Source organism: Polynucleobacter sp. MG-6-Vaara-E2 (assembly GCF_018687695.1).
Taxonomy (GTDB): Bacteria; Pseudomonadota; Gammaproteobacteria; order Burkholderiales; family Burkholderiaceae; genus Polynucleobacter.
Genome location: NZ_CP061303.1, coordinates 57,672 through 284,824, shown reverse-complemented (window position 1 = coordinate 284,824; position 227,153 = coordinate 57,672). Strand labels below are relative to the sequence as shown.

Genomic DNA, 227,153 nt, shown 5'->3' with positions numbered 1-227,153 from the left:
AATTGATCTAGAGCTAGGAATCGATGCTCTTCATTGGTAACAATCAAAGTCTCACCCAACTTAATTTCTGTATTTGCCACGGAGTGAATCCGTTGAATGGCTTGTTGGAAGAGACTTTCATTGCCTCCATCATTGGACAACACTAAGAATTGCTTGGGAAAGCCAGATCGGGAAAGCGGCCATAGACGAGTTCCAGAACCCCCACAGAGAATTACGGGCAAAACTTGCGTCATAGGCAAATAGCTAACTTTTTGAATATATTATGCAATTACGCAACTTTTAAATTATTAGTAGTAGATTTTATCGCTTTATGGCGCCTCAAAATCTTTTATAAAATAGGCTTTAGAGCCAATAGAGGCGCAAGATAGCGCTAAGGCAATTAATAACCAACTGATAGGAGCCAAAATGACCGGCAGCAATACCCCAAAAATCAATGTTCGTAACTCTGTCAATGAATGTGCCCGGTCCTTAAAAAAGGAAAATGCAGGCAAATTTCATAATTACGGCATTAAAGACTGCATTGCCTCTATAGCGGCGACGAAAGTTAAATAAGCTAATTTCAGGACTTTTAAGTTCAAATAGGCCTATTTAAAGACTATTTAGGCCTATTTGGATACCTTTTGCCTGTCAAATTACTATAAACACCCGCGACAAACACTAAGAGAATTGAATCTAGCAAGACTGGGAAGAACGCATAGCAGTAATGAGTAATATGCCCTAGCACTGCAATCAAGGCTACCGCAGCAGCAGGAGGGTGTAAACAGCGCAAAACAAACATTCCCATGATTGATAGGCTCACTGCAATAGGCATAGCCAGCAAGGGTTCAGGCATCACAGTTATCGCCGTAACACCTATTAGGGCAGACAAAGTATTACCTGCAATTACAGCCCAAGGCTGAGCCATAGGGCTGCCGGGCAAAGCAAAAACTAGCAAAGCACTTGCCCCCAAGGAGGCCATTAACCACTCATCGATACCGACTAGCTCACCAAGCAATTTGGCGATGGTAAAAACCAAAATTAAACCCACAAAGGCACCCGCACAAGACCTTAGTCGCTCAGACCAAGACACCTCTGGCTGATCGCCGCCAAAATAAAACGAGTAACGCCTGATTAAATACTTCATTGTGTGTCTCATTCTTTGTAACCTCAACGAGGCTTTAATATGGATTGGATTTCATCATAAACCCAAATTTTTACCTTATTGCCAATAAAAAAGACCGCCGTAGCGATCTTTTTTATTCGATGAAGCAAATAATTGCTTCATTTAACTAATGCTCATTAAGCCTTTTTTGCGTAAGCAGAACACCAGCCCTTGCCAGCAACTTGTTTACCAGCAAACAATGAGCAACCGCCAGCAGCGGCACCAGCCTTACCCTGGAACAAGGCGCAGTTATCACATTCTTGACCAGCAGCATACTTGGCATACTTTGCCTTATCTACTTTGGTGGCGTCAGCTTTGTAGCCTAAAGCAGCGGCTTGTGGATCAGTTTCAGCAACCATCGCTTGAGCTTGAACCTTACCGTTCAATGCCAAAGTGCAAGCACCGGCAGCGGACAAAATCATAAATTGGCGACGACTATTTTTCATGGGTTCTCCAAAAAGTAAAACGATCAGCAACAAATATATTTAAAAACTGAACCGATCATAGTGGAGATAAATTGAGCTTGCTAGGAAGCTCGTAACTTACTGATTTATATAGCAATATAGATGAGAATTGTTCTCACTAAACAAAGTCATCCATACCGCGTTTAGCGCCAGCCTTTTAAATTCATACAACCTTCCCATTGGCGGATATGGACACCAGATCCAGCCACGGGATAATCTTCCTTGCACTCTTTTAGATCTTTGCGAAAGGTAGCAAGGTTATTTTTTGCTGGATCTTGATTTGTTTCAGGTATGGATGCGCAAGAACACAAGCAGAGCAATCCAACCAACCAATATAAAAAGGTCTTAACCATTCGTAATGTTTTACTTACGATCAATCAGCGCTAAAAATTCACGCCGCAAATTAGAATCTTTCAAAAATGCGCCGCGCATCACGCTATTGATCATCTTTGAGTCACGATCTTTTACACCACGCCACTGCATACAGAAGTGATCCGCATCCATAACCACTGCAACTCCAATGGGTTTGATTTTTTTCTCAAGCATATCGGCCAACTCTACAACCGCTTCTTCCTGAATCTGCGGTCTACACATAACCCACTCAGTCAATCTTGAATATTTTGAGAGGCCAATTAATGCAGACTCTTTGCTTGGAAGAACGCCGATCCATATACGACCCATGATTGGACATAAGTGATGAGAGCAAGCGCTCCGCACTGTAATTGGACCAATAATCATCAGCTCATTTAAGCGGCTCACATTAGGAAATTTCGTTAAGGTAGGTTGATCCACATAACGGCCGTTAAAGACCTCCTGGACATACATCTTGGCTACCCGACGACTGGTGTTTCTGGTGTTGTGGTCATTTTGAGTGTCGATAACCAAGCTCTCCAAGACAGCTTGCATCTTTTCTGACACCTCCTCAACTAAGCCCTCTAGCTCCCCGGGCTTAATAAAGGCAGCAATATTGTCATTAGCATGAAAGCGGGCCTTCTGCGCCTCTATACGCCTACGTATCACAACTGAAAGTGGAAGCCCAGCATCATCTTTCGTATTAGTAATTTTCTTTGCGCTTGCTTTAGTGGGCGTCAGTTTTTTAACTGCCGCCTTAGTTGCTGACTTTTTAGGCGCCGACTTATTTGGCATTTTTTTAGCTGTCATAGTGATTATTTTTACTTAGATCTGGAAGAATATAGCGCTGACACAAAAGAGCCCTATCAACCAAACAATTGATCTGGTCGTAGGCCAATTAGCGATATAACAAACTAAATATGCAATACGAGCAATCACAAAACCGATTGCGAGTAAATCAATCCTTGATTGTGGCGCATTGTTAATTGAAGCAATGATCACTGCAGCAAAAAAGAATGGGAGAGATTCAAACAGATTTGCCTGTGCAGCATTGGCTCTTGCTCTAAATCCCGTTTGCTGTGCCAGCCATTGCCTTGGCATACTGTTGTCGTAACCCTCAAAACCCTTTTTGGCAATGCCGGCAGCCACATACGGAAATAAACCCATAAATACAACGCAAGCATAGGCAATCGTCATGTTATTGTCTCCTTATCCACCATTAAGCTCTTTAGTTTTTGTTCTTTTTTGAGCCAATGCGGCTTTCTGTACCGTTGAGTAAATTTTTAATATTGCTACGGTGTCGCCAAATCAGCAGCAGACACACAACTAAAAGCGCAATACCCATAGGCTGAAAGCCAAATAAAAATACAAAGTAAATTGGGCCAAACACGGCAGCAGCTAAAGCCGCTAAAGATGAGTAGCGCATGAATGCAGCCACAATGATCCAAGTACCCAAGGTTGCAGCCCCAAGAATGACGTTAACGCCAAACAAAATGCCACAAGCAGTCGCCACACCTTTACCACCCTTAAAGCCATGAAATATCGGAAACAGATGACCTAAAAAAACTGCCAGTACGACACCACACAAAACCCAAGAGCCAAGCGAAGCTGTTAAAGATTGATCGCCCAATAAAACACGGGCCAGCATCACCGCAAAGTAGCCCTTAAGCGCATCACCTAAAAAAGTTAAGGCAGCCGCTAATTTATTTCCTGTGCGCAGCACATTTGTTGCTCCAGGGTTACCAGAGCCATAAGAGTGGGGGTCAGGCAAATTCATGCACTTACTCACCACTACAGCAAACGAAATAGAACCAATGAGATAGGCAACCGGTATTAATAAAAGTTCAATACTTATATTCATATCGCCATCTTAAACACTTTTAGCATTCCACTCATGATCCGCGTGGGTGATGCTGTTGATGAATCGATTTAAGGCGTTCCCTTGCCACGTGGGTATATATCTGCGTCGTAGAAATATCGGCATGACCTAAAAGCAATTGAACAACCCTAAGATCAGCCCCATGGTTCAGTAGATGGGTTGCAAACGCATGTCTCAGTGTGTGCGGTGATAAAGCCACTGGAATGTTTGCCACAGTTGCATAGCGCTTAATCAGCGCCCAGAAAGCCTGCCTTGTCAGGCCAGTTCCGGTATGACGCCCGACAAAAACAGCATCCGTTGTTTTATCCTCAAGAAGGGTTGCCCTAGCTTCAGCAAGATACCTTCTTAACCACTGTCCAGCTTCTCCGCCAAACGGTACCAAACGCTCTTTACCGCCTTTGCCATTGACTACCCGCACAACACCCTCGTTCAAACCTAAGGCAACTGTTTTGAGAGAAACAATTTCTGATACGCGCAAACCACTGGCATACATCAGCTCTAACATCGTGCGATCGCGCAAGCCTAAGGGCGTATCAATATCAGGTGCATTCAGTAATGCAGTCACTTGATCTTCACTGAGTGTTTTAGGAAAGCGCAAGGCTTGCTTTGCAGCACGTAAGCCAATGCATGGATCACTTTTCACTAAATTGATACGTAAGGCATGACGATAAAAACGCTTGAATACCGTTAAACGTCTATTCGCAGTAGTTGCCTTATCAGCACGACGATGCGCTATGTAAGCAGTGAGATCTTTTTCTTGAGCTGAATAGAGGTCCGCGCCAGACCCTTGATATAACCACTGGGCTAAGAGCAATAAATCTCTTCGATAAGCTGACAGACTATTCTTTGCAAGCCCATCCTCTAGCCAGCAAGCATCGCAAAAGCGTTCAATCGCCTCTTCACTTGCTGGAGCTATCTTAGGAGAATCATTAGTCACGGAAATTATTAAAACCTAAGGGCGCCTCGGTGACCTCTTTTTTGAGAAGAGCCATAGTCGCCTGCAGGTCATCTCGCTTAGCGCCAGTCACACGAACGGCATCACCCTGAATACTCGCTTGTACTTTGAGCTTACTGTCTTTAATAATGCGCACGACTTTTTTAGACAGATCTGAAGTAATGCCTTTTTGAATCTTCATAGTTTGCTTGCGTTTATCACCACCAATTGTCTCTGTTTTGTCATCCTTGAGATAACGCACATCTACATTACGCTTAGCCATCTTGTTAATCAGTACGTCACGAACTTGGCCTAATTTAAAGTCATCATCCCCAAAGAGAATCAAAGCCTCATCTTTTTGCTCAACCCGACTATCGGAACCCTTGAAGTCAAAACGATTACTAATTTCTTTATTGGATTGCTCAATCGCATTTTTAAGTTCAACCATGTCTGGCTCACAAACCACATCAAATGAGGGCATCTTTCACTCCTTATTTATTGAATTACGTATTATTTTGAATTATCTAAATACTAATATTCCAATTATCTGCGCTCTTGGCAGACATTCGAATAAGATTGTGGCATGAACTCCAGCCAAAATGCAGTCTCCCAAGCAAAATCGAGCCTAAACCTCGTCCTTCGGGATCGCAATACCTTTGGGTTTGATGTCAGTGCTGAAGTGGCTTATGAAATTACTGCCGCAGAACAAGTTCCGGCAGTAATTCGGGGGGTAACTGAGAAGAATTTGCCTTGGCGCGTGCTTGGGGGTGGCAGCAACGTGATCTTACCGAAAGTTTTATCTGGCGCAACCTTACTCATGAATATCACCAGCCAGGAGATTGTTTCTTCTGATGAAAAAGCAACCTTGATAGCCGTCGGCGGTGGCGTTAATTGGCATGAATTTGTTGCATGGACTTTAGACAATCATTTTCCAGGACTAGAAAACTTAGCTCTCATTCCAGGAACCGTCGGGGCAGCACCTATTCAGAATATTGGTGCTTATGGCGTTGAAATTGGCGAGTACATTGATTCGGTCGAAGCTTTTGACGCCAAAAGCCATACCTTTGTCACTCTCGCAAAAGATGCCTGCCAATTTGCTTATCGCGATAGCTACTTCAAGCAAAATCCTCATCGCTTTATCGTGACAAAGGTTATTTTTAAAATCCCTAAACAATGGCAAGCACGCATTCATTACGCAGATTTAGCCAAACAGTTCACAAGCAATTTAAACCCAAGTCCTAGGGAAATCTTTTTGGCGGTCTGCAAGATTCGCACACAGAAGTTGCCTGACCCTAAGATGATTGGCAATGCTGGTAGTTTCTTTCAGAACCCGATTGTTCCTAATGAGCAATATAAGACCTTGCTTCATAAATACCCTGGATTAGTTTCATATCCTGATGCGCTAGGTAAGCGCAAACTGGCTGCAGGTTGGCTCATTGATCAGTGTGGCTTTAAGGGCCAACGTATGGGCAATGTAGGAGTTTATGAAAATCAAGCACTCGTATTGGTAAACCACGGTGGTGGCACAGCACAAGATATTTTAGGTCTTGCTAAATGCATTCAGGATAAAGTCAAAAAAGAATTTGGCGTGAGCTTGGAAATTGAGCCCAACATTCTCTGAGACTTTACTCATAATGCGTCCACATTCTGAGGATGCGAACCGTTTTTTCTTTTCGGAATATTTCATACACCAGACGATGTTGAATATTAATTCTGCGTGAATATGCCCCTTTAAAATCACCGACTAATTTCTCATACGGTGGTGGATTTTGAAAAGGATTCGCCTGAAGAATATCGAGTAATGCTTGAGTTTTATCCCTCAATCCAGCGGCCGATATTTTTTTGGCATCCCTTAGGGAGTATTTGGAATAAGCTAAATTCCAAATTACCACTTCAATACCTTTTTACTTTTAGCTAACGGCTCAGCCATGGCGTCTTTAATAGATTCGCGCATTCCTGGTATTGCCATGAGATACAGCGTCTCTTGAATGGCACTCCAATCCTCTTCTGAAATTAAGACAGCATTGGCACGCTTACCTGAAATTACTACAGGCTTATGAGACTCGGCCGCCTGATCAATTAAGCGGTAAAGACCTGCCCTGGCTTCGCTTGCAGTTAATGTAGTCATCATTTAGCTCCTTTCGACAATAGTACGTAAAAACGTACGTTTTGTCAAATGATGTCCATTTTGAGCTAAGGGCTTATTTTGATATCGGCTAATCGAACTTCTGCCCCACCATCCGCCATTTGAATTTGAAATACTTTTTCAGTGGATAGTTCTGTTGGACCTCTTACTGCATGCAATTGATTTTCTTCTATATTTAAAATCACCGAATATCCACGCTCTAATGTTCTCTGTGGATTGAGCATCTCTAACTGAGATTGATAGTGAGTTTGATTTCGCTTCCAGTTATCCATGCGCACAGACCAAGCTTGATTGAGACGCTGCTGCCAACTTGTTATCTGCTCTCGCATACGATCTGGATTGGGCAATGCATGACTCAATCTCAAGACTAATTGATCTAAGGTCTGCGCCTCACGCTCAACGCGTTGATTAATGCGAGCAAGCAACGCCTGCATGATGGTATCAAGCTCTTGTAGCATTTGATCTCTGCGAGGAGCGGCCAGCTCTGCTGCGCCTGTTGGCGTTGGCGCCCTTAGATCAGAGACAAAGTCTGCGATCGTAAAATCCGTTTCATGACCAACCCCACTGACGACAGGAATTGGCGAGCTTGCGATTGCATATGCCAATTGCTCATCATTAAATGCCCACAAATCTTCGATACTGCCACCGCCACGAACAAGCAAAATTACATCGACTGCTTTTTCTTTTTCAGCAACTTTGAGCGCTGCAATAATTCCTGCCGGAGCATCAGGGCCCTGCACCAATGTTGGATAAATCACAATTGGAATATGTGGCGCACGTCTTGCGAGAGTACTGAGTACATCCTTTAAAGCTGCGGCTTGTGGTGAAGTGACAATACCAATTGAACGTGGATGGGTTGGAATCTCACGTTTACGATCTTCATCAAACAAGCCTTCTTTTGTTAGCTTGGCTTTGAGCTTTAGGAAGGCTTCGTATAAGCCACCCATTCCAGCACGTCTTAAGGTTTGAATCGTTAGTTGAATATCACCCCTGGGAACATACATGCCCAGGCTTGCGCTAACCTCTACCAGGTCTCCTGACTGAGGCATGAAGCCGACTTGGCCATTACGACCTCGGAACATCACACAGCGAATCTGACCCTCTTCATCTTTTAATGAGAAGTACCAGTGCCCGCTGTCATAAGCCTTGAAGTTGGAAATCTCCCCGCTAACCCAAACGGTGTCGAAACGATCCTCCAAAGAGGCTGCAATGGCGCGGTTTAGATCGCCAACTGACAGAATTTCCCTTGATATTTCCGACATTTTTTCTCTTTGCTCTCAAAGCCATGTGGCTTAGACGGTAATAAATATCCACAGAAGCCTATTGGCCGTTGGTTTAATGCACATAAGTAAGTGATTACTGACCCAAAACATCTCATAAATACTACAGATAAATTGCAAGCCCATGATTTATATACTGAAATTATCCTCTTCTCTAATGGTATTTTTGGGAATATTTCACCCTGCCGACCATCAATCAAGGACTTAGAGCATCCCTATAAAAAAGTTTTGCACAGAGTTATCCACAGGCAAACTTTCTGAAAGGGGCTCATTAATTCAGCTAAAGTACTGAGCTTATGTACTCCATCTTACTATCCGCTGGCTGGCCTATTTGGCCTCTTTTGATCATTTCCATTATTGGCCTAGCGATTGTTATCGAGCGTAGCTGGTATTTACGCCAGATTCATATTTTTCCGAAAGGCAGTCTGGAAACTGCTTTTACTCTCGCAAATCAATTAGTTAGCCAAAAAACATTGGCGAATGAGCAGATTACAGAACTAGCTCAGTTGTCTCCAGTTAGTCCATTGCTAGCCTGTGTATTGCGTGAGAAATCTTCAGGCAACCATGCTCAATCTGCACTAGAAGAGCTTCAAGTGACCGCTCAAGCAACTTGGCTCAAGTTTGATCGCTATTTAGGTGCACTAGCAACAATCGCTACCGTAGCTCCATTGCTGGGTTTGTTTGGCACTGTCGTGGGCATGATTGAGATCTTTGGTAGTCAAGGTGCGATTAATGGTGCCGGTAGCCCACAACAACTAGCGCATGGAATTTCTGTAGCGCTATACAACACTGCCTTCGGTTTGTTGATTGCCGTTCCTGCGTTAGCCGCTTGGCGCGCACTACGCGCAATCGCAAATCAGCGTCAACGTGAGTGCGAAGAATTCACACGCCAATTATTTAAAAAACTATATCCAACTGAATCAGCACAATGAGTTGGTTAGACACCCATTCAAAAGCAGGAAAGCAATTCTCTCTGGGAACGACTTCGGTTTCTGCTGAACCCGAAATCAATCTCATCCCCTTTATTGATGTGTTATTAGTGGTGTTGATCTTTTTGATGATCTCCACTACTTTCACTCGCTATCAAGAATTAGCCATTACATTGCCAACAGCAAGTGGTAGCCAATCTCAAGTCGAGAACAAGCAAGTTCATATTGCAGTCAGTCGAGATGGCCGTTTTGCAATTAATGGCAAAGTGACTGATCCATCTCAACTCAGCAACTCCTTAACTCAACTGAGCAGCAAAGACAGCAACCTACAAGTCAATATTGATGCTGACGCTAAAGCACCACATCAATCCGTCATGACAGCCTTAGAGGCAGCGCGTGATGCCAATTTGAGCAATATTGTTTTTAGCAGTCAGACTAAAAAGTAAATAAGAGGTTATGGCACTTCCCATATTCCGCAAGGCTCCAAAATTTTGGGAGAGGCGTGGCCCCACAAGCTTTGTGCTGTGGCCGCTTTCTTGGCTATATGGCCTTATCTTGCGCATTCGCAAACTGATTCATGATTTAGATCTCTCTAAAGTAAAGCCAATCCCAATACCGATCATTATCGTTGGCAATATTCGGGTTGGTGGCACGGGCAAAACACCCATCGTGATTGCTCTTGCACAACAACTCTCGCAACTAGGGTGGAAGCCTGGAATTATTAGCAGAGGTTATGGCGCAACGTCGCAGATAGCCCCAGTACAAGTAAAGTGCGACTCTGATCCTTCCATGGTTGGCGATGAGCCTGTCTTGATTGCAAAACGCACTGCTGATCAATTTCCGATTTGGGTATTTCCAAAACGTCAGCAAAGCATTAAAGCCTTGCTCAAGCATTCTCCTGAGGTCAACGTCATCATTAGTGATGACGGTCTACAACACCGTGGATTAATTCGCTGGCCTGCACGTGAAGGTGGTCGCGATGTCGAGTTTGTAGTGCGTGATGATCGAGGCGAGGGGAATCGATTCTTACTGCCTGCAGGGCCACTTCGCGAACCAGCTGCACGAGAGCGGGATGCTACGCTATTTACCGGCACTCCGAAGAATCAAAAAAGTGGCATCCTTGATGAGTACTTTTTAGGTCGTAGATCTTTTAATCTGGCTAGTCGCTTAGGCAACCCATATCAATTAACCAATTCTTCAAATACCCAATCTTTTGAGCAGATTACTGAGCAATTTTTGCCAAAGAACATTACTACGATTGCAGGCCTTGGCAATCCAAAACGATTTTTTGATGATTTAGCAAAACACGGCGTTATCGGCAAACAGATCCCATTACCAGACCACGCTGCTTACACCCCAGAATTTTTTGCTGCCATCAAAGCACAATGCATCCTGATTACAGAAAAAGATGCAGTCAAGTGCGTGGGCATTTCAGATGAGCGCATTTGGGTTGTGCCAATGTCACTCCGTTTGCCAGATAACCTGATGGATTGGTTGCAATCAATTTTGCAAAGGCCAGATCCCCGACGTTACACACTATAAGTTATTTAGGTGCATTTGACGAACTTAAGCGCTACACTCTTTTCTCATAACCTTTATTGAAAATATTATGGACAGACGCCTACTCGATATCTTAGTTTGCCCTTTGTGCAAAAGCCAATTGCATTTAGATACAGACAAGCATGAGCTCATTTGTAAAGCCGATCGTCTGGCCTATCCAATTCGTGATGATGTGCCAGTAATGCTCGTTGAAGAAGCGCGTAACTTAAGCGCTGAAGAGGTTTAAGTAATTCGAAATGAGTGCCTCTAAAGCTCCTGATTTTTTAGTTGTGATACCAGCAAGACTGGGATCGACTCGCTTACCTCGAAAACCGCTGGCGGACATTGACGGAAAACCGATGGTAGTTCGCGTTGCCGAGCAAGCCAAAAAATCATTAGCGCATAGCGTAGTGGTTGCAACAGACTCAGTAGAAATTCAAGCGGCATGTGACGAGCATCGCATCGAATGTTTACTAACTAGCGAGAATCATCCAACAGGCACTGATCGTCTTGCTGAAGTAGCGCAGTTACTAAAGCTCCCTGACAACGCCTTGGTAGTCAATGTGCAAGGTGATGAGCCCCTCATTCCGCCGGAACTCATTAATCAAGTTGCTCAAACTTTGGCTGATCATGAGGAGTGTGCGATTTCTACAGTGGCAGTACCAATTCATGATACAACTGAAATTCAAAACCCAAATGTAGTCAAAGTGGTTTTGAATCGTGTTGGCGAGGCGCTCTATTTTTCTAGAGCATCCATTCCTTTTGTGCGCGATGCTGGCGCTGAAGAGAAAACCGAGCATTTACGACATTTAGGCATTTATGCTTATCGGGCTGAATTTTTACATGCCTATACCCGCCTAGACCCTGCACCGCCAGAGCAGGCTGAAGCACTGGAGCAACTTCGCGCCCTGTGGAATGGCTATCGAATTGCGGTTTATACCGCAACTCAAACCCCTCCTGCTGGGGTTGATACGCCAGATGACCTAGAACGTGTAAGACGGGTGTTTAAGGCTTCATAGCCCTTTTTCTCATTCTGCAGGTCTTGAGACCTTCTCGGGGATAATCCTAAGCATTAGATATAAAGGATCCCGACAAAATACGGGACAATTACAGATCTTCTAAGGGGAAAACAATGCGGTTGATTCTGCTCGGTGCACCTGGTGCTGGTAAAGGCACACAAGCTCAGTTTATTTGCGAGAAATTCGCTATTCCACAGATTTCCACGGGAGATATGTTACGCGCTGCCGTAAAAGCTGGAACTGAACTGGGTATTGCTGCCAAAAAAATTATGGATGCAGGCGGTCTAGTTTCCGATGACATCATTATTGGACTTGTAAAAGATCGACTGACTCAGCCTGATTGCAGTAAAGGGTATCTGTTTGATGGCTTCCCAAGAACGATCCCTCAAGCGCAAGCGATGAAAGATGCTGGCGTTCCAATCGACTACGTTTTAGAAATCGATGTTCCATTCGATGCCATCATTGACCGCATGAGTGGTCGTCGTGTCCACCCCGCTTCAGGCCGAACTTATCACATCAAATTCAACCCACCAAAAGTTGAGGGCAAAGATGATGTGACTGGTGATCCACTCATTCAACGTGACGATGATAAAGAAGAAACTGTTCGCAAACGCTTGCAAGTTTATGATGACCAAACCCGTCCATTGGTTGAGTACTATTCATCATGGGCTGCACAAGCAGACTCAGGCGATAAAGTCAAAGCGCCTGCTTACCGCAAGGTGAGTGGTACTGGTAGCGTTGAAAACATTACCACCTCAATCTTTGCAGCCCTTAAGTAAATTGGCATCTAAAAAAGCCTTAATCATTGGCATTACTGGGCAAGATGGTGCTTACTTAGCTAAGCACCTCTTATCCAAAGGTTATGAGGTAACTGGTTCATCACGCGATGTGATGGCTTCCTCTTTTAATAACCTCAACACACTTGGTATTCGTCCACAGGTCAAGCTCATTTCGGTTTCCATTAACGACTTTAGAAGCGTGTTTAATGCCATTCAAGAATCCGATCCCGATGAGATCTACAACCTCGCCGGGCAAACCTCTGTTGGACTCTCGTTTGATCAACCAGTTGAGGCCATTGAAAGTATTGCGATTGGCACTCTCAATATTTTGGAGGTCATTCGCCTGCTTAATAAACCTGTACGTTTTTATAATGCGGGCTCAAGCGAGTGCTTTGGCGACACGCGCAATATGCCAGCCAATGAACAAACACCATTTGCACCACGCAGTCCATACGCGGTAGCTAAGTCCACCGCCAAGTGGCTCATTAATAGCTATCGTGAGTCCTATGGCCTCTATGCCTGCACCGGCATCTTGTTTAATCATGAATCCCCATTGCGCCCCGAGCGCTTTGTCACACAAAAAATTATTGCGGGCGCTGCCAAGATCAAGGCAGGTCAACTGAATAAATTACAACTGGGCAATTTAGAAATCTCTCGTGATTGGGGTTGGGCACCAGAATACGTTCAAGCAATGTGGCTCATGATGCAACTGGATCAGCCTGATGACTTTGTCATTGCCACTGGCAGAAAAGAGTCGCTTAAATACTTTGTCGCCAAGTCTTTTGAATACTTTGATTTGGATTGGCAAAAATATGTGGAAATTGAACCGAGCTTCTTTCGCCCCAATGAGATCGTTTCTAGCGTAGGCAACCCAGAGAAGGCAATCAAAACTTTGGGATGGAGTAAGCCTACAGACGTAGATGGCGTAATCAACTTGATGTGCGCCGAACAAGCTAAGAAGTTTCAGCAGTAACTACTTTAGCTCTTTGAGAGCGCTTTCGAAGGATTCAATGTCTGCAAAGCTTCGATAGACCGAAGCGAAACGAATGTAGGCCACTTTATCAAGACGCTTAAGTTCTCGCATCACGAGCTCACCAACACGCTCACTAGGGATTTCCTTCTCACCCAAACTTAGTAGCTTTTCTTCAATGCGGGCAATCGATTCATCCACGGAGTCGGATGAAACTGGTCGCTTACGAAGCGCCAGCTTTATTGAGCTAGCAAGCTTATCGTGGCTATATTCCACACGACTACCGTTCTTTTTAACAATCGCTGGCAAGACTAGCTCTACTCTCTCGTAAGTGGTAAAGCGTTTGTCGCATTTAGCGCAACGGCGACGCCTGCGAATCGTGTCGCCCTCGTCTGATACCCGGGTATCAAGGACCTGGGTATCGTCGTTATGGCAAAAAGGGCAGCGCAATATGAGCTCTTTTCCGAGACTTTGCTGACTTATCCGTAAACCGGGAAGCGCTTGGTTAACTCAGCAACTTGTGTGCGCACCTTGGCAATATTTTCTGGATCATTTGGATTGTCCAAAATATCCGCAATGAAATTACCTACTTGTCGTGCTTCAGCTTCTTTAAATCCACGCGTAGTCATCGCTGGTGAACCCAAGCGGATACCGCTAGTCACCATTGGCTTTTCTGGATCGTTCGGAATACCGTTCTTGTTACAAGTGATGTGCGCCTCACCCAAAACACGTTCCGCTTCTTTGCCGGTCATTTTTTTCGCACGAAGATCTACCAACATCACATGTGAATCCGTGCCACCAGAAACAATGCGAAGACCACGAGAGATCAAGGTCTCTGCTAACGCTTTGGCATTTGCTACAACCTGCTTTTGATAATCTTTAAAACTAGGCTCTTGCGCTTCTTTGAATGCGACCGCTTTAGCAGCTATGACGTGCATCAAAGGACCACCTTGTAGGCCTGGGAAGACTGCGGAGTTAATGGCTTTCTCATGCCCAGCCTTCATCAAAATGATGCCGCCACGTGGACCGCGTAAACTTTTGTGTGTAGTGGAGGTAACAATGTCTGCATGAGGCACTGGATTTGGATACACACCTGCAGCAACCAAGCCTGCATAGTGAGCCATGTCGACCATGAAAATCGCGCCCACTTCTTTTGCCAATTTACCAATGCGCTCAAAATCAATTTTCTTTGAGTAAGCAGAAGCGCCAGCAATAATCAATTTTGGTTTGTGCTCGCGAGCCAAACGCTCCATTTGTTCGTAGTCAATTTCTTCATTCTTATCTAAACCGTAAGCGATTGGATTGAACCATTTGCCGCTCATGTTTAATGCCATACCGTGAGTCAAGTGACCACCTTCGGCCAAGCTCATTCCCATAAAGGTATCGCCTGGTTTTAAGAATGCCAAGAAAACAGCTTGGTTAGCAGATGCGCCGCAATGGGGCTGCACGTTTGCTGCTTCAGCACCAAACAAGGCTTTCACGCGATCAATCGCCAATTGCTCAGCCACGTCTACAAATTCACAGCCGCCGTAATAACGCTTGCCTGGATAACCTTCTGCATATTTGTTGGTCAGCTGCGAACCTTGGGCTGCCATAACTGCCGGTGAGGTGTAATTCTCAGAAGCAATAAGCTCAATATGGTCTTCTTGACGCTTATTTTCGTTCTGAATCGCTTCCCATAACTGGGGGTCGGTTTTGGCTAAGGTGTTCTGACGGTCAAACATGACATTAATCCTGAAGAAGTTGGGTTACTAAGTGAATTAACTCAGTAAAATCAACCTACATCATACAAAATCCACCATGACCACTACACAAGACCTCTCATTTCTCTCTCTAGTCCTTAATGCCAGCCTATTAGTCCAGTTGGTAATGGTGTTATTGCTGGGGATGTCCATAGCTTCTTGGACCATCATTTTTAAGAAAACGGCTGTTTTACGGGGGGTTAGACAAGATACCGACCGTTTTGAGCGCGACTTCTGGTCTGGCGGGGATCTCAATACCCTTTTAGAGGCAGCTCAGCGTAATACCCGTAGCAATGCCGTTCTGGAACATATTTTTGAGGCCGGAATGCAAGAGTTTATGAAAGTTCGTGAAATCGATGCGGCCCGACGTGCCATGAAAGCCACCTACCAGCGCGAAATGGATGCGCTAGAAGCGAATCTACCATTTCTGGCATCCGTAGGTTCCGTCTCTCCTTATATTGGACTTTTTGGAACGGTATGGGGAATCATGCACTCCTTTCGTGGTTTAGCGAATGTGCAAAATGCAACACTCTCTGCAGTTGCCCCTGGTATTGCTGAAGCATTGATCGCAACAGCTATTGGTTTGTTTGCAGCGATTCCTGCTGTCGTTGCTTATAACCGGGCAGCAACCGATGTTGATCGTCTTGCTATTCGTTTTGAAACTTTCATTGAAGAGTTCACCAATATTTTGCAACGCCAAACAGGACGCTGATCGAGAACCTTATGGCTGGATCCACAATGCGTAAGTCAAAACGTCGTGCGATGGCCGACATTAACGTAGTTCCTTATATCGATGTGATGTTGGTGTTACTGGTGATTTTTATGGTCACTGCACCGATGGTGAACCCTGGAGTAGTCAACCTTCCAACCGTTGGCGGCGCCAAAGTGCAATCACTACCACCCGTTTTTCTGACAATCGACGCCAATGAGAATGTGATTGTTCGCAAAGACGGTGAGCCCGTTCAGACTCTCAACCAGTTTGAGCTAGGCGCCTTTGCGAGAACGCAGGCTGAGAAATCAGCAGATCAACCAGTAGTGCTCGCAGCAGACAAATCCATCAAATACGAAACCGTGATGAACGTCATGTCTAAACTCAAAGAAAATGGCGTCAAGCGTGTTGGTCTTGCAGTGAAGAGTCAATAGGATTTAAGACTCGCCTCAGACATTCATGAATAGCGCATCCACTTTTCAATCACCTCACGCCCCTTTTAAGCGGGGACGCTTGACAAAAGAGGAGAGCACTAAGCGCGCATTGACTTTCTCTTTAATTGCCCACTTAGGTTTATTAGCATTTCTAGTGATCGGTATTAGTTGGAATAACTCTACGCCGGCAGGCGTGGAGGTGGAACTCTGGGATTCTGCACCGCAGGTTGAAACAAAGCCTGAACCAGAACTCAAAGCAGTAGTAGAGGAAGAGGCTGCTGATATTGCAGTTAAGAAAAAAATAGCTGAAAAAGAGCCTCCCAAAAAGGAGGTGAAAGAAACACCTAAAGTAGTGAAACCTCCTCCACCAAAAGAGAAGGAAAAACCAAAAAAAGAAGAGCTTAAAAAAGCAGAGGCTCCCAAAGCACAATCCCCTGCTGAAACCAAAGCCAATGCCGCTGCCGAAAAGGTTCGCGCCGATCAGCTAGCAAGGCTACGAGCCGCTGCTGGCGCCGAGGGTGGTAGCGGCGGCACGGTTGGTAGCGGGGTTGGCGGTGGCGGTAACGCGCCCCCAGGTTGGACTGATAAGGTGATCAAGAAAGTGAAACCACTGATTGTCTTTAACCCAGAGTCCATCAGCGGCAACCCGGCTGCAGTGATCCAAGTAAACCTTGCACCAGATGGGGCCATTCTAAGTACGAGCGTTTTAAGTTCTAGTGGCAACCCAGGTTGGGATAGGGCTGTACTTCTGGCGCTTTCTCGTGCAGAAAGCCTGCCCAAAGATGACAATGGCAAAATTCCACAGCGCGAAGTTAAGTTGACCTTTAAACCCAAGGACTAAAGCATGTTGCAGTTGATGAAAAGAATCGTTTTGAAATTGCATTTATTCAGTATTGCAATGGTTGCTTTGGCCGCTGGTATTGCGACCCCAGTATTCGCGCAAATGAATATTGAAATTACAGGTGTAGGTCAGTCGCTGTACCCAATTGCGGTAATGCGTTTCAAAGATGAAAATAAATTGCCCACTAGCGTTACTGAAATTATTCGCCAAGACTTAGTGCGCAGTGGCTACTTCAAAAACACTGAAAACGGAAATGCTGTTGAAGGCGATGACGGCACACCTAATTACAAATCTTGGGCAGCACGCGGGGCTGATGCCTTAGTGGTTGGTTCAGTTGTACAAACTAGTAACGATCAATTTGAAATTCGCTACAAATTATTTGATATTCGAAAATCACAAAGCCTGGGCGGTTTAAATATCAACTCTAGCGCTGATAATTTACGCGCAGCTGGTCACAAAATTGCCGATGACATCATCTATAAACTCTTAGGTGAGCGCGGCGTCTTCTCGACTCGCCTGTCATATGTCATTAAGGATGGTAAGCGGTATCGCCTTGTAATATCTGATGCTGATGGTCAAAATATTCGCAATGCCATGAATAGCGGAGAACCTATCATCTCCCCATCATGGTCGCCTGATGGCAAGAAAGTAGCGTACGTTTCTTTCGAAGATCGCAAGCCTGTCATCTATGTTCATGAATTAGCAACTGGTCGCCGTATTTCACTCTCAAACCAAAAGGGCAATAACAGCGCTCCAGCATGGTCACCCGATGGCAGAAAGTTAGCGGTCTCACTCTCTAAAGATGGCAATACTCAAATCTACGGTATCAATGCTGATGGGAGTGGCTTGCATCGCTTAACTCGCGGCAGCACGATTGATACAGAACCCCAATACTCTGCTGATGGTCGTTATATCTATTTCACAAGCGATCGTGGTGGTAATCCACAAATCTATCGCATGAGCTCTGAAGGTGAGCAAGCAGAAGGTGCAAAACGCGTTACTTTCAAACAAGGTTTTGTCACTTCACCCAGAATTTCTCCTGACGGAAAATATTTGGCCTACATTGCTAACATTGGTGGTGCGTATCGCCTCTACATTCTGAATTTGGCTACCGGTGACTCTCAACCATTAACTGATGGCACCAGTGACGAATCACCCTCTTTTGCTGCAAACGGTCGCTATGTTCTTTATTCAACCAAAGTGGGTGGCAAACGTGTCTTGGCAGCAGTCTCAGTGGATGGCAACTCCAAGCAGGTATTGAGCATTCCAGGATCTGATGTACGTCAGCCTTCCTGGGGTCCTTTCATGGACTAAAACACTCTTTTTGAGGGTGAAATAGGCATTTTTGATGTTCTTGGGGGCATAATATTAGCTATTGGCTATATGCCCACTGAGTTAAAAAACAATTTCATTACCGAATTTGTAGGAAAAGGAAAAACATGAAAGTTTCTATCGCACGCCGTGCCGCTACATTTACCCTGATTGGTGCTACTGCATTTTTAATGGCAGCTTGCTCCAGCGTGAAGTTAGATGACACTGATGGCGCCAATGGCAGTGGCGGTAGTGGTAGTTTTGGCTCCCAACCTTGGAATGATCCCAAGAGCCCACTCTTTGAGAAGAGTGTTTACTTTGGCTTTGATGAGTACACCGTGCAGACTAAATATCAAAAAATGTTGTCTGCTCACGCAAGCTACTTAAAAGCGAATTCGAATCAAAAAATTATCGTTCAAGGCAATACTGACGATCGTGGCACAGCCGAATACAACCTGGCACTCGGGCAACGTCGTTCAGATGCTGTTCGTAAATCACTGAACTTAATGGGCGTCTCTGATAATCAAATCGAAGCCGTCAGCTTTGGCAAAGAAAAACCAAAAGCTGAAGGTGATAATGAAGCAGCTTGGGCAGAAAACCGCCGCGCTGACATTGTTTATATTACGAACTAAATGATGGTTCCTTTATACCCTTCTAAACAAACGCTCTCACGAGCGTTTTGTTTAAGTGCCGCACTATTTTTCTTCAGCACATCTAATAGCGCATGGGCACTGTTCTCAGACGATGAGGCTCGCAAGGCAATTTTAGATCTACGTAAATCGCTGGCTACTACTCAGCTTGAGCTCCAAAGCCAAATCGATAAACTCAAAACTGAGAATGCAGAACTACGAGGAAAATTAGAAGAACTTGAAAAACAAGGTGCAGATATTTCGTCTAGCCAGAAGACTTATTACCAAGATTTAGATACTCGCCTTGGCAATTTTGAACCACGCACAATTACCATTGAAGGGGTGAGTGGCACAGTTCAACCTGGTGAGAAAAAAGCCTATGACGATGCTCTGAAAGCATTTCAGACAGGTAGTCTGAAAAAAGCTGAAGATAGCTTTGCTGCCTTTACTGCTAAATATCCGAAGAGCCCCTATTTACCACTCGCTCTCTACTGGAGCGGCAACAGCAAGTACGCCAATAAAGATTACGCTGGTGCGATCAGCCAGCTCCAAAGCCTGATTAAGCGCTACCCGAATCATCCACGCGTTCCCGCCGCAATGGTGACTTTAGGCAATTCTCAATTAGAGAGCGGCAATAAGGCGGCTGCCAAGAAAACGCTTAGCGAGATCGTTGCAAAGTATCCTGATACTGAAGCAGCCAAAGATGCACAGCAATTGCTTGCTGCCACCAAGTAAATCATTCCCCAAACCCCATGTCTAAGTTGTCGGCCGCATTTGAGAATCTTGCACCACGCAAACCTGGAGCGCCGGCAGTCATCTTATTTTCAGGTGGCTTAGATTCCACCACAGTCTTAGCACTCGCTAAAGATTTGGGATACACGCCCTATGCTTTATCAGTAGGCTATGGTCAACGCCACTCTTCTGAATTAGCCGCAGCAAAACACATTGCCAAGCAAGTGGGTGTTGCTCGTCATGAAGTAGTCAATTTGGATTTAACGCGTTTTGGAGGTTCAGCATTAACTGACTCATCAATTGCAGTGCCCATTGTTCCTGGCAAAGATCAAGAAATCCCCGTTACTTATGTGCCTGCGCGCAATACGATTTTGTTGTCCCTAGCTTTAGGTTGGGCAGAAGCCCTGGGCGGTTTAGATATTTTCTACGGCGCAAACTCAGTGGATTACTCTGGCTATCCAGATTGTCGTCCGGAATATGTAGCCTCCTTTGAGGCAATGGCGAACCTCGCTACCAAAGCTGGCGTAGAGGCTATTAACAATGAAAATCGCTTTCGGGTTCATGCGCCCATCATCAACTTAACCAAAGCAGAAATTATTCAGCTGGGCAACACACTCGGGGTTGATTACGCTCAAACGGTATCTTGCTATCAAGCCAATGATTTAGGCGAAGCTTGCGGGGAATGTGAATCCTGTCGCTTAAGGCAGGTTGGCTTTAAGCAAGCTCATGTGAGTGATCCCACTCGCTATCGTAAAAACAAATAAACAAGAAAATGAGGGTTTACTTAGTCTGAGTCTCAAGCATGCGCGCAACATAGCGCGCAATCAAATCGATCTCTAAATTGACAATGTCACCCTGCTTCAGATTGCCAAGCGTCGTACTTTGTAAGGTGTGCGGAATCAGATTGATATCAACGATGCATGCATGAGCCGTATCTTCTGTTTTATTCACTGTAAGGGAGACTCCGTTGACAACAATAGAGCCCTTATAAGCCAGGTATGGGGCCAAGTCCTTTGAAGCTTCAATTCTCAAAAGCCAAGAGCCGTAGGCATCTTGAGCCACTTGTGCAAAGTGCGCCACCTTACCAACACCATCAACGTGACCGCTGACTAGATGGCCACCCAGACGGTCATTTAATCGTAGCGCCTTTTCCAAGTTCACTGGACCGGCTTTATCTAGACCAACCGTTTTATTTAAAGACTCGCGAGAAATATCTAAAGAAAAAGTATCGCCTTCAAAATTCGTTGCAGTCATGCAAGCGCCCTGAATAGCAATACTATCGCCCAGTGCTACATCATCCAAGTAGCCAGATGGCACTTTAATAATCAAGTGAAGGCCATCACCCTTTGCTTGAGCACTTTTAATTTGACCGACAGCAGTAATAATTCCAGTAAACATAGAGGATGATTTTAGTTTGGATTTAGCGTTTTATCAGTCTAAGCCTAAAATCATCGCCAATTAAGGACTGATCAATGATTTGCCAATCTTTGCGGGATTTTAAAGAGGGTAATGTTGGCACATTAGCCATACCGATGCCCTCACCCATAAAAAATGGGGCGTAATAAAGTAACAACTCATCTACACAATCTTCTCTGAGCATAGAACCATTGAGCTTAAAGCCAGACTCCACATGAATTTCATTCATCTCACGCTCTCTTGCTAGATAAGCAAAGAGTTTTGGTAGATCGACTTTTCCAAAATTGTTGGCCATGGCGATTACTTCAATGCCACGAGCTTCGAAAGCTTTGGCTTTTTGTTGACTATCTAGACTACCTAAATTTGCGCAAACAATGATGACGCCAGATTGATCAACATCATTCAGAATTTTTGCTGTTAATGGAGTCTCCAATTTAGAATCTACGATAATTCGCCACGGCTGACGTTGTGTTTGAACGTCTCGTACATTGAGGGTGGGATCATCCTCTTTAATGGTACCTACTCCAGTCACGATTGCACAAGCTTGAGCACGCCAATGATGTCCATCTGCCCTAGCGAGAGGTCCAGTAATCCATTGACTCTCGCCATTTGGCAGGGCCGTTTTTCCATCAAGGCTTGCAGCAATCTTCAGGCGTACCCATGGCAAGCCACGAGTCATTCTGGAGATAAATCCGCGATTGAGGGCGCGAGCCTCTACTTCCATTAGGCCGCATTGCACTTCAATGCCGGCAACTTTTAGCTTCTCCAAACCATTTCCCGCAACCAGAGGATTTGGATCACTCATGGCTACAATCACTTTTGCCGGCCTAGCGGCAATCAAGGCATCAACACAGGGCGGGGTTCGCCCAGTATGACTACAGGGCTCTAAAGTGACACAGATCGTCGATCCCGCAGGGTCTTTTCCGTTAGCTTTGACATCGGCTAAAGCCTGAATTTCAGCATGAGGCCCACCAACCTGTTGAGTAAATCCACGCCCAATGACTTGCCCATCTTTCACGATGACACAGCCCACCCGAGGATTAGGGTTAGCTAAATAAAGTGCTTTTTGAGCCTCGGCTAATGCCTCGCTCATCCATTGGTGATCAACAGCGGTGTACATGGGTCTATTAAACCATTCAATGGCAACGCCTCGCATCTTTAGAGGGGTCGCAGATACGCCAACGCCCGCCACTACCCAATATGAGATGTCGCTCCAAGCCTGGCACCCTGCGATGACCTAAAACCAAGCGGTTCGCCACAAATCCCCCATGAATCGTCTTAGCTGCCCCTGCGGCATTAAACAGAATCCCCACTTTGCCCGTGTGCGGATCAGTAAAGTACCTACCCCCGCCCTTAAAGAAAATAGGCTTGGTCCCATCCTGAGAAAACCATGTCTTATTCATACAAGAGGGTTTGCTGATCTTGCCTATACAGCCACTAGTAATAATCCATCCAGCATCCCATTTGCCACTCAAGCGTGGTTCAAGACTGACTGATCCACCCAAATGCAACGCTTGCTGACGAGCAAAATGAGTGTGAGCAATAAACCGTCTTGCTACTAATTCTATTTCTCGGATTGCAATCTGTTCTTGCAATAATGGCATCGTGACAGTTGCAGAGATTGCAACAATTAAAACTACCGCCATCAACTCCAATAAACTTGTGCCTGACTCACGGTGGTGCTTTTTACTCAAATGCTTGACGCCAATTTAGTCGACTGACTACACCTGATTTTTCATTTACATGAACATGTATTTGAATGCTTGGTTTTTCTTTGCTTGAAATGCGCCACTGATTTTTTCCAGCTGGCTCAATGAAGCAATCATTTTCTGTTAATACGGATGTATTAGTAATATTATCCTCACACTGAAGAACAGATTTTTCTGCTGCAATAAATTGCTCTTGCGCATGCTCAATTGTTTTTACCTCCATCACGCGCAATACTGTTAATCGCTCTAGATACACAATCAGTGATGAGCATAAAAGCAATAATGAAATCACCCAAGCTAAAATCATGGGAGATTTCTGGTGGTGAAGGTTCGCTCGAATTCTTTCTGAATAGAGATGCCATCGATCATTTCAAGTTGAACCCTAAAGGCTCTCTGACCTTTATCCGTAAGGGGATTTAACTCATCAACTCTTAGGGAATTGACGCCGTTCATCAGAGTCGTATTTTGTATTCGCCCCTGTCGATCTAATGACTGGCACATCAGTGATCCCCCATTTACTTTTACGCCTTTTGATAATCCAGCCTGCCTATCTACCTGAAAACCTTGCAGGGCCAAATTATGTTTTGTTCGATCACTCGTTAGAACGTTGCCGATGCAATCAAAGTCCACACCATCCGATAACTCGTACCTAACCACTAAAGTATCAGAACCTTGGTAACCACTTCTCTTGCGAATCTCAATTGGAGAGTTTGTATTTTTATGGTTGATATCTTGTTGGATTGACTTGACATTTTGATAACCCGCCATTCGAATTGCGCGACCAATTAACTCTAGTGCGCGCTCTGCTTCCGAAATGAGGGTCTGCGTTTTTTCATATTCAATTTGTTTGATCAAGAAATCGGCGCTAGTTTTTAGTAGTGGATTTAGCAATAGGGCGCAAAGTGCGATTCCGACTAGACACTCGAGAAGATTCATGCTTAATATCCTTGGAAGAAATATTGGCCCTCGCCTGCTCAGCAAGTTCATACAAATCAAACGTCTGCCTGAGCTGCGCCCGTTTGTTTTCTTGCTGGACTAACCGAAGAATCAATCCTTGATAAGCCCCTATTGAGGTCAGCCAGACACCCAAGATGAGGCTCATGGACACTAAAACCTCTAATAGGATGAATCCGTTTGGGACATTTGGGGTGGCAAAGCGCATACGACATTTTCTAGGGCTTCCAAAAGGACTAAAACAGGGATTGGAGGCTCTTGCCGTCAGAAAAGCAGAGGATTGATGTAAAGGACTGTCAGCGGAACTACAACAATCCCCTGCTCAGCTTAAAATAGAGGGCTATGCCAAATACCCTTGCCTCCACAGAAGAAATCATCGCTGAGCTACGTGCTGGCCGAATGGTCATTCTCGTTGATGAAGAAGATCGTGAGAATGAAGGCGATTTGGTCTTGGCTGCCGATCATGTAAGTGCGGAAGCAGTCAACTTCATGGCCAAGCACGGTCGCGGGCTCATATGCCTGACCTTGACTCGTGAACGCTGCCAGCAGCTCAATTTGCCTCTAATGGTGCGTGATAACGGCACTTCTATGGGAACCAATTTCACTGTCTCAATTGAAGCCGCGAGCGGTGTCACCACAGGCATTTCTGCAGCAGACCGCGCCCTCACCATCAAGACTGCTGTAGCCCCCAATGCAAAACCAAGCGACTTAGTCCAGCCCGGTCATATTTTTCCCTTGATGGCACAACCAGGTGGCGTACTGATTCGTTCTGGCCACACTGAGGCAGGATGCGATCTTGCTGCCATGGCAGGCTGCTCTCCGACATCTGTGATTTGCGAAATCATGAAAGATGATGGCAGCATGGCTCGCTTGCCAGACTTGTTAGAGTTTTCAAAAGAACATCAGCTCAAAATTGGCAGCATTGCTGATTTGATTAAATATCGCAGTCAACACGAGAGCACTGTGGTGCGCGAAGGTGTTCGTGAATTCATCACCCCATGGGGCAAGTTTGAAGGCATTGTTTATCGTGACACTCCAAGCTCATGTATTCATATTGCGCTTGTTCATGGTAAACCTTCTGAAACAAACGAAACGCTAGTACGAGTTCATGAGCCCGTCACCGTTCTTGACTTTTTAGACTCCAATGTCAGCACCCACTCTTGGCCGCTAGCACAGGCTCTTCAGCAAATCGCTGCCGCCCCAGCAGGGGTTGCAGTTCTACTCAATGCCTCGGGTATTGCAGCACCCAATGATGAAGATTGGCTGGCGCAGTTTCAAAAACTGAACCAGGCAACTGATGAAGTAAAGAAGCCTCTTACTCGCAAAACCGATTTCCGCAGCTACGGTATTGGCGCTCAAATCTTAAAAGATATCGGTGTGGGCAAAATGCGCTTACTAGCGAACCCAAGCCCTGTGCCCAGCCTTTCTGGTTATAAGCTTGAGGTTACTGGCTACACTCCGTATCAACCCAATTAAGAGTCTAATTAATATTTCCCCCATTAGAAGATCATCATGACCGATTCCAATAACGATTTTGTAGGCGTACTAGAGGCAGACCTAAATGGCCAAGATTTACGCATTGGCATCGTTCAGGCTCGCTTCAATGAAGATTATTGCGTTGCTTTGACAAATGCATGCATCAGCGAATTAATTGCTTTGGGCGTTTCTCAATCAGACATTAAACTGGTTACCGTTCCTGGCGCACTTGAAATTCCTTTTGCACTTCAAAAGCTCGCTGAAACAGGTGAGTTTGATGGTCTTGTTGCTTTGGGCGCTGTGATTCGTGGTGAGACCTACCATTTTGAACTGGTATCTAACGAATCTGCTTCTGGCATTACTCGCATCTCTATCGACTCTGGTTTACCAATTGCCAACGGGGTACTAACCTGCGATACCGATGAGCAAGCAAAAGTCCGCGTGAATGTGAAAGGAACCGACTGTGCCAAAGCTGTTGTAGAAATGGCTAATCTTGCTCTGGCACTAACGCCTGATATTGATTTTGAAATGAATGATGGTCAGGAGTAATCATTATTATGAATAAGTCGACTCTGAACTCCGTCCAGCCGCAAGCCAGTAAAGATAACGGCGATGGTAAGTCTGCAGCGCCAAAGCGTTCTCTGACACCACGTCGTCGCGCTCGTGAATATGCACTGCAAGGCGTATATCAAAGCCTGGTTGTTCGTCGTGCAGGCAGTCTCCCGAATAGTGCAGCTATCGCAAAGCAGCTAGCGGAGGATCCTGCATTCAAACGTTGCCAACTTGATCTTTTCAATGGCATCTTTCAAGGCGTGCTTGATCGCACTGACGAATTAGAAGCCATCATTACACCCGCACTTGATCGCCCTATTAATGAATTGTCGCCAGTGGAGCATGCAGCCCTTCTGATCGGCACCTATGAATTGGCTGCTGACTTATCTGTACCTTATAAGGTAGCCATTAATGAAGCTGTAGAGCTTGCCAAAACTTTTGGTGGTACCGATGGTCATAAATACGTTAACGGCGTCTTAGACCTCTTGGCACAGAAATTGCGTGCAGCCGAAACACAAGCTGGCTAGACCCTTTAGTTTTCTTTTTTGGAGATATGAGCCCCTCAAGTTATAGCTTGCGGGGCTTTTTTACTTCTGGGGATAAAATCATTATCAATAGTGCATAACCCTTTTGATCGGAAAAGCTCATCATGCAAAAAATGGATATTCGCAACCTTCTAAAAGATCCAAGCCTTTTCAAAGAGCTGGCCTTTATTGATAACGAATGGGTTCAATCAAGCTCAAATACCTCTTTCCAAGTCAATAATCCAGCCACTGGCGAGATCATTGCAGAAGTTGCTAATTTAAGCGTCGCAGACGCAGAGAAAGCCATCGCCGCTGCCGATCAAGCCCTCACCAAATGGAAAAGTATTACCGGCAAGGAGCGCGCCGGCCTTATGCGCAAATGGTTTGATCTCATTTTGCAAAACAAAGACGATCTTGCCATCTTGATGACTTTGGAACAAGGCAAACCTCTCACGGAATCGACCGGTGAAGTGGTCTATGGCGCATCCTTTATCGAATGGTATGCAGAGGAAGCCAAACGAGTTTCAGGATCGATACCAACCACCATCTGGGGTGATAAGCGCTTCATGGTTCTGAAACAGCCCATAGGTGTTTGTGTAGCCATTACGCCCTGGAACTTTCCGAATGCGATGATCACTCGCAAAATTGCGCCAGCTATGGCAGCGGGCTGCACGATTGTCATCAAGCCTGCCGAGCAAACACCACTATCAGCTTTAGCGCTTGCCGAACTTGCAGTCCGAGCAGGCTTCCCTCGGGGCGTGATGAATATTGTCACTGCTGATGCAAATCAATCGGTCGCCATTGGTAAAGCCTTGTGCGCCTCACCAACAGTTCGTCACCTTTCCTTCACAGGATCAACTGAAGTAGGTCGTATTCTCATGGCACAGTGTGCGCCAACCGTGAAAAAGCTTGGCCTAGAATTAGGTGGTCATGCACCTTTCATTGTTTTTGATGATGCCGATATCGATGCGGCGGTAGTAGGAGCTATAGCTTCCAAATATCGCAACTCCGGTCAAACCTGTGTGTGCGCTAATCGCATCTATGTTCACAAAAAAATTCATGATGTCTTTGTCGAAAAATTTGCCAATGCCGTTCAAGCAATTAAAGTTGGGAATGGCATGGAGGCTGGCATTTCTCAGGGCCCTCTAATTGATCAAGCGGCATTTGAAAAAGTAGAGCGTCATATCGCCGATGCACTGAGCAAAGGTGCTAAGTTAGTCACGGGCGGCAAACCATCCCCTTTAGGCGGGACTTACTACGAACCCACAATTTTGGATAACGTCAGCAATGACATGCTGATTACTTACGAAGAGACCTTTGGGCCAGTTGCTCCAATTATTAGTTTTGAAAGTGACGAGGAAGTAGTCAAGCTGGCTAACAATAGTCAGTACGGCCTAGCATCCTACTTCTATAGCCGTGATATCGGCCGCATTTGGAAGGTGGCTGAGGCTTTGGAATATGGCATGGTGGGCGTCAACAGCGGCATCCTTGCCAACGAGGTAGTACCCTTTGGCGGAGTTAAACAGTCCGGCCTGGGAAGGGAAGGAAGCGTCTTTGGGATGGATGAGTACTTAGAGTTAAAGTACATTTGCATTACGCTTTAATGCCTTAGTATTTTCAATAATTACTTTTTGAGATAAACTAAATCCCATACACCGTGGCCTAGCTTGATGCCACGATTTTCAAACTTGGTTATCGGGCGATAACTTGGTCGATCCACATAACCCAAGTGAGAAGCGCTTAATTGCCCAGCACTAGGCTTAAATTCATTAGATTCTTTTGCTACCAATTCTGGTGAAGCAATATCTTCTATACCGAAGGTTTCAATCTTGATTTTCTGACCAGAGGTATTTTGAAGAGTTGGCTCTGCATTGAGAACTAATAACATTTGCTCTGCATAGTTATGCCAATCTGTCGCGAGATGTAAATATCCCCCATTCTTTAATCGGGAAGCCAACAGCCTAACAAATTCTGCTTGAATAAGGCGGCGTTTATGGTGACGTTTCTTATGCCAAGGATCTGCAAAGTAAATATGAATGCCATCTAAAGAATCAGGCGCAATCATATTCTCAAGAACCTCTACTGCATCGTGGCGAATCAGACGCAGATTTGTGAGATTATTTTCACCAATCAACTTTAGGAGTGCGCCCACCCCAGGGGGATGAACTTCAATGGCCAGGAAATCATCATCACTTCGTAAAGCAGCAATCTTGGCAGTGGTCTCACCCATACCAAAACCAATTTCCAGAATTTTAGGATTTCGAGAACCCTCAAACGCACCGATTAAATCTAAATTCTGATCTTGATAAGGGATCAGAAAGCGCGGGCCTAGCTCATCAATTGCGCGCTGTTGCCCTGCAGTAGTTCTTCCGGCGCGCAGAACAAATGAACGAATTCGGTCAAAACGTTTTGCCTCTTTTTTTCCTACTCGATCGATCAACTTAAGCTACAACCTTTTTGAAGTAGGCAATAGTCTCTTTGAGACCATCTTCTAAATTTACTTTGGGTTGCCAGCCTAGCTTAGCTTTAGCCAATTCAATATTAGGCTGGCGCTGTTTTGGATCGTCAGATGGAAGTGGTTGATGAATAATCTTCGATTTACTTCCAGATAGCCTGAGCACAGTCTCTGCTAGTTGCAGCATCGTGAACTCACCTGGGTTGCCGATATTGACTGGTCCAGTAAAGCCCTGCTCGGAGTTCATCATTTTGACCATCGCATCAATGAGATCATCGACATAACAAAAGCTTCTAGTTTGCTGACCATCACCATAAATGGTAATGTCTTTGCCTTGCAAGGCTTGCACGATAAAGTTGCTCACTACGCGTCCATCATTGGGGTGCATGCGTGGACCATAGGTATTAAAAATACGTACAACCTTAATATCTAAATTGTGCTGGCGGTTGTAGTCAAAGAATAAAGTTTCAGCGCAACGTTTACCTTCGTCATAGCATGAGCGAATACCAATCGGATTGACTTTGCCCCAATACTCCTCCGGCTGAGGATGCACCTCTGGGTCACCATAGACCTCGCTGGTTGAAGCTTGCAAAATACGTGCACGCGTTCTTTTAGCAAGCCCAAGCATGTTGATGGCACCATGCACACTTGTCTTAGTAGTTTGCACAGGGTCGTACTGATAATGTACAGGTGATGCTGGGCAAGCCAAGTTATAGATCTGATTGGTTTCTACATACAGTGGAAAAGTCACATCATGACGCATCAGCTCTAGATTGGGATTAGGCAACAAATGCGCCAAATTTGCTTTAGATCCAGTGAAGTAGTTATCCACGACTAATACGTCATTGCCTTCTTTGAGCAACTTTTCAGTGAGATGTGAACCTAAGAAACCAGCGCCACCAGTGATGAGAATTTTGTTCATATTTGTAATGAGAGATATATTAGTAGTTTCTTGGAGCTCGCCAGCCAGCCGATCTATAGGCATAAACGACTTCAGCTAAAACGATAGATAAGGATGTCATAAAGGATATCAGACCCAGCACAAAGGTCCAAATGACATAAGTGGTCTGCAAGGAACGAACAGCCCCTGCCTGAAAGAAAAACAACTCCAGGACAGTTAATGAGATGAATACGCCACTTAGGACATCAAAAAAGATGGCTGCGGTACACAGACGGCCGCGAATCTTAGCCTCATTTGCCTCAACCTCCATGTGCCGTAAAGCTTCTACATCCTTAATTTTTCCTTCGAACAATGCATTCTGAATGGCTCGCATCCGATCAACTGTTCTCGCCAAACGACCAGAGATCGCATTAATTAATGTTGCGACAGCAGTCAATAAGAACACTGGCGCCAAGGCCAGTTGAATATTGTTCGTGATTGCGTCTATTGATACATCCATACTGAACTCTCTATGTCTATAAAACGATTAATGTGACCATGCAATCAAACCACTATATGAAGTAATCAGAACGAGCAATCCAAACACAATACGATACCAAGCAAATGGAATGAAATTGTGGTGTGCAACATAATGGATTAACCAGCGCACACAAACAAAAGCAGAAATAAAAGCTACTACAAAACCAATGGCTATGGCGACAGTAAATTCGCTAGAGATCACAATGGGATTTTTCCAAAGCTTTAAAAGCTCGTAAGCAGTTGCACCACCAATGACTGGAATAGCTAAGAAGAAGGAGAACTCTGTTGCTACTCCTCGAGGCAATCCGAATAGCATACCCCCAATAATCGTTGCACCAGATCTTGAGGTACCTGGGATCAATGCAGCACATTGTGCAATCCCCACTTTTAATGCGTCTAAATAAGAGAGGTCATCAACTGAATGGATCCGACTATTGACAGTGCTGTTTTTTTCTTGTCTTCGCTCAGCCCAGAAAATAATGAGGGCGCCTAGGATAAAGGCGGCTGCAACCGGGATCGGTGAAAACAGCACCGCCTTAATATGCTTGCCAAACACAAAACCTAGTCCCATAGCGGGGACCGAAGCGATTAGCAAATTCAAAATGAAACGGCGGGAGGTAGCGCTCTTCGTTGCAGAAAATACCACCTTAAGAAGCTTTTCTCTGAACTCCCAGCAGACAGCCAAAATAGCGCCAAACTGAATAATGACTTCAAAAGCTTTACCTCGCTCGTCATTGAAATCTAACAAATCGCCGACTAATATCAGGTGCCCCGTACTGGAAATTGGCAAAAACTCTGTGAAGCCCTCTACCACCCCGAGAATGACTACTTTTAGTAACAATATTGGATCCATGGGGCAAATTTTATAGGGATATGAACTCAGCAAGCTTATTTGGCAAAATAGCGCCTAAATACACCCCTAAAGTGATTTAGCCTTAAACTTCATGCACCTTTAAAAGTAGATGAATTTGATGAACCCAGCCCGCTTTCGCCTTTCTAGATTGACCGTCCTCGGTTTAGTCTTGGCCCAGGCGCTCGGGCTGAATTCTTGGAATACGACTGCTTTTGCTCAAAGCCCTAATGCCGCGGCAAAATCAGCTTTACCGACCACCATCAGCCCATCTTCATTACTTGGCCTAGAGCAACCTCCTCAAATTGCCCCGCTGCCAAGCAAGACTGCTTTACCAAGCTCATCTGCGCCCTCTAGCGTCAATAGCGCCAATGACCAAAAAGGACAATTAACGGACTTGATTCAGCTTTATCAAGAGGCAGCCTTTAGCGATCCGGTCTTAAATGCGGCCCGCTTCAATTACCAGGCAAGTAAAGAACTTTATTGGCAAGGTCTCTCTCTATTGCTACCTCAAGCGAATGCAACACCAGGCGGAACACGTTACTACCAACATGGTCAGGGAAGCACTGTGGTTGCTCCGAGCCCAGGGAATTCAAGGGTATTTGACCAAAAAAGTTACACCGTTACTCTTACCCAACCCGTATTTAACCTAGGCGCACTAGAAGCCTTCAAACAAGGCGACTTAAATACCAAGATTGCCGATATGCGCTTTTACTTAGCGCAACAAGATTTAATTATTCGCGTGTCACAAGCCTATTTTGACGCTCTTACCAGCCAAGATAATGTTGAGCTTTATCGCAACAAAAAAGGTCTGATTAAGCAGCAATTAGAAATTGCACAAGCTAAGTTTGATGCTGGGCTGGCTACGATTGTTGATGTCAATACAGCGCAAGCTGCGCTGGATTTGGCAAACTCACAAGAAATAGGCGCACAAGCAGACTTAGTGGTCAAGCGAGGAGTGTTAGAGCAACTTGTGGGTCGACCTGTTGGCCCACTAAGACCACTCGTCAAAGAAGCCAAAATTGATGGTGTCTTAAAAGATCCACGCTCAAAGAGTAAAGATACTAAAGGTATTCCGATTGCAGAAAGTGTGAATCCTCAATTGCCGCCAGGCCAAACTTTAGATGATTGGATCAATCAAGCTGAAGCTGCAAACTTTAACGTTCTCGCTGGACAATTGACTGTCAGCCTTGCTGAGAGTACCTATCGAGCCTCTCAGGCACTTAATTATCCTTCGCTTAACCTAGTTGGAACAACTGGCTACAACACATCTAACGGCACGCCAAATAATTACACGCCCGCCAATACGAATGTGTATAACAATACCGTAGCATTACTAATGACTATTCCAATTGTTTCAGGCGGATTCAACAGCTCAGTCATTCGTCAAAATGCCGCCTTAGTTGATCAAGCAAAAGCAAATTATGATAATGCGCGTAGAACTGCCGCACAAAATACTCGTGCAGCCTTTACTGGATTCTATGGTGGTCTTGCGAGCGTGAAAGCTTATGAAGCTGCAGAGCGCTCATCCAATTCAGCCCTGGAGTCAAGTAAGCTTGGCTTCCAAGTAGGTACGCTGATTAATATTGACGTTTTAATTGCGCTCGATACTCTCATTACCACCAGATCACAATTGCAGCAAGCTCGTTACAGCACTATTCTCAATGCAATCAAACTCAAGGCGCATGCTGCCGCACTAACTGATGAAGACTTAATTGCAATTAATGCTTTGTTGCGTTGATTTAATCAAGTAAGAAGATCTAGAGAAGCTTTGGCAACTTCATCAATTGTTGGTGGCGCTTGAATGTCCCCAACATTTCGAATCTTTGCTGACCAGTAGCCTTCGGTTTTCCACCTCGGAGAGTCGCCATAAATCTCGACGGTGGGTTTATTTAATACTGCAGATAAATGGGTTAAACCAGTATCAACACCGACTACCAAAGCTGCATTAGCAATCACAGAAAACGCAGCTTCAATTGAAAATGCATCCGGCACTAGAGATCCGGGGATTTGTGCTGCCAGCCCATTGCTAATCTCTTCCTCGGCTGAACTTCCCCATGGGAGAACAACTTGATACCCAAGACTCGAAAGTTTCTTTCCCAGGGCAATCCAATTAGCATTGGACCAGCGCTTAGCTTCGCGTGCAGTTGAATGGAAGAACAGAACATAAGGCTTTTCCAGTCCTGCCAATTTCGAATCAACAACAGACTCAACATAACTTGCAGGATAAAACTGAGCTTTTTCTGATCTGTCGATCAATGGTAAATTTAGCGCTGAACAAGCAACATAACGCGAGCGATCCACAGCGTGGCAATGGAAGGGAACGTGAACGGATTGATCATAAAACCCTCGCGCTATTGGTTCATATCCAGAAAATTCAGTGGCATTAGCAAGCCCTGACACTTTGGCATCTGGACTTTTTTTGGCTAAAGAACAAACTAAAGCAGACTTCAATAAGCCTTGGGTTTCAATAATAAAGTCATAGTTAAATTTTTGCAGTTCATCTTTGAAAGTAAAAAATTCTTGCCATGATTTTTTACTTAATAAAGATTTCTTCCAGCGACGTAATCCAAAAGGAATAATACGATCTATTCCCCGAAAGCCATCTCGACTCAGGAGTGGCGTCAAGAGTTGAACATAAGCCTCCTCAACTACCCAGTCAATTTGAGCGTTAGGCAGGCGTGCTCGAATATCCCAAACTATGGGTAAGTTATGGAGTACATCCCCTAAAGAGGATAACTTTACTAATAATATTTTTGGGGTTGCACTTGAATTGGCCATCAAAATTTAGGGGCTTGATCCCAAGAGAGGCCGGCAGAATCTTTAGCATTCAGGTTGGGTGATACTCCTGCTCTTAGAGGCCATTGAATGCCTACTGATGAATCATCCCAGGCTAAGCATACTTCGCTTTGAGGATGATAGTAATCCGTGGTCTTATACAAGAACTCTGCTGTTGTTGAGAGAGATAGAAATCCATGAGCAAAACCTTTTGGAATCCAGAGTTGCTTGTGATTTTCAGCGCTCAACTCTACCCCAACCCATTTTCCATAAGTCGACGAGCTCTTTCTAAGATCTACTGATACATCGTAAACAGCTCCAGATACAACTCGCACTAACTTGCCTTGCGTTTCCTCCAACTGATAATGCATTCCACGCAATGTAGATTGATGCGAAAAGGAATGGTTGTCTTGCACAAAGTTGACATTCAGATCAGTTGCATCTAAAAAATCTTGCGCATTAAATGCCTCCGTAAACCAACCACGTTCATCACCAAATACTTTGGGCTCAATAACAAGCACATCTGGAATAGATGTAGGTGTAACTACAATTTTGGGGTGCTGTTTCAAGTTAGACATTAACCAACCTTTTTAGTAGACAAAGAAATAGGTTCAGCGCCACTCTTTATCTCATTCAAAATCTTTGTCAAATACTGACCATAGCTATTCTTGCTTAATTCTGAGGCGACTTTCTGCACTACTTCGGCGTTAATCCAACCTTGGCGATAGGCAATCTCTTCAGGACAGGAAACCATCAGACCTTGGCGCTTTTGTAAGGTAGCAATAAAACCAGCTGCATCCAATAAAGAATCATGCGTTCCAGTATCTAACCAAGCGAAGCCACGGCCCATAATTTCAACACTTAATTGATCGTTCTCTAGATAAATACGATTGACATCCGTAATCTCAAATTCACCTCGTGCACTAGGCTTGATTGAGCTAGCAATATCACATACTTGGTTATCATAAAAATAGAGGCCTGTCACGGCATAGTTACTTCTGGGTTGTGCCGGCTTTTCTTCAATCGAGATTGCCTTATGGCTTTTATCAAATTCCACAACACCATAGCGCTCAGGATCAGTCACATGATAGGCAAATACTGTCGCCCCATTTACTTGTGCATCAGCCCGCTCGAGATTACCCTTTAGGTGATCACCATAGAAAATATTATGCCCAAGTACTAATGCACTTGGGTGGTTATTAATAAAGTTTTTTCCCAAAGTAAATGCCTGAGCCAGACCGTCTGGGGAGGGTTGCACGCAGTATTGAATATTAAGACCCCACTGAGACCCATCACCAATCAATTCAGTAAAGCGTGGGGTGTCCTGTGGCGTGGAGATTAGCAAGATATCGCGTATGCCTGCCAACATTAAAGTAGTCAGCGGGTAATACACCATTGGCTTGTCATAAACAGGCATGAGCTGCTTAGAAACGGCTTGGGTTACAGGGTATAAACGAGTGCCTGATCCACCAGCCAAGATAACGCCCTTGCGATCTTTTTTAATACTACTTGCCATTTCTACCTCCGTTTACTAGGATGAAGCAAAACGTCAATTTTTAGATAAATGCTTGACGTAAGAGACTACTTGCTCATCCCATGGTGTATTCCAATGGGGTAATTTTGACACAAGACCTAGGCGCTCAAGCTCAATTTGAAGCCTAGTCGTAGATAAACGAGAGTTCATTGGTCTTGGAGCAGCCATGGGGTACTCTGATGCAGGAATTGGGGCGATAGTAGCAAGGGATGCTTGCAATTCTTGACCATCATCTAAGGCCGCCTGGACCGCCAGACAGGCTAAAGCATGCCAACTAGTTTCGCCTCGTGGGACCGCGTGATAAATGCCCGAATGAAATTCTCTAAGCTGATTTGTATTTAGCGCCAGATAGCAGACCACTTCCGCCAACCAAGCGGCGCTAGTAGGAACGCCATATTGATCGTTAATTACCCTTAGCATTGAACGCTCTTTAGCTAAACGCAAAATAGTGCGGATGAAATTTCTACCATCGCCATAAACCCAACTAGTTCTAAAAATTGCAAACTGCCCACTCTTTTCTGTAGCAGTCTTGAAAGCTTTGGCAATCGCATGCTCACCTGCTTCCTTGGATTTTCCATACACACCTAAAGGACTAATTTTGTCGCTCTCCGTATAGGCGCCCTGCTTTGATCCATCGAAAACATAATCTGTAGAAAAATGAAGCAGAGTTGCTCCATAGTGCGCAGCATATACAGCCATTACTTCAGGAGCGCCAGCGTTAATTGCAAATGCTAACTCTGGCTCTTTTTCCGCCTGATCTACGGCAGTGTAAGCAGCAGCATTAATTAGTAACTGTGGTTTAAAGCCTTCTAGTAAATTGGTAATCTGGCTTGGATAACCAAGATCGCACTCGCTACGACCAACAAAAAGAATGTTATTTCCTTTTTGAAATAATACACTCTGAAATTGCTTCTGGAGGGCTTGTCCTAGCTGACCATCCCTCCCAAAAACAAGAATATTCATTAGCGGATCGTTATCAATTGAGGTATTGCTTCTCAAGCCAGTCACGATAAGAACCAGTCACAACCGCTTGAACCCAATCTGGATTATCTAGATACCACTGTATCGTTTTACGAATCCCAGTATCAAAAGTTTCTTGCGGCCGCCAGCCTAAGTCTTTTTCAATTTTGCTTGCATCTATTGCATAACGACGATCATGTCCAGGACGATCTTTTACAAAGGTAATCTGGTCTGCGTAAGGTTTGCCATCTGCGCGCGGCCTTAACTCATCCAAAATTTGACAGATTATATTGACCACCTCGAGATTGGCTTTTTCATTCCAGCCACCAATGTTATATGTCTCACCAAGAATACCCTTAGCGAGAACTTCACGAATTGCCGAACAGTGGTCACCTACGTATAACCAATCCCGAATTTGTTGACCATCGCCATATACCGGCAATGGTTTGCCATTCAACGCATTCAGAATAACCAGCGGTATGAGCTTTTCAGGGAAATGGTAGGGTCCATAATTATTAGAACAATTGGTGGTAACCACTGGAAAACCGTAGGTATGGAACCAAGCACGCACCAAATGGTCAGAGGCTGCCTTAGAGGCAGAATAGGGGCTATTAGGCCCGTAGGAATTGGTCTCCTTAAAAGCAGGGTCGGATGATGCTAAAGATCCATAGACTTCATCGGTCGAAATATGATGGAAACGAAACCTTTCTTTATCGACACGCTGCAAGCCTGCCCAGTAGCCCCTTGCACACTCTAGTAGATTAAAGGTGCCCACAATATTGGTTTGAATGAACTCCGCCGGCCCATGAATTGAGCGATCGACATGACTCTCTGCGGCAAAATTAACAATAGCGCGCGGATGGTAATCGGATAAAAGTTTACTAACTAAATCTTTATCACCAATATCGCCATGAATAAAAATATGTCTAGGGTCATTCTGAAGTGCGCTTAAATTTGCTAAATTACCTGCATAAGTTAATTTATCTAAGTTAATGACTTCCTCAGCATCAGAGGCTCTAAGCCAACTTAATACAAAGTTGGCCCCAATAAATCCCGCCCCACCAGTCACTAAAATCATTGTTTTATCTTTATAAAAACCAGAAAAAATTATGGCCTTAGAAGTATCTGAAGATATTTATTAAAGCGTTTTTTGCCAAATAAAAAGATGCATAGTTTCTGGACTAATTTTAAACTACCTCTGGGCTTAGATAACGGCACCTCTTCTAAAGCACCCCCTGGGGTTTTATCACAGTTAATGAGGGCTGGGTTAATAAAAATGCGATAGCCTTTTTTCCTAAGATCGCGATGAAACGGGATGTGATCTGCAACATCAATGCCGCCAGCTTGGCTATCTGTTCCAGCATAACGTCCCGCAAGAAATGCTTCTCTAGTATAAATTCCTAAGCCACCAAATGCAGAGTTCACTTCAATTAAATCTGCGCGCGGATCAATGGGGTGCTGCTTACAAGCTACAGCAATATTTTGAGCTGCTTTTTCGCCTAGGATATTTTCAAGCTTACGCTTTTGTTCCCAGCAGTCTATGGAATTCCAATAAGGATGGCTTAGTGCCCAAATATCATAATACTCACCCAACTGATTTGCCGTTATAACATCCCACGGTTCATCAACCTCCCAACACTGCGCGATTTTTTCTCGTGTAACGAGCCCATTCATACCATCCATGTCAGCCATAGCAATGTAATCAACTTCACCATATTTTGGATCTTTTGCTACTGCATCAATAATAAGATTTCTACAGTACGCAATCCGATCTGTTCTCTTAGAAAGTTTTTTACTTAATTCACCAACGCTTATAAATGTGAAGTTTGGAAATTCATGGGTAAACTTTTCCAATCTAATGACAGTGTCATCGCTTGAATCACTCTCTACAACAAAGCAATAGACCCTCTTAAATTCATTTAAGCTAGTCAACAAACGTCGAAAATCATTCTCAATTTGTGCAGAAGCATTTCGTACAGGTCCCGCCAACAAAATAGTCGACTCGGGAATCGGTTTTCTGGACTTTTTGAATAGATTAATGAGAGACATAGGGGGCATATTACACTGAACTAGGATCTAGATAATGCGCTAGACCAACGCGAAATCTTCCTTAATTTGACTAATGATAGTGTCAGCAAAATTTTGCGAAGTAAATGGGGTAAATTGATTGCTCAATAAAAATTCTCTAGAGGCCTGTTGGTATTGAGCAAACCGTTCTGGAGTCATACTCTTGAGATATAGATAAAGATCTGAGTAAGAAGAAAATTGGCGGAAATCAATAAAGCATTCCGCTGGAATATAGTTTGCAATACTAACATCACCCCAGTAGACCGGAATGCATCCAGCAAAAAAACAATCAAATATTTTTTCAGTGATGTAGCCATCAATATTGCGAGCATTTTCAAAGCAAATACAAAACCGGGTTTTGCTTAGAACTTCATACTTTGTTTTAGCGGGCCCCTGATAGCTTTTAAAAACCGGTTTTCCCAGTAAAAATGGTATAACTTTTTCCATGCGATAACGTAGCTTACCCAAACTACCCAATCTCTTTTGTGGAACTTTCCAACCATTACCGTAAAGCTTAAAGTCAAAAGGCGCATTTTTCTCAAACCATTGAATAGCCTTAACTCTCTGGGAATATAACTCGCGCTCATCTACCAAATTAGCATGACGGTTGCTACCGATCAAACAAACAAAATCTTGACGCTGGGTATATGTAGGGCTTTGAAAATCCCTATTACATTCTTTGGGAATGGGATTTGGGTATTGAATCTGCACAAATCGATCGCGCATTACCATGCCGCCATGATAATCTTGAAGACCATTGTGAAGCAGATCTTTATTCCAGGTGAAGATTCGGTCAAACTGGTTTAAATACCAGCTATCACCATTTCTGGGAACAGTAAGCGGTGTCTCATACAATATAAGATAGTTTTTCTTGGCACCGCAAGGAACAAAATCGATCGATTCAACATAAAGCGAAAAATCAGGGGTTAAATGCTTTTGAGCATTTACATCAGCAGTATGAAGCTCGATGTCATTTTGACGCGCTACCGCAGACATTAAACGCATAGGTTCTAGGCAATCATCACGGTTGCGAGAGCTCTGTGGATTGAAAATATCGTCCCGACCGTTCTCCCACCCATAAATACTGCCAGTCAACATAAATTACCTATTCATTTAAAAAATAATTCGGCCCAAATAGCACTATTTCAGAACAATGCTCCATCTAATGTTTTAATTATAGAGATATGAATATAACGACTCAAATTCAAGGCGGCCTTGGAAATCAACTCTTCCAATATGCCACTGGAAAAGCCCTTAGCAATAGATTAAAAGGGTCACTACTTTTGGATATTGACTGGTTTAATCATGGCTGGGATGATGTGACCCCAAGGCACTTTTTATTGCAAGAACTCAGGCTTAACTACCAAATTGCGCAACAAGGTTCCGCCATTAAATCATCAAAGAAGTGGCGTAGAATTGCCCAACAATTCTTACCTTTAAGTCCATACGTGCTTAGGGATAGACCATTTCGCTTCAATCAGACTCTTAATACATTTAAGCCTTATGCCAGCCAAGATGTCTATCTTATGGGTTATTGGCAATCCTTTAACTACTTTGAGTCAATTCGCCAAGATCTGATTGATGAAATTAAGCCTATTACCCCTCTGTCAACCCATTACCAAAATTATCTAGAAAAAATTGAGAATAGCTGCTCTGCAATGGTTCATATTCGCAGAGGCGATTATGTACATCTGCCTAATGCAGCAAAAGTGCACGGATTTTTAGGGCTAGAGTACTACCAAAAAGGTATGGATTTACTTTTAGCTGCTGACTCTAATTCGCAATTTTTTGTTTTCTCTGACGATCTTGATTGGGCAAAAGCCAACCTACCTCACCAAGACAGAATCTGCTTTATTGAAAACTCCAGTGAAAATAGTGCGCCCGTACAAGAGCTTTTTCTAATGAACCGCTGTCAAAAGCATTTGATCGCAAATAGCTCTTTGAGCTGGTGGGGCGCATGGCTTAGCAATAGCTCAGCACCTATGGTAATAGCGCCGAAACACTGGACGAACGATCACGAAAAATATTGGCATGACCTGTTGCCACCACAATGGCAAAGAATCTAAAACCAGTCTAACTAGTGAGCGCCCCACAAATAGAGGCAACTGCTGCCACAATCACGCGCTCTAAACGTGTAAACGGCGTCCAAATACCATTCCCCCTGAACTGATAGCGAGAATAAATTTGATAGTTGGCGCTGATAGAAATTCCTGGAATCTTTTTGTTTAGTGCAAATAAAAAACGGGGTGCCAAACTTAATCTTTCCTTCAAAGGCAGCCTTCTAGGGATAAGAATATCACTAATCCCTAGAGCGTTAAGATATTGCTTCCTACGTTTATCAAAAATATTAGTCACCTTAGCATTTTGCACTTTACTGATTTGATTGTCGTGTACGCGATATGTGATTAAGTTTTTTGGCACATTGCCAAACTTACAGCCTGCTAGAGCCAGATTGACCCACATAACGTAATCTTCAGCACCATCATTACCTGACAGATAAGGCACCACACTAAATACTTCTGCACGCCCCATCACCGACGGATTACAAAGAGGGCTACACACTGCTATCATCGCTCTAATATCTGCATCCGAATGACGTTGCTTGGAGAATTTTAATTTGCCCGACCCCTGATGCAAGACAATATGATCTGTGCCACATAGATCCAAATGATTAGATTGGAGATATTGCAACTGCAACTCAAGACGCCTTGGATCCGACAAATCATCTGAATCTAGAAAAGCGATATATTTTCCCTGGGCCATGCCTACCAAAGTATTTCTGGCACTCACTAAGCCTTTGTTTTCTGGGAGGAAAACTTTCTTTAAGCGTGGGTCCGAATAGGTACTAATAATTTTTACAGTACCGTCGCTAGAGCCATCATCCAAGACGATGAGCTCAAAGTTGGTATATGTTTGATTGAGAATACTTTCAATTGCAGGCCCAACATAATCCTCAACATTAAAAGCTGGCATTAAAACGCTGATCAATGGGTTTGATACAGAATGTGGCATTAAATAAAGCTTTGTAAGTAACGGCCAAAGCGCTTAACACGCTTAAGGAATTGCGAAGGCAGAGATTTTTGCGATTGACCAAGATTGAACTCAGCCTCCCAGGCAGACTGATAAATAATACCTAAATAATTTTGAGCAACTTTAGCTTCCGTTTCACCTAAACGCCTCATCAAGAAATACTGCCAATCGTAGTGGTAGGTACGAAACAAGGGTTCAATTGCAATCAATGGAATGGCGCGATACCTTTGAAGCGTTTCACCATAAATTAAAGTCTCTGGGTAGTCTGGACCAATCAAGTCCCATAAGCTAATGCCCTTAGGCTCGAGATACCCTGAGGCTAATGACTGCCAAACTTTAGCCGACCAAATAAATGGTGCTGGAGCGTAATAAAAATTTGGCCCCTTGCGGTCAAATAATGCTTTGACTCGCTCAGCCTCCAGCCTTAGATCCCTTGCAAATTTTTCATATCCACGATCAGTGGCAAGTTGAAACAACTCTTTATTTTGATGCAACACCGTATAGGGCACACCATCACTTGATATGAAGTCAGACTTATAGAAATTTCGAATAAATAAACTATCTGAATCTAAGCATAAATAGTTTTCAGAAAATCTTAACCGCCAAAATTCTGATTTAATAATTTGCTGAGACAAGCCTCCATGCATAGCCTTGTATTTCTCCAGATCTGCATAAGGGTTAGCAGCAACAATATCCTCATCCGCAACCCAGATGTAACCATTCTTACCAAGAGATTTCTCTAATAAATTTTTATCTGCTTTTGGAGTGGAAATGTAAAAATCTAAGCGGTCAGCATTAAATTGGTTGATAGTCTCCAGAAGACGCTTTAAGCGCAAGAAATCTCGTGCATAGGATTTACAGTAGAGAACAAAATCTTTCAAACGATTTTCCTGTGGTGATTTCTATCGAACTTGCATATGGGTCAATATAGTACTTACTGCCTGATCTACGCCAATTGGCTTCCAAATTGGTTCAATCAATTGCTTGGCTTGCCAGTCTAACCAAATTCTCTCTAATCCCATAGCAATGCCTTCGGAATCGCCTTCAGCACTTAAATAAGCACCCCGATCAAGCAACATCTGATCAAGCTGAGGATTACGATGGGTTATTCCCCAAATAGGCCTTCCCGTCCACAGGTAGTCATAAAATTTCGAAGGAATATATTCAGCACACCACTCATCATTGCCGTGAAGTAATATCAATACATCTGCCTCTTGCATTTTTTCGGCCACACGCTGACGACCAGACTTGCCAGTGAGAGGGTCAATCTCTAAGCGACCATGCGCTAATAGCACGTCACTAAATCCAAATTTTTCGATTGCATCTACCGATAGGGAGTCTAGCGGCGCTCCGTACGCATGTACTCGTATTAAATCTCTCGCCTCAGGATACTTTTGAAATAGAGGGATCAAAGCCCTAAGAATAGTGGAGAGTGACCGATCGTTTGCCAGCGAGCCAAAATGGCATAGATTTAATTTATCTGTGTATTGGTGTGCCCGATTGTTACTAAGACTACCAGGAGGCTGAGCGCCTGGCGTCACTACGAAACCATGAGCATTTTTTGGGGTATTTAGATTTGCATTACGCACTTTGGCGTAATGCAGAGCGCCGTCCGTGAACCACCATACTTTGTCAGAAAAATGAGTAAGTTGATTTTCTAAATAGTGCCTAAAACGAGCATCTCGATTCTTAGGCTTTTCAAAGCCTTGATCATTTGGATCTTTGCGAATGACTAAGGGGTCATGCACTTCCACAATCAGCGGCAATCCTGTTACCCTCTTTAACCATAATCCAGCAAGATGAGCTGACCATGCGCCACCGGTTGAATAAATCAAATCAATTTTTCCGGCGCGAATTATTCTCAATCCATTAATAAATGCGGGCACAGCCCAAGACCACTGACTTGAGTATCCTAGCGCCAATTTTTCTAGGCCAATCAATGGGGCTAAAAGAATTGAAACTATTCTGGTGAATAATTTATAAATAAACCCACGACCATATTTATTAGCAACCCAATGTCGGAAGTCAAATCGAAATGCAGCTGGGCCCCAAGCTAAATATTGATAATGAGGAAAACGATGGTCTTTAACTCCAGTGATCGCACTCAATACGATTGGCTCTATGCCAGCATTCAGAAAATAAGGGATCTTATCGGTAATCGTAAGACTAGCAGCGCGACCATCCATATTGAAAGCGTGGGAAATAATTAGCCAACGCTTTTTTTCAGTGACTCGTGGAATAGAGATACTCACGCAAAATCCCAGTAGAGTAAATTAATTACCAGCAACGATCGACATTACTGCCATGCGCACTGCAATACCAAAAGTGACTTGATTTAAGATCACTGACTGAGGTCCATCAGCTACAGCTGAATCAATCTCAACACCCCTGTTCATGGGGCCTGGGTGCATCACAATGGCATCTGATTTGGCTAGCGCCAAGCGTGTTGGCGTTAAACCATATTGTTTGAAGAATTCATCGCCCTCAGGGACTTGCCCTGCTTCCATACGCTCCTTTTGAATGCGTAAGGTCATTACGACATCAACATCTTTCAAGCCTTCTTCCATATTATGAAAGACTTTTACACCCAGCATATCGAGATCGCCAGGTAGTAAGCTCTCGGGGCCAATTGCACGAATGTCTTCACAGCCTAAAGTGGTAAGCGCATGAATATTTGATTTAGCAACACGACTATGCACAATATCGCCAACAATTGCTACTTTTAAGCCTTTGAAGCCCTGCTTAAAGTGACGCATCGTATACATATCCAACAAACCTTGGGTTGGATGTTGATGGCTACCATCACCAGCATTAACAACGTGTACATGTGCTGGTACATGATGCGCAATTTCAATAGGCGCTCTTGAAACGCTGTGGCGCACTACAAAAATATCAGCCTGCATGGCCACAAGGTTATCAATCGTATCAAGAAGGCTCTCACCCTTAGCAGTAGAAGAAGTAGAGATATCTAGGTTAATGACATCAGCTGATAAACGCTTAGCAGCAATCTCAAAAGTAGTTCTCGTGCGCGTAGAATTTTCAAAGAAGAGATTGAAGACACTCTTACCACGCAGCAAAGGAACTTTCTTAACCTCTCTTGAAGGATCGGTCACGCTCACAAACTGCTGTGCAGTATCGAGAATATGGAGGATCTGCTCTTTTGGCAAACCCTCCAAGGTCAAAAGATGTGTTAGCTCTCCAGCGGCATTAAATTGATTCACTAAGTTGCCCCCTGAACCCATTATTCACGCTCCTCAAGCTGAAAGCTAAATTTACCCGCTTCATTCTTTTCTAAAACTAAAATTTGATTCTCGGATACCTGCACTTGTTCACCCACAAAGTTCGCACAGATGGGAAGCTCACGATTGCCACGGTCCGCAAGAACCATCAACTCAACTAATGCAGGGCGACCAAAATCAAAAAGTTCATTCAGGGCTGCTCGTACTGTTCTACCAGTAAGCAAAACATCATCAATCAAAATTATGTTGGCGCCATTCACATCAAAAGGTAAATGTGTTGTCATGGTGCTCGCAGTTCGCAGAGCAGTCATGCCTTTTTCAGCGTAGTCATCTCGATGAAAAGCGACATTAATCACGCCATAATGAGGTAAGCTCAAATCTTTAGCTAAACGCTCTGCAATCCAGGCACCGCCCATTGCTAAACCGGCAAGCTCAAAAGAACCTTCCTGCGCTCTATTGCGCAATGCATCAACTAGTTTTCCGTATAACAATTCAGCGTTCATTTGTATTCCAACACTTCTCAATTTGATTCCATTTAAACCAGCGGCTGTTCTGCAAAATACTGCTCCAAAATCAAAGCTGCAGAATACGCATCTAGATTGTCCCGCATCTTAGGGTCTCCCTCCAAAACAGCAGATGTAAAGCGCTCGTCGACCCAGGTAACAGGTAAATTTAGCCTTCCACGCAATTGATTCCCAAATCGGGTTGCCTTTGCAGTCATTTCATGCTCTTTACCATCAGGATGAACCGGACGACCCACCACGAGTTGATTGGGTTGCCACTCATTTATTAGAATCTGGATTTCCCGGAAAAGTACATCAATATTAGGGGCGGCAATTGTCTTTAATGCTTGCCCAGCTTGTGTTACTGAATTACCTACTGCAATACCAACGCAACGTGTACCGTAATCAAAAGCCATTACAGTAATCGCGCTCATATTAGGCATGCCCCGCTTCACCTGAGAGGGAGGATAAATTAAAGCCGAGATGACTCATTGTCTTTTCATATCGCTGGCTCGATGGGGTATTAAAAATAATCTCTATCATTTGATCGCGCGCGAGAGGAACATTCATCCAGCCATTGAGAGTAATTTCCTCTTCGAGTTGACCAGCGCCCCAACCTGCGTAACCAAGGGTCATCAAGAATTTTCTAGGGCCATTGCCAATAGCTACAGCCTCAAGAACATCTTTAGAGGTAGTCATCGTAAGACCGCCGGGAATAATTAAGGATGAGCTATAGGAAAGATGAGGATTTGATTCATGAAGAACAAACCCACGTTCAACCTGAACGGGCCCACCAAAATAAACAGGTTGCTCTAGCAAAGGAGCAATTTCGAGTTTGAGTTCAATCTTGTCAAAAAGAGTGGCTAAATCAACCTCGGTAGGCTTATTGACTACCAAACCCATTGCCCCTCGCTCGTTATGCTCAAACAAATAGATAACAGAGTTTGCAAAATTTGGATCAACCATGCCTGGCATGGCGATGAGGAACTGATTTGCTAAATGATCGGCTGAATAGGAGATTAAAGACCCTGGATCTGAATTATGGGGGGCTTGATTGGCCGAAGTCATGTGACTATTTTACCGAATATCTAGATTTTTCCGGTAATCCAATAGGCAAGAATACCGACCACCTCATGAACTAATTTATTCCAGTTTTGAATGCCGTCCTCTAGGTCAAATGAGGTCCAATTAAAGTGGTTCGCAGTCTGATAATCGACGGGTATTGGAATAACAGCAATACCTTGTTTTTCAAATATTTTCACTGAGCGATACATATGGCTGGCTGAGGTAATCAAAAGCCAAGGTTTTGAACCTCCAGTCCCATTCTTTAGTCCGAATTCCTCAATCATTGGTTTCATATACCGAACATTCTCATAGGTATTGCGAGACTGATTTTCGTAATGAGCCATTTTTTCACTCAAGCCCTGCTCGGCAATTAATTGCTTAAATGCATCTGCCTCAGATAATCCCTTAGGAATAATTCGACCCGAGTAGCCGCTAAAGATAAAAGGAATATTGGGATATTTTCGAATGAGCTCAAAGGCCTTTGTTACCCGTTCAGCAGATGAATAAATTGAGATTTCTCCACGATCCACGGATATTTGACCGCCCTCGATCGCGCCACCCAATATGATGATTCCGCCGATATCGCCTTCGGAGAGATTTGCTAAGGATGTTTTAGGAATTGCATCCTCAAGACCTCTAAGACCCAATTCGGAAGTAGGCAACCAACCCACTACCAGCACATCAAGCAAAGCTAGGAGTAAAAAACGCTTGCATAAATTAGGCTTTCTAAACGACAGAAATAACAAGCTCAGGACAATAAAAACAATAACCCAATTAAGCGGCTCTATAGAGAACTGCACTACTTTCGAAAGAATAAAAAAGATCGTATCCATCATTAGTAATGATCTTAACCCTTTTGGGCGGGGCTTCCCTCAACAAATTCTGCCAATTAGCCCTAATATAGGGGCTATGCAAAAAGCTCTAGTTTGGCTCCGCCGCGACCTCCGCCTTTATGACAATGCGGCACTTCATCACGCCCTCAAAGAAAGCAAGCAAGTTTGGCTAGCTTTCATATTTGACACCGACATTCTGACACCCCTGAAACAAGGCGAGCTTGATTCAAAAGGCTTAAAACATGACCGTCGAGTCGATTTCATTTGGCAAGGGCTAAAGCAGATTGATGATGAACTCAAGCAACTAGGCGGAGGCCTAATTGTGCGCTTTGGCAAGCCCACCGAATGCATTCCAGAAATCGCTAAAGAGTTAGATGTCAAAACCGTTTTCACGAACCATGACTATGAGCCCTCTACGATTGCCAGAGATGAAATTGTTAAAACTTCATTAGAAAAACTTGGTATTCAATTCGAAAGCTTTAAGGACCAGGTAATTTTTGAAAAGAAAGAAATTCTCACTAACTCCAATACCGTCTTTTCCATCTTCACACCTTATAAAAACAATTGGCTAAAAACACTTCAAGAAAAAGATCTTGCTAGTTACGAGTGCAATCCCAAACCAGGGCAACTGGCCTCAATTCCTAAAAAATTAGCTCTGCCATTTCCATCGCTAGAGTCTATGGGCTTTTGCCCCACCGGTATTGAAGCCTACTTACCGCCTGGATCAGCAGGTGGCCAAGCTTTTTTAGAAGATTTTTTATCGCGCATTGATCAATACCAAATTGGTAGAGACTTTCCGGCCATCAAAGGGGTAAGCTACCTTTCTACTCATCTTCGCTTTGGCATGCTTTCTATTCGAGGCTTGGTTCGCGAAGCTCATCGTCGCATGCTTGCCGGCAGCATGGGTGCCACAATCTGGTTAAGTGAGCTGATTTGGCGTGATTTTTATTTCATGATTCTTGCCAATCACCCACGCTTAGCAGATGGCGCTTCTTTTAAACCTGACTATGACAACATCGAATGGGAAAGCGGTGCTCATGCCAAAAAATTATTTAAGGCTTGGTGCGAAGGTAAAACAGGATACCCATTAGTTGATGCAGCGATGCATCAACTCAATCAAAGTGGCTACATGCATAATCGTTTAAGAATGGTTGTGGCGAGCTTTCTGACTAAAGACTTGGGTATTGATTGGCGCTGGGGCGAAGCTTATTTTGCAGAACATCTGAATGATTTTGAGCTCTCATCGAATAATGGCGGCTGGCAATGGGCTTCTTCTTCAGGATGTGATGCCCAGCCCTACTTCAGAATCTTTAACCCGATTACCCAATCGGAAAAGTTTGATCCTGAGGGAAAATTTATTCGTCGCTATTTACCCCAACTGGAAAAGCTCTCCAAAAAAACCATCCATGCGCCGTGGAAAGCAGGTCACATTGAACTTGAGGCTGCTGGCGTCGTTTTAGGGCGTGACTACCCATTACCAGTGGTTGATCATGATGAGGCTCGCAAGAAAACCTTAGTTCGCTACAGCGTTGTTAAAAAAGTCGGTCAAGACGGCTAATAAAGGATTAATCCGTTTTAAGATAGGGCATGAGCAAGATCTACGCTGTTGGCGACGTCCAAGGATGTGCACCTTCACTCAAAGCCCTCGTTAAAAAGCTACCCAAGCAATCAAAAATGGTTTTCTTGGGGGACTTAGTTAATCGCGGTCCAGACTCACTGGGCGCATTGCGTCAACTAAAAGCTCTACAAGAATCTGGTCGTGCTGAATGTATTCTTGGCAACCATGATCTTCATCTGCTCGCGATTGATGCGGGTATTCGCAAGACTAAAGGTCTTGATACAGTCGAATCGATTCTCCAGGCTACCGATCGCAGAGAGCTCATTAACTGGTTGCGCCAACGTCCTATGGCACTGAGTAATGGACGGGTACTAGCCGTGCATGCTGGCGTTCTCCCGCAATGGGATTTACAGCAAACGATTGAATGTGCACAAGAAGTTGAAAAGGCTTTGCGCAGCAAGTCCTATAAGGATTTTCTGGGAAACATGTATGGCAATATTCCAAATCAATGGAGTAACTCGTTAAAGGGCTACGAACGCTTACGACTCATTACCAATGCACTAACCAGAATGCGCTTTTGCACCCCAAGCGGACAAATGGAGTTTGAAAGTAAAGAAGGCTTAGAAGATGGCCCTAAAGGCTATACACCATGGTTCAAGGCGCCTAAGAGAAAAACGCAAGATACCGTAATCTACTTTGGTCACTGGTCTACTCTTGGTCTGTTACGAGACCACAATGTTGTCGGGCTTGATACAGGCTGTGTGTGGGGCGGAAAACTTACCGCCATGCAAATCTCGGATACCAACAAAGATATGAAAAAGTCTGAAATTATTCAAGTGGATGGTTATGACCACCCCTTACGCATGTAATTCAGAAAATAGTTTTATTACAGTTTCTCAAAGGATTTCTCAGCAGCGCCAATGATCGCATCTAGTACATCGTTGTCATGAGCAATAGATGTAAATCCAGCTTCATAAGCCGATGGCGCTAGGTAAACACCTTCATCCAGCATTAAATGGAAAAACTTCTTAAAAGCCTCAATATTAGTTTTTGTAACAGCCTCATATGAGCTGGGCACTGAATTTGCAAAATAGAAACCAAACATTCCACCAACACTATCAACTGCAAATGGGATATTGGCTTTGTCTGCAGACTGCTTTAAGCCCTTCATGAGTTTTTCTGTTTGACCAGTTAAGCATTCATAGAAACCTTCTCTTGAAATGATCTCAAGAGTCTTTAGACCAGCAGCAACAGCAACGGGATTTCCAGATAAAGTCCCTGCCTGATATACATTTCCTAAGGGCGCCAACTTAGACATGATTTCTTTTTTGCCACCAAAGGCTGCCATTGGCATACCACCGCCCATGACTTTGCCAAGGCAAGTTAAATCGGGAACGATACCTTGCAATGATTGAGCGCCACCCAGCGCCACCCTAAAACCCGTCATGACTTCGTCGTAAATCAAAACGCTACCATGCTTACTGGTGAGATTGCGAATAGCCCCCAAAAATCCTTTTGAGGGCTGAATCAAATTCATATTGCCAGCAATGGGTTCAATGATGACTGCAGCAATTTGATCCCCCTGCTTTTTAAATACCTCTTCGATTGCATCAACATCGTTATACGGCAGCACTAGAGTGTGCTTAACTAGATCCTGAGGAACACCACCAGAAGATGGCGCATTTTGCGTGGAGTCTGCAAAGGTTAGCAAACCCGAACCCGCTTTAACCAAAAGGCTGTCAGCATGGCCGTGATAACAACCCTCAAATTTAATGATCAAGTCTCGACCTGTGTAGCCACGCGCAAGGCGCAAGGCGCTCATCGTTGCCTCTGTGCCGCTAGAGACCATACGTACTTGCTCAACGCTGGGCATCAAAGCGCAAATACGCTCCGCCAATTCAATTTCGCCTTCGGTAGGTGCGCCATAACTAAAACTGGTTTCAGCAGCCTTTTGAACTGCCTCAACTACTTCGGGGTTTGCATGACCGACGATCATGGGACCCCAAGACATAATTAAATCGATATACCGTTTATTGTCAGCATCCCAGAAATAAGGGCCTTTAGCTTTGGTGACAAAACGAGGAGTGCCGCCAACCTGACGAAATGCGCGTACAGGAGAGTTCACTCCACCTGGAATGATCTTTTGTGCCCGCTCAAATAAAACCTCGTTTTGACTCACTTTTACCTCAACCTTTTTTATTTATATCTAGATATTGCTTAGCAATTAAATCGCCATCATTTCAAAATCATCCTTACGCGCACCGCACTCTGGACAAGTCCAATTCATAGGCACATCTTTCCAAAGAGTTCCTGGGGCGATTCCTTCATCAGGCAAACCAGCAGCTTCGTCATAGACCCAGCCACAAATCAAACACATATAGGTTTTAAATTCCATCGTCTTGTTCTCCACTGTTCCCGCTGATCACTCTATCTCGTAACCTCTATTTTAAAGCGTCAATTAATCTTTTGATTCTGTTGATGCAGGCCGCTTAGCATGCATCTCAAACTTAAATAAGCGACACTCGAGTGGACCATTAAATAAGGGCGTCCGCTTTGACTCTTTAATTCTCAACTGACCTGGCAAAGCCATATCAGCAGTCAGCACAAACACACTCCATCCGCCAAAAGTATCTTTGAGGTGTTGCCCAAACTGACGCAAGAACTCGACAAACTTCGGGTCCTGCTCCTCCTGAGATTGAAGCTTCTTGAGAGATTCACGGCTTGAACGCTTAGCGCTTTGACGCCCTGTTTCCAAATTCAGCTCAAAACGGTTTTCTGGTTCCTCAGTCTCGTAACTTGCATCGCGCGCACCTTTTTCTTGGCCACGACCACCCTTTATGACTAGACGTTCACCATAAGGAGGATTTAATAGCATTACGCCGTCTTTAGTATTCGCTGGTGGCTTACTTGCCATGGCATCAATCTGACGCACAATAGGCTGATCTGGCAATTGAGCTCGCTGCCAATTACCTCTGAACATAGAAACCAATTTCTCGTTAATATCGCTTCCGCTAATACCCAGGGATTCAGCATTGGGATATTGCTTGCGTCTTTCTAAAATTTCATTGAGAGACGATTCTTTTAAGCCAGCCCAACGCTTTTGTTCAGCAGCTTCATGAAAAGGCTTTAATCTCTGAAAACCAAAACCATGGGCAGATGTCACTAATGGACGGTAAGCCAATTTACTGGGCTTGGCATCATCGCCATACATCCCCGCCCGAATTCCACCGGGAGGGATGGCTAAAGCCATTTGTGCAGCCTCAATCAAGAAAGTTCCACTGCCACACATAGGATCAAATAAAGTCTGTCCGAGTTTCCAGCCTGCAATGGACAAAATGCCAGCCGCTAAATTTTCCTTTAGGGGAGCATCACCTTTTTCATCTCGCCAACCTCTCTTGAAGAGCGCCTCACCGGAAGTATCTAAATAAATTATCACTTGATTTGCTGTTAAGTGCGCTTGCACTCGAATATCTGGAAATGCAGTATCAATACTCGGACGGTCACCAGTAACATCACGCAATCGATCAACAATCGCATCTTTAATTTTGAGGGTTGCGAAATTTAGACTTTTTAATGGCGAACGATGCGCAGTTACGTCTACCCGCAAAGTCTGCTTTGAGGTAAACCAATCCTCCCAGGCCAGACCACTGGCTAATTTATAGAGATCATCTTCTTGTCTATAGGGTGCCTGTGCCATTTGCAACAACACACGACTCGCAATTCTGGAATGGAGATTTAACGCCATTGCCGCGGAAAGTGGGCCTGCCAGACCAATCCCACCAGTTGGGCTGCTTGGAGTTGGGTCAATTACCCACGTACCCAATGCCTTTGAATCTGGCCGCTGAGCAATTTCTGCAAGCTCCTGTGCTAGCGGCACTTCTAAACCGCCTGGGCAAACAACAAAAAATCTCATGGGGCTAACAGTCTTAAATTAAAAAAGGAAATTACGAAATTCAGAGTAATGATTTAGTGCTTAGGGCTTAAAAATTACCAAAGCCACGATCACCAACAATAAGATCACAGGAACTTCGTTAAACCAGCGATACCACACGCCTGACTTGGTGTTGATGCCAGCGCGAAATTTCTTGAGCAGGCTAAAACAAGCATGGTGATAACCAATCACCAAAATTACAAAAAATAATTTGGTATGCATCCATATATCGCCAGCGCCAATTCCAAAAATAAGCCAAAGTGCTAACCCCAACAAGACTGCTGGTATCGCTAATATAGTCATGAATCGGTAAAGACGATCAGCCATTCCTAAAAGGCGAGCATAGGCCTCAGGATTTTTCTCATCAGCCAAATTCACATAGATTCTTGGGAGATAAAACAAGCCCGCAAACCAAGAGGTGATCAGAACAATGTGGAACGTTTTTACCCAGAGGTAGGCATTCATCATGTTTTATTCAATTCAATTAAGTACGTATCTCGCCGTGGCCCAGAACGACATACTTCAGGGAAGTTAAGCCATCTAAGCCTACGGGACCGCGAGCATGGAGTTTGTCATTTGAAATACCAATCTCGGCGCCAAGACCATACTCAAAGCCATCAGCAAAACGGGTGCTCGCATTGACCATCACACTGGCGCTATCAACTTCACGTAAAAAGCGATCTGCATTTGCTTTGTTGGTAGTAATAATGGCGTCAGTATGTTTACTGCCATAGCGCTCGATATGGTTCATGGCCTCATCAATGTCTGCTACCGTCCTGATCGATAAAATTGGAGCCAAATATTCTGTTTCCCAATCTTCTTCTGAAGCATCGACTAAGTTTTTAAAACCACTAGCCTCAAGTGTCGACCGAGTTAAAGCATCGACACGCAACTCAACGCCTTTATCTTGGTAAATCTTGCAAAGATCAGGCAAAACTTTAGCGGCAATATTCTTATTAACCAGCAAGGTTTCCATGGCGTTACAAGGCGCATAGCGCTGTGTCTTTGCGTTATCGCAAACCTTCACTGCCATTGCCACGTCGGCATCAGCATCGATATAGGTATGACAAATACCATCCAAATGCTTGATCATTGGAACGCGTGCTTCAGCCATCAAGCGGGCAATGAGACTCTTGCCTCCGCGTGGAACTATCACATCAATATATTGCGTCATGGTGATCATTTCACCAACGGCAGCTCGATCGATCGTAGTGACAACTTGCACAGCATCCTTAGGTAGTCCCGCAGCAGCAAGCCCCTCTTGAATAATCTGAGCAAGCAAGGTATTGGAATCAATTGCCTCAGAGCCACCGCGCAGGATCACTGCGTTACCCGACTTTAAGCAAAGTGCTGCGGCATCAATTGTGACGTTAGGGCGTGACTCATAAATGATGCCAATTACTCCGAGTGGCACACGCATTTGTCCAAGCTCAATACCAGAGGCTTGCTTTTTCAATGCAGTCATTTTCCCAATAGGGTCTTCTAGAGAAACAATCTGCTCTAGACCTAAGGCCATCTTTTCAATAGTCTTAGAGGTCATTGTTAAGCGATCAACAAATGCAGCATCCTGACCATTTGCTTTTGCACGATCAACGTCTACTTGATTGACCCTTTGAATCTCACCTGCTTTTTGACGAACTAACTTGGCGATATGCAATAGAGCTTGATTCTTATGTTCGCTTGACGCACGAGTCATCGCACGCGATGCACTGCGTGCTCGCTTGCCAATGTCCTGCATCAATTCTTGGATCTCTGTACCCATTTACCTTACTCTCTAGATTACCGTAATAAGTTTCCAACTAAACGCAGACCATCCCAAGGATCGGCCGGCAATTCTGGGGCAGAAAGCCCTTTCACCTGCCGATCAAGCCCAGCAGCAACCTGCATCGCTCTGCGCAACTTCAGTGGCTGCACCCTTCTTAATGCGGCTGGGTATAGGCGCTCTTTATTTCCCCAGATTCGATTCACCCGTATGAGCTGCTGGACTGACTCCCCCGCATCGCTGGCTACCTTTAATTTAGATAGTAGCCTAAGCTCTTCAGTCACGCTCCATAGAATCAAAACCAAAGGCTCACCTTCGCCTTTTAGGCCATCCAACATCCGATTAAGCCGAGGTAAATCGCCTGCAAGCATCGCTTCAGTTAATTCAAATACGTTATAACGAGCTACTTTTAAAATTGACGACCGTATCTGCTCTTCAGTTAAAACGCCTGTGGGGTAAAGCAAACCCAACTTCAGAATCTCTTGATGAGCAGCAATAAGGTTTCCCTCCACCTGATCTGCAATGAACTCTAGTGCACGTTGACCTTCAGGGCCGCCCTCGACTTCTTGATTCTGCAACCTCAATCGGCTTGCAATCCATCTTGGTAAATGACTGCGATCTAAAGAATCAATTTGAATTGCCATACCAACATCATCCAACGCGCTAAACCAAGCAGAAGTCTTGGTTTTGCTATCTAATCTTGGCAGCACAATGCACACCACAGTATCTGGACCATCTGCTGCGCTTACTTGCGACTCTATTTGCGCGGCAAACTGTTTCAAAGCATCAGCACCATCGCGGCCTGGCTTGCCAGTTGGGATACGCAACTCCACCCAACGCTTATCCCCAAACAAAGACATTGTTTGACCGGCACTCATCAGAGCGCTCCAATCAAATCCCCGTTCTTGCAACATGACCTCGCGCTCAGTAAAACCAAGCTTCTTAGCAGCAATACGTAATTGATCCATCGCCTCCATCATCAACAATGGCTCGTCACCACTAAAGACATAGAGGGGAAGCATTGCACCTCCAGAACTCAAGGATTTGAGGTGCACTTGCAGGGCATCAACTTTGACCATGCGAGTCTTTATCTATCTTTAGAAGGATTTAGTTCGAGGTGCTTTGGCTGCAGCAGAAACGCGGCGTAATATTTGAATCGCCAGATCCTTACGCATCAAAGACAGAAATTGCTGTTGCTGAACATCTGTTGCCAACACGGTTGTGTTGGAGAAGTCCATATCGCGAGTCATGTAGATTTCACTATCAGGGATAACTTCTGCTCCTGCAACGTCATAAGCACGAAAGCCCACACGAATATTCAAACGGTATGCAGAAACTTGGCCAGCGGAGTTATACGCCAAAATCTCACGTCCACTGAGATCGTTTGTAATCTCCAAAATTAAATCGGCGTCTTTTGGATTAATTGCCACCTTCACATCCGTACCCTGCAAAATGGCAGTTTGAATATCAGCGCGTAATGGTGGTGATGGATTGCCGGTGATGGCAATTGCCTTGAATGGCAAATCTACCATTCCCCGTAGGCGATAGCCACAAGCGATCAAACCGCTGACCGGCGCGCTGACGATAAAACCCAACATTGCACGACGAAGTAGGTTTGCGCTCATATCTTTAGTTTCTCGAATTTTTCTACGGCTATGCAACGATATTAACCAAACGACCCGGCACCACAATTACTTTTTTGGGGGGACCACCATTGAGCGCCTTCACTGCAGGTTCACTCTGTAAAGCCAAAGCTTCAATTTGCTCTTTGCTAGCCTCTGCTGGCACTTTAATTTCGCCCCGCAATTTGCCATTGATTTGCAACATCAAGGTGATTTCAGTTTGAATGAGGGCGGATTCATCCACAGCAGGCCATGGTGCATCTAACAAAGGTCCAAAAGTCTTGGGGTAACCCATATCTTTCCAGAGCACATGGGTCAGATGCGGCACAACTGGATAAAGTACGCGCAATAAGATGCTGAGACACTCACGCAACACTGGCGCACTAATCACAGTACCTTGATCCAGTTTAATTGGCTCTAGAACATTTAGCATCTTCATTGCTGCAGACACGACTGTGTTGTACTGACGACGTTGATAGTCAAAATTAGCCTGCTTCAAAATTGCATGGACTTCACGACGCAAATCTTTCTCAGCATCATTCAGGTTAACTTCAATAGCGTCTTGAGCATCACGAATCGCATTTGCTTGACTGCTTGAATACATCCATACACGACGTAAAAAGCGAGAAGCGCCATCAACGCCAGCACCAGACCATTCCAACTGTTGCTCTGGTGGGGCTGCAAACATCACAAATAAACGTGCAGTATCAGCACCATATTGGTCAATCAGAGCTTGCGGATCAACGCCATTATTCTTGCTCTTGGACATCTTCTCAACGCCACCAATGATCACCGGTGTGCCTGAGGAATCGCCTTTTAATTTAGCGCCCCGTGGTCGACCTTTTTCATCAAGATCTAACTCAACATCAAGAGGGTTAAGCCAAGTTTTCTTACCCGATGATTCTTCGGAGTAATAAGTCTCATTAAGAACCATGCCCTGCGTCAAGAGATTCTGAAATGGTTCATCAAACGTAATCAGATTCAGGTCGCGCATGACCTTAGTCCAGAAACGCGCATACAGCAAATGCAAAATCGCATGCTCAATACCGCCAATATATTGATCCATTGGCATCCAATATTCATTACGCTCATCAACCATGGTCTTCGCATCGGGACCGGTGTATCGCATGAAATACCAAGAAGAATCTACAAAGGTATCCATCGTGTCAGTTTCACGTCGCGCAGGCTTACCGCACTTCGGACACTTCACATTTAAAAATTCAGCACGCTTATTCAAAGGATTGCCACTGCCATCTGGAACACAATCTTCAGGCAGCGCTACTGGCAAGTCTGACTCAGGTACGGGAACTGCACCGCAACCAGGATTAGCTTCATCACCACAATGAATGATTGGAATTGGTGTACCCCAATAGCGCTGACGAGAAATACCCCAGTCACGCAAGCGATAGGTAGTCTTGATTTCTCCGATACCCATCTTCTCTAAATCTTGAGCCACTGCACTGACAGCTTCTTCATGTGAGAGGCCATCGTATTTGCCACTATTGAAGCAAACTACGCCTTCTTTTTGGGCATACCAATCCTCCCAGTGAGTAGCATTAAACATAGGTGATTCACCTTTCAGCGCAACCACTTGTTTAATTGGCAAGTCATATTTAAGAGCAAAGGCAAAATCGCGTTCATCATGAGCGGGAACGCCCATGACCGCGCCATCACCATATGACATCAATACATAATTACCGACCCAGACAGGAACAGGCTCATGGGTTAAGGGATGAGTGACATACAACCCGGTGAACATGCCTTCTTTTTCTTGAGTCGCCAAATCAGCCTCAATCACACTGCCCGTTTTGCACTTCTCAATAAAAGCAGCAAGCGCTGGATTATTTTCAGCAGCCTTTGTCGCCAATGGGTGCTCTGCTGCCACTGCGCAGAAAGTAACTCCCATGATGGTATCTGCACGAGTAGTAAAGACATGCAACAAACCGTCTTGAATAAAGTTTCCATGCGCATCAGCAATCTCATGCTTAAAAGCAAAGCGCACGCCGCGACTTTTGCCGATCCAATTTTGCTGCATGGTTTTGACGCGCTCAGGCCAACCTAAACCATCTAAACCAGAGAGCAATTGCTCTGCATAAGCAGTAATGTTGAAGTAGTAACCTGGAATCTCGCGCTTTTCAACTAGTGCACCTGAACGCCAACCACGACCATCAATCACTTGCTCATTTGCCAATACTGTTTGATCGATTGGATCCCAGTTCACAACCTGAGTCTTGCGATATGCAACGCCTTTTTCAAGCATCTTCAAAAAGAGCCATTGATTCCAGCGATAGTAATCAGGACTACAAGTTGTAACCTCTCTTGACCAGTCAATAGCCAAACCCATCGCCGCCATCTGCTTTTTCATATAAGCAATGTTGTCGTAGGTCCATTTTGCTGGAGGCACTTTATTCTGAATCGCTGCATTTTCTGCAGGCATACCAAACGCATCCCAACCCATTGGCATCAAGACGTTATAGCCCTGCATACGAAGTTGACGCGCCATCACATCATTTATCGTGTAGTTACGCACGTGACCCATATGCAACTTACCAGATGGGTAAGGCAACATTGAGCAGGCGTAATACTTTGGTTTTTTCTTACCGTCTGCACCTACTGCGTTTTCAGCTACTTGATAGACTTGCGCACTTTCCCAATCAGCTTGTGCTGCCGCTTCAATACTGCGGTAGTCGTAATCCTTACTCATTCAAAACAACTCTTTTCTAATGTAATTATTGATTTTTATTAATCTGATTATTTGCGCAAGCCAAGCACATCCTGCATGTCATAAAGACCTGAATTTTGTCCTTGTAGGAAGCGTGCTGCACGCAAAGATCCTTGCGCATAAGACTGGCGGCTTGAAGACTTATGACTAATTTCAATACGCTCGCCATCGCCAGCAAAGAGTACGGTGTGATCGCCCACGATATCGCCACCACGAATGGTGGCAAAACCTATAGATCCTTCTTTGCGTTCGCCAGTATGACCCTCACGTGCATACACAGCAACGTCATCGAGCTTTTCGCCAAGAGCATCTGCAATAACTTCACCCATCTTCAATGCAGTGCCTGAGGGGGCGTCTACTTTATGGCGATGATGTGCTTCAATAATTTCAATGTCGTACCCTTGATTGAGCATCTTGGCTGCGATCTCTAGCAGCTTAAATGTAGCGTTCACCCCCACACTCATATTAGGGGCGAACACAATTGCTAACTTAGCAGCTGCCTTTTTCAAATTTGTAATTTGATCGGCGCTTAATCCGGTAGTGCCAATAATCATCTTTGTGCCGGTCTTTTCAGCGACAGCTAAATACGCCATAGTGCCTTCGGGTCTTGTGAAATCAATCAGAAACTCTGCATTAGCCAGCACAGCAGCGATATCTGATGAAATTTGTACACCGGTCTTTTTACCCAAAAATGCTCCAGCATCTTCACCAAGTTGCGGGCAAGATGCATGTTCAAGCGCACCAACCAGTTGGGCATCTGCCGTATTGAGAACCGCCTCAATCAACATCTTGCCCATACGACCAGTTGCTCCAGCAATTGCAATCTTCATCATGTGTTTCTTCGCTTCTTATTAAAGTGTCTAGAGATGCTCAATAGGGGTTTTATGGCATCAATGTATAAATCATTCCTACTACTTTTTCTCAGTCGCTGGTGGTGTATTCATAGCACCAGGCCCTAAAGGTTCAGGCTGCACAACTTGACCATCTGATGACTTAGAAAAACTAAAGTAATCCCAGAATGAGCCTGTACTTGCAGCAGGCACCGGTGGGACAGCAGCGCCCTTAGATAAGTTATCCGTTGGGCTTGGCACCAGCAATTCTGGCTGCTGCAATGGCGGTGTAACTGGCGGCTTGTTTGAACCAGTAACGACATCCCAAAATGAACGCTTCGTTTTAGCGTAGTTATCAATCTCAGCAACCAACTCTACGTCTGTCGGCAGAGCATCACCCTCAAACTTCACCACCTTATCGCCGTCAAAATAGACAGTTACATGGCGCTCTTTGCCTACACGTTGACCGGCGCGCTTAAATTCGAAAACATAATCCCAGCGATTGGCATGGAAATAACTCGCTAATAACGGGGTGCCCAAAATCTGACGCACTTGCTCGCGTGTCATGCCCAGCTTTAATTTGGCATATTGCTCACTGGAGATAAAGTTACCTTGAACAATGTCAGGAACATAGGGTTGGAAAACTTTATTCATCCAGGCGCGCTGAGTTTCATCAACTGCAGTAGAGCACCCAGCAACTCCAAGTAGGCTAACTAAGGCAACCGCCAACAATCCCCCGCGGGAGGATATGGAAAGACCCCTCAAAAGCGGGTTCAAAAAGCGACTAAAAAGTTCAAGGCAATTTTGCATGGCTGGCCGTATCATTAAGACATTGATTTTAGCTCCCAAAGCCATGAATACGAACCAAAACCCCACTCCTGAAAATTTGCGCGATATTGGCCTAAAAGCCACCGGTCCGCGAATGAAAATCCTTGATTTTTTTCATCAAAATGGGGGCACGCACTTTAGCGCTGAAGACGTCTTCATGGCCTTAGCCAAGGATGATCAAGAAATCGGTCTAGCCACTGTCTACAGGGTGCTTACCCAGTTTGAGCAAGCAGGTCTTCTACTTCGCAGCCACTTTGAGTCTAGCAAGGGTGATAGCCGCGCTATTTACGAGCTCAACGAAGGCCGTCATCACGACCACCTGGTTTGCTTAGATTGCGGTCATGTTGAAGAATTTGTCGATGAAGCCATCGAGAAACGCCAACGAGATATCGCTAAAAACCTTGGATTTAAGCTCCAAGAGCACTCTTTGGCAATGTACGGGCATTGCCAGAAGAAAAACTGCCGAAATAAGCAAAAATAAGTTCTTTTCTGGGTGCTTTAGCTGGATTTCAGAAGCCTAAATAAGAAAAAAGACCTCAAATTGAGGTCTTTTATACTTTTTACAGACTTTTAACAACAATTAGCGACTTTTGTTCACTTTACTGCCATTAGTGCTTCAGCAGCATTGAGCATTTGAACTGAATAACCCCATTCATTGTCATACCAAGCCAATACCTTCACCAACTTGCCGTCGGCGGAAACACGCGTTTGGGAAGCGTCATAAATACTTGGACGCGGATCATGGTTAAAGTCGATCGAAACCAAAGGTAGGGTGTTAAAGCCCAAAATACCTTTGAGCTCGCCTTCGCTAGCGGTCTTCAAAATCGAATTCACTTCATCAACATTAGTAACGCGGCTAGCCGCAAACGTAAGATCTACGACAGAAACGTTTATTACAGGAACGCGCATGGCAAAACCATCAAAGCGTCCCGCTAACGCTGGCAAAACTAATCCAACCGCTTTTGCTGCACCAGTCTTTGTTGGAATCATGCTGGACACAGCAGAGCGTGCGCGACGCATATCCTTGTGATAGACATCAGTCAATACTTGATCATTAGTAAAAGCATGAATGGTTGTCATCAAACCAGACTCAATACCAATTTTTTCTAACAATGGTTTTACTAAAGGTGCCAAACAGTTAGTAGTACAGCTTGCGTTGGAAACAACGACGTCGCTTGGCTTAAGAACATTTTGATTAACACCATACACAATGGTTGCATCCACGTCTTTTTCACCAGGAGCAGAAATCAATACTTTTTTAGCGCCCTGCTGAATATGAATCATCGCTTTTTCTTTAGAGGTAAACTTACCAGTGCACTCTAAAACTAGATCTACACCTAACTCACCCCAAGGGATTTCAGCAGGATTGCGTGTACAAAACATCTTGATACGATCACCATTAACCACCATGTAATCGCCATCAACAGAAACTTCGGCAGGGAAACGGCCATGCGCAGAGTCGTATTGGGTTAGATGGGCGTTAATCGCAATATCACCCATCGCATTGATTGCAACAATCTTGATGTCACGGCGTGGCTTACCGTTCAATTGATCTTCATACAAGGCGCGCAATACCATACGACCAATACGTCCATAACCATTAATTGCGACACGAATTGTCATTTATTTCCCCTTACTAATATTGAATATGTTTTGCGTTACTTCTTTGCGATGCATTGTTTAACAGTCTTGGTAATTTGATCAACCGTTAAACCAAAGTATTCATACAACTGACCAGCAGGCGCAGACTCACCAAAGGTATCCACACCATGGACAGCTGCACAACCATACTTCCACCAGAAATCGCTCACACCTGCCTCAATCGCAATACGCGGAATATTGGCCGGCAACACTTTAGTTTTATAAGTAGCATCCTGCTGATCGAAAACAGTAGTCGAGGGCATCGATACAACACGAACACCCATTTTTCCTGAGCTCTCTTTTTCAAAACGTTCTGCCGTCTGTAATGCCAGCGCAATTTCAGAGCCAGTGGCAATAATGACTGCATCAATCTTTCCAGACTTTGGATCTCGTAAGACATAGCCACCGCGAGCAATCTCTTTAATTTGTTGGCTATTACGAGAAACAAATGGACAGTTTTGACGACTAAAGATCAAGGCGCTTGGGCCATTTTTTCGCTCAACCGCTGCGCCCCAAGCAACAGCGCTCTCAGTCGTATCGCAAGGACGCCAAACCATCAGATTTGGGATGAGACGTAAGCTAGCTACATGCTCTACAGACTGGTGGGTTGGGCCATCTTCACCAAGGCCAATAGAGTCGTGGGTAAAGACAAAAATGCTACGCAACTTCATCAATGCAGCCATACGAATAGCATTGCGGCTGTAATCAGAGAAAGTGAGGAAGGTGCCACCAAATGGAATATAGCCACCGTGCAAAGCGATACCATTCATGATGGCGCTCATGCCAAACTCACGAACACCGTAATTGATGTGATTACCCCATTGATCGCAACGTACTGCTTTACATGCCGACCAGTTTGTTAAGTTCGAACCTGTTAAGTCTGCAGAACCACCCATAAATTCTGGCAAAGCTGGAGCTAATGCTTCAATCGCATTTTGACTTGCCTTGCGCGTTGCAACAGTTTCTGCTTTAGATTGACATGTCTTCAAATACGCATTGAGCGTAGATGCAAAATCTTTTGATAAGTCGCCCTGCATGCGACGTTGCAATTCAGAAGCAAGTTCTGGGAACTTATTTTTGTACTTCTGGAATTCTTTATTCCACTCATGCTCAGCAGCTTGACCGCGCTTTTTGAAATCCCAAGCATCATAGATATCTTGCGGAATTTCAAAGGGAGCATATGGCCAATTCAATGCCACACGAGTTGCTGCAATCTCGGTAGCTCCCAATGGAGAGCCATGGACTTTATCGCTACCAGCCATATTCGGTGAGCCTTGACCAATCGCAGTTTTACAACAAATTAATGTTGGCTTAACACTCTTTTTGGCTACTGCAATCGCTTTTGAAACAGCCTCCGCATCATGACCATCAACATCTCGAGTCACATTCCAACCATAGGCTTCAAAACGCTTGGGGGTATCTTCATTAAACCAAGAAACAACTTTGCCATCGATAGAGATACCGTTGTCATCCCAGAGCGCAATCAACTTATTCAGCTTTAATGTTCCAGCTAATGAACACACCTCATGACTGATACCTTCCATTAAACAACCATCGCCTAAAAACACATAGGTGTAGTGATCAATGATATTGAGGCCAGGACGATTAAATTCTTCTGCAAGCAACTTTTCTGCAAGCGCCATGCCAACAGCATTCGAGATTCCCTGACCGAGTGGGCCAGTGGTCGTTTCTACACCCGGCGTAATTCCGTACTCAGGATGTCCTGGAGTTTTACTATGCAATTGACGGAAATTTTTTAACTCCTCAATTGGTAAGTCGTAACCAGAAAGATGCAAGAGTGAATACAACAACATCGAGCCATGACCATTGGATAAAACAAAACGATCGCGATCCATCCAATGGGGATCTGTAGGGTTATGCTTTAAGTGATCATTCCATAACCCAACAGCAATGTCGGCCATTCCCATCGGCATACCAGGATGACCTGAGTTTGCCTGCTGAACTGCATCCATGGATAAGGCGCGAATGGCATTAGCCATGCGAATTTGAAGGTTTGACATCGTAAAAGTGGTCTCTAGAAAATTAATTGACTATATTTCAGTAATGCCTCAATTTTATCTTCCCGGACCATGGGAATCCCAAAAGCCCACCGCCCTCACCCCAGAGGTTGCCCACCATTTACGCGTTAGGCGCGTTCAGGCTGGTGAGTCTTTTCCAGTATTTGACGGAAAAGGGCAAATTGCTCAGGCGGAACTTCTGTCTTTGAGTAGAAAAAGTGGTTTAGCCCTAATCAGCGAAATCCGGACCGACACCCATCGAGAGACCCCTTATGCCATTACTTTGGCCCAAGGCTTGGCTGGTGGAGACAAAATGGATTGGATTGTTGAAAAAGCCGTAGAAACTGGCGCCCAAGCCATCGCTCCAATGCAGTGTGAGCGATCCATTCTGAGGCTTACCCGCTCAAGCGATCAAGAGCGTGCTCTAAAGCGTCTGGTTCACTGGCAAGGGATCATTCAAGCTGCATGCGAACAATGTGACAGAACAGTACTTGCGCGGCTTGAACCGATCCAAACTTTTGCAGACTACTTAAAAACAAGCCCAAAGCCTGCACTCAAACTATTGCTCAGTCCAGATGCCACAAAAAGCGTGTACTCGGTTTTGATGGAAAACGACCCACAAGATATTGTCTTAATGATTGGGCCTGAAGGTGGTCATACACCCGAAGAAGAGGCTCAAGCGCAAGCTGCAGGCTATCAAATCGTATCCTTAGGAGAACGGGTTCTACGCACCGAAACAGCTGGGGTTGTAGCGATTACAGCGATACACAGTGTTTGGAACCCTGAAATACAAAATCGCCTCAAGTAGAGGCGATTTCAGGGGTTCAAAGACTTTTGCTATTAGGCAAAAGAGTAGAACACGCGATACGGCGTACGACGCTCAGCCCAATAATCCACGGCATCACGGAATACATCTAGCAAGGTCTCGCGAGCTTCTTTATCAAATTTTTGAGTGCAAGGTAAACCTTCGAGCACAACTACGAAGCCCGGTTGTTGACCGGCTTTATCAGTAGTTGTCGTCAAGGCATCCAACAAAGGATCAAAGTTTTTTGCTTGCTGTTTTGTAAAAGAGTAAGCAATTGCAATCGCCTCAAGAACCTCACCTTTGGTCATTGCATTGGTGCAATTCGCGTAGATGAAGTGTTGGCCTAGTTCTGTAGCCGCCTCCTGTAAATCTGGTGTACGGAAAGCACGAATAGATTGCACGATGTTAGTGCGCACGCTGCGCAACATAGCCGGTGGTCCGGCATCACGAACGGCCAAAGCGGCACGCCAAGAAGCTGTCACTTTTTTCCCCGAAACTTGATTTGCTGCATAGGTTTGTAAACGAGATAAACCACCCTGGGCATAGACATTGGCAGCGGACGATTCGGTTTCTAGACGATCATTGCTGTCCCAACTTTCAGCGCGGCTATGTTCGTCGAAGCTAGCTGTATTGGTGTTTTCAGAGCGATTATTCATGATGGGTGCTAGGTTACCCTTAACAAGCCATCAAATCAAGCCCAAATACAGGTCTTTTTATATAACTTATTGATTTATATAGAATTAATTTATGTAAGTTAGTGATAACTTACATAAATTAGAAATCCCTAAGAAATACCTCTAGCGTTGCTTGCCGCCTCAACTACAGCCAATGTTGTCACGTTCACAATTCGACGAACGGTCGCAGCTGGGGTCAAAATGTGAATTGGCTTGGCAACACCTAACAGCAGAGGTCCGATCGCAATACCATTTCCTGCAGCCGTTTTGAGCAAGTTATAGGAAATGTTTGCCGCATCGATATTTGGCAGAACCAAGAGATTAGCATCACCCTTCAATGATGATGAAGACACGGCACCTTCACGAATAGTTACATCGAGTGCGCTATCTCCGTGCATCTCCCCATCCACCTCTAAGGTTGGATCTGCATTTTTCAATAAAGCCAATACTTCGCGCATCTTGACTGCAGATGGGGCATTGCTAGAACCAAAATTTGAATGCGACAAAAGTGCAACTTTTGGCACCAAGCCTAACTTACGCATTTCGCTTGCGGCCATCAAAGTCAACTCAGCCAATTGTTCTGCAGTTGGATCGATATTGATGTGGGTATCCACCAAGAATACTTGGCGGCCAGGCAAAATCAAACCAGACATTGCGCCATATACATTTGCACCTGGCTCACGACCGATCACCTCATCAACATACTTAAGGTGTGTCGCTAAATTACCGACCGTGCCAGAAATCATGCCATCAGCCATGCCTTTTTGAATCAATAGGCTGCCAATCAAACTATTGCGACGTCGCACTTCAAGCTTAGCAAATGACTGAGTTACACCTTTACGCTCCGTGAGCCCGAGGTAGGTTTGCCAGAAATCACGGAAGCGGGAATCATTTTCTGGATTAACAATCTCAAAGTCATCGCCTGCCTTCATGCGTAAGCCAAACTTCTCGATACGATGTTCTATCACCGCTGGGCGACCGATCAGAATTGGAGTAGCTAAATGCTCATCCAGAATGATCTGTACTGCACGCAATACGCGCTCATCTTCACCCTCTGCAAAGACAATGCGTTTTTGATTTGCAGGAACCCTCTTCGCAATACTGAAGAGAGGCTTCATCAAAGTACCAGAGTGATACACAAACTGTTGCAACTGATTGCGATAAGCATCGAAATCTTTAATTGGGCGAGAGGCAACGCCATCATCCATTGCTGCTTTAGCGACTGCAGGAGCGATCACTGTAATCAAGCGAGGATCAAATGGCTTTGGAATCAAATACTCGGGGCCAAAAGATAGATTTTCAATTCCGTAAACTGAGGTCACCACTTCACTTTGTTCTGCTTGGGCTAACTCTGCAACCGCTTTTACAGCAGCAACTTCCATGCCACGCGTAATAGTCGTTGCACCAACATCTAAAGCGCCACGGAAAATAAATGGGAAGCACAACACGTTATTCACTTGATTCGGATAATCAGTACGGCCAGTTGCCATCACCGCATCAGGGCGAACAGCTTTCACTTCTTCCGGCAAGATTTCTGGGGTTGGATTTGCAAGGGCATAAATCAATGGCTTATCTGCCATCTTCTTAACCATGTCTTGCTTCAATACACCACCAGCAGAAAGACCCAAGAAAATATCCGCATCAGCAATCACTTGATCCAAAGTACGCAGATCAGTCTCTTGACAGAACGGCTCCTTCTCTGGATCCATCAATTCTTTACGACCTTTGTAAGCGACGCCAGCTAGGTCAGTTACCCAAATGTTTTTACGTGGAATACCTAAATCAACCAATAAATCCAAACAAGCCAGAGCGGCCGCGCCTGCACCAGAAGTAACGAGCTTCACATTACCAACATCCTTGCCAACAACCTTCAGGCCATTGAGGATCGCAGCCGCAACCACAATCGCAGTGCCATGCTGATCATCATGAAAGACCGGAATCTTCATGCGTGCTTGTAATTTACGCTCAACTACAAAGCAATCTGGCGCTTTAATGTCTTCTAAATTGATACCGCCAAAAGTGGGCTCAAGTGCCGCAATAATTTCTACGAGCTTCTCAGGATCGTTTTCATTTACCTCAATATCGAAAACATCAATACCAGCAAATTTCTTAAACAGAACTGCTTTACCTTCCATCACTGGCTTGCTAGCCAATGGACCAATATTTCCTAAACCTAGAACAGCGGTACCGTTTGTAATCACGCCAACTAAATTGCCACGAGCGGTGTACTTAAAAGCATTTGCGGGATCTTTCACAATCTCTTCGCAAGGCGCTGCAACACCTGGTGTGTAAGCAAGCGCTAAATCACGTTGGTTGGTGAGTTGCTTAGTTGGGGCAATCTCGATTTTTCCAGGAACCGGAAACTCGTGATACTGAAGGGCAGCCTCTCTTAAAGCCGCAATCTGTTGATCTTTGCTATTTTCTTTGCTCATCCACTAACTCACTTAGTTCTGTTTAATCTTCGCTACTTGAAGACTTGTAAGCCATTAATTCTATTCCTCTCTCGCATTGCACCCCCAAGAGCCATAAAATGAGGCATGCATTCTGATTCTGGCCCAATGGGCGAATTCGATCTCATTGAACGTTTTTTTAAAACGGGGAGCGCTTCGAACTCTACCCTGAGTTTGGGTATCGGTGATGACTGTGCCCTGATAAAGCCTTTGCCTGGAGAAGAAATAGCGATTACCAGCGATATGCTGGTCGAAGGGCGGCATTTCTTTGTTGGCACAGATTCTGAGCATTTGGGCCGCAAAGCCCTTGCTGTAAACCTCTCTGACCTAGCTGCAATGGGCGCCAAACCCCTGGGATTTACTTTGGCGATTGCCCTGCCAGCAGTTGATACGCAATGGCTAGAAAGCTTTTCTAAGGGCTTGTTTGCAGTCGCCAATCTATTTTCTTGTCCGCTAATTGGTGGTGACACTACTGCCGGCCCCTTAACCATCTCAATTACCGCCATCGGCAGTGTTCATCCTGAAAAAGCCATTCGTAGATCAGGGGCAAAAATCGAGGATGATATTTGGGTTTCAGGAACGATTGGCGACGCAAGGCTCTGTCTTGCTGCATTGCGTCATGAAATCAAGCTCTCTGAAGACGAACTGAAGACTGTTGAGCACCGCATGCATCAACCTACACCAAGGGTTGAACTTGGACTCAAACTTGGAGGCATAGCAAATGCTGCTCTAGATATTTCTGATGGCTTGCTTGGGGATTTAAAACATCTATTGAAGCAATCAAAAGTGGATGCAGAAATTTTTTTAGACAATCTTCCCAAGTCAGCGACGCTGCAAAAGCAAGATCTTGCAATCCAAAATCAGTTTGCTGCTAGCGGTGGTGATGATTACGAATTGTGCTTTACTGCCCCAGTCAAGCAACGTGATGTCATCCAAGAAATTGGTAAATCCTTAAAGCTCCCTCTCACACGTATAGGTTGTATTACTGCTAAGCAAAATGAGCAATCGGCCATTCACATTATCGGTACAGATGGAAATGTCATTGGTGATGCTGATGCTGCTGCACTCCTCAAATCTTTTGACCACTTTGCGCAATGACAAATCACCATCCACCTGAAGTAACGCCGAACTTTACGTGGATGTTAAAGGCAGCTAGTCGCACTTTAGCTTTTGGTTTTGGTAGCGGTCTAAGCCCCATAGCGCCTGGGACTGCAGGTACTCTTTGGGCCTGGGCAGCTTTTTTGATTGCAGAATATTTCCTGTCCTCAGAAGCGTTTTTTTGGATCATTGGCAGTAGCTTAGTGTTGGGTTGCTGGATCTGCGGCAAAGTCAGCGAAGAATTGGGTAGAAAAGATTTTGGGGGAATTGTTTGGGATGAAATGGTAGCTTTTTGGTTGGTATTGGTATTCATCATGCCAACTAACCTTTGGATGCAAATCCTAGCATTCGCATTATTCCGATTTTTTGATGCCGTCAAACCTGGACCGATCGGCATGATTGATCGCCATTTTAAAAATACAGAAAACTCCGATACACCATCTAACTCACTACAAATATGGTGGCATGGATTTGGCATCATGGTGGATGATCTTGCAGCAGCTCTCTTCACTCTCTTAATCATCGCTCTTACGCTAGTAGCAATTACTCATATGGGATGGGCTTAAATATGCAATCACTGCATACCGTTAAAACCTTAGCAGAAATTTTGCTCGCTAAAAATTGGAAGATTGCAGTAGCTGAATCTTGTACTGGAGGCTTAGTCTGTGCCACCCTCACTGATTTGGCAGGCTCAAGCGAGTGGTTTGAGCGCGGCTATATTACCTATAGCAACGCAGCTAAGGAGGACAGCCTGGGGGTTCCATCTAAGCTCATTCAATCCTTTGGAGCTGTCAGCGAGCAGGTTGCCAAAGCAATGGCAGAGGGTGCGCAACTAAGTTCCGGAGCCAATGCTGCCATTTCTATTACTGGCATTGCAGGTCCAATGGGTGGCTCAGCAGAAAAACCGGTGGGAACCGTTTGCTTTGGCTGGGCTATTCATAACGATAGTGGCGAAAACAGGGTGTTAACAAAAACCATGCACTTTGATGGCGATCGTCAAGCGATCCGCGAGCAAGCTTGTAATTACGTATTGAACGAATTAGCTAAACTACTCGAAAATTAAATTACTTCATCCACCCTTTGTGATGGAAGTACCACAGAGGAATAATCGCAGAAATGCACATAGCAATAATAGCCATTGGGTAACCCCAAGTCGCATCGAGCTCAGGCATATGCTTGTAGTTCATGCCCCAGATACTGGCCAGTAAAGTAGGTGGCATTAAGGCAACAGATACCACCGAGAAGATCTTGATAATCTTTGATTGATTCAAGTTAATAAAACCAACTGTCGCATCCATTAAGAAGTTAATCTTGTCGAATAAGAAAGCAGTATGGTTCTCGAGAGAATCAATATCACGCAAAATTTGACGCGCTTCTTCTTGCTGTTCATCAGAGAGTAACTTACTGCGCATCAGAAAGGATAAAGCTCTGCGGGTATCCATCACATTACGACGAATACGTCCGTTGGTATCTTCTTCTTTTGCAATCGTTTCAAGAACTTGCTCAGCATCAGCGTCATTAATATCATCTTGCAAGACGCGTTTACCTGCTTGCTCCAGATTTTCATAAACTTCTTCCAATGCATCTGCAGAATACTCAGCATCTGTGGAATATAAATCGAGCAATACGTCTTTAGCATTGCTCACGGAGCCTGGGCGTAAACGTGCACGCAAACGCACTAAGCGGAATACGGGCAGGTCTTCATCATGAATAGAGAACAGCACTTGCTTGGTAAGAACGAACGCAACGCGCACGTTGCGAGAAGTTTCTTCTTCATCCAACAAGAAATCAGTACGAATATGGAGGTGGCCATCATCGGCCTCAAAATAACGAGCGGAAGCTTCCAAATCACCCAAGTCATCCAACTCAGGTAAAAGCACTCCAAAAGCCTCTTTAATCCAAATAAGCTCTTCTTCCTCTGGATCAACTACGTCAATCCAGATAGGATTGGCATATTGCAATAATTCATTGCGATCTTCTACTTGCTCTTGAGAGAGGCGGCCATTTTGCAGGACGAACAAGTTGATCATGGTGAACTCCTAAGGAATGTGCGCTAGTTTATCCTATAGAGGATGACAGTCTCACTAAAATAAGCTAATTACAATGAACTCTCGCTCAAATACCTTTAACCAGCAACTCCAGTCTGCATGGGCTTCCCAAGGCAGCATGCTGTGTGTTGGTTTTGACCCAGATCCTAAGCGCTTACCCCCAGCACTTCAGGGGAAACCTGAGGGGATCTTTGAGTTCTGCCGTGAGATCGCAGATACTACGGCAGATTTGGTATGCGCCTTTAAACCCCAATTTGCTTACTTCGCCTCCCAACGAGCAGAAGCCCAACTTGAAAAGTTAATTCGCCACCTCAAAGATAAACATCCCCATATCCCTGTAATTCTGGATTCCAAGCGAGGGGATATTGGCAGTACAGCTGACCAGTATGCTCTTGAGGCTTTTGAGCGCTATGGCGCAGATGCGATCACCGTAAACCCATACATGGGCTTTGACACGATTGAGCCCTACCTCAAACATCATGGCAAAGGCGTCATCGTCTTGTGTCGCACCTCCAACCCTGGTGGATCAGATTTGCAGTTTTTAAATGTTTCGCCTAATGGTGAACCTTTGTATTTGCATGTTGCCAAATTGGCTGCAACCCAATGGAATGCCTCAGGACAAATTGGCCTAGTCGTTGGCGCAACCTTCCCAGAGGAGATCGCCAAGGTTCGAGCAATTGTTGGCGAGATGCCTTTGCTCATTCCTGGCATTGGTGCTCAGGGTGGCGATATCGAAGCCACTGTGAAAGCTGGGAGCATTCCTGGCAAACCCGGTGCTGGCATGATCATCAACTCTTCAAGAGCGATTTTGTATGCGAGTTCGGGAGATGATTTTGCACAAGCTGCTAGGCAAGCTGCCCAAAGCACAAGGGATGCCTTAAGCACTGCCACCTAAAAATACCTCAAACCTACTTCGTATTTTTAGTTGTGGTCTTAGGTTGAGGCATGGGCGCCAAAGCAACTCGACCCATATTTTCCAGAATAAATTCCTGGCGAGCAGGATAATTAATGCTTCCTCTACGGCAATACTGTTCTTTATCAAAACACTTTGGCGCCGGCAGTGCCGAGGCTAGAGCCGCTGACTGATCTAGATCTAATACCGCGGGAATTGTGGCGTAATAGTGGGCCGAAGCCGCTCCAATACCGAAAATACCCTCGCCCCACTCTACTGAATTGAGATAAATTTCAAATAATCTTTGCTTTGAAAGCATCAACTCCAAGAGCCCAGTAATGATGAGCTCCTGTCCTTTGCGGAAATAATTTTGCTCAGAGGATAAAAATAAATTTTTAGCAAGTTGTTGGGTAATGGTTGATCCACCACGAAGAGGAGTTTTAGTTTTTCCGCCAAACACTGATTTATGCTGGCTGTGCTGTTGATTTTTTTCCCAAGCTTTTTGCATATCTTCAACACGAACTCCTTTGTGCTGAAAAAAGATATCGTCCTCACTCACTAAAACCGCACGCTTGAGATTATTAGAAATCTTGTCATAGGGAGTCCACACGGAATACACCGGGCAGGACCAATGCCAAGTACATAAACGCCAACGCTCAGCCCTCTGAAACGCTGTGCTACCAGGATCAACACTAAGCCATAAACCGATCTGAACAGCAAAATACAGCTGCATGGCAATAAAACCAGCCAATAAACATTTAACTATGTAAGTAATCCAGCGCATGCGTGAAAGAAATGTGCAGGTGAAATTAACTGCGTAACTTAGCTAACACGGCTCGCGGGTCAATCTGGTTTGCAAGATTAGCTCCACGCCAGAGCAGGAATGCATCTGCAGCTTGTTCGACCAACATCCCTAGACCATCACTAATGCGCGCACCGCGCTGTAATGCCTGCTGCATAAATGCTGTAGTTTTGCCATAGACCATGTCGTAAGCAAATGAGCTAGGAGTAAAGATATTCCCAACGGCAAGGGCACTCAATGGAGATTCATCTGATAGGCCAGCAGCAGTGGCATTGATTACCAAATCAAATGAATAGGGTGTTTTTTCAGAGTTCTCCAAATCAGCTAACGTTCTTGATTCCAGCGCAACCTCTTTTGAGGCCGCTAAATTTGCAAAGATTTTGACTAACTCATCCGCTTTAGCGCTTGAACGATTGGCAATCACCAGGCATTTAGGTGATTGGTCTAGCAATGGCCCAATCACGCCACGCGCAGCACCACCAGCACCTAAGAGCAGAATGCGGGATTCATGAAGAGCAATGCCTTGCGCCAAGAGATCGCGTACCAAGCCAGCGCCATCTGTGTTGTCGCCATGAATTTTTCCGTCCTTGAACCACAAGGTATTGACTGCGCCAGCCAACTGAGCTCGTGTAGTCAATTGATCCGCAAATGACTGAGCATCTAACTTAAACGGCACAGTCACATTCATACCCTTACCCCCAGCAGCAAAGAAAGTCTTCGCTGCTTTAGTAAACCCATCTAACTCAGGCTGTAAACGACCATAGAGGATCGCCTGTTTCGCTTGCTGAGCGAACTGCTGATGAATGAGAGGAGACTTGCTATGACTGATTGGATTGCCTACAACCGCATAAACGTCGAGGCCCAAATGATGACTTGGGTCAATTTGCAGATCGGCGGATGAATTTGAATTCATGATGACTACAGAATAAGCGAATTTTTCAAAAATGAGGCTGTATTAATGCTTCAATTCCAAATGATCATTACCCTCTCTGGTGAAGTCAAATGTGGAGATCCAATCTAGTACATCAATTTGATTGCGCATCTCTGATGGGAATGGGCCAAATGGAGCAGATGCACGAACAATCGCTAAAGCTTGGCGATCTAATTCAGGGTTGCCTGAACTTCGCCCAATAGAGATGCCATCCTTGCCTTGGGCATTACTGGTAATGCGTCCCTGTGAATCAACACTCACAACAATCACCAGACTACCGTAAAGAGGTCTGCCATTAGCGCGAGGAAAGAAAGTGCTGCCATAGGCTTCAATCTTTTGGCGCATTGCATCGAAATAATGGGCAAAAGTAACTGACTTTGTATTGGCTCCCGTAAGCACTTTGCGACGAGGCTCACGGCCATTTACTTGTAAACGTTTAGCTAACTCTGCCTCTAGAGAGTTTAATTGGGGGGCAATCGCTTGATCATCACTCTTACGCCCACCAGATTTTGAACGTAGCTCCTCTAACTTGGTCAACATTTGTTTTTGCTGTTTTTCCAAAACTTCGAGGCGCGCTTCCGCCCCCAGTCGTGCACGATGCAACGCAGTGGCATCTTGATTTTCAGAGTTACCGCCGCCCTGCAAATCAGCCTGCGCTAATTTATTGGCCTGCTTTGGGGGTGTCTTGTTGCTCGCATTTACCAAGACAATGCTTAATGGAATATTGAGTCGGCGGTTTTGAAGTTCACTCATACCCCAACGAAAGGACAGAAATAAGATATGAATGAGGAGCGATACACAAAGTGCCAAACGAAATGGATGGCGCTTCCAAGCATTCCGAAAATAGAGCAGCGCCCGATTCAATCTCTCTGAGTGAGGCAATTGCAAAGACTTAATCTGGGCTAGCATCTTCTTCTACTTCTTCAGCGGCTTTTGCCTCTGGCTCTACTTTGACTTCAATACCCAGCACCCTCACTGTAGCATTTAATTGCAGCAAATCAACACCATTAACCACAACTTCTGCACGCGTCATACGAGGATGAGTTGCTAATTCGGGGATGGGTAAATGCAAGGGGACAAGCTCGACCCTCGACATACCCTCTTTTAAATGACGAACATGGACAGTTTTTGCATCTTCATCTTGCGCAATCCAACGCAAGCACCAATACTTTTCCAAGCGATCCTGAAACTCACCATAAGCTTGATAACAAGACTCAAAATCAGCAGCGATTCCCATGAGAGTCGCATCTCGTGGCGGAAATGGTGCAACCATTTTTGCCGTCACTCCATGCTTTGCTAGCGCAATTAGCTGCCACTGATTAACGAGGTCAGAGTAGCGACGCAAAGGAGAAGTACACCAAGCGTAGTAATCCAGACCTAAACCCTCATGGGGTCCAGGAGTGGTTTGCATACGAGTTCGCAATGGCCCCCAACCTTTCTGGGTTCTAAACAACCCTGGCAATCCATGATCTGCTAGTAATTGGCCTGAAGCGCTATTACAAAAGATCATCCACTCGGCAACAATCGTATCGAGGATTGAGCCACGCTGACGCGGAATAATCTCTACGCGCTGCGCTCCATCCACGTCTTGAATCTGAAAATGAAAGTCTCTTGCTAAGGCATTAGAGTCAACGACTCCCAACTGCTCTGCACGAAGACCATTGGCAATCCGCTTTTCTTGTCGGCCAGCATGTAAAAGTTTAGCTGCACGCCACAAAATAGAGAGCTCTTTGCGATACGGATAGCTGACAGCTTCATCGGTCAAACTCTCTTCACTGACTAAATGCTCAATATTCTCCAGACGAAGATTGGCAACCATTGGCACCATCTCTGCGCGCATTTGTAAAGTATCTCGGTTTGCAATCCCGGCTGCATCAATGTCCACATATATTGAGAGCGCCGGCCTAGCCGCACCCTCGTCTAGTGAAAATTGTTCGATAACTGAATCAGGCAACATGGTGATTTTGTCGCCCGGGAAGTAAACGGTAGACATCCGATTGCGTGCCACCTGATCCAAAGGATCATCTTTAGCTATCGCCAAACCAGGAGCTGCAATATGAATTCCCACTCGATGACCACCCTCCGGCAACTCAGTCACAGAAAGGGCATCGTCAATCTCGGTTGTCCCTGAATCATCAATGGAGAATGCTTGTACATCAGCTAAAGGTAGCTCTGCAATCGCTGCGTCATACGCTGTTTGATCGATGCCAATATTGGCATGATGTGCAGCGCCATTTGGGAAATGCGCCTTGAGAAACAATCCTTGGTGATATGCCAAAGGAGAATCAATGGCGCCACACCGAATCATCAACTGAGCAGGAGATTCACCTGTCTGCGTGCATGCTGCAATGAGGGCTTTATAGGCAGATGTATTTTTATCTGGCGAGAAGAGTAATTGCTGCGCCGAGGATTTCAAGGTCTCTGGGAAATTACCGGCAATCAACTCCTGCTGCCAAACTGATTGCTGCTCTAACTCCTTTTGCTTACGCTCTAGTGCTGCTAAGCCTGCCTGCAACTGCTCTAGTGGCGCTCTTTGAAAACGCCCTCTGCCTTTACGACGGAAAAACACTGGAGCGCCCTGCAAAGCAATGGCTAAAGCTGCTTGCTGAGCAATCGTAGCCTGAGAACCAAAGTACTCAAGCGAAACATCTACCAAGCCAAACTCTTCTTCAGGAGCGCAATCCCATAGCAATTGCAAATCAATATCTTTTGATAAAACGAGCGCTTCATCCATTACAGCCTGCGCTTCTGGCTTTTCAAAACGTAACCAAACCTCTTTCGCTTTGAGCTTTATCTTCTTGCCAGAAAGACTTGTCGCCTGCCAGGATTCGGAATCGCCAGATCCGGTTGCAGACTGTACGGTAGCGATTTTGATATCGCCACCCTCTTCATATAAAAGGTTCATACCTAGAGGGAAATCCCGCCGCTAGCTTCTAGCGCAACTCCATTAACGTAGCTAGCCTCTTCGCTAGCCAGAAATAGGTATACGTTGGCCATTTCTTCTGGAGTGCCGAGGCGACCCAACCAACTGCGACGCTCAATATCTTGCAAAATATTTTCAGGCATCGCTTTGACCATCTCCGTTGCTATAAAACCAGGGCAAACTGCGTTCACCCGAATCCCTTTAGGTCCAAGCTCACGCGCCCAAGTCTTGGTAAAGCCAATCACGCCAAACTTGGTTGCTGAATAGTTGGTTTGACCAAAGTTGCCGTATAAACCAACCATGCTAGAAGCATTCACAATGGCGCCAGATCCAGCCTCAAGCATATGTGGGACAACCAATTGAGTGCAGTTAAATACACCCTTGAGGTTGACATCAATGACGCTATCAAATTGCGCTTCCGTCATTTTGATTAAGCGTGCATCTTGCGTAATGCCGGCGTTATTAATCAGGATATCAATGCGTCCATGTTTTTGCATGATCTGATCAACCACAGCTTGGATAGTGGCACGATCAGTGACATTCATTGCATGCGCTTGAGCATTGGGGATTTGAGCCTCAGCAGCCTCAGCGGCTTCAAGATTGATATCCGTAATGATTACCTTTGCACCCTCCTGTGCAAAACGTTTGGCGGTCGCAAAACCAATCCCTTTTGCGGCACCAGTAACAATTGCCACCTTATCTTTTAATCGATCACCCATGTTTTGCTTTCGGTCTTGATTTATGAAGTTGCAATGAATTGTTCTAAGCGGAAATGGCTTTGAGTATTTTTTGGTGTACCCCACCAAAGCCGCCATTACTCATCACCAAAATATGGTCACCTGGCTTTGCTTCTTTGGCTACTGCTGAAACTAGGGCAGCAAGATCATCAAATGCATCGGCTTTGCCAGCCTCTTTTACATTAAGTGGGGATAGCACTTCTGCCAAATCCCAACCCAAAGATTCCTTCCCACTATTGGCACCGAAGGCAAAAACTTTATCCGCTTGCTGCAAGCTATCAGGTAACTGAGCCTTCATCACCCCCAGCTTCATCGTATTTGAACGTGGCTCCAATACCGCCAAGATCCGAGCTTTACCTACCCGACGACGTAGACCATCTACTGTTGTAGTAATCGCAGTCGGATGGTGGGCAAAATCGTCATATACCGTGATGTCATTTGCAACACCAATAGTTTCAAGGCGACGCTTTACGTTTTTAAATTCAGCTAATGCCCGTGCAGAATCCACAGGTGAAATACCAATATGGTTTGCAGAAGCGATTGCAGCTAGCGCGTTGAGTTGATTATGTCTACCCATCACTCCAGAGTCTGAGGCCCATTTCACAGTAGCCACTTCTTTGCCTGACTTGCGCACAATAAATCCATCACTCTCTTGCGAGATCAGGGACCATTCATTATTGAGATCTTGTCCGAAGCGCTCTACTGGAGCCCATTCACCCCGGGTGACCACTCGCTCCAAGGCTGGCTCTTCGCCATTCACCACCAACAGTCCATCACCAGGAACGGTACGCACCAAATGATGGAACTGAGTTTCAATCGCAGCAAGATCAGCAAAAATATCTGCGTGATCAAATTCCAAATTATTTAATAAAGCAGTCCGTGGCCTGTAGTGAACAAACTTACTGCGCTTATCAAAAAAGGCAGTGTCGTACTCATCAGCCTCGATCACAAAATATTGACCTTCCCCTAGGCGCGCTGACACAGTGAAATTGAGCGGCACCCCACCAATCAAATATCCCGGCTTGTAACCGTTAAATTCCAGAATCCAAGTGAGCATTGCTGATGTAGTGGTTTTGCCATGAGTGCCAGCTACCGCCAATACATGTCGTCCGTATAAAACCTGTTCTCCTAGCCATTGAGGACCAGAAATATAAGGCAAGCCCTGGTTCAAAATAGCTTCCATCAAAGGATTGCCTCGAGAAACCACATTGCCAATCACAAATAAATCAGGCATGGTCTCAAACTGCAATAATTGATCTGGTGAGAATCCCTCAATGAGTTCGATGCCCTGAGCCTCAAGCTGCGTGCTCATTGGTGGATACACATTGGCATCACAACCTGTTACACGATGTCCGGCTTGCCGAGCGATTGCGGCAATGCCGCCCATGAAAGTACCGCAAATGCCCAAGATATGTATATGCATCAGCGAATTTTAGCGAAGGAGTTGTAGTGAACCGAAGACAGTGGATCATGATTGGCGGAATTAGTCTTTTGGCGCTCCTTGCGGGGGTCTTTTCTTCACAATGGATTTCTCAAACAGGCTTGGCTAGTGATCCCTCGATTAAGGCCTTTTTTGCCAACCCTTGGCAAACGCCAGACGGCAAACCTGCAAATTCACAAAATTGGCGTGGAAATGTACTCGTAGTCAACTTTTGGGCCTCTTGGTGCCCTCCTTGCGTAGAAGAAATGCCTGCTTTAGACAAGATTGCTCAAGAATATGCCCCTAAAAATGTCTTAATCGTCGGCATTGGTATCGATTCACCATCGAACATACGCGAATTTCTTCAAAAAACTCCCGTTTCCTACCCTATTGTGCTTGGTGGAATTGAGGGTAGCAATCTTTCCAAAAAAATGGGCAATACCCAAGGCGCCCTACCCTATACCGTTGTGATTAACCCCAAAGGGAAGTCCATTTACACAAAATTAGGAAAGATAAGCGAAGAAGAGCTCAAAAAAGCAATTAATTCAGCACTTTGAATATTTTTAACGATAGTTAAAGGGGGCTTCAATATTTAATTCTGCTTATTTATTAGGCAATATCAACCATAATTTTCCTTATTTTCGCTTAAAAGTAGTGAAAATTTGAATTTACCATCCCTCTTTTTGGACCTTTACGATACTTGTGAGGGTATACTTCGGTACACAGCAGGTGAAGCATAAGCAGTATGAGCGGCCAAATGCAAAATTAAACAATTGACACTAACTGCCTCTAAAAATAGGGATCTATGTCTAAAAAAGCTTCAATTCTCGTCATTCAGGGCCCGAACCTTAATCTATTGGGCACCCGTGAACCAGAGGTTTACGGAAAAACTACCCTAGAAGACATTCACCAAAAGCTCGGTGAGATCGCAAAAACGCAGTCTGTTGAATTAAGCACTTATCAAAGCAACCATGAAGGTGAGTTAATTGACCGCATTCAGAAGGCTAAGCAGGATGGGGTGGATTTCATCATTATTAATCCGGGTGCATTTACCCATACCAGCGTTGCTCTACGTGATGTTTTGGCAGGGGTGGCCATTCCATTCACAGAAGTGCACTTATCCAATATTCACCAAAGAGAAGAGTTTCGCAAACACTCTTATCTGTCCGACATCGCTACCGGTGTGATCTGTGGTCTCGGCGCAATTGGGTATGAGCTAGCACTGCAAGCAGCCATTACCCGTTTACAAAAATAAGTTAATTCAAGAATTTCAAGAGAGGACTCACTCATATGGATCTAAGAAAACTCAAAACTCTAATCGACCTAGTTTCTGAATCAGGCATTTCTGAGTTAGAGGTAAATGAAGGTGAAGATCGTGTTCGCATTGTGAATGCAGGCTCTCCGGCTCCTGCGGGGCAAGTGATTTACGCAAATCCTGCTCCCGCACAAGCCGTTCAAGCGGCTCCTGCCGTGCAAATACCAGCTGCTGCTCCAGTAGCTGAAGCACCTGCCGAGGAAACGGGTTTTGTTGCTCGCTCACCCATGGTTGGCACCTTCTATCGCGCGCCAAATCCAGAATCGCCAAACTTCGTCAACGTGGGCGACACCGTAAAAGTAGGCCAAACCCTTTGCATCATTGAAGCCATGAAGTTGCTCAATGAAATCGAATCAGAAAAAGCAGGCGTCATCAAAGAAATTCTGTGTGAAAACGGTCAGGGCGTTGAGTTTGATCAACCCCTGTTTGTGATTGCTTAATTTCCTCATTTTTTCTTCCAATCCTTTTTACCTAACTCAGAGCCGACATGTTCGATAAGATTCTGATTGCCAATCGGGGAGAAATTGCTCTCCGTATCCAACGCGCATGCCGCGAGTTGGGAATTAAAACTGTCGTGGTGTATTCCACCGCAGATAAAGAAGCTAAGTATGTAAAGCTTGCTGATGAGGCGGTTTGCATTGGCCCGGCGCCCTCCCCACTAAGCTATCTCAATATGCCAGCGATTATTTCCGCAGCCGAGGTAACTGATGCAGAAGCAATTCACCCTGGTTATGGCTTCCTCTCTGAAAATGCAGACTTTGCAGAGCGGGTTGAGAAATCTGGCTTTGCCTTTATTGGTCCTACTGCTGCATCTATTCGCTTGATGGGTGACAAGGTTTCAGCAAAACGCGCCATGATCAAAGCAGGCGTTCCTTGTGTTCCTGGTTCTGAAGGCGCTTTGCCAGATGATCCAAAAGAAATTATTGCTGCTGCTAAAAAAGTTGGTTACCCGGTCATTATTAAAGCGGCTGGCGGTGGCGGTGGACGTGGCATGCGAGTAGTTCACACCGAAGCGCACCTGATTAATGCGGTCAATATGACTAAAGAAGAGGCTGGTCGCGCCTTTGGTAATCCAGAAGTCTATATGGAGAAGTTTTTAGAGAAACCTCGCCACGTAGAAATTCAAATTCTGGCTGATACCCATGGCAATGCTATTTGGCTAGGCGAACGCGATTGCTCTATGCAACGTCGTCACCAAAAAGTGATTGAAGAGGCGCCAGCGCCCGGTATTGATCGTCGCTTAATTGCAAAAATTGGCGAGCGTTGTGCGGAAGCCTGCCGAAAAATTGGTTACCGTGGCGCAGGCACCTTTGAATTCCTCTATGAAAATGGTGAATTCTTTTTCATCGAAATGAATACCCGTGTTCAGGTTGAGCACCCTGTGACTGAAATGATTACGGGTGTGGATATTGTCCAAGAACAAATTCGAATTGCCGCCGGCCTCAAACTGTCTTATCGCCAAAAGGATATCGTATTCCGTGGCCACGCAATTGAATGTCGCCTCAATGCTGAGGATCCATTCAAATTCACACCAAGCCCGGGCAAAATTGGTTCCTTCCACATGCCTGGCGGCCCTGGTATTCGCGTTGATTCGCATGCTTACAGCGGTTACGTAGTTCCCTCAAACTATGACTCCATGATTGGTAAGTTGATTTCTTATGGCAATACCCGCGAACAAGCAATCCGCCGCATGCAAATTGCTCTGTCTGAGATGGTGATTGATGGGATTACAACTAATGTCCCCCTGCATCGTGAACTTATGCTTGACCCAAACTTCATGGAAGGCGGCACCAGTATTCACTACTTGGAGCATCGCTTAGAAGAGCAAGCTGCAAGCCGCGGTAAATCTTAAAATCTTGTTGATGCGAGTGCCTCATGTCTTATCGTGAATTGGTATTCACGGTAGCTGCTGAAACTGCTGAGCCCCTAGGCGATGCATTGTTGGAGCTGGGCGCACTTTCCGTCACCGTAGAGGATGATGCTGCGGGTGGATACGATGAGAATCCACTTTATGGAGAGCCGGGCCTTTCTCCTGAAGTGCAAGCTTGGGATAGATCTGCTGTGACCGCCCTTTTTAATCCCGACCTTGATAACTCAGATAATCCAGACTTTATTGGGCAACTTCTCTCTGATCTCTTAGAGGCTGGATTTCATTTAGCACCACCCCAAGAAAAAATAGTTGAAGAGCAAGACTGGGTCAGACTGACACAAAGTCAATTTGCTCCCATTCAGATTGGAAAACGAATTTGGGTTGTTCCCTCTTGGCATGACGCTCCGACAGATCCGGACGCAATTTGCTTAGCAGTCGATCCAGGTCTTGCATTTGGTACCGGTAGTCATCCTACGACACACCTCTGCCTACTCTGGCTTGAAGAGCATTCCAATCTTCAGAATGAAAGCTTGCTCGATTACGGCTGCGGATCAGGTATTTTGGCTATTGCTGCAGCAAAACTAGGTTGCAATCCTATTGTTGGCACGGATATTGATCCCCAGGCAATGGTTGCAGCACGTAGCAATGCAGAAATCAACAACACCTCCATTCGATTTGTTTTGCCAACCGAAGGTGCTCCAGAACTTGCCGCAGAAACAAAATACGACATCGTGATGGCCAACATTTTGGCTAACCCCTTACAAGTCCTTGCGCCAGCCTTGGTGAATAAAATGCGCACGGGCGGACAAATTGTTCTCTCAGGCGTCCTTGCAAGGCAGGCCGATGAAGTCATCGCCACCTACAGTCATTGGCTCAAACTTTCGGTTTGGAAGGAAAGTGAAGGATGGGTTTGTTTACACGGCACTCTTAAGCAGACTGACATGAGCTCTGCTTTTGCTGCGCTTGCTCAAAAAAAAAGAATTAAGTTAGCTCTACTTTCTGGCTTTTTTATCTTGCTTCTCATTTTTGGTGAGCACCTATCCAGAAATTCTTTACTTCCATTACTTGCTCCACGCGTTGATGGAACATCGAATTCATTTTCAGTTGGCGCATTCTCACTTTTACAGCGCATTGACGAAAAATTATGTAGTGCGCTAGATTGCTTTAATCCTCCTGTAAGCGATTTTGCAGCTTGGAAAATAACCTCAGCCACACTGATGCCAGAAAACGTGCGAGAGGGCCTTAAAAACCCCGCAAATGAATCGATATTGAAAGTTGAAATACAAAATCGTCTCGCAATACCAATTTTGTTCCCAAATTTAGAGATTTCTCTCACTGATACTGAGGATTCAGAATTGAAATCGATTCAATTTAGCCCAAGAGAGTGGTTACCAGCTTCTTGGCAAGAATCACATCCCAATTTTTCTAAGATTGGTGCTCCCGCCGGCGAAATAATCCAAGCGGAACTGCCAATCATCCTGCCAGCAAAATCTGCAGGCTACCGTGTGCGAGTGTTCTACCCCCAATAAACTCGCCTTCATAACACTTTTTATTCATTAACCCCTACAGAAGGTAATTTATGGCTAGCTTAATCTGCGGCTCTATCGCTTACGACACCATCATGAACTTTGAAGGCAAATTTGCCGATCAAATTCTGCCCGAGCAGATTCACATCCTCAATGTGGCCTTCTTGGTACCTACTATGCGTCGTGAATTTGGAGGATGCGCTGGCAATATTGCCTACAACCTCAGCCTTTTGGGTGGCGACCCCATCATCATGGCAACGGTTGGCGGAGACGCAGCACCTTATATGAACCGCTTAAAGCAACTCAATATTGACTCAAGCCATATTCGCCAAATTGAAAATGCCTTTACAGCGCAAGCCATGATCACTACCGATCAAGCCAATAATCAAATCACAGCATTTCACCCAGGCGCTATGGGTGAGTCGCATTTAAATCAAGTTTCTGCAGTGGTTGCTGAGAGAACTAAAAATAACAAAGGGGCCGCAAAATTTGGCATCGTCGCACCGGATGGCCGTCAAGGCATGTGGGAGCACTGCCATCAACTGGCCGAAGCCAATATTCCCTTTATTTTTGATCCAGGCCAAGGCTTGCCAATGTTTAATGGTCCTGAACTTTTGGAATTGGTTGATATCGCAAGCTATCTGGCTGTCAATGACTATGAAGGCGAAATGCTCTCACAAAGAACTGGTCTTAGTCTGGCAAAAATCGCGCAGCGCGTCAAAGCATTAATTGTGACTAAGGGTGCTGAGGGTGCAGACATCTACAGCGAAGGAAAATATATCTCAATCCCACCAGTACCAGCAGCAAAAGTAGTTGACCCAACCGGATGTGGGGATGCATTCCGCGGCGGATTGTTATTTGGACTCGAAAATGGAATGGACTGGGAGACCGCTGGTCGCTTAGCCAGTTTGATGGGTTCAATCAAGATCACACATCAAGGCCCCCAAAACCATCAACTGAATAAAGCGCAGATCGCCGATCAATTTAAAGCAGCGTTTGGTTTTAGCTTCTAAAACACAAATTCTGACCAATAAAAAAGGGGTCTCGTGAGAGACCCCTTCTGATAACACCCGCCCAATTAAGGACGTGTGCCAGTTGGGAAGGGCCAAGCAGCAGCAGGATTCAACGCACTAGTCGCTGGTGCAGCTTTCTTAGCCGCGGGCTTTTTTACAGTAGAGCCCACTTTCTTCGCAGCAGGCTTACTTACTTTTTTTTTGCAACGCGCTTCTTAGCAGCTACACGCTTCTTAGCAGCTGGCTTTTTAGCAGCAGCTTTTTTAGCAGCAGGACGCTTCTTAGCAGCTACACGCTTCTTAGCAGCTGGCTTTTTAGCAGCAGCTTTTTTAGCAGCTGGTTTCTTTGCAGCAGGTTTTTTAGCAGCTGGTTTCTTTGCAGCAGGTTTTTTCTTTGTTGCCATGTGTGTTACTCCTTCACGTGAGGATTAGTACAAACTACATTAAGAAGACCCGACCATCTAATTCCGCTTGGTTTTGCAACCTTTTGGAGCTGACGAGCGAGCCATTCATCGGCGCACGGCTTGATGCTAGGTGCTGCACGCTAATGAATCCTGGAAAAAAAGCCGTGGCCCCGAAGGACAACGGCTTCTTAAATGTGCTGGAAAAAATAGAGAGAGTAGCCCAGGCACCCTTGAACAAGGGTTTTCGGATTTGAGTCTGTTTTTGCTGACTTCTTAAACTATCCAACCGTCTAATCTCCTATTTAGCCGGCTATGCGCTTACTTACCGCTTACTACTCCCAACTTAGCGCACCGCCAGTTTGATACTCAATAACGCGTGTCTCAAAAAAGTTTCGTTCTTTCTTAAGATCAATCATTTCTGACATCCATGGAAATGGATTCTCTTCATTTGGGAACATCGCGTCAAGTCCTATTTGCAAACATCTGCGATTGCAAATGTATCTTAGGTACCCTTTGAACATCGGAGCGTTCAATCCGAGCACTCCGCGAGGCATCGTATCTTCGGCATAACGGTACTCTAATTCGACTGCTTTTTCGAAGATCGATTTGATCTCGTCTTTGAACGCGGAAGTCCATAACTGCGGGTTCTCCAGCTTGATTTGGTTAATCAAATCGATACCAAAATTGCAGTGCATTGACTCGTCGCGAAGGATGTATTGATACTGCTCAGCAGCACCCGTCATTTTGTTTTGACGACCCATCGCAAGTATTTGCGTAAAACCAACATAAAAGAACAAACCTTCCATCACGCAAGCAAAAACGATGAGTGAACGGAGCAATTTTTGATCGTTTTCTAATGTCCCAGTCTGAAAATTAGGATCAGTTAAGACGTCAATAAACGGAATTAAGAATTGATCTTTGGCGCGAATGGATTCAATTTCGTTGTATGCGTTGAAGATTTCAGCCTGATCCAAGCCCAAAGATTCCACAATATATTGGTAGGCATGGGTATGAATTGCCTCTTCAAAAGCTTGGCGCAATAGGTATTGGCGGCACTCTGGAGCGGTAATGTGACGATAAGTACCCAAAACAATGTTGTTTGCAGCTAAAGAATCAGCGGTTGTAAAGAAACCCAAATTACGTTTAATGATGCGACGTTCATCCTCAGTGAGGCCATTTGGATCTTTCCAAAGCGCGATATCGCGGTTCATATTGATCTCTTGTGGCATCCAGTGGTTTGCACAACCAGCCAAATACTTCTCCCACGCCCACTTATATTTAAATGGAACCAGCTGATTTACGTCAGTCTTAGCATTAATCACGCGCTTATCAGCAGCGTTGACACGCAAAGCGGCACCAGATAAGTTGGCTGACGCAGGTGCAGTAGCTTGCGGCGCCATTGCTACTTGATCTGGCTGTGGGCGTTGTGGCTCGACTGCAACCGGCTGCGGTGCAAGACCAACTTTCGCTAGCGCTGGAGCAACTTCTTCTTCCCAATTCAACATAACTTTCTCCTAAATTCTTCTAATTGTGACCAATAAGCAAATAGCTTATTGGCATGCTTCACATTCTTCAAAGCCAGCATCACCTGGGCGCATTGTGCAAACTGGACCATCAGCCTCTACAGCACCTGCATTTGCTGCAGCCGCCGCATCTGTTCCGTTCACACCACCACCACTTGATACTGAATTCAGTTGACCACTGGTAACAGTAGATTTCTCAACGTGGGTTGCAGCCATTGTGCGGAGGTAGTAGGTAGTTTTGAGACCACGCAACCAAGCCAACTTGTATGTGTCATCCAATTTCTTGCCAGATGCGCCGGCCATGTAGATATTCAATGACTGGGCTTGGTCAATCCACTTCTGACGGCGAGAAGCCGCTTCAACTAACCAGCTTGGCTCAACCTCAAAAGCAGTTGCATACAAATCACGCAAATCTTGAGGAATACGATCGATCTTAGACAAGGCGCCATCAAAGTACTTCAAATCAGCAATCATCACCTCATCCCAAAGGCCGCGATCTTTCAAATCACGCACCAAATACTCATTTACTACTGTGAACTCACCAGAAAGGTTAGATTTCACGAACAAGTTCTGGAATGTAGGCTCGATACAAGCAGAAACACCAATAATGTTAGAAATCGTTGCAGTAGGCGCAATCGCTACGCAATTGGAGTTACGCATGCCGTGTTGCTTGATGCGAGCACGTAAACCATTCCAATCCATAGTGGATGAGTTATCTACCTCAACATAGCCACCACGCTCTTGAGCCAAAAGGGCTACCGAATCTTGCGGGAGAATACCGCGATCCCATAAAGAACCTTTATAGGTGCTGTAAACACCGCGCTCTTCAGCCAACTCGCAAGACGCTTGGTAAGCGTAGTAGCAAACCGCTTCCATAGAAGAATCAGCAAACTTCACGGCCTCATCGCTTGCATATGGAATGCGTTGCATATGCAAGCAATCCTGGAAGCCCATAATGCCCATGCCGACTGGACGGTGCTTGAGGTTGGAATTACGGGCCTTAGCAACAGCGTAGTAGTTGATATCAATCACGTTGTCCAACATACGCATCGCGGTACGTACTGTTTTTTGGAGTTTTTCGTGATCCAGAATTAATTTACCGTGAGCATCAGTTGTCATGTGAGCAGTTAAGTTCACAGAACCAAGGTTACAAACTGCGATTTCGTCCTCGTTTGTATTGAGAGTGATTTCGGTACAAAGGTTTGAAGAGTGAACAACGCCAATATGTTGCTGCGGGCTGCGGATATTGCAAGGATCTTTGAAAGTAATCCATGGGTGACCAGTTTCAAACAACATGCCGAGCATCTTGCGCCACAATTGCTGCGCTGGAATGCGACGGAATGGTTTCAACTCACCACGATCCGCTTTTTGCTCATAAGCAACATAAGCTTCTTCAAATGCTTTACCAAACTTATCATGCAAATCTGGAGTGTTGGACGGCGAGAACAATGTCCAATCACCATTTTCCATGACGCGCTTCATAAACAAGTCAGGAATCCAATTAGAAGTATTCATGTCATGTGTACGACGGCGGTCGTCACCAGTGTTCTTGCGCAGCTCCAAGAATTCTTCAATGTCCAAGTGCCATGTTTCCAAGTAGGCGCAAACCGCACCCTTACGCTTACCGCCTTGGTTCACAGCAACTGCAGTGTCATTTACTACCTTAAGGAATGGCACAACACCTTGTGATTTACCGTTAGTACCTTTGATATGACTACCTAAAGCGCGTACGTTAGTCCAGTCGTTACCCAATCCACCGGCAAACTTAGATAACAATGCATTTTCTTTCAACGCTTCATAAATGCCATCGAGGTCATCTTCAACAGTCGTTAGGTAGCAGCTAGAAAGCTGTGGACGTGTTGTTGCAGAGTTAAACAATGTTGGAGTACTGGACATGAAATCAAATGTAGAGAGGATTTCATAGAACTCGATTGCACGACGCTCGCGATCTAACTCATTCATGGCTAGGCCCATCGCAACGCGCATAAAGAATGCTTGTGGCATTTCAATGCGACGGTCTTCAATGTGCAAGAAGTAGCGGTCATACAAAGTTTGCAAGCCAAGATAGTTGAACTGCAAGTCACGGTTGGCGTTCAATGCCCCAGCCAATCTTGCCAGATCGAACTCACGCATACGGGGGTCTAGCAACTCGGCAGAAATACCTTCGTTGATGTACTTCGCAAAGTAGGTGCTGTATTCAGCCTGTGTATCACCTTGCAATACTTCCTTACCAAAAATTTCTTTACGAATCACGTGCATCAAGATACGTGCGGTAACTTGGCTGTATGCAGGATCCTTTTCAATCAAAGTGCGTGAAGCCAAAATAGCGGAGTCATATACCTGCGCCATTGGTACACCGTCGTACAAGTTCTTAATAGTTTCGGTAATGATTGGGGTTGCATCAATATGATTGCCCAAGCCTTCGCATGCCGCTTCAATCACGGTACGCAAAGCAGCCATGTCGAGATACTTCTCAACACCGTTATCAGTCACCTTAATGCCGGATTCACCAGCTTGGTTAGCCGCTTGTGTTTCTTGACTTACTTCTTGTTGTGCAGCGCGCTCTTGGTTACGCTTCTCGCGATAAAGAACATATGCACGTGCAACGTTATGCTCGCCACTACGCATCAAAGCTAATTCGACTTGGTCTTGAATATCTTCAATATGGAAAGTACCGCCATTAGGACGGCTACGCAATAAAGCGCGCACAACTGAATGGGTTAGTTGCTCAACTTGTTCACGCACACGTGCGGATGCTGCACCCTGACCACCATTAACCGCTAAAAATGCTTTAGTTACTGCAATGGCAATTTTGGATGGCTCAAATGCAACAACTGAACCATTACGGCGAATTATTTTGTAATCAGACAACTGGGTTGCCTGTGTGCCACCAACACCACCAGCAACAAAGCTGGCAGAAGGGGTCTGATTCATAGCCCCCGCAGGACTCATTCCTGGATTATTTACTCCAGGTGTTTGGTCTGCTGTTTGTGGATTAGCGTATGTCATGTTACTCCTGCGTATTTATATAGTTGTTTAGTCAAAATATCGTTAAAAAACAATGGTGTATTGCTAGATTCAAACACTACATCTAGTGTCTCGAAGTGCATTAGGCACTAAGTATAGGGAATTATTTAGTTATTGGTAAGCTTTTTCTGACAAAAATTCATAAGTATTATTACTAAGTAATCCACTATTTTTCGGGGTGTTTTGGTGCATGATTTGTAGCGCGTTTTAGACAAAGGCTAAAAAAGTAAGCGTACGCTCACATACAAAAAACAGAGCTAGCGGGAGGAGACACCATATGGGAAATTTTTGTCAGAAATTTTTGTCTCTTTTTGGAACTTTTGCCAATCAAAAAATTTTCCAGGATCTGTTTTTCTATCGGGCGCGATATCGCTATGCCCTGCAAATTGAAGGTTCGGAAAACTGATCCCTAGCTTTTGAACCAAGGAAGCTAAGGTTTGATATTGGACCTCTTCAAAAGCTGACTCTCCATCGCCTTCAAGCTCAATGCCAATCGAAAAGTCATTGCACTTTTCCCTTCCCAAAAATGAAGAGACGCCAGCATGCCAAGCTTTATTTTGAGTTGATACAAACTGAATTAATTCTCCGGAGCGTGTGATCAGAAAGTGGCTAGATACTTTTTGCCCTACTATTTCAGCAAAATAAGGGTGTGCATTTGCATCCAACTTGTTCTGGAAAAAATCAACGATGTAATGACCAGCACTTTCTTTGCTGAACTGACTGGGCGGCAAACTAATATGATGAATCACCGCTAGATCTGGTTGAATATTCGATGGCCTTGCATCCTGATTAGGTGAAAGACACCATTTTGCAGAACCAATCCAGCCCCGCTCATCAAGCGAATTGAGATGCTCTTTGGAACAATAAAAACGCTGCTCAAAAACGATTGCCTCTGATTTTGGTAGATGCACGTTGCAATACCGGCAAGGCACCATCGCTTCTGGCTCTACAGTCTTCCGAGCCTTATTTTGATTGGGTTTTTCGGCACTTTCCGTACTTGACTTGACTTGTTTCTGACCCTTTATCCAGCGATAAAAAAGGTATGCACCCACCAATAAAAGAAGCCACTTAAACAAGGATCACACTCTCTGAAGAATGACTTCCAAAACGAAACGGCTACCAACATAAGCCAAGAGTAAAGCACTATATGCACTCAATACCCAACGAATAGCTGCTCGTCCGCGCAGACCTACTCGCCAACGCGCTAACAATAAGCCAGCAAACAAGAACCACGATACCAGTGCAAAAATTGTTTTGTGATCAAAGACTAGAGGTTTGCCGAACAATGTTTGAGAAAACAACAGCCCTGAAAATACTGTCAAACTCAAAAGAGCAAAGCCGACATACAGCAAATTAAACAGTAAGCTTTCCATCGTCATTAATGGTGGTAAATCCTCAAGCCAATGCGCAACACGACTATCGGGAACAATGGCAAGTTGACGATGCAAAGCTCGATCCTGAACACTCATCAACATCGCGTGCATAGCCGCCAAACTCAGCAAGCCTACCGAAATGGTCGCAACAATGAAATGCCCCTTGAACCAAGGATCAGAAACTGCCTTAGGAGAAATGAGAGTTCCTGGAAAAAGACTTGGAAGCAATGAACAAACCAAGGCAAATAAAACTGCTAGCCAGCGCAAACTGGAGATAGGCAAAAACCAAGACTGAAACCAATAAAAAGCCAGTCCGACCCAGGCGATCAACGATAAATCCTGTGCAAATCCAAAAACAAATCCATTTGCAGCAAAGACAGAGTCATGCAACTGAATTCCGTGAACTATCAGAGCAAGCAAGATGAAGGCTTGAATAAGCCCAGCCGAGGCCGCAGACTCATTCCCTGCCTTTGACCTAAAACTCAAAAAGAGCAAAAGAAGTAGATAAAGTGCGGAAGGGAGCAATCCGGATGCTGGGTGACCTAAAATATCCATCTGGAAAGTCTAATCGATAAATGCTAGAAAACCTCACCGATCGTCTATCTCGCGTTGTTAAAACAATGCGGGGACAAGCCCGTCTGACTGAAGCCAACACCGCAGAAATGCTGCGAGAGATCCGTTTAGCCCTTCTAGAGGCGGACGTAGCCCTACCGGTAGTGAAGTCTTTGCTAGAGCAAATTAAGTTCAAAGCCCTAGGAGAAGAAGTTGTAGGCAGCCTCAGCCCTGGTCAAGCATTGGTTGGCGTAGTTCAACGAGAGCTTGCCCAAGTCATGAGGGGTGACGTCAATCAAAGCGGCGAGCTCAATTTAGCCACTCAGCCCCCTGCTGTAATTTTGATGGCAGGCCTACAAGGCGCTGGTAAAACCACCTCGGCCGGCAAGCTGGCAAAATGGTTGCAAGAAAAAAAGAAAAAGAAAGTTCTCACTGTTTCCTGTGACGTATATCGTCCAGCAGCTATTGAGCAGCTAGAAACGGTTACCAAGCAAGTTGGGGCTGAATTTTTTCCGAGCAACGTTAATCAAAAACCCAACGATATTGCGGCTGCAGCCCTAGATTGGGCAAGACGTCATTACTTTGACATCGTCATTGTCGATACTGCAGGTCGCCTAGGCATTGATGAAGCGCTGATGCAAGAAATTAAAACCTTGCATGCGAGCTTAAACCCGATTGAAACCTTGTTTGTGGTTGACGCCATGCTGGGTCAAGATGCCGTTAATACTGCTAAAGCCTTTCATGAAGCTCTACCACTGACTGGCGTCATTCTGACCAAGCTTGATGGTGATTCGCGCGGTGGCGCAGCCCTCTCCGTTCGCCAAGTGACCGGCGTGCCACTGAAATTTATTGGTGTCGCGGAGAAGATGGATGGCCTAGAAGCCTTTGATGCCGAGCGCATGGCCAACCGCATTCTGGGGATGGGCGATATTCTTGCGCTGGTTGAACAAGCCCAACAACACGTCGATGTTGCTAAGGCAGAAAAATTAGCCAGCAAGATTTCTAAAGGCGGATTTGATTTAGAAGATTTTCGGGATCAACTCTTACAGATGCAAAAGATGGGTGGCATGGCCAGCTTAATGGACAAGCTTCCAAGCCAAGTTGCTCAAGCTGCCTCCAAAACCAATCTCAGTAACGCCGACAAACAAACCAAACGCATGCGGGGAATCATCGATAGCATGACGCCACGTGAGCGTAGCAAACCTGAATTACTGAAGGCCAGCCGTAAACGCCGTATCGCCGCAGGCGCTGGGGTGGAAGTTCAAGAAGTCAATCGCTTGCTTGCTCAGTTCGAGCAAATGCAAACTATGATGAAACAATTTAAGGGCGGAAAAATGGCCCGAACCATGGCAGCAATGGCTGCTAAAGGAGCCGCCAAGGGTATTGGCGGACTCTTTAAAAAATAACTTACTAAGATACTAGTTCAATTAAGCGATTATATTTTTTGCAGCTTGAACTGCAGTAATCACTTTGTCTTTGATTTGTGCAAGCGGAATATTTTGTGATTCAGCGTCTGTACGCCCTTTAAATTCCACTTGAGAATCTGCTAGGCCACGATCACCGATCACTACACGGAATGGCGCACCAATCAACTCCCAGTCTGCAAACATCGCGCCCGGACGCTCATTACGATCATCCAAAATCACATCGATGCCTGCAGCGAGCAATTCATCATGCAATTGATCACATGCAGTTTTTACAGCTTCTGACTTTTCGTAACCCATCGGGCAGATCACTACCTCAAATGGCGCCATGGAGATTGGCCAAATAATGCCCTTATCGTCATGCCCTTGCTCAATCGCAGCCCCAAGCAAACGGGTTACGCCGATACCATAGCAGCCCATTACCATGGGCTGTGCTTTGCCTTGTTGATCTAAATAAGTGCAGCCCATTGCCTCAGAGTAGCGAGTGCCCAATTGAAAAACGTGACCTACTTCGATACCACGACAAATATCAACATTGCCTTTGCCATCGGGAGAAGGATCACCAATCACAGCATTGCGTATATCCATTACCAATGGCTCTGGTAAATCGCGGCCCCAGTTCACGCCAGTCAAGTGATGCCCAGCATCATTGGCACCACACACAAAGTCAGACATATTGGCCGCCGTCCTATCAGCAACAACCGTCACGTCAGAGCTCACACCAACCGGACCTAGATAACCCGCAGGCGCATTGCAAGCTTGCTTAATTTCAGCTTCACTAGCAAAGCGGGATTCGGCCATGCCAGGAATCTTGCTAGCCTTAACTTCGTTCAATTCATGATCGCCACGCACCAACAGCATAAAGAGTTTTGCTGGTCCCTTTTCCTGATCTGCAGCGAACAATAAAGATTTCACCGTCTTCTCAAGAGGAATGCTTAAGAACTTAGCAACATCAGCACAATTAGTAATGTCAGGCGTTGGCACCTTAGCCATTGCTTGCGCCGCAGCAGCACGCGCTGCGATTAAAGATAAAGATTCTGCGGCCTCCAAATTGGCAGCGTACTCTGAACTTGGGCAATACACGATGGCATCCTCGCCAGTGTCAGCTATGACATGGAATTCTTGGCTACCTGAACCGCCAATCGCACCATTGTCTGCAGTGACTGCACGAAATTGCAGCCCCATACGCTTGAAGATACGTGTGTAAGCATCAAACATGATTTGATATGACTTCTTCAATCCTTCAGCATCACGATCAAATGAGTAAGCATCTTTCATGCTGAACTCACGACCACGCATGATTCCAAAACGTGGACGGCGCTCATCGCGGAACTTGGTCTGAATTTGATAAAAATTCACTGGCAATTGCTTATAACTTTTAATCTCATTACGAGCTAAATCAGTGATAACTTCTTCGGAAGTAGGTTGAATTAAGAAATCACGATCATGGCGATCTTTGATGCGGAGTAACTCCGGACCCATTTTTTCCCAACGACCAGTCTCTTGCCACAATTCGGCGGGCTGAATCATTGGCATTAATAATTCGATTGCACCAGCACGATTCATTTCTTCGCGAATAATATTTTCTACCTTGCGAATCGCCTTTAACCCAAGGGGCAAATAGTTATATATGCCTGCGCTTAGCTTGCGAATTAAACCTGCGCGCACCATGAGCTTGTGCGAAACCACCTCAGCGTCAGAGGGGGCTTCTTTTAGCGTGGCGAGAAATGATTGTGATGCTTTCATGAATGGATATAATCAAATCGTTGATTTTAAAGGATTTGGGGCACGATCATGCTTGACCGTGAAGGGTATCGACCCAATGTCGGCATTGTCCTCCTTAACAGCCGCAACGAGGTTTTCTGGGGAAAACGCGTTGGGCAGCATTCGTGGCAGTTCCCGCAGGGCGGGATAGCTCATGGCGAAAGCCCTGAACAGGCGATGTACCGCGAATTGCATGAAGAGGTTGGCTTGCTGCCGGAACATGTCCAAATTATTGGACGAACTAGGGACTGGCTCCGCTATGACGTCCCTGAGGAATACTTACGCCGCCAACATGCCACTCGCGTTCACCGCGCTGCTTATCGTGGTCAAAAACAAATCTGGTTTTTACTACGTTTCGTTGGTTTAGATAGCGATATTCAGTTACGCGCTACAGAACAGCCTGAATTTGATGCCTGGCGCTGGGTTCCATTCTGGATTCAGCTCGATGCTGTGATTGGCTTTAAACGTGAGGTATATCAACTCGCCCTATCTGAGTTAGCGCGCTATCTTGCAAAAGGCGTTCGCATGCAACAGCTGGCCTGGGGTACTCCTTTAGATTTACTGCAATCTTTTTACTCTAGGGGCGATGAGAATCCTAAAGAGCCCACCAAATCGGATAAATCAAAATAATGAGTTCACTCTTTCGCACTCTTAGCCAATACTTCACTTGCTTATGTGCATCTTTACTCTTGTTGGCTTGTGCGGGCGATCCCATAGAAAGTGGACTTGATCCCTTTGCACCAATGGTATTTAAGGAAGGGGTAACGAAGATGCCTTTGAACCCACCTAATCCATCAACCCTTTTACCTTTTTATGTATCGCAGCATACTGTTTTTAAATTTGCCGTTGATACAGACTCAATACTGATTGGCGCTGATGGTGTGACACGTTATATCGTTGTAATGACCAATCCCAGTGGTGGACAACAGGCGCAATATGAGGGCATTCGTTGCGACTCATTTCAGTGGCGCCTATATGGCACCCTGGAAAATAATATCTGGAAAGAAAACCCTCTCTCAAGCTGGAGAGGAATCCAAAGCAATGTGCCCAATCGTTATCAAGCTGCTTTAGCGCAGGGAGCGTTTTGTAATTTCAATACCCAAGAGAAGAATATCAAGACCATTCTCCAGTCTTTAAATCCAAATGGGTTTACAGGTGGGACCAAGCCAACCAACTCCTTCGGTATTCAATAAAAACGGAGTGGTAATTTAAGGTCTTTAGTGGGCAGCTTGAGAACTCAAGCGAGTCCCTATTTTCTCGCCCGATAGAAGTCGAGTTAGTACATCTGGTTCGTGCCCAGAAGCAATCACAGTTGATGCGCCAGTTTGCACAGCAATTTTTGCTGCCAATACCTTGGTAAGCATACCGCCCTTACTCAACTCACTTGCTGCACCACCCGCCATTTTTTCTAAAGCAGGGTCTCCAGCTACAGCATCAGTTAGTAGGGTCGCTGCTGGATTCTGACGAGGATCGGCAGTATATAAGCCGCCTTGATCAGTGAGAATAATTAATAGATCTGCATGAACTAGATTGGTGACTAAAGCAGCTAGGCTATCGTTATCACCAAATTTAATTTCATCAGTCACCACCGTGTCATTCTCATTAATGATTGGCACTACACCCAACCTTAATAGAGTGTCTAGCGTACCTTTTGCATTCGCATTACGCTCAGCGTGGGCTAAGTCAGCATTCGTTAGCAAAATCTGTGCGCTGCGCAAATTAAAGCGCGCAAAACAGCTTTCATACACTTGTACCAAGCCCATTTGACCAACAGCAGCGGCAGCCTGAAGTTCATGAATCTCCTGTGGACGCTTACTCCATCCTAAACGCTGCATTCCTTCGGCAATAGCCCCAGAACTTACCATTAGGACCTCATGTCTATTCTTGAGCAAGCCTGCAATTTGCTCTGCCCACTTTGCAATGGCGGCATGATCCAAGCCTTCGCCATTATTGGTAACAAGGCTTGAGCCAACTTTAACAACGATGCGTTTAGTTTGTTTATGGTTCATAACAAATAGAGGGGCTGAATTACTCTTTAATCTGGAGTTTTATCTTGATCTTGCGCTTGATCTTGATAGCGAGGATCTGCTGCACGCTCTTCAGCATCATCTCGATCCCGGCGTACAGAATCTAAATAATCTTGCAAGGAATAGCAAAGCTTATCGCAACCCATGCCAGTCAAAGCAGAGATCTCAAATACAGGACCTTTCCACTTAAACTTTTTAACAAAATCAGCAACCACTTTCTTACGATCCTCTTCAGGAATCATATCGACCTTATTGAGCACCAACCAGCGTGGTTTCTCAACTAAGGCCTCATCGTATTTGCGCAATTCATTCACGATGGCATTGGCATCGGCAACTGGATCTACATTCTCATCAAATGGTGCGATATCAACCAAATGCAAGAGAACACCTGTGCGTTGCAAATGGCGCAAGAAGCGGTGGCCTAGACCAGCACCTTCAGCCGCACCCTCAATCAATCCAGGAATATCCGCAATCACAAAACTGCGCTCATTACCTACACGCACTACACCGAGGTTAGGATGCAAAGTTGTAAATGGATAGTCTGCAATTTTTGGTCTCGCATTTGAAACGGCAGTGATCAAAGTTGATTTACCAGCGTTTGGCATACCCAATAAACCAACATCAGCCAGTACTTTTAATTCAAGCTTTAGTTTGCGTCGTTCACCAGGCTTCCCATTGGTTTTTTGACGTGGCGCTCTATTGGTAGAGCTCTTAAAGTGAATATTGCCCCAACCACCAACGCCGCCTTGCGCTAAACACAAACGTTCGCCATGGGTAGTTAAATCAGCAATAGGCTCACCAGTTTCGTAATCAGAAATGATGGTGCCAACTGGCATACGCAATTCAATATCGTCACCGGCGCGACCATAACAGTCGGCACCACGCCCAGGTTCACCATTTTTTGCGGTGTGTGTTTTAGCGTAGCGGTAATCAATCAACGTATTGATGTTGCGGTCAGCAATTGCCCAGACACTTCCGCCTTTGCCACCGTCGCCTCCATCAGGACCGCCAAATTCAATAAACTTTTCGCGGCGCATAGAGGCACTCCCGGCACCACCCTGGCCGGCTATGACTTCAATGCGTGCTTCGTCTATAAATTTCATGAATAAAAAAGGCCTCGCTTAGCGAGGCCTGTTCCTAAGAGTTAAATTCGGAGTAAATCTGAATCAAACGAGTCTCAGTCAGGCGCCTTATGAACGAGGCAAAACTGAAACTTGGGCCTTCTTCAAGGCACCCTTAACGCCGAATTCCACTTGACCGTCAATTAAGGCGAACAAAGTGTGATCTTTACCAATACCAACGTTAGCACCTGGATGAACACGTGTGCCACGTTGACGAATAATGATACTGCCAGCATTAATATGCTCGCCGCCAAATACCTTAACGCCTAAGCGTTTCGATTCTGAATCACGGCCATTTCGTGTTGAGCCGCCGCCTTTTTTCTGTGCCATATCTTTCTCCTACCCTGAATTAGGCTTTAATCGTGTTGATCAAAATTTCAGTGAAATTCTGACGATGGCCTTGGTGCTTTTGATAATGCTTGCGACGGCGCATCTTAAAGATTGTCACTTTATCGTGACGTCCTTGGGAGACGACAGTGGCCATCACAGCTGCACCATTAACCAATGGATCACCCAATTTCAGTGAAGCGCCTTCGCCAACGGCGAGGACTTGGTCAAGAGTGATTTCGCTGCCGATTTCCGCTGGTATCTGTTCTATTTTCAATTTTTCGCCTGCAGCAACTTTATACTGTTTGCCACCGGTTTTTATGACCGCGTACATGGTTTGAAACCTCAATTAATATCTACATTTAAGCTAATCCACCCTGGATAAGCTAAGCCCATTATTATATCTTGCATGACGAGCACTGTCAAAATCAATGACTTAAGCCAAATCTTGGCCCCTATTTCCCTAGAATTCAAGGGCTTAGATGAGGTGATTCGAGAGCGTTTGGCCTCAAAAGTCGCCTTAATTGACCAAATCTCCAGCTACATCATCCAGGCAGGCGGAAAGCGTGTAAGGCCTGCTTTATTGATGTTGGTTGCCAAGGCGCTAGCCAATGGCAAAGCAACCCCCTATACCCTCGAAATGGCTGCGGTAGTGGAATTTATCCATACCGCCACCCTCCTGCATGACGACGTTGTTGATGAATCCACCCTCAGAAGAGGTCGTGAAACGGCAAATGCTGCTTTTGGCAATGCTGCTAGCGTTTTAGTGGGTGACTTCCTGTATTCCAGAGCCTTTCAGATGATGGTTGGCCCAAACGATTTGCGGGTGATGCAAATTCTGTCAGACGCCACAAATACGATTGCTGAAGGCGAAGTTTTACAGCTTCTCAATATGAACGACCCTGAAGTAGATGAAGATAGCTACCTTCAAGTGATTCGTTACAAGACTGCCAAATTATTTGAAGCCTCTACTGAGCTCGGCGCAATCCTGGCAAATGCGACAGATGTTCAACGTGAACAAGCTGCTGCTTTTGGACGTCACATTGGGACTGCATTCCAGTTGATGGATGACCTTTTGGATTACACAGCTAATGCCGAACAAATGGGCAAAAATGCTGGCGATGATTTACGTGAAGGCAAACCTACTTTGCCGCTAATTTATTTACTCGAACATGGTAGCAATGAAGAGCGTTTATTAGTTCGCGCTGCGATCGAACAAAATCAAGATTTACCCGATGATGTCTTTGTGAAAATTCTCGGTGCAGTACAAAGTTCTGGCGCACTTGATTACACACAAGCTGCCGCCAAGCGTGAAGCAGATTTGGCTTTGGAATGTATTCAAGGCTTTCCTAATAATGAGGCGACAATTGCATTACGTGATTTGTGCACTTACTCGCTCGCACGAAAAACTTAAGTTCCCAAGCTATTTAAGCGCAATTCACGAGCAGTAATCCGAGCCTTCTCTGCTTCGTCACGCAGTCTTTCAAGCTCTTGCTTAGTGAGCATTGCAATATTCGAATAGTCCAATTTCCAACTGGGATCTGCGGACCAGACTAGGGGTGAATGTACAGTCGTTCTGGGCGCTGGTGCTGATTCTAAAAGGCGTAAAGCCAGTTCAAAATTAAGAGATTGTGACTCAGGATCATTCGGCCTTCCTGCCGCATTGCCAAGAGGAAAATCGCTAAATAAAAATCTAGGAACACCGCAGTACTCGACAATGTCTTTGGCAGCCCCCATCACCACTGTAGAGATGCCATTACTTTCAAGGTACCTTGCCAACAAACTCTGACTCTGATGACATACTGGGCAATTTGGAATTAATACCGCCACATCCACCTGATCCGCACGGAGCATTTCTAAAATAATGGGCGCATCCACCTCTAATGTATGCCGTTGACTTCGATTCGTCGGTAAGCCATAAAAGTGTGGTGACAAAGACTGAATTCTTCCAGCCTTAACAGCGTCTCTAGCAGCACACAGCGGAAACCAGCAATTCATCTCTGCCATATTGGCGTTTTTACGATCGATACCAACGTGCGCAATTCGCAAATCAATCTCTGATGTCATTAATCGCTGATAGGGTTGATAAAACTTTGCCGCAGCGTTATACGGGGCGCCGGGACCTTGATTACCGCTCGCAGCATCATAAGGTACTGCAGTAGTAACCAATCCCAAGACGGATTGATTGAGCGACTTTTTTAGCGGAGTAAATGGCACATCAATGTAATGAGCCCAAATGTAGGGATTGTCATAACCCAAGCCGAGGTAATAGCTACGAGTGCGCTCGATATAACGAATCGGTTGATCCATTTCTGGTGCAAAAACCAGTTCAGCAGTCTTAGACATCTGCTCAGCCCTGTAAGATATTAACTATCAAAAATTTTTATTCTTAGGAACTCATTATGGCTCAATGGCTCAGATTTCAATACCAAGGAAAAGGGGGGTTAGGACAAGTACAGGGTGATCAAATCGCAGTGTACTCAGGCGACCTATTTCAGGATCCAAAACCCACAGGCGAAACTCTCAAATTAGCCGATGTCACGATTGATATCCCATGCACACCATCCAAAATGGTTGCGATGGTAGATAACTTTCACGCCTTGGTCACTAAGCTTGAACATGCAGTGCCAGCAGAACCGCTCTACTTTCTTAAAGGCAATAATTCCTTCTTAGCCGCTAATCAAATCATTCGCACCCCCAAATCTTATTCAGGCAAAGTGGTCTACGAAGGTGAGCTGGGGATTGTGATTGGTAAACGCATTCATGAGGCAAATGAAGCCGAGGCCACCAAAGCTATTTTTGGTTACACCTGCATTAATGATGTGACTGCGATTGAAATTCTTAATCGTGATCCAGGATATGCACAGTGGACTCGTTCAAAAAGCTTCAATACTTTTGGAGTCTTTGGTCCTTACATCACGACCGATGTTGACCCTAGTAAGTTGACTATCAAAACAATCCTGAACGATCAAGAGCGCCAGAATTATCCAGTGGCAGACATGATCTTCCCTCCAGCTAAGTTAGTCAGCCTCATCTCCCAGGATATCCCGCTCTTGCCAGGCGACATCATTGCTTGCGGCACTTCTGTAGGTGTTGGTTCAATGAAGCCTGGCAGCAATGTCAGCATCATTATTGAGGGTGTTGGTCAACTGGACAATCACTTCGAATAAATCAATCGCCCTTAAAACAAAAACCCTTGCTATGTGAGTAGCAAGGGTTTTTTAATGGCGAAGACTAACGATTAATCTTTTACTTTTAGTAACCAGATACTGATGGTAAGGCTAGGCTCCCTTTAGAAGCTTGTACATTTTCATCCAAGTATTTTGTCAAAGCAAATACAGTGTTTAAGCAAGGTGTTGGAGTTTGAGTAATTTTGCCCAACTCAATCACTGAACCTAAAAGCGCATCGATCTCTAAACTACGACCCGCTTCTAAGTCTTGCAACATTGAAGTCTTGTGCTTACCAACTTTCTCAGCACCAGCAATACGACGCTCGATATCAACCCGGAAAGTCACACCCAATTTCTCAGCGATGGTTTGTGCTTCAGCCATCATATTGCGCGCCAACTCTTTAGTTAATGGATACTGGCAAATGCCCTCCAAGGTACCGTGAGTCAATGAGCTAATTGGGTTGAAAGTCATATTGCCCCAGAGCTTGAGCCAAATCTCAGAACGAATGTCGTCCAAAATTGGGGACTTAAAGCCCGCCGCACCCATCATCTCTGAAATTTTCTGAATACGCTCAGTTGTCTTGCCGTCTAACTCACCCAGTGGGAAACGATTGCCCTCTACGTGACGAATGACGCCCGGAGCCTGAGTAAATGTTGCTGGGTACACTACGCAACCGATGATGTTATTGGGATTGATCGCTTTTTTAGCAAGACCACCAGCATCCACTGTTTCAACAGAGTGATCTTGGTACTCGCCACCAAGCTTTTGGAAATACCACCAAGGAATACCGTTTTGCATTGGAATCAAAATCGTTTCTAGCCCCATGATCGCTGCTAAGTCATCGATAATAGGTTCAACTTGATGCGCCTTCACTGCCAAGATCATCACTTCCGGTGTCTCGGCATCACGAATTTTTTCTACCGCTTTAACTTGGGCCACCAATGGCTCTGGCTGGTCATCCATAATCAATGCCAAACCGCGCTCTTTGATGGCAGCTAAAGTAGCTCCGCGCGCCACTACTGTTACATCATTGCCCGCCCTTGCCAACATGACAGCTAGGTATCCGCCAATAGCGCCACCTCCACCGATCACACAGATTTTCATAGGAACTCCACAAGAATAAAAAATGTTGAATTCTGATTATTTTAGTGCGATTGTTTTGCAGTGCAACAAATTTAATTGCTTAATTTTTAAGCAACAAGCACTTTAAATGGCTTTTAAATCATCTTTTGGCACTAGGCTACCCAAAATCATGCCGGCAATACTCGCTAATAAGCCAGCCAACTGGGGTGGCATAACGGCATTAGGAGCCAAGATTTCACAACTAATCCAGATCGTTAAACCGCCGACAACCGCCAGTAATCCACCTAAAGAATTCGCTCTTGGCCAATACACCCCAAAGGCCAGCGGCACAAAAGCAGCAACCAGAGTGACTTTGTAGGCACTCTCCACCATCTTAAAAATGGAGAGCTCAGAGTTCACGGCAAAGAAAGTTACCACCACTGCAAAACACAAAACTGTGATGCGCATAATTTTGAGCAAGTCATGATCAGAAAGATGCTTAAAAAATCCTCTCACAATATTTTCCGCGAAGGTTACTGAGGGTGCCAATAAGGTTGCGCTGGCGCAACTCTTGATTGCTGAAAGTAATGCGCCGAAAAACATCACCTGCGCAATGATCGGCGCATGATTCAAAATCAATTTAGGCAAAATCATTTGAGGATCAGTATTGAGATATTCCTGAACCAAACTAGGATTAATCAGCGTTGCTGAATAAGCCAAATACATCGGCACAAAAGCAAAAATAAAGTAGAGGACGCCACCCAAAATCGCAGCATTTACGGCAATGTTGACATTCTTGCTGGAAGTAATGCGCTGGAAAACGTCTTGCTGTGGAATAGATCCCAGCATCATGGTGCAAAGCGCTGCGACAAAGCCCAAAATCGAGGCTAAGTTCATATCGGGCCAGAAGTTACTAAATTGACCAGCAGCAGCGGCATGCTCAATCACTACGCTGATGCCTCCTGTCTGCGTAGTCATCTCACCGCCGATATACAGCATACCAATCACAATAATGATCATCTGAATAAAGTCAGTAATTGCTACCGACCACATGCCACCAAAAAGGGTGTAGATCAGGACACTAGCAGCTCCAATCATCATGCCACCAGTTTGGGAAATACTTCCCTCAGATACAACATTAAAAACAAGACCTAGTGCTTTAATCTGCGCAGCCACCCAACCTAAATAAGAGACAACGATACAAAGTGTTACTAACACTTCAACAGTACGGCCATATTTTTCACGAAAGAAGTCACCAATTGTTAGCATGCGGCGGTTATAAAGGTGCCGTGCAAAAAAGAGGCCGACCAAAATAAGGCAGAGGGATGACCCAAATGGATCTGAAACTACGCCACCCAAACCATCTTTTAAAAATGTGGCAGGAATTCCTAATACGGTCTCGGAACCAAACCAAGTAGCAAAAACAGTAGCGGTAACAATCGGCATTGGGAGGCTATGGCCTGCAGCTGCAAAGTCAGCGGTATTTTTGACGCGCAAGGCGGCCCATAAGCCGATGCCAACAGAAATTACCCAATAAATGATGACGAACCAAATCAGCACGCCCAACTTCTCCATATAGAATTTGTTGAAATTATATGGCCATGTCACTTTTATCAGTAATGAAATAGGCGCCAATTTAAAGCATGCTGGTCTGACATAATTGTCAGGTGCATTTACCCAAATCCAATCCCATCGAGAGTCTAGATACTGACCTGGCTTATCAAAAAGCTATTTTGGGCTCGGTATCTCGAACTTTTGCCCTCACTATCCCCCTATTACCACCCGTTATCGAGACGGTCGTTGGAAATACTTACCTACTCTGCAGAATTGTGGACACTATTGAGGACGCCGCCGACCTCAATCCAGAGACCAAACAGGCGCTGTCTAAGTTCTTTCTTGATGCTGTTCTAGAAAAGTCTCCAGTGGAGTCTTTTGTTGCGCCATGCCTTGCTGCACTCAAAAATTATGGCAATCAAGACGAACTCGATCTCATTGCCAACACCCCAACTATTTTGCGGATTCTGCATACCTGCTCAAGCAAGGATCAAGCCGCTGTAAGTAGATGCGTTTCAATCATGTCGGAGGGCATGTCCCATTTTCATGGGAAACAAACTGAGGCTGGCCTAAAAGACCTCAACGAATTCGAAGAATATTGTTATGTAGTCGCTGGGGTAGTTGGCGAACTTCTCACCACTATTTTTAGTAATCACTCTGCCGATTTTTCAAAACAGATCAAAGGACATGAAGCACTGGCAATTGCGTTTGGTCAGGCACTACAGATGACCAATATCCTGAAAGATTCGCCGGAGGATGAGGCCCGCGGAGTTTCTTGGAAGCCTGCCGGTATGAGTCAGAGTGAATTGCTGAAGATTGCCTATCAAAAATTACAAGACTCTATGCAATACATCCTACTGATACCCAAGAAGGATGCTGGGGTAAGACGCTTTTGCTTTTTAGCTTTTGGTCTTGCAGTCTTGACCCTTTCTAAAATTGCTAATCGTAAGCAATTTAATCATAAAGACGAGCTCAAGCTTTCACGCAAGTCCGTCATGACTTTTTATACTTTTACAAAGATTGCCGTTGGCAGTGATACGCTCATGAAACTTTTCTTTCACACGGCATCAAGCGCACTTAGAAGACAGCTCTAAAGCTTAGATTGCTCCCTCATGCTTTAGGAGCCAAGTTTTAATTTGACGATACAACCCAGGTGAATTTTCTTTCATAAAACCACCGATGCCTTGAGCAGATACAACCCGATGACATGGGGTAATTAAGGGAAAGGGGTTGGCGCCACACGCCGTACCAACAGCGCGAGGTCCACTCTTAATAGCACTAGCAATCTCACCATATGTTTTTGCCTTGCCAACAGGTATTTCTCGGATATGTTTCCAAACTTTCTGTTGATGTGGCGTACCTAATGGCTTTATTGGCAGATCAAACTGAAAGAGTGGATCTTTAAAGTAAGCATGACACTGTCTAGCCACTTCCTTAGCAAGTCCATTTTGGGGTTTTAATAAGCTAGCCCTGGCGGAGAGATAGTCAATTTTCGAGAGCATGAGACTGCCATCAACCAATTCGGTCAGAATGCCAAGCCTCCCAAATGGGGCTTCAATAACGCAATAACTTGCACTTTCTGGAGAGGGCTGTTTTTTAGGTAAAACCATAAGAATGATTCTCACATAATTTAGAAAAGGGGATGACAGCCCTTTCTACCCGGGCAATCACTACTGAATATGGTTTCTGAAAGCCTACTTTGCTATATTGAATCATCCTTAATTTATAAACATATCCCATGGACAACTTTTTTGATGATTGGCCTCTTTATAGCCAAGCTGCATTAGTCCTCTTTTTACTCGCGCTTTCAGGCTTCTTTTCGATGGCTGAAACCAGTATGTTGTCTTCCAACCGTCATCGTCTGCGCGCCATGGCCAATAGTGGTAATTCTGGTGCAGCACTAGCAGAAAGACTTCTCAAGCGCATTGACTCGCTTCTTTCAGTGTTATTGATTTCCAATAATCTGATTAATACCATTCTGCCAATCCTCGTTACCGGAATTGCTCTGCATCTATTTGGAGAGAGTGGCTTTGTACTCTCGATTGCAACCCTAGTAGTGGCCTTACTCATCATCATCTTTAGCGAAATCACCCCTAAGGTAATTGGTGCTGCATTCCCTGAAAAGATTGCTTCTAATGTGGGCTGGCTTATTCTGCCGCTCACTTTTTTACTAACCCCTCTACTTTGGCTCATCAATAATTTTGTTTCGGGATTAATGAAAGTGTCTGGCCTGCAATCGTCATCAGATAGCAGAACGATGAGCAACGAAGAGCTACGCAGTCTAGTTTTAGAGTCGAATCGCTTCGTTTCGAATCACCATCGCAATATTTTGCTCAACCTCTTTAATTTAGAGAACATCACCGTTGACGATGTCATGACACCTCGCTCGAAAATCGAAGTCTTGGATCTTTCAAGGCCGATTGATGAGGTGGTGCAGCAACTAGAGACCTGTTATCACAATAAGTTACCAGTCTGTGATGGCGACTCCGAGCGTATTGTCGGAATTTTGTCAGTCAAGAAAGCGCTATCTTTATTGGGCGACTCTGACTTGAAACACGAAGACTTTAGATCGCTAGTAAATGAACCTTACTTTATTCCAAGCAGCACACCAGTATTGCAACAGATGCAGTTCTTTCAAGACAATCAACAGCGCTTAAGCTTGGTAGTGAATGAATATGGTGAAGTACTTGGTCTAGTGACTTTCGAAGATATTGTGGAAGAACTCATTGGTGAATTCACAACCTCTTTCTCTCATTTATCGACTGATCCACGTTGGCTTGCAGATGGAACTTATCTTGCTAGCGGTAGCGCATCACTTCGCGATCTCAATCGTCTTCTCAATTTAGATTTACCTTTAAATGGCCCGCGTACACTCAATGGTCTTATCTTAGAAAATCTTGAGGCGATTCCGGATCATGATGTCAGCATTAAGATTGCCGACATCGTCATGGAAATCGTTCAATTTGATGATCAAGGTGTAAAGACTGTCAAACTCCATCGACCCTCCAGTCATCAAACTCAAGATTGAGTAGTGCAAATGATGACTCCCTAATTATTCGCACATGGTATGAGATCGCAGCCTATGCAATCAATGCCAGAGCTAGTGACATTCATGTTGAGGCCAGCCACCTAGGAGCTTTAATTCGTATTCGTGTTGATGGCTTATTGCAAGTTCACTCACAACACCCCCCTGAGCACCATGAGCGTCTCATTACCCGTATCAAAATCTTAGCCCGTCTAGATATTGCAGAAAAGCGTATTCCCCAAGATGGGCGTTTGAGTATTGGATTAGATTTTTCCAAACCCAATATTGATTGTCGAGTCTCGATTCTGCCAACACTACATGGAGAGAAAGCGGTCATTCGAATCTTGCCTAATCGTCTAGAGGAGCTCTCCTTAGAACGTATTGGTCTTTTACCAGAGCAATTGGATATTTTTCAAGAGGCGATCGCAAAGCCTAACGGTTTAATACTAGTCACAGGTCCGACGGGTAGTGGCAAAACACGCACACTATACAGCTGCCTCAGTTTTCTCAATCAATCACACCGCAACCTGTGTTCAATCGAAGATCCTATTGAGATTCGTCTGCCAGGCGTGAATCAGGTGGGGTATCACCCACGAGCCGGCCTAGATTTTTCAGTCATCATCAAAGCACTTCTTAGACAAGACCCAGATGTTATCATGATTGGAGAAATTCGCGATAGCGCTACTGCAAATCTTGCTATACAAGCAGCACAAACTGGCCACCTCGTATTAAGCACCTTACACACCCGCAATGCACGTGGCGCATTGACTCGGCTTAAAAACTTAGGAATAGATCAAGAGTCTTTGGAATCTTGTTTGCTTTGCGTAAGCTCACAACGTTTAGTTCGGAAGCTTTGCCCACAATGCAAGGATCAAATTGATTCTGATGTGACTGGCGTTTGCAGCCACTGCAATGGAAACCGATACTTCGGTCGCATTGGCGTCCATGAGATTCTCAGTGCAAAACATTTATTTGATGTAAGTCTGCCATTTATTAGCCTCAGAGAAGCAGGAATACTGCGCGTTAATGAAGGCCTGATTGATCGCTCAGGACTAGAGACTGAGGTTTGCGCATGGCATTAAGTAAACAACAAGAGCTCGCATTTGCACAACAACTACTCAGCTTACTGAATGCTGGACTTGCTCTTTTAAATGCTATTGAACTCATTGAGTCATCGGCACCAAAAAACTGGCAGTCCTGGCTAAAGAACATACAGACTCATCTTAGAAAAGGTAATAGCTTTTCTCAAAGCTTGATTGCACGCAGCAATCAATTCTCTATGGAGTTTATTAACCTCATTCGCGTAAGTGAGCGCACTGGAGATATTGAGCTTGCTCTCAAAACGATTTGTCAGCAACTAGAAGCCCAAATTGAATTGAGGCGCAAGGTGCAACAAGCCCTAAGCTACCCAATGATCACCTTGGCTAGCTCGTTGATATTGGTAGTAGTCATGATGATTTGGGTGGTACCCGTCTTTAAGGATGTGTTTGGACACTTTCAGGCGGAATTGCCACCCCCAACCAAAGTTCTCATTCAAACATCTTCCGTCATCAATGAATATTTTTTAGAGATCTTTACCTGCATGATCTCAAGTATTCTATTGTTTTTTCTCATTTGGCTCCGGTCAATCTACTTACAAAAATTGTGTGACCGTTGGAGTTTTCGCATCCCCCTCTTGGGAAAATTATTTCGCTTGGCAGCACTTACTTATTGCTGCCGAACATTGGGCCACTTACTAGAGTCGGGCCTAGCGCTTCCAGATGCTTTACGCATTACTGCGCAATCATCCAATCATTGGCTAAGCCATGATCTGAGTGCAGAAGTTTTTAAACATCTCACCCGAGGATGGTCTTTGGGTGACGCCTTAAAAAAGGCAGATCCTAAAAAATACTTTTTTGACTCTGAAACATTACAACTACTTCATATTGGAGCAGAGAGTGGCTCTCTTGCAAGCATGCTGAATAAATGCGCTCACACTTTGGGATCACAACTCGGTAGTCATCTCAATAACCTTAGCCAAACCTTGGAACCTTTGTTAATTATTTTTGTTGGGCTCATTATTGGTGGACTTGTCATAATCTTGTATCTACCAATATTTAATTTGGGACAAATTGTTTGATGCATTCCTCTATGACTTTCGACATCGTGCGCGTATTACTAATCTTGATATTGGTTTCTTTGGCTTATATCGATGTGCGTACCTTTCGCCTGCCTGATGCCATCACGATTCCGACAATGACTGCTGGACTCATGTTTAATTACTTCGTACCCTTGGGATTGACTGACTTTCCTAGTGCCATTTGGGGTGCAATATTTGGTTACCTATTTTTATGGAGTCTGAATTGGGTCTACAGATTAGTTAAGAATCAAAATGGTATCGGCCTGGGGGATGCAAAGCTTTTATCGGCCCTAGGTGCATGGCTTGGCCTAAACGCCCTTCCCAATATCCTATTTATTGCCTCTCTGATTGGCTTAATCGGTGGACTCGCCTGGCTCCAACTTCAAAAAAAATCAACTCGCTCCGCATTTCCTTTTGGACCGTTTCTTGCGATTGCTGGCATCATTGAGTTGTTATGGCCACAGCGACTACAAACGCTCATTCTCAACAATCCGATCTAAACGGGCTCAAGGGGCACATCCCCCTGATAGGCCTCACGGGTGGTATTGGTTCGGGTAAAACTGCAGTTAGCGATTTACTGGGGCAATTGGGTGCTGGAATCGTTGATACCGATCTTATTGCCCATCAGATCACCGCCCCAAACGGCATTGCAATGCCTGCCATACAAAAGCAATTTGGCCCTGACTATCTAGATGCCAGCGGGGCATTAAATAGAAACAAGATGCGCACCCTGGTTTTTGCAAAGCCCGAAGCCCGTAAAGCTTTGGAGGCGATTACCCACCCTTTGATTCGTCAGGAAACCATTAGACAAGCCAATCAATGGGCCGCAAAGGGCTCTCCCTACTTGGTGTTTGTCGTTCCACTCCTAGTGGAATCAGGGTCTTGGGAGGGTTTGATTGATCAGCTAGTGGTGGTGGACTGCTCGGTGGAACTTCAAATATCAAGGGTGATGCAGCGCAGCAATTTACCCAAAGTAGAGGTTGAGAGAATTCTTAACGCTCAAGCATCCAGAAAAGATCGCTTAGCCCAGGCGGATATCGTTATTGAGAATCAAGGCAGCTTGGCAGAATTAAATACCGAAGTAAACCAGTTGCACCAAAAAATTCTGAAGATTAAGAAAGATCAGCTCAGTTCGTCATAGAATATGGGCTTGTGATTGTCTACGAATACCCCTTCAACGAATTAGTTCGAAGCATGCTTCGACTGGAGTATTTGTTCGCCCGCTTTAATCATTTTGTTCGCTCTGACGACCCTGAATTGCATCACAATGCAATTTCGATGCTGTTTGATCTTGGCGATATTGGTGCACGTGGTGATATCAAGTCACTGCTATTAAAAGAATTTGAGCGTCAAAAATATGCGCTCAATGGACTCAAGTCATCACAAAAAGTAGATCAAGAAGCACTCTCTCAAACTCTTGCAGAAATTGATTCAGTTGCATCTAAGATTAATCAATCTGCAGGCAGACCAAATCTAGCTATTTCTGAGAGCGAGTGGCTCAATGGCATTCGCACTCGCTTAAATATTCCTGGCGGCACGAGTCCAATTGATTTACCTAGCTATCATGCTTGGAAAAATAGTCCTTCGACCGAACGTCGGAAACTTTTAGAAAATTTTGTTTGCCCATTGCTGCCATGGCAAGATGCGTGTCAATTATTTTTACGTTTACTTCGCCAGTCAGGCGAAGCAAAAGATGTTGTTGCGCATAACGGATCATTCCAGCAAGCGCCTTCTGGAAAAATTTATCAGCTCATGCGGATTGCAGTTGAAGATGACACACTCTTCTCTGAAATTAGCGCCAATAAATACCTGCTTTCTGTGCGCTTTATGCAATCAGATCGTGATAAAAAAGCACAGCCTGCCAATAAGGATGTGCCATTCAAACTGACCCTCTGTCAGTTCTAAGCTAAAAGAGCTTTAAGCCTTTCTAGCATTGGCCAAGCGGCGGGCAATAATGGCTCAACACTTGGCTTTTCTGCGCCAAGCAGCTCCCAGGATAGAGACTGACCTTCACAGCCTTTTGGGGTACCGCTCCAATCCCGAATAATACTGACGTGCAAACGAACATAGGCATGCGGATAGTCATGCTCAAGAATCGTTAACTCTTCGCTTGATTGAATAACGATTCCCAGCTCTTCTTGAAGTTCACGTTTAAGCGCATCAAAAACCGTTTCGCTTTTTTCAATCTTGCCGCCAGGCACTTCCCAATATCCTGCATACGGCTTGCCTTCGGGTCTTTGCCCCAAAAGATAGCGACCCGATTGGTCTATCAATATCCCGGCAGCGACTTCAGTAACAGGACGATTTATTTCACTCACAAGAATCAATTCATCCTAGGCGTGTGATCCGGCCCAATATTTTGCAAATTGCCAAGCAACACGTCCAGAACGAGAACCTCGCTCCAATGCCCACACCAATGCCTCCGAACGAGCAGTTTCAATTTGCGCAGGAGTAAGGCCAAAATGTTGCAACCAATGCGCGACGATAGCTAAGTATTCATCTTGCTTGGGCGGATAAAAGGATAACCACAATCCAAAACGCTCAGATAAGGAGATCTTCTCCTCAACCACTTCGCCCGGATGAATTTCGCCATCATCACTGTGCACATAACCTTCGTTATCTTTCATATACTCAGGCAGCAAATGGCGACGGTTAGAGGTGGCATAAATCAAGATATTGTCGACCTGGGCTGAAACTGAGCCGTCCAGAGCGGATTTCATGGCCTTATAGCCTGACTCTCCATCCTCAAAAGATAGGTCGTCGCAAAATATGATGAAACGCTCAGGTCGGTCGGCCAAAATCTCAGTGATATCAGCCAAGTCGGCTAGATGCTCTTTCTCTACCTCAACTAAGCGCAGTCCTTGGCTGGCAAACTCATGCAGGCTAGCCTTAATCAAGGATGACTTACCAGTACCTCTAGCGCCGGTGAGCAAAATATTATTGGCTGGCTTTTTTTGAATAAAGTTTTTAGTGTTATCGCGTATCGCATCTCTTTGACGATCGATATTTTGTAGATCATCAAAAGTAATGTCAGACACATGCTTTACTGGTTGCAAAAACCCAATGTTCCCAAAGATACTATCTCTACGACGCCATCTAAATGCAGGTGATGATTTCCACTGCTCGTCTGTGAGGGGCTTAGGTAAAAATGTCTCCAGGTGATCTAAAAGACGATCTAATTTTTCATTCATATTGTTGGCATCTTTTAAGAGCGGTAGTCTGCATTGATCGATACATAGTCATGTGACAAATCACAGGTCCACATTGTCTGACTGGCGGCTCCACGACCTAGATCAATCTTTACTGTGATTTCAGCCTCTTGCATTACCCTTTGGCCATCAGCCTCTTGATAGCTTGGATTGCGCCCACCATCTTTAGCAACCCAGACATCCCCAAGCCACATTTGTACATGATTCACATCTAAGTCTTTGATTCCAGCATAGCCAATAGCAGCAAGAATCCGGCCTAAATTAGGGTCACTAGCAAAGAAAGCCGTTTTTACCAATGGTGAATGGGCTACAGCCTTAGCAACCAAACGACATTCTTCGGCCGTCTTACCGCCCACCACTTCAATCGTCATGAACTTGGTGGCACCCTCTCCATCGCGCACAATCATTTGAGCCAATTTTCTAGCTAAGGCAATTAGTGCATCGCGAACAACCGCATAACATGGATCACTAGTAGATTGAATTTGTACTGCTGACTGGCCAGTGGCCATGATGATGAAAGAATCATTCGTTGATGTATCACCATCAATCGTAATGGCATTAAACGAAAGGTCTGCAACCTCGCGAGTCAGATTGCCTAATATACCTGGAGCAAATCCTGCATCAGTAGCAATAAAACCCAACATGGTTGCCATATTGGGATGAATCATGCCAGCACCTTTGCAGATACCAGTCAAGACAACTGGGCCAGCAGGAGTTTGAATTGTGACTGAACTTGCTTTAGGCTGAGTATCCGTAGTCATGATTGCTTCAGCGGCATCAAACCAGTGATCCTCGGCCAAATTAGCAACCGCTTTAGGAAGAGCGCTAATAATTTTCTGGATCGGCAACGGCTCGAGAATCACTCCCGTTGAAAATGGCAAAATCTGCTCTGGATTGATGTTGAGATCCTTGGCTAAAGCAGCGCATGTCTCTAATGCATGTTTCATACCTTGCTCGCCTGTACCTGCATTCGCATTACCGGTATTGACTACCAGAGCCCTAATCTGCCCATGACGACCCTCCTGCGCCAAATGCTCACGGCAGACTTGGACTGGGGCAGCGCAAAAACGATTCAAAGTAAAAACACCGGCAACCTGAGACCCAGGGGCTAGCGTCATCACCAACAAATCTTTGCGATTGGCTTTCTTGATTCCAGCTTCAGCAATGCCCATTTCAAAACCTTTAACAGGGGTGAGATCGGCTTTTTGGGGGAGGGGTAAGTTAACTGTCATAGTCTGATAATTGTAGATGAGGCACAAAAACAAAGCGCGCCAAATAATGGCGCGCTTTATGACTTACTAAAGGCCTAAATCTAGGCTTTCACTGGCAATTCTCGAATTCGCTTACCAGTAGCCGCAGCAATCGCATTAGCTAGAGCAGGCGCTACCAATGGCACCCCAACCTCGCCCAAGCCACCCGGCTTCTCTTGGCTAGGAATCAAGTGAACCTCAATCACTGGCACCTGGTTTTGACGCAAACTTGGGTAATTATTGAAGTTTGTTTGCTGTACACGGCCGTTTTCGATGGTAATCACATTCCCCAGTGCGGCACTCAAACCATAAATGACGCCACCCGTGAGCTGAGCCCTTGCCTGATCAGGGTGAACTGCAATACCGCAATCAGAAACAAAAGTAATCTTTTTCACCTTAGTCTCAGTCGCCTCACTATCAAGCTCCACAACACATGCTGAGTAAGTGTCATAGCACTCCATTTGAGCAACACCAAAACGTTTGCTACCTGAGACATAGCCAGACTTTTTCACGGCAGTTTCAAGAACATGTTTTGCTCTTGGATGTTTGCTTAAGGAGGCAAGGCGGAAAGCAACCGGATCTTTGCCAGCAGCATTTGCAGCTTCATCCACAAAACTCTCAATTGCAAATGCATTCAATGCATTACTTACTGAACGCCAATAACCAACCCGTAATCCGGTATCCGTAATAACGTTGGTGATTTCCATGTTGGGAATGTCATAAGTAATGTTGTTTGAACCCTCGACCATAAAAGGATCAAAACCATCCTTCACAAATCCAGGAAATGCACGAGCCGTGACGGATTGAGAAACCATCTTTGCCTTCATACTGGTCAATTGGCCATTTGAACCCAATACGCCTTCAACCTTATGAATACTCATTGGACGATAGAAGTCATGTGTGATGTCATCTTCTTTAGTCCAAAGCATCTTCACTGGCATACCCGCTGCTTTTGAAATTTCAGCTGCCTGACGGATGAAGTCAAGCTCCAGCTTACGTCCAAAACCACCACCTAAAAATGTGGTTTCAATAGTGACATCTTCTGGCTTAACGCCAGCCGCAGCAGCTGCAACTGCCTGACCACCTTGCTGGAATTGAATTGGACCAATAATTCTGCACTTCCCATTAGAAACATCGGCAGAACAGTTCACTGGCTCCATCGTCGAGTGAGCGAGATATGGCAAGAAGTACTGCGCACTCAGAGATTTGCCATTGGGGACACTTGCATAGACATCACCTACCGTCTTAATGATTGCACCCTTCTTGGATAAGCCCTCTTCTAGAGATTTCCGCACAACAGCATTGTTTAAGTTTGCGTTAGATCCTTCATTCCAAGTGATCTTGAGAGCGTCTCTACCTTTACGTGCTGCATAAAAATCTTTCGCTAAGACTGCAACACCATCTGAAATCTGAACTACTTTAATAACCCCAGATACTTTGAGAGCAGCTGATGCATCATAGGATGTTGGTATGCCGCCAATGACTGGGCACTGAGCCAGCGATGCAATTGCCATCCCCGGAATCTTGACATCTATTCCATAGACAGCTTTTCCAGAAACTTTAGCTGGCGTATCTAAGCGCCGCATGGTTTCTTTTCCTATCACCATAAAGTTAGCTGGTGATTTCAAGGCTGGTTTCTCTGGCAATGGCAACTTAGCAGCATCAGCTGCAAGATCGCCATAAGTGGCTGACTTGCCACTAGAGTGCGTCACCTTACCATTCATCGCCTTACAGTCCGCTACCGCTACATTCCACTTCTGAGCTGCAGCTTGTACTAGAACTGCGCGAGTAGCTGCTCCAGCAGTTCTGAGCTTATCAAAGGCTTCACGAACTGATGTAGAGCCGCCAGTGATTTGACCACCCAACATCGCATTAATATAGACTGGAGCGACGCCTGCAATCTCAACCTTGATCATTGAGAGGGGTAAGTTCAACTCCTCAGCAAGAAGCGCTGGCATAGAGGTATAAACGTCCTGACCCATTTCAGAGCGAGCGCAAATTAAAGTAATTTGATTGCTGGGGGTAATTTGAATCCAGGCATTTGCTAATGCTGGCTTCTCACCCGAATCGGTGGCAGCTTCGCTAGCCATTGGCAAATACATGCCCAGCACAAAGGCACCGCCAACTGTGGCACTTTGTTGAATGAATTGACGACGACTTTGATTCTTTAAAGAATGATTTTTCATTTGAATTATCCCCTTAAGCCAATTTATCAGCAGCGCGTTTAACTGCTTTTTCTATACGGGCATAAGTTCCGCAACGACAGATATTGCCACTCATCGCGCTCTTAATCTCATCACTATTAGGCTTTTTATTTTTAGATAGTAAATCGGCTGCCGACATCATCTGTCCTGTTTGACAGTAGCCACACTGAGGGACATCAAACTCAATCCAAGCATCTTGCAATGCCTTGCCCACCTTGGCAGACAAGCCTTCAAGAGTAGTGACTTTCTTACCAGCAGCTGCGGCTACGGGCGTAGAACAAGAGCGGATGGCAGCACCCTCAAGATGGACAGTACAGGCGCCGCAGAGAGCTGCTCCACAGCCATACTTTGGACTAGTAACATCCAGATGATCACGCAAGACCCATAGTATTGGGGTTTCTGGATCCCCATCAAAATTCACAGTCTTACCATTGAGAGTAAAAGATACGGCCATAACGCCCCCTTAGCGAAATTAAACAATCAAAAAATACTACCGATTTATTACTTACAAATCATGACAGATGAAAGGGTTATTAGCTATCTCAAACGACTAGGGATTCCACCAAGAAAAAAGGCTCAGATTTTTCTGAGCCTTTTCATTCAACCATGTGTCAATAATAACTATGCCAATGCACCGCAACAATTTTTATATTTCTTACCACTACCGCATGAGCAAGGATCATTGCGACCGATTTTAGGACCAGTACGAACTGGTGCAGGCTGAATATCAATAGCAGCGCCACGATCCCCAGTCGAGCCAGCAACCTCCATGTCAGCATCTGCATGCTGATACTGAAGGTCTTTTAACTTGGCCAACTCTTCATTCATCGAATCTGATGCTTGATCCAATTCACTAGCGCTACGAATCTGCACCGTCATGATGCTCTTCACAACGTCATTCTTGATGACATTCAAGAGTTCACCGTAAAGCCCAAAGGCCTCGCGACGATATTCTTGTTTGGGGTCTTTTTGGGCATAACCACGTAGATGAATACCTTGACGCAAATGATCCAAAGCGGCCAAATGTTCACGCCAGTGAGTGTCAACACTGTATAGAAGAACGGAGCGCTCAAAACTCGCAAAGGATTCACGTCCAGATAGCTCAACTTTGGCGTCATAAGCGTCTTTAGCCGCCTGCAGCACTCGCTCAACAATTTCAGAGTCATCAACACTTGCCGCGCCCTCGACCCATTTCTGCAAATCTACAGTGAGGCCCCACTCATTTGCAAGAACGTTCTCAAGACCACACAAGTCCCACTGCTCTTCCATGGATTCAAGAGGAACATAGAGAGAACAAATAGAACGTAATACATCCTCACGCAAATTCGCAATGAGTTCACCAATATCTTTACTCTCAAGCACTTCATTTCTGAGACGATATGTTTCTTTGCGCTGATCGTTCGCAACGTCGTCATACTCAAGCAACTGCTTACGCATATCAAAGTTGCGACCCTCAACCTTGCGCTGAGCTGATTCAATCGAACGAGTCACCATACCCGCTTCAATAGGTTCGCCATCAGGCATCTTCAAGCGCTCCATGACAGCTCGCAAGCGGTCACCAGCAAAAATGCGCAACAAAGGATCGTCTAAAGAGAGATAGAAGCGTGAAGAGCCTGGGTCGCCTTGACGACCAGAGCGTCCTCTTAACTGGTTATCAATACGACGGCTTTCATGGCGCTCAGTTCCGATAATGTGTAGGCCACCAGCAGCCAACACTTGATCGTGAATACTTTGCCACTCATCTTGCAATTGTTTAATTTTGGCAGCTTTTTCTGACTCAGAAAGCGCTTCATCAACCTCAATTAAAGAGGACTGTTTACCTACATTTCCACCGAGCACGATATCGGTACCACGACCAGCCATGTTAGTGGCAATCGTGATCATTTTTGGACGACCTGCTTGCGCAATGATTTCTGCTTCGCGGGCGTGCTGTTTGGCATTTAATACTTGATGCGGTAACTTACGTTTATCCAATAAGCCAGCAATTAACTCTGAATTTTCAATTGAGGTTGTTCCAACCAGTACTGGCTGACCACGCTCATAGCAATCTTCAATATCTTTAATCACTGCGTCATAACGCTCGCGAGAAGACTTATAAATTTGATCTTGCTTATCTTTTCTTTGACTAATCCGATTAGGAGGGATCACCACGGTTTCAAGGTTATAAATTTCCTTGAACTCGTACGCTTCAGTATCAGCAGTACCAGTCATACCTGCCAACTTGCCGTACATGCGGAAATAATTCTGGAAGGTAATTGTTGCTAAGGTTTGATTCTCATTCTGAATCGGAACACCCTCTTTAGCCTCTACTGCCTGATGTAAGCCATCAGACCAGCGGCGACCTTGCATTAAACGGCCAGTGAACTCATCAACAATGATGACTTCTTTGTTTTGCACAACATAATGCTGATCACGGTTATACAAAGTATGAGCGCGCAAGGCAGCATACACGTGATGCATCAACGTAATATTTTGCGGGGAGTACAAAGAATCGCCATCATTCAAGGCACCAATTTGTACCAAGATTTGCTCAGCCTTATCGTGACCTTGCTCAGTCAAATATACCTGCTGCGATTTTTCATCAACCCAGTAATCACCTGGCTTTTCAACGCCAGTGCCATCGGCTTTCTCCTCGCCAATTTGACGCTCTAAATGTGCCGGGAGCGCATTGATCTTGATGTAAAGATCAGTATGATCATCTGCCTGGCCAGAAATAATCAATGGTGTGCGCGCCTCATCAATCAGGATTGAGTCGACCTCGTCGACGATGGCGTAAGCTACGCCACGTTGTACACGCTGATCCACATCTTGGACCATGTTGTCGCGCAAGTAATCAAAACCAAATTCGTTATTGGTGCCATAAGTGATATCTGCTGCATATGCTTCTTGCTTAGTCTTATGATCCATCTGCGATAGATTCACGCCAACTTTCATACCTAAGAAGTTATATAACTTAGACATCCACTCAGCATCGCGTTGTGCCAAATAGTCGTTCACGGTAACAACATGCACACCATTGCCCGTCAAAGCATTTAAATAGACTGGGAGTGTCGCGGTTAGCGTTTTACCTTCGCCTGTACCCATCTCAGCAATCTTGCCTTGATGAAGTGCCAAACCACCCATCAGTTGTGCATCAAAGTGCCGCATCTTCATGACGCGTACACTAGCTTCACGCACAACAGCGAAAGCCTCAGGCGCAATGTCATCCAAAGATTCGCCATTGGCTAAACGAGACTTAAATTCAGCAGTTTTAGCCGCAAGTGCAGCATCGTCCAAAGATTGCAGGTTAGACTCAAAAGCGCCAACCTTGGCAACGACTTTGCGATACTGTTTTAAGAGGCGGTCGTTACGACTGCCGACCAGGGTTTTAAGAAGACCGATTACCATGGGATATTGAAGAAAATTAAGTCCTTGAGTTTATCACCCGCAACCCCATTTTTTATGAACTTTGCCCCTAAATCGTCCCGCAAGCAAACAGCCCATGAATGGCTTGATTACTTGCGTGAATCCAATGGACTTGGGGGAATTTTGGCCAAAACTGAAGATCTAGCCAAACTCAAGTCTTCTCTTGGTAAAGCCTTGGAAAAAGTAGATTTAGGACACCTTAGCTCCAAAATTGAAGCTGGCTGGCGCTCCGGTAGCCAGGATGAATTGTTTTTACTGGTCAATAGCGCTAGTATTGCTACTCGCTTACAGCAAAATTTACCTAGTCTAATCAATGAGTTAGGAAAACTTGGGCTCACCTGTAGTGCCATTAAAGTCAAAGTGAGGCCTGCCGCAACGCAATGGGAAGTAAAACCACGAGCGAGCGATACGCAGCATCAAAAACCCAAAGGTTTTAATGCGATTGCCAAAAAATCATGGGAAGAATTACTGGACAAGTTAGCGCCCGAGTCCGATTTACGAAAAACGGTTGAAAAACTCCTTCAGCGCAAACCTAAATAAATCGAGATAAATCTAAGGGCCCTTCTTAGAAAAAGAGAGGTTGATTCTCCTGAGAATAGGCTTCGGGCGCTTTATTTTCAGCAAAGCTACTAATCTCATAAGAACTTGGATCTTCCAAGAGCTTGCGTAATAGCGCATTGTTCAAGGCATGGCCTGATTTTTCAGCCACATAAGCACCCACAATAGGATGCCCAACTAGATAAAGATCTCCAATCGCGTCCAAAATTTTATGGCGCACAAACTCATCTTCATAACGAAGCTCTTCGTTATTCAAAATACGGTGCTCATCCAGAACAATGGCGTTGTCTAAGCTACCGCCACGAGCAAGACCCATCTCCCTCAGGGCTTCAACTTCATGCGCAAATCCAAATGTACGAGCACGTCCAATTTCATTACGGTATGCGTGCTCCGCAAAATCCACAACAAATCGTTGACCAGTTTTATCGACTGCAGGATGTTTAAAGTCGATTGTGAAATCTAACTTAAAACCAAAGAATGGTTCGAGGCGAGCAAGCTTGTCACCTTCACGCACTTCTACTGGTTTTTTAATCACTACAAATTGACGGGGAGCCTCTTGCTCAACAATACCGGCAGATTCAATTAAGAATAAAAATGAAGCGGCGCTTCCATCCATGATGGGTACTTCTTCACCATCAAGCTCAATCAAAAGATTGTCCAAACCAAGCCCAGCACAGGCTGAGAGTAAATGCTCAACCGTGGAAACTCTCACACCATCTTTTTGAATGACCGATGCAAGCCGCGTATCGCATACAGCCAAAGCAGTTGCTGGAACCAAGGACTGCTCTGGAGTATCAACACGAACGAACTGCACCCCTGAATCTACTGGAGCAGGCTTAATCGAGATAGTCACCTTACGACCAGAGTGCAAACCAATACCCACGGTTTTCACCGGGTTCGCAATGGTTCTTTGCTTCATCATGATGACGTCTCTAAATTTACGGAAAGATTGATTACAGTTTTTTCAGAATCGAGGCTGCATCGCTTACCTCAAACTTACCTGGAGCTTCACGATCTAAACTTTTTACGACGCCATCTTCCACAATCATGGCATAACGATCTGAGCGAAGACCTAAGCCACGAGCAGTCAAATCCAACTCCAAACCAACCTTCTTAGTGAACTCAGCACTACCGTCACCCAACATACGAATCTTTTTTCCAACCTTTTGATCACGTCCCCATGCACCCATCACAAATGGATCATTCACAGAGATACACCAAATCTCATCTACACCCTTTGCTTTAATCGCATCGAAGTGCTCAACATATCCGGGCACGTGCTTTGCTGAACAAGTCGGCGTAAAGGCACCAGGTAGAGCAAAAATCACAATCTTTTTTCCAGCCGCAAGCTTCTCAACTTCAAAAGCATTAGGCCCTAATGCACAGCCTTCAGTCTCTTCATTCATAAATTCATAAAGAGTGGCGTTTGGTAGTTTTTGTCCAACAGCAATCATGGTGTCTCCAATAAGTAATTGTTAGTAAGCATGCCAACGCAAGCGCGGGATTCGTCGTCCGGAGGGGCGCCGCGCTGGCATTTCACAATAACCTATTGTATTAAGCAGTCAATTAATCTGCTTGTTTACGTAAAAATGCAGGGATTTCATAGTAATCAGCCCCTTTATCCAACAAGGTTTTTGCTTGTGGAGAACTATCTGCACCCAATGTAGGAGCGGCAGTCGCTTCACGAGAGCTACGAAAAACCCGTGGTAAATCGTACTGACTGTAATCAACGCCACTACTTGCTGGCTGTGCTGCCACTGCAGGTGTACTAGCCGAACCTGTTAGAACCATACCTGCGCTAGTGCTCAAAGCAGAATCTAAGCTCACCTTGCTAATCGCAGCTGATGCACTAGCTGGCGCAAAGGTATTCAGGTCAGCCATTGTTGGCATTGCGTCATGCGTACCAGTAGCTTGTCTCCAAACTACTTCTGGCTGATTAGCTTTGCGGGCTTGTGGATTATTCAAACCTGTAGCCACGACAGTGACACGCAATGCATCACCCAAGCTCTCATCATACACAGTGCCGAAGATCACAGTTGCATCATCGGCAGCATAGCCACGAATCGCAGCCATCACTTCACGTGTTTCAGAAAGCTTCAATGAACGGCTAGCCGTGATATTGACCAATACGCCACGCGCACCAGATAAATCCACCCCTTCAAGTAATGGCGATGCAACAGCAGCTTCAGCAGCCAAACGTGCGCGATCCATACCAGAAACTGTTGCAGTTCCCATCATCGCCTTACCTTGTTCGCCCATCACAGTCTTGACGTCTTCAAAGTCAACGTTAATTAAACCTTGAACATTGATGATTTCTGCAATTCCAGAAACTGCGTTATGCAGTACATCATCAGCGCATGCGAATGCTTTATCAAACTCAGCATCTTCACCCATCACTTCAAAGAGTTTTTCATTGAGTACAACGATCAATGAATCTACATAGGACTCCAACTCAGCTGCGCCATTCTCCGCAACTTTCAAGCGCTTCACACCCTCAAAGTCGAATGGCTTGCTGATAACACCAACTGTCAAAATGCCCATTTCTTTTGCGACTTGAGCGACGATTGGAGCAGCCCCAGTACCTGTACCACCACCCATACCAGCAGTGATGAACACCATATGAGCACCTTGCAATGTATCGGCAATACGAGCACGAGCTTCTTCGGCAGAGGCCGCACCGATTTCAGGTTTAGCACCAGCACCTAATCCGCTAGAGCCCAGTTGCAAATTCACAGATGCCTCAGAGCGCTGCAAAGCGCCAGCATCGGTGTTCATGCAAATGAACTCTACGCCATTTACACCGCGACGGATCATGTGTTGGACTGCATTACCGCCAGCCCCACCGACACCAACCACTTTAATGATGGTTTTGCCAGCTGTTTCTTGATCTAACATTTCAAATTCCATATACCCTCCTAGGTAATAAACATACTACGTTGACGACGACGAAAAAACTTAAAAATTTCCTGCAAACCATTCCTTCATACGCGAGACCACAGCTTGTAACGCGCCTGACTGAGAAACACGACGGCCACGCATAAACTGCGCTTGGCCTTCCATTAACAAACCAATACTGGTAGCAAACCTTGGGCTTCGTAACACTTCATGCAAGTGGCCACGATATTCAGGCGTGCCAATACGAGCCGGCCTTAAGAAGACTTGCTCAGCTAACTCAACCATTCCTGGCATTAGCGAAGTACCACCAGTTAAAACAATTCCTGAGGACACCATGTCTTCGTAACCAGAGTCACGCACAACTCCCCTTACCAAAGTAAAGAGTTCCTCAACACGCGGCTCAATCACAGCAGCCAAGGCTTGCTTAGACATAGGACGGGGTTCGCGATCTCCTACTCCTGGAACATCAATCATGGCGGCTGGATCAGCCATCTCTTGGCGAGCAATACCATGAGCGATCTTTAAATCCTCAGCATCAATCGTTGGCGTACGTAATGCCATAGCAATGTCATTGGTAATTTGATCACCAGCAATTGGAATGACCGCTGTATGACGTATAGATCCTTGGCAATAAATTGCAATGTCCGTTGTGCCACCGCCAATATCAACCAATACAACGCCAAGTTCTTTTTCATCTTCGGTTAAGACAGCGAGACTTGAGGCCAAGGGTTGCAATATGAGATCGTTCACTTCCAATCCACAGCGACGCACACATTTCACAATATTTTGTGCTGCACTTACTGCGCCAGTAACAATGTGTACTTTTACCTCTAACCGCAAGCCACTCATACCAATTGGTTCACGTACATCCTCTTGACCATCGATGATGAATTCCTGAACAAGAATATGCAAAATCTGTTGATCGGTTGGAATGTTGATCGCTTTAGCTGTTTCAAGTACGCGCTCTACATCTCCAGCGCTTACCTCTTTATCGCGAATAGCTACCATACCGCTCGAGTTAAAACTCACAATGTGGTTACCTGCAATACCAGTAAAGACTTGCACGATCTGACGATCAGCCATGATCTCAGCTTCTTCTAATGCCTTCTGAATGGACTGAACAGTTGCCTCGATATTGACGACGACACCTTTCTTTAAGCCTTTTGAAGCAGTTTGGCCAACGCCAACCACATTAAATTGACCGTCAGGAGCCAACTCAGCAACCAAGGCTACTACCTTGGAAGTGCCAATATCCAATCCAACCAATAAATCGCGATTGTCTTTACTCATTCCCATTTCCTCATTGCTTCAGCTCACTTTTCTTGCCATCAACATCATTCTTTTTCACACTTGCAGCGGCAAGATGAACCGCAAAACCATTTGCATAACGCAAATCCACCGCATCAATACGGTTAGACCACTTTTCTTGTACTTGTGGCCAATATTTAAAGAGACGTGCCACACGCTCTTCGGTTAATGTTTTGTCTGAACTTTCTTCATCGCGCCCAAACTCCACCTTCATGCCATTTGATAATTTGATATGCCAGGCATAGCGTTCAGTCAAGGCAAGACTGGTCACCTCTGCACCCCATGGCTTGAACCAGTTATTTGCTTTCTCATACAGACTCATCACTTCCCTGCCAGCATCCTCGGGCCCATGAAAATCAATTAGGCGCACATCATCACTAACCTCAGAAACACGGCCCGCAAAGACTTCGCCATGATTGTTGATGAGTTCATGACTCTCAGCACCACCCCAAGTGCCAAAGGGCCTCTGCTCCTCAATGCTCACAATTAAGCCGTTAGGCCAAACGCGGCGAACATTAGCATGACGCACCCAAGGCATGCTCTCAAAACCACGCTTAACATCTTCCAAGCGAACGCTGAAGAAGTTGCCTTGTACGGTTTCCAAAACTTGTTGCTTCACAAGTGATTTATTAATGTGCTTCAAAGTTTGACCAACAACAGGCTCAATTTGAATTTGCTTTAGCGCAAACACAGGGCGCTGACTTAACCACACCAATACCCCAAAAACCATCATCACTACAAAACAACGCAATAAGAAACGGCTAAGCTTTTGCATCCGATCGGGATAATTCCAGATCGGAGACATCAACATGGCAAAAATTTCGCCAAACCGGTCCATGAAATTACTCATGCAGTAGTACCCTCTTTCTCCTGCAAGGTCTGACTGAGCAACCAAAGCACTAAATCAGCATATTCAACGCCAGCAGCTTTTGCCGCCATCGGCACTAAAGAGTGAGAAGTCATACCAGGAGAGGTATTCATCTCCAGCAAATAGGGCTTCCCTGTTTTTTGATCAAGCATCACATCAGCACGACCCCAAGTGCGGCAACCCAAAGCCCGATAGGCTGCCAAAGCTAACTCCTGCACTCGCTGATTCACTTCAGGCGCCAACCCAGTAGGGCAAAGATATTGCGTCTCATCCGAGAAATACTTGTTATGAAAATCGTAATTGGCTTGTGGCGGAATAATTTTGATCACAGGCAATGCTTCAGCACTAAGGTCCTGACCAACCAAGGGGCAAGTTAATTCATCTCCGACGATGCAAGTTTCTGCGATGACCTTTTTATCAAGCCCAGCAGCAAGTTGATAAGCAGCAGGTAGCTCTTCAACAGACTTCACTTTAGTGAGGCCTAAAGATGAACCTTCATGCGCTGGCTTCACAATTAATGGCAAACCAAGATGATTTGCGACAGCGTTCCAGTCGCTATCTGCAGTTAACTCCTCAAATTCAGGAGTAGAAAGTCCATTACTAATCCAAACTTGCTTGGTGACAATCTTGTCAATGGCCAAAGCTGAAGCAAGCACACCACTACCGGTATATGGCAGCTCAAGTAAATCAAGTAATCCTTGGATTGTTCCATCTTCACCATACCGACCATGCAAAGAAATGAAGATACGATCAAATTTCTCGGCAACCAGTTCAGTCGGATTGCGTAGGCCTGGATCAAATGCATAGGCGTCAACCCCTTTAGATATTAGGGCTTGAAGAACGCCATTGCCAGACATTAGGGAAATTTCACGCTCACCAGAGCGGCCACCCAGTAAGACACCAACGCGGCCAAAAGCTTTTACGTCCAAGCTAGCCAATCGTGACTTAACACGATCACCCCACAAACCAAAACTTAGCTTAGACATTTCTTGCCTCCGATAAGGTGTGAGGCAATGCTGAAATAGATCCTGCGCCCATCGTAATTAATACATCTCCATCTTTTAAAACTTGACTTAATTTTTCTGGGATCTCTGCAACATTCGATGCGAATACCACTGCGGCAGAATCGAGCAACGCTTTGGAATGCTTATCTTCAGCTAGGGCCGCCTTCATCAAGCTCTTACCATCGGCGCCAGGAATCTTGGCTTCACCAGCTGGATACACCTCGGTTAAAACCAAAGCATCAAAATTTCGGAGAACTTGCACAAACTCGCCGAAGCAATCGCGCGTTCTAGTAAAGCGATGTGGTTGAAAAGCTAGAACCAGGCGACGATCTGGGAATGCCCCACGTGCCGCCTCTAAAGTAGCAGCCATCTCTACTGGGTGATGACCATAGTCATCAATCAATGTGAAGCTACCGCCTGAAGCTAATGGAATCTCACCATAACGTTGGAAGCGACGGCCAACACCACCAAACTCAGATAAAGCCTTGGTGATAGCCTCGTCGCCAACCCCTAATTCAGTCGCGATACCAATTGCAGCGAGGGCATTTTGTACGTTATGCAAGCCTGGCAAATTGAGTGTCACGTTGAGTGGGCCGGGTTTATTGCCATGACGACGTACGGTGCGGCGCTCAACCGTGAAATGCATCTGAGTTCCATCCGCACGAACGTTACTTGCGCGAATATCAGCGTCGTCCGAAAGTCCGTATCGCAATACAGGCTGAGAAACAAAAGGAATAATGTCTCTTACGTTGGAGTCATCGATACATAGAACTGCAACACCATAAAATGGCATACGCTGGATAAATTGGACAAATGCTTGCTTCAATCTCGCCATGTCATGTTGATAGGTATCCATGTGATCAGCATCAATATTGGTGACCACCTCCATTGCCGGAAATAGCTGCAAGAAAGATGCATCCGATTCATCTGCCTCAACCACAATGAAATCACCGCGACCCAAGCGCGCATTTGCACCAGCAGAGTTGAGCTTACCGCCAATCACAAAGGTTGGATCTAAACCACCTTCAGCCAATACAGATGCAACCAAACTAGTAGTAGTTGTCTTGCCGTGCGTTCCAGCAATCGCAATACCCTGCTTCAAACGCATCAACTCACCCAACATCACGGCACGTTGAATTACTGGAATTTTTGCCGCACGAGCTGCTAATACTTCAGGATTATTGCCAGCCACTGCAGTTGAAATCACCACTGCTTCAGCACTACCTATATTTTTCGGATCATGGCCAATGTGAATAACCGCGCCGAGTTCTTTAAGGCGCTTAGTAATAACACTCTCAGCCAAATCTGAACCAGATACCTGATAACCCAAATTCAAGAGTACTTCGGCGATGCCACTCATACCCGCGCCACCAATGCCGACAAAGTGAATTTGTTGCACGATATGTTTCATATACCCACCCCCGCACAATCTGCGCACACCTCAGCCACTCGCTGGGTTGCATGTGGCTTAGCCAAAGCATGCGCACGAATAGCCATGTCCTTCAGGTCACTGCGATTGAAGTTTTGAATCATCAAAGCCAGGTCTTGAGGATTAAGAGATTGCTGAGGTAATAAAACTGCAGCACCAGCATCTGACAAAAATTTAGCATTTGCTGTTTGATGATCATCAATCGCATGAGGAAATGGGATCAAGCAAGATGCAACGCCGCAGGCCGCCAATTCTGAAACAGTCATTGCTCCAGAACGGCAGATCACCAAATCTGCATTTGCATATGCAGTTGGTATGTCATCTATAAAGGGACGAATGTCTGCTTCTACACCTAGCTCAGCATATCGTTTTTGCAAGTCTGCTAAATGCTTATCGCCTGCTTGATGAATCACTGATGGACGCACATCTTTTGGAATCAAGGCTAACGCTGCGGGAATATTTTCATTTAATGCCGCTGCGCCCAAACTACCACCAACAACCAAGATAGAGAGAGGGCCCTGGCGATCGTGATAGCGTGCCTCTGACTTTTGTATGTGATCAAACTCTTCGCGAATCGGATTACCAACCCACTCCGCTCTTTCCATCGTATTTGGAAAGCCAGTCAAGGTGCGCATTGCAATCTTTGCTAATGCACGATTAGCACTACCTGCTACTGAGTTTGCCTCATGCAATACCAGGGGACGCTTTAAAAATTTCGTTACTAAACCGCCAGGGAATGTAATGTAACCACCCATACCCAAGACAACATTGGGCTTTAAGCGACGCATAATCTTCCAGCTCTGAAAGCATGCTCGTACTAAATTGATTGGAAGCATGATTTTTGCCTTGAGACCCTTTCCACGCAAGCCGCCAAACTCAACTGCTTCAAAAGGAAAGTCACAAGACTTCACTAAGCGATATTCCATACCACTTTGGTTGCCCAACCAAGAGACATTCCAACCGCAGATTCGTAAATATTGAGCAACAGCAAGGCCCGGGAATATATGCCCACCAGTTCCACCAGCCATCACCAAGATTGAGGGTTTGGTCATAACTTCCCTCCTCGCATCAAAATACGATTCTCATAATCGATACGAAGTAGCATCGCAATGGCAACTGCATTCATCAAAATTCCCGAGCCACCATAACTGACTAACGGCAGAGTTAAGCCTTTTGTTGGCAACAAACCTAAGTTCACGCCCATATTGATAAATGCTTGCCAGCCAATCCAGATAGCAACACCTTTTGCAGCCAAGCCCGCGAAGCTTCGGTCCAATTGCAAAGCAGTACGGCCAATCATGAAAGCACGACGCACAATCCAATAGAACAAGAAGATCATGACAACAACACCAATAAAACCAAGCTCTTCGCCGATTACTGCCATGATGAAGTCGGTATGCGCCTCAGGAAGATAGTGAAGCTTTTCAACGCTACCACCAAGGCCAGTGCCAAACCACTCACCCCGACCAAAAGCCATCAACGAGTGTGTCAATTGATACCCTTTATTGGCTGCGTTATCCACTTGCCATGGATCCATAAACGCCAACATACGACCGCGTCGAAATGGTGAAAGCGCAATCATTGCGGCTCCACTCAGTAAGCCGACAACAATCAAACCACCAAATAATTTGGCATTGATACCACCTAAGAACAAGATCCCAAATGCGATTAAGGCAACCACAACAAAGGCGCCCATATCCGGCTCTTTCATTAAGAGACCGCCAACAAGTGCAACAGCTATACCCATTGGCAGCATCCCCTTGGAAAAAGAATGTAAATATTCTTGGCGCTGAACTGTATAACTCGCCGCGAATATCACTGCCGCAAATTTCATGAGCTCTGAGGGCTGGAAATTCATCAATCCCAACGGAATCCACCGTTTCGCGCCATTCACACCCTTACCAATACCTGGAATTAATACTGCGATCAGTAATAGCACTGTAAAACCGAAAATCACTGGTGAATACCGATCCCAAACCTTGGTTGGAATTTTGAATACCCAGATACCCACCCCAACAGCAATTGCTAATGAAACCAAATGGCGAATCAAAAAGAAGTTGCTGCTGTAATTCGCATATTTAGGGCCATCTGCCAACGTAATCGATGCGGAATACACCATGACCAAACCAATCAGCATCAGCGATAACACTGCCCACACTAATAACTGGTCATATTCCATCATGCGTGAACGTGTTTGCTCTACGCCCGATACCGCATCACGTAAACCTGTCCGGAAGTTATCAATACCGCCTCTAGAGAAATTCCAGAAGCGATCTAAACCAAGACGATTCTCAGGGAAGAATTTTTCTCTTAAGTTCAAACCTGAGCTCCTTCAAATCTCATACTCAATTCTTCAACTTCGGAGGCAAATACTTGTGCACGCTCTTTGTAATCTCGGAACTGATCTAGGCTTGCACAAGCAGGTGATAGCAAAACTAAATCGCCTGAGACCGCTCTCTCTGCAGCAGCTTGAACCGCTGAAGATAAATTACCGCTATTTACACAATAAATATTGCTACCAATTGCCTCGGCAATCTTTTCTGCATCCTTGCCGATTAAGAAAATACCTTTCACAAAACGCAATGCGGGTTCACGCAATGGACTAAAGTTTTGTCCCTTACCATCGCCCCCTGCAATCAGCCAAATTCGCTTGCCCGCTTCATTACTACCCAAACCATTTAATGCAGCAACTGTTGCGCCAACATTTGTACCCTTGCTGTCATCCACATACTCAACATCATTCACAATTGCAATGCTTTGCACGCGATGAGGCTCGCCGTGGTAATCACGCAATCCATGAAGCAGAATGTTCATCGGCAAATTAGCTGCGCGTGCTAAGGCGAGTGCAGCTAATGCATTCAATGCGTTATGACGTCCCCGAATACGCAAAGCGTCTGCTGGAATCAAACGTTTCAGGCGCAATGACTCATCCTCCTCAATAACAGCAGACTTACGGCGACGCTTTGGCTTAGGCTCTACATCTTCATCGACCTCAGCCCATACCAGCCAATCGATACCGCCTGCACGTAAATCATGCTCAATTCCGAATGCGCCTTGCTCATCAGGACTATTTGAACCAAAGGTAATAATGGCCTTTTCAGCCTTCTGCTCATCGGTGAGTAGGCTCATCACAGCAGAATCATCACGATTCAAAATGCAGATCGTGTCAGAACCAAATATTTTGGCTTTAGCCTCTACATAAGCAGACATATCACCATGCCAATCTAAGTGGTCTTGGGTGATATTTAGAACTGTTGCCGCAGTGGCATTTAAAGAATAGGTATACACCAATTGGAAGCTAGAAAGTTCTAACACCCAAATATCTGGCATATCTTCAATCTGATCTGCACCATCTAAGCATGTCATTAACTTATCGAGTGCCGCAGGACTAATATTGCCCGCAACCGCTACTTTTTTACCAGCACGCTCGCATAGCTGACCAGTCAATGCGGTTGTAGTGGTTTTACCGTTAGTACCGGTAATAGCTAATACCGATGCTTTATAGCTAGATTGCTTTTCTTCTGCACTACGAGTCATAGCTGCAATAGCACGAGCAAAGAATTCAATCTCACTCCAAACATCCACTCTTGCTTTACGAGCTTTAATTAAGAAGGATTCGGTTGGCTCTTGGAGCGGAGAGAGCCCTGGGCTAATACCAATCACATCTATAGCATCCAATAGCTCATCAGTGAAAGGGCCAAACTGAATATCTTTTAGTCCAGCAAATTCTAGTTCTGCGAGCCATGCTAATTGACGCTCAGAAAAATTGGATCGGTCACGCGTATCTACAAGGCGTACTTGTGCACCATTACGTAAGCACCACTTGGCCATCGCAACTCCAGACTCACCCAATCCTAGGATTAGGAAACGGTGTGGGGCTGTATAGCCTGTATCAGCTACTGCGGCAGGGTTAGCAAAAGTATTTTCTAAAGTTAGCATATGTATTCTTTGGCTCACCGTAATTTCAAGCTAGATAAACCAATCAAAACTAACAGGATGGTAATAATCCAAAAACGAACCACTACTTGAGTTTCTTTCCAGCCACCTAACTCAAAGTGGTGATGCAAAGGTGCCATACGGAAAATCCGTCGTCCTTCACCAAAACGTTTTTTGGTGAACTTGAACCAAAATACTTGCAGCATTACTGACAGCGTCTCTGCTACGAAGATGCCACCCATTACAAATAGGACAATTTCTTGACGCACAATCACTGCGATAGTTCCAAGTGCGCCGCCTAAAGCAAGCGCGCCGACATCACCCATGAATACCTGTGCTGGGTGGGTGTTGTACCAAAGGAAAGCAAGACCTGCACCTCCCATTGCGCCGCAGAAAATCATTAACTCACCAGCGCCGGGGATGTATGGAAAGAGCAAATACTTTGCATAGATGGCATTACCCATCACATAGGCAAAAGCACCTAATGCTGCTCCCACCAAGATCACCGGCATGATCACCAAACCATCGAGTCCATCAGTCAAATTAACGGCATTACTACTTCCAACAATGACGAGGTAACTCAGGATGATGAAACCCATCATTCCTAATGGATAACTCACTTCTTTCATAAAGGGGATGAGTAAATTCGTTTTGGCGGGAAGATCTAAAGCAAATCCACTCTTCAACCATTCATAGAACAATTGCAATACTTTTAGGTTATTAACCTCCGATACGGAGAATGCTAAGTAGATTGCTGCAAACAAGCCAATTAAGGTTTGCCAGAAAAACTTTTCTCTTGATGCCATACCTTTAGGATCTTTACGAGCAACCTTACGGTAGTCATCTACCCAGCCCACAGCACCAAAACCAAAGGTCACAATCATCACAATCCAAATAAAGCGATTGCTAAGGTCGGCCCAAAGCATGCATGAGATAAAAATACCAATCAGGATTAATACGCCACCCATCGTTGGTGTCCCTGATTTCACTAAATGGGTTTGAGGCCCATCGGTGCGAACTGCTTGACCCATCTTCAATGCTGTTAATTTGCGAATTACCCAAGGACCCGCAGCTAATCCAATGAGCAAAGCGGTAACAGTCGCCATCACCGCTCTAAAAGTAATGTAGTTAAAGACTCTGAAAAAACCAAAGTCATCTTGCAACCATTGCGCCAAAATTAAGAGCATGTTTTAGCCTCCTCTAACAAGGCTTGCACTACACGCTCCATACGCATAAATCGTGAACCCTTAACCAAAATGTTTAAATGCTGATTGCTACCCGTTGATTGGGCATGCAATGAATCTCGCAACTGAGAGACCAAGCTATCCATATCACTAAAGTGCATAGCTTTAGACGACGAATCATTTTTTGCGGCCATCTCAAAGCCCTTGATCGCAAATTGACACTGCTCACCTAAGGCAAATAATTTAGTCACACCCTGCTCAGCCGCATAGGCACCCACTTCACTATGAAACTCAGGGCCCTGATTACCAACCTCTCCCATATCTCCCAGAATCAACCAAGAAAGATTTCCAGACTGCTTCAAGGCATCAATAGCGGCGCGAACAGAGTCTGGATTAGCGTTGTAGCTATCGTCAATTAAGGTGTGGTTGGGATCGATCTTTTTGGCTTGCATGCGGCCATTTACTGGCGTAAAAGATTCAAGACCTTGCTTTATTTTTTCAAAAGCAACCCCGGCTGCCAGAGCAACGGCGGTGGCTGCCAAGGCATTTCGTACGTTATGGCTTCCGAGAGTATTGAGCTGAACTTCAATTGATCCAGCATGGCTCATTATCTCTACGAGACCATTATTTAATAATCGCCCGCTGACCAATGCATTTGTATTTACTTGGGCCGATAAAAGCGCAAAATCAATTACTTTTCTTGTGCCAGCAGCCTCACGCCATACTGAAGTGAATTCAGAATCCGCAGGAAATACGGCAATACCATTTGCTGGCAGTGCACGAATCACATCAGCGTGCTCCTCAGCAACTGCAGCTACGGTTGCCATAAACTCTTGATGCTCGCGTTGTGCATTATTAATTAGTGCGATGTTTGCTTGAGCTATAGCTGCTAGTTGCGCAGTTTCACCAGGATGGTTCATTCCCAGCTCAACTACAGCGAGGCGATCTGTTGGGCGTAGCTTTAACAAAGTGAGCGGTAAACCAATCTCATTATTAAGGTTACCCTTGGTTACCAAAGTGTGAGCCTCTCCTACAGCAGCCTTGAAGATTGAAGCAATCATCTCTTTTACTGTGGTTTTGCCATTGCTTCCAGTCACTAGCGCTAAAGGGATTTCATAATTTGTACGCCAAGCTTTTGCCAAATCACCCAGACCAATACGCGTATCGTTGACGCAAATTCCAGGAAGATTTGCTGGGCATTTTTCGGCCTTACTTACCAATGCAGCTCCAGCGCCCGACTTTGCTACATCAACCAAGAAGTCATGCGCATCAAATCTCTCGCCAGATAATGCAACAAATAGTTCACCAGCATCAATTTGACGACTATCTGTACCCACTCTCGATAGTGCAACTGCCTTTGCAGCCTCTGCAGAGACATTAAGCAGGCTACTGCCTGGCAACATAGCTTGGACTTGGGCTAGCGTTGTCATTGACATCACACCAATCCTCCGCCAGCCAGACGAATATGTTCTTGATCAGAAAAATCAAAGCTCTTGCCATTAATTTCTTGGATAGTTTCATGACCTTTACCGGCAACCAATACAACATCGCGCACATCTGCGTGTCGAATCGACGCCATTATTGCCGCCGCCCGATCGGCAATTTTTTGGACATTCCCAGCCTGTAAATTAATACCTTGGCAAATCATATCTATGATCGCTTGTGGATCTTCTGAGCGTGGGTTATCGCTGGTAACAATAATTTGGTCAGCATACTGAGCAGCCACAGAACCCATTTGAGAACGTTTACCGCTGTCACGATCGCCACCACAACCAAATACGCACCAGAGTTTTCCATTGCGCTGCTGAGCAATGGGCCGCAATGCCTCTAAAGTCTTCTGCAAGGCATCCGGTGTATGGGCGTAATCTACAACTGCCAAGGGGCCGTCTGATTTTGAATTCTTACCCAGTGAGATCAACTCCATGCGACCAATCACCGGTTGTAATTGGCTAACTCGCTTGCTAGCCTCATCTGCAGTAAGACCCTGCGTCAATAGAGTTGTCCAAACTGCTAGCGCATTACTTAAATTAAATTCACCTAGCAATGGAATATTCAAAGCATTTGAATTAAATCCTTCATGCGTAAACACGGTGTCATATCCAGCATGATTCAAAACAATATTGGTGGCATAAATACGCTGCAAACGATCGCCAAATTGCTCAAATCCTTTGAAAGTATCTGAATTAAGAGCATAGGCCCAAACCTTTAAATCATTTCTAGCCAAAAGATTCATCGCTAGTTCGCGCCCAAAAGCATCATCTAAATTTAATACGGCATGCTCTATGCCTGGCTGACTAAATAGCTTTGCTTTTGCTTCAGCATAGTTAGCCATACTGCCGTGATAGTCGAGGTGATCTTGCGTCAAGTTAGTAAAGACTGTGCAATTAAATGAAGTACCGGCAATACGGTTTTGATGCAATGCATGGGAGGAAACCTCAATAGCAACTTGTTGGGCACCAGCATCCAATAGCTCTTTTAACTGAGTTTGCAATTTCGGAGCATCTGGAGTGGTATACCCAGTCTTCTCCAATGCACCTGGAAAGCCAGTACCTAAAGTACCCAGTACCGCTGTGCGATGAGTGGTTTGATCTAATGCCTTGGCTAGCCACTGAGTAATACTGGTCTTACCATTCGTTCCTGTTACCCCAATCATCTTTAATTGATTGCTAGGCTCGCCATACCACTGTGCGCATAACTTACCCACTTTTTCCGCAAGATTCTCAATTGCAAAGCATTGAGGGTGCTCTGAATAATCAGCACCAAGTCCAATCGGATCAAAGACCACTGCAGCAGCACCATTTTGCAAAGCGGCATCAATATAGTCACGTCCATCCCGCAAAGCTTTTCCATGACCTACTGGATATGCAAAAAAGATATCCCCCGCATGAATGTGGCGACTGTCTGCACTCACCTGAGCAGAAGAATCTGCCAAGGAGCGCAAGTGGTCAATCAAATGATTGGGTTCTATTTTCAATTCCACCCTCATCTTTTTAAAACCACATGCTGTGTCTGCAAGCTAGCAGTACTCACCGCTTTAGAACTCTGTTCATTTAGAGTGAGTTGGCTGTGCTGGCTATCCGGTGCAACATTCAAAGCCCTGAGTGTCTCACCAACAATCGTAGAAAAAACAGGGGCAGCCACATCTCCGCCGTAGTGACTACCGCCAGTGGGCTCATCAATCATGACGGCAACAACAATACGTGGAGCACTAATCGGCGCAATTCCAGCAAAATAAGCTCTATAGGAATTTCCGTAACCCTTACCAACAAGCTTATGTGCTGTACCAGTCTTACCGCCAACGCGGTAACCCTCAGCCTGCGCTTTAATTGCTGTTCCTCCAGGTTCAGTGACCGCCTCCATCATTTTCCGCATTTCAATAGCGGTTTTAGCTGAGAGTACGCGTGTACCTGACTTATATTCAGGACTACGTTCAATTGTTAATGGAACTAACTCGCCATCGCGAGCAAATATGGTGTACGCACGAGCCACTTGAAATAAAGAAGCCGAGATACCATAACCAAAAGCGATACGGGCCTGATCAGTTGGCATCCATTTTTTAAATGGATGCACCGTGCCAGCAACTGCGCCAGGGAAACCAATTTTAGGAGTTTGACCTAATCCCACTGCAGTATAAAAATCCCACATTTCTTCTGCGGAAAGATTATTCATCGCAATTTTTGCGGTACCGATATTGCTCGATTTCTGAATGACTTCGGTAACAGTTAAATTAGTATAGGGATGAGTATCTGTAATCGGCTTTGGCCCAACCAGATACTTTGCGCCTATCGCCATATTCGTATTTGGTGTGACAGATCCTTTTTCTAATGCGATAGAGATCGTTAAAGGTTTGATTGTTGAGCCCGGCTCAAAAGTATCAGTCAAAACACGATTGCGTAGTTGCTCACCGCTTAGATTTCTGCGGTCATTTGGGTTATAGCTTGGATAGTTTGCGAGCGCTAGAATTTCACCGGTTTGTGTGTCAAGTACTACTGCACCACCCGCCTTAGCGTGATGTTGCTCAACTGCGCTTTTCACTGCGTTGTAAGCAAGATACTGGATCTTGCTATCGATCGAAAGTTGCAAATCTTTACCATTTTGCGGTAACTGTTCAATTGCAATCTCTTCAACAACACGACCCAAACGATCAATCACCACTCGTCTTTGCCCTGGATAGGCAGCCAGATCCTTATCCCTAGAGAGCTCCATACCCTCTTGACCCTTGTCATTTACATTAGTGAAGCCCACGACGTGCGCCATTGCCTCACCCTCAGGATAAAAACGACGATATTCACTATTAAGGCCTATACCCGGGATTTCTAATTGCTTAATTTGTTGAGCAATTACTGGATCAACTTGACGCTTTAAGAAGAGCTGCTTTCGATCCTCTTTTAACTTTTTACGTAATTCCGTTTCACTAATTTGCAATAGACTAGCCAGCCTCTTAACCTTGTCGGCGGCTAAATCATCTGGAACAGTATCGTTATAGGCAATTACTGACTTAGCCTCAAGGCTAGTGGCAATCACTTGTCCGTTTCGATCCAAGATCTTTCCGCGACTAGCGGGCAATTCCAATTCACGCTGCGTTCCACGAACACCCTTGGCTTCATAGAATGCGTTGCCCGGACCCTGTATCCAAAAAGCACGCAGTAAGAGCAACATGAATACAAAAAATAATAGAAACAACATCAAGCGTGACCGCCACATAGGCAGACGCAATACTAAATTCGGGGTTGTTGAAAAGCCAACCGTTCTCATTCGCTATCCTTCAAGTACAAAGTACGTTCAGGAGTAATCGACACCATACGTAACTGATTACGAGCAACATCTCGAATCCGCGCTGATTTTGAAAGGTTACGTTGCTCGTACTCCAATCGCAACCATTCTTGATTTAATTTACGCTCTTCAATTTGCGCGCGTTCATAGGCTATAAATAATCTGCGGGCGCGTTGTTGTGCAGCGACTAATGACAAAGCGCAAATTAAAAGAAGGGCCAGCAAAGTGAGGGTGGCACGATTCATATGAATGCTCCCATACGCTTCTCTGCTACTCGCATAATGGCTGAGCGCGCACGAGGATTTTCAGCAATCTCCGCGTCGCTTGGCTTTACGCGCCCAATAATTTCAAGAGCGCTTTGAGGCAAGTCTTTTTCTCTAACGGGAAGGCCTCGCGGAATCTCTACTTTTGCATGCGCTTGAAAAAATTGCTTAACAATGCGATCTTCTAGAGAGTGAAAACTAATTACTGCAAGTCTTGCGCCTGGCTTTAGTAATTTCAGAGCAGCCTTTAAACCCAACTCCAAATCTTCTAACTCGCGATTAACAAAAATACGCAACGCTTGGAATGTTCTCGTGGCGGGATCTTGACCCGCTTCACGTGTACGCACCACGCTTGCGACAAGGCTTGCTAACTGTGTAGTAGTTTTTGGGGACAGTCCTTCTTCTCGCTTGGCCACAATTGCCTTCGCGATTTGAAATGCAAAACGTTCTTCTCCGTAAGTCTTAATCACGTGCGTGATTTCCTCCTGCGGTGCTTGCTCTAACCACTCTGCAGCTGTTACACCCTGATCGGTATTCATCCGCATATCGAGCGGACCCTCTCGACGGAATGAAAACCCCCGATGCGCTTCGTCTACTTGTGGTGAGCTGATTCCCAGATCTAACAAAATTCCATCGACCGATTCTGCTAGTGCGTACTGATCCATCCGCGCAAAACTGTCGTGCACAATCGTTAAGCGTGGATCGTTGATTTGCTTCGCCACTGCGATCGCATCTAAATCCTTGTCGAAAGAAATCATGCGAGCTGATGTTGGTAACTGTTTCAGTAATGCGCTCGTATGACCACCACGTCCAAATGTTCCATCGATGACTAAAATGTTTTGGTTCGTGATTTGCTGCTGAATGAGCGGGCCATTGGTTAGCGCCGTCACCGCCTCGGCCAGTAACACTGGGCGATGAGTTATGTTCATAGCACCCTGTCATCAAAAATTAAATTGCTTGAGTGCCTCAGGCATGCCTTTTGCAATCGCAGCCTGTTCTTTTGCAGCGTATGTTGCTGCGTCCCACAACTCCAGGTGACTGCCCATGCCAAGCAAGATCACTTCTTTTTCAATACCTGCAGCGGAGCGCAATTCCGGACTCACTAAAACTCGTCCCGCACTATCAAGATCGATTTCAGCAGCGTTGCCAAGAAAAATTCTGCGCCACCAATGCGCATCCATCGGAAGCTGAGCAACTCTTTCTCGAAAACTTTCCCACTCTGGCCTTGGGAATAGGAGAAGACAACCGTCTGGGTGTTTGGTGAGCGTAACTCTGCCGTCACCCTGAACTAACAGGGCGTCACGATGCTTTGCCGGAATCGACATCCGACCTTTTGCATCTAAATTGAGAGCCGACGCACCTTGAAACACCATTTACCCCACTTTTTCACACTTCCTCCCACTTTAGAGGATCGCAATAAGAGGGTCAAGTGTTTTTGGGTATATTTTTGGGAATTTCTCTAGTGTTTACAAACACTTAGCGTCGTATGTTCATAAAATGGTGATAGTAAAATAGCTACTTGAAACAATGGCTTGGAAAATATACTTAAGAATAGATCTTAGCTATAGGGCTGGATAATAGCTAAATATACTGTATTTAAAAACAGTATTAATGAAAAATAAATCAAAAAATTATCTTTTCAGTGCCCAAACACGAATTTCAGGCCAATTAAATCTTGTATGCCGTCGTAGTCATCACCTTAGATACTATTTTCATCAATTTCTGGATTGGATCAGGCAATGCCACTCCCCCGGCATCTAAGGCCGCTCTTCCATGTTCAATTTCATCGATGCGCATTTGCTCAACAATTGCCCGCGAACGATGATCTTCTAACGGCAATTTTTCGAGGTGACTCTCAAGGTGATTTTCAACTTGCTTTTCTGTTTCAACAACAAAACCTAAGCTCCACTTATCGCCAGCCAACCCAGCGGCCAAACCAATTGCAAAAGACCCTGCATACCACAATGGATTGAGATAGCTCGTGTGAGAACCAAGCTCTTGCAAGCGAGTTTCACACCACGCTAAGTGATCCATTTCTTCTTGAGCAGAGTGATTAAGCATCTCCTGAATTTGCGGATTTCTAGCAACGATTTTTTGTGATTGATAGAGTGCCTGTGCGCAAACTTCTCCAACGTGATTTACCCTCATCAAGCCAGCAGCATGTTTTCGCTCTGCTGCATCTAAAGATTGATTTGGAGTTGTCGAAGATCCTGGTGTTGGACGCCCTGCATTCGCACCACCAACGATAGTACGTAGCGCAGTATCAAACTCAATTATCAGGTGATCAATAGGTGACATCGGTCGAAAAAACTTAAACCAAAACCTCTGCTTTGCAGCTCTGCTTGGTCTTGAGACCCAATTCAGCCAAGAGCGCGCGGTCTTGTTCCGCTTCGGGATTACCGGTAGTGAGTAATTGCTCACCATAAAAAATAGAGTTAGCTCCAGCCAAGAAACACATCGCTTGTACAGCCCTGCCAAGCTCTTGGCGACCAGCAGATAAACGCACGCGTGCCTTCGGCATTGTGATTCGCGCAACGGCAATCGTTCTCACAAATTCAAGTGGATCCAAAGGCTTTTGATCAGCTAATGGAGTGCCAGCAACAGGCACCAAATGATTGATTGGAACTGACTCAGGATAAGGACTTAAATTAGCTAAACGTGCCAAGAATGCGGCTCGCTGTTCACGTGATTCACCCATACCAACAATACCACCACAACAAACAGACATGCCAGCGGAACGCACATGAGAAATAGTGTCTAAACGATCTTGATAACCACGAGTAGAAATGACTGAACGATAAAAATCTTCACTGGTGTCCAGGTTGTGATTATAAAAATCTAAACCTGCATCTGATAGGGCTTTTGCTTGATCTTCCTCAAGCATTCCTAAGGTCGCACAAGTTTCAAGACCTAAAGCCTTAACGCCTTTAATCATGGCGGTAACTCTCTCAATGTCACGATCTTTTGGTTCGCGCCATGCAGCACCCATACAGAAGCGATTCGAGCCTGCGGCTTTAGCGGCTTTAGCAGCCTCCAATACTTCTTCAAGGCCCATCAACTTTTCAGCTTTGACGTCAGTGTCATAACGAGCAGCTTGGGGGCAATATCCACAATCCTCAGGGCAGCCACCGGTCTTAATCGACAACAAGGTCGCCAATTCCACATCACCCTCTGGGAAATAGGCTTTATGGGTCTCCAGAGCCTTTAGCATGAGCTCATTAAAAGGCAGGTCAAATAAAGCCTCAATCTGGGCTACAGTCCAGGCACCAGAAGCGTCCAGCTCTTTACGCAAATCAGCCTTCGATTTGACTTGAGTGAGGGGTTTTTCTACGGTTTGGGCGTCCAGCATGGGTAAATTCCAGAAAATAGGTCAATCCAAGGCGTAAACATAACAGATACAAGCCTGAATTAGGAAAAACTAGTGGTCAAATATCAAACATGAAGGTTATTTCGGATCCCAATCAAGCCAACCTAGTCGACCGCAGTCTGGCTGCCGTTTGGCACCCGTGCACTCAGATGAAACATCACGAATCTTTTCCCTTGGTTGCCATCACCAAAGGGAAAGGTCCTTGGCTCTACGACGAGCAAGGAAATGCGCTGCTTGATTGCATTAGCTCTTGGTGGACAAATTTATTTGGCCACTCAAACCCTCGCATCAACCAAGCGATTACTCAGCAATTAGAAAAAATTGAACACGTCATGCTCGCAGGGTTTACCCATCAACCTGTTGTAGCACTTTCTGAAAAACTAGCCGCTCTGACCAAGGGTAATTTAGGTCATATTTTCTATGCATCAGATGGCGCCTCTGCTGTTGAAATTGCTTTGAAGATGAGTCACCACTTTTGGCAACTTAATGGCAAACCACAAAAGAAAAAATTTGTCTGTCTTGAGAATGGCTATCACGGGGAAACACTGGGCGCACTTGCTGTAACAGATGTTGCCATTTTTCGAGAGGCTTACCGATCACTTTTGCAAGATGTTTTCACAGTAGCATCGCCTGATGCACGCAAAGCAAAAGCCGATGAAAACGCAGAAGATGTTGCAAGACAAGCAGCAAAAGAAGTTGAGGAATTATTTGCGCAAGAGCATGAGCACATTGCAGCGATCATTGTTGAACCGCTAGTGCAGTGTGCAGGCCAGATGGCAATGCATTCACCTGAGTATTTACGTCTCGTTAAAGACTTATGCGATCGCTATGAGATCCACATGATCGCCGACGAGATCGCCGTAGGATGTGGGCGTAGCGGGAAATTCTTCGCTTGTGAGCACGCAGAGATTTGGCCTGACTTTTTGACGCTTTCCAAAGGGATCAGCGGTGGCTATCTTCCACTATCTCTTTGTATGACTACCGAAAAAATTTATCGCTCTTTTTACCAAGATCAAACTAAACAAGGCTTCTTGCATTCGCACTCATACACTGGTAACCCGCTTGCCTGTGCAGCGGCTTTAGCATGCCTTGAAATCTTTGATACAGAGTATGTTCTTGAAAAGAATATTGATCGCTCGGAAGATTTAGCAAATGCATTTAGCTGGGCTAAATTGGATTCTCGAATTGAGCACTGGCGTCAACAAGGAATGATTTTGGCTTTTGATGTCAAACAAACTGCGCTCAAAAATTCTAATACCTTTCCTCGTGAAATGTTTGCTCAATGCTTGAATGAAGGTGTTTTGATTAGACCTATCGGCAATACGATTTATGTCATGCCACCGTATGTTTTATCTTCAAAAGAAGCTGAGCAAATGGGTCAGTCTGTACAAACCGCTTTAAATCAGGTGCTACATGACTAAATCTTTCAACGCCCTCAAGCTAGCTGAAGAGCAAATTGCAGACCTAGATCAGCAATTACTCAAGCGTAAGTTACGAATTACCAATTCTCCTTGTGATACCAAAGCGCTGGTTGAAGATCGCGAGCTCAAGGCCTTTTGTAGTAATGACTATCTTGGTCTAGCCAACCATTCTGAAATTGCAAAAGCACTGTCTGAGGGCGCTCAAAAATATGGGGTAGGTAGTGGTGCATCCCACTTAATTAGTGGCCACAGCATTACACATGATTTACTAGAAAAACGCTTAGCATCGTTTCAGAGCGCCCATATTCCCAAAGCTCGTGCATTGTTTTTTAGTACTGGTTACCTTGCAAATTTAACCGCAATTACTGGCATTGCAAGACTTGCGCCTCAAGGCAGTGGCAGTATTTATTCTGCAAAACTTAACCATGCTTCATTAATTGACGGCGTTCGTTTAGCAAGCGCACAAACTAATGCATCGGTAACGCTGTTTGATCATACGCAGCAAGACTTATTAATTGATTTACTCAAAAAAGACTCTAAGACTCTTAAGCTGATTGTGACGGATGGTGTTTTTAGCATGGACGGTGATCTTGCGCCTGTAAAAAAACTTTTAGAGATTGCCGAGGAATACGATGCCCTGTTGTTGGTAGATGATGCGCATGGATTTGGAGTGCTAGGCAAACAAGGTCATGGTATTTTAGAGCAAGAGAATATTTACTCAGATCGCATCATCTATATCGGCACATTAGGTAAGGCTGCCGGTGTTAGCGGGGCCTTTATATGCGCTCAAGATAACTTTGTAGAGTGGTTAGTTCAAAAAGGGCGCCCCTATATCTACAGTACTGCTACGCCCCCCGCGATCGCACATGCTTTACTAAAGAGCCTGGAGATTATTGAATCTGATGAAGGCAAACAGCGCCGTGCCCAATTACATCGATTGATTGATATTTGGCAGCAAGAAATGATTTTCTCAACATGGGAAAAAGTTTCCTCATGCTCACCAATTCAACCGCTTATCCTTGGTGGTAACGCCGATGCTTTATTGGCTGCAACATTATTAGATGAGGCGGGATATTGGATTCCCGCAATAAGACCACCTACCGTTCCTGTTGGAAGCTCACGCTTACGAATTACTTTCTCCGCAAATCATAGTGAGAATGATCTTCGTTCTCTTATTAAAACCTTGCAATTAATAGAACGGCAAGTTTTGGAGAAAAACCATTCATGAATCACTCCTCAGGATTTTTCGTGACTGGCACAGATACTGAGGTTGGAAAAACCTTAGTAAGTGGTGCGCTCATTCTCAAGCTGCGAGCACAAGGCAAACATGCTCTTGGTTTCAAGCCTGTAGTCGCTGGTACATATTTAGGACCCGATGGCAAATTACTCAATGAAGATTTAGAAACATTGCGGATTGCCTCGAACTTGGCTACCGATCAGCTCAATCTATGCCCATATGTCTTGGACGAGCCGGCTGCACCACACCTTGTGGCTAGATCCCAAGGAGTGAATCTAGGGCTTGCTGGAGTATTGCAAGCTTTTGGCGACCTTCAAAAGCAAACCGATTGTGTTGTGGTTGAAGGGGCAGGTGGTTTTTTAGTCCCCTTAAATGAACAAGAAAATTTAGGCGACTTTGCCCAAGAAATTCATTTGCCAGTCATTCTTGTCGTTGGGATGAAGTTAGGATGTATTAATCACGCATTACTCACAATTGAGGCACTCAAGTCGCGTCAATTAAAAATTGCGGGTTGGGTTGCAAATACCCTGTCTCAAGAAATGCATTTATTAAATGAGAATATTGAGACTCTTCAATCCCAAATCGATACGCCTTTTTTAGGAACTATTCCACCGTTGCCCTCCGCACTTCAAAAGTTGAACAATAGCCCCTACTCTATTGAAGCGCTTGAATTTGCTGCACAGCACATTCAATTGCCGGCATAGGCAAACCCCCTTGAATCAGGGCTTAAAGCCCCGCTAAGGTGCGTCTTGACTCACTTTCAGATAAGATGAAGGGATGCATTTACTACCTGAAATCGTTGAATCCGCAGAAGCGATCCAAGAAATTCGACGCAATATTCACGCTCATCCTGAATTGCGTTTCGAAGAAAACCGCACAGCCGACCTCGTTGCGGAAGCATTATCGAGTTGGGGCATTAGCGTATTTCGCGGCATGGGGAAAACTGGTGTTGTTGGTCGGCTAGATGGTGATTTAGGGCCAGGCAAGATGATTGGCTTACGCGCTGACATGGATGCACTGCCACTACAAGAGCACAACAACTTTGCGCACACCTCCCGCAATCCCGGAAAGATGCACGCATGCGGTCACGATGGTCATACAGCCATGCTGTTGGGTGCAGCTCAATATTTATCCAATCATCGGGACTTCAAAGGTTCGGTGATTTTTATTTTCCAGCCTGCTGAAGAAGGTGGTGCAGGCGCACGTGAAATGATTAAGGATGGCTTGTTTGAGCAATTTCCATGTGATGCTGTATTTGGATTACATAACTGGCCTGGATTACATGAAGGTCATTTTGGCGTCACTCCAGGGCCAATGATGGCCTCAAGTAATGCATTTGAAATCACCATCACCGGTAGAGGCGGACATGCAGCTTTACCGCATAACAGTGCTGATCCCGTCCTTACTGGTGCACAAGTCGTTCTTGCCTTGCAAAGCGTCATCACGCGTAATAAGCGCCCAGTAGATGCGGCGGTTTTATCGGTCACGCAATTTCATGCTGGCGAAACTAGCAACGTTATTCCTGATAGTGCATTTATTGGTGGCACAGTTCGCACCTTTACGCTTGAGGTTCTCGATTTAATGGAACAACGCTTGCGTGAGATTGCTCATAGCATTTCAAGCGCATTTGATTGTCAGGCAGAAATTCGGTTTTCTAGAAACTATCCGCCCCTAATCAATCATCAAAAAGAAGTTGACTTTGCTAGTGAAGTAATGAGCGAATTGGTTGGCAAGCAAAATGTCAACACTGCGATTGACCCAACTATGGGCGCAGAAGATTTTGCTTTCATGCTTCTAGAAAAGCCGGGCTGTTACGTTTTTTTAGGCAATGGTGATGGCGATCATCGCTCCGTAGGTCATGGCATGGGCCCATGCCACCTTCATAACCCCTCTTACGACTTCAATGATTCTTTAATTCCAGTAGGCGTGAGCTATTGGGTCAAACTAGCTCAACGCTACCTAGAAAAAAATTAAGCGAGTTATGAGTTCGTAAATTTGGCTGGGCGTTTTTCAATAAAGGCTGCCATGCCTTCTTTTTGATCATTTGTACCAAAGCAGGCATGGAACAAACGACGCTCGAAATGAATACCTTGCGAAAGCGTGGTTTCGTAAGCAGTATTTACAGCTTCTTTCACCATCATGGTTGTTAACAAAGGCATATCAGCGATGTCTTTAGCAATGGCTTTTACTTCTTTTAATAAATCCGCTTTCGGAAACACGCGTGACACCAAGCCTGAACGCTCAGCCTCAGCGGCATCCATCATGCGACCCGTTAAAGCTAAATCCATAGCTTTAGCTTTCGATATTGCACGTGGCAAACGTTGCGTGCCACCAGCACCAGGGATGATTCCCAACTTAATCTCTGGTTGCGCAAACTTGGCGTTATCCGCAGCCATGATGGTGTCGCACATCATCGCTAACTCACAACCACCGCCTAATGCATAGCCTGATACCGCGGCAATGACTGGCTTACGAACTTTTTGCATGTGCTCCCAATTGCGAGAAATAAAGTTGTGGCGATACACATCTTGCAAGCTACGCTTTGCCATTGATGCAATATCAGCGCCAGCAGCAAACGCCTTCTCACTTCCGGTAACAATGATGCAGCCAATATTGTCATCAGCATCGAATGCAAGCAAGGCTGTGCCAAGCTCATCCATCAACTGATCATTGAGCGCATTAAGCACCTCAGGACGATTCAAAGTAATGGTGGCAACCTTGCCATCCACTTCAGTCAAAATAGTTTTGTAGCTCATGTTTTCTCTCTTTGTGACCTTCATTAACGCGGTAGCAATAACCACATCTTGCCATTTTGTTTCATTCGCCCCGCCATTTCCCCAGCAGACTCGCCCGAACCCCAATAGTAATCAGCTCTGACGCCACCCACAATGGCTTTACCCGTATCTTGGGCCATCACTAACTTTTGCAGGGCTTGGCTACTTAAAGGCTTGGTAGTAGACAAAAATACGGGTGCACCTAGTGGCATCGCTTGAAGATCAATCGCAATACTCCGCTCCGAAGTGAGGGGAATACCAAGCGCTCCAGTAGGACCTAAATCTGCCTCTACGTTGCCTGGCAATTCTTTAAAAAAGACAAAACGAGGATTGGCGTTCAACATTTCATTCACGCGATCTGGATTACGCTTTGCCCATTGCGAGATGCCCTGCATTGTTGCTTCACTGCGGGTAATTTCTTTTCGATCAAGTAACCATTGCGCAAAAGATTTGAAAGGTTGTTCATTAGTACCAGCGAAACCTAAGCGCAACACACGACCATCATCAAGTCGAATTTTTCCCGATCCCTGAATTTGCATAAACGCTGCTGCTATAGGATCTTGAACCCAAGCTATCTCAGAACCCTTTAGGATTCCCGAACTCATTAGCTCTACACGAGTTGGACCTGGATTCGGTTTCGATTTTTTCCAAGCATTCGGATAAGCGTAGAGTGGGACACTGTAAGCATTGGTTCGGGTGAGTGACCCATTCATCACTGGCTCGTAATAACCTGTGATCATGCCCGTCTCACTTCCAGAACTATTGCGAATCTCATACGCTTGGAAGTTATTTTCAAAATAGCGACGAATCGCTTGACTGTCTCGCCCCGAAACGCTTGAAGTTTGAGCGCATACCTGATACCAATTGACTTCGCTACTGCGCTTGCGTAAAGTATCACAGCTCTTGAGCCAAGCTGGCCATGCCTGAGTAAGATCATCCTCCTGCCAACCAGGTAAGGCTTGCCATGACACAGCACTAAAGCTGGCAATCGACGAGCTATAGGTAGAAGGGGTGCCCCCTACACCTCCGGATCGATACCCTGTTCCACGAGTAGGCGGCGTTGAACAACCAGCAACTAAACTTGCAATCACAATAGCGAATACACTAGCTTGAAACAATTTAATTTTAAAAATCATGATCGCTAATTTACTTGATGAATACCCAATGCTACTGTTTGTCTTAGAGGGTGCAATTGCCCTAGGACTTTTGCTATTCATCGTCCTGTGGACCGGCAAGGGTAAAAAATAAGCTTTTCAGTTATTTAATGAAGCGTCCGCGGCATCACCAGAACAAATTCTGGGATGGGGGCCTGAAAAAACTGGGCGTCTTCAGTTACACAAAAATACTCGCCTCGCATAGTTCCTGCTGGCGTTGGTAAGGTAGCCCAACTGGTGTACTCAAAATGCTCACCAGAACGTAATAAAGGCTGCTGCCCCACCACACCAAGCCCTCGCACCTCCTGAACGTCGTTATCCCCGTCTGTAATGAACCAATGGCGGGCAATGAGCTGAATACTGGCCGAACCCGTATTGCGGATTGTGACCGTGTAGGCAAAGGCAAATTGACGATTATCTGGGTCAGATTGGTCCGGAAGGTACTGGGTCTTGACCGTAATGCTGATTTCATGGGGATTCATGCTCGAATTCTGCTCCATCCTAAGGCCAACTGCAAGCTAGAATCTAGGGATGGAAAGTCAAAAAAACCCTTCTCATCGTGAATTTCTGATCGCCCCCTCTATTTTGTCAGCTGACTTTGCCTGCTTAGGCAAGGAAGTACAGGATGTTTTAGTGGCTGGTGCCGACTGGATTCACTTCGATGTGATGGACAACCATTACGTACCAAACCTCACTATTGGCCCTTTGGTGTGTGAGGCTATTCGTCCTTATGCCAATAAAAATAGCAAGCCCGCAGTCATCGATGTTCACTTGATGATTGAACCGGTTGATCGCATCGTTCCCGATTTTGCAAAAGCAGGCGCCAATCTCATTAGCTTTCATCCAGAGGCAAGTCCTCATGTGAATCGCACATTAAATTTAATTCGCGATCAAGGATGTCAAGCGGGACTTGTATTCAATCCTGCAACTCCACTGGATCATTTGGATCACACTCTTGAGTTACTCGACTTAGTCCTACTCATGTCAGTTAATCCTGGCTTTGGTGGTCAATCGTTTATCCCAAGTACCCTGCAAAAGATTGCTCAAGTACGCACTCGCTTAGATCGTTACAAAGCTGAAACGGGTCGTCATATTCGCCTTGAAGTAGATGGTGGAATTAAGGTCGACAACATTGCACAAGTTGCTCAAGCTGGTGCCGATACTTTTGTTGCCGGTTCAGCTATTTTTGGAGAAGATGATTACAAGCAAGTCATTGATGCCATGCGCACAGAGTTAGGAAAGTCAGGAAAATCCTAATGTTGCGCGAAGAATTTAATGCCCTAGCCAAGCAGGGTTTCAATCGCATTCCCCTGGTGAAAGAGGTCTTAGCTGATTTAGAAACGCCGCTTTCGCTCTATGTCAAATTAAGTCAAACCTTTGGCAACAAAAATACTTATCTACTCGAGTCAGTTCTAGGTGGCGAGCGTTTTGGTCGCTTCTCCTTTATTGGCCTTCCTGCCAAGACTATCGTTCGCACTGTAGGCACGCCGACAAATCCTGTAAATGAAGTTGTGACCGATGGCAAAGTTGTTGAAACCAATACAGATAATCCACTTGATTTTGTGGATGCTTATTTCAAACGCTTTAAGGTTGCAGTGCAAGCTGGCCTGCCGCGCTTTTGTGGTGGTCTAGCAGGTTACTTTGGATACGACACAGTTCGCTATATCGAATCCCGTCTTGCTAAACACAACTTACCAGATGAGTTGGGCGTTCCTGATATTCAACTCATGCTTACTGAAGAGTTAGTCGTCATCGATAACGTCGCAGGCAAAATTTATTTCATCGTCTATGCAGACCCAAGTATTGCGGAAGGTTTTGAAAAAGCGCAAGCGCGCCTAAAAGACTTACTGGCCTGTCTTAATAAGCAAGTGAGCATGCCACCTTCTTTGGCAAGCACTAAAACTGAACTAGTCCGTAAATTTAAAGCCGCTGATTTTGAAGATGCCGTTCGTAAAACCAAAGAATATATTTTGGCAGGCGACTGCATGCAGGTAGTCATTGGTCAACGCATTAGCAAACCATTCGCTGATTCACCTCTAGCGTTGTATAGAGCATTGCGCTCCTTAAATCCGTCACCTTATATGTATTTCTATGATTTTGGTGACCTACAAATCGTTGGCTCATCCCCAGAAATCCTAGTTCGCCAAGAAAAGCGTGCCGCTGAGAAGATAGTGACGATTCGTCCGCTTGCTGGCACTCGCCCTCGTGGCGCTAATCCTGAAGAGGATGATCGTCTTGCCAAAGAACTCTTGGCTGATCCAAAAGAAATTGCTGAGCATGTCATGCTCATTGACCTTGCCCGCAATGATGTAGGTCGCATCGCTAAAACTGGCTCAGTCAAAGTGACCGACTCAATGTCGATTGAAAAGTATTCTCACGTTCAGCATATTGTGAGCTCGGTAGAGGGCAATCTTTTAGACAATATGAGCAATATGGACGTCTTGCGCGCAACTTTCCCTGCTGGCACCCTTTCCGGAGCACCTAAGATTCGGGCAATGGAAATCATCGATGAAATGGAAATTGTGAAGCGCGGTGTTTATGGTGGTGCAGTCGGCTACCTCTCCTTTTCAGGCGATATGGATGTAGCGATTGCAATTCGTACAGGCGTCATTCGCAACGGCGTGTTGCATTCCCAGGCCGGTGCTGGCGTTGTTGCAGACTCAGACCCAACAGCGGAATGGAAAGAAACTGAAGCAAAAGCACGCGCAGTCTTAACGGCAGCTGATTTAGTACAAGGAGGACTTGATGCTCCTAATGATTGATAACTACGACTCATTTACCTATAACCTCGTGCAGTACTTTGCAGAGCTGGGTGAAGAGGTCAAAGTATTTCGTAATGATGAAATTTCTGTCGCTGAGATTGCAAAACTAAACCCTGCACGTATTTGCATTTCTCCAGGCCCTTGTAGCCCAGCAGAGGCAGGCATTTCTGTTGATACCATCAAACAATATGCAGGCAAGATTCCAATCTTGGGCGTGTGCTTGGGTCATCAAGCAATTGGCGAAGCCTTTGGCGGCAATGTTATTCGCGCCCAAAAAGTGATGCACGGCAAGACAGACAGCATTCATCACACAGGGGTTGGCGTCTTTAAAAATCTTCCAGATCCATTTAAAGTCACTCGCTATCACTCTTTGGCAATTGAAAAAAGCTCTCTGCCAACATGTTTACAAGTGACCGCGACATCTTCTGATGGCGAAATTATGGGTGTACGTCATAAAGAGTTATCGGTTGAAGGTGTTCAATTCCACCCAGAATCTATTCTTTCTGAGCATGGACACGCCCTACTCAAGAATTTTTTGCAGAGCAAGTAATACAACTTATTATTCAGAGCCTCATGTCTATTACCCCTCAAGAAGCCTTACAACGCTGCATCGAACACCGCGAACTCTTTCATGATGAAATGACGGCGATGATGCGCCTCATTATGAGCGGCGAAATGCCACCTGAGCTTGTAGCTGGTTTATTGGTTGCGCTACGCACCAAAAAAGAAACTGTTGGCGAAATCGCTGCTGCTGCACAAGTCATGCGTGAATTTGCCACCTCAGTACATGTAGAAGATCGCTCTCACCTAGTGGACGTAGTGGGTACTGGCGGTGATGGCGCCCACACATTTAATATCTCTACCGCCGCTATGTTTGTTGCCGCAGCAGCAGGTGCAAAAATTGCAAAACACGGTAATCGCAGTGTTAGCAGTAAGTCCGGTAGCGCCGATGTTCTCGAGGCACTAGGTGTCAATCTGGCACTCTCCGCCGACCAAGTTGCGCAATGCATCTCAAAGGTAGGCGCTGGCTTTATGTTTGCCCCTAATCATCACCCCGCCATGAAAAATGTGGTGCCTATTCGTAAACAACTAGGTGTGCGCACTATTTTCAATATCTTGGGTCCGCTAACGAATCCAGCAGATGCAAAACGGATTTTGATGGGTGTTTTTCATCCAGATCTTGTTGGTATTCAGGCGCGTGTATTACAAGCACTCGGTATGGAACATGCCTTAGTCGTTTACGGTCGGGATGGTCTTGATGAAATTTCCCTTGAAGGCCCCACTCTGGTTGGTGAACTGAAAGATGGCTCAGTTCGTGAATATGAAATTCATCCAAAAGACTTTGGTCTCAATACAGCGCCAACCAATAGCTTCAAGGTTGCTAATGCACAGGAATCTAAACGTATTGTTCTCGATGTTATCGATAACAAACCTGGCGCAGCAAGCGACATTGTTTGCTTAAATGCGGGTGCCACACTATATGTAGCTGGTATTGCAGCCGATATTGCGAGTGGTATTAGTAAAGCAAAAGCGGCTATTGCATCAGGCGCTGCCCGTCAAAAATTAGATGCCTTCGTAGCGGCAACACAATCTTAGTGAATTACTATTTATGAGCGATATTCTCGAAAAAATTGTTGCAACCAAAAAGATTGAAATTGCGCGCAACTTAAAACAACTATCGCTTGCAAATCAACGTGATCAGGCCGAATCTAATAATCAAGATGCCAAACTAAAGCCCAGAGGCTTTATTCGTTCGATTGAACAAAAGATTGCATCAGGCAAGGCGGGCGTTATCACTGAAATCAAGAAAGCTAGCCCAAGTAAAGGCATTCTGCGTGAGAATTTCATTCCATCAGAAATTGCCCAGTCTTATGAAAAGCATGGCGCCGCCTGTTTATCAGTCCTCACTGATGTGGATTACTTCCAGGGCTGCAATGACTATCTCCAACAAGCACGCGCTGCTTGCAGTATTCCAGTTTTACGGAAAGACTTCACCATAGATCCTTATCAGATTTATGAGGCTCGGGCGATTGGTGCCGATGCAATTTTGCTGATCGTGGCTTGCTTAGAATTGAACCAAATGAAAGAGCTCGAGAGTTGCGCTCATGAGTTGGGTCTTGATGTATTGGTTGAAGTACATAATGCCAAAGAGCTGGATCAGGCGCTCGAACTCAACACTCCATTGCTTGGAATCAATAATCGTAACCTCAAGACATTTGAGGTCACACTTCAAACCACGCTCTCTTTACTATCGTCCGTTCCCAGCAACAAGACCCTTGTAACAGAGTCTGGAATAATAAATCGTGCCGATGTCCAATTGATGCGCGATAACAAGGTAAATGCATTCTTAGTTGGCGAAGCATTTATGCGCTCCCCGAACCCCGGTGCCGCCCTCAGCGATCTGTTTGCCTAGTCAGCCTCAATCGCCTTAAACAGTCCAGGCTACTTTTGATTAAAGAGATTAGTAGCAAAGATCCCAAAACATCACCGATAAACATCACTAAGAAGTGGTTAAAACTGCCACTATTTTCAAGCCCTACAGTGGCATACCAACATTGATGCAGGCCTGCACTTAGTAAAGCGTAAGCCAGAATGCATATCAATAATTTAGGTAGATTTAAGTTACTTAAATCTGATTCCAATTTCACATTACTCATCACGAGAATTCTGGCGATATAAGGAGCCAGTCCAGAAATCAGACCAGTACCAATACAAATAATTAAATCGTTTGAGAGAGCGCCACAGTTACTAATGAGAAATGAAGCAAATGCAATTCCAAGAGCGCCTGGCAATCCAAAGATCAAAGTCAGAAAAAGACGTAAGCCAGCTGGCAGATAAATCCAATTCACTCCAGAACCGAAAATTAACTCGCTTGTAAGCCACGAGTTGATATAGAAGAGCACAACATAACTTAACGCACTAATTACAAAACTAGCAAACCATGTGCGCATAAGTGGTAGAAATTTTGACATTACAGAGAGTATGGCTTATTCAATAACCGAGAAAAGGCATTGCAAGTTAGGGGTATTCAGCATAAAGTTCGTATTAGCTCTAAAGCTAATACGTTATACCCATATTTATAATTGAAATCATGTCGAGCACCAAACAATCAGCTTATTTACGTTTTTTAAACCTCATCGATGCCCTGGATCGAATCAATCCTGGAAAAAAGCTAGATGCGATTGAAGAAAGTCTTTTGGACAAAATTGTTACCTCAGCACACGCAAAGCAATCTGTCTTAGTTGGTGATCTCATTTCAATTGCTGAATTGGGCTCACAAGCAACCCTACATGGTCGCCTGAAAAATCTTAGTGCGATGGGATATATCAAGATGGCAGCAAATGAAGATGGTCGTAAAAAAGAGGTATTACCTACAAAGGCTGCCATGAAGCGCTACGAAGAGATTTCAAAATGCCTAGAAAAGGCTGCTAGATCAGCCTAAGATTTTGTTGTGATAAGACCAATAAAAAAGCCCTGACATCAGGGCTTTTTTATTGAGATCAAAGTTCAATCAAACGTTAAACAAGAAGTTCAAAACATCGCCATCTTTTACAACGTACTCTTTCCCTTCGGCACGCATCTTGCCAGCCTCTTTAGCGCCTGACTCGCCCTTAAATTGAATAAAGTCATCATAAGAAATGGTTTGAGCACGAATAAAACCGCGCTCGAAGTCTGTATGAATGACACCGGCAGCTTGTGGGGCAGTATCACCCTGATGAATAGTCCAAGCACGCACTTCTTTCACCCCTGCCGTGAAGTACGTATGCAAACCTAACAATGCATAACCTGCACGAATGACGCGGTCTAGGCCAGGCTCATCCATTCCCAGATCAGCCAAGAACTCGGTTTTATCCGCATCATCTAAATCTGCAATCTCCGCTTCAATGGCTGCGCAAACAGCAACAACAGGCGCCTTCTCTTTAGCGGCATGTTGCTTTACAGCCTTAAGGTGGGGATTATTTTCAAACCCATCTTCTTTAACGTTAGCAACATACATTGCAGGTTTGGCTGTAATTAAGCACAGCGGCTTAATTAACAACTTCTCATCATCACTTAAATCTAAGCTACGAACTGGTAGCGCTGAATCTAAATGCGCTTGAACTTTAGTCAGTACTGCAACCAAAGCTGCCGCCTCTTTATCGTTGCCAGACTTTGCGGCCTTACTGGAACGATTGAGTGTTTTCTCAACAGTTGCCAAATCAGATAAGGCCAACTCGGTGTCAATCACGCCAATATCAGCGATGGGGTCGATTTTTCCTGCAACGTGGATCACATTAGGATCCTCAAAACAGCGCACTACATGGGTAATAGCGTCTGTTTCCCGAATATTTGCCAAGAATTGATTCCCAAGGCCTTCGCCTTTTGAGGCGCCTGCCACTAGGCCTGCAATATCGACAAACTCGACTGCGGCCGGCAGGATGCGCTCAGGCTTCACAATCTCAGCCAGAGCCGCTAGACGGGGGTCAGGAACCTCAACAACGCCTACATTGGGCTCAATCGTGCAGAAAGGATAGTTTTCCGCTGCGATTCCAGCCTTGGTAAGCGCATTAAAGAGGGTAGATTTGCCGACGTTAGGCAGGCCGACGATGCCACATTTCAAAGACATGTCCTTATTGTAAAGGGGCTGGTTTCGATATCATCAGGTTATGTCAGAAGCTCACCAAAATCCTTTAGCTAAAAAACCCGCAAATTCCTCAGAAATTCGCTCCGTTGATGTGGTTGTGGTGGGCGGAGGCATTGCTGGCAAGGCTTGCGCCCTTGGCATGGCTCAGCTTGGGCTTCTCACCTTGGAAATCGCCCCGGATTTAGCTCAAGCCGTTGCCAGCCCTCAAGGGAGTCAATGGGGCCAAAGAATTTATGCCTTTTCACTAAGCACCCAAAAGCTCTTGGCCCGCCTCCAGATTTGGGATGCGCTAGACCACAACCGTCTTCAAGTAGTTCGCGATATGCGTATTTACGGAGATCGTGGCGAGAAAAATGATCAGCTGCATCTTTCAGCATTTGAAGCCGGTACACCGCAGCTTGCATGGATCGGGGAATCCAATTTAATTGAACATACGCTAGATCAAGCATCGCGCTTTCAAAGCAAATTAGAGCGAATCTCCGATGTTGTTGAAAAAATCAATGTTGATACAGAGGGCAATACTCTGCAATTAAAGAGTGGCTCTATCATCCGCGCACAACTCGTCATTGCTGCAGATGGAGCAAACTCTCCCATTCGCTCAGAACTTGGCATCAGCGTGAGTGAGGAAAGTTATTCACAAAGCGCAGTCGTAGCAAACTGGACTTGTACTTACCCTCATCTTGAAACTGCTTTCCAGTGGTTTCTACCAGGCGGTGACATCGTTGCTATGTTGCCGCTACCAAATAAGCAAGTGTCAATGGTGTGGTCGACATCACCAGAACATGCCGCAGAATTGTTGCAACTCAATCAATCCCAATGGTTAGATCGTTTTGCATCCGTTGCTAATGGCGCAATTACAAAACAACTAGGTGATCTCACTCTAAACTCCAATGCCGCCGCATTTCCATTAAGAAAAATGAGGGCAGCCCGTTTTATTGGTCCAGAACATAATCCCAAAGTAGTGCTGATAGGTGACGCAGCTCATGTGATGCACCCCTTGGCAGGACAAGGGTTGAACTTGGGTTTGCGAGATGTCGCCGTATTGCTCAATATTTATGGCAGGCGTGAATCATTCCGCTCGTTAAGTGATCTAACCCTGCTGCGCCGCTATGAACGCCAACGACAAGGCGATACTAGTGCGCTCTTATGGGTTACTGACAAGCTAAAGAAATTATTTTCTGGTACGAGCGGTACAGAAAAACAGTTGCGCAATTGGGGGCTTGGCTTAGTTAACAAAAGTCACTTCATTAAACAGCGTCTCATTGAGCGAGCATTAGGAGAAATTGATTTTGACTAAATTTTTATCCGTTGTGATATCCACTGTTGTATTTATTAGTGCTAGCTTCATACTTTCTAGCTCAGCACAAGCGCAAGCAGATCAGCAAATCAAAACTGAAATTCAGAAAAAGCTTGGCACCAACGCAAAAGTTCGGAGCGTTACACCCGCGCCGGTATCAGGACTTTATGAGGTCCTGGTAGGTAATGATATTTTTTATACCGACGCTAACGCTAAGTATTTAATTCAGGGCGAGATCATTGAGCTTGCGTCCGGCAAAAACATTACTGAGCAAAGGCAAGCTGATTTAAATCGCATTAAATGGACCGACCTGAATCAAGCCAATGCCTTTAAGACTGTTCGTGGCAACGGAACCCGTCAATTAGCGATTTTTTCTGATCCAAATTGTGGCTACTGCAAACGCCTCGAGAAATCACTGCAGCAGCTAGATAACGTAACCATCTATACCTATCTCATACCTATTCTCTCAGCCGATTCCATACAAAAGGCAAAACAAATTTGGTGCTCAACAGACCCTAATAAGACTTATATGGACTGGATGATCAATGGTGTTGCTCCTAGTGGAAAAACTGACTGCAGTAATCCATTAGATAAAAATCTGACTTTTGCAAAAACCTATGGAATCACTGGCACTCCAACACTATTTTTTACCGATGGCAGTCGCTTTCCTGGCGCGGTTCAAGTGACCGATATTGAAAAGAAATTTGCTTCTCTGAAATAAATAGCTGAAGAAACATGAATAAAACTGATCTGCCAGAAATCCAGTACACCGTATGGCCTGCAGACCTTCACGGTCATCGCTTTCAAGTAAAACTCCATATTACTAATCCTGATCCTAATGGACAGGTTGTGCAGATGCCAGCATGGATACCTGGTAGCTATTTAATTCGTGACTTCTCAAAACACATTGAAGCAATTGAAGCATTTACCGCTCATGGGACAAAGAAAAAACTTGTCTTAGAGCGCATTAATAATGATCAGTGGCTGCTACCCAGGGTCGATGGTGCTGTAGATATCCTAATAACGGTTTACGCCTTCGATAACTCTGTTCGTGCAGCTTACCTAGATTCTGAGCGTGCGTTTTTCAATGCGACCAGTCTTTGCCTTGCGGTGAAAGGACAAGAAAATATCCCCTGCTCTTTAGCTATCACCCCTCCAGACAATGCATTTGCTGAAAATTGGACTGTGCAAACTGGTTTGAGAGCAGTAAAAACTGATAGGCGCGGTTTTGGGTTTTATCTTGCCCAAAATTACGACGACTTGATTGACCATCCAGTAGCTATAGGTGAGTTCCAGATAGTCAAATGGACATCTAACAATACAGTTCATAGTATGGCTATTCAAGGATGTGTCCACCCAATTGATGTTGCACGCCTTACAAGTGACCTCCAGGCAATCTGCTCATCCACCATTAATCTTTTTGAACCCATAAGCAAACTGGCCCCCTTTAAGAGCTATCTCTTTTTAGTGAATGCAGTTCTAAATGGCTATGGTGGTCTTGAGCACCGTAATAGCACTGCACTACTGTGTCGTCGAGATCAAATCCCGCAGAAAAATATTCCTTTAGATGAAGCAAGCTATCGAGAGTTTTTAGGCTTATGCAGTCATGAGTATTTCCATGCCTGGCTAGTAAAGCGCATTCAGCCAAAGGCCTTTCAGCCTTATTCGCTTGGCAACCGAAATCACACACGCTTACTTTGGTTGTTTGAGGGCTTTACAAGTTACTACGATGATCTGCAATTGCTTCGTAGCAAAAGAATTGATCTCAATACCTATTTAAAACTCGTCGCCGATAATTGGAATGGGGTCTTACGTGGGCCCGGAAGACTCAAGCAAAGTTTGGCAGATAGCTCTTTTGATGCCTGGACAAAGTACTACCAAGCCGATGAAAACACTCCCAATATCGTTGTGAGTTACTACGGTAAAGGCGCTCTGCTAGCTCTGGGATTAGATTTGCAAATACGCGCCTTCTCTAAAAATAAAAAGTCTTTAGACGATCTCATGCGCCTGATTTGGCAAAAGCATGGCGTCACGCTTGATGGTATCTCTGAAAATGGCTTAGATGAATTAATTTTTGAGTTGCTGGGTCAGGGATTTATTGAAACTTGGAATGAAGTCAAGTCTCGCTACATTTTTGGCACTGAAGACATCCCGCTACAACAGTGGATTTCCTCCAAACTCATCTCAGTAAAAATAAAAACGCAGACGAAGCTAGAGAGAATCAAGTTACCACTTGGGATTCGCCATACAGATTCAAATGGCTGGCTTAAGGTAACCCATGTTCTGGATGGTGGGGCTGCACAAGCCGCAGGCTTAGCCCCGGGAGATTTACTGGCCAGCATGAATGGCCAACGCATTACTAGCACACACTTAGATAAGGTACTGAGCGGTCTTTTAGAAAATCAACCCGTTACCCTATCGTTCTATCGCGACGATCTGGAGCACGAGCGCATTCTGACGTTGATGCCATCACAGGCACCTAAACAATACGAACTCATTCCAGCACAAACCAACTCCAAATAATTTGATGCCTTCTTTTTCAAAAGACGATATCCCAAAGGATTGGCGCGAGCTTTTAGGTGATTACTTTGAGTCTTCTGCTTGGATTGAATTAGAGCGCAATATTCAAGCGGTCCTCGATAAAGATTTTGCGAGCGTTCGACCTGAACCGCAAAATTTTTTTAAAGCACTCGTTTTAACACCGGTTCACTCAGTAAAAGTAGTCATTCTTGGGCAAGATCCGTATCACTCACCCGGACTGGCACAAGGTCTCGCATTTTCCATTCCTGCAAATATTCCAACAAACTCTCGCGACTTTCCAAGCTCACTACGTAATATCAGCAAGGCTCTAGCTCTTGAGGGTTTTGGCGCTCTTCCAAACGGTGACTTACATCACTGGGCCAAACAAGGAGTGCTTCTACTTAATACTGCTCTGAGCGTTAACTTAGGAGAGGCTGGTAGTCATACCAATTTAGGCTGGAAGAGTTTGATTGACCAATTAATTTGCGCACTTGCGCTAAAAAAGCCCTCTTTAGTTTGGATGCTTTGGGGCGGACATGCCCAATCCAAATTACCACTGATCGAATCAGGCAAAGATCAATTGATCCTTCAATCGTCACATCCGTCAGGCTTAGGCGTCTATAAAACCGCTAAGCCTTTTTTAGAGCCAGGCGGCACTGGAAGTTGCAAACACTTCACCCAAGCGAATAAGTGGCTAATTGGGCATGGCCTTAAACCAATTGAGTGGATCAACGCCTCTGAGAAGAACCAAAATACTGGGTCACAAGCAGATCTATTTAGCTAAAGCGGTATAGATCCACCCTAAGGCGCAAGATGCCAAGATGGCACTAGCCCACTCTAGCATTTGGCCGGATTGAAAAACCCCAGTGCATTGGCCCAAAAAGGAGCTCCCGGCTGCAGCGATGAAACCCAAAGCTGTCGCTATAAAAAATCCGCGGGTATTTGAATCATGAGATCGCCTAGGGTAAAAAATCCAGGTACAGGCCCCGGATACGCCCCCAATCAGCAGAAAAGCCAAAAACCCCATTCTTACCCCCATTAATTGAGCCATCAAATCTATAATCACCATTATGAAGTTGTTGACACTCGGCATCAATCATCACACAGCGCCGGTCGCCATTCGGGAAAAGGTCGCCTTTGATCCTGAATTTCTTCAAGAAGCGTTGCATGATCTCCGCCAACATTTGTTGGGGGCGAATCAATCCGGCCTGCCTGAAGCCACCATCTTGTCAACCTGTAATCGCACAGAGGTTTACTGCGCAGCTAACGATGCCAATGCCGCTGGTATTCTGCATGAAGCTACTTTTGATTGGCTAGCGAAAACCCAACAGCTCGCGCCAAGTAGCCTTGAGCCCCACATCTATTCTCTCCCACAATCGGATGCCGTTCGCCATGCTTTCAGAGTAGCTTGTGGTTTGGATTCAATGGTCATTGGTGAAACCCAGATTTTGGGCCAGATGAAAGATGCAGTACGCACTGCAAATGATGCTGGTGTTTTGGGAACCTACCTCAATCAGTTATTTCAAAAAACATTTGCTGTTGCAAAAGAAGTGCGTGGCTCTACTGAGATCGGTGCACATTCAATTTCAATGGCCGCTGCATCTGTGCGACTTTCTGAGCGTATCTTTGAAAAAATTTCTGATCAGAAAATTCTCTTTATTGGCGCAGGTGAGATGATCACTTTGTGTGCAACTCATTTTGTTGCTCGCAAACCCAAAAATGTAGCAATCGCAAATCGTACGATTGAGCGTGGACAAGAATTAGCTGACTCGATTGCATCTCAAGATATCCATGCTGAGTCATTTAAGCTATCCGAGCTTCCAGGTCGTTTGCACGAATTTGACATTATTGTTTCCAGTACCGCTTCCTCCTTGCCCATCATTGGCCTAGGCATGGTGGAGAGCGCCCTAAAACAGCGTCGCCATAAGCCTATGGTGATGATTGATCTAGCGGTACCACGCGACTTTGAGCCAGAAATTTCTAGATTGGATGATGTATATCTCTATACGGTTGATGACCTAGGCATCATGATTCAAACAGGTGCAAATTTGCGTCAAGCTGCCGTGAGCCAAGCAGAAGCTATTATTGAAGATCGTGTTGGCAACTTTATGCATTGGATGCAAGGTCGCAATGCAGTGCCTTTGATTCAAGATATTCAACAACAAGGTGAACGTTTAAGACAGCTTGAATTAGAGCGTGCCATGAAGCGTTTGATGCGCGGCGATGATCCACAAGAAGTACTCAATGCGATGGCACAAGGTTTGACCAATAAATTTTTGCATGGATCACTCCATGCGCTACAACATTCAAATGGCGCTGAGCGTGATGCATTGATCAAGCTATTACCAAAACTTTTCGCCTCACACTCAAAACCAGAAGACCATTAGATGAAGCCTAGCATGCGGGCTAAGCTAGATCATCTAGACACGCGCTTAGCCGAACTCAATTCCCTTTTAACGTCTGAAGAGGCAACCAAAGATATGGATGCCTATCGGAAGCTCACGCGCGAGCATTCGGATATTGCCACTGTCGTTGAGCAATTTGGCTTATACAAGCAGGCCGAGGCGGATGCTCAAGCTGCAGAGGAGATGCGCAAAGATCCTGATATGAAGGACTTTGCAGATGAAGAGCAGAAGCAAGCCCTAGCAACAATGGAAGAGCTTGAAGGCACACTGCAGAAACTTTTGCTGCCAAAAGATGAGAATGATGAACGCAACGTGTTCTTAGAAATTCGCGCAGGGACTGGGGGTGATGAAAGCGCCCTCTTTGCTGGCGATCTTCTGCGCATGTATACCCGCTTTGCAGAACGTCAAGGTTGGAAAGTAGAGGTTGTCAGTGCTGCAGAATCAGATCTTGGGGGCTATAAGGAGGTTGTCCTACGCCTGGTAGGTCAATCCGTTTACTCGCGCCTGAAATTTGAATCGGGCGGTCATCGCGTACAACGCGTACCCCAAACAGAAACCCAAGGACGTATTCATACATCAGCTTGTACCGTTGCAGTCATGCCAGAAGCTGATGAACTAGAGGCCGTCAAAATTAATCCTGCGGAATTACGCATCGATACCTTCCGTGCTTCTGGTGCTGGTGGTCAGCACATTAATAAGACGGATTCAGCTGTTCGTATTACTCACCTACCAACAGGCACCGTAGTGGAATGTCAGGACGATCGCAGCCAACACCGCAACCGTGAGCAGGCAATGAAAGTATTGGTTTCACGCATCATGGATGCACGCGAGCGCGAGAAACATCAACTCGAAGCACAAACTAGGAAATCTTTGATTGGCTCAGGCGATCGTAGTGACCGCATTCGGACTTACAACTTTCCGCAAGGTCGAATTACCGATCACCGCATTAATCTCACGCTCTACAAAATTGATGCCATGATGGATGGCGATATTAATGATCTTTGCAATGCCCTTGCATCTGAGCATCAAGCAGAATTACTTGCCGCTCTTGGTGACAATTAAGCGATAGTAACACTTTCATGAGTCAAGATTTCAGTCTGCGCTCCTTGTTAGGCGCTTCGTCTCTTCCCCTAAATGAAGCGCGCATTCTGATGGCGAATGTACTAGGTAAGCACTACCAACTTCCGCGCTCTGCCCTGCTATCGCGTGATGATATGGAGCTGAATGTCAATGCCCTTGAGGACTGGAAAGCACTTGAATTGAGGCGGCTACAGGGTGAACCTATTGCCTACCTCATCGGTAAACGAGGCTTCCACAATATTGAACTACAGGTTGCATCAGGGGTATTGATACCACGACCAGAAACTGAGCTACTAGTAGACATTGGACTTCGTGAGATTGGGCGAATTGAAAATGAGGTTTCAACCCCTCAGTTGCTTGATCTCGGAACAGGCTCTGGCGCCATCGCATTGGCAATTGCTCACGAAGCTCCGAAAGCGATGCTTACTGCAACGGATCAATCTTCTGAGGCGCTTGCGATTGCTAGGGCCAATGCAAAACATTTAGGCTTAGATTCTCGTACAGAGTTTTTACAAGGAGATTGGTATGAAGCTTTAGTGGGAAAAGTCCTTTTTGATGTCATCTTAAGCAACCCGCCTTATATTGCAGACCAGGATCCCCACCTCACCAAAGGAGATCTGCGGTTTGAACCTATCTCCGCACTAACCGATCACAGTAGTGGATTGAGCTGCCTCGAAGCAATTATTCAGGGCGCCATGGCTTACTTAAAGCCCATGGGCTTGATTGCAGTAGAGCATGGCTTTGACCAGTCAGAATCTGTCGCTGACCTTATGAAAACGGCGGGATTTAGCGATATTCAAATCCATCAAGATTTAGCAGGCCATAACCGGACAGTATCTGCCCGAAAATAGGCTAGTGAGCCACCCTTTTCTGCATTAAGTCTTAAAATCGAAGAATTGAATTTACAAATCATTTTTACTGCCTTATTGCTTTTTTAGAAAGAATCTATGGACACTCAAGCTCAAATCAAAGAAATCGTTACCAGCCATCCAGTTGTATTGTTTATGAAAGGCACTGCCCAGTTTCCTCAATGTGGATTCTCAGGCAATGCAGTCAATATTCTTCGCGCTAGTGGTGTTGAAAAACTACATACCGTGAACGTATTGGAAGATGCAGCTATTCGCCAAGGAATTAAAGAATACGCAAATTGGCCAACCATTCCACAGCTCTATATCAATGGTGAATTCATTGGTGGCTCAGACATCATGACTGAAATGTTCCAGTCTGGCGAACTGCAAAAGTTAGTTAAAGCCTGATTATTTTTATCTAAGTGACTTTTGATCTAAGCTCCCTTCTGCTATTTGGCCTGCCACTAGGATTGTGTGTAGGCCTTTTGGTTTATGCGCTCAATCTGCGCTCCAGTCTTGCACGTGCTGAACTTCAAGTTCAAACAGAAACAACTTTAGCTTTGAGCCTTAGGGCCGAACGCGATCAAGCATTACAAAATGCCATTCGCCTTGAGGCTGAACTTGATTCCGAACGAAAGCAAGGCCTCGGACGCATCGAGTCACTTAATGAAGCCAAGGAAGCACTCACCAGTCAATTTAAAAATTTGGCAAATGAAATTCTAGAAGATAAGTCAAAGCGTTTTACAGAGCAAAATGCAGCGAGTCTTGATGCACTATTAAAACCATTACAAACCAAGCTCACAGAATTTAAAGAACAGATCAACAACTCTTATGGCAATGAGGCTCGTGAGCGCTTTGCGCTCAAAAGTGAAATCGAGCGCCTTGCCAACCTAAATTTGCGGATGTCTGATGAGACGCGCTCCCTCACTCAAGCATTAAAGGGTGACTCCAAAGTTCAGGGCAATTGGGGTGAACTAGTGCTTGAGTCGATTCTTGAATCATCAGGCCTTCGCAAAGGCGAGGAGTATATGGTCCAAGATAGCCATACCCAAAGCGATGGCTCACGTCTTCAGCCAGACGTCGTGATTAAGCTCCCAGAAGGCAGAAGTTTAGTGGTCGATAGCAAGGTTTCCATTACGGCTTATGCGCGACATGCCGAAACTGCCGATCCAGATACTGCAGAGCGTGAGTTAGCGGCACATATACAGTCACTACGTCATCACATCCAAGGTCTTTCTGGAAAAAACTACAGCTCTCTTTACGGTATAGGCTCAGTGGATTTTGTGCTGATGTTTGTTCCAATAGAACCCGCATTCTTGCTAGCACTGAAAACCGCTCCAAATCTATATCAAGAAGCTTTGGCCAAAAATATTGTGTTGGTATGCCCAAGTACCCTGATGGCAACTCTTCGCACGGTTGCACACCTGTGGAGGCAGGATCATCAAAATCGCAATGCTTTGGAAATTGCGAAACAATGCGGCAGTCTCTACGATAAGTTTGTAGGGTTCGTAGATGATCTTGAAAAATTAGGTCAGCGCTTAGATCAAGCCCAAACCAGTTACCACGATGCCTTCAATAAGCTAAAGACGGGTAAAGGAAACCTGATTCGCTCTGCCGAGAAGGTACGCGAACTAGGCGTCAAACCAAGTAAGAATTTATCCGCCCCTTTGATTGAATCTTCTTCAGATTCTGAATAAATTGATCCGCCCTAAAAAGATGGATGGCGTACAAAGTATTGGTAATTATAGAAAAGTAGCCATTGCTGCTTGTTTTGGAACTTTTTTAGAGTGGTACGACTTTCTGACCTTTGCAACGCTTGCAGTTGTTCTTGGGCCCCTATTCTTCCCCTCTAGCGATCCTAATGCTGGTCTTCTAGCTAGCCTTGCCACCTTTGGTGTTGGAATGGTAGTTAGGCCCATTGGATCAGCCATATTTGGCTCTTTAGGGGATCGCATAGGACGCAAACCCATCTTCATGATCACCATAGCCTTAATGGGCTTTGCAACTGTCTGCGTGGGCTTTTTGCCAACCTACGCACAAATTGGTATTTGGGCGCCTATTCTTTTGGTTGGTCTACGCCTACTTCAAGGCCTCTCCGCTGGTGGTGAAATAGGTGGTGGTGCGGTCTACCTGACTGAACATGCTGGTAACGAGCATAGGGGTTTTAAAACAAGCTTCCTACAGTTGATGGGGCCACTAGGAATCCTAGTATCAACATTGCAAATTGCCTTTTTGCAAAAATGGCTGTCACCAGAAGAGTTTCAGTCATGGGGCTGGCGTGTGCCATTTTGGATTTCAGTACTGCTCCTAATAATTGCAGTCTATATGCGTAAGTCACTAGAGGAAACGCCAGTCTTTTTAGAGCTTTCTAAACAATCTGAAAAAAATGAATCGCAGCTAATGAATAATTTTAGAGATCCAGAAATTCGTAAAAGAATGTTTCTCTTATTTTTTTGTATCTCCTCTAGCGGAGCAATTCTGTTTTTCTGTGGGCAGGTATATACGGCAATCTTTTTAAAGACTTCTGTAAAGTTGAATCCGGCATTGGTAGATCAACTAAGCATCTTTGCAACGCTAATGCTTTTTCCGCTTACCATCTTTGCGGGATGGCTATCAGATCGGGTTGGTCGAAAACCGGTCATATTAGCCGGCATTATTTTCGGCACGATTTTTATATATCCTGCATTTCAACTACTTCAGCTCTTGGGTAATTTGTATATTGATTCGCCCACATTTAATCATCTCGTGGGCATCGGCATAATACTTGGAGCGCTATCTTTATCACTTGGACTGATGGTAGGGCCCCAGACCGCACTGTTGGCAGAATTATTCCCCGTAAAAAACCGCAATAGTGCAGCCATACTTCCTCACAATTTAGCTGCAGGCTGGATTGGAGGCTTACTCCCACTCATTGTGACTTGGCTAAATCAAGCTTGGGGCAATAGTTTTGCAGGGCTATGGTATCCAACTATATTTTTAGGATGCGCGGCAGTCTTGGCAATGCTACTTCTTCCAGAAACCAAAAAAGCCAATCTCGTGCTGTAAGTTTATAAAGCTTTAATTTGGCTGGCAAACTTCTTCTGAATTGCTACTTTAAGATCAAACCACCAATTAATGCATTTTTGCTGAAGTCCTAATATTTCTGCTGGGCTGGTTATGGCCTTAGCCTTCATAGTCTCAAGAAATTGGGGTAACTCAGCCCAAGAACCTAATATAGGAAATGGGACGGGGCCAATCATTCCTAATGCATCCTTAGATAACAAAAACTCGTGGGAAAGCGAAACCGGAATACATCCTAACTCTAATGCATCATATAAACGAATTGTTTCGGGGTTATTGCCAGACGGGCATGGGGCAAAAATACTATCCTCCATAATTGCAGAGTAAAAACCGACGTTATAGCCACCAGCGAATCCATTAGATGGCATCACATATAAATTTTCACCACAAGCAGCTGCAGGGCCTGCAAAACTGGCACGCTCATTGTTATATGAGCCTGAATTATTGATCCAGCCCAAGAATGCAGCGAGACACTGTCGCTGTGAGGCCTTCTTCAATATATTTTTATTCCGCGGACCAACTCCAGTTCTAAATCCATTGGGCGCCCATAATACCTTACTGCCAACAATGCTTGAGAAATAATAATTACGGATCACCAGATCACATTCGGGATATGCTGAAATATCTTTATCAAGTCTTTCTCCACCCATATGGTAAAGAATGACTTTATTACCCAAGGATTTAAGATGGCGAATAAGATCAATGTTTACTTGATTAAGCTCTAAATAAATTACGGCCGAGTCCTTTAATCTATTTGGATCAACGCCGAGACTGTATGGAGCCCCACCAAATAATTCATTCTGAACAAACCAAGTTTCTAGGGCGGCATTAAGGGAATCAGGGGTGCTAATAATTTGCAGGGCATCCATAACATCAATCAACCTTGGTGATACTGAATGATAGAGTCTTTATTTGAGTAGTACGTACTCAACTCTTTAAAAAAAGGTGGTGGATCTGAATAATCATGCCAAATTTTGATTGGCCCAAAAAAACTACGATGCCACATGGGCCTAAAGTTCCAATTTAAGGGCAATATAAATGGATTAAATCCAGCGCTCTCTACTGCGAGAGCAAAGGAACCTTGATCATTGGCAGGCATTGTGTAAATTCCATTATCTCCTACAGCAATGATTGATGAGTCAATCGATTTAGCCAATTCTTTCCAAGCATCAAATACAGGTTTGACTTGCTTTGTAAAAAATATCACGCCAGTGTTATATTCAACTTCATCGCCAGTAAAAATTTTAGGGTATCTTCTACCCCACGGAGCTTCGCAGATTGATAGCGCCAAGCCAAACTGCTTTGCCTTTTGGAAGCCAAAATCTAAATTCTCCAAAACTACAGTATCTAGATCTAAAAAAAGAGTTTCATCAAATGGAGACAAATCAAGCATTGCAGCTTTTTGGTTTAGGCTACTTGGATCCCCGCTTGGGGCCTCAACCTTCACGATCTCATGGGGCAAATCAGGGTGAAACTTTTTCACTGAAGTTTTTAAACGCTCTATGGGTAACTTAGATTCATCGCCCCAATAGATAGACAGAATTCCGCGTGTCATTTCGCTCTCTTTTTCGATAGGATTAATGATCCAATCATGCCATGAAAAATGCCCCACTATGTGAGGCATTCAAGAATTTTGGTGCCCCTTGTCCGACTCGAACAGACCACCTACTGATTACAAATCAGTTGCTCTACCAGATGAGCTAAAGGGGCAAAGTGTATATTTTAACCTATTTCACAATCCTCAAGGTTGGCTTAGTGGATTTGGGCTTTTCTGGGGTGCCCCTATTCATACCTGCAATATGATCACCCCTCGCCTGAGATGGATCAAATGGGAAGGACATGCCCTGGCCATTTTCCCGAGCATATATGGCCAAAACATGGGTGACTGGAACCATAATTTTCCTTGGAATCCCACCAAATCTTGCTTGGAAGCTAATCCAATCATTCTCAATTGCAAGCTGATGGCATGCCTCCAAGGAGAGGTTTAAAACAATCTCGTCGTTTTTAACAAACTCCATTGGCACATCTACCCTTCCATCGACGAATACCGCTATGAAAGGCGTAAAACCAGAATCCGTGCACCACTGATGTAGAGCACGGATTAGATATGGCTTATTACTTGGAACGTCAGACATTCTGACCAAAATGAACCGCCGGAATGACTTAGCGGCGCATTACCTTCTCGGACGGGGTTAATGCCTCTATATAAGCCGGTCTACTGAAAATACGCTCAGCGTACTTCAATAGGGCTGCAGCATTACGAGAAAGATCGATGCCGTAGTGCTCAAGACGCCACAATAACGGGGCAATTGCTACATCCAGCATTGAGAACTCGTCACCCAACATATATTTGTTTTTTACAAAAATAGGTGCAAGCTGAGTTAAACGATCGCGAATAGCTAAACGCGCTTTCTCGTGAACCTTCTCTGCCGCTTTACCTTTTTCATTTTCTAGGGCAGCCACATGCACAAAGAGCTCTTTCTCAAAATTAAAGAGAAAAAGGCGTGCGCGTGCGCGTGCTACTGGATCAGGCGGCATCAACTGTGGATGAGGGAAACGCTCATCAATGTATTCATTAATGATGTTTGATTCATAGAGAATTAAATCGCGCTCAACCAAGATAGGCACTTGGCCATATGGGTTCATTACAGAGATATCTTCTGGCTTGTTAAACAAGTCGACATCGCGGATTTCAAAATCCATGCCTTTTTCAAAAAGCACCAATCGGCAGCGTTGCGAGAATGGGCAATTAGTACCCGAGTACAACACCATCATAAATTTATTTCCTTAAATTTCTACTTCAATACAACAAACGCACAACAACAAGAGGCTTTTACTATTACACGAAGCGCCTTGCCTCGTGTAATTTTTTAATGAATATCTTTCCAGTAGGCTTTATTCAAGCGCCAAGCCAAGATTGTGAAGATTGCAAGGAATAGCAAAACAATAACCCCAAGGCGTTTACGCTCTAACTGAACTGGCTCAGCCATCCATGACATGAAGGCAACTAAGTCAGCGATATTGTCATCGTACTCTTGAGGCTTCATTGTGCCTGGAGTCAATTGCTCAAACCCGACAAACACTTTTTCCATTCTGCCTTCGTCATGTGGATCTTTGTGCTCCTCAAACTTCGCAGCACGCTCACCCTGCAGTTGCCAGAGTACATGCGGCATACCAACGTTTGGATACACCAAGTTATTCCAACCAGTTTGTGTGGTGTCGTCCTTATAAAACGTGCGGAAGTATGTGTATAGCCAATCGGCTCCACGTGCACGAGCTTCAACCGATAAATCAGGTGGGTTCTTACCAAAGAAAGCTTTACCTTCTTTTGGTGTCATGGCGATGGTCATCAAATCACCCACTTTGGCATCAGTCAAAATGAGGTTATCTTTGATTTGCTGGTCAGTTAAGCCAATATCGCGCAAACGGTTGTAACGCATACTTGATGCCGCATGGCAGTTCAAGCAGTAGTTTACAAACAGCTTTGCGCCATTTTGTAATGAGGCATTGTTACTAACGCGATTGGGGGCTTGATCCAAGGGAAAGCCGCCTTCATTTGCTTTGGCACTAATACCAAAGCCCAGGGCCGCAACCAATACTATTACCTGGCAGACGCCCATCAAAGTTTGCAGAATTCGTTTCATGCTAGTTCCTAATTTCTCTTTGGTGTCTAAATTAATGGGACTTAAAAGTAACGCGTGTTGGAACTGGCTTGAATGTTCCAAGCGTACTCCAGAACGGCATTGCCAGGAAGAAGCCCAGATAATAAATAGTGCATACCTGAGAAATCTTTTCAAACACTGGTGATGGAGGCTGAATACCTAGATAGCCCAAGATCACAAAACTCACCACGAACACGCCATAGATATATTTATGAAACTGTGGGCGATAGCGAATTGATTTGACTGGTGAATGATCAAGCCAAGGCAAGAAGAACATGATCACAACAGAACCACCCATGATCACAACACCCCAGAACTTAGCATCAAACATGAAGAATCCGGCAGCCAACACTAAAGCGATTGCAGCACATGCGCCCTTAACTTTGAGATTCTTACTCTTCAGAGCAAACATTCCTAAAATGACGGCCAAAAAGATCCACAAAGGCAATAAGAAGTTTGCCGTAGTTGCACGCAACATCGAGTAGAAGGGCGTGAAATACCAAACTGGCGCGATATGCGGAGGCGTTTGCAATGGATTTGCAGGGATGAAGTTATTTGCTTCAAGAAAGTAACCGCCCATCTCTGGGGCAAAGAACACGATGCTTGCAAAAACAATCAGGAACCCGCCTAAGTACATTACGTCATGCACGCTGTAGTAAGGGTGAAATGGAATGCCATCAACTGGATGGCCATTTGCATCCAAGCTCTCTTTAATTTCAACGCCATCTGGGTTGTTTGAACCAACTTCATGCAGGGCCAAAATATGTGCGGCTACTAAGCCAACCAATACCAATGGAATTGCAATCACGTGGAATGCAAAGAAACGATTGAGAGTGGCATCACCCACAACATAATCGCCTCGCAACCATAAGGACAAATCTGGGCCGATGAATGGGATTGCAGAGAACAAGTTCACAATCACTTGAGCGCCCCAATAAGACATTTGACCCCACGGGAGTAGGTAGCCAAAGAATGCTTCGCCCATTAAGCACAAGAAAATTGCGCAACCGAAAATCCAAATCAGCTCACGTGGCTTGCGATAGGAACCGTAGATCAGACCGCGGAACATATGCATATAAACCACTACAAAGAACATCGAAGCGCCAGTGGAATGCATATAGCGAATCATCCAGCCCCATGGTACTTCGCGCATGATGTATTCAACTGACTCAAAAGCCTTTGCAGCATCAGGCTTGTAGTTCATGGTCAAGAAAATACCAGTAAGTATTTGATTTACCAATACCACTATTGCTAGTGCGCCAAAAATGTAGAAGAAATTTAAATTCTTCGGCGCGTAGTACTCGCTCATATGGCGCTTAAATGCTTCTGTTACAGGCAAACGTGAGTCAACCCAAGCCATCAACTTTTGGGCTGCTGAGGCGTCTGCCGGGACTTGCTTTTCTTGGAATGCCATTTATCTCTCCTTAGGCCTTCTTATCGTCGCCAATCAGAATCTTGGTGTCGCTCAAATACATGTGAGGCGGGACTTCAAGATTGTCTGGGGCTGGTTTATTTTTAAATACGCGGCCTGCCATATCAAAGGTAGAACCATGGCACGGGCAAAGGAAGCCGCCTGGCCAAGTATTTGGCAATGATGGTTGAGCGCCTGCCTCGAACTTCGGTGTTGGAGAGCAACCTAAGTGGGTGCAAATTCCAACAACCACAAGGTACTCAGGCTTAATAGAGCGCCACTGATTCTGTGCATACGGGGGTGTGAATTGAGCTGGATCACGCAAGGAATTCGGGTCTGCCAATTCGGCATCAATATTAGATAACTCGGCCACTTGCTCAGGTGTACGACGAACCACCCAAACAGGCTTACCGCGCCATTCAACCATTCTCATCTCATCAGGCTGCATACCAGTGATATCGATCTCAACAGCTGCGCCAGCAGCCTTAGCACGCTCAGATGGCTCAAAACTGTCAACAAAAGGGTAAAGGGCAGCTGCCGCGCCTACACCACCTACCGCGGAAGTGGCGATCAACCAATTACGGCGATCTTTGTCCATACAGGGCTTGTCACTCATTTACAAAATTCCTAGAAAGGGTATTTATGGGTGGAAATTGCTTAAAGGTAGGATTTTAAAGTAAAAAGTAGGGTAAGCAAGAAAGTTATGGGGTTAATCTCGGGTTAATCAGGATTTGGACAAAAAAGGGAGCATTTATGGGCGTTTTAAAGGAGTTTCGGGACTTCGCAGTCAAGGGTAATGTGATCGACTTGGCAGTCGGCGTCATTATTGGCGGGGCCTTCGGGAAAATCGTGGATTCCTTGGTAAATGACATCGTTATGCCGGTAATTTCGACCCTTTTAGGGGGTCATATTGACTTCACCAACCTTTTCATCGTTTTGGGTCACGCTCCCGAGGGCGTCCCCAAAACCTTCGATGCACTCAAGAAAGCGGGCGTCCCCATTTTTGCCTATGGGAACTTCATCACCATTTCGATCAACTTCATTCTCTTGGCTTTTGTTATTTTTCAAATGGTAAAGATTGTCAATAAGATTCGCCAAATCGATGCACCGCCATCACCACCTGTTTCCGAAGATGTAATTTTGTTACGAGAAATTCGAGATTACATAAAAACTTCAGCGAAAGGTTTAGACTCCTTGACAGAGAAATAAATAAATTCACTTCTCTGTCAAGCTTGGCAGTAACTAGGGCCAAATTTATCATTCCATGATCCACATCTCGAGGTATTGGGCCCCGTCAACATAGATTCCAATGGATTTGACTTAATTGAGATCACTTAATTTCATAAACTTTTAAATAATTTATAAATGTTTTTTAATTCATATGGTTTCTAAGTTTTTAAAATGCTAAGTTTAAATTTTCATTCCAGATAAATGTCAATAGGATGAAGACCTTGCATATAATTTTTAAAAGCTTTTAAGTAACCCTGCTCTATCTTTTCTACAAATATCTCAGTATTAAATAAGGGACTACTTATAAGGTTTTTTTCTAGCTTATCTTTAATTTGAAGATACTTTTCAGAATCAGTTGCCAAGTCAATTGCTCTTTCTTGATAATCCCTGTACGTTTTTGCAATAAGTGTTTCTAAGCCCAATGATGTCAAGATGCTTGAGGCCATACGCCCGGCAAATGTATTACCCTTTTTCGTTAAAACTGGAAGTCCGGCCCATAGAGCATCATTTGCTGTAGTGCCAGCATTAAATGGTAGCGTATCTAAAAAAAGGTCTGCAAATTTATATCTTTCTAAATACTCATGATAATTAAGATTTTCACCGAAGATTAGCCTGTCTGGGTCAATGCCTCTGGCATTAGCTTCCTTGCGTAGATTATTAACTGCAAAATTACTTCCCTTAGCCAGCCACAAAATACTACCTTCAACTTTGAGCAAAATTTGGGCCCAAACATTAAAAATATCAGGGTTAATTTTATGCGTACTGTTAAAACAACAGAATACAAAACCTTTTTCAGGAAGCCCATAGTGAGCACGAGTTAATTTTTTTTGGCAAATAGGGCGTGTTGAATCGCTCACTTGAAAACAATGGGGCAAACAAATAAATTTTTCAGAATAATGCGAGCTACCGCCGGATGAAATAATAAATTTGTCGACAACAATATAGTCTATAAATGGTGCCCCCATGGTACCTGGATACCCCAAATAATTTACTTGTATAGGTGCTATACGGGCGGAAAATATATCTGTTCGAGCATCCTTTGTGTAGCCACACAAATCAACCGCAATATCAATTCTTAATTTGCGTAGTTCATAAATTAAATCATCTTGATTAAGGTCATCCAGTTCATAGAACTCATCAAATGCTTTCACTAGACGACTTCTGTAAGCATCTTTTGAGTCTACACGCTTGAATGATATACCTATTATTTCAAATTGATTTCGATTGTGTTTTTCATATAACTCTGCGGTTAAATAGGATACTGGGTGCGATTTAAAATCCGGCGAGCAATAAGCAATACGTATTTTTGTACTTTTACTATTTCGATCAAACGAAACTTTTTGATCACACTGGTACATATCAGCAAATGATTTTGCTGCCTTTAGCTGCATCTCTGCGTCATCGTAAATCCCCAAAACAACTAAAGGCTGTAGCTCAATATTTTTATTATTAAAGTTACTAAGAATTTTTTCCTTGTCTTCATCATAGCTAGTCCAGTCACACTGTTGTAACTTAGAGTGAACCAATAGCCCGTATAGGAAATCTAGCTTGGGATTTATTTCAAAAGCTTTACCCAATGCAGTAGTTGCTTTGTCGTATAACTTTAGATCAAGCAGCATTTCGCCCAATGACATCCAGGCCTCAGCATAATTAGACTTACAACTAATTGCCCCATTAAAAGATTCTAAGGCTGCATCATATTGATTTAATTTATGCAAAAGTAATGCGCGGTTGTACCACGCCACGCTACAACTTGTATTCAAACGTATTGCGTTTTCGTAAGCAATCAATGCTTGATCATTCAAATTTAGGGCTTGAAATGGTGTTGCCATATTGAGCCATGGAATATAGTTTTTTTCATTTAGGCTAATGGCGCGCTCATAAGATTCTATAGATTGTTTGTATTTTTTTAACTTACTTAGTGCCATTGCATAATTGCACCAAATAACTTCTGATCGTGGATTAATGCAAATTAATTCTTCACACAATTTTTCTGCATCTTCATACATTTTTAAATCAAGGAATACAGATGCTTTATTAGTTAATATATCAAGGTCTTGATCACTGAGTTCGTAGGCTCTATCGTAAAGCTCTAATGCGTATTCATGGTTACCTTGAATAGATTCGATAATTGCTAAGTTGTAATAAATACGATAATCGCCTGAATCAATTTCAGCGACATTCTGAAAAATTTTTTTTGCCTCTGCGTACCTTCCCTCCTTTGCATATGTTAGTCCGATAGTTATTAGATCTTTTTTCATTTTTTTGTGTAAACAATTTGGTTTAATTTAGATGTCTTGCAAAAATTTTGTCTTTTATTTTTAAGTCGTGTATTGACAGCATAGACCCTCTAAATTTCAAGCTCAAATAAAAGGACAACTTGAGGACTTGGTATTATTACTCCGATTAGCACTCTTACACGCCAAATGATTTACTAGAATAAAAAAACCCACTGTGTTACCACAGTGGGTTTTTAGTTTCTTCTAACCTAAGCTGGATAAACCAGCTTCAAATTAGAAAGTATGACGCATACCTAATGCATAGTTACTTCCAGCACCAGCTAACCCGTTATTCTGGATGTTAGAGCTAGTATTGTAAGAACCGTAAATAGCATAGAGGTTTGTTCGCTTGCTTAGGTAGTAATTAGTACCTAACTGATACATATTGCCATTAGCAGTAGGCAAGCTTGGTGCTGTAGCTGAAATTGCACCAGTGTACTTTACTAAACCAGCGGAAGCCCAAGCCTCAACTGTAGGAGTGATGTAGCTACGTACACCAATTTGCTCTGCGGAGCGCTTAAGTTGGTTACCAATAACTTGTGTGCCAGCGGCTCCAATACCACCACCATTAGTTGTATTTTGGTTGATAGTACGAGTAATGTACTGGGCATAAGCCTTCAAGATACCGAAGTCATAAGTTGCACCGGCATACACCTGTTGATCAGTATTATTTGTTGGTGAAAAAAGAACTGTTGAAGTACTTCCAGCAATCGGTTGACCGCTAGTTGGGCCAGCACCACCTAAGTTTAAGGTTGTACCAGCGCCGAATGTAACTTGGTTATCGTATTTTGTACGGAACTGTTGCATTGCAGCTGTTACATACAACTTTTGCCATGTATAGTCAGCACCCAAGCCCCAACCACCCCAGTTAACGTTGCCACCCTGTGAACCACCAGCTGCTACCAAGTTTGTTGAGTTAGCATTGTTCAATGCATAGAAGCCGCTCAAACCAAAACCTGCAAACTTATCGGATGCAAGGGAAACTTGATTGTCAGCACGGTTTGTCATTGTATTCAAGTATGTGTTGGTGCTTAAACCAGAGCTTGAACCAGAGTAAATCGCATCGCCCATCATGTTATTCATTTGACCAGGGCTAGTAGCAGCAGCAGCTTGGAAAATGGTTGTGTATTGGCGACCGAATGCAATTTGACCGATACCATTCTTTTTCAAACCTGCAAAAGTTTGACGGTTATCAATTGCTGAACCACTAGCGTCGGTAGTTTGCTGTAAATCGTATTTAGGGTTAGCTGCAGAAGAACCAGACAAATTACCCAATTGTGGGTTGACGCCCATTTCGATTGTGAAGAACGCAGAAGCGCCACCACCCAAATCTTCTACACCTTTGAAACCTAGACGGCTTGAGCTTTCAGCTCCAGCGCCAAACTGATTGGACTGAGCCTTAGCTGAACCGTTCAACACGGAAGTTGAAGTAGTTGTTGTAACTGTATTTGCACCAATGTAGCCAACATCCAAGATACCGTAAACGGTTACGCTGGATTGAGCCTGAGCAGCGCCAACAATTGCTGTTGTAGCTGCAAGAGCGAATAGCGATTTTTTCATTCTATAAATCTCCATAAATTAAAAGTGATGCCCAAATACTGCTGGGACGGTTCATTTTCCTTCTAGTGCCTTGCTAGACCTGGGGTATGGGTATTTAAAGTCTCCTTTTGCTTGTCAAAAGGTAGTTTTTTTGCTTTCTTCGTTGTATATCGACAACAAACCCCTAAATTTCTGTCTATTAAATGCTCCATGTGACAAAATTGTAATGTGGCAAGTCGCGAATTCTTAAAAATCCTAAGCTCAGCACGCCTTGGTGATGCTTCCGCGCAACAAAAATTGGCGGAAGCCTATCTCACTGGCGCCTTCAAAACACCTGTTCAACCATCTAATGCTTTGATTTGGCTAGAAAAATCCTATTTAAACCTTAAAAACCAAGAGTCTGAAGGGGTAAATTCTATCAAGGGGTATATCGATCAACTATTTGCGCAAATAGCCAGAATTCCCCTGGCCAGGACCTTTAATACTGCGGCATTTGAATTTGGCTGGGAGTCTTTTTGGCAGCTGGCCGAAGCCAAGGTAGACCCCAAATTAACTTTTCCAGCCAAATGGCAACTAGTAGAGCTACTCATCAATCCTGACAATCAAGAAATTCAATCTCAGCTAATGGAGTGGATCAAAACCAGGTTGACACCATCTTCAAATGAAAAATTACTAGACCTAGATTTCAAGGGTCTCCAAAAAATAGCCCAACAGTACTTGAAAGAGCTAGCCGACGGACACTCAGAATTCACCACCCAAGCGAAAGAATTGCTCATCAAGCTGCAACCAAAAAATGAAGTACTCTCTTCACTTTGGAGCGCGTGGATAGAAAATCAAAACGAAGATGCATTAGTGCAGGCTGCTGAGTTGGGCTTAACGGCAGCAAAACTTTCCCTAGGGTTACGTCTAGCCCAGTTTGAAAGCGATAAGGTAAATAAATCAAATGCATCCCTTAAAAAAGCGGCGCATTGGCTAGAGCTTGCCGCTAAAGATGGTGATCGTGACGCTTGGTACGCACTTGGTGAAATTTATCGTCGACCCCAATTTTCTGGATACAGCGCTGCGGAAAGTGATCGCTGTTTTGATCGGGCCGCTGACCTTGGTCATGCGCAAGCACAATTTCGAAAGGGGGCAAATCTCTGGCGCAAGCGCGAAAAGATGGAAGAAAACGTTAAAGGTCTACAGGCATCTTATTGGGTTTGGCAAGCGCACCAGCAAGGCGTTCCTGAAGCAACCAATTTACTCAAAAAGATATTAGTTAGCTGCCCGGAACCGAAGAAAAATGACTGGTTTGAACTAGCTCAGTATGCAGATCAAGCCATCAGTCGCCATGCTGAACATAAGCTGAATGAAGACTGGCTGTTACTTTGTCATCGCATCATCATTGCAAACCAATTTAACTTTAGTAAAGCAGAGCTATTGCTTTCTGAAGTCGGGCAACTACAGCATGAGCACTGTGTAGTTGTAGACATACGATGGGAGCTTCCAAAGATATTACCCAGACTCATTCAGATTGAAACTATTCAGCAACGTCGTGCCCTACTAGCTGCTGGCAAGGTTTTTGCGGGTAACGATGCAGAGATCGAAGGCAATTCACGCCAAAGACGTTATCGCTTTGATCAAGTAACCAAGTGGTTGAGGGCTACTTTTTCTCAAAGTCTAAAAAGGCAAGCTGATATTGAGCCTGCTTAGCTGGAAGCGCTATCTTGGTTGTCTTCAGATGGCTTAGGGACGTAGAGACGCGCTACCAATAGCCCTAATTCATAAAGCAGAGTCATGGGGACTGCGAGTAGTAACTGAGAGAGTACATCAGGTGGTGTCACTACCGCAGAGATCACAAATGCCCCAACGATGACGTAGGGACGAATCTCTTTGAGCTTTGTCAAAGTAACCATACCCATTCGTACCAGCACAACTACCACCACCGGCACTTCAAATGTAATGCCAAATGCTAGAAAAGTAGTCATGGCAAAACTCAAGTAGTTATCAATGTCAGTAGACATTTCTGCACCTAATGGTGCGTTGTAACTCGCCATGAATTTAAATACCGTTGGGAATACTAAAAAATAAGCAAATGCCATACCAATAATGAACAAGCTATAACTACTGATGACCAGAGGCAAAATCAATTTACGCTCATGCAGATATAGTCCAGGCGCAATAAAAGCCCACAGTTGATACATTACTACCGGCAGTGCGATTAAGAACGCCACCAACATCGTAACCTTCATCGGGACAAAGAAAGATCCTGTGACATCAGTCACGATCATTTTCCCACCTGCAGGTAAAGCCTCCAATAATGGCTGAGCAAACAGATGAAAAATATCCGGGGCCCAATACACCAAGCAAATAAACACAGCGATGATTGCTAACACTGATTTGACTACGCGATCACGCAGCTCAAATAAATGCGATAGGAACGACTCCTGTATGCCTGATTCTTCAGTGGAATTATTTTCTGTCATGCCAGTCTATTCTTTTAGTTCTATCTTTATTTGCCAGAACTATGATGAAAGCGCTTCATTCTGGCGGCACCAGATTGCACACGAGTGCGGATTCCGGCAGAACGTTTAAACCAGATCGGCCTCGCTGCACGCCTCACGCCCCAACTATTGCGGCCTTGACGCTTGGTCTTGCGTAAAACCTCTTTTTCATCAAGAGGAGGTTTCTCAAAACTGGTTTCAAAAATATCTGCTTGATCGGTAAGATTCGCACTTGCCTCACTCGCCGCTGAGTGAATACTGTTTTCAACCTCTTTTAAGGCAGAGGCACTTTCTTCGCGGAACTTTTTAAATTCCTCAATTTCCATCTGCCGATTTACTTCTGACTTAACATCTGCCATGTAGCGTTGCGCACGACCAAATAAATTACCAGCCATGCGAGCCACTTTTGGCAAGCGCTCTGGTCCAACCACCACCAAAGCGACTACAGCGATCAGTGCAAGTTTTGAAACTCCTAAATCAATCATCTCAGGGAACTAAATAAAGACCGCACGAGTTTCAGTTGAGCTTTATAAAAATTATTTATTAAGATCTTTGGCGTGTACATCAACAGTTTTATCTGTCGCGCTAGCGCCTTGTGAAATTTGCTCTTTTGGCTCTTCGGATGTCTTCATGCCATCTTTGAAGCCCTTAACAGCACCACCTAAGTCTTGACCAATATTACGCAATTTTTTGGTACCAAATACCAACATTACGATGACCAAAACAATTAACCAATGCCAAATGCTAAATGAACCCATGTCTAATCTCCTTGGAATACTTAAATTACTTTTTCCAGGGGCGGGGACCGCCCATCACATGTAAATGCAAGTGATAAACCTCCTGCCCACCATCTGCCCCACTATTTACCATCACTCTAAAGCCGCCATCCTTACCAGGACGGCAACCCTGTTCTTTAGCAAGACGGGGCGCTAATTCCATCATTCTACCCAGCAAAGGAGCATCTATGCTTTCTGCTGACTCCAACATGGGAATATGTTTCTTGGGAATCATCAAAAAATGTACTGGTGCAGCTGGATTGATGTCATTAAATGCATAGATCTCATCATCCTCATACACCTTTGCCGATGGAATCAGTCCCTGAGAAATCTTACAAAATAAACAACTAGGATCATGACTCATTTGAATTTAATCCTTATTTGCTGCTTTTCTGGCGGCTCTCTCTTCAATACCTGAGGTACCTAAACGACGATCGAGCTCGGCAATCACATCCTCAGGACGCAAATTAAATTGAGAAAGCGCTATCAAACAGTGGAACCAAAGATCAGCCATCTCACCAACCAACAATTTTTTCTGCTCAGAGGCAAGATTAGAAGCGCGCGCATCTTTCGCAGCCATGACAGCCTCGGTAGCTTCTTCACCAATCTTTTTCAAGATACCGTCATCGCCTTTTGAAAACAACAAGGCGGTGTAAGACGTTTTTGGATCAGCATTTCCAGCTTTAAATGCATCACGACGTTGGTCGACTACATCGGCTAAATGCGCCAATGCAGAGTCTAAGTTGGAGGGTTTATTTGCTGAGCTACTCATAGGTTTATTTTATGTCTTTTATACAAAGGCCAACTATCTGCTATTTCTTTGGTTTTGACTCATCAACCCAAGCAGCCTTACCGGAATCCCACTTCTGGAAAAAACAACTGTGCTCCCCAGTATGGCAAGCAATGCCATCTTTTTGTTCAACGATGAGCAAAATCGTATCGCCGTCGCAATCCAAACGAATTTCCTTCACCTTTTGAGTGTGACCGGACTCCTCACCCTTATGCCACAGCTTTTGGCGTGACCGCGTCCAATACACAGCCTCGCCTAAACGCAAAGTAGCCAAAAGTGCATCGCGGTTCATCCAGGCCATCATCAAGATGTCATTGCTACCAAACTCTTGGGCAATCACTGGAACCAAGCCTTGCTCATTCCAGGCGATAGCATCTAGCCAAGGGCCTGCTTCAATCGATTGAATGGGGGTAAAGTTGCTTTGAGATTGGCTCATATATGAACTTTACCGTGAAACAGGCTCAAATACGAACCGGGATTCCCTGAGCAGCCATATATTCTTTTGCCTGCTGGACTGTGTACTCACCATAATGAAAGATGCTGGCAGCCAAAACTGCATCAGCATGGCCCTTGGTAATACCATCAACCAAGTGCTGCAAATTACCTACGCCACCGGAGGCAATCACTGGAACAGTGACAGCATCACTGACAGCAGCAGTTAGTGCCAAATCAAAACCATCTTTGCTGCCATCGCGATTCATGCTGGTTAATAGAATCTCACCCGCCCCGCGTTTAGCAACTTCAGTAGCCCAAGCAACTACATCAATGCCAGTTGCTGTTCTACCGCCATGTGTAAATACTTCCCAATTACCCGCTTCAGTTTGTTTAGCGTCGATTGCAACCACAATACATTGAGAGCCGTAATAGGCTGCCGCATCTGAAACTAAATCTGGATTAGTGATGGCGGAAGAATTGATGCTCACTTTATCAGCACCAGCATTAAGTAAGCGACGCACATCAGCCACTGCACGCACACCACCACCAACAGTAAGCGGAATAAATACTTGTGATGCGACATCTTCAATAATGTGCAGGATCAAATCACGCCCATCGGACGTCGCGGTAATGTCTAAGAAAGTTAACTCATCAGCGCCTTGAGTGTCATAACGCTTGGCGATTTCTACAGGATCGCCTGCATCACGCAAACCAACAAAGTTCACTCCTTTAACAACGCGCCCTGCTGTGACATCCAAACAAGGAATAATTCTTTTGGTTAACACTAGGTAATGTTCTTTTTGTATTTGAGTGTTAACTCATCAGCATATTTTTGAGCAGCTGCCAGATCAAGGTCACCAGCATAAATAGAGCGCCCAGCAATCACGCCCATCACACCCTCTTCTTCGGCTTTACAGAGCGCTTCAATATCTTTGTTATTAGAGAGGCCGCCACTGGCAATCACTGGAATACGGATTGCTTGAGCCAGCTTCATCGTGGCCTCAATGTTAACGCCTTGGAGCATGCCATCGCGACCAATGTCGGTATAGATAATGGCCTCTACACCCCAGTCTTCAAATTTCTTGGCGAGATCAATTACTTCATGGCCGGTAATCTTGCTCCAACCATCAGTGGCTACTTTGCCATCGCGAGCGTCAAGCCCTACCATCACCTGTCCAGGAAATGCCGTGCAAGCATCCTGTACAAAGCCGGGATTTTTTACTGCAGCAGTGCCAATAATCACCGTGCTAATACCATCATCCAATAAACGTTCAATTGTTTCCAGATCCCGAATGCCGCCGCCAAGCTGAACCGGAATTTCATCTCCTACAGCTTTGAGAATCGATTTGATAGCGGACTCATTTTTGAGTTTTCCAGCAAACGCGCCATTCAGATCAACTAAGTGCAAGCGTCGCGCGCCTTTGCTAATCCAATGCGCAGCCATAGCCCCTGGATCTTCAGAAAATACCGTGGCTTTATCCATATCACCTTGTTCTAGTCGAACGCAGTGGCCGTCTTTAAGATCAATTGCAGGGATGAGCAGCATAGTGAAACGTTAATAAATTAATTAAGGTTGCCAAGAAAGAAAATTTTGATAAAGCTTTAACCCGTATTCTGCACTTTTTTCCGGATGAAATTGCGTTGCAAAAATATTATCTCTTGCAACCGCAGATGTAAACCAATCGCCGTATTCAGTAGATCCAGCAGAATCTTCTTTACGTTGCGGCACAACATAGTAGCTATGCACAAAGTAAAAACTCGTTAAATCCGGAATTCCCTCCCAAATGGGATGCTGGCGGTCTTGACGGACTTGATTCCAGCCCATGTGGGGCACTTTGTAAGCTGAGCCGTCGGCTTGCTTTTTACCCTTTAAATCAAAGCGACGTACTTCCCCAGAAATGAGCCCTAAACAAGGTGTCCATTGCTCATTAGTCCGAACTTCTGCACTTTTATCAAAGAGCATTTGCTCACCTACACAAACCCCTAACAATGGCTTGTTTTTGGCGGCCTCTAGCAATGCTTCGAGGAGACCAGACTCCTCAAGATGTTTCATACAATCAGGCATGGCGCCTTGACCAGGCAACACCACGCGATCGGCAGTACGAATTTCTTCTGGCTTGTGAGCAATCAATACCTTGTCATCAGGCGCTACATGATGGCATGCCTGATATACGGAACGAAGGTTACCCATTCCGTAATCAACGATCGCAATAGTTTGCGCCAAAATTTAGCCTATCTTTGCTGTTATCTAACGGGCAACTAGAAGTATCTAGATTAGAGACTACCTTTGGTTGAGGGAACCGAACCAGAAGCGCGTGGATCAATTGCCAAAGCCATCCGAAGCGCACGCCCAAAGGCTTTAAAGACTGTCTCAATCTGGTGGTGCGCGTTGATACCGCGCAAATTATCAATGTGCAAAGTCACTCCTGCATGGTTTACAAAACCACGGAAGAACTCGATGCTCAGATCAACGTCAAAATCACCAACCCGCGCACGGGTAAATGGGACATTGAATTCCAGGCCTGGGCGCCCAGAAAAATCGACCACTACGCGAGAAAGGGTTTCATCTAAAGGAACATAAGAGTGGCCATAACGGGTAATACCTGCTTTATCGCCCACTGCCTTTGCAAAAGCTTGACCTAATGTAATACCCACATCCTCAACGGTGTGATGATCATCAATATGGGTATCACCCTGGGCAACCACCTTGAGATCAATCATGCCGTGACGGGCAATCTGATCGAGCATATGATCTAAGAAAGGCACCCCTGAGGCCAGTTCAGCCTTACCAGTACCATCTAAATTGATGGAAATTTGAATTTTGGTTTCCGAAGTGTTTCGGGTAACGTCGGCTTGCCGCATGCTTCATTGCGCCGCGAGGCGAAGTGTTGATTGAAGCCTCATAATATCATTCCTAGAAGATATATAAATGCTGTGATTGCTTCCCTTTATTTCTGATTTTTGACCCGAGTACCCTCATGAGCCGTTTTTGGAGCCCTGTTGTTCAAACTTTGACCCCCTACGTTCCTGGGGAGCAACCGCAAATGCAGCGGCTGGTAAAGCTCAATACCAATGAGAGTCCTTATGGCCCATCACCCAAAGCGCTTGTGGCAATCATCAGCCAAACAAACGATGACTTGCGCCTATATCCAGACCCAGAAGGCACAGCTCTAAAACAAGCCATTGCCAAATTGCATGGCCTCAATCCAAACCAAGTGTTTTTAGGAAATGGTTCCGATGAGGTTTTGGCTCACGTTTTTGCTGGCTTGCTCAAACAAAGCAAGCCTATTCATTTTCCAGACATCACCTACAGCTTCTATCCGGTCTACTGCAAACTCTTTGGCATCGACTACAAAACAGTTCCACTAGGAACTGAGTTCGAGATCAATACAAATGACTACGATATACAAAATGGTGGAATCATTTTCCCTAATCCTAATGCGCCCACCGGCAGATCAATTGCTCGTTCAGAAATTGAAAAGCTTCTTGCAAAAAATAAAGACTCTGTCGTAGTAATTGATGAAGCCTACGTAGATTACGGAACGGAATCCTGCATCCCCTTATTACGTGGCAGCAGTTGCCCTGAAAATCTTTTAGTAGTACACACACTGTCTAAATCTAGAGCATTGGCTGGCCTAAGAGTTGGCTTTGCCGTTGGTCATCCCGCCCTGATTGAAGGCTTGGAGCGAGTAAAGAACAGCTTTAACTCCTACCCTTTAGGCCGACTAGCTCAGGCAGGCGCCATTGCTGCGATTGAAGATCAAGCGCATTTAGAAGCAACTAGCGCCAAAGTCATACAGACGCGTACAAAATTAGTTGAACAATTAAATGTCTTGGGCTTTGATACATTGCCATCAACAGCAAACTTTATTTTTACCCGCCACCCAAAACATAGCGGGGCTAAGTTATATCAAGCCTTGAGAGATCGTGGAATCATCGTCCGTCACTTCAAATCACCCCGCATTGAAGAGTTCTTGCGTATTACGATTGGTACCGATGAGCAAAGCGGCGAACTCGTCGCCGCTTTAAAAGAAATTCTTGTTTGATTTAAATCGAATTACTTTTGAATTATTTCTTCAGGCGCATCTCAGCTGCGCGTGCATGCGCTTGTAGGCCTTCGCCGTGCGCTAGTGTGCTAGCTACGACACCCAAAGTTTGCGCGCCGGCTTCACTCACTTCAATCATACTTGAGCGCTTGATGAAGTCATAAACACCCAAAGGGGAAGAGAAACGTGCAGTGCGAGCAGTCGGCAGCACATGGTTTGGACCTGCGCAGTAATCGCCAAGAGACTCACTGGTGTAATTGCCCATAAAGATAGCGCCCGCATGACGAATTTGCTCGGCCCACTTACGTGGCTCTGCAGCACAAATCTCTAAGTGCTCTGCAGCAATGGCATTAGCAATTTCACAAGCCTCGACCATATCCTTTACATGAATCAGCAGGGCCCGATTAGCCAAAGAAGCTTCAATGACCTTTGCCCTTGGCATTTCAGGTAACAGCTTGTTAATGCTTGCCTGTACTTGATCAATATAGGCCGTATCCGGGCACAACAAAATTGATTGCGCTTGCTCATCATGCTCCGCCTGGGAGAACAAATCCATTGCAATCCAATCGGGGTTGCTAGTGCCATCACATAAAACCAAAATCTCAGAAGGGCCAGCAATCATGTCGATACCTACCGTACCAAAAACTCTGCGCTTAGCAGCAGCAACATAGGCATTACCGGGGCCGACGATCTTGTCTACCGATGGAATAGTCTTGGTGCCATAAGCCAAAGCACCAACAGCCTGAGCGCCGCCAATCGTAAAGACGCGATCTACTCCAGCTAAATAAGCTGCAGCCAATACCAAAGGATTACGTGCGCCATCAGGCGTAGGCACCACCATGATGACCTCCGCTACACCCGCAACTTTTGCAGGAATCGCATTCATCAAAACGGATGATGGATAAGCAGCCTTGCCACCAGGAACATAAATGCCAACACGATCCAAGGGTGTTACCTTTTGACCAAGACGAGTGCCATCAGCCTCTTCATATTCCCAAGAGTGGCAGCCTGCTTCAATCTTTTGTTTTTCGTGATAGGCGCGCACTCGTTTAGCCGCAGCATCAAGAGCATTTTTTTGCTCAGTAGATAAAGAGCTATAGGCTTGTTCCAAGTCTTTGCGCGGGACTTCTAGCTCGGCAATGTTAGAGATATTTAAGCGATCAAATTGCTTTGTGAAATTAAGAACTGCGGCATCGCCCTGGTCTTTAACAGCAGCCAAGATTTTGACAACTGCAGCATCAATCGCCTCGTCATCTGCCATAGGCAAAGAAAGGCTGGCAAGCAGCGTTTCTTTGAAACCCGCATCTTTGCTGTTGAGACGCTTAACCTTAACTTGTGAAGACATTGAATGTGTTTTTAGCTTAACTCAATAAATCAAAAATGGGTTGTAGCTGAGCACGCTTGCGTTTATACGAAGCTTGATTCACCACCAAACGTGCGCTGATATCGGCAATAGGCTCAACCTCTACCAAGCCATTGGCTTTGAGAGTATTACCAGTGGAAACTAAATCCACAATGGCATCCGCTAAACCTACCAAGGGAGCAAGTTCCATAGAGCCATAGAGCTGAATCGTATCAATATGCACGCCTTTGTTAGCAAAGTGATCGCGTGCGCAGTTGACATACTTTGTTGCAACTTTTAAGCGTGAGCCTTGCTTAACTGCGCTAGCGTAATCAAACCCATCGCGCACTGCAACTGACATACGGCACTTAGCAATATTCAGATCAAAAGGAACATATAAACCATCAGTACCTTTTTCCATCAATACATCTAAACCCGCTACGCCAAAATCAGCGCCACCAAATTGAACATAAGTTGGCACATCAGAGGCGCGCACAATAATCAAACGTACATCCGGATTGGATGTCTCGATAATGAGTTTGCGGGACTTCTCAGGATCTTCTTTCGGCACAATACCAACCTTAGATAAGATCTGGGCAGTCTCTTCGAAGATGCGGCCCTTGGACAGGGCTAAAGTCAATTTCATGACTGAATTATCTCTCAGGCTTACTTGACGCGCTCAATGTTGGCGCCTAACAGCGTCAACTTCTGCTCCATGCGGTCATATCCACGATCTAAATGGTAAATACGATCTACCTGGGTTTCACCCTGAGCGGCCAGTCCAGCGATGACCAGGCTGGCTGAAGCACGCAGATCCGTAGCCATCACAATAGCTCCAGAGAGCTTTTCCACACCCTGCGCAATTGCAGTATTGCCCTCAATTGCAATGTCAGCGCCCAAGCGATTGAGTTCTTGAACGTGCATAAAGCGGTTCTCAAAAATCGTTTCTGTAATTGTAGAGCTACCACTAGCTACCGCGTTTACCGCCATGAGTTGCGCCTGCATATCTGTTGGAAATGCGGGGTACTCAGAAGTACGAAAACTCACTGCTTTAGGACGAGTCTGCATGGAAGCTTTAATCCAATCAGACCCCACTTCCATTTGAAGACCAGCTTCTTTGAGCTTCGCCATCACAGCATCAAGCGTATCAGGACGACAGTGATTTACCAGAACTTCGCCACCAGCCGCAGCGACTGCACACAGGAAAGTACCCGCCTCAATCCGATCCGGAATTACAGAGTGCTCAGCGCCATGTAATTTTTCAACACCTTCAATCACTAAACGATCGCTGCCAATGCCTGAAATCTTTGCACCCATCTTGACGAGTAATTCAGCTAAGTCACCAACCTCTGGCTCACGCGCGGCATTTTCCAAAATAGTTGTGCCGGTAGCTAAAGTTGCCGCCATCAATAAATTCTCCGTGCCAGTGACGGTGATCATGTCAGTCAAAATCGAAGCACCTTTAAGGCGATCAGTTTGAGGCTTTGTCTCTGCCTGAATATAGCCACTCTTAATCTTGATGTTTGCGCCCATGGCCTTTAAGCCTTTTATATGTTGGTCAACTGGACGAGCTCCAATTGCGCAACCACCAGGCAATGAAACCTTAGCACTATGCATTCTCGCAAGAAGTGGACCGAGCACCAAAATAGAAGCGCGCATGGTCTTGACCATCTCGTAGGTTGCCTCTGAGCTCTTGATCACTGCGGCATTAAGCACTACATGATTGCGATCTCCAGCATTCGGATAAGTCACTACCACACCAATCTCTTGTAAAAGCTTAAGCATGGTGCGCACATCTTGTAGATCTGGAAGATTACGCAACACTACTGGTTGATCGGTTAGTAGACAGGCACACAGAATTGGTAAAGCAGCATTTTTGGCTCCGGCTATCTTGACCTCACCCTTAAGTGGAGTTCCACCAACCATTCTTAATTTATCCATGAAACGATTCCAGTAAAAACTTTTTTAGCGATATTGAATCTGATTGTGATTCTTTTAAGAAGTGGAGTTCTGTGCAAACTCTTCGGGTGTGAAAGCCTTAATTGATAACGCATGTACTTCAGCCTTCATACGGTCGCCCATCGCACCATATACCAATTGATGACGTTGCACTAAACGTTTGCCCTCAAACTCTGGGCTAACAATGGTTGCGAAAAAATGCTGTCCATCGCCCTCAACTTGAATATGAGTGCAGTGAATACCATTTTTGATATAGCCCTCAATTTGCTCGGGGGTTGGCAGCATACTTCTCTCCTAATAAATCTCGTCAATATTGATCATTAATGCCGGAGCTTATAGCCCTTTTTTAGCAAGCGCAAAGCTATCGCTGAAACCCCCACAAAGAAGCACAAGACAATCCCGAGACTGCTCCACGGAGATACGTCAGAGACCCCGAAGAATCCATAACGGAAGCCGTCAATCATGTAAAAGAATGGGTTGAAATGAGATACCACCTGCCAGGCCGGCGGCAGGGAATGAATGGAGTAAAAAACGCCTGACAACATAGTGGCAGGCATGATGATGAAGTTTTGAAAAGCAGCTAATTGGTCGAACTTATCAGCCCAAATTCCCGCAATCAAGCCAAGACTTCCCAAAATGGCAGCACCTAGAAAAGCAAACGTCAAAATCCACAAAGGGTATTCCAATGAAGGCAGCCCAAAGAAAATAGTAATGAGAAACACGCCTAGGCCAACAACAATTCCACGAAATACCGCAGCCAAAATATATGCTGCATAAAACTCAAAATGACTCAAAGGAGCAAGCAATACAAATACCAAATTACCAGTCACTTTTGACTGAATGAGTGATGAAGAGGTATTGGCAAATGCATTTTGCAAAACGCTCATCATGACTAAACCTGGAATTAAGAAGGCGGTATAGCTTAGGCGCCCATACACTTCCCGGCCCTCTAGCACATGACCAAAAATCATGAGGTAAAGCACTGCGGTTAATACTGGTGCCGCTACAGTCTGAAACGCCACCTTATAAAAACGCTTTACTTCTTTCAGTAAGAGGGTTGGAAAGCCACTGCCATATTCAAGAGTAGGCTTGCTTAATGCTTTATTTGAAGCATTCTTCATAATGCGCCCCCAGACATGATGTTGACAAATACCTCTTCGAGATCAGTTTTGCCTTCACCATCTTTTTTCACTGAGCCATAACGCGCAAGTAAATTAGCCGTTGTATCCAAGGCAACAATCTTGCCTTGCTTAAGCATTGCAATCCGTTGACACAATGCTTCGGCTTCTTCCAAGTAATGCGTAGTCAACACAATGGTGTGACCATCTTGATTCAAACGGCTAATAAACTGCCACAGAGATTGACGTAACTCCACGTCAACTCCAGCCGTTGGCTCATCCAAAATAATCACTGGTGGGCGATGAACTAAAGCTTGCGCAACCAATACACGGCGCTTCATGCCACCAGATAATGCACGCATATTGCTGTCGGCTTTACCGGTGAGATCTAAGTTAGCCATGATCTCGTCAATCCAAGCATCATTATTTCGAATGCCAAAGTAACCAGACTGAAAACGCAGAGTCTCTCGGACAGTAAAAAACGGATCGAATACTAGTTCTTGAGGAACAACACCCAACATACGACGCGCCTCGCGAAACGAGGCCTGAACATCAGCGCCCAAAATTTCTGCATGGCCCATGTCCGCTCGTACCAAGCCAGCCAAGATGGAAATGAGAGTAGTTTTGCCAGCACCATTTGGACCTAGAAGACCAAAAAACTCGCCAGGCTCAATTACTAATGAAACATCATCTAGCGCTTGAAGCGCCCCGTATTGCTTGGATATATTTTTAATGGATATTGCTGAATGCATACTCTTACAAACCTAGCAATGCTGAGACGCCATATACATTGGCTAACACTTTGAGTTTCTCAGGAGGACTCTGAATTGACAGGGATTGACCATCAGCCCGCAACTTTTTTTGCCAAGCTAGTAACACAGTCAAAACGGTCGAATCAAAATCTTTGAGCGCGGAGCAGTCGATTGTTTTTAATGTGGCGGAATTGAGCAAACCCTCTTTCTGCAACTGCAGAGCATTTTCTTGTGTAACAGTTTGAGGCAAAAGAAAAGGCATATCCTGGCGCTTGAATTAATTTGCTGGCTTAGCTGTAGCCAACTGTTTGTTGCGATCCTGTAAAAACTTCACAAGACCTTCAATACCATTTTGACTAATCTGATTTGAAAACTGATTGCGATAGGCCTCAACTAACCAAACACCCATAATGTTCATGTCATATACCTTCCAGCCTTTATCGGTCTTCTCCAAGCGATAATCTAAAGGCACCGGATCACCACGGCCAAGAACAACCGTTTTCACAACTACCTCTTTGTCGTCTGGGGCTGCACGTAGGGCTTTGAACTGCACAGTTTGATCACGCAATTGACTGAGAGCACCAGAATAAGTGCGGATAAGCAGGCCTTTAAATTCTGAAGTAAGTTGTGCCTGCTGTTCAGGCGTTGCTTTTTTCCAATTTGGGCCCATCGCCATTTCAGTAGTACGGCGCATATCGGTATAGGGAACAATTTTCTTTTCAACCAAATCAACGATTTTTGGGATATTGCCTTTTTGGATTTCTGGATCCGCCTTAACAGAGGCCATCACATCTGTAACGACCATCTTAATTAAAGCGTCTGGAGGGGTTGCTTGATCAGGAACCTGCGCAAAGAGTGCGCCAGAAACGAATAGCAAAGTCATGCTCAGGTATTTAGAAATCCATTTGCAACTCTTCATATATCCGTCTCGCTCTCGTTATCTTGTTAGGGCTAATTTTAGCCCTTTCACACAATACACTTACTCATAAGGATTTTCGTAAACAGGCATCTGAGGTTCTTCATCATCTCGACCCTCATTAATTTGATACTCACGTCTTTGAATATAGGCATCACGCATAAAGCTATATTTATCAATTGCGGCGCCGTCTAAAAGATCTCCAGCTTCGTAATAGGTATTTCGTGCGTTGACCACGCGCAAACCAGTAATACTGTTACGAAGACCGACATCTTTTACATATTTGAAAAGGTAATCAGACTCTAGATCGGCAACAGTTCCAAAGGTATCTCGCACGTTGCTTGGCCCAAAGAAAGGCAGAACAACATAGGGGCCAGAAGGAACTCCCCACACGCCAAGGGTTTGACCCCAGTCTTCTCTGTGCTTCTCAAGACCTCCTGGTGTCGCCAAATCAATAAAGCCACCTAAACCCATCGTCGTATTGACAACAACACGCATTAAATCATTAAAGGCATAGCCCGGCTTACCCTGCAGCAAGTTGTATGCAACGTTATAGATGTCGTTGTAGTTACTAAAGAAGTTATAGATACCATCGCGCACAAACTCAGGCAATACAAATCGGTATCCCGCTACTACTGGCTTTAACAAGTAAGCATCAAGGCCTTCATTAAATTCAAAAACGGAACGGTTAAAAGGTTCCCATGGATCGTTTGGTGAAGGCTCTACACCAGCAGGAATAGAGGCGCATCCCACCAATACAGCAACCATACAGAGTAAGACAAATTGCCGAATTTTGCTAAAGGGCTTGGCTGCAAAAAACATTACTTTGCTACGCTCTTCTCTTGGCCACTATCAGCAGCTTTGTTATACAAGAATTGACTAATTAAATTCTCAAGAACAATGGCTGATTGCGTTTGCGCAATCTTTTCGCCATTCGCCAACATATCATCAGATCCGCCAGCCTCAAGGCCAATATACTGCTCGCCCAGTAGGCCTGAGGTCAAAATCTTTGCGGATGAATCCTTGGGAAACTTATAGGACTCTTCGATAGTCATCACAACAGTCGCTTGATAGGTTTTGTCATCAAATGAGATATTAGCGATACGCCCCACCACTACACCAGCACTCTTTACAGGGGCGCGTGGTTTCAAGCCGCCGATATTGTCAAAGCGGGCTGAAATTTTGTAAGTAGGCGCAAATGACACTGCATTCATATTGCCAACTTTTAATGCAAGAAATAAAGCGGCCAATAAACCAATGGCAACAAAAATTCCTACCCAGATATCAATTGCGCTTTTTCTCATAAGAGCCTCAGTTTATTCTTTCTAATTCGAAAACATCATCGCGGTTAGCAAGAAATCTAATGCCAAAACCGACAAAGAAGAAATCACCACGGTACGTGTTGTTGCCTGTGAAACACCCTCAGGCGTTGGTTTAGCTTCATAACCTTGATACAAGGCAATAAAAGTCACTGCTACGCCGAATACCAAACTTTTAATCAGGCCATTTCCAATGTCGGAAAAGAGATCAACGCCACCCTGCATTTGTGACCAGAAAGCTCCAGAATCAACCCCAATCAATGGAACGCCAACAAAATAGCCCCCCATTACACCAACGGCAGTAAAGATTGTGGCCAAAATTGGCATGGAAATAATGCCAGCCCATAGCCGTGGAGCAATTACACGGCCTAAAGGATCTACCGCCATCATCTCCATTGCGCTAAGCTGCTCACCAGCCTTCATCAGGCCAATTTCTGCAGTTAGTGAAGTACCAGCCCGCCCTGCAAACAATAAAGCGGTAATAACGGGGCCCAATTCACGCGTCAGAGACAAAGCAACCAATAAACCCAAGGCTTGCTCTGAGCCGTAACGATTTAAGGTGTAGTAACCCTGCAGGCCTAAAACAAATCCCACAAACAAACCTGAAACCGCAATGATCACAAAAGAGTGATTGCCAACAAATAAAATTTGATCAAGAACTAAGCGGGGTCTTTTTAATAAAAAACCTGAGCGCCAAATCACAGCCGCAAACATGCGCGCAGCAAGCCCAAGACTTGCTAAATTGCGTCGAATAAAAAAACCAAGATCACCGAAAAGATCTAAAAGTTTGTGAAGTGCAGTCATTAAGCTCTCACTCCAAAATCGTCTTCCAGACTTTTTCCTGGGTAATGAAATGGCACGGGACCATCAGGTGCGGCATCTAAAAACTGTCTAACAAAAGGATCAGTAGAGCGACTTAATTCTTCTGGAGTACCTTGTGCACCAATTTTTCCATTGGCGATGAAATAGACGTAATCGGCGATTTCAAAAGTTTCCTCAACATCGTGGGTAACCAATAGGCTCGTGGCTCCTAGAGCATTATTAAGATCGCGAATCAATCTTGCGGTAATGCCCAAAGAGATCGGATCCAAGCCCGCAAATGGCTCGTCATACATGATGAGTGGAGGATCTAATGCAATCGCTCTTGCAAGTGCAACTCGTCTCGCCATGCCACCTGAGATTTGCGACGGCATTAAATCACGAGCACCGCGCAAACCGACTGCATTGAGTTTCATCAACACTAATAAGCGTAAAAGCTCTTCACTTAAATCAGTATGCTCACGCAATGGAAAGGCTACATTTTCAAAAACACTCAGATCGGTGAATAAAGCACCGAATTGAAAAAGCATACCCATACGTCGACGAGCAGCCATGAGTTGATCGCCACTCATCTTGCCAATATCTTGGCCTTCAAATAACACTTGCCCAGATTGCGCCGTGAATTGACCGCCGATTAAACGCAGAATAGTGGTTTTGCCACAGCCAGATCCACCCATGACTGCAACTACTTGGCCACGACGAAACTCCATATTGAGTCCCGACAAAATTTGTCGCTCACCAGGCGCATAGGAGAAGTCGACGTCCTTAATAGAAACGACAACTTCACCTAGTGGCTTTTTGACATCCAATGCGCTTGGCTGAGAACTGTTCATATCCCCGATATTATCGGGGTAAAACAGATGACCCCATTAAATACTGGTCTACTGCTTGAGCGCATTGACGACCCTCACGAATTGCCCAAACCACCAAAGATTGGCCGCGGCGCATATCCCCGGCAGCAAATACCTTGGGAACATTAGTTTGGTAGGCGTTTTGGCCATCTACAGTTGCTTTTGCATTCCCGCGAGCATCTTTTTCAACGCCAAAGGCATTGAGTACCTGCTGAACTGGTGAAACAAAGCCCATTGCTAAAAGCACTAAATCTGCCTTGATCTCAAATTCGGAGTTTGGAACCTCTGACATCTTGCCGTCCTTCCACTCCAAACGAACACCAATCAATTTCTCAACTTTGCCGTTTTTACCTTCAAAACGCTTAGTACCAACAGACCAGTCGCGCTCACAACCCTCTTCATGAGAAGAGGAGGTACGCAACTTCGTTGGCCAATATGGCCATACCAAAGGCTTATTTTCTTCTTCTGGTGGCTGCGGGAGTAATTCGAACTGAGTGATCTTAGTTGCGCCGTGACGGTTAGATGTTCCAACGCAATCAGACCCAGTATCACCACCGCCAATCACAACCACGTGCTTATCAGTCGCGCGGATTTCATTTTTGAAGTCACCAGCATTTTCTTTGTTCTGGGGAATCAAGAACTCCAATGCATAGTGAACGCCAGCTAATTCACGGCCTGGTACAGGCAAATCACGTGGTTGCTCTGCACCACCGGTAATTACCACCGCATCAAAATCTTTCATCAATTGCTCAGGTGAAACTGTCTTTGTGGAGTAATTTTTTACTTCCGCGCCGATTGCCTCTTTACCAACGAAAACGCCGGTTTCAAATTTCACGCCTTCAGCTTGCATTTGTTCAACGCGGCGATCGATCAACCATTTTTCCATCTTGAAGTCAGGAATACCGTAACGAAGCAAACCACCGACACGATCGTTCTTTTCAAATACCGTTACATCATGACCAACACGCGCTAATTGCTGAGCAGCCGCCATACCAGCAGGGCCACCGCCCACAATGGCGACCTTTTTACTAGTCTTAGTTTTCGGTGGCTGTGGCTTAACCCAACCACTTTCCCAGCCCTTATCAATAATTGCGTGCTCAATTGACTTAATGCCTACTGGTGCGCGATTGATACCTAATGTACAAGCAGCCTCGCAAGGTGCTGGACAGATACGACCAGTGAACTCTGGGAAGTTGTTAGTGGATTGCAAAACATCTAACGCATTCTTCCAATCGTTATGAAACACCAAGTCATTAAAGTCAGGAATGATGTTATTAACTGGGCAACCGTTGTTGCAGAACGGAATACCGCAGTCCATACAACGCGCGCCCTGAACCTTGGCTTCTTCGTCAGTTAATGCGGCAACGAACTCTTTGTAATGGTGGAGGCGTTTAACGGGCGCTTCGTATGTTTCATCGACACGCTCAAACTCCATAAATCCAGTGACCTTACCCATATCTAATCCTTAGTATCTTTTCTTAATGTCTCTATTAATTAAGCAGCAACCGTTTTCTTTTGTGACTTTTCCCACAACTCACCAAGCGCACGCTTGTACTCGGTTGGTAGAACCTTCACAAAACGACCACGAGCATTTTCCCAATCAGCCAAGAGTGCTTTAGCGCGCTCTGAGCCGGTATAGCGGAAATGACGCTCAATTAATCCTTTCAAGATTTGCTCATCAGTTAAGCGCTCGCCACCGTCTTTAACATCAACAGGAGCATGCCACTCAGATTTCGGCATCTTGGCATTCTGTTCTGCTGAAGGCAGTACTTTTTCCAAGGTTGCCATGCTGGTATTACAACGCTTATCGAATAAACCATCTTCGTCATATACATAGGCAATGCCGCCGCTCATACCTGCAGCAAAGTTACGGCCAGTTGTTCCGAGAACGACAACAGTGCCACCAGTCATGTACTCACAACCGTGGTCACCAGTACCCTCAACAACTGTTGTAGCACCAGAGTTACGAACTGCGAAACGCTCACCAGCAACGCCATTAAAGAATGCTTCACCAGCAATGGCACCGTAGAGAACAGTATTACCAACAATGATGTTCTTCGCAGTATCGCCACGGAATTCATGAGGAGCGCGAACAATCACGCGACCACCTGACAAACCCTTACCAACATAGTCATTGCCATCACCCACTAAATCTAAGGTAATGCCACGAGCCAAGAATGCCGCAAAGCTTTGACCTGCAGTACCGTTCAACTGAATATGAATCGTGTCATCTGGCAGGCCTGCATGGCCATAGCGCTGAGCCACTTCACCAGAAAGCATTGCACCAACTGTACGATTGACATTCTTCACCGGAACGATAAAAGAGACTTTCTCGCCACGCTCTATAGCAGGCTCACTCTTCTCGATCAAGATGTTATCCAAGGCACTTGCCAAACCATGATCTTGTGTCAACACTTGGTAGCGTGGCACATCAGCAGCCACTTGAGGTTCAGCAAAGATCTTGCTGAAATCCAAGCCATGCACTTTCCAGTTTTCAATGCCTTTACGGGTATCCAAGAGATCTACACGACCAATCAAGTCATCAAACTTACGAATACCAAGTTGCGCCATGATTTCACGAGCCTCTTCCGCAATAAAGAAGAAAAAATTCACGACATGCTCTGGCTTACCAGAGAACTTCTTACGCAGCTCTGGATCTTGAGTTGCAACACCGACTGGACAGGTATTCAGGTGACACTTACGCATCATGATGCAACCCTCAACAACCAATGGTGCAGTCGCAAAACCAAATTCATCAGCACCCAATAAAGCACCGATAACAACGTCACGACCAGTCTTCATTTGACCATCAGCTTGAACACGAATACGGCTTCGTAATCCATTAAGAACCAAGGTTTGCTGGGTTTCAGCCAAACCTAATTCCCAAGGTGAGCCAGCATGCTTAATAGAAGACAGTGGTGATGCACCCGTACCGCCGTCATGGCCAGCAATCACAACGTGATCTGCTTTAGCCTTGGCAACACCGGCAGCAACTGTCCCAACGCCAACTTCGGATACCAACTTCACAGATACATCTGCCTTTGGATTGACGTTCTTCAAGTCATGAATCAATTGAGCGATATCTTCAATTGAATAAATGTCATGGTGTGGAGGAGGAGAAATCAAGCCAACGCCCGGCACTGAGAAACGTAACTTACCAATGTAATCGGAAACTTTTCCGCCGGGCAACTGACCACCTTCACCAGGCTTTGCACCTTGTGCCATCTTGATCTGCAATTGATCAGCAGAACGAAGGTATTCAGTGGTAACGCCAAAACGACCAGATGCGACCTGTTTAATTTTGGAGCGTAATGAGTCACCATCCAATAATGGAATGTTGGCTTCTACAACATCGCTACCCAAAATACTGGAAAGGGTTTCGCCTTTCTTGATTGGAATACCCTTTAGCTCGTTCACATAGCGATTTGGATCTTCGCCACCCTCGCCAGTATTGGACTTGCCGCCAATACGGTTCATCGCAATTGCTAAAGTAGCGTGTGCCTCAGTAGAAATAGAGCCTAGAGACATCGCGCCCGTCGCAAAACGCTTAACGATCTCTTTTGCTGGCTCAACTTCATCCAATGGAATCGCTTTGCTTGGATCAATCTTAAACTCAAATAAACCGCGCAAAGTCATCTGACGTTTAGTTTGGTCGTTGATGATGTTGGCGTACTCTTTATAAGTCTGATAACCCTTATCTGCACCTATACGGGTTGAATGCTGCAACTTCGCGATTGTGTCAGGAGTCCACATGTGATTCTCACCGCGAATACGGAAAGCATATTCACCACCGGCATCAAGCATATTGGTCAATACTGGATCGTTACCAAATGCAGCGCTGTGCATACGCAAGGCTTCTTCAGCAACTTCAAATACACCAATGCCACCAACATTCGATGGAGTGCCCTTGAAGTACTGATCAATGATGTCGCTGTTTAAACCAATCGCTTCGAAAATTTGTGAGCCGGTGTAAGACATATAAGTAGAGATGCCCATTTTGGACATCACTTTTTGCAAACCTTTACCAACCGCTTTGACAAAGTTCTTCACTGCTTTTTCACCAGACAAATCGCCTGACAAACCTTTAGCCAGCTCAGTCAAAGTTTCCATTGCGAGGTATGGATGAACAGCTTCAGCGCCATAACCAGCCAGAAGCGCAAAGTGATGAGTCTCGCGTGCGCTACCTGTTTCTACTACGAGACCTACGCTTGTGCGCAAACCTTTTTGAACTAAATGTTGATGAATTGCAGAAGTAGCCAATAAGGCAGGAATGGCAACGTGCTTTTCATCAACCTGACGATCGCTCACAATCAGAATGTTGTAACCAGAACGCACAGCATCAGCAGCCTCAGCACACAAAGATGCTAAGCGCGCTTCAATGCCAGCCTTACCCCATGCTGCTGGATAGCAGATATCTAACTCGTAAGAGCGGAACTTGCCGTTGGTGTAGTGGCCAATGTGACGAATCTTGGTAATGTCATCAAAATCCAAAATAGGCTGGCTTACTTCCAAGCGCATGGGAGGATTGATATTGTTGGTATCTAACAAATTAGGCTTAGGCCCAATGAAAGAAACCAAAGACATCACCATGTTTTCGCGAATCGGATCGATCGGAGGGTTCGTAACCTGTGCAAACAATTGCTTGAAGTAGTTATATAAAGGCTTGTTCTTATTTGAAAGCACGGCCAATGGGCTGTCATTACCCATGGAACCAATTGCCTCTTCACCATTCATAGCCATTGGAGCCATGAGGTATTTAATATCTTCTTGGGTGTAACCAAAGGCTTGCTGACGATCAAGTAATTTTGCAGCAGGACGAATCGTCGCTTTGTCGTCGATTAAGTCTGCTTTGCTAGCATCAACTTCATCCAACTTAACACGTACCGCATCAATCCAGCTCTTGTATGGCTTGGCTTTAGATACAGCGTTCTTTAGCTCAACGTCATCAATGATGCGGCCTTGTTCCATATCGATCATGAACATCTTGCCTGGTTGCAAGCGCCACTTCTGAACAATTTTGCTTTCAGGGATTGGCAATACACCAGCTTCGGATGCCATGATGACTAAGTCATCATCCGTTACGTAATAACGTGCTGGACGTAAGCCGTTGCGATCCAAGGTTGCACCAATTTGACGACCATCAGTAAATGCCATCGCTGCAGGGCCATCCCATGGCTCCATCATTGCTGCGTGATATTCATAGAATGCACGGCGATTGTCATCCATCAATGTATGCTGTTCCCATGCTTCAGGAATCATCATCATCATTGCTTGGGCCAATGGATAACCGGCCATGACCAACAACTCTAAACAGTTATCAAAGCATGCAGTGTCTGATTGGCCTGGATAAATCAATGGCCATAATTTTTGTAAGTCATCGCCAAGTACTGGAGAGCTAATTGCGCCCTCGCGTGCATTAACCCAGTTGACGTTACCTTTAACGGTATTGATCTCTCCGTTGTGCGCGATCATGCGATACGGGTGAGCCAATTCCCAAGCTGGGAAGGTATTTGTAGAGAAGCGCTGATGTACTAATGCCAATGCAGATACAGTGCGCTTATCTTGTAAATCTTGGTAATAAGCACCCACTTGGTTTGCTAACAGCAAACCCTTATAAACAATGGTTCTAGCAGACATTGAAGCAACAAAATATTCTTTGCCATGCTTCAAATGCAAATCCTGAATTGCGTGACTAGCTGTTTTACGAATCACATACAACTTTCGCTCAAGCGCATCGGTTGTCATGATGTCGCGGCCACGTCCAATAAAGATTTGACGAATAAATGGCTCGGTCATTTGAACTGTTGGGGACATTGGTAACTTCACATCTACCGGCACATCTCTCCAACCCAAAACAACTTGGCCCTCTAAACGCACAGTGCGTTCGAGCTCTTGTTCACAAGCTAAACGGGATGCATGTTCCTTTGGTAAGAAAATCATGCCAACGCCATACTCACCAAATGGCGGCAAAGTAACACCTTGTTTCGCCATTTCTTCGCGATACAAAGTATCTGGAATCTGAATCAAAATACCAGCACCATCACCCATCAATGGGTCTGCACCAACCGCACCCCGGTGATCCAAGTTCTCAAGAATCTTTAAACCCTGTGCAACGATCTCATGAGATTTCTTACCCTTGATGTGCGCGACGAATCCTACGCCACAGGCGTCATGCTCATTCCTTGGGTCATATAGACCTTGAGCGGTTGGACGAAGATCTGATTTGATTTGTGTAGTCATAGTATTTCCGAGAGGCAACAGTGGCCTAATAACTTTTGGAGGATCAAATATAGGTGAATACCCATATCGATGCAATAGAAATAAAATGTGTCTGTCCCATTTATTTTGATGCCGCACCAAAATGAATTTTCTAATTGGGGACAGAGTCAAGACCTGAAAAGATCTGAATATTGCCTGTTTAAATCTAAGCTACTGAATTTAAAGAGTTTATTTTCTTTGGGCGACCACGGTGACGTATTTGAGCAAGCTCCGGCGTATTTTTAAATAGCTTTTTCGCGTAAATGTCGCTCACCCAAGGTTTGGAACGTATCAAAGATTCGGTGATTTGTCGGTCCTCCCAGTGGGGGGCGCCCTCTTTAACGAAGTTTGCCCAAGCCATTTGGCGCTCAAAGGGGGTGTTGCCCAACTTCCAAAAATGCTGGTGATCAACCAGCCAAGGCTCTGCATTTCCGCCAATGTGGGTAGCAAAGCTAGTCCACCTGGAGTCTTGGGGGCTGGATTCGTAACCTGCTCTCACAGGGTTGAGCTCAATATAGCGCTGACACCGTAGGAAATAATCCGGATCAATCAAGGATGAACGATATCTTCCTTCCCAGATCGTGCCCGAGCGATGATGTTGCTGATTAAAGTATTGGGCATAACGACGGCCCAATGATTGCATTGTCTTTGCTAATGAATCTCCATTTTGAGGAGTAAGAAGTAAATGAACGTGATTTGGCATTAAGGCAAATGCATGGACAGCGCAGCTAAATTGCCTGGCTGCTTCACGCAACCACTCCAAATAAATACGACGATCATCATCGCTAAAGAAAAGGGTCTCGCGATTATTACCGCGAACCATGACATGCATGACTTGGCCCGGTATGACAGTACGCGCTTGGCGAGCCATGATGACGAACTACTGCAGTTCGCGGGTTCCGCCACCCCGAGCGAACTCAGGAATAAACCAATCACCATCTGCCTGAGTTACGCCCTCAGGAACTACACGCGATTCTTGTGGTACATCTTTTAATGCGGTAGACATATAAGAAATCCACATCGGCAAAGCTAAACCTCCACCAGTTTCACGATCACCTAAACTTGCGGGTTTATCAAAACCAATCCATGCAATCGCAACTACCTTGGGGTTGTAACCCGCAAACCAAGCATCATGCGACTCATTGGTGGTACCTGTCTTACCCGCAATATCACTGCGCCCTAGCTTGGCGCGGGCAGAAGCTGCAGTACCAGTCTTAGTTACTTCTTGCAACATACTGTCCATGACGAAAGCAGTACGCGCATCTAAAACTCGGGGAGCACCATCGCCCACAGTCGCTGGCTTTGCTTCAAAAAGAATGGTCCCTTTTGAATCTACCATTTTATTAATCAAGAATGGATCTACTCGATAGCCCCCATTTGCAAATACGCTGTATGCCGAGGCCATTTGTAATGGGGTTGCCGATCCAGCGCCTAAGGCCATTGTGAGATAAGGCGGATGCTTCTCAGGCTCGAAACCAAAACGTTGAATGTATTCCTGAGCATATGAAGGTCCGATCGCACGAATAATACGAACTGATACGAGGTTCTTCGACTTGGCTAATGCGTTACGTAAACGCATCATGCCGTCATATTTACCATCATAGTTTTTTGGCTCCCATGCCTGACTGCCAGTCTCTAAACCACCGATCGATAGTGGTGCATCATTAACCATTGTGCTAGGCGTGAAACCTTTTTCAATTGCAGCAGCGTAGATAAAAGGCTTGAAAGATGAACCTGGCTGACGCAAAGCCTGAGTGACGTGATTAAATTGATTACGACGGAAATCAAAACCACCAACCAAAGAGAGAATCGCGCCCGTCTCCGCATTCATGGAAACGAAAGCTGCTTCTACTTGAGGGAGTTGTGCTAATTTCCAAATACCGCCATCAGACAGCAATCTCACGATAGCGCCAGGACGGAGACGTTTTTTAGGTTGAGTGCTGTCAGTCAAAGAGGCTGCCGCCAACTTCATGCCCTCACCTTTGATCGTAATTGTGTCACCCGTAGAAATCATCACCTGCATTTCTTTTGGCTTTACATCCAAGACTACGCCGGACTGTAAATCGTCTAGTTGGGGATACGCCAACAATGCTTCATCAATTGCACGCTGACGTTTTACAGGATCTTCAGGCAAATCAATAAAGCCCTCTGGGCCACGGTAAGCGTGGCGCAAATCATATTCAAAGATTCCGCGACGAACTGCCTTATATGCAGCATCTTGATCGGACTTCAAAATGGTGGTGTAGACATCAATACCTTGCGAGTAAATCGCCTCACCGTACTGAGTAAAGAGTAATTGACGCACCATCTCTGCTGGGAAGTCAGCTCGAACGGCAAACTCATTGCCAAGCCCGCGAATATGGAGCTCTTCAATTATCGCCTTTTGATAGTCTTCAGTACTGATATAGCCAAGATCGCGCATGCGTTGCAAGATGTACTCTTGACGAATCTTGGCGCGCCTGAAATTAGTGACCGGGTTGTATGCTGAAGGGGCTTTAGGCAATCCCGCCAACATTGCAGATTCTGCGATGGTAATGTCTTTTAATTCTTTACCGAAATAAATTTGTGCGGCACTAGAGAATCCAAACGCACGCTGACCCAAGAAAATTTGGTTCATGTAAATTTCTAGAATCTTGTCTTTAGTGAGTTGAGACTCAATCTCCCACGCTAATAGCACTTCATAGATTTTGCGGCTGAAAGTTTTCTCATTACTCAGGAAAAAGTTACGAGCAACCTGCATCGTGATCGTTGAGGCGCCCTGAGATAGATGGCCGCGCAGGTTCGTTACAGCGGCTCTAATAATGCCAACGTAATCAACCCCGCCATGAGAGTAGAACCGATCATCCTCAATAGCCAACACTGCATTTTTCATGCTCGCCGGAATTTCGTTCAAAGGAATCACCTTGCGACGCTCTTCGCCAAACTCGCCAATTAAAACTTTATCAGCCGTATAAATACGTAGAGGTGTTTTAGGGTTGTAATCCGTTAAAGCCGAAATTTTGGGCAAATTAGGCTTAGCCACCAAAAAGGCATACCCCAAAAGCAAAGTCACTACAAAGGCTAATGCGACACCAATGATCAAGAGCGCTTTAATAAGAGGGTTGCCGGAGGATTTACGAGGCGAGCCAGGATCTACACGAGGTTGACCTGGACGTCTGCTGGGCTGACGAATAGGACGTTGATTAAACGTCGGCTTGTCTTTTGGGGGGAGCGCCATATGCTCAAATTATAGGGTGCTTAGGTAATTTTTCCGAAAACTCCAAAACCGCTTTTTTCTGACAAATGGATCAATGAATCCTGATAGTTTTTTATCGCTCTTATTTCCAGAATAAGGGCATGTCACCCCGCCATATCTCCCCTCAATCATTTGATGAAATTTTGAGCGAACTTGGGGATGATCCCGCAATACCAGACCCTCATGGAATCCGAAAGACTACCAGCCCCAAATCCCATCCAAAAATGGAGCTAGCAGCCCAAATTCCCAACCTGGGAGAGTTGAAAAAAATGGCTCTATTGGTGGGGCTTGGAATCGGTTTAGTCGTTCTAGGTCTTGTCCTATCTAGCAATTTCGAACCCATGAAATCCTCCCCAGAACCACCTCCTCAAGTAAACCAAAAAGAGCTTGCTAAGCTCGAAGAGGAATTAGGATTGTTGCGGGAAGAAATTCTTATTATTGAGGATGAACTATATGATTCAATTGAATTAATAGAAGTAAGTGTTCACTCATTATTAAATAATAAGATTTCCGCACACCCCAAACCTAAGGTGCCAGTCGTTCCGTTTGAGAGCGAGCTACGCCTTTGGCGCTACTTAGGAATGAGCCAAAGCGGCTCATCTGAACAAGCATTTTTTCAAAATGGACAGGCAACAATCATGATTGAAAAGGGGGCTCCTTTACTGGGCGATTGGCGACTTAGTCACATCAATAAAGAAGCTGCAATTTTGGCCCACCTCCAGGGCAAAACTATCACACTCAAATCCTCAAAAGCTCAATGATTATTCAGGCCAATAAACTTGTTTTATGGGTGTTGATATTTGCAATCCTTTCAAGCGCACCAAGTAAAGCGGCGATTGAAGGAAGTAGCACCTTTGAGGCACCTATCAGCTTGCAATTTAATGACATTGAAGTAGCAGAGCTTTTGCAGATTCTCGCCAAGCTTGGTAAGACCAATTTCTTGCTGAGTGAATCCATCAAGGGCAAGATAACAGTCGATCTAAACAATACGCCTTGGCAAACAGCTCTGCACTCAATTTTGGCAAGTCGTGGCTTACGTTTGATAAGAAACGGCGACATCTATTGGATTGGACCAAACGCAGAGATTGCAGCATTTCAAAAACATCGGCGTGAGGATGCGGCACTCCCCTTTGGAGGCGAACATATCAATAGCCCCAGACAAATCTTGATTGAGGCTCGCATCGTTGAGGCGGATGAACGTTTTGCCCGAGAACTAGGAGCAAAGCTTGATTACCAAGCCAGTAGTCTTAATGGCATTACTGATAGCAAACTTGGCACGCTCTTTGATTTAGGGGGTGCCGGGCTTAATGGTTTTAATCCCGCAGCAGTAGCTGCCACATTAATTTCCAAGAACGCGAGCAGACTTTTGCAAATGGAATTGTCTGCCCTCGAATCAGAAGGTCAGGGGAAAATTCTGTCGAACCCGCGCATCATGACCGGAGATCAAGTGAAGGCCACTATTGAACAAGGAACTGAGCTGCCCTATCAAACAACCTCACAAAATGGCAGCAAGTTGCAGTTCAGAAAAGCGAACCTACGCTTAGAGGTTTTACCCAAAATCCATCCCGATGGAAAAATATCCATGTTGGTGGGTATCAACAAAGATACGATTGGCATGAAAACTGAGCAAGGGTATGCCATTGATACTAAAAGCCTTAGCTCGGAGGTAACTGTGGAGAACGGCGGTACCGCAATTATTGGCGGCATCTTTCAAACCACCGAAAGGGAGGATGAAGTCAAAGTACCCTTATTAGGGGATATCCCCCTTCTTGGCGCTTTATTTCGCCATAAATCCAAATTAAAAGATAAAACTGAACTCCTGGTCTTTCTAACCCCTACCGTTCTAGATAAACCCTAATAAAATCAAAGGGTGAACTCTACGACAAACAATATCTTTCTGATCGGCCTTATGGGCGCCGGAAAGTCGACCGTCGGTAAAGTCCTAGCAAAAAAATTAGGGCGTCGTTTTTTAGATGCTGATCATGTTATTGAAGAGCGCTGTGGCGTAAAAATTCCTGTCATTTTTGAGATGGAAGGCGAAGAAGGTTTTCGCAAACGGGAGGCTCAAGCTATTCGAGAGGTCACTAATGAAAAAAATATCGTTCTAGCAACTGGTGGTGGCGCCGTACTACTCCCAGAAAATCGCCAAGCCTTGAGCCAACAAGGAACCGTGATTTATCTTCACGCCAATCCTACTGAATTATGGCATCGCACCAAAGGTAGTGAAGGACGCCCCCTACTTCGTAATGGTGACGCGAAAAAAATTCTAGAAAATTTATATGCAATTCGCGATCCTCTTTATCGCGAGATTGCTGACCACGTGATTGAAACTGGCAAGCCTAGTGTTAATCAACTGGTAAACACCTTAATCATGCAGCTTGATCTCTCCACCTGAAATTTATGATGAAAACACTTGAAGTTGATCTTGGTAATCGCAGTTATCCCATCCATATTGGTACTGACTTAATTGATCAGCCTGGGTTATTTAATGCTTGTGAAAAATCAACCTCAATCTACATCGTTACTAATACCACTGTTGCTCCCTTATATGCGCAGCGTCTGACTAAAACTTTAGAAAATTTTGGCAAGCCAGTACGAACGATTGTTCTGCCTGATGGTGAGTCTTATAAAGACTGGAAAAATCTCCAACTCATTTTTGATGACCTACTAAAGTTTGGAGCTGATCGCCAAACGATGTTGATGGCTCTCGGTGGTGGTGTTATTGGCGACATGACCGGCTTTGCAGCTGCTAGCTTTATGCGTGGTATTCGTTTTATTCAAGTGCCTACGACACTGTTGGCACAAGTGGATTCCTCTGTTGGCGGCAAAACAGGTATCAACCACCCTTTAGGCAAAAACATGATCGGCGCCTTTCATCAGCCTGTTGCTGTAATTGCCGATCTCAATACCTTAAAGACCTTGCCTGCACGTGAGCTCTCAGCAGGTCTAGCGGAAGTGGTCAAACATGGCGCTATTGCTGATGCGCAATTTTTAGATTGGATCGAAGCTAACTCAAAAGCCTTGCTTGCTTGCGATACCGATGCAATGAGTCATGCCGTATTACGTTCTTGTGAAATTAAGTCAGCAGTGGTTTCTGCGGACGAGAGAGAAGGCGGCATCCGGGCTACCCTGAACTTTGGCCACACCTTTGGCCACGCGATTGAAGCTGGCATGGGTTATGGCGAATGGTTGCATGGTGAAGCCGTTGGATGCGGCATGGTGCTTGGTGCAGATTTATCTTGCAGACTCAATCTCATCAGCAAGGCAGAGGTTGAGCGCCTTACTAATATCATTCATTCAATGAATCTACCCATCATGCCTCCAAAATTTGGTGCCAAGCGTTATATGGAACTCATGCAAGTTGATAAAAAAACAGAGGGTGGCCAAATCCGCTATGTGGTTTTAGAGAAAATGGGTAAGGCTCAAATCAAGAGCGTGCCAGACGCTCAAGTGATTGAAACCTTAACTGCCACTGGTGCAGCTTAGGCTTTCATTAGCGCGATCTTAATCGGTTTACCAGCCTGTGTGCTGGCAAATCCTGATAAATCACTTAGGAGCTCTTTACCGGTTTTAGTATCGAGCCATAGGGGCTTGGACATGGTTCCAGACCAGCGATAGTGGTAACCGCCTGATTTTGCTGCAACCCAAATTTCATGGAGAGGGGGTTGGGTGTTCACCACAATCACGCTTTTGTCCCGAAAACGAATATTAATGACATTGCCACCCTGGCGCTCTACATCTAAATCGAGATCTAATTCATCATCAGCAGCCTCTAACGCAACCTCAATTGACTGCAATAAATTGCTACCCAATTGGTAAAACTGCTTGTCATCGATAGTTTCTATGCCAGAATTATTTGGATTCATAAGAGAGTCCTGCATGCTATATTCAATTATTCGTTTTAGAGACATTCATGATAGCGATTCTTAATAGAGCCCTCGGTATTAGCCTTCTAATATCCCTTGTTGGATGTGGGGTTAGAGGTCCGCTATACATGCCAAATGTGCCACCCGCACCAACGGCTCCGACAGAGCCTGAACCTAAAGGCAAGCTCTATCCGCCCCCTGCCAGTACCAACTCCTCTCCATCGGCTCAGCAATGAAAAGCAAAGCAATTCCTCTTCCGAAATTATCTGGATTTACCGAACGTAATGGCAATTGGTTTGCCGAAGATATTCCACTGGCAGATTTAGCAAAAGAATTTGGCACACCTCTTTATGTTTACAGCAAAAAAGCATTGACTGAGGCATATCAAGCTTATGACAAAGCCTGCGTAGAAAAAAATGGTGTTCGCCGCGCTCGCATTCATTACGCCATGAAAGCCAATAGCAATTTAGCGGTGATTGATTGTTTGAAAAATCTCGGCGCTGGTTTTGATTTGGTGAGCGGTGGTGAATTAGCACGCGCACTAGTAATTGGTGCAGACCCCAAGAGTCTAGTATTTGCAGGTGTTGGCAAGTCGGCTTCCGAAATTGCGACTGCACTTAAAGCAGGCGTCAAATGCATCAATGTGGAATCCATTGCTGAGCTACACAAAATCAATCGAGTGGCTACCGAACTCAATGTACGCGCGCCCATTTCTTTACGCGTCAATCCTGATGTCGATGCGCAAACGCATCCCTATATTTCTACAGGCCTAAAAGGAAATAAGTTTGGTATTGCTTATCAGGAAGTTTTAAAGACTTATCGGGAAGCGTCGCAACTCTCTCAAATTGATGTAGTTGGCATTGATTGCCATATTGGCTCTCAAATCACCACTACTGCACCTTACCTCGATGCCCTTGATAAAGTTCTAGATTTGGTGGAGCACCTCAAAAGGGAAGGTATCGCCATTCACCATCTGGACTTAGGTGGAGGTCTGGGAATCTCCTACAGCGATGAAACTCCGCCAGATATTACCGAGTTCACCAATACACTTTTGAACCATGTGGCAGAACGTGGTTTTGCTCATCTGGATGTAGTTCTTGAACCCGGCAGATCTCTAGTAGGCAATGCGGGCGTGCTTCTGACAACCGTGGAATATCTCAAGCCTGGTGCTGAGAAAAACTTTTGTATCGTAGATGCTGCAATGACCGAACTCATGCGCCCCGCCCTCTATGAGGCCCACCACGGGATTGTTCCAGTAGAGGCCAAACAAGCCAAGGGTCTTACTTATGATGTTGTAGGCCCTGTTTGCGAATCAGGCGACTGGCTTGGTAGAGATCGTCATCTTGCAGTTGAAGAAGGCGATCTTCTAGCCATTCTTTCTGCAGGTGCCTACGGATTTGTGATGGCCTCTAACTACAACACACGTCCGAAACCTGCAGAGATTATGGTTGATGGAAAAAATGCTTACGTTATTCGTGCTCGCGAAAAAACTTCTGATTTGTTTGCAAGCGAAAGTGTCTTACCAAAATAATTTTTCACTTTCTTAGACAAATAAAAACCCCGCTACATGAGCGGGGTTTTTATTTATAGGTTTGTCATTGCTTAGTGCAAACCAGCCATGTAATCAGCAACTGCTTTCATTTCATTATCAGAAAGCTTGGTAGCGATTGTGGTCATCTGGCTGCTATTCTTTCGAACACCTTCGCGGAATGCAAGTAACTGAGCATTCGTGTATTCAGCCCACTGACCACCGACGAGTGGATACTGAGCTGGAATACCGGCGCCTGTTGGGCTATGACATGCCGCACAAGCAGGAACACCTTTTGCCGCAATGCCGCCACGATAGATGCTTTGACCCAATTCAATTGTTTCTTTATTTTGCGCAACGCCTTGTGAAATCGGTTGCTTAGACAAAAATGCAGCAATGTTTTGCATATCTTGCTCAGTCAGCGTTGCAGCCATACCCATCATTACGGCGTTAGCACGAGCGCCCTCTTTGAAGTTTTTCAATTGCTTAGTTGTATATGCAGCATGTTGGGCTGATAGCTTAGGCCATGTACCTGTTGCGCTTTGCCCCTTAGGACCGTGACAAGTGATACAGGCAACTACACCACGACTTGCATCGCCATTAGAGTACAAAGCTTCGCCAGCAGCCGGATCAACCTTAGGCTTGCCTGGTACCGCAGCTTTTGCTTCTGCAGCTGGTGCCATAGGAGCAGTATCAGCTGCATTCGCCACACCAGAGGCGCCAATCAGGGCGAAAATGGAGAGAGCTGCAAAACCAGCGCGTAAGCTAGTGAATTTGGAGATTTGAGAGGTTTGACGCATTATGTTTACCTTGGCAAAAATTCCTAAAAGTGTTTGGGCCCAACATTTACAACCTTTTTACCCAACACCATGAGATATTTCATGATTTTGCGTGATTTTACAATAGCTTCTGGACATGTCTAAACTCTTTCAAGCCCGATTCGCCACCACAGTCAATGACACCCATTGCCTGCCTGCCACCCCCTTGCGGGAGGTTGCCTTTGCTGGTCGCTCAAATGCAGGCAAATCAAGCGCCATAAATGTCCTTTGTAACCAAAAAAGGCTGGCTTTTGCCAGTAAGACCCCTGGTCGCACCCAGCATATTAACTATTTTGGTCTTTTCTCAAAAGACGACCTTTTAGCCTATTTAGTGGACTTACCGGGTTACGGCTATGCCGCAGTGAACCATGAGACTAAATACCACTGGAATACCCTCCTAAGCGACTATTTGCAAGAACGTGAGCAGCTCGTAGGCATGGTGCTCATTGTGGACGCAAGACGCGGCATTACTGACCTCGATGAGCAAATGATTCAGTGGTTTGTCCCAACAGGCAAACCAATTCATATTCTGCTCAGTAAGTGCGACAAGCTCAATAAAAGCGAGTGCAAACATGCTCTTGAAGCTGTTCGTAAGCAACTTCAACAATATGATCCCGCACTTCCGGATGGTACGGGTGAATCAAAACAACTTACGGCACAATTATTCTCAAGCACCAAGCGCATCGGACTTGAAGAGGCAGATAATTTAATTATTAAATGGCTTTTTGAAGCGGAAACCCATGAAGATGAAATCACCAGCTAACTCTTTGCTTAATTTCCCGGGGCATCGCCCACGTCGCATGCGCCGTGATGATTGGTCACGTCGACTCATGCAGGAAAACACTGTCAGTGCAAATGATTTGATCTATCCGGTCTTTTTGCTTGAAGGTCAAGGCAAATCTGAGGCAGTAGCTTCTATGCCCGGAGTTAGCCGCCTCACATTGGACTTACTAATACCAGTTGCCCAAGAATGCGTTGATTTAGGCATTCCCGTCTTGGCTTTATTTCCGGTCATTGACGCATCTTTAAAAACACCTGATGGCAAAGAAGCATTTAATCCAAACGGTCTCATACCTTCCGCTGTTCGCGAACTCAAAAAACATTTTCCTAATTTAGGGATCATGACCGATGTTGCGCTTGATCCATATACAAGTCATGGACAAGATGGTGTACTCGATGAGCAAGGTCGCATTCTCAATGATGAAACGACTTCGATCTTAGTCAAGCAAGCGATTACACAAGCGGAAGCTGGTGTCGATATCGTTGCGCCATCAGACATGATGGATGGTCGTATTGGAAAAATTCGTGAAGCGCTCGAGCAAATGAACTTAATTCATACTCGTATCATGGCGTATTCAGCTAAATATGCCTCTGCTTTTTATGGCCCATTTAGAGATGCTGTAGGCTCTGCAAAGAACCTAGGTAAAGCCGATAAAAAAACCTATCAAATGGACTGCGCAAATGGGGATGAGGCTTTGCGGGAGGTTGCCCTCGATATTAGCGAAGGTGCCGATATGGTGATGGTCAAGCCTGGCATGCCCTATTTGGATATCGTACGCCGCGTTAGAGAAGAGTTTAATTACCCAACCTACGCTTATCAAGTGAGCGGTGAATATGCCATGCTCAAGGCTGCAGCACAAAATGGTTGGCTTGATCATGATGCCGTCATGATGGAATCTTTGCTAGCATTTAAACGTGCCGGCGCAGATGGTGTGCTAACTTATTTTGCTCTAGAGGCAGCACGCTTAATTAAAACAGTTAAATAATGATTTAGCTGTTTTAATTCTTTAGTGCATTCTTTAAGCGTTCAATAAAACGCTGGGGCGGCATATAACCAATCACCCGTTGTTCTTTCTGCTCTTCAGAATTTTGATTGAAGATCAAAATACCCGGCGGCCCAAATAAACCAAAGCGCTTAAGCAAGGCCTGATTCTCAGGGCTATTGGCAGTGACATCCGCCTGCAATAAAACGAACTGCTGCAGCTCCTTGCTGACCTCTGAATTTGCAAAAGTATTAACTTCCATTTCTTTGCAGCTGATACACCAATCAGCATAGAAGTCGAGTAAGACTAGTTTTTGTTCTTGCTTTGCTTTACTCAGTTGCACATCTAAATCTGCTGGCGAATGAATCACCACAAAAGATAAATTTCCAACTTGACGAATGCTTTGGCCATTAATAATTTTTGCTGACCCAGCTGCTTCATTTTTTTGAATCAGTGGGGAGGCAATCCAAGCCGCTGTGGCCACCAACAAAACGCCCAGAGTACGCTGCAAATACACCATCCAAATACCGGTGGATGGGATCAAAATACGTGCCTCAATTGCAATAAAGAGAAGTGGCAAGCCCATTCCTAAGGCCATCACAAAAAGGAGGCCTGCGCCTAGGCTCATAGAGCCGGTTTGAGCAATAAAAGCCAACACACCAGCCAATGGGGCGGTAATACAGGGACTCGCAACTAAAGTGGAGATCCCGCCTAGAGCAAAAGCACCGACAAGACTGCCGCCCTTTTGGCGCCCAGCCAATCGATCAATATGCTGATGCCATGACTGCGGTAATCTGAGGTCATACAAACCAAACAAACTGCCAGATAGAGCCAGAAGGAGGAGTGCAAAGGCGGCTAGAGCAACTGGGCTCTGCAGAGCCCTTTGAACACTGCCCCCGAGTGCTGCCATCAGCACCCCAGCCAAGGCATAGACCAAAGCCATACCTAAGACATAAGCCAACGCCAATATGCTTGCACGCCCCTTAGACACTGCCTTACCACCTTGCGTTCCAAAAATGACACTGGAGAGAATTGGCAACATGGGAAGCACGCAAGGCGTAAATGCCAGAGCAAGGCCCAGTACAAAGAAGGCCAAGAATAGATAAGCAGTAGAAGTATTTTGCAAGAAGCGGCTGATTGCATTCACGTCATCACGCTCACGCCATAAATCAGTCAAGCTAAATTCAGTTGGTTCATTTATTGAAGATTGCACTCCATCAAGCGCCTCAGGAATTGGCGCAGCCCTAACGCCCGGCGCAGCTAACAAAAATTTCAATGTCATTGGCGGATAGCAGATGCCTGCTTCTGCACAACCTTGAAGACTTACTTCAATATGAATTGGCTTGCCTACTACAGGCTTGGTATCAAGTAACACCAAAAATGCTTGCTTATAAACTTGTAATTTTTTCTGAAAAGTTTCATCGAACTTTTCTACGCCTAATGGTAGTTTTGGCCTTATTTTATATAGCTTCCCAGCCTCTGTGCCCGACTCAAATTGCAGTGATTCTTGATAGAGGTAATAGCCTTTAGCAGGCATAAACTCTATTTCCGCCTGATTAGAATTTTCTAGCCAAGTTGCCTCTACTCGAAATGCTTTTTCTGGTGGTAAAAAATCTGGGGCAGCAAATATCTGTGTCGATAACAACACAAGTAGTGTGATAACTGTTTTCAGAAAAGACTGCATTCTCATTGCTTTGAATTTACCTCAGTCTGCACCCACTCACCATATTGCTGCGCATATTGCTCCGGTGAAAATGCAAGAATCTCTGGGACATCATAAGGATGTTGCTTTTGGATAAAACTTGAAATCTCCAACCACTTACTCGCAGTAGTTTTTGCAGATAACAGCACTTCATGCTCTTGGCAAATCTTACCCTCCCAGCGATATATTGATTGCATGCCATTAAGTAATTGCACGCAAGCGGCCAAATTTTCCTCTACTAGGGTTCGAGCTAGGCCCTTAGCAAGCTCCATATCCGGAAGACTGGTGATGACCACCAAAAGCTTGTTGGAATTGACTGAGGGGTTTTGAGGCATACCGTATTTATAAACCTATAAATGAAAAAAGCCAGACCGAAGCCTGGCTTTTCAATGGCTGAAGGACTTAAGCCTCTTCAGCTACAGCTGCTGTTTCTTCAACTTCTGAACGATCAACCAACTCAACTAATGCCATTGGAGCATTGTCGCCATGACGGAAGCCAAACTTCAAAATGCGAAGGTAGCCACCTGGACGTGTTGCGTAACGTGGGCCGAGCTCTGTGAAGAGCTTAGTCACGATATCACGATCACGAGTGCGATTGAATGCTAAGCGACGGTTTGCCAAGTTATCTTTTTTACCCAAGGTAATCAAAGGCTCAACAACCATGCGCAATTCCTTTGCTTTTGGCAAAGTGGTTTTAATCACTTCGTGCTCCAAAAGAGAATTGGACATATTGCGCAACATCGCCAAACGATGTGAAGATGTTCTGTTTAGTTTGCGTAAGCCGTTTCCGTGACGCATGATGCTTCCTTTCTATTTATTTCTCGAGGTTAGCTGGAGGCCAGCTTTCGAGTTTCATGCCAAGACTTAAGCCACGAGCAGCCAATACATCTTTGATTTCATTCAAAGACTTACGGCCCAAATTAGGCGTCTTCAACAATTCATTCTCTGTACGTTGAATCAAGTCACCGATGTAGTAAATGTTCTCAGCCTTCAAGCAGTTTGCAGAGCGAACTGTGAGCTCGAGATCATCAACTGGACGCATCAACATTGGATCAACCATTGAAGAGCGACTTGGTGCAAGATCACCAGAAACTTCGCTGCTTTCAAGAGCTGCGAATACAACCAATTGGTCAACCAAGATACTAGCTGCTTGACGAATTGCTTCTTCAGGAGACAACACACCGTTTGTTTCGATAGTCATTACGAGACGATCGAGGTCGGTACGTTGTTCAACACGAGCAGATTCAACAGCATAACTAACACGGCTAACCGGGCTAAATGAAGCATCCAATACGATACGGCCAATGATCTTAGTAGTTTCGTCGTTGTACTGACGCACATTACCTGGAACATATCCACGACCTTTTTCAACCTTGATCTGCATATCCAACTTGCCACCAGCAGACAAGTGAGCGATAACGTGATCAGGGTTAATGATTTCTACATCGTGCGGCAAGTCGATATCTTTTGCGGTAACAACGCCTGGGCCTTCTTTACGCAAATTGATAGTGACTTCATCACGAGACTGCAACTTAAATACGATACCTTTGAGGTTCAACAAGAGATTTACTACGTCCTCTTGAACGCCATCCAAAGTGGAATATTCATGTACTACACCTGCAATAGCTACTTCAGTTGGTGCATAACCAACCATCGAGGACAAGAGTACACGACGTAATGCATTTCCGAGTGTGTGGCCATAGCCACGCTCGAACGGCTCCATAACAACCTTAGCTTGGTTGGCGGTAAGCGCTTCAACAGAAATAATCTTTGGCTTGAGCAAATTTGTTTGCATATTTTTTCCTTGAGAGTGCCTAAATTAGCGTGAATACAATTCGACGATTAAACTTTCGTTAATTTCACCGCTGATATCTTCGCGGTCGGGCACTTGCTTAAATGTTCCTTCCAGCTTAGCTGCATCAACTGATACCCAGGTAACTGCAGACATTTGCTGAACTAAATTGAGTGACTCGGTAATGCGTGCTTGCTTCTTCGCTTTTTCACGAATAGCAACAACATCACCAGGTTTCACTTGGATTGATGGAATGTTCACTGCGCTGCCGTTCAGCATGATGGCGCCGTGAGAAACCAACTGACGCGCTTCTGCGCGTGTTGAACCAAAGCCCATGCGATAGACCACGTTATCGAGACGTGACTCTAACAACTGGAGCAATGTTTCACCAGTGTTGCCCTTACGACGCTCAGCTTCTGCGAAGTAACGACGGAATTGACGCTCTAATACGCCATAGATACGCTTAACCTTTTGCTTTTCACGCAATTGATTGCCGTAGTCTGATGTTCTTGAGCCAGATGTACGACCATGTTGACCAGGCTTAGTATCTAACTTGCACTTGTCTGACAGGGCGCGACGTGCGCTCTTTAAAAATAAGTCGGTACCTTCCCGACGTGCTAATTTGGCCTTAGGCCCTAAGTAACGTGCCACGATGCTTTCCTTTCTTTGCCGCAGTCTTACGACCGGCGGTGAGTTCACCCTTTAAATCAGGCGAACAGTGGGCTTTAATAAAAAACTACTAAAACTTGTATTGCAAACTTCCCAGCTTAGATACGACGACGCTTAGGAGGACGGCAACCATTATGTGGAACTGGAGTTACGTCTTGAATCTCAGTGATCTTGATGCCCAATGAGTTCAATGCACGAACTGCTGATTCACGACCTGGACCTGGGCCTTTGATCTGAACTTCCAAGTTCTTGATACCGCATTCAATAGCTGTCTTACCAGCAACTTCTGCAGCTACCTGAGCAGCAAAAGGAGTGGATTTACGTGAGCCCTTGAAGCCCTGACCGCCAGAAGTTGCCCATGAAAGCGCATTTCCTTGTCGATCAGTGATCGTAATGATGGTGTTGTTAAAAGAAGCATGAACGTGTGCAATACCGTCAGCAACGTTCTTTTTAACCTTCTTGCGAGCGCGCTGTGAAGCGGCGGAAGCGGATTTTTGTTGTGCCATGTCAATAAACTTTCTTGATTATTTCTTCAGTGCGATGCCAGACTTACGTGGGCCCTTACGGGTACGCGCATTAGTCTTAGTACGTTGACCACGTACAGGCAAGCCCTTACGATGACGTACGCCACGGTAGCAACCTAAGTCCATCAAACGCTTGATGCTCATAGTTACTTCACGACGAAGGTCACCTTCGGTGATGAACTTACCTACTTCGTCACGCAACTTTTCCAAGTCGGCGTCAGTAAGATCTTTAACTTTTTTGTCGATTGCAACACCTGTGGTCTGGCAAATTTTGTGAGCACGAGTTGTGCCGATGCCAAAAATTGCTGTTAAACCGATAACAGTATGTTGATGATTTGGGATGTTTACCCCAGCGATACGTGCCATGAGATTTCCTCTTAATTAACCAGATCAGCCTTGACGCTGCTTATGACGTGCGTCTGAAGAACAGATCACGCGCACAACGCGTTTGCGCTTAATGATCTTGCAATTTCTGCAAATACACTTAACGGATGCTAAAACTTTCATAACTCACCTCTTAAAAATAGGTACTACTTAATCTTTACTTCGCACGGAAAATGATTCTGGCGCGCGTCAGGTCGTAAGGAGTCATCTCCACCGTCACCTTATCTCCCGGCAAAATACGGATATAGTGCATCCGCATCTTTCCGGAAATGTGCCCAAGAACCACATGTCCGTTTTCCAGCTTCACGCGAAACATCGCGTTCGGCAAATTCTCTACAACTTCACCCGCCATCTGAATTACATCGTCTTTAGACATTCAGTTAGGCGCCCATCTTAAAGTTGGCTTTTTTCATCAAAGAGCCGTACTGCTGTTGCATCACGAATGACTGAACTTGAGCCATGAAATCCATTGCAACAACAACAATAATCAACAATGAAGTACCGCCGAAATAGAACGGCACGTTGTACTTCAACACTAAAAATTCTGGCAACAAACAAACCAAAACCATATAAATCGCACCAGCCAAAGTTAAACGCACTAAGATCTTGTCGATGTAACGCGCTGTTTGGTCACCCGGACGAATACCAGGAACAAAGGCACCACTCTTCTTCAAGTTCTCAGCAGTCTCACGGCTGTTAAATACCAAAGCGGTGTAGAAGAAGCAGAAGAAAATGATCGCAGCTGCGTACAAGATTGTGTACACAGGTTGACCTGGGGCCAAAGTTGCAGCCAAGTCCTTAATGATTCTGCTGAACATATTGGTTGGCTCACCTGATGTAAACCAGCCGGCAATCGTTGCAGGGAACAAAATGATTGAGGAAGCGAAGATTGGAGGAATAACGCCAGCCATATTCAACTTCAATGGGAAGTATGAAGACTGACCGCCATAAACCTTATTGCCGACTTGACGCTTAGCGTAGTTCACCAAGATACGGCGCTGACCACGCTCTACAAAGACTACAAAGTAAGTTACTGCTACTACGATCACCACGATCAAGAGAGCAGAAATAATATTCATTGAGCCGGTACGGACCAACTCTAGCAAGCTTGCTAATGCATTTGGTAAGCCGGAAACGATGCCGCCAAAAATAATGATAGAAATACCATTACCCAAACCACGCTCGGTAATTTGCTCACCAAGCCACATCAAGAACATCGTGCCAGTCACCAAAGTAACTACTGTGTTTAATTCAAACATCAAACCTGGATTGATAACCAAACCTGGTTGAGCTTGCAATGCAACTGAAATTCCCAATGCCTGGAAAGTCGCCAAGAATACAGTGCCGTAACGAGTGTACTGAGTAATCTTACGTTGACCGGCTTGGCCTTCTTTTTTCAAGGACTCCAATGCAGGCACCACAATCGTCATTAACTGCATGATGATCGATGCAGAAATGTAAGGCATGATTCCCAAGGCAAATACAGTGAAGCGAGATAGAGCGCCACCTGAGAACAAGTTAAACATTCCCAAAATGCCGTCTTTTTGACCTGCAAATAACTGTGCCAACTGATCTGGATCGATACCAGGAACAGGGATGTGAGCACCCAAACGATAAACGAGCAAAGCCAACACCAGGAAAACCAAGCGACGACGTAAATCGCCGAACTTGCCTCCTGCTGTTGCAGTGCTTACGTTATTGGTAGGTGCTAATGCCATATCTAATAAAAACCGATTAAGCCAACTCAACCAATTTGCCGCCAGCCGCTTCAATAGCTGCTTTTGCGCCGGCAGTTGCTGTAATGCCCTTAAGGGTTACTGCAATCTTGAGTTCACCAGTTTTGATAACCTTCACTGCATTGATTTGCTCACCAGCAAAGCCATGAGCTTTCAATACCAATAAGTCCACTTCTGGCAAGTTGATTTTTGCTAAGTCGTTCAAAGTAATTTGACCAACGTGACGACGTGTCAAAGACACGAAACCGCGTTTTGGCAAACGACGATACATAGGCATCTGACCACCTTCGAATCCAACTTTGTGGAATCCGCCGGAACGAGATTTTTGACCTTTGTGACCGCGGCCAGCAGTTTTACCAAGACCAGAACCAATACCGCGACCAACGCGACGACGGTTTTTCTTGGAGCCTTCTGCAGGTTTAATTGTGTTGAGTTGCATATTCTTCGCCTATTTACTTGCTAGTTATTAGCCAATGACTTTAACTAGATAAGAAACTTTATTAATCATGCCGCGAACAGCTGGAGTGTCTTCCAATTCAGAAACTGAATTGATGCGACCGAGGCCTAAGCCACGTACAGTTGCACGGTGGCTTTCGCGTGTACCGATCAAGCTGCGCACTAATTGCAGTTTGACTTTGGAGTTTGATGTTGTCATTTGTAGATTCCTAATCTTTTGGTCTTAGCCGAGAATCTCTTCAACTGACTTACCGCGCTTAGCAGCAATCTCAGCAGGAGTACTCATCTTGCTCAAACCATCAATCGTTGCGCGAACCAAGTTGTACGGGTTTGTAGAACCGAGTGACTTAGCAACAACGTTGGTTACACCCATTACGTCGAAAATCGCGCGCATTGGACCACCAGCAATAATTCCAGTACCGTCTTTAGCTGGAGAGATCAAAACGCGTGATGCGCCATGCTGACCAGTAACAGTGTGTTGTAAAGTACCTTTACGTAAGGAAACTTTGATCATCTTGCGACGAGCTTCGTCCATTGCCTTTTGAACGGCAACTGGAACTTCTTTTGATTTGCCCTTACCCATGCCGATGCGGCCATCGCCATCGCCAACTACAGTGAGTGCCGCGAAGCCGAGAATACGACCACCCTTAACCACTTTAGTTACACGATTAACAGCAATCATCTTCTCGCGAAGACCATCATCACGCTCTTCGTTTTGCATCTTAGTTTGCATTTTTGCCATGTTTTTTCCTAAACCCTATTAGAACTTCAGGCCGGCTTCACGCGCAGCTTCAGCTAAGGCCTTAATGCGGCCGTGGTAACGATGACCTGAACGATCAAAAGCAACATCAACAACGCCTGCCTTAACAGCACGCTCAGCAACCAACTTGCCGATTTGTTTTGCCGCATCAGCGTTGCCGCCGTTCTTGATCGCTTGGCGCAAATCTTTTTCCATTGTTGAAGCAGCAGCTACAACTTTGGTTCCGCATGGGCTGTATACCTGTGCAGAAATATGAGTATTGCTACGGATAACTGTTAAGCGATTTGCTTGAGCTTCAGCAATGCGAATACGAGTCTGCCGAGCACGTCTTTGTCTGGATTCGTCTTTATTCATTTTCTAATCTCGCTTACTTCTTCTTAGTTTCTTTCAGATGCACAACCTCATCCACGTAGCGAACACCTTTGCCTTTGTATGGCTCTGGTGAACGGTATGCGCGAACTTCAGCTGCGACCTGGCCAACTTGCTGCTTGTTGGAGCCTTTAATAATGATTTCCGTTTGCGATGGAGTCTCAGCCTTTACACCCTTTGGCAGGTTGTAAATAATGTCGTGTGAGAAACCAAGTTGCAATTTCAATGTTTCGCCTTGGGCTTGAGCACGGTAACCAACGCCAACCAAGCTGAGCTTGCGCTCAAAGCCTGAAGTTACGCCTACAACCATGTTGTTAACCAAAGCACGTGCTGTACCTGACTGTGCACCAGCTTCTGGAGAGTCGCTGTTTACAACCACTGTCAATACGCCATCTTCTTGCTTCAAACCAACAGTCGGATGCAAGTTATGTGTCAATGTGCCCAATGGGCCTTTAACAGTAATGTTTGCACCATTGATGCTGATTTCAGCGCCCTTAGGAACTGTAATGGGTGATTTACCTACGCGGGACATATTTCGCTCCTTAAGCTACGTAGCAAATAACTTCGCCGCCCACGCCTGTTGCACGTGCTTTACGGTCGGTCATTACGCCTTGAGGGGTTGAAATAATTGCAATGCCCAAGCCATTCATTACCTCTGGAATGTCATGGCGGCCTTTATAGATACGTAGACTTGGTGTTGATACACGGTCAATAAGCTCGATAACAGGACGGCCTGCATAGTATTTGAGATCAATGTGGAGCACAGGCTTAGCTGCTTCACCTTTGATTTCGAAACTTTCGATATAGCCTTCATCTTGCAAAACTTTTGCAATAGCTACTTTAACTTTTGACGACGGCATTGTGACCAAAGGCTTCTGCACTGCTTGCGCATTGCGGATCCGGGTCAACATGTCGGCGATTGGATCGCTGATACTCATGAGTTCTCCTAATTCTTTCGCCGCTTACCAGCTGGCCTTGGTTAAACCGGGGATTTCGCCACGGAAGGCGATTTCACGAATCTTGCTACGAGCCAAACCGAACTTGCGGAATGTGCCACGTGGGCGACCGGTTAATGAACAACGATTTCTTTGACGAATCGGGCTTGCATTACGTGGGAGTGCCTGTAGCTTCAAGCGAGCTTCATAACGCTCTTCATCACTGCGTGATTGATCAGCAATGATTGCTTTGAGTTCAGCACGCTTGGCAGCGTACTTCTCTACAGTTTTAGCGCGCTTATTCTCGCGCTCAATTAGGGATAGTTTTGCCACGTTAGCCTCTTAATTGCGGAAAGGGAATTTGAATGCTGCCAACAAAGCTTTTGCTTCTTCGTCGGTTTTAGCAGTCGTCGTAATACTGATATTGAGACCACGAAGGGCATCAATTTTGTCGTATTCGATTTCAGGGAAAATGATCTGTTCTTTAACGCCGATGTTGTAGTTACCACGTCCATCAAATGCTTTACCGGAGATACCGCGGAAGTCACGTACGCGTGGCAATGCAACAGTAACGAAACGATCCAAGAATTCGTACATGCGTTGACCACGCAATGTCACCATGGCGCCGATTGGGTAGCCCTGACGAATTTTGAAACCTGCAATCGCTTTTTTGGCTTTAGTTACAACTGGCTTTTGGCCTGCAACTTTAGTTAAATCGCCAACTGCATTTTCGATAATTTTCTTGTCGTTCACTGCATCACCCAAACCCATGTTCAGAGTAACTTTGGTAATGCGTGGAACTTCCATTACTGACTTGTAGCCAAACTTAGCAATTAAATCAGCAACAACTTTAGCTTGATAGTGTTCTTGAAAACGTGTGCTCATAATTTCTCCGTGCCCCTTATGCGCTTAATGTCGCGCCAGTGGTTTTGAGGAAACGTTGCTTTTTACCGTCTACGAGTTTGATACCAACACGTGATGGTTTGCCGTTACCGTCAACCAAAGCCACATTAGAAATGTGAACAGGCATAGTCTTGTCAATCATGCCGCCGGTAACACCAGCGGCTGGGTTTGGCTTAACGCTCTTTTTATAAATATTTACGCCTTCGATAACTAATTTCTCATCGAGAACGGCTGTAACAGTTCCTTGCTTGCCTTTATCGCGGCCAGTCAACAGAACTACGGAATCACCTTTACGAATCTTTTTCATATCAGCCTCTTAAATCACTTCGGGGGCGAGAGAAACGATCTTCATGAACTTCTCAGTACGCAATTCGCGTGTAACTGGTCCGAAGATACGTGTGCCAATTGGCTCTAACTTAGCGTTGAGCAATACCGCAGCGTTTGCATCGAACTTAATCAATGAACCATCTGGACGGCGAACACCCTTAGCTGTTCTCACAACAACAGCGTTATAAATATCACCCTTTTTTACACGACCACGTGGAGCAGCTGACTTTACAGTCACCTTAATGACATCACCGATACTGGCGTAACGACGCTTTGAGCCGCCCAATACCTTGATGCACAAAACTTCACCGGCGCCTGTGTTATCGGCGACCTGCAATCTACTTTCGGTTTGTATCATTTCTAATCCCCAACTTATTGGCCTAATGGCAAACAGTCTTGGTTCCGTCTATGGGCTTTAACGAAAGCTAAAACCCGGAATTAATGAAAAACACTGCTTCTCCAATAAAACCAGAGAAGCCCTCTATTCTACTACGTAAAACAGGGATTTGGGAAGTAATTTCGCCAAAATCCCCTAAAAATACCTTAAATACCCTTTGAAGCCTCAACCAAACGGGTCACAACCCAAGATTTAGTGCGTGAAATTGGCTTGGATTCTGCAATTTCAACGGTATCACCCATCTTGTATGTGCCAGCCTCGTCATGAGCGTGGTACTTTTTGGACTGGCCAACATACTTACCAATCACTGGATGCTTAACTTGACGCTCAACCAACACGGTCACAGTTTTTTGCATTTTGTCGCTAACAACGCGTCCCACGAGGGTGCGGCGCAAGGGTTTAGATAATTCTGTCATATCCCTTTTTCCTTATTTCTGTGCAGTCTTTTGGGCAATAAAAGTCTTCACACGAGCGATATCGCGCTTATTTTTACCCAATTGGCTGGTGTTAGTGAGTTGCTGAGTGCCTTTTTGCATGCGGAGCTTGAAACCGGTCTTGAGCAACTCGGTTAACTCTGCATTCAAAGCAGCCAGATCTTTTGAAGCTAATTCTGTATTTTTCATAATCTCTATCCCGATCAACCTAAGTGGCGAATCACGAAAGTGGTCTGTAAAGGCAACTTAGCAGCAGCAAGCTTGAAAGCTTCGCGTGCCAATTGCTCATCAACACCGTCCATCTCGTAGAGCACTTTGCCTGGTTGAATTTCAGCTACGTAGTACTCTGGATTACCTTTACCGTTACCCATACGTACTTCAGCAGGTTTTTGTGAAATTGGCTTATCTGGGAAAATGCGAATCCAAATACGGCCACCACGTTTAATGTGACGAGTCATCGCACGACGTGCTGACTCAATTTGACGAGCAGTCAAACGACCACGGCCAACGGCCTTCAATCCAAAGTCACCAAAGGCTACTGAACTACCGCGTGTTGCCACGCCAGTGTTACGGCCCTTTTGTTCCTTACGATACTTGCGACGCTTTGGTTGTAGCATGCTTACTCTCCTGACTTCTGCGTATCTGCTGCAGGTGTTTCTACCTTACGCACACGCTTTACTGCTGGCTTAGCAGCAACTAATGGCTTGTCAGCGCCAGCAGCTGGTTTACGAGCAGCTGTTTTACTTGGAGCACGACGGGTTTTCTTTTCTTCGGCAGCTGGTTCAGCAGATGGAGCAGCTACTTGAGCTTCAGCACCGCGACCCAATGTGTCACCTTTGTAAACCCAAACTTTTACACCGATGATGCCGTATGTTGTTTCTGCTTCTGAAGTTGCGTAGTCAATATCAGCCTTCAATGTATGAAGTGGAACGCGACCTTCACGATACCATTCGCGACGAGCAATTTCAGCACCATTCAAACGGCCAGAAGACATGATCTTGATACCTTGTGCGCCAAGACGCATTGCGCTTTGCATTGCACGCTTCATTGCACGACGGAACATGATACGTTTTTCGAGCTGCTGAGTAATAGAGTCAGCGATCAATTGCGCGTCAACTTCAGGCTTACGAATTTCTTCAATGTTCACGTGAACTGGAACACCCATACGCTTTTGCAATTCGCGACGGAGAACTTCAATATCTTCGCCTTTTTTACCAATTACAACGCCTGGACGTGAGCTATAGATAGTGATGCGTGCGTTCTTAGCAGGACGCTCGATCACAACTTTGCTAACGGATGCATTCTTCAACTTCTTCTTCAAATAGCTACGGACATCTACGTCCTCTTTCAGCATCTTTGCGAAGTCAGTATTGTTCGCATACCAACGTGATGTCCAATTCTTCGTTACCGCGAGTCGGAATCCGGTGGGGTTAATCTTTTGGCCCATATCTTTCCTTAGTTACTCAAGGTCACGCTAATGTGACAAGTTTGTTTTTCGATTTGATTGCCACGACCCTTAGCGCGTGCTGTGAAGCGCTTCAAGGAAGTGCCTTTATCAACGATTACCGCTGATACCTTGAGCTCATCAATGTCAGCACCTTTATTGTGTTCAGCATTTGCAATCGCTGATTCAACTACTTTTTTCACAATGAAGGCAGCTTTTTTGGGGCTGAAGTTCAAAATGTTTAATGCGCGAGCAATTGGCAAACCACGGATTTGGTCAGCGACCAAACGTGTCTTTTGCGCAGAAATGCGGGCACCCTTGTGAATAGCTTTAACTTCCATCATCATCCCCTTACTTCTTCGTTACTTTCTTGTCAGCAGCGTGACCTTTGAAAGTACGGGTCAAGGCAAATTCGCCTAACTTATGACCCACCATGTTTTCTGATACATATACCGGAACGTGTTGACGACCGTTATGTACAGCAATCGTCAGACCAATAAAGTCTGGGAGGATTGTTGAACGGCGTGACCAAGTTTTGATCGGCTTTTTGTCCTTGTTGGCTTGTGCAACTTCAACTTTTTTTACTAAGCTGGCGTCGCAGAATGGGCCTTTTTTAGCTGAACGTGTCATATCTATTTATCCTTATCGCTTAACGTTTTTGACGACGTTGAACGATCATCGAAGTTGTACGCTTATTGCGACGTGTGCGATAACCTTTGGTTGGAGTGCCCCATGGAGATACAGGTACACGGCCTTCGCCAGTTCTACCTTCACCACCACCGTGTGGGTGATCTACTGGGTTCATTGCCACACCGCGAACGGTTGGGCGAATACCACGCCAGCGATTTGCACCTGCTTTACCAATTTGACGCAAGCTGTGCTCTTCATTGCCAACTTCACCAATAGTGGCACGGCACTCAATCAGAACACGGCGAACTTCACCGGAGCGCAAACGCACTTGAGCGTATACGCCTTCACGAGCTAGCAATACTGCTGAACCACCAGCAGAGCGTGCAACTTGTGCACCCTTACCTGGGAGGATTTCAACGCAGTGAATGGTGCTACCAACTGGAATATTGCGAATAGGCAAGTTGTTACCAGATTTGATTGGTGCTTCAGAACCATTCATGATTGCTTGACCAACAGTCATGCCCTTAGCAGCAGGAATGTAGCGACGCTCACCATCAGCAAACACGATCAATGCAATATTTGCACTGCGGTTTGGATCGTATTCCAAGCGTTCAACTTTTGCTGGAATACCATCTTTGTCGTTGCGTTTGAAGTCAACAACACGATAGTGATGCTTATGACCACCACCTTTATGACGGGTAGTGATATGACCGTTATTGTTACGGCCCGCTTTTTGAAACTGTGGTTCTAACAATGGTGCAAAAGGTTTGCCTTTATGGAGGTCAGGATTGACCACCTTGACCATTGAGCGACGACCTGGTGAGGTCGGTTTTGTCTTCATCAAAGGCATGATTAATTCGCCTCCGCTTCAAAGTTAATTTCTTGACCTGGCTTCAAATTCACATAGGCCTTCTTAGTGTGGTCACGACGACCTTCAAAACGGCCATAGCGCTTAGGCTTACCTTTTTGATTCACGATTTGAACTGAGTCAACTTGCACTTTGAAGAGCAATTCAACTGCTTGTTTTACATCGCTCTTGTTTGCATCGCGAGCTACTTGGAAAACTACTTGCTCATTCTTCTCTGCAACCATAGTGGCTTTCTCAGAGATAACAGGACCAAGCAGAACCTTCATCAGGTTGTGATCGTTTTTACGGACTTGGCTCATTTCAGCAACTCCTCAATTTTTGCGATCGCTGCTTTGCTTACCAATACTTTTTTGTATTGAACCAAAGCTAAAGGATCGGCGTGCTGTGGCTCACATACAGCAACCTTGTGCAGATTGCGTGATGCCAAGAACAAATTCTCACTAACCTGATCAACGATGATCAAGACTGAATCCAAGCCCATTGCTTTAACTTTGTCAGCTAAAACTTTGGTCTTTGGAGCATCAAGATTGAATTGATCAACAACATTCAAACGACCTTCGCGTGCTAACTGAGACAAAATAGATCTCATACCAGCGCGGTACATTTTTTTGTTTACTTTTTGGCTGAAATTCTCTTCAGGAGAATTCGGGAATATACGACCACCTCCACGCCACAGCGGGGAAGAGCTCATACCAGCACGTGCACGACCAGTACCTTTTTGACGCCAAGGTTTCTTGGTAGTGTGCTTAACTTGCTCACGGTCTTTTTGCGCACGGTTACCGCTACGTGCATTTGCTTGGTAAGCCACAACAACCTGGTGCACCAATGCTTCGTTATATTCACGCTCGAATACTTCTGGTGAAGCTTGTACGCCTGCACCTAAAGTACCGTTGTCTTGGAGAAGCTTAAGTTCCATATTCGCTCTCCTTATTTCTTCTTCAACGGTGTTTTTACCGCTGGAGTAACAATAACTTTACCGCCTGGGGCACCTGGAATAGCGCCTTTAACCATGATGAGATTACGCTCTGCATCAATGCGTGCGATGACTAAATTTTGTACGGTACGTGTAACGTCACCAAGGTGGCCAGTCATGCGCTTACCTGGGAAAACACGGCCTGGATCTTGCGCCATACCGATAGAGCCTGGTACGTTGTGTGATCTAGAGTTACCGTGAGATGCGCGACCAGAAGCGAAGTGATAACGCTTGATGGTACCGGCGTAACCTTTACCGATTGAAACGCCTTGCACATCCACTTTTTGACCAGCAGTAAATGCAGCCTCTGCAGGAATTACTTGTCCTGGTGTCATTTCTGCGATTTTTGCTGCATCTAATTGGAATTCGTTGAGCGCATTACCAGCCATTACACCTGCCTTAGCAAAGTGACCAGCCATTGATTTTGTAACGCGAGTAGCTCTACGTGTGCCATGTGCCAACTGAATAGCGTCATAGCCATCAGTTGCCTGGGTCTTGATTTGAGCGACTCTGTTGTCGCTCACGTCGATTACGGTCACAGGAATCGCTTCCCCCTCGTCCGTAAATAGACGGGTCATGCCGACCTTGCGGCCGATTAAGCCTAAGCTCATATTCATGCTCCACGCCGACTTCGATTGGTCGGCAAAATTAATTTAAGTGATTTACAAGTAAAAGTACTTCTAAATCAATAACTTACAACGTTTTTAATGCTGATAAAGCCTAAAATTCCGCCCAAAT

The 227,153-nt window shown here is 45.1% G+C and carries 249 protein-coding genes, 1 tRNA gene and 2 pseudogenes (1 of these 252 only partly in view); 81 read left to right on the top strand and 171 right to left on the bottom strand.

The genetic code is table 11. The features are described from left to right. A protein-coding gene (locus ICV38_RS01555; protein WP_215382015.1) for a mannose-1-phosphate guanylyltransferase/mannose-6-phosphate isomerase crosses the window boundary here: on the bottom strand, positions 1-233 show its 5' portion. 1,228 nt of this gene lie to the left of the window's left edge; only the first 233 of its 1,461 coding nucleotides appear in the window; the start codon lies at positions 231-233; the stop codon falls past the left edge of the window. A 172-nt stretch (positions 234-405) separates the two neighbouring features. Here ICV38_RS01555 and ICV38_RS01550 point away from each other — a divergent pair, with 172 nt between their 5' ends. Beyond that, complete coding sequence (locus ICV38_RS01550; RefSeq protein ID WP_215382014.1) at positions 406-552, top strand: hypothetical protein; 147 nt, start codon at positions 406-408, stop codon at positions 550-552. 43 nt (positions 553-595) lie between these two features. Here the strand turns inward: ICV38_RS01550 and ICV38_RS01545 are convergent, their stop codons facing one another. The 8 genes from ICV38_RS01545 to ICV38_RS01510 form a co-directional block, all read right to left on the bottom strand. Then, on the bottom strand, positions 596-1,123 hold the full coding sequence (locus ICV38_RS01545; protein WP_251368177.1) for an HPP family protein: 528 nt from the start codon (positions 1,121-1,123) through the stop codon (positions 596-598). A gap of 155 nt (positions 1,124-1,278) precedes the next feature. After that, on the bottom strand, positions 1,279-1,587 hold the full coding sequence (locus tag ICV38_RS01540) for a high-potential iron-sulfur protein (protein ID WP_173955069.1): 309 nt from the start codon (positions 1,585-1,587) through the stop codon (positions 1,279-1,281). A gap of 161 nt (positions 1,588-1,748) precedes the next feature. Further along, positions 1,749-1,958, bottom strand: a complete 210-nt coding sequence (locus ICV38_RS01535; protein ID WP_215382012.1) for a hypothetical protein — start codon at positions 1,956-1,958, stop codon at positions 1,749-1,751. Between the two features lie 10 nt (positions 1,959-1,968). Further along, positions 1,969-2,766: a GTP cyclohydrolase I gene (locus ICV38_RS01530; protein ID WP_251368176.1), complete on the bottom strand. Its 798-nt coding sequence runs from the start codon at positions 2,764-2,766 to the stop codon at positions 1,969-1,971. A gap of 15 nt (positions 2,767-2,781) precedes the next feature. Beyond that, on the bottom strand, positions 2,782-3,153 hold the full coding sequence (locus ICV38_RS01525) for an MAPEG family protein (protein WP_215382011.1): 372 nt from the start codon (positions 3,151-3,153) through the stop codon (positions 2,782-2,784). Positions 3,154-3,184: 31 nt separating this feature from the next. Continuing rightward, positions 3,185-3,817, bottom strand: coding sequence for a glycerol-3-phosphate 1-O-acyltransferase PlsY (gene plsY / locus ICV38_RS01520; protein WP_215382010.1), 633 nt, complete (start codon positions 3,815-3,817; stop codon positions 3,185-3,187). A gap of 31 nt (positions 3,818-3,848) precedes the next feature. After that, positions 3,849-4,772, bottom strand: a complete 924-nt coding sequence (xerD, locus tag ICV38_RS01515; RefSeq protein WP_215382009.1) for a site-specific tyrosine recombinase XerD — start codon at positions 4,770-4,772, stop codon at positions 3,849-3,851. Further along, positions 4,765-5,250 (bottom strand): YajQ family cyclic di-GMP-binding protein, encoded by a 486-nt coding sequence (locus ICV38_RS01510; protein WP_215382008.1) that lies wholly within the window; start codon positions 5,248-5,250, stop codon positions 4,765-4,767. The genes xerD and ICV38_RS01510 overlap by 8 nt, the downstream gene beginning before the upstream one ends. A 102-nt stretch (positions 5,251-5,352) precedes the next feature. Between ICV38_RS01510 and murB the strand changes: the two genes are divergently transcribed. Then, positions 5,353-6,390: a UDP-N-acetylmuramate dehydrogenase gene (gene murB, locus ICV38_RS01505; protein ID WP_215382007.1), complete on the top strand. Its 1,038-nt coding sequence runs from the start codon at positions 5,353-5,355 to the stop codon at positions 6,388-6,390. 4 nt (positions 6,391-6,394) lie between these two features. Here murB and ICV38_RS01500 read toward each other — a convergent pair whose 3' ends face one another. The 3 genes from ICV38_RS01500 to xseA form a co-directional block, all read right to left on the bottom strand. Continuing rightward, complete coding sequence (locus ICV38_RS01500; RefSeq protein WP_215382006.1) at positions 6,395-6,661, bottom strand: Txe/YoeB family addiction module toxin; 267 nt, start codon at positions 6,659-6,661, stop codon at positions 6,395-6,397. Then, entirely contained in the window at positions 6,655-6,897 is a 243-nt protein-coding gene (locus tag ICV38_RS01495; RefSeq protein WP_215382676.1) for a type II toxin-antitoxin system Phd/YefM family antitoxin, read from the bottom strand. The genes ICV38_RS01500 and ICV38_RS01495 overlap by 7 nt, the downstream gene beginning before the upstream one ends. A gap of 65 nt (positions 6,898-6,962) precedes the next feature. Continuing rightward, entirely contained in the window at positions 6,963-8,177 is a 1,215-nt protein-coding gene (gene xseA / locus ICV38_RS01490) for an exodeoxyribonuclease VII large subunit (protein ID WP_215382005.1), read from the bottom strand. 314 nt (positions 8,178-8,491) lie between these two features. On the opposite strand from xseA, the gene ICV38_RS01485 reads away from it, so the two are divergent. The 7 genes from ICV38_RS01485 to ICV38_RS01455 all read left to right on the top strand — a co-directional run bounded on the left by ICV38_RS01485 (position 8,492) and on the right by ICV38_RS01455 (position 13,434). Next, the gene (locus tag ICV38_RS01485) at positions 8,492-9,127 is read left to right on the top strand and encodes a MotA/TolQ/ExbB proton channel family protein (RefSeq protein ID WP_215382004.1); all 636 of its coding nucleotides are present in this window, start codon (positions 8,492-8,494) and stop codon (positions 9,125-9,127) included. After that, on the top strand, positions 9,124-9,570 hold the full coding sequence (locus ICV38_RS01480; RefSeq protein WP_215382003.1) for a biopolymer transporter ExbD: 447 nt from the start codon (positions 9,124-9,126) through the stop codon (positions 9,568-9,570). The genes ICV38_RS01485 and ICV38_RS01480 overlap by 4 nt, the downstream gene beginning before the upstream one ends. A gap of 10 nt (positions 9,571-9,580) precedes the next feature. Beyond that, entirely contained in the window at positions 9,581-10,666 is a 1,086-nt protein-coding gene (gene lpxK, locus ICV38_RS01475; protein ID WP_215382002.1) for a tetraacyldisaccharide 4'-kinase, read from the top strand. Between the two features lie 67 nt (positions 10,667-10,733). Next, complete coding sequence (locus ICV38_RS01470) at positions 10,734-10,910, top strand: Trm112 family protein (protein WP_215382001.1); 177 nt, start codon at positions 10,734-10,736, stop codon at positions 10,908-10,910. Positions 10,911-10,920: 10 nt separating this feature from the next. Continuing rightward, positions 10,921-11,682, top strand: coding sequence for a 3-deoxy-manno-octulosonate cytidylyltransferase (gene kdsB / locus ICV38_RS01465; RefSeq protein WP_215382000.1), 762 nt, complete (start codon positions 10,921-10,923; stop codon positions 11,680-11,682). A gap of 113 nt (positions 11,683-11,795) precedes the next feature. Continuing rightward, positions 11,796-12,461 (top strand): adenylate kinase, encoded by a 666-nt coding sequence (adk, locus tag ICV38_RS01460; RefSeq protein ID WP_215381999.1) that lies wholly within the window; start codon positions 11,796-11,798, stop codon positions 12,459-12,461. Then, positions 12,421-13,434: a GDP-mannose 4,6-dehydratase gene (locus ICV38_RS01455; RefSeq protein WP_215381998.1), complete on the top strand. Its 1,014-nt coding sequence runs from the start codon at positions 12,421-12,423 to the stop codon at positions 13,432-13,434. Before adk ends, ICV38_RS01455 begins: the two co-directional genes overlap by 41 nt. On the opposite strand, the gene nrdR is transcribed toward ICV38_RS01455, so the two are convergent. Next, the gene (gene nrdR / locus ICV38_RS01450; protein ID WP_215366994.1) at positions 13,435-13,881 is read right to left on the bottom strand and encodes a transcriptional regulator NrdR; all 447 of its coding nucleotides are present in this window, start codon (positions 13,879-13,881) and stop codon (positions 13,435-13,437) included. Between the two features lie 29 nt (positions 13,882-13,910). Beyond that, positions 13,911-15,155 (bottom strand): serine hydroxymethyltransferase, encoded by a 1,245-nt coding sequence (gene glyA, locus ICV38_RS01445; RefSeq protein WP_215381997.1) that lies wholly within the window; start codon positions 15,153-15,155, stop codon positions 13,911-13,913. Positions 15,156-15,231: 76 nt separating this feature from the next. Between glyA and tolQ the strand changes: the two genes are divergently transcribed. From tolQ to queC, 7 genes are all read left to right on the top strand, one after another. Further along, complete coding sequence (tolQ, locus tag ICV38_RS01440; RefSeq protein ID WP_215381996.1) at positions 15,232-15,885, top strand: protein TolQ; 654 nt, start codon at positions 15,232-15,234, stop codon at positions 15,883-15,885. A gap of 11 nt (positions 15,886-15,896) precedes the next feature. Beyond that, on the top strand, positions 15,897-16,316 hold the full coding sequence (tolR, locus tag ICV38_RS01435) for a protein TolR (RefSeq protein WP_215381995.1): 420 nt from the start codon (positions 15,897-15,899) through the stop codon (positions 16,314-16,316). A gap of 25 nt (positions 16,317-16,341) precedes the next feature. Beyond that, positions 16,342-17,157 (top strand): cell envelope integrity protein TolA, encoded by an 816-nt coding sequence (tolA, locus tag ICV38_RS01430; RefSeq protein WP_215381994.1) that lies wholly within the window; start codon positions 16,342-16,344, stop codon positions 17,155-17,157. Between the two features lie 3 nt (positions 17,158-17,160). After that, positions 17,161-18,471 (top strand): Tol-Pal system beta propeller repeat protein TolB, encoded by a 1,311-nt coding sequence (gene tolB, locus ICV38_RS01425; protein WP_215381993.1) that lies wholly within the window; start codon positions 17,161-17,163, stop codon positions 18,469-18,471. A gap of 125 nt (positions 18,472-18,596) precedes the next feature. Further along, positions 18,597-19,100 (top strand): peptidoglycan-associated lipoprotein Pal, encoded by a 504-nt coding sequence (gene pal / locus ICV38_RS01420; RefSeq protein ID WP_215381992.1) that lies wholly within the window; start codon positions 18,597-18,599, stop codon positions 19,098-19,100. After that, complete coding sequence (gene ybgF, locus ICV38_RS01415; protein ID WP_215381991.1) at positions 19,101-19,832, top strand: tol-pal system protein YbgF; 732 nt, start codon at positions 19,101-19,103, stop codon at positions 19,830-19,832. 17 nt (positions 19,833-19,849) lie between these two features. Beyond that, positions 19,850-20,593, top strand: a complete 744-nt coding sequence (queC, locus tag ICV38_RS01410) for a 7-cyano-7-deazaguanine synthase QueC (protein ID WP_215381990.1) — start codon at positions 19,850-19,852, stop codon at positions 20,591-20,593. Positions 20,594-20,609: 16 nt separating this feature from the next. On the opposite strand, the gene ICV38_RS01405 is transcribed toward queC, so the two are convergent. From ICV38_RS01405 to ICV38_RS01385, 5 genes are read right to left on the bottom strand one after another with little or no spacing between them, the layout of a single operon-like run. Next, a complete protein-coding gene (locus ICV38_RS01405; RefSeq protein ID WP_215381989.1) occupies positions 20,610-21,227 on the bottom strand; it encodes a riboflavin synthase in 618 nt (205 codons plus the stop codon). A 22-nt stretch (positions 21,228-21,249) separates the two neighbouring features. Then, positions 21,250-22,365 (bottom strand): bifunctional diaminohydroxyphosphoribosylaminopyrimidine deaminase/5-amino-6-(5-phosphoribosylamino)uracil reductase RibD, encoded by a 1,116-nt coding sequence (gene ribD, locus ICV38_RS01400; RefSeq protein WP_215381988.1) that lies wholly within the window; start codon positions 22,363-22,365, stop codon positions 21,250-21,252. A gap of 16 nt (positions 22,366-22,381) precedes the next feature. Then, complete coding sequence (locus ICV38_RS01395) at positions 22,382-22,939, bottom strand: Tfp pilus assembly protein FimT/FimU (protein ID WP_251368174.1); 558 nt, start codon at positions 22,937-22,939, stop codon at positions 22,382-22,384. After that, complete coding sequence (locus tag ICV38_RS01390) at positions 22,932-23,261, bottom strand: hypothetical protein (RefSeq protein ID WP_215381987.1); 330 nt, start codon at positions 23,259-23,261, stop codon at positions 22,932-22,934. The genes ICV38_RS01395 and ICV38_RS01390 overlap by 8 nt, the downstream gene beginning before the upstream one ends. Then, the gene (locus tag ICV38_RS01385) at positions 23,258-23,890 is read right to left on the bottom strand and encodes a hypothetical protein (RefSeq protein WP_215381986.1); all 633 of its coding nucleotides are present in this window, start codon (positions 23,888-23,890) and stop codon (positions 23,258-23,260) included. Before ICV38_RS01385 ends, ICV38_RS01390 begins: the two co-directional genes overlap by 4 nt. A gap of 360 nt (positions 23,891-24,250) precedes the next feature. Between ICV38_RS01385 and ribBA the strand changes: the two genes are divergently transcribed. From ribBA to ICV38_RS01365, 4 genes are all read left to right on the top strand, one after another. Then, on the top strand, positions 24,251-25,384 hold the full coding sequence (gene ribBA, locus ICV38_RS01380) for a bifunctional 3,4-dihydroxy-2-butanone-4-phosphate synthase/GTP cyclohydrolase II (protein WP_215381985.1): 1,134 nt from the start codon (positions 24,251-24,253) through the stop codon (positions 25,382-25,384). A gap of 36 nt (positions 25,385-25,420) precedes the next feature. Continuing rightward, a complete protein-coding gene (gene ribH, locus ICV38_RS01375) occupies positions 25,421-25,933 on the top strand; it encodes a 6,7-dimethyl-8-ribityllumazine synthase (protein WP_215381984.1) in 513 nt (170 codons plus the stop codon). A gap of 8 nt (positions 25,934-25,941) precedes the next feature. Next, positions 25,942-26,463, top strand: coding sequence for a transcription antitermination factor NusB (nusB, locus tag ICV38_RS01370; RefSeq protein ID WP_215381983.1), 522 nt, complete (start codon positions 25,942-25,944; stop codon positions 26,461-26,463). 122 nt (positions 26,464-26,585) lie between these two features. Then, positions 26,586-28,064 carry an NAD-dependent succinate-semialdehyde dehydrogenase gene (locus tag ICV38_RS01365; protein WP_215381982.1) on the top strand — a complete coding sequence of 493 codons (1,479 nt, stop codon included), beginning with the start codon at positions 26,586-26,588 and terminating at the stop codon, positions 28,062-28,064. Positions 28,065-28,084: 20 nt separating this feature from the next. Here the strand turns inward: ICV38_RS01365 and trmB are convergent, their stop codons facing one another. The 4 genes from trmB to ICV38_RS01345 are packed head-to-tail and all read right to left on the bottom strand — an operon-like array spanning position 28,085 to position 31,188. Then, positions 28,085-28,900, bottom strand: a complete 816-nt coding sequence (gene trmB / locus ICV38_RS01360; RefSeq protein ID WP_251368173.1) for a tRNA (guanosine(46)-N7)-methyltransferase TrmB — start codon at positions 28,898-28,900, stop codon at positions 28,085-28,087. A 1-nt stretch (position 28,901) separates the two neighbouring features. Beyond that, entirely contained in the window at positions 28,902-29,837 is a 936-nt protein-coding gene (locus tag ICV38_RS01355; RefSeq protein WP_215381981.1) for a UDP-glucuronic acid decarboxylase family protein, read from the bottom strand. A gap of 19 nt (positions 29,838-29,856) precedes the next feature. After that, positions 29,857-30,315 (bottom strand): DUF2721 domain-containing protein, encoded by a 459-nt coding sequence (locus tag ICV38_RS01350; protein WP_215381980.1) that lies wholly within the window; start codon positions 30,313-30,315, stop codon positions 29,857-29,859. 27 nt (positions 30,316-30,342) lie between these two features. Next, on the bottom strand, positions 30,343-31,188 hold the full coding sequence (locus tag ICV38_RS01345) for an undecaprenyl-diphosphate phosphatase (protein WP_215381979.1): 846 nt from the start codon (positions 31,186-31,188) through the stop codon (positions 30,343-30,345). A 109-nt stretch (positions 31,189-31,297) separates the two neighbouring features. Here ICV38_RS01345 and ICV38_RS01340 point away from each other — a divergent pair, with 109 nt between their 5' ends. Continuing rightward, complete coding sequence (locus ICV38_RS01340; RefSeq protein ID WP_251368172.1) at positions 31,298-32,926, top strand: TolC family protein; 1,629 nt, start codon at positions 31,298-31,300, stop codon at positions 32,924-32,926. A gap of 5 nt (positions 32,927-32,931) precedes the next feature. Here the strand turns inward: ICV38_RS01340 and waaC are convergent, their stop codons facing one another. The 7 genes from waaC to ICV38_RS01305 form a co-directional block, all read right to left on the bottom strand. Then, a complete protein-coding gene (waaC, locus tag ICV38_RS01335) occupies positions 32,932-33,966 on the bottom strand; it encodes a lipopolysaccharide heptosyltransferase I (protein ID WP_215381978.1) in 1,035 nt (344 codons plus the stop codon). Next, on the bottom strand, positions 33,966-34,541 hold the full coding sequence (gene rfbC / locus ICV38_RS01330) for a dTDP-4-dehydrorhamnose 3,5-epimerase (RefSeq protein WP_215381977.1): 576 nt from the start codon (positions 34,539-34,541) through the stop codon (positions 33,966-33,968). The genes waaC and rfbC overlap by 1 nt, the downstream gene beginning before the upstream one ends. Beyond that, positions 34,541-35,479, bottom strand: coding sequence for a glucose-1-phosphate thymidylyltransferase RfbA (gene rfbA / locus ICV38_RS01325; protein ID WP_215381976.1), 939 nt, complete (start codon positions 35,477-35,479; stop codon positions 34,541-34,543). The genes rfbC and rfbA overlap by 1 nt, the downstream gene beginning before the upstream one ends. A 33-nt stretch (positions 35,480-35,512) precedes the next feature. Beyond that, on the bottom strand, positions 35,513-36,460 hold the full coding sequence (rfbD, locus tag ICV38_RS01320) for a dTDP-4-dehydrorhamnose reductase (RefSeq protein ID WP_215381975.1): 948 nt from the start codon (positions 36,458-36,460) through the stop codon (positions 35,513-35,515). A gap of 13 nt (positions 36,461-36,473) precedes the next feature. After that, the gene (gene rfbB, locus ICV38_RS01315; protein ID WP_215381974.1) at positions 36,474-37,535 is read right to left on the bottom strand and encodes a dTDP-glucose 4,6-dehydratase; all 1,062 of its coding nucleotides are present in this window, start codon (positions 37,533-37,535) and stop codon (positions 36,474-36,476) included. Between the two features lie 29 nt (positions 37,536-37,564). Beyond that, positions 37,565-38,311 carry a hypothetical protein gene (locus ICV38_RS01310; protein WP_215381973.1) on the bottom strand — a complete coding sequence of 249 codons (747 nt, stop codon included), beginning with the start codon at positions 38,309-38,311 and terminating at the stop codon, positions 37,565-37,567. Positions 38,312-38,545: 234 nt separating this feature from the next. Beyond that, complete coding sequence (locus tag ICV38_RS01305) at positions 38,546-39,622, bottom strand: glycosyltransferase family 10 domain-containing protein (protein WP_215381972.1); 1,077 nt, start codon at positions 39,620-39,622, stop codon at positions 38,546-38,548. Positions 39,623-39,708: 86 nt separating this feature from the next. Between ICV38_RS01305 and ICV38_RS01300 the strand changes: the two genes are divergently transcribed. Beyond that, positions 39,709-40,590 carry an alpha-1,2-fucosyltransferase gene (locus ICV38_RS01300; RefSeq protein ID WP_215381971.1) on the top strand — a complete coding sequence of 294 codons (882 nt, stop codon included), beginning with the start codon at positions 39,709-39,711 and terminating at the stop codon, positions 40,588-40,590. A 7-nt stretch (positions 40,591-40,597) separates the two neighbouring features. On the opposite strand, the gene ICV38_RS01295 is transcribed toward ICV38_RS01300, so the two are convergent. The 8 genes from ICV38_RS01295 to ICV38_RS01260 all read right to left on the bottom strand — a co-directional run bounded on the left by ICV38_RS01295 (position 40,598) and on the right by ICV38_RS01260 (position 47,197). Continuing rightward, on the bottom strand, positions 40,598-41,536 hold the full coding sequence (locus tag ICV38_RS01295) for a glycosyltransferase family 2 protein (RefSeq protein ID WP_215381970.1): 939 nt from the start codon (positions 41,534-41,536) through the stop codon (positions 40,598-40,600). Then, positions 41,536-42,435, bottom strand: coding sequence for a DUF6492 family protein (locus tag ICV38_RS01290; RefSeq protein ID WP_215381969.1), 900 nt, complete (start codon positions 42,433-42,435; stop codon positions 41,536-41,538). The genes ICV38_RS01295 and ICV38_RS01290 overlap by 1 nt, the downstream gene beginning before the upstream one ends. A 21-nt stretch (positions 42,436-42,456) precedes the next feature. Further along, positions 42,457-43,806, bottom strand: a complete 1,350-nt coding sequence (locus ICV38_RS01285) for a glycosyltransferase (protein WP_251368171.1) — start codon at positions 43,804-43,806, stop codon at positions 42,457-42,459. Positions 43,807-43,827: 21 nt separating this feature from the next. Next, entirely contained in the window at positions 43,828-44,796 is a 969-nt protein-coding gene (locus ICV38_RS01280; RefSeq protein ID WP_215381968.1) for an aspartate carbamoyltransferase catalytic subunit, read from the bottom strand. After that, positions 44,796-45,296, bottom strand: a complete 501-nt coding sequence (pyrR, locus tag ICV38_RS01275) for a bifunctional pyr operon transcriptional regulator/uracil phosphoribosyltransferase PyrR (protein WP_215381967.1) — start codon at positions 45,294-45,296, stop codon at positions 44,796-44,798. Before pyrR ends, ICV38_RS01280 begins: the two co-directional genes overlap by 1 nt. A 32-nt stretch (positions 45,297-45,328) precedes the next feature. Then, complete coding sequence (gene ruvX / locus ICV38_RS01270; RefSeq protein ID WP_371819236.1) at positions 45,329-45,739, bottom strand: Holliday junction resolvase RuvX; 411 nt, start codon at positions 45,737-45,739, stop codon at positions 45,329-45,331. Further along, on the bottom strand, positions 45,732-46,271 hold the full coding sequence (locus ICV38_RS01265; protein WP_251368267.1) for a YqgE/AlgH family protein: 540 nt from the start codon (positions 46,269-46,271) through the stop codon (positions 45,732-45,734). Before ICV38_RS01265 ends, ruvX begins: the two co-directional genes overlap by 8 nt. Positions 46,272-46,384: 113 nt before the next feature. Continuing rightward, a complete protein-coding gene (locus tag ICV38_RS01260; protein ID WP_251368170.1) occupies positions 46,385-47,197 on the bottom strand; it encodes a YdcF family protein in 813 nt (270 codons plus the stop codon). 73 nt (positions 47,198-47,270) lie between these two features. On the opposite strand from ICV38_RS01260, the gene ICV38_RS01255 reads away from it, so the two are divergent. Both ICV38_RS01255 and ICV38_RS01250 read left to right on the top strand, forming a co-directional pair. After that, complete coding sequence (locus ICV38_RS01255) at positions 47,271-48,752, top strand: deoxyribodipyrimidine photo-lyase (protein ID WP_215381964.1); 1,482 nt, start codon at positions 47,271-47,273, stop codon at positions 48,750-48,752. A gap of 29 nt (positions 48,753-48,781) precedes the next feature. Then, complete coding sequence (locus ICV38_RS01250) at positions 48,782-49,621, top strand: symmetrical bis(5'-nucleosyl)-tetraphosphatase (RefSeq protein WP_215381963.1); 840 nt, start codon at positions 48,782-48,784, stop codon at positions 49,619-49,621. A 17-nt stretch (positions 49,622-49,638) separates the two neighbouring features. Here the strand turns inward: ICV38_RS01250 and hemL are convergent, their stop codons facing one another. The 10 genes from hemL to ICV38_RS01200 all read right to left on the bottom strand — a co-directional run bounded on the left by hemL (position 49,639) and on the right by ICV38_RS01200 (position 60,348). After that, the gene (gene hemL, locus ICV38_RS01245) at positions 49,639-50,931 is read right to left on the bottom strand and encodes a glutamate-1-semialdehyde 2,1-aminomutase (protein WP_215381962.1); all 1,293 of its coding nucleotides are present in this window, start codon (positions 50,929-50,931) and stop codon (positions 49,639-49,641) included. Between the two features lie 45 nt (positions 50,932-50,976). Then, positions 50,977-51,147, bottom strand: a complete 171-nt coding sequence (locus tag ICV38_RS01240; RefSeq protein WP_068947854.1) for a rubredoxin — start codon at positions 51,145-51,147, stop codon at positions 50,977-50,979. A gap of 63 nt (positions 51,148-51,210) precedes the next feature. Further along, complete coding sequence (locus ICV38_RS01235; RefSeq protein WP_215381961.1) at positions 51,211-52,665, bottom strand: class I SAM-dependent RNA methyltransferase; 1,455 nt, start codon at positions 52,663-52,665, stop codon at positions 51,211-51,213. Between the two features lie 60 nt (positions 52,666-52,725). Next, positions 52,726-53,151 carry a CopD family protein gene (locus ICV38_RS01230; RefSeq protein WP_215381960.1) on the bottom strand — a complete coding sequence of 142 codons (426 nt, stop codon included), beginning with the start codon at positions 53,149-53,151 and terminating at the stop codon, positions 52,726-52,728. Between the two features lie 16 nt (positions 53,152-53,167). Further along, positions 53,168-54,445 carry a glutamate-5-semialdehyde dehydrogenase gene (locus tag ICV38_RS01225; protein ID WP_215381959.1) on the bottom strand — a complete coding sequence of 426 codons (1,278 nt, stop codon included), beginning with the start codon at positions 54,443-54,445 and terminating at the stop codon, positions 53,168-53,170. Positions 54,446-54,462: 17 nt separating this feature from the next. After that, the gene (gene holA / locus ICV38_RS01220; protein ID WP_215381958.1) at positions 54,463-55,524 is read right to left on the bottom strand and encodes a DNA polymerase III subunit delta; all 1,062 of its coding nucleotides are present in this window, start codon (positions 55,522-55,524) and stop codon (positions 54,463-54,465) included. A gap of 18 nt (positions 55,525-55,542) precedes the next feature. Further along, on the bottom strand, positions 55,543-56,070 hold the full coding sequence (gene lptE, locus ICV38_RS01215) for an LPS assembly lipoprotein LptE (RefSeq protein ID WP_215381957.1): 528 nt from the start codon (positions 56,068-56,070) through the stop codon (positions 55,543-55,545). 28 nt (positions 56,071-56,098) lie between these two features. Then, entirely contained in the window at positions 56,099-58,771 is a 2,673-nt protein-coding gene (leuS, locus tag ICV38_RS01210; protein ID WP_215381956.1) for a leucine--tRNA ligase, read from the bottom strand. 47 nt (positions 58,772-58,818) lie between these two features. Then, positions 58,819-59,619: a 4-hydroxy-tetrahydrodipicolinate reductase gene (gene dapB / locus ICV38_RS01205; RefSeq protein WP_215382670.1), complete on the bottom strand. Its 801-nt coding sequence runs from the start codon at positions 59,617-59,619 to the stop codon at positions 58,819-58,821. 81 nt (positions 59,620-59,700) lie between these two features. Next, positions 59,701-60,348: an outer membrane protein assembly factor BamE gene (locus ICV38_RS01200; RefSeq protein ID WP_251368169.1), complete on the bottom strand. Its 648-nt coding sequence runs from the start codon at positions 60,346-60,348 to the stop codon at positions 59,701-59,703. A gap of 124 nt (positions 60,349-60,472) precedes the next feature. Here ICV38_RS01200 and fur point away from each other — a divergent pair, with 124 nt between their 5' ends. Continuing rightward, positions 60,473-60,928, top strand: coding sequence for a ferric iron uptake transcriptional regulator (gene fur / locus ICV38_RS01195; RefSeq protein ID WP_068949652.1), 456 nt, complete (start codon positions 60,473-60,475; stop codon positions 60,926-60,928). A 113-nt stretch (positions 60,929-61,041) separates the two neighbouring features. On the opposite strand, the gene gap is transcribed toward fur, so the two are convergent. Continuing rightward, the gene (gene gap / locus ICV38_RS01190; RefSeq protein WP_215381954.1) at positions 61,042-62,070 is read right to left on the bottom strand and encodes a type I glyceraldehyde-3-phosphate dehydrogenase; all 1,029 of its coding nucleotides are present in this window, start codon (positions 62,068-62,070) and stop codon (positions 61,042-61,044) included. A gap of 35 nt (positions 62,071-62,105) precedes the next feature. Next, positions 62,106-64,109 (bottom strand): transketolase, encoded by a 2,004-nt coding sequence (gene tkt / locus ICV38_RS01185; protein WP_215381953.1) that lies wholly within the window; start codon positions 64,107-64,109, stop codon positions 62,106-62,108. A 43-nt stretch (positions 64,110-64,152) separates the two neighbouring features. Here tkt and ICV38_RS01180 point away from each other — a divergent pair, with 43 nt between their 5' ends. Next, positions 64,153-64,914, top strand: coding sequence for a 16S rRNA (uracil(1498)-N(3))-methyltransferase (locus ICV38_RS01180; protein ID WP_215381952.1), 762 nt, complete (start codon positions 64,153-64,155; stop codon positions 64,912-64,914). A 32-nt stretch (positions 64,915-64,946) separates the two neighbouring features. Here ICV38_RS01180 and ICV38_RS01175 read toward each other — a convergent pair whose 3' ends face one another. Then, positions 64,947-65,567 carry a barstar family protein gene (locus ICV38_RS01175; RefSeq protein WP_215381951.1) on the bottom strand — a complete coding sequence of 207 codons (621 nt, stop codon included), beginning with the start codon at positions 65,565-65,567 and terminating at the stop codon, positions 64,947-64,949. Between the two features lie 128 nt (positions 65,568-65,695). Continuing rightward, positions 65,696-68,017 (bottom strand): NADP-dependent malic enzyme, encoded by a 2,322-nt coding sequence (locus ICV38_RS01170; protein WP_215381950.1) that lies wholly within the window; start codon positions 68,015-68,017, stop codon positions 65,696-65,698. Positions 68,018-68,122: 105 nt separating this feature from the next. Here ICV38_RS01170 and thiL point away from each other — a divergent pair, with 105 nt between their 5' ends. From thiL to ICV38_RS01155, 3 genes are read left to right on the top strand one after another with little or no spacing between them, the layout of a single operon-like run. Further along, a complete protein-coding gene (thiL, locus tag ICV38_RS01165; protein WP_215381949.1) occupies positions 68,123-69,133 on the top strand; it encodes a thiamine-phosphate kinase in 1,011 nt (336 codons plus the stop codon). Next, complete coding sequence (locus ICV38_RS01160; RefSeq protein WP_215381948.1) at positions 69,130-69,699, top strand: phosphatidylglycerophosphatase A; 570 nt, start codon at positions 69,130-69,132, stop codon at positions 69,697-69,699. Before thiL ends, ICV38_RS01160 begins: the two co-directional genes overlap by 4 nt. A 2-nt stretch (positions 69,700-69,701) precedes the next feature. Beyond that, a complete protein-coding gene (locus ICV38_RS01155; RefSeq protein WP_371819235.1) occupies positions 69,702-70,196 on the top strand; it encodes a CinA family protein in 495 nt (164 codons plus the stop codon). Position 70,197: 1 nt separating this feature from the next. On the opposite strand, the gene corA is transcribed toward ICV38_RS01155, so the two are convergent. After that, the gene (gene corA / locus ICV38_RS01150; protein WP_215381946.1) at positions 70,198-71,163 is read right to left on the bottom strand and encodes a magnesium/cobalt transporter CorA; all 966 of its coding nucleotides are present in this window, start codon (positions 71,161-71,163) and stop codon (positions 70,198-70,200) included. 73 nt (positions 71,164-71,236) lie between these two features. Between corA and pyrF the strand changes: the two genes are divergently transcribed. Continuing rightward, positions 71,237-72,076: an orotidine-5'-phosphate decarboxylase gene (gene pyrF, locus ICV38_RS01145; RefSeq protein ID WP_215381945.1), complete on the top strand. Its 840-nt coding sequence runs from the start codon at positions 71,237-71,239 to the stop codon at positions 72,074-72,076. A gap of 13 nt (positions 72,077-72,089) precedes the next feature. Here pyrF and mtgA read toward each other — a convergent pair whose 3' ends face one another. From mtgA to mpl, 6 genes are all read right to left on the bottom strand, one after another. Continuing rightward, on the bottom strand, positions 72,090-72,857 hold the full coding sequence (mtgA, locus tag ICV38_RS01140; protein ID WP_215381944.1) for a monofunctional biosynthetic peptidoglycan transglycosylase: 768 nt from the start codon (positions 72,855-72,857) through the stop codon (positions 72,090-72,092). A 25-nt stretch (positions 72,858-72,882) separates the two neighbouring features. Beyond that, positions 72,883-73,788: a shikimate dehydrogenase gene (aroE, locus tag ICV38_RS01135; protein ID WP_215381943.1), complete on the bottom strand. Its 906-nt coding sequence runs from the start codon at positions 73,786-73,788 to the stop codon at positions 72,883-72,885. 42 nt (positions 73,789-73,830) lie between these two features. Beyond that, positions 73,831-74,559, bottom strand: a complete 729-nt coding sequence (locus ICV38_RS01130) for an energy transducer TonB (protein WP_251368168.1) — start codon at positions 74,557-74,559, stop codon at positions 73,831-73,833. Between the two features lie 139 nt (positions 74,560-74,698). Next, positions 74,699-76,711, bottom strand: coding sequence for a ribonuclease catalytic domain-containing protein (locus ICV38_RS01125; protein WP_215381941.1), 2,013 nt, complete (start codon positions 76,709-76,711; stop codon positions 74,699-74,701). A 2-nt stretch (positions 76,712-76,713) separates the two neighbouring features. Beyond that, positions 76,714-77,448, bottom strand: a complete 735-nt coding sequence (gene fabG, locus ICV38_RS01120; RefSeq protein WP_215381940.1) for a 3-oxoacyl-ACP reductase FabG — start codon at positions 77,446-77,448, stop codon at positions 76,714-76,716. 43 nt (positions 77,449-77,491) lie between these two features. Then, positions 77,492-78,889 carry a UDP-N-acetylmuramate:L-alanyl-gamma-D-glutamyl-meso-diaminopimelate ligase gene (mpl, locus tag ICV38_RS01115; RefSeq protein WP_215381939.1) on the bottom strand — a complete coding sequence of 466 codons (1,398 nt, stop codon included), beginning with the start codon at positions 78,887-78,889 and terminating at the stop codon, positions 77,492-77,494. 26 nt (positions 78,890-78,915) lie between these two features. Between mpl and ICV38_RS01110 the strand changes: the two genes are divergently transcribed. The 7 genes and pseudogenes from ICV38_RS01110 to ICV38_RS01085 all read left to right on the top strand — a co-directional run bounded on the left by ICV38_RS01110 (position 78,916) and on the right by ICV38_RS01085 (position 84,610). Next, the gene (locus tag ICV38_RS01110) at positions 78,916-79,443 is read left to right on the top strand and encodes a TlpA disulfide reductase family protein (RefSeq protein WP_215381938.1); all 528 of its coding nucleotides are present in this window, start codon (positions 78,916-78,918) and stop codon (positions 79,441-79,443) included. Between the two features lie 248 nt (positions 79,444-79,691). After that, positions 79,692-80,141 carry a type II 3-dehydroquinate dehydratase gene (gene aroQ, locus ICV38_RS01105; RefSeq protein WP_215381937.1) on the top strand — a complete coding sequence of 150 codons (450 nt, stop codon included), beginning with the start codon at positions 79,692-79,694 and terminating at the stop codon, positions 80,139-80,141. Between the two features lie 35 nt (positions 80,142-80,176). Continuing rightward, positions 80,177-80,641 carry an acetyl-CoA carboxylase biotin carboxyl carrier protein gene (gene accB, locus ICV38_RS01100; protein WP_215381936.1) on the top strand — a complete coding sequence of 155 codons (465 nt, stop codon included), beginning with the start codon at positions 80,177-80,179 and terminating at the stop codon, positions 80,639-80,641. A 47-nt stretch (positions 80,642-80,688) separates the two neighbouring features. After that, positions 80,689-82,053, top strand: a complete 1,365-nt coding sequence (gene accC, locus ICV38_RS01095; protein WP_215381935.1) for an acetyl-CoA carboxylase biotin carboxylase subunit — start codon at positions 80,689-80,691, stop codon at positions 82,051-82,053. Positions 82,054-82,076: 23 nt separating this feature from the next. Beyond that, positions 82,077-83,009: pseudogene (gene prmA, locus ICV38_RS10275) on the top strand (50S ribosomal protein L11 methyltransferase); the annotation flags it as partial. A 3-nt stretch (positions 83,010-83,012) separates the two neighbouring features. Beyond that, positions 83,013-83,600, top strand: a complete 588-nt coding sequence (locus ICV38_RS10270; RefSeq protein WP_251368266.1) for a DUF3426 domain-containing protein — start codon at positions 83,013-83,015, stop codon at positions 83,598-83,600. Positions 83,601-83,650: 50 nt separating this feature from the next. Beyond that, complete coding sequence (locus ICV38_RS01085) at positions 83,651-84,610, top strand: carbohydrate kinase family protein (protein WP_215381933.1); 960 nt, start codon at positions 83,651-83,653, stop codon at positions 84,608-84,610. Positions 84,611-84,800: 190 nt separating this feature from the next. On the opposite strand, the gene ICV38_RS10360 is transcribed toward ICV38_RS01085, so the two are convergent. The 5 genes from ICV38_RS10360 to ICV38_RS01060 all read right to left on the bottom strand — a co-directional run bounded on the left by ICV38_RS10360 (position 84,801) and on the right by ICV38_RS01060 (position 91,491). After that, positions 84,801-85,013 (bottom strand): hypothetical protein, encoded by a 213-nt coding sequence (locus ICV38_RS10360; RefSeq protein WP_371819234.1) that lies wholly within the window; start codon positions 85,011-85,013, stop codon positions 84,801-84,803. A gap of 332 nt (positions 85,014-85,345) precedes the next feature. Beyond that, positions 85,346-86,518, bottom strand: coding sequence for a ribonucleotide-diphosphate reductase subunit beta (locus tag ICV38_RS01075; RefSeq protein WP_215381932.1), 1,173 nt, complete (start codon positions 86,516-86,518; stop codon positions 85,346-85,348). Positions 86,519-86,563: 45 nt separating this feature from the next. Beyond that, positions 86,564-89,470, bottom strand: coding sequence for a ribonucleoside-diphosphate reductase subunit alpha (locus tag ICV38_RS01070; protein ID WP_371819246.1), 2,907 nt, complete (start codon positions 89,468-89,470; stop codon positions 86,564-86,566). Between the two features lie 350 nt (positions 89,471-89,820). Further along, positions 89,821-90,639: a 1,6-anhydro-N-acetylmuramyl-L-alanine amidase AmpD gene (gene ampD, locus ICV38_RS01065; protein ID WP_256441288.1), complete on the bottom strand. Its 819-nt coding sequence runs from the start codon at positions 90,637-90,639 to the stop codon at positions 89,821-89,823. Between the two features lie 3 nt (positions 90,640-90,642). After that, positions 90,643-91,491, bottom strand: coding sequence for an inner membrane protein YpjD (locus ICV38_RS01060; protein WP_215381930.1), 849 nt, complete (start codon positions 91,489-91,491; stop codon positions 90,643-90,645). Positions 91,492-91,511: 20 nt separating this feature from the next. Here ICV38_RS01060 and ffh point away from each other — a divergent pair, with 20 nt between their 5' ends. Continuing rightward, on the top strand, positions 91,512-92,894 hold the full coding sequence (gene ffh / locus ICV38_RS01055; protein WP_215381929.1) for a signal recognition particle protein: 1,383 nt from the start codon (positions 91,512-91,514) through the stop codon (positions 92,892-92,894). Positions 92,895-92,915: 21 nt separating this feature from the next. Here the strand turns inward: ffh and ICV38_RS01050 are convergent, their stop codons facing one another. Next, a complete protein-coding gene (locus ICV38_RS01050; RefSeq protein WP_215381928.1) occupies positions 92,916-94,658 on the bottom strand; it encodes a proline--tRNA ligase in 1,743 nt (580 codons plus the stop codon). 48 nt (positions 94,659-94,706) lie between these two features. Here ICV38_RS01050 and ICV38_RS01045 point away from each other — a divergent pair, with 48 nt between their 5' ends. Both ICV38_RS01045 and ICV38_RS01040 read left to right on the top strand, forming a co-directional pair. Then, positions 94,707-95,306, top strand: a complete 600-nt coding sequence (locus ICV38_RS01045) for an RNA pyrophosphohydrolase (RefSeq protein ID WP_215381927.1) — start codon at positions 94,707-94,709, stop codon at positions 95,304-95,306. Beyond that, positions 95,306-95,869 carry a CNP1-like family protein gene (locus ICV38_RS01040; RefSeq protein WP_215381926.1) on the top strand — a complete coding sequence of 188 codons (564 nt, stop codon included), beginning with the start codon at positions 95,306-95,308 and terminating at the stop codon, positions 95,867-95,869. The genes ICV38_RS01045 and ICV38_RS01040 overlap by 1 nt, the downstream gene beginning before the upstream one ends. 30 nt (positions 95,870-95,899) lie before the next feature. On the opposite strand, the pseudogene proB reads toward ICV38_RS01040, so the two are convergent. The 4 genes and pseudogenes from proB to rplU all read right to left on the bottom strand — a co-directional run. Next, a pseudogene (proB, locus tag ICV38_RS01035) lies at positions 95,900-96,685 on the bottom strand (glutamate 5-kinase); the annotation flags it as partial. A 26-nt stretch (positions 96,686-96,711) separates the two neighbouring features. Then, a complete protein-coding gene (gene cgtA / locus ICV38_RS01030) occupies positions 96,712-97,806 on the bottom strand; it encodes an Obg family GTPase CgtA (protein WP_215381924.1) in 1,095 nt (364 codons plus the stop codon). 87 nt (positions 97,807-97,893) lie between these two features. Then, positions 97,894-98,154 carry a 50S ribosomal protein L27 gene (gene rpmA / locus ICV38_RS01025; protein WP_011902041.1) on the bottom strand — a complete coding sequence of 87 codons (261 nt, stop codon included), beginning with the start codon at positions 98,152-98,154 and terminating at the stop codon, positions 97,894-97,896. 19 nt (positions 98,155-98,173) lie between these two features. Then, complete coding sequence (gene rplU, locus ICV38_RS01020) at positions 98,174-98,485, bottom strand: 50S ribosomal protein L21 (protein WP_011902040.1); 312 nt, start codon at positions 98,483-98,485, stop codon at positions 98,174-98,176. Positions 98,486-98,560: 75 nt separating this feature from the next. Here rplU and ICV38_RS01015 point away from each other — a divergent pair, with 75 nt between their 5' ends. Beyond that, positions 98,561-99,565: a polyprenyl synthetase family protein gene (locus ICV38_RS01015; RefSeq protein WP_215381923.1), complete on the top strand. Its 1,005-nt coding sequence runs from the start codon at positions 98,561-98,563 to the stop codon at positions 99,563-99,565. Here ICV38_RS01015 and ICV38_RS01010 read toward each other — a convergent pair. Then, positions 99,562-100,497: a reductase gene (locus tag ICV38_RS01010; protein WP_215381922.1), complete on the bottom strand. Its 936-nt coding sequence runs from the start codon at positions 100,495-100,497 to the stop codon at positions 99,562-99,564. The two genes, ICV38_RS01015 and ICV38_RS01010, sit on opposite strands and share 4 nt — an antisense overlap. A gap of 56 nt (positions 100,498-100,553) precedes the next feature. Between ICV38_RS01010 and ICV38_RS01005 the strand changes: the two genes are divergently transcribed. Further along, the gene (locus tag ICV38_RS01005; protein ID WP_215381921.1) at positions 100,554-101,321 is read left to right on the top strand and encodes a fumarylacetoacetate hydrolase family protein; all 768 of its coding nucleotides are present in this window, start codon (positions 100,554-100,556) and stop codon (positions 101,319-101,321) included. A gap of 85 nt (positions 101,322-101,406) precedes the next feature. Here the strand turns inward: ICV38_RS01005 and ICV38_RS01000 are convergent, their stop codons facing one another. Together ICV38_RS01000 and ICV38_RS00995 are read right to left on the bottom strand one after the other, a co-directional pair. Then, positions 101,407-102,426 (bottom strand): 2-dehydropantoate 2-reductase, encoded by a 1,020-nt coding sequence (locus tag ICV38_RS01000; protein ID WP_215381920.1) that lies wholly within the window; start codon positions 102,424-102,426, stop codon positions 101,407-101,409. Between the two features lie 102 nt (positions 102,427-102,528). After that, positions 102,529-103,944, bottom strand: a complete 1,416-nt coding sequence (locus ICV38_RS00995) for a sodium:solute symporter family protein (RefSeq protein ID WP_215382668.1) — start codon at positions 103,942-103,944, stop codon at positions 102,529-102,531. Positions 103,945-104,051: 107 nt separating this feature from the next. On the opposite strand from ICV38_RS00995, the gene ICV38_RS00990 reads away from it, so the two are divergent. Continuing rightward, entirely contained in the window at positions 104,052-105,032 is a 981-nt protein-coding gene (locus tag ICV38_RS00990; protein ID WP_215381919.1) for a squalene/phytoene synthase family protein, read from the top strand. Positions 105,033-105,035: 3 nt separating this feature from the next. Here the strand turns inward: ICV38_RS00990 and ICV38_RS00985 are convergent, their stop codons facing one another. Beyond that, positions 105,036-105,548 (bottom strand): methylated-DNA--[protein]-cysteine S-methyltransferase, encoded by a 513-nt coding sequence (locus tag ICV38_RS00985; RefSeq protein WP_215381918.1) that lies wholly within the window; start codon positions 105,546-105,548, stop codon positions 105,036-105,038. A gap of 128 nt (positions 105,549-105,676) precedes the next feature. Here ICV38_RS00985 and ICV38_RS00980 point away from each other — a divergent pair, with 128 nt between their 5' ends. From ICV38_RS00980 to zapD, 6 genes are read left to right on the top strand one after another with little or no spacing between them, the layout of a single operon-like run. After that, entirely contained in the window at positions 105,677-106,966 is a 1,290-nt protein-coding gene (locus ICV38_RS00980; RefSeq protein WP_215381917.1) for an HlyC/CorC family transporter, read from the top strand. Continuing rightward, the gene (locus ICV38_RS00975) at positions 106,963-108,045 is read left to right on the top strand and encodes a GspE/PulE family protein (RefSeq protein ID WP_215381911.1); all 1,083 of its coding nucleotides are present in this window, start codon (positions 106,963-106,965) and stop codon (positions 108,043-108,045) included. Before ICV38_RS00980 ends, ICV38_RS00975 begins: the two co-directional genes overlap by 4 nt. After that, on the top strand, positions 108,036-109,082 hold the full coding sequence (locus ICV38_RS00970) for a type II secretion system F family protein (RefSeq protein WP_215381909.1): 1,047 nt from the start codon (positions 108,036-108,038) through the stop codon (positions 109,080-109,082). Before ICV38_RS00975 ends, ICV38_RS00970 begins: the two co-directional genes overlap by 10 nt. Before the next feature lie 11 nt (positions 109,083-109,093). Then, complete coding sequence (locus tag ICV38_RS00965; protein ID WP_251368167.1) at positions 109,094-109,582, top strand: A24 family peptidase; 489 nt, start codon at positions 109,094-109,096, stop codon at positions 109,580-109,582. Further along, positions 109,537-110,223 carry a dephospho-CoA kinase gene (gene coaE / locus ICV38_RS00960; RefSeq protein ID WP_371819233.1) on the top strand — a complete coding sequence of 229 codons (687 nt, stop codon included), beginning with the start codon at positions 109,537-109,539 and terminating at the stop codon, positions 110,221-110,223. The genes ICV38_RS00965 and coaE overlap by 46 nt, the downstream gene beginning before the upstream one ends. 11 nt (positions 110,224-110,234) lie before the next feature. Further along, entirely contained in the window at positions 110,235-110,987 is a 753-nt protein-coding gene (gene zapD, locus ICV38_RS00955) for a cell division protein ZapD (RefSeq protein ID WP_215381908.1), read from the top strand. Here zapD and ICV38_RS00950 read toward each other — a convergent pair. The 6 genes from ICV38_RS00950 to secA form a co-directional block, all read right to left on the bottom strand. Next, entirely contained in the window at positions 110,984-111,400 is a 417-nt protein-coding gene (locus ICV38_RS00950) for an NUDIX domain-containing protein (protein ID WP_215381906.1), read from the bottom strand. The two genes, zapD and ICV38_RS00950, sit on opposite strands and share 4 nt — an antisense overlap. 15 nt (positions 111,401-111,415) lie before the next feature. Beyond that, positions 111,416-112,273, bottom strand: a complete 858-nt coding sequence (locus ICV38_RS00945; protein WP_215381904.1) for an ATP-binding protein — start codon at positions 112,271-112,273, stop codon at positions 111,416-111,418. 14 nt (positions 112,274-112,287) lie between these two features. Beyond that, on the bottom strand, positions 112,288-113,523 hold the full coding sequence (argJ, locus tag ICV38_RS00940) for a bifunctional glutamate N-acetyltransferase/amino-acid acetyltransferase ArgJ (protein ID WP_215381897.1): 1,236 nt from the start codon (positions 113,521-113,523) through the stop codon (positions 112,288-112,290). Between the two features lie 80 nt (positions 113,524-113,603). After that, entirely contained in the window at positions 113,604-115,727 is a 2,124-nt protein-coding gene (locus ICV38_RS00935) for a xanthine dehydrogenase family protein molybdopterin-binding subunit (protein ID WP_215381895.1), read from the bottom strand. A 13-nt stretch (positions 115,728-115,740) separates the two neighbouring features. Next, entirely contained in the window at positions 115,741-116,199 is a 459-nt protein-coding gene (locus ICV38_RS00930) for a (2Fe-2S)-binding protein (protein WP_215381893.1), read from the bottom strand. Positions 116,200-116,366: 167 nt separating this feature from the next. Then, positions 116,367-119,132, bottom strand: a complete 2,766-nt coding sequence (gene secA, locus ICV38_RS00925) for a preprotein translocase subunit SecA (RefSeq protein ID WP_215381891.1) — start codon at positions 119,130-119,132, stop codon at positions 116,367-116,369. A 24-nt stretch (positions 119,133-119,156) separates the two neighbouring features. On the opposite strand from secA, the gene ICV38_RS00920 reads away from it, so the two are divergent. Then, positions 119,157-119,690 carry a hypothetical protein gene (locus tag ICV38_RS00920; RefSeq protein WP_251368166.1) on the top strand — a complete coding sequence of 178 codons (534 nt, stop codon included), beginning with the start codon at positions 119,157-119,159 and terminating at the stop codon, positions 119,688-119,690. Between the two features lie 25 nt (positions 119,691-119,715). Here ICV38_RS00920 and lpxC read toward each other — a convergent pair whose 3' ends face one another. From lpxC to bioB, 19 genes are all read right to left on the bottom strand, one after another. Further along, entirely contained in the window at positions 119,716-120,630 is a 915-nt protein-coding gene (gene lpxC / locus ICV38_RS00915; RefSeq protein ID WP_215381889.1) for a UDP-3-O-acyl-N-acetylglucosamine deacetylase, read from the bottom strand. A gap of 31 nt (positions 120,631-120,661) precedes the next feature. Further along, entirely contained in the window at positions 120,662-121,162 is a 501-nt protein-coding gene (locus ICV38_RS00910; RefSeq protein WP_215381887.1) for a peroxiredoxin, read from the bottom strand. A gap of 112 nt (positions 121,163-121,274) precedes the next feature. Continuing rightward, positions 121,275-122,615, bottom strand: coding sequence for a cell division protein FtsZ (ftsZ, locus tag ICV38_RS00905; RefSeq protein ID WP_215381885.1), 1,341 nt, complete (start codon positions 122,613-122,615; stop codon positions 121,275-121,277). A gap of 48 nt (positions 122,616-122,663) precedes the next feature. Beyond that, positions 122,664-123,893, bottom strand: coding sequence for a cell division protein FtsA (gene ftsA, locus ICV38_RS00900; RefSeq protein ID WP_215381883.1), 1,230 nt, complete (start codon positions 123,891-123,893; stop codon positions 122,664-122,666). Positions 123,894-123,903: 10 nt separating this feature from the next. Beyond that, positions 123,904-124,761: a cell division protein FtsQ/DivIB gene (locus ICV38_RS00895; protein ID WP_215381881.1), complete on the bottom strand. Its 858-nt coding sequence runs from the start codon at positions 124,759-124,761 to the stop codon at positions 123,904-123,906. Beyond that, positions 124,758-125,765: a D-alanine--D-alanine ligase gene (locus ICV38_RS00890; RefSeq protein WP_215381879.1), complete on the bottom strand. Its 1,008-nt coding sequence runs from the start codon at positions 125,763-125,765 to the stop codon at positions 124,758-124,760. The genes ICV38_RS00895 and ICV38_RS00890 overlap by 4 nt, the downstream gene beginning before the upstream one ends. After that, positions 125,758-127,194 (bottom strand): UDP-N-acetylmuramate--L-alanine ligase, encoded by a 1,437-nt coding sequence (murC, locus tag ICV38_RS00885; RefSeq protein ID WP_215381877.1) that lies wholly within the window; start codon positions 127,192-127,194, stop codon positions 125,758-125,760. The genes ICV38_RS00890 and murC overlap by 8 nt, the downstream gene beginning before the upstream one ends. Next, positions 127,191-128,264: an undecaprenyldiphospho-muramoylpentapeptide beta-N-acetylglucosaminyltransferase gene (gene murG, locus ICV38_RS00880; RefSeq protein WP_215381875.1), complete on the bottom strand. Its 1,074-nt coding sequence runs from the start codon at positions 128,262-128,264 to the stop codon at positions 127,191-127,193. The genes murC and murG overlap by 4 nt, the downstream gene beginning before the upstream one ends. After that, positions 128,261-129,457, bottom strand: a complete 1,197-nt coding sequence (gene ftsW / locus ICV38_RS00875) for a putative lipid II flippase FtsW (protein WP_251368265.1) — start codon at positions 129,455-129,457, stop codon at positions 128,261-128,263. The genes murG and ftsW overlap by 4 nt, the downstream gene beginning before the upstream one ends. Before the next feature lie 71 nt (positions 129,458-129,528). Then, a complete protein-coding gene (murD, locus tag ICV38_RS00870) occupies positions 129,529-131,151 on the bottom strand; it encodes a UDP-N-acetylmuramoyl-L-alanine--D-glutamate ligase (RefSeq protein ID WP_215381870.1) in 1,623 nt (540 codons plus the stop codon). 14 nt (positions 131,152-131,165) lie between these two features. Then, on the bottom strand, positions 131,166-132,335 hold the full coding sequence (gene mraY / locus ICV38_RS00865) for a phospho-N-acetylmuramoyl-pentapeptide-transferase (RefSeq protein WP_215381868.1): 1,170 nt from the start codon (positions 132,333-132,335) through the stop codon (positions 131,166-131,168). Then, positions 132,326-133,768: a UDP-N-acetylmuramoyl-tripeptide--D-alanyl-D-alanine ligase gene (gene murF / locus ICV38_RS00860; RefSeq protein ID WP_215381866.1), complete on the bottom strand. Its 1,443-nt coding sequence runs from the start codon at positions 133,766-133,768 to the stop codon at positions 132,326-132,328. The genes mraY and murF overlap by 10 nt, the downstream gene beginning before the upstream one ends. Continuing rightward, on the bottom strand, positions 133,768-135,318 hold the full coding sequence (locus tag ICV38_RS00855) for a UDP-N-acetylmuramoyl-L-alanyl-D-glutamate--2,6-diaminopimelate ligase (protein WP_215381865.1): 1,551 nt from the start codon (positions 135,316-135,318) through the stop codon (positions 133,768-133,770). The genes murF and ICV38_RS00855 overlap by 1 nt, the downstream gene beginning before the upstream one ends. Further along, entirely contained in the window at positions 135,315-137,087 is a 1,773-nt protein-coding gene (locus ICV38_RS00850; RefSeq protein ID WP_215381863.1) for a penicillin-binding protein 2, read from the bottom strand. Before ICV38_RS00850 ends, ICV38_RS00855 begins: the two co-directional genes overlap by 4 nt. Continuing rightward, a complete protein-coding gene (gene ftsL / locus ICV38_RS00845) occupies positions 137,084-137,350 on the bottom strand; it encodes a cell division protein FtsL (RefSeq protein ID WP_215381861.1) in 267 nt (88 codons plus the stop codon). The genes ICV38_RS00850 and ftsL overlap by 4 nt, the downstream gene beginning before the upstream one ends. After that, complete coding sequence (gene rsmH / locus ICV38_RS00840) at positions 137,347-138,297, bottom strand: 16S rRNA (cytosine(1402)-N(4))-methyltransferase RsmH (protein WP_215381859.1); 951 nt, start codon at positions 138,295-138,297, stop codon at positions 137,347-137,349. The genes ftsL and rsmH overlap by 4 nt, the downstream gene beginning before the upstream one ends. 12 nt (positions 138,298-138,309) lie before the next feature. Continuing rightward, positions 138,310-138,738: a division/cell wall cluster transcriptional repressor MraZ gene (gene mraZ / locus ICV38_RS00835; RefSeq protein ID WP_215382664.1), complete on the bottom strand. Its 429-nt coding sequence runs from the start codon at positions 138,736-138,738 to the stop codon at positions 138,310-138,312. A 298-nt stretch (positions 138,739-139,036) separates the two neighbouring features. Further along, on the bottom strand, positions 139,037-139,666 hold the full coding sequence (gene coq7 / locus ICV38_RS00830) for a 2-polyprenyl-3-methyl-6-methoxy-1,4-benzoquinone monooxygenase (protein WP_215381857.1): 630 nt from the start codon (positions 139,664-139,666) through the stop codon (positions 139,037-139,039). A 13-nt stretch (positions 139,667-139,679) separates the two neighbouring features. After that, positions 139,680-140,717 (bottom strand): biotin synthase BioB, encoded by a 1,038-nt coding sequence (gene bioB / locus ICV38_RS00825; RefSeq protein ID WP_215381855.1) that lies wholly within the window; start codon positions 140,715-140,717, stop codon positions 139,680-139,682. Positions 140,718-140,806: 89 nt separating this feature from the next. Between bioB and bioA the strand changes: the two genes are divergently transcribed. The 4 genes from bioA to ICV38_RS00805 all read left to right on the top strand — a co-directional run bounded on the left by bioA (position 140,807) and on the right by ICV38_RS00805 (position 145,367). Then, positions 140,807-142,156, top strand: a complete 1,350-nt coding sequence (gene bioA, locus ICV38_RS00820) for an adenosylmethionine--8-amino-7-oxononanoate transaminase (protein WP_215381854.1) — start codon at positions 140,807-140,809, stop codon at positions 142,154-142,156. Further along, on the top strand, positions 142,149-143,384 hold the full coding sequence (locus ICV38_RS00815; protein WP_215381853.1) for an 8-amino-7-oxononanoate synthase: 1,236 nt from the start codon (positions 142,149-142,151) through the stop codon (positions 143,382-143,384). The genes bioA and ICV38_RS00815 overlap by 8 nt, the downstream gene beginning before the upstream one ends. After that, the gene (gene bioD / locus ICV38_RS00810; protein ID WP_215381852.1) at positions 143,381-144,097 is read left to right on the top strand and encodes a dethiobiotin synthase; all 717 of its coding nucleotides are present in this window, start codon (positions 143,381-143,383) and stop codon (positions 144,095-144,097) included. The genes ICV38_RS00815 and bioD overlap by 4 nt, the downstream gene beginning before the upstream one ends. A gap of 73 nt (positions 144,098-144,170) precedes the next feature. Further along, positions 144,171-145,367: a M20 aminoacylase family protein gene (locus tag ICV38_RS00805; RefSeq protein ID WP_215381851.1), complete on the top strand. Its 1,197-nt coding sequence runs from the start codon at positions 144,171-144,173 to the stop codon at positions 145,365-145,367. Between the two features lie 5 nt (positions 145,368-145,372). Here the strand turns inward: ICV38_RS00805 and ICV38_RS00800 are convergent, their stop codons facing one another. The 3 genes from ICV38_RS00800 to apaG form a co-directional block, all read right to left on the bottom strand. Further along, positions 145,373-146,149 carry an enoyl-CoA hydratase gene (locus ICV38_RS00800; protein WP_215381850.1) on the bottom strand — a complete coding sequence of 259 codons (777 nt, stop codon included), beginning with the start codon at positions 146,147-146,149 and terminating at the stop codon, positions 145,373-145,375. Positions 146,150-146,172: 23 nt separating this feature from the next. Further along, a complete protein-coding gene (locus ICV38_RS00795) occupies positions 146,173-147,303 on the bottom strand; it encodes a murein transglycosylase A (protein ID WP_215381849.1) in 1,131 nt (376 codons plus the stop codon). 125 nt (positions 147,304-147,428) lie between these two features. Next, on the bottom strand, positions 147,429-147,803 hold the full coding sequence (gene apaG / locus ICV38_RS00790) for a Co2+/Mg2+ efflux protein ApaG (protein WP_215382663.1): 375 nt from the start codon (positions 147,801-147,803) through the stop codon (positions 147,429-147,431). Positions 147,804-147,852: 49 nt separating this feature from the next. On the opposite strand from apaG, the gene rpe reads away from it, so the two are divergent. From rpe to trpC, 5 genes are read left to right on the top strand one after another with little or no spacing between them, the layout of a single operon-like run. Then, complete coding sequence (gene rpe, locus ICV38_RS00785; RefSeq protein WP_215381848.1) at positions 147,853-148,578, top strand: ribulose-phosphate 3-epimerase; 726 nt, start codon at positions 147,853-147,855, stop codon at positions 148,576-148,578. Further along, entirely contained in the window at positions 148,578-150,083 is a 1,506-nt protein-coding gene (gene trpE, locus ICV38_RS00780; protein WP_215381846.1) for an anthranilate synthase component I, read from the top strand. The genes rpe and trpE overlap by 1 nt, the downstream gene beginning before the upstream one ends. After that, a complete protein-coding gene (locus tag ICV38_RS00775) occupies positions 150,067-150,633 on the top strand; it encodes an aminodeoxychorismate/anthranilate synthase component II (RefSeq protein ID WP_215381844.1) in 567 nt (188 codons plus the stop codon). The genes trpE and ICV38_RS00775 overlap by 17 nt, the downstream gene beginning before the upstream one ends. A gap of 23 nt (positions 150,634-150,656) precedes the next feature. After that, a complete protein-coding gene (gene trpD / locus ICV38_RS00770) occupies positions 150,657-151,679 on the top strand; it encodes an anthranilate phosphoribosyltransferase (protein ID WP_215381842.1) in 1,023 nt (340 codons plus the stop codon). A gap of 13 nt (positions 151,680-151,692) precedes the next feature. After that, positions 151,693-152,496, top strand: coding sequence for an indole-3-glycerol phosphate synthase TrpC (trpC, locus tag ICV38_RS00765; RefSeq protein ID WP_215381840.1), 804 nt, complete (start codon positions 151,693-151,695; stop codon positions 152,494-152,496). Here the strand turns inward: trpC and ICV38_RS00760 are convergent. Further along, positions 152,477-153,055 (bottom strand): hypothetical protein, encoded by a 579-nt coding sequence (locus tag ICV38_RS00760; RefSeq protein ID WP_251368165.1) that lies wholly within the window; start codon positions 153,053-153,055, stop codon positions 152,477-152,479. The two genes, trpC and ICV38_RS00760, sit on opposite strands and share 20 nt — an antisense overlap. 119 nt (positions 153,056-153,174) lie before the next feature. Here ICV38_RS00760 and ICV38_RS00755 point away from each other — a divergent pair, with 119 nt between their 5' ends. Next, on the top strand, positions 153,175-153,525 hold the full coding sequence (locus ICV38_RS00755; protein ID WP_215381839.1) for a hypothetical protein: 351 nt from the start codon (positions 153,175-153,177) through the stop codon (positions 153,523-153,525). A 69-nt stretch (positions 153,526-153,594) separates the two neighbouring features. Here ICV38_RS00755 and ychF read toward each other — a convergent pair whose 3' ends face one another. Next, a complete protein-coding gene (gene ychF, locus ICV38_RS00750) occupies positions 153,595-154,689 on the bottom strand; it encodes a redox-regulated ATPase YchF (RefSeq protein WP_215381838.1) in 1,095 nt (364 codons plus the stop codon). A 40-nt stretch (positions 154,690-154,729) separates the two neighbouring features. Between ychF and ICV38_RS00745 the strand changes: the two genes are divergently transcribed. From ICV38_RS00745 to ICV38_RS00700, 10 genes are all read left to right on the top strand, one after another. Next, positions 154,730-156,004: an FAD-dependent monooxygenase gene (locus ICV38_RS00745; RefSeq protein WP_215381833.1), complete on the top strand. Its 1,275-nt coding sequence runs from the start codon at positions 154,730-154,732 to the stop codon at positions 156,002-156,004. Further along, a complete protein-coding gene (locus ICV38_RS00740; RefSeq protein ID WP_251368164.1) occupies positions 155,997-156,725 on the top strand; it encodes a DsbC family protein in 729 nt (242 codons plus the stop codon). The genes ICV38_RS00745 and ICV38_RS00740 overlap by 8 nt, the downstream gene beginning before the upstream one ends. A gap of 14 nt (positions 156,726-156,739) precedes the next feature. After that, on the top strand, positions 156,740-158,527 hold the full coding sequence (locus ICV38_RS00735) for a M61 family metallopeptidase (RefSeq protein ID WP_215381831.1): 1,788 nt from the start codon (positions 156,740-156,742) through the stop codon (positions 158,525-158,527). Positions 158,528-158,531: 4 nt separating this feature from the next. Then, positions 158,532-159,308, top strand: coding sequence for a uracil-DNA glycosylase (locus ICV38_RS00730; protein ID WP_215381829.1), 777 nt, complete (start codon positions 158,532-158,534; stop codon positions 159,306-159,308). A 286-nt stretch (positions 159,309-159,594) separates the two neighbouring features. After that, positions 159,595-160,911 (top strand): glutamyl-tRNA reductase, encoded by a 1,317-nt coding sequence (hemA, locus tag ICV38_RS00725; protein WP_215381826.1) that lies wholly within the window; start codon positions 159,595-159,597, stop codon positions 160,909-160,911. Continuing rightward, the gene (gene prfA / locus ICV38_RS00720; protein WP_215381824.1) at positions 160,912-161,991 is read left to right on the top strand and encodes a peptide chain release factor 1; all 1,080 of its coding nucleotides are present in this window, start codon (positions 160,912-160,914) and stop codon (positions 161,989-161,991) included. It abuts the gene before it with no gap. A 17-nt stretch (positions 161,992-162,008) separates the two neighbouring features. Then, entirely contained in the window at positions 162,009-162,860 is an 852-nt protein-coding gene (prmC, locus tag ICV38_RS00715; RefSeq protein WP_215381822.1) for a peptide chain release factor N(5)-glutamine methyltransferase, read from the top strand. Positions 162,861-162,956: 96 nt separating this feature from the next. Next, complete coding sequence (gene grxD, locus ICV38_RS00710; protein ID WP_068947761.1) at positions 162,957-163,265, top strand: Grx4 family monothiol glutaredoxin; 309 nt, start codon at positions 162,957-162,959, stop codon at positions 163,263-163,265. 14 nt (positions 163,266-163,279) lie between these two features. Next, positions 163,280-164,554, top strand: coding sequence for a DNA recombination protein RmuC (rmuC, locus tag ICV38_RS00705; RefSeq protein WP_215381818.1), 1,275 nt, complete (start codon positions 163,280-163,282; stop codon positions 164,552-164,554). Beyond that, complete coding sequence (locus ICV38_RS00700) at positions 164,529-165,902, top strand: MFS transporter (RefSeq protein ID WP_251368163.1); 1,374 nt, start codon at positions 164,529-164,531, stop codon at positions 165,900-165,902. Before rmuC ends, ICV38_RS00700 begins: the two co-directional genes overlap by 26 nt. 2 nt (positions 165,903-165,904) lie before the next feature. Here the strand turns inward: ICV38_RS00700 and ICV38_RS00695 are convergent, their stop codons facing one another. The 8 genes from ICV38_RS00695 to petA all read right to left on the bottom strand — a co-directional run bounded on the left by ICV38_RS00695 (position 165,905) and on the right by petA (position 171,606). Further along, positions 165,905-166,786 (bottom strand): exostosin family protein, encoded by an 882-nt coding sequence (locus ICV38_RS00695; RefSeq protein WP_215381817.1) that lies wholly within the window; start codon positions 166,784-166,786, stop codon positions 165,905-165,907. 8 nt (positions 166,787-166,794) lie between these two features. Beyond that, entirely contained in the window at positions 166,795-167,541 is a 747-nt protein-coding gene (locus ICV38_RS00690; protein ID WP_215381815.1) for a hypothetical protein, read from the bottom strand. 10 nt (positions 167,542-167,551) lie between these two features. Continuing rightward, positions 167,552-167,627, bottom strand: a tRNA-Thr gene (locus ICV38_RS00685). Positions 167,628-167,644: 17 nt separating this feature from the next. Then, a complete protein-coding gene (locus ICV38_RS00680; RefSeq protein WP_215381813.1) occupies positions 167,645-168,052 on the bottom strand; it encodes a ClpXP protease specificity-enhancing factor in 408 nt (135 codons plus the stop codon). Between the two features lie 28 nt (positions 168,053-168,080). After that, a complete protein-coding gene (locus ICV38_RS00675; protein WP_068320223.1) occupies positions 168,081-168,692 on the bottom strand; it encodes a glutathione S-transferase N-terminal domain-containing protein in 612 nt (203 codons plus the stop codon). A gap of 95 nt (positions 168,693-168,787) precedes the next feature. Then, positions 168,788-169,561 carry a cytochrome c1 gene (locus ICV38_RS00670; protein ID WP_215381811.1) on the bottom strand — a complete coding sequence of 258 codons (774 nt, stop codon included), beginning with the start codon at positions 169,559-169,561 and terminating at the stop codon, positions 168,788-168,790. Positions 169,562-169,592: 31 nt separating this feature from the next. After that, the gene (locus tag ICV38_RS00665) at positions 169,593-170,993 is read right to left on the bottom strand and encodes a cytochrome bc complex cytochrome b subunit (protein WP_215381809.1); all 1,401 of its coding nucleotides are present in this window, start codon (positions 170,991-170,993) and stop codon (positions 169,593-169,595) included. Between the two features lie 10 nt (positions 170,994-171,003). Next, positions 171,004-171,606, bottom strand: coding sequence for a ubiquinol-cytochrome c reductase iron-sulfur subunit (petA, locus tag ICV38_RS00660; RefSeq protein WP_215381807.1), 603 nt, complete (start codon positions 171,604-171,606; stop codon positions 171,004-171,006). Positions 171,607-171,743: 137 nt separating this feature from the next. Here petA and mscL point away from each other — a divergent pair, with 137 nt between their 5' ends. Beyond that, positions 171,744-172,199, top strand: coding sequence for a large conductance mechanosensitive channel protein MscL (mscL, locus tag ICV38_RS00655; RefSeq protein WP_215381805.1), 456 nt, complete (start codon positions 171,744-171,746; stop codon positions 172,197-172,199). Between the two features lie 209 nt (positions 172,200-172,408). On the opposite strand, the gene ICV38_RS00650 is transcribed toward mscL, so the two are convergent. Further along, positions 172,409-174,481 carry a glycosyltransferase family 41 protein gene (locus ICV38_RS00650; protein WP_215381803.1) on the bottom strand — a complete coding sequence of 691 codons (2,073 nt, stop codon included), beginning with the start codon at positions 174,479-174,481 and terminating at the stop codon, positions 172,409-172,411. 252 nt (positions 174,482-174,733) lie between these two features. Continuing rightward, positions 174,734-176,059 carry a porin gene (locus ICV38_RS00645; RefSeq protein ID WP_215381801.1) on the bottom strand — a complete coding sequence of 442 codons (1,326 nt, stop codon included), beginning with the start codon at positions 176,057-176,059 and terminating at the stop codon, positions 174,734-174,736. Between the two features lie 207 nt (positions 176,060-176,266). Between ICV38_RS00645 and ICV38_RS00640 the strand changes: the two genes are divergently transcribed. Then, the gene (locus tag ICV38_RS00640; RefSeq protein ID WP_215381799.1) at positions 176,267-177,730 is read left to right on the top strand and encodes a tetratricopeptide repeat protein; all 1,464 of its coding nucleotides are present in this window, start codon (positions 176,267-176,269) and stop codon (positions 177,728-177,730) included. Here ICV38_RS00640 and tatC read toward each other — a convergent pair. Genes tatC through hisB form a run of 10 tightly spaced genes read right to left on the bottom strand, consistent with a single transcriptional unit; the run spans position 177,727 to position 183,384 of the window. After that, entirely contained in the window at positions 177,727-178,503 is a 777-nt protein-coding gene (gene tatC / locus ICV38_RS00635) for a twin-arginine translocase subunit TatC (protein ID WP_215381797.1), read from the bottom strand. The genes ICV38_RS00640 and tatC overlap by 4 nt on opposite strands. Positions 178,504-178,529: 26 nt before the next feature. Beyond that, a complete protein-coding gene (gene tatB, locus ICV38_RS00630) occupies positions 178,530-179,006 on the bottom strand; it encodes a Sec-independent protein translocase protein TatB (protein ID WP_215381795.1) in 477 nt (158 codons plus the stop codon). A 51-nt stretch (positions 179,007-179,057) separates the two neighbouring features. Beyond that, positions 179,058-179,279 (bottom strand): Sec-independent protein translocase subunit TatA, encoded by a 222-nt coding sequence (gene tatA / locus ICV38_RS00625; protein WP_215381793.1) that lies wholly within the window; start codon positions 179,277-179,279, stop codon positions 179,058-179,060. A 25-nt stretch (positions 179,280-179,304) separates the two neighbouring features. Further along, the gene (locus ICV38_RS00620) at positions 179,305-179,661 is read right to left on the bottom strand and encodes a histidine triad nucleotide-binding protein (protein ID WP_215381792.1); all 357 of its coding nucleotides are present in this window, start codon (positions 179,659-179,661) and stop codon (positions 179,305-179,307) included. Positions 179,662-179,667: 6 nt separating this feature from the next. Then, complete coding sequence (locus tag ICV38_RS00615) at positions 179,668-180,069, bottom strand: phosphoribosyl-ATP diphosphatase (RefSeq protein ID WP_215381791.1); 402 nt, start codon at positions 180,067-180,069, stop codon at positions 179,668-179,670. A 40-nt stretch (positions 180,070-180,109) separates the two neighbouring features. Beyond that, positions 180,110-180,523 (bottom strand): phosphoribosyl-AMP cyclohydrolase, encoded by a 414-nt coding sequence (gene hisI / locus ICV38_RS00610; protein ID WP_215381790.1) that lies wholly within the window; start codon positions 180,521-180,523, stop codon positions 180,110-180,112. Positions 180,524-180,548: 25 nt separating this feature from the next. After that, entirely contained in the window at positions 180,549-181,307 is a 759-nt protein-coding gene (gene hisF / locus ICV38_RS00605) for an imidazole glycerol phosphate synthase subunit HisF (protein WP_215381789.1), read from the bottom strand. Then, positions 181,307-182,068: a 1-(5-phosphoribosyl)-5-[(5-phosphoribosylamino)methylideneamino]imidazole-4-carboxamide isomerase gene (gene hisA / locus ICV38_RS00600; RefSeq protein ID WP_215381787.1), complete on the bottom strand. Its 762-nt coding sequence runs from the start codon at positions 182,066-182,068 to the stop codon at positions 181,307-181,309. Before hisA ends, hisF begins: the two co-directional genes overlap by 1 nt. Positions 182,069-182,089: 21 nt before the next feature. Beyond that, the gene (gene hisH, locus ICV38_RS00595) at positions 182,090-182,746 is read right to left on the bottom strand and encodes an imidazole glycerol phosphate synthase subunit HisH (protein ID WP_215381785.1); all 657 of its coding nucleotides are present in this window, start codon (positions 182,744-182,746) and stop codon (positions 182,090-182,092) included. A gap of 50 nt (positions 182,747-182,796) precedes the next feature. After that, complete coding sequence (gene hisB / locus ICV38_RS00590; protein ID WP_215296139.1) at positions 182,797-183,384, bottom strand: imidazoleglycerol-phosphate dehydratase HisB; 588 nt, start codon at positions 183,382-183,384, stop codon at positions 182,797-182,799. 116 nt (positions 183,385-183,500) lie between these two features. Between hisB and hisC the strand changes: the two genes are divergently transcribed. Continuing rightward, positions 183,501-184,568 (top strand): histidinol-phosphate transaminase, encoded by a 1,068-nt coding sequence (gene hisC / locus ICV38_RS00585; protein WP_215381782.1) that lies wholly within the window; start codon positions 183,501-183,503, stop codon positions 184,566-184,568. Positions 184,569-184,590: 22 nt separating this feature from the next. On the opposite strand, the gene hisD is transcribed toward hisC, so the two are convergent. The 16 genes from hisD to ICV38_RS00505 form a co-directional block, all read right to left on the bottom strand. Continuing rightward, on the bottom strand, positions 184,591-185,913 hold the full coding sequence (gene hisD, locus ICV38_RS00580; protein ID WP_215381779.1) for a histidinol dehydrogenase: 1,323 nt from the start codon (positions 185,911-185,913) through the stop codon (positions 184,591-184,593). 16 nt (positions 185,914-185,929) lie between these two features. Next, entirely contained in the window at positions 185,930-186,556 is a 627-nt protein-coding gene (gene hisG, locus ICV38_RS00575; RefSeq protein WP_215381776.1) for an ATP phosphoribosyltransferase, read from the bottom strand. Positions 186,557-186,576: 20 nt separating this feature from the next. Continuing rightward, complete coding sequence (gene murA, locus ICV38_RS00570; RefSeq protein WP_215381774.1) at positions 186,577-187,851, bottom strand: UDP-N-acetylglucosamine 1-carboxyvinyltransferase; 1,275 nt, start codon at positions 187,849-187,851, stop codon at positions 186,577-186,579. 54 nt (positions 187,852-187,905) lie between these two features. Further along, complete coding sequence (locus ICV38_RS00565; RefSeq protein ID WP_215381765.1) at positions 187,906-188,154, bottom strand: BolA family protein; 249 nt, start codon at positions 188,152-188,154, stop codon at positions 187,906-187,908. 35 nt (positions 188,155-188,189) lie between these two features. Continuing rightward, positions 188,190-188,990, bottom strand: coding sequence for an ABC transporter permease (locus ICV38_RS00560; protein WP_215381763.1), 801 nt, complete (start codon positions 188,988-188,990; stop codon positions 188,190-188,192). Further along, positions 188,987-189,739, bottom strand: a complete 753-nt coding sequence (locus ICV38_RS00555) for an ABC transporter ATP-binding protein (protein ID WP_215381761.1) — start codon at positions 189,737-189,739, stop codon at positions 188,987-188,989. Before ICV38_RS00555 ends, ICV38_RS00560 begins: the two co-directional genes overlap by 4 nt. Positions 189,740-189,743: 4 nt before the next feature. Further along, the gene (locus ICV38_RS00550) at positions 189,744-190,001 is read right to left on the bottom strand and encodes a lipid asymmetry maintenance protein MlaB (RefSeq protein WP_215381759.1); all 258 of its coding nucleotides are present in this window, start codon (positions 189,999-190,001) and stop codon (positions 189,744-189,746) included. Positions 190,002-190,016: 15 nt separating this feature from the next. Beyond that, positions 190,017-190,658, bottom strand: coding sequence for a phospholipid-binding protein MlaC (locus ICV38_RS00545; protein WP_215381758.1), 642 nt, complete (start codon positions 190,656-190,658; stop codon positions 190,017-190,019). Between the two features lie 60 nt (positions 190,659-190,718). Continuing rightward, on the bottom strand, positions 190,719-191,477 hold the full coding sequence (locus tag ICV38_RS00540) for a VacJ family lipoprotein (protein ID WP_215381756.1): 759 nt from the start codon (positions 191,475-191,477) through the stop codon (positions 190,719-190,721). Next, positions 191,477-191,959: an outer membrane lipid asymmetry maintenance protein MlaD gene (gene mlaD / locus ICV38_RS00535; protein WP_215381748.1), complete on the bottom strand. Its 483-nt coding sequence runs from the start codon at positions 191,957-191,959 to the stop codon at positions 191,477-191,479. Before mlaD ends, ICV38_RS00540 begins: the two co-directional genes overlap by 1 nt. 21 nt (positions 191,960-191,980) lie before the next feature. Beyond that, entirely contained in the window at positions 191,981-192,778 is a 798-nt protein-coding gene (mlaE, locus tag ICV38_RS00530) for a lipid asymmetry maintenance ABC transporter permease subunit MlaE (RefSeq protein ID WP_215381746.1), read from the bottom strand. Further along, entirely contained in the window at positions 192,778-193,626 is an 849-nt protein-coding gene (locus tag ICV38_RS00525) for an ABC transporter ATP-binding protein (RefSeq protein WP_215381743.1), read from the bottom strand. The genes mlaE and ICV38_RS00525 overlap by 1 nt, the downstream gene beginning before the upstream one ends. A gap of 10 nt (positions 193,627-193,636) precedes the next feature. Continuing rightward, positions 193,637-195,100, bottom strand: a complete 1,464-nt coding sequence (locus ICV38_RS00520) for a glutamate synthase subunit beta (protein WP_215381741.1) — start codon at positions 195,098-195,100, stop codon at positions 193,637-193,639. Between the two features lie 38 nt (positions 195,101-195,138). Continuing rightward, positions 195,139-199,884 carry a glutamate synthase-related protein gene (locus tag ICV38_RS00515; RefSeq protein ID WP_215381738.1) on the bottom strand — a complete coding sequence of 1,582 codons (4,746 nt, stop codon included), beginning with the start codon at positions 199,882-199,884 and terminating at the stop codon, positions 195,139-195,141. Positions 199,885-200,068: 184 nt separating this feature from the next. Next, positions 200,069-200,773, bottom strand: coding sequence for a transposase (locus ICV38_RS00510; RefSeq protein WP_215381735.1), 705 nt, complete (start codon positions 200,771-200,773; stop codon positions 200,069-200,071). 9 nt (positions 200,774-200,782) lie between these two features. Further along, complete coding sequence (locus ICV38_RS00505; protein ID WP_215381732.1) at positions 200,783-203,119, bottom strand: penicillin-binding protein 1A; 2,337 nt, start codon at positions 203,117-203,119, stop codon at positions 200,783-200,785. Positions 203,120-203,397: 278 nt separating this feature from the next. On the opposite strand from ICV38_RS00505, the gene ICV38_RS00500 reads away from it, so the two are divergent. Genes ICV38_RS00500 through aroB form a run of 4 tightly spaced genes read left to right on the top strand, consistent with a single transcriptional unit; the run spans position 203,398 to position 206,623 of the window. Next, positions 203,398-203,898 (top strand): hypothetical protein, encoded by a 501-nt coding sequence (locus ICV38_RS00500; protein WP_215381729.1) that lies wholly within the window; start codon positions 203,398-203,400, stop codon positions 203,896-203,898. Positions 203,899-203,927: 29 nt separating this feature from the next. Then, positions 203,928-204,995 (top strand): secretin and TonB N-terminal domain-containing protein, encoded by a 1,068-nt coding sequence (locus ICV38_RS00495; RefSeq protein WP_251368162.1) that lies wholly within the window; start codon positions 203,928-203,930, stop codon positions 204,993-204,995. Positions 204,996-205,007: 12 nt separating this feature from the next. Next, entirely contained in the window at positions 205,008-205,532 is a 525-nt protein-coding gene (locus ICV38_RS00490) for a shikimate kinase (RefSeq protein ID WP_215381724.1), read from the top strand. Positions 205,533-205,540: 8 nt separating this feature from the next. Continuing rightward, positions 205,541-206,623 carry a 3-dehydroquinate synthase gene (aroB, locus tag ICV38_RS00485; RefSeq protein WP_251368262.1) on the top strand — a complete coding sequence of 361 codons (1,083 nt, stop codon included), beginning with the start codon at positions 205,541-205,543 and terminating at the stop codon, positions 206,621-206,623. Here the strand turns inward: aroB and cyaY are convergent. Continuing rightward, entirely contained in the window at positions 206,620-207,003 is a 384-nt protein-coding gene (gene cyaY / locus ICV38_RS00480; protein ID WP_251368161.1) for an iron donor protein CyaY, read from the bottom strand. The genes aroB and cyaY overlap by 4 nt on opposite strands. A 47-nt stretch (positions 207,004-207,050) precedes the next feature. On the opposite strand from cyaY, the gene ICV38_RS00475 reads away from it, so the two are divergent. Both ICV38_RS00475 and lysA read left to right on the top strand, forming a co-directional pair. Then, positions 207,051-207,239 (top strand): lipoprotein, encoded by a 189-nt coding sequence (locus tag ICV38_RS00475; RefSeq protein WP_215381715.1) that lies wholly within the window; start codon positions 207,051-207,053, stop codon positions 207,237-207,239. Beyond that, positions 207,236-208,534 (top strand): diaminopimelate decarboxylase, encoded by a 1,299-nt coding sequence (gene lysA / locus ICV38_RS00470; protein ID WP_251368160.1) that lies wholly within the window; start codon positions 207,236-207,238, stop codon positions 208,532-208,534. The genes ICV38_RS00475 and lysA overlap by 4 nt, the downstream gene beginning before the upstream one ends. A gap of 71 nt (positions 208,535-208,605) precedes the next feature. Here lysA and ICV38_RS00465 read toward each other — a convergent pair whose 3' ends face one another. Beyond that, entirely contained in the window at positions 208,606-209,331 is a 726-nt protein-coding gene (locus ICV38_RS00465; RefSeq protein WP_215381712.1) for a cytochrome c, read from the bottom strand. Positions 209,332-209,446: 115 nt separating this feature from the next. Between ICV38_RS00465 and yihA the strand changes: the two genes are divergently transcribed. Both yihA and hemB read left to right on the top strand, forming a co-directional pair. Then, positions 209,447-210,112 (top strand): ribosome biogenesis GTP-binding protein YihA/YsxC, encoded by a 666-nt coding sequence (gene yihA / locus ICV38_RS00460; protein ID WP_215381709.1) that lies wholly within the window; start codon positions 209,447-209,449, stop codon positions 210,110-210,112. Then, a complete protein-coding gene (gene hemB, locus ICV38_RS00455) occupies positions 210,090-211,115 on the top strand; it encodes a porphobilinogen synthase (RefSeq protein WP_371819232.1) in 1,026 nt (341 codons plus the stop codon). Before yihA ends, hemB begins: the two co-directional genes overlap by 23 nt. Positions 211,116-211,128: 13 nt before the next feature. On the opposite strand, the gene dsbD is transcribed toward hemB, so the two are convergent. From dsbD to rplC, 30 genes are all read right to left on the bottom strand, one after another. Further along, a complete protein-coding gene (gene dsbD / locus ICV38_RS00450) occupies positions 211,129-212,796 on the bottom strand; it encodes a protein-disulfide reductase DsbD (protein ID WP_251368159.1) in 1,668 nt (555 codons plus the stop codon). A gap of 2 nt (positions 212,797-212,798) precedes the next feature. Next, complete coding sequence (cutA, locus tag ICV38_RS00445) at positions 212,799-213,149, bottom strand: divalent-cation tolerance protein CutA (RefSeq protein ID WP_215381703.1); 351 nt, start codon at positions 213,147-213,149, stop codon at positions 212,799-212,801. Positions 213,150-213,216: 67 nt separating this feature from the next. Further along, on the bottom strand, positions 213,217-213,612 hold the full coding sequence (gene rplQ / locus ICV38_RS00440) for a 50S ribosomal protein L17 (RefSeq protein WP_215381700.1): 396 nt from the start codon (positions 213,610-213,612) through the stop codon (positions 213,217-213,219). Between the two features lie 16 nt (positions 213,613-213,628). After that, a complete protein-coding gene (gene rpoA / locus ICV38_RS00435; protein ID WP_071464451.1) occupies positions 213,629-214,609 on the bottom strand; it encodes a DNA-directed RNA polymerase subunit alpha in 981 nt (326 codons plus the stop codon). A 24-nt stretch (positions 214,610-214,633) separates the two neighbouring features. Next, entirely contained in the window at positions 214,634-215,257 is a 624-nt protein-coding gene (gene rpsD, locus ICV38_RS00430; RefSeq protein WP_173954863.1) for a 30S ribosomal protein S4, read from the bottom strand. A gap of 116 nt (positions 215,258-215,373) precedes the next feature. After that, entirely contained in the window at positions 215,374-215,781 is a 408-nt protein-coding gene (gene rpsK, locus ICV38_RS00425) for a 30S ribosomal protein S11 (RefSeq protein ID WP_215381697.1), read from the bottom strand. Positions 215,782-215,799: 18 nt separating this feature from the next. Beyond that, complete coding sequence (gene rpsM / locus ICV38_RS00420; protein WP_215296111.1) at positions 215,800-216,165, bottom strand: 30S ribosomal protein S13; 366 nt, start codon at positions 216,163-216,165, stop codon at positions 215,800-215,802. 24 nt (positions 216,166-216,189) lie between these two features. Continuing rightward, the gene (gene rpmJ / locus ICV38_RS00415; RefSeq protein ID WP_012357167.1) at positions 216,190-216,306 is read right to left on the bottom strand and encodes a 50S ribosomal protein L36; all 117 of its coding nucleotides are present in this window, start codon (positions 216,304-216,306) and stop codon (positions 216,190-216,192) included. 34 nt (positions 216,307-216,340) lie between these two features. After that, complete coding sequence (gene infA, locus ICV38_RS00410) at positions 216,341-216,559, bottom strand: translation initiation factor IF-1 (RefSeq protein WP_068320132.1); 219 nt, start codon at positions 216,557-216,559, stop codon at positions 216,341-216,343. A gap of 4 nt (positions 216,560-216,563) precedes the next feature. Then, positions 216,564-217,901: a preprotein translocase subunit SecY gene (gene secY / locus ICV38_RS00405; protein ID WP_215381686.1), complete on the bottom strand. Its 1,338-nt coding sequence runs from the start codon at positions 217,899-217,901 to the stop codon at positions 216,564-216,566. Between the two features lie 16 nt (positions 217,902-217,917). Then, positions 217,918-218,358 (bottom strand): 50S ribosomal protein L15, encoded by a 441-nt coding sequence (rplO, locus tag ICV38_RS00400; RefSeq protein ID WP_068320126.1) that lies wholly within the window; start codon positions 218,356-218,358, stop codon positions 217,918-217,920. Between the two features lie 27 nt (positions 218,359-218,385). Continuing rightward, positions 218,386-218,574 (bottom strand): 50S ribosomal protein L30, encoded by a 189-nt coding sequence (rpmD, locus tag ICV38_RS00395; protein ID WP_015420249.1) that lies wholly within the window; start codon positions 218,572-218,574, stop codon positions 218,386-218,388. A gap of 24 nt (positions 218,575-218,598) precedes the next feature. Next, positions 218,599-219,117, bottom strand: coding sequence for a 30S ribosomal protein S5 (rpsE, locus tag ICV38_RS00390; RefSeq protein ID WP_068947703.1), 519 nt, complete (start codon positions 219,115-219,117; stop codon positions 218,599-218,601). A gap of 18 nt (positions 219,118-219,135) precedes the next feature. Next, the gene (gene rplR / locus ICV38_RS00385) at positions 219,136-219,489 is read right to left on the bottom strand and encodes a 50S ribosomal protein L18 (RefSeq protein ID WP_215381683.1); all 354 of its coding nucleotides are present in this window, start codon (positions 219,487-219,489) and stop codon (positions 219,136-219,138) included. A gap of 13 nt (positions 219,490-219,502) precedes the next feature. Then, complete coding sequence (gene rplF / locus ICV38_RS00380) at positions 219,503-220,036, bottom strand: 50S ribosomal protein L6 (protein ID WP_068947701.1); 534 nt, start codon at positions 220,034-220,036, stop codon at positions 219,503-219,505. A 10-nt stretch (positions 220,037-220,046) separates the two neighbouring features. Beyond that, positions 220,047-220,442, bottom strand: coding sequence for a 30S ribosomal protein S8 (gene rpsH, locus ICV38_RS00375; protein ID WP_215381680.1), 396 nt, complete (start codon positions 220,440-220,442; stop codon positions 220,047-220,049). Positions 220,443-220,466: 24 nt separating this feature from the next. Then, entirely contained in the window at positions 220,467-220,772 is a 306-nt protein-coding gene (gene rpsN, locus ICV38_RS00370; RefSeq protein ID WP_071464445.1) for a 30S ribosomal protein S14, read from the bottom strand. Between the two features lie 9 nt (positions 220,773-220,781). After that, positions 220,782-221,324, bottom strand: a complete 543-nt coding sequence (gene rplE, locus ICV38_RS00365; RefSeq protein ID WP_015420243.1) for a 50S ribosomal protein L5 — start codon at positions 221,322-221,324, stop codon at positions 220,782-220,784. A gap of 16 nt (positions 221,325-221,340) precedes the next feature. Further along, entirely contained in the window at positions 221,341-221,649 is a 309-nt protein-coding gene (gene rplX / locus ICV38_RS00360; RefSeq protein ID WP_068947698.1) for a 50S ribosomal protein L24, read from the bottom strand. A gap of 9 nt (positions 221,650-221,658) precedes the next feature. Beyond that, positions 221,659-222,027: a 50S ribosomal protein L14 gene (rplN, locus tag ICV38_RS00355; protein WP_215381677.1), complete on the bottom strand. Its 369-nt coding sequence runs from the start codon at positions 222,025-222,027 to the stop codon at positions 221,659-221,661. Positions 222,028-222,212: 185 nt separating this feature from the next. Then, positions 222,213-222,482 carry a 30S ribosomal protein S17 gene (gene rpsQ / locus ICV38_RS00350; RefSeq protein ID WP_011901909.1) on the bottom strand — a complete coding sequence of 90 codons (270 nt, stop codon included), beginning with the start codon at positions 222,480-222,482 and terminating at the stop codon, positions 222,213-222,215. Positions 222,483-222,494: 12 nt separating this feature from the next. Continuing rightward, entirely contained in the window at positions 222,495-222,689 is a 195-nt protein-coding gene (gene rpmC, locus ICV38_RS00345) for a 50S ribosomal protein L29 (RefSeq protein WP_114637472.1), read from the bottom strand. A gap of 14 nt (positions 222,690-222,703) precedes the next feature. Continuing rightward, positions 222,704-223,117 carry a 50S ribosomal protein L16 gene (gene rplP / locus ICV38_RS00340; RefSeq protein ID WP_011901907.1) on the bottom strand — a complete coding sequence of 138 codons (414 nt, stop codon included), beginning with the start codon at positions 223,115-223,117 and terminating at the stop codon, positions 222,704-222,706. A gap of 2 nt (positions 223,118-223,119) precedes the next feature. After that, positions 223,120-223,947 carry a 30S ribosomal protein S3 gene (rpsC, locus tag ICV38_RS00335; RefSeq protein ID WP_068947696.1) on the bottom strand — a complete coding sequence of 276 codons (828 nt, stop codon included), beginning with the start codon at positions 223,945-223,947 and terminating at the stop codon, positions 223,120-223,122. Positions 223,948-223,955: 8 nt separating this feature from the next. Next, positions 223,956-224,288 carry a 50S ribosomal protein L22 gene (gene rplV, locus ICV38_RS00330; protein WP_197712017.1) on the bottom strand — a complete coding sequence of 111 codons (333 nt, stop codon included), beginning with the start codon at positions 224,286-224,288 and terminating at the stop codon, positions 223,956-223,958. A 7-nt stretch (positions 224,289-224,295) separates the two neighbouring features. After that, a complete protein-coding gene (gene rpsS / locus ICV38_RS00325) occupies positions 224,296-224,574 on the bottom strand; it encodes a 30S ribosomal protein S19 (RefSeq protein ID WP_011901904.1) in 279 nt (92 codons plus the stop codon). Between the two features lie 19 nt (positions 224,575-224,593). Next, positions 224,594-225,424, bottom strand: a complete 831-nt coding sequence (gene rplB, locus ICV38_RS00320) for a 50S ribosomal protein L2 (protein ID WP_068947694.1) — start codon at positions 225,422-225,424, stop codon at positions 224,594-224,596. A 2-nt stretch (positions 225,425-225,426) separates the two neighbouring features. Continuing rightward, positions 225,427-225,741, bottom strand: coding sequence for a 50S ribosomal protein L23 (gene rplW, locus ICV38_RS00315; RefSeq protein WP_068947693.1), 315 nt, complete (start codon positions 225,739-225,741; stop codon positions 225,427-225,429). Next, a complete protein-coding gene (gene rplD, locus ICV38_RS00310; protein ID WP_215293447.1) occupies positions 225,738-226,358 on the bottom strand; it encodes a 50S ribosomal protein L4 in 621 nt (206 codons plus the stop codon). Before rplD ends, rplW begins: the two co-directional genes overlap by 4 nt. 11 nt (positions 226,359-226,369) lie before the next feature. Further along, the gene (gene rplC, locus ICV38_RS00305) at positions 226,370-227,026 is read right to left on the bottom strand and encodes a 50S ribosomal protein L3 (protein ID WP_215382656.1); all 657 of its coding nucleotides are present in this window, start codon (positions 227,024-227,026) and stop codon (positions 226,370-226,372) included. Positions 227,027-227,153: the final 127 nt, after the last annotated feature.

Excerpts from the sequence above, each read along its gene's own strand:
- ICV38_RS01350 (WP_215381980.1), bottom strand. The coding sequence starts at position 30,315 with ATGGATGTATCAATAGACGCAATCACGAACAATATTCAACTGGCCTTG.
- ICV38_RS01300 (WP_215381971.1), top strand. The coding sequence starts at position 39,709 with ATGAATATAACGACTCAAATTCAAGGCGGCCTTGGAAATCAACTCTTC.
- ICV38_RS00545 (WP_215381758.1), bottom strand. The coding sequence starts at position 190,658 with ATGAAGAGTTGCAAATGGATTTCTAAATACCTGAGCATGACTTTGCTA.
- rplB (WP_068947694.1), bottom strand. The coding sequence starts at position 225,424 with ATGCCTTTGATGAAGACAAAACCGACCTCACCAGGTCGTCGCTCAATG.
- ICV38_RS01125 (WP_215381941.1), bottom strand. The coding sequence starts at position 76,711 with ATGAACCTTTTATATGAAGAGGGTGGCGATATCAAAATCGCTACCGTA.
- ICV38_RS00650 (WP_215381803.1), bottom strand. The coding sequence starts at position 174,481 with ATGAAAAAAGATCTAATAACTATCGGACTAACATATGCAAAGGAGGGA.
- ICV38_RS01235 (WP_215381961.1), bottom strand. The coding sequence starts at position 52,665 with ATGAGATTTTTTGTTGTTTGCCCAGGCGGTTTAGAAGTGCCGCTAGCA.
- corA (WP_215381946.1), bottom strand. The coding sequence starts at position 71,163 with ATGATCAACTTGTTCGTCCTGCAAAATGGCCGCCTCTCTCAAGAGCAA.
- tolA (WP_215381994.1), top strand. The coding sequence starts at position 16,342 with ATGAATAGCGCATCCACTTTTCAATCACCTCACGCCCCTTTTAAGCGG.
- ICV38_RS00550 (WP_215381759.1), bottom strand. The coding sequence starts at position 190,001 with ATGCCTTTTCTTTTGCCTCAAACTGTTACACAAGAAAATGCTCTGCAG.
- ICV38_RS00615 (WP_215381791.1), bottom strand. The coding sequence starts at position 180,069 with ATGAGTAGCTCAGCAAATAAACCCTCCAACTTAGACTCTGCATTGGCG.
- mpl (WP_215381939.1), bottom strand. The coding sequence starts at position 78,889 with ATGCATATACATATCTTGGGCATTTGCGGTACTTTCATGGGCGGCATT.
- ICV38_RS01365 (WP_215381982.1), top strand. The coding sequence starts at position 26,586 with ATGCAAAAAATGGATATTCGCAACCTTCTAAAAGATCCAAGCCTTTTC.
- ICV38_RS01230 (WP_215381960.1), bottom strand. The coding sequence starts at position 53,151 with ATGATGAATGCCTACCTCTGGGTAAAAACGTTCCACATTGTTCTGATC.
- rpmC (WP_114637472.1), bottom strand. The coding sequence starts at position 222,689 with ATGAAAAATACAGAATTAGCTTCAAAAGATCTGGCTGCTTTGAATGCA.
- pyrR (WP_215381967.1), bottom strand. The coding sequence starts at position 45,296 with ATGAACGCTGAATTGTTATACGGAAAACTAGTTGATGCATTGCGCAAT.
- ICV38_RS00510 (WP_215381735.1), bottom strand. The coding sequence starts at position 200,773 with ATGGCTCGCCAAGCGCGTACTGTCATACCGGGCCAAGTCATGCATGTC.
- ICV38_RS00775 (WP_215381844.1), top strand. The coding sequence starts at position 150,067 with ATGCTCCTAATGATTGATAACTACGACTCATTTACCTATAACCTCGTG.
- rplX (WP_068947698.1), bottom strand. The coding sequence starts at position 221,649 with ATGAAAAAGATTCGTAAAGGTGATTCCGTAGTTCTGTTGACTGGCCGC.
- ICV38_RS01060 (WP_215381930.1), bottom strand. The coding sequence starts at position 91,491 with ATGGATATTTTAGGTCACCCAGCATCCGGATTGCTCCCTTCCGCACTT.
- ICV38_RS01015 (WP_215381923.1), top strand. The coding sequence starts at position 98,561 with ATGACGAGCACTGTCAAAATCAATGACTTAAGCCAAATCTTGGCCCCT.
- ICV38_RS01010 (WP_215381922.1), bottom strand. The coding sequence starts at position 100,497 with ATGTCTAAGACTGCTGAACTGGTTTTTGCACCAGAAATGGATCAACCG.
- hemA (WP_215381826.1), top strand. The coding sequence starts at position 159,595 with ATGAAGTTGTTGACACTCGGCATCAATCATCACACAGCGCCGGTCGCC.
- ICV38_RS00815 (WP_215381853.1), top strand. The coding sequence starts at position 142,149 with ATGACTAAATCTTTCAACGCCCTCAAGCTAGCTGAAGAGCAAATTGCA.
- mlaE (WP_215381746.1), bottom strand. The coding sequence starts at position 192,778 with ATGACTGCACTTCACAAACTTTTAGATCTTTTCGGTGATCTTGGTTTT.
- rsmH (WP_215381859.1), bottom strand. The coding sequence starts at position 138,297 with ATGAACATAACTCATCGCCCAGTGTTACTGGCCGAGGCGGTGACGGCG.
- rplF (WP_068947701.1), bottom strand. The coding sequence starts at position 220,036 with ATGTCCCGCGTAGGTAAATCACCCATTACAGTTCCTAAGGGCGCTGAA.
- ICV38_RS01545 (WP_251368177.1), bottom strand. The coding sequence starts at position 1,123 with ATGAAGTATTTAATCAGGCGTTACTCGTTTTATTTTGGCGGCGATCAG.
- ICV38_RS01480 (WP_215382003.1), top strand. The coding sequence starts at position 9,124 with ATGAGTTGGTTAGACACCCATTCAAAAGCAGGAAAGCAATTCTCTCTG.
- ICV38_RS01000 (WP_215381920.1), bottom strand. The coding sequence starts at position 102,426 with ATGAAAATCTGTGTGATCGGTGGAGGTGGCGCTATTGGCGGATACCTA.
- leuS (WP_215381956.1), bottom strand. The coding sequence starts at position 58,771 with ATGAGTAAGGATTACGACTACCGCAGTATTGAAGCGGCAGCACAAGCT.
- bioB (WP_215381855.1), bottom strand. The coding sequence starts at position 140,717 with ATGCTGGACGCCCAAACCGTAGAAAAACCCCTCACTCAAGTCAAATCG.
- aroE (WP_215381943.1), bottom strand. The coding sequence starts at position 73,788 with ATGAATTCAAATTCATCCGCCGATCTGCAAATTGACCCAAGTCATCAT.
- rplE (WP_015420243.1), bottom strand. The coding sequence starts at position 221,324 with ATGAGCACACGTTTTCAAGAACACTATCAAGCTAAAGTTGTTGCTGAT.
- ICV38_RS00895 (WP_215381881.1), bottom strand. The coding sequence starts at position 124,761 with ATGAGTAATTTCATGGACCGGTTTGGCGAAATTTTTGCCATGTTGATG.
- ICV38_RS00475 (WP_215381715.1), top strand. The coding sequence starts at position 207,051 with ATGATAGCGATTCTTAATAGAGCCCTCGGTATTAGCCTTCTAATATCC.
- plsY (WP_215382010.1), bottom strand. The coding sequence starts at position 3,817 with ATGAATATAAGTATTGAACTTTTATTAATACCGGTTGCCTATCTCATT.
- ICV38_RS00980 (WP_215381917.1), top strand. The coding sequence starts at position 105,677 with ATGGACAACTTTTTTGATGATTGGCCTCTTTATAGCCAAGCTGCATTA.
- ychF (WP_215381838.1), bottom strand. The coding sequence starts at position 154,689 with ATGTCTTTGAAATGTGGCATCGTCGGCCTGCCTAACGTCGGCAAATCT.
- murA (WP_215381774.1), bottom strand. The coding sequence starts at position 187,851 with ATGGATAAATTAAGAATGGTTGGTGGAACTCCACTTAAGGGTGAGGTC.
- ICV38_RS00555 (WP_215381761.1), bottom strand. The coding sequence starts at position 189,739 with ATGCATTCAGCAATATCCATTAAAAATATATCCAAGCAATACGGGGCG.
- hemB (WP_371819232.1), top strand. The coding sequence starts at position 210,090 with ATGAAGATGAAATCACCAGCTAACTCTTTGCTTAATTTCCCGGGGCAT.
- yihA (WP_215381709.1), top strand. The coding sequence starts at position 209,447 with ATGTCTAAACTCTTTCAAGCCCGATTCGCCACCACAGTCAATGACACC.
- ICV38_RS01280 (WP_215381968.1), bottom strand. The coding sequence starts at position 44,796 with ATGGGTTCAGGGGGCAACTTAGTGAATCAATTTAATGCCGCTGGAGAG.
- ICV38_RS00560 (WP_215381763.1), bottom strand. The coding sequence starts at position 188,990 with ATGAAGAATGCTTCAAATAAAGCATTAAGCAAGCCTACTCTTGAATAT.
- ribBA (WP_215381985.1), top strand. The coding sequence starts at position 24,251 with ATGCCAAATACCCTTGCCTCCACAGAAGAAATCATCGCTGAGCTACGT.
- hisC (WP_215381782.1), top strand. The coding sequence starts at position 183,501 with ATGAGCCGTTTTTGGAGCCCTGTTGTTCAAACTTTGACCCCCTACGTT.
- rplC (WP_215382656.1), bottom strand. The coding sequence starts at position 227,026 with ATGAGCTTAGGCTTAATCGGCCGCAAGGTCGGCATGACCCGTCTATTT.
- murC (WP_215381877.1), bottom strand. The coding sequence starts at position 127,194 with ATGAAACATATCGTGCAACAAATTCACTTTGTCGGCATTGGTGGCGCG.
- grxD (WP_068947761.1), top strand. The coding sequence starts at position 162,957 with ATGGACACTCAAGCTCAAATCAAAGAAATCGTTACCAGCCATCCAGTT.
- dsbD (WP_251368159.1), bottom strand. The coding sequence starts at position 212,796 with ATGCAGTCTTTTCTGAAAACAGTTATCACACTACTTGTGTTGTTATCG.
- ICV38_RS01175 (WP_215381951.1), bottom strand. The coding sequence starts at position 65,567 with ATGAATAATCGCTCTGAAAACACCAATACAGCTAGCTTCGACGAACAT.
- ICV38_RS00540 (WP_215381756.1), bottom strand. The coding sequence starts at position 191,477 with ATGTTTTTTGCAGCCAAGCCCTTTAGCAAAATTCGGCAATTTGTCTTA.
- ICV38_RS00690 (WP_215381815.1), bottom strand. The coding sequence starts at position 167,541 with ATGCCTCACATAGTGGGGCATTTTTCATGGCATGATTGGATCATTAAT.
- hisA (WP_215381787.1), bottom strand. The coding sequence starts at position 182,068 with ATGCTGCTCATCCCTGCAATTGATCTTAAAGACGGCCACTGCGTTCGA.
- tolB (WP_215381993.1), top strand. The coding sequence starts at position 17,161 with ATGTTGCAGTTGATGAAAAGAATCGTTTTGAAATTGCATTTATTCAGT.
- ICV38_RS01260 (WP_251368170.1), bottom strand. The coding sequence starts at position 47,197 with ATGATGGATACGATCTTTTTTATTCTTTCGAAAGTAGTGCAGTTCTCT.
- murG (WP_215381875.1), bottom strand. The coding sequence starts at position 128,264 with ATGACCAAACCCTCAATCTTGGTGATGGCTGGTGGAACTGGTGGGCAT.
- ICV38_RS00945 (WP_215381904.1), bottom strand. The coding sequence starts at position 112,273 with ATGAATGAAAAATTAGATCGTCTTTTAGATCACCTGGAGACATTTTTA.
- ICV38_RS10270 (WP_251368266.1), top strand. The coding sequence starts at position 83,013 with ATGAGCTCTGCTTTTGCTGCGCTTGCTCAAAAAAAAAGAATTAAGTTA.
- ruvX (WP_371819236.1), bottom strand. The coding sequence starts at position 45,739 with ATGCCTAATATGAGCGCGATTACTGTAATGGCTTTTGATTACGGTACA.
- ICV38_RS00620 (WP_215381792.1), bottom strand. The coding sequence starts at position 179,661 with ATGAGTCATGATCCTAGTTGTTTATTTTGTAAGATTTCTCAGGGACTG.
- rfbC (WP_215381977.1), bottom strand. The coding sequence starts at position 34,541 with ATGTCTAACTTGAAACAGCACCCCAAAATTGTAGTTACACCTACATCT.
- accC (WP_215381935.1), top strand. The coding sequence starts at position 80,689 with ATGTTCGATAAGATTCTGATTGCCAATCGGGGAGAAATTGCTCTCCGT.
- mraY (WP_215381868.1), bottom strand. The coding sequence starts at position 132,335 with ATGCTCTTAATTTTGGCGCAATGGTTGCAAGATGACTTTGGTTTTTTC.
- apaG (WP_215382663.1), bottom strand. The coding sequence starts at position 147,803 with ATGAATCCCCATGAAATCAGCATTACGGTCAAGACCCAGTACCTTCCG.
- coaE (WP_371819233.1), top strand. The coding sequence starts at position 109,537 with ATGGCCACAGCGACTACAAACGCTCATTCTCAACAATCCGATCTAAAC.
- ICV38_RS00800 (WP_215381850.1), bottom strand. The coding sequence starts at position 146,149 with ATGAGCTACAAAACTATTTTGACTGAAGTGGATGGCAAGGTTGCCACC.
- rplV (WP_197712017.1), bottom strand. The coding sequence starts at position 224,288 with ATGATGGAAGTTAAAGCTATTCACAAGGGTGCCCGCATTTCTGCGCAA.
- ICV38_RS01345 (WP_215381979.1), bottom strand. The coding sequence starts at position 31,188 with ATGGATCCAATATTGTTACTAAAAGTAGTCATTCTCGGGGTGGTAGAG.
- rpsH (WP_215381680.1), bottom strand. The coding sequence starts at position 220,442 with ATGAGTATCAGCGATCCAATCGCCGACATGTTGACCCGGATCCGCAAT.
- bioD (WP_215381852.1), top strand. The coding sequence starts at position 143,381 with ATGAATCACTCCTCAGGATTTTTCGTGACTGGCACAGATACTGAGGTT.
- holA (WP_215381958.1), bottom strand. The coding sequence starts at position 55,524 with ATGGTCAAAGTTGATGCCCTGCAAGTGCACCTCAAATCCTTGAGTTCT.
- prfA (WP_215381824.1), top strand. The coding sequence starts at position 160,912 with ATGAAGCCTAGCATGCGGGCTAAGCTAGATCATCTAGACACGCGCTTA.
- ICV38_RS00965 (WP_251368167.1), top strand. The coding sequence starts at position 109,094 with ATGACTTTCGACATCGTGCGCGTATTACTAATCTTGATATTGGTTTCT.
- tatA (WP_215381793.1), bottom strand. The coding sequence starts at position 179,279 with ATGGGTTCATTTAGCATTTGGCATTGGTTAATTGTTTTGGTCATCGTA.
- ICV38_RS01160 (WP_215381948.1), top strand. The coding sequence starts at position 69,130 with ATGACAAATCACCATCCACCTGAAGTAACGCCGAACTTTACGTGGATG.
- gap (WP_215381954.1), bottom strand. The coding sequence starts at position 62,070 with ATGACAATTCGTGTCGCAATTAATGGTTATGGACGTATTGGTCGTATG.
- waaC (WP_215381978.1), bottom strand. The coding sequence starts at position 33,966 with ATGGCCAATTCAAGTGCAACCCCAAAAATATTATTAGTAAAGTTATCC.
- ribH (WP_215381984.1), top strand. The coding sequence starts at position 25,421 with ATGACCGATTCCAATAACGATTTTGTAGGCGTACTAGAGGCAGACCTA.
- fur (WP_068949652.1), top strand. The coding sequence starts at position 60,473 with ATGAATACGAACCAAAACCCCACTCCTGAAAATTTGCGCGATATTGGC.
- xseA (WP_215382005.1), bottom strand. The coding sequence starts at position 8,177 with ATGTCGGAAATATCAAGGGAAATTCTGTCAGTTGGCGATCTAAACCGC.
- rplP (WP_011901907.1), bottom strand. The coding sequence starts at position 223,117 with ATGCTACAACCAAAGCGTCGCAAGTATCGTAAGGAACAAAAGGGCCGT.
- rplU (WP_011902040.1), bottom strand. The coding sequence starts at position 98,485 with ATGTACGCGGTCATAAAAACCGGTGGCAAACAGTATAAAGTTGCTGCA.
- secA (WP_215381891.1), bottom strand. The coding sequence starts at position 119,132 with ATGGTAATCGGTCTTCTTAAAACCCTGGTCGGCAGTCGTAACGACCGC.
- ICV38_RS00805 (WP_215381851.1), top strand. The coding sequence starts at position 144,171 with ATGCATTTACTACCTGAAATCGTTGAATCCGCAGAAGCGATCCAAGAA.
- rpsS (WP_011901904.1), bottom strand. The coding sequence starts at position 224,574 with ATGACACGTTCAGCTAAAAAAGGCCCATTCTGCGACGCCAGCTTAGTA.
- ICV38_RS00855 (WP_215381865.1), bottom strand. The coding sequence starts at position 135,318 with ATGAGGGTGGAATTGAAAATAGAACCCAATCATTTGATTGACCACTTG.
- murD (WP_215381870.1), bottom strand. The coding sequence starts at position 131,151 with ATGCTAACTTTAGAAAATACTTTTGCTAACCCTGCCGCAGTAGCTGAT.
- ICV38_RS01530 (WP_251368176.1), bottom strand. The coding sequence starts at position 2,766 with ATGACAGCTAAAAAAATGCCAAATAAGTCGGCGCCTAAAAAGTCAGCA.
- queC (WP_215381990.1), top strand. The coding sequence starts at position 19,850 with ATGTCTAAGTTGTCGGCCGCATTTGAGAATCTTGCACCACGCAAACCT.
- rpmJ (WP_012357167.1), bottom strand. The coding sequence starts at position 216,306 with ATGAAAGTTTTAGCATCCGTTAAGTGTATTTGCAGAAATTGCAAGATC.
- mtgA (WP_215381944.1), bottom strand. The coding sequence starts at position 72,857 with ATGCGCTGGATTACTTACATAGTTAAATGTTTATTGGCTGGTTTTATT.
- ICV38_RS00755 (WP_215381839.1), top strand. The coding sequence starts at position 153,175 with ATGTCGAGCACCAAACAATCAGCTTATTTACGTTTTTTAAACCTCATC.
- ICV38_RS00910 (WP_215381887.1), bottom strand. The coding sequence starts at position 121,162 with ATGATTGCTGTTGGACAAAAACTACCAAACGCCACTCTTTATGAATTT.
- rplN (WP_215381677.1), bottom strand. The coding sequence starts at position 222,027 with ATGATACAAACCGAAAGTAGATTGCAGGTCGCCGATAACACAGGCGCC.
- ICV38_RS00515 (WP_215381738.1), bottom strand. The coding sequence starts at position 199,884 with ATGACTACACAAATCAAATCAGATCTTCGTCCAACCGCTCAAGGTCTA.
- ICV38_RS00970 (WP_215381909.1), top strand. The coding sequence starts at position 108,036 with ATGGCATTAAGTAAACAACAAGAGCTCGCATTTGCACAACAACTACTC.
- pal (WP_215381992.1), top strand. The coding sequence starts at position 18,597 with ATGAAAGTTTCTATCGCACGCCGTGCCGCTACATTTACCCTGATTGGT.
- argJ (WP_215381897.1), bottom strand. The coding sequence starts at position 113,523 with ATGACAGTTAACTTACCCCTCCCCCAAAAAGCCGATCTCACCCCTGTT.
- ICV38_RS10360 (WP_371819234.1), bottom strand. The coding sequence starts at position 85,013 with ATGGCAACAAAGAAAAAACCTGCTGCAAAGAAACCAGCTGCTAAAAAA.
- ICV38_RS01340 (WP_251368172.1), top strand. The coding sequence starts at position 31,298 with ATGAATTTGATGAACCCAGCCCGCTTTCGCCTTTCTAGATTGACCGTC.
- dapB (WP_215382670.1), bottom strand. The coding sequence starts at position 59,619 with ATGAAGATTGCAATTGCTGGAGCAACTGGTCGTATGGGCAAGATGTTG.
- rpoA (WP_071464451.1), bottom strand. The coding sequence starts at position 214,609 with ATGCAAACAAATTTGCTCAAGCCAAAGATTATTTCTGTTGAAGCGCTT.
- rpsM (WP_215296111.1), bottom strand. The coding sequence starts at position 216,165 with ATGGCACGTATCGCTGGGGTAAACATCCCAAATCATCAACATACTGTT.
- ICV38_RS00565 (WP_215381765.1), bottom strand. The coding sequence starts at position 188,154 with ATGCTGCCAACCCCCGAGCAAATTGAGGGCTATATCAAAAATGGTATT.
- ICV38_RS00505 (WP_215381732.1), bottom strand. The coding sequence starts at position 203,119 with ATGGCGCTCCCCCCAAAAGACAAGCCGACGTTTAATCAACGTCCTATT.
- ICV38_RS00745 (WP_215381833.1), top strand. The coding sequence starts at position 154,730 with ATGTCAGAAGCTCACCAAAATCCTTTAGCTAAAAAACCCGCAAATTCC.
- rpsC (WP_068947696.1), bottom strand. The coding sequence starts at position 223,947 with ATGGGCCAAAAGATTAACCCCACCGGATTCCGACTCGCGGTAACGAAG.
- ICV38_RS01485 (WP_215382004.1), top strand. The coding sequence starts at position 8,492 with ATGTACTCCATCTTACTATCCGCTGGCTGGCCTATTTGGCCTCTTTTG.
- mlaD (WP_215381748.1), bottom strand. The coding sequence starts at position 191,959 with ATGAGAAAAAGCGCAATTGATATCTGGGTAGGAATTTTTGTTGCCATT.
- aroB (WP_251368262.1), top strand. The coding sequence starts at position 205,541 with ATGAAAACACTTGAAGTTGATCTTGGTAATCGCAGTTATCCCATCCAT.
- ICV38_RS01525 (WP_215382011.1), bottom strand. The coding sequence starts at position 3,153 with ATGACGATTGCCTATGCTTGCGTTGTATTTATGGGTTTATTTCCGTAT.
- rpsK (WP_215381697.1), bottom strand. The coding sequence starts at position 215,781 with ATGGCACAACAAAAATCCGCTTCCGCCGCTTCACAGCGCGCTCGCAAG.
- ICV38_RS01295 (WP_215381970.1), bottom strand. The coding sequence starts at position 41,536 with ATGCCACATTCTGTATCAAACCCATTGATCAGCGTTTTAATGCCAGCT.
- nusB (WP_215381983.1), top strand. The coding sequence starts at position 25,942 with ATGAATAAGTCGACTCTGAACTCCGTCCAGCCGCAAGCCAGTAAAGAT.
- ICV38_RS01180 (WP_215381952.1), top strand. The coding sequence starts at position 64,153 with ATGCCTCAATTTTATCTTCCCGGACCATGGGAATCCCAAAAGCCCACC.
- murB (WP_215382007.1), top strand. The coding sequence starts at position 5,353 with ATGAACTCCAGCCAAAATGCAGTCTCCCAAGCAAAATCGAGCCTAAAC.
- rfbD (WP_215381975.1), bottom strand. The coding sequence starts at position 36,460 with ATGAATATTCTTGTTTTTGGGAGGGATGGTCAGCTAGGACAAGCCCTC.
- ICV38_RS00665 (WP_215381809.1), bottom strand. The coding sequence starts at position 170,993 with ATGGCATTCCAAGAAAAGCAAGTCCCGGCAGACGCCTCAGCAGCCCAA.
- ftsZ (WP_215381885.1), bottom strand. The coding sequence starts at position 122,615 with ATGGAATTTGAAATGTTAGATCAAGAAACAGCTGGCAAAACCATCATT.
- ICV38_RS01255 (WP_215381964.1), top strand. The coding sequence starts at position 47,271 with ATGCAAAAAGCTCTAGTTTGGCTCCGCCGCGACCTCCGCCTTTATGAC.
- ICV38_RS01405 (WP_215381989.1), bottom strand. The coding sequence starts at position 21,227 with ATGTTTACTGGAATTATTACTGCTGTCGGTCAAATTAAAAGTGCTCAA.
- ICV38_RS01355 (WP_215381981.1), bottom strand. The coding sequence starts at position 29,837 with ATGAACAAAATTCTCATCACTGGTGGCGCTGGTTTCTTAGGTTCACAT.
- ICV38_RS01085 (WP_215381933.1), top strand. The coding sequence starts at position 83,651 with ATGGCTAGCTTAATCTGCGGCTCTATCGCTTACGACACCATCATGAAC.
- ICV38_RS01005 (WP_215381921.1), top strand. The coding sequence starts at position 100,554 with ATGGCTCAATGGCTCAGATTTCAATACCAAGGAAAAGGGGGGTTAGGA.
- tkt (WP_215381953.1), bottom strand. The coding sequence starts at position 64,109 with ATGTCAAACCTTCAAATTCGCATGGCTAATGCCATTCGCGCCTTATCC.
- ICV38_RS01385 (WP_215381986.1), bottom strand. The coding sequence starts at position 23,890 with ATGAATCTTCTCGAGTGTCTAGTCGGAATCGCACTTTGCGCCCTATTG.
- ICV38_RS01535 (WP_215382012.1), bottom strand. The coding sequence starts at position 1,958 with ATGGTTAAGACCTTTTTATATTGGTTGGTTGGATTGCTCTGCTTGTGT.
- lpxC (WP_215381889.1), bottom strand. The coding sequence starts at position 120,630 with ATGATGAAGCAAAGAACCATTGCGAACCCGGTGAAAACCGTGGGTATT.
- kdsB (WP_215382000.1), top strand. The coding sequence starts at position 10,921 with ATGAGTGCCTCTAAAGCTCCTGATTTTTTAGTTGTGATACCAGCAAGA.
- rplQ (WP_215381700.1), bottom strand. The coding sequence starts at position 213,612 with ATGCGTCACGGAAACGGCTTACGCAAACTAAACAGAACATCTTCACAT.
- ICV38_RS00525 (WP_215381743.1), bottom strand. The coding sequence starts at position 193,626 with ATGAACAGTTCTCAGCCAAGCGCATTGGATGTCAAAAAGCCACTAGGT.
- ICV38_RS01075 (WP_215381932.1), bottom strand. The coding sequence starts at position 86,518 with ATGTTGAATTGGGAAGAAGAAGTTGCTCCAGCGCTAGCGAAAGTTGGT.
- prmC (WP_215381822.1), top strand. The coding sequence starts at position 162,009 with ATGAGTCAAGATTTCAGTCTGCGCTCCTTGTTAGGCGCTTCGTCTCTT.
- ICV38_RS00680 (WP_215381813.1), bottom strand. The coding sequence starts at position 168,052 with ATGTCTGACGTTCCAAGTAATAAGCCATATCTAATCCGTGCTCTACAT.
- ribD (WP_215381988.1), bottom strand. The coding sequence starts at position 22,365 with ATGTACACCGCTGTTGATCACCAATGGATGAGCGAGGCATTAGCCGAG.
- ffh (WP_215381929.1), top strand. The coding sequence starts at position 91,512 with ATGCTAGAAAACCTCACCGATCGTCTATCTCGCGTTGTTAAAACAATG.
- ICV38_RS00735 (WP_215381831.1), top strand. The coding sequence starts at position 156,740 with ATGAATAAAACTGATCTGCCAGAAATCCAGTACACCGTATGGCCTGCA.
- ICV38_RS01390 (WP_215381987.1), bottom strand. The coding sequence starts at position 23,261 with ATGATTTTAGCTTGGGTGATTTCATTATTGCTTTTATGCTCATCACTG.
- fabG (WP_215381940.1), bottom strand. The coding sequence starts at position 77,448 with ATGGGTGATCGATTAAAAGATAAGGTGGCAATTGTTACTGGTGCCGCA.
- infA (WP_068320132.1), bottom strand. The coding sequence starts at position 216,559 with ATGTCTAAAGACGATGTAATTCAGATGGCGGGTGAAGTTGTAGAGAAT.
- ICV38_RS01305 (WP_215381972.1), bottom strand. The coding sequence starts at position 39,622 with ATGTTGACTGGCAGTATTTATGGGTGGGAGAACGGTCGGGACGATATT.
- ICV38_RS01045 (WP_215381927.1), top strand. The coding sequence starts at position 94,707 with ATGCTTGACCGTGAAGGGTATCGACCCAATGTCGGCATTGTCCTCCTT.
- ICV38_RS00935 (WP_215381895.1), bottom strand. The coding sequence starts at position 115,727 with ATGAAAAATCATTCTTTAAAGAATCAAAGTCGTCGTCAATTCATTCAA.
- glyA (WP_215381997.1), bottom strand. The coding sequence starts at position 15,155 with ATGTTTGACCGTCAGAACACCTTAGCCAAAACCGACCCCCAGTTATGG.
- rplR (WP_215381683.1), bottom strand. The coding sequence starts at position 219,489 with ATGAATAAAGACGAATCCAGACAAAGACGTGCTCGGCAGACTCGTATT.
- rplO (WP_068320126.1), bottom strand. The coding sequence starts at position 218,358 with ATGCAACTCAACACAATTAAACCTGCAGAAGGCTCCAAGAAAAACCGT.
- ICV38_RS00850 (WP_215381863.1), bottom strand. The coding sequence starts at position 137,087 with ATGAGAACGGTTGGCTTTTCAACAACCCCGAATTTAGTATTGCGTCTG.
- lptE (WP_215381957.1), bottom strand. The coding sequence starts at position 56,070 with ATGAGCGCAAACCTACTTCGTCGTGCAATGTTGGGTTTTATCGTCAGC.
- cyaY (WP_251368161.1), bottom strand. The coding sequence starts at position 207,003 with ATGAATCCAAATAATTCTGGCATAGAAACTATCGATGACAAGCAGTTT.
- ICV38_RS01170 (WP_215381950.1), bottom strand. The coding sequence starts at position 68,017 with ATGAGCAAAGAAAATAGCAAAGATCAACAGATTGCGGCTTTAAGAGAG.
- accB (WP_215381936.1), top strand. The coding sequence starts at position 80,177 with ATGGATCTAAGAAAACTCAAAACTCTAATCGACCTAGTTTCTGAATCA.
- cgtA (WP_215381924.1), bottom strand. The coding sequence starts at position 97,806 with ATGAAATTTATAGACGAAGCACGCATTGAAGTCATAGCCGGCCAGGGT.
- ICV38_RS00520 (WP_215381741.1), bottom strand. The coding sequence starts at position 195,100 with ATGGGTAAGGTCACTGGATTTATGGAGTTTGAGCGTGTCGATGAAACA.
- ICV38_RS01495 (WP_215382676.1), bottom strand. The coding sequence starts at position 6,897 with ATGACTACATTAACTGCAAGCGAAGCCAGGGCAGGTCTTTACCGCTTA.
- lysA (WP_251368160.1), top strand. The coding sequence starts at position 207,236 with ATGAAAAGCAAAGCAATTCCTCTTCCGAAATTATCTGGATTTACCGAA.
- ICV38_RS01510 (WP_215382008.1), bottom strand. The coding sequence starts at position 5,250 with ATGCCCTCATTTGATGTGGTTTGTGAGCCAGACATGGTTGAACTTAAA.
- mscL (WP_215381805.1), top strand. The coding sequence starts at position 171,744 with ATGGGCGTTTTAAAGGAGTTTCGGGACTTCGCAGTCAAGGGTAATGTG.
- ICV38_RS01040 (WP_215381926.1), top strand. The coding sequence starts at position 95,306 with ATGAGTTCACTCTTTCGCACTCTTAGCCAATACTTCACTTGCTTATGT.
- ICV38_RS00730 (WP_215381829.1), top strand. The coding sequence starts at position 158,532 with ATGCCTTCTTTTTCAAAAGACGATATCCCAAAGGATTGGCGCGAGCTT.
- trpC (WP_215381840.1), top strand. The coding sequence starts at position 151,693 with ATGAGCGATATTCTCGAAAAAATTGTTGCAACCAAAAAGATTGAAATT.
- ICV38_RS00795 (WP_215381849.1), bottom strand. The coding sequence starts at position 147,303 with ATGATTTTTAAAATTAAATTGTTTCAAGCTAGTGTATTCGCTATTGTG.
- rpmD (WP_015420249.1), bottom strand. The coding sequence starts at position 218,574 with ATGACAACATCAAACTCCAAAGTCAAACTGCAATTAGTGCGCAGCTTG.
- ICV38_RS00670 (WP_215381811.1), bottom strand. The coding sequence starts at position 169,561 with ATGAAACGAATTCTGCAAACTTTGATGGGCGTCTGCCAGGTAATAGTA.
- ICV38_RS01240 (WP_068947854.1), bottom strand. The coding sequence starts at position 51,147 with ATGGAATTTAAAACCTATATGTGTTTGATTTGTGGCTGGGTCTATGAC.
- tatC (WP_215381797.1), bottom strand. The coding sequence starts at position 178,503 with ATGACAGAAAATAATTCCACTGAAGAATCAGGCATACAGGAGTCGTTC.
- ICV38_RS01050 (WP_215381928.1), bottom strand. The coding sequence starts at position 94,658 with ATGAAAGCATCACAATCATTTCTCGCCACGCTAAAAGAAGCCCCCTCT.
- lpxK (WP_215382002.1), top strand. The coding sequence starts at position 9,581 with ATGGCACTTCCCATATTCCGCAAGGCTCCAAAATTTTGGGAGAGGCGT.
- ybgF (WP_215381991.1), top strand. The coding sequence starts at position 19,101 with ATGATGGTTCCTTTATACCCTTCTAAACAAACGCTCTCACGAGCGTTT.
- murF (WP_215381866.1), bottom strand. The coding sequence starts at position 133,768 with ATGTCAATGACAACGCTAGCCCAAGTCCAAGCTATGTTGCCAGGCAGT.
- ICV38_RS00930 (WP_215381893.1), bottom strand. The coding sequence starts at position 116,199 with ATGGCCGTATCTTTTACTCTCAATGGTAAGACTGTGAATTTTGATGGG.
- ICV38_RS00890 (WP_215381879.1), bottom strand. The coding sequence starts at position 125,765 with ATGTCTAAGCTAAGTTTTGGTTTGTGGGGTGATCGTGTTAAGTCACGA.
- coq7 (WP_215381857.1), bottom strand. The coding sequence starts at position 139,666 with ATGTCACCTATTGATCACCTGATAATTGAGTTTGATACTGCGCTACGT.
- rfbA (WP_215381976.1), bottom strand. The coding sequence starts at position 35,479 with ATGGCAAGTAGTATTAAAAAAGATCGCAAGGGCGTTATCTTGGCTGGT.
- adk (WP_215381999.1), top strand. The coding sequence starts at position 11,796 with ATGCGGTTGATTCTGCTCGGTGCACCTGGTGCTGGTAAAGGCACACAA.
- ICV38_RS01540 (WP_173955069.1), bottom strand. The coding sequence starts at position 1,587 with ATGAAAAATAGTCGTCGCCAATTTATGATTTTGTCCGCTGCCGGTGCT.
- ICV38_RS01470 (WP_215382001.1), top strand. The coding sequence starts at position 10,734 with ATGGACAGACGCCTACTCGATATCTTAGTTTGCCCTTTGTGCAAAAGC.
- hisI (WP_215381790.1), bottom strand. The coding sequence starts at position 180,523 with ATGAGCCAATCTCAAAGCAACTTTACCCCCATTCAATCGATTGAAGCA.
- cutA (WP_215381703.1), bottom strand. The coding sequence starts at position 213,149 with ATGCCTCAAAACCCCTCAGTCAATTCCAACAAGCTTTTGGTGGTCATC.
- rpe (WP_215381848.1), top strand. The coding sequence starts at position 147,853 with ATGGAAAGTCAAAAAAACCCTTCTCATCGTGAATTTCTGATCGCCCCC.
- rpsE (WP_068947703.1), bottom strand. The coding sequence starts at position 219,117 with ATGGCAAAAATGCAAACTAAGATGCAAAACGAAGAGCGTGATGATGGT.
- ICV38_RS00760 (WP_251368165.1), bottom strand. The coding sequence starts at position 153,055 with ATGTCAAAATTTCTACCACTTATGCGCACATGGTTTGCTAGTTTTGTA.
- ICV38_RS01130 (WP_251368168.1), bottom strand. The coding sequence starts at position 74,559 with ATGAGTGAACTTCAAAACCGCCGACTCAATATTCCATTAAGCATTGTC.
- ICV38_RS00675 (WP_068320223.1), bottom strand. The coding sequence starts at position 168,692 with ATGATGGTGTTGTACTCGGGTACTAATTGCCCATTCTCGCAACGCTGC.
- tatB (WP_215381795.1), bottom strand. The coding sequence starts at position 179,006 with ATGATTGATTTAGGAGTTTCAAAACTTGCACTGATCGCTGTAGTCGCT.
- rpsQ (WP_011901909.1), bottom strand. The coding sequence starts at position 222,482 with ATGACAGAATTATCTAAACCCTTGCGCCGCACCCTCGTGGGACGCGTT.
- hisD (WP_215381779.1), bottom strand. The coding sequence starts at position 185,913 with ATGTCTTCACAAGTTAAGGTTAAGCGTCTCAACAGCAAAGATGCGGGT.
- rfbB (WP_215381974.1), bottom strand. The coding sequence starts at position 37,535 with ATGATTTTAGTGACTGGTGGGGCGGGATTTATTGGGGCCAACTTTGTA.
- ICV38_RS00695 (WP_215381817.1), bottom strand. The coding sequence starts at position 166,786 with ATGGATGCCCTGCAAATTATTAGCACCCCTGATTCCCTTAATGCCGCC.
- ICV38_RS00985 (WP_215381918.1), bottom strand. The coding sequence starts at position 105,548 with ATGGTTTTACCTAAAAAACAGCCCTCTCCAGAAAGTGCAAGTTATTGC.
- ICV38_RS01550 (WP_215382014.1), top strand. The coding sequence starts at position 406 with ATGACCGGCAGCAATACCCCAAAAATCAATGTTCGTAACTCTGTCAAT.
- ftsL (WP_215381861.1), bottom strand. The coding sequence starts at position 137,350 with ATGAATCGTGCCACCCTCACTTTGCTGGCCCTTCTTTTAATTTGCGCT.
- trpE (WP_215381846.1), top strand. The coding sequence starts at position 148,578 with ATGTTGCGCGAAGAATTTAATGCCCTAGCCAAGCAGGGTTTCAATCGC.
- ICV38_RS00465 (WP_215381712.1), bottom strand. The coding sequence starts at position 209,331 with ATGCGTCAAACCTCTCAAATCTCCAAATTCACTAGCTTACGCGCTGGT.
- secY (WP_215381686.1), bottom strand. The coding sequence starts at position 217,901 with ATGGCATTAGCACCTACCAATAACGTAAGCACTGCAACAGCAGGAGGC.
- bioA (WP_215381854.1), top strand. The coding sequence starts at position 140,807 with ATGAAGGTTATTTCGGATCCCAATCAAGCCAACCTAGTCGACCGCAGT.
- rplW (WP_068947693.1), bottom strand. The coding sequence starts at position 225,741 with ATGAGCCAAGTCCGTAAAAACGATCACAACCTGATGAAGGTTCTGCTT.
- petA (WP_215381807.1), bottom strand. The coding sequence starts at position 171,606 with ATGAGTGACAAGCCCTGTATGGACAAAGATCGCCGTAATTGGTTGATC.
- aroQ (WP_215381937.1), top strand. The coding sequence starts at position 79,692 with ATGTCTAAAAAAGCTTCAATTCTCGTCATTCAGGGCCCGAACCTTAAT.
- rplD (WP_215293447.1), bottom strand. The coding sequence starts at position 226,358 with ATGGAACTTAAGCTTCTCCAAGACAACGGTACTTTAGGTGCAGGCGTA.
- ICV38_RS01225 (WP_215381959.1), bottom strand. The coding sequence starts at position 54,445 with ATGGGTACAGAGATCCAAGAATTGATGCAGGACATTGGCAAGCGAGCA.
- ftsA (WP_215381883.1), bottom strand. The coding sequence starts at position 123,893 with ATGAGTAAAGACAATCGCGATTTATTGGTTGGATTGGATATTGGCACT.
- ICV38_RS00645 (WP_215381801.1), bottom strand. The coding sequence starts at position 176,059 with ATGAAAAAATCGCTATTCGCTCTTGCAGCTACAACAGCAATTGTTGGC.
- rpmA (WP_011902041.1), bottom strand. The coding sequence starts at position 98,154 with ATGGCACAGAAAAAAGGCGGCGGCTCAACACGAAATGGCCGTGATTCA.
- ICV38_RS01155 (WP_371819235.1), top strand. The coding sequence starts at position 69,702 with ATGCAATCACTGCATACCGTTAAAACCTTAGCAGAAATTTTGCTCGCT.
- tolR (WP_215381995.1), top strand. The coding sequence starts at position 15,897 with ATGGCTGGATCCACAATGCGTAAGTCAAAACGTCGTGCGATGGCCGAC.
- ICV38_RS01250 (WP_215381963.1), top strand. The coding sequence starts at position 48,782 with ATGAGCAAGATCTACGCTGTTGGCGACGTCCAAGGATGTGCACCTTCA.
- thiL (WP_215381949.1), top strand. The coding sequence starts at position 68,123 with ATGCATTCTGATTCTGGCCCAATGGGCGAATTCGATCTCATTGAACGT.
- ICV38_RS01070 (WP_371819246.1), bottom strand. The coding sequence starts at position 89,470 with ATGAATCAGACCCCTTCTGCCAGCTTTGTTGCTGGTGGTGTTGGTGGC.
- tolQ (WP_215381996.1), top strand. The coding sequence starts at position 15,232 with ATGACCACTACACAAGACCTCTCATTTCTCTCTCTAGTCCTTAATGCC.
- hisG (WP_215381776.1), bottom strand. The coding sequence starts at position 186,556 with ATGAAATTGACTTTAGCCCTGTCCAAGGGCCGCATCTTCGAAGAGACT.
- ICV38_RS01265 (WP_251368267.1), bottom strand. The coding sequence starts at position 46,271 with ATGCCAGGCATGGTTGATCCAAATTTTGCAAACTCTGTTATCTATTTG.
- trpD (WP_215381842.1), top strand. The coding sequence starts at position 150,657 with ATGTCTATTACCCCTCAAGAAGCCTTACAACGCTGCATCGAACACCGC.
- hisB (WP_215296139.1), bottom strand. The coding sequence starts at position 183,384 with ATGCGGCAAGCCGACGTTACCCGAAACACTTCGGAAACCAAAATTCAA.
- pyrF (WP_215381945.1), top strand. The coding sequence starts at position 71,237 with ATGAACTCTCGCTCAAATACCTTTAACCAGCAACTCCAGTCTGCATGG.